The organism is Arthrobacter sp. MYb229 (genome assembly GCF_002975405.1).
Classification (GTDB): domain Bacteria; phylum Actinomycetota; class Actinomycetes; order Actinomycetales; family Micrococcaceae; genus Glutamicibacter.
Genome location: NZ_PCPS01000002.1, coordinates 634,387 through 862,112 on the forward strand (window position 1 = coordinate 634,387; position 227,726 = coordinate 862,112).

Annotated in this window: 208 protein-coding genes and 3 pseudogenes (2 of these 211 only partly in view); 127 read left to right on the forward strand and 84 right to left on the reverse strand. The window is 61.0% G+C overall.

The annotated features are described in order from the left end of the window. The 4 genes in view from CQ019_RS09260 to CQ019_RS09275 are tightly spaced (at most 28 nt apart) and all read left to right on the forward strand, a layout consistent with a single transcriptional unit that may run on beyond the window. Positions 1-87, forward strand: partial view of an ABC transporter permease gene (locus CQ019_RS09260; protein ID WP_105569540.1) — the 3' portion only. 861 nt of this gene lie to the left of the window's left edge; only the last 87 of its 948 coding nucleotides appear in the window; the start codon falls outside the window, past its left edge; the stop codon is at positions 85-87. After that, on the forward strand, positions 87-938 hold the full coding sequence (locus CQ019_RS09265) for an ABC transporter permease (protein ID WP_105552724.1): 852 nt from the start codon (positions 87-89) through the stop codon (positions 936-938). Before CQ019_RS09260 ends, CQ019_RS09265 begins: the two co-directional genes overlap by 1 nt. 2 nt (positions 939-940) lie before the next feature. Beyond that, positions 941-2,719, forward strand: a complete 1,779-nt coding sequence (locus CQ019_RS09270) for an ABC transporter ATP-binding protein (RefSeq protein ID WP_105552725.1) — start codon at positions 941-943, stop codon at positions 2,717-2,719. 28 nt (positions 2,720-2,747) lie between these two features. Further along, positions 2,748-4,163: an amidase gene (locus tag CQ019_RS09275; RefSeq protein ID WP_105569541.1), complete on the forward strand. Its 1,416-nt coding sequence runs from the start codon at positions 2,748-2,750 to the stop codon at positions 4,161-4,163. Positions 4,164-4,199: 36 nt separating this feature from the next. Here the strand turns inward: CQ019_RS09275 and CQ019_RS09280 are convergent, their stop codons facing one another. From CQ019_RS09280 to CQ019_RS09290, 3 genes are read right to left on the reverse strand one after another with little or no spacing between them, the layout of a single operon-like run. Then, a complete protein-coding gene (locus CQ019_RS09280; protein WP_105569542.1) occupies positions 4,200-4,976 on the reverse strand; it encodes a FadR/GntR family transcriptional regulator in 777 nt (258 codons plus the stop codon). Between the two features lie 56 nt (positions 4,977-5,032). After that, positions 5,033-5,803, reverse strand: coding sequence for an SDR family NAD(P)-dependent oxidoreductase (locus tag CQ019_RS09285; protein ID WP_105552728.1), 771 nt, complete (start codon positions 5,801-5,803; stop codon positions 5,033-5,035). A gap of 28 nt (positions 5,804-5,831) precedes the next feature. Further along, entirely contained in the window at positions 5,832-7,280 is a 1,449-nt protein-coding gene (locus CQ019_RS09290; RefSeq protein ID WP_105569543.1) for an aldehyde dehydrogenase family protein, read from the reverse strand. A gap of 235 nt (positions 7,281-7,515) precedes the next feature. Between CQ019_RS09290 and CQ019_RS09295 the strand changes: the two genes are divergently transcribed. The 3 genes from CQ019_RS09295 (at position 7,516) to CQ019_RS09305 (ending at position 10,251) form a co-directional block, all read left to right on the forward strand. Next, entirely contained in the window at positions 7,516-8,154 is a 639-nt protein-coding gene (locus CQ019_RS09295; protein WP_105569544.1) for a GntR family transcriptional regulator, read from the forward strand. Then, entirely contained in the window at positions 8,151-9,263 is a 1,113-nt protein-coding gene (locus CQ019_RS09300; protein ID WP_105569545.1) for a 3-isopropylmalate dehydrogenase, read from the forward strand. Before CQ019_RS09295 ends, CQ019_RS09300 begins: the two co-directional genes overlap by 4 nt. Before the next feature lie 154 nt (positions 9,264-9,417). Then, positions 9,418-10,251 (forward strand): SGNH/GDSL hydrolase family protein, encoded by an 834-nt coding sequence (locus CQ019_RS09305; RefSeq protein WP_105569546.1) that lies wholly within the window; start codon positions 9,418-9,420, stop codon positions 10,249-10,251. A gap of 74 nt (positions 10,252-10,325) precedes the next feature. Here CQ019_RS09305 and CQ019_RS09310 read toward each other — a convergent pair whose 3' ends face one another. After that, positions 10,326-10,748, reverse strand: a complete 423-nt coding sequence (locus CQ019_RS09310) for a VOC family protein (protein ID WP_105552733.1) — start codon at positions 10,746-10,748, stop codon at positions 10,326-10,328. 209 nt (positions 10,749-10,957) lie between these two features. Then, the gene (locus CQ019_RS09315) at positions 10,958-11,380 is read right to left on the reverse strand and encodes an acyl-CoA thioesterase (RefSeq protein ID WP_105552734.1); all 423 of its coding nucleotides are present in this window, start codon (positions 11,378-11,380) and stop codon (positions 10,958-10,960) included. 241 nt (positions 11,381-11,621) lie between these two features. On the opposite strand from CQ019_RS09315, the gene glsA reads away from it, so the two are divergent. The 7 genes from glsA (at position 11,622) to CQ019_RS09350 (ending at position 17,106) form a co-directional block, all read left to right on the forward strand. Continuing rightward, positions 11,622-12,650 (forward strand): glutaminase A, encoded by a 1,029-nt coding sequence (gene glsA / locus CQ019_RS09320; protein ID WP_105569547.1) that lies wholly within the window; start codon positions 11,622-11,624, stop codon positions 12,648-12,650. A 338-nt stretch (positions 12,651-12,988) separates the two neighbouring features. Then, on the forward strand, positions 12,989-13,543 hold the full coding sequence (locus CQ019_RS09325) for an alternate-type signal peptide domain-containing protein (RefSeq protein ID WP_105569548.1): 555 nt from the start codon (positions 12,989-12,991) through the stop codon (positions 13,541-13,543). A 25-nt stretch (positions 13,544-13,568) separates the two neighbouring features. After that, positions 13,569-14,156, forward strand: a complete 588-nt coding sequence (locus tag CQ019_RS09330; protein WP_105569549.1) for a SipW-dependent-type signal peptide-containing protein — start codon at positions 13,569-13,571, stop codon at positions 14,154-14,156. Continuing rightward, positions 14,153-14,722, forward strand: coding sequence for a signal peptidase I (locus CQ019_RS09335; RefSeq protein ID WP_181150368.1), 570 nt, complete (start codon positions 14,153-14,155; stop codon positions 14,720-14,722). Before CQ019_RS09330 ends, CQ019_RS09335 begins: the two co-directional genes overlap by 4 nt. Continuing rightward, positions 14,719-15,396: a hypothetical protein gene (locus CQ019_RS18485; RefSeq protein ID WP_105569551.1), complete on the forward strand. Its 678-nt coding sequence runs from the start codon at positions 14,719-14,721 to the stop codon at positions 15,394-15,396. The genes CQ019_RS09335 and CQ019_RS18485 overlap by 4 nt, the downstream gene beginning before the upstream one ends. Then, entirely contained in the window at positions 15,393-15,968 is a 576-nt protein-coding gene (locus CQ019_RS09345) for a hypothetical protein (protein ID WP_105569552.1), read from the forward strand. Before CQ019_RS18485 ends, CQ019_RS09345 begins: the two co-directional genes overlap by 4 nt. A 1-nt stretch (position 15,969) precedes the next feature. After that, a complete protein-coding gene (locus CQ019_RS09350) occupies positions 15,970-17,106 on the forward strand; it encodes a signal peptidase I (RefSeq protein ID WP_105649685.1) in 1,137 nt (378 codons plus the stop codon). Positions 17,107-17,140: 34 nt separating this feature from the next. Here CQ019_RS09350 and CQ019_RS09355 read toward each other — a convergent pair whose 3' ends face one another. Then, positions 17,141-17,746 carry a TetR/AcrR family transcriptional regulator C-terminal domain-containing protein gene (locus tag CQ019_RS09355; RefSeq protein ID WP_105569554.1) on the reverse strand — a complete coding sequence of 202 codons (606 nt, stop codon included), beginning with the start codon at positions 17,744-17,746 and terminating at the stop codon, positions 17,141-17,143. Positions 17,747-17,890: 144 nt separating this feature from the next. Here CQ019_RS09355 and CQ019_RS09360 point away from each other — a divergent pair, with 144 nt between their 5' ends. Then, positions 17,891-18,868, forward strand: coding sequence for a nitrilase-related carbon-nitrogen hydrolase (locus CQ019_RS09360; protein ID WP_105569555.1), 978 nt, complete (start codon positions 17,891-17,893; stop codon positions 18,866-18,868). A gap of 7 nt (positions 18,869-18,875) precedes the next feature. After that, entirely contained in the window at positions 18,876-19,895 is a 1,020-nt protein-coding gene (locus CQ019_RS09365; protein WP_181148406.1) for an agmatine deiminase family protein, read from the forward strand. Here the strand turns inward: CQ019_RS09365 and CQ019_RS09370 are convergent. Continuing rightward, positions 19,892-21,067: an FAD-dependent oxidoreductase gene (locus CQ019_RS09370; RefSeq protein ID WP_105569557.1), complete on the reverse strand. Its 1,176-nt coding sequence runs from the start codon at positions 21,065-21,067 to the stop codon at positions 19,892-19,894. The two genes, CQ019_RS09365 and CQ019_RS09370, sit on opposite strands and share 4 nt — an antisense overlap. A 118-nt stretch (positions 21,068-21,185) precedes the next feature. Between CQ019_RS09370 and CQ019_RS09375 the strand changes: the two genes are divergently transcribed. Genes CQ019_RS09375 through CQ019_RS18735 form a run of 4 tightly spaced genes read left to right on the forward strand, consistent with a single transcriptional unit; the run spans position 21,186 to position 24,065 of the window. Further along, a complete protein-coding gene (locus CQ019_RS09375) occupies positions 21,186-21,929 on the forward strand; it encodes a sulfite exporter TauE/SafE family protein (RefSeq protein WP_146113352.1) in 744 nt (247 codons plus the stop codon). Positions 21,930-21,972: 43 nt separating this feature from the next. Then, complete coding sequence (locus CQ019_RS09380) at positions 21,973-23,229, forward strand: hypothetical protein (RefSeq protein ID WP_105569559.1); 1,257 nt, start codon at positions 21,973-21,975, stop codon at positions 23,227-23,229. 9 nt (positions 23,230-23,238) lie between these two features. After that, positions 23,239-23,892, forward strand: coding sequence for a GPP34 family phosphoprotein (locus CQ019_RS09385; protein WP_105552748.1), 654 nt, complete (start codon positions 23,239-23,241; stop codon positions 23,890-23,892). 38 nt (positions 23,893-23,930) lie between these two features. Next, positions 23,931-24,065, forward strand: coding sequence for a hypothetical protein (locus CQ019_RS18735; RefSeq protein ID WP_258133888.1), 135 nt, complete (start codon positions 23,931-23,933; stop codon positions 24,063-24,065). Here CQ019_RS18735 and CQ019_RS18935 read toward each other — a convergent pair. After that, positions 24,015-24,557 (reverse strand): annotated as a pseudogene (locus CQ019_RS18935) (GntR family transcriptional regulator); the annotation flags it as partial. The gene CQ019_RS18735 and the pseudogene CQ019_RS18935 sit on opposite strands and share 51 nt — an antisense overlap. Before the next feature lie 173 nt (positions 24,558-24,730). Here CQ019_RS18935 and CQ019_RS09400 point away from each other — a divergent pair. From CQ019_RS09400 to CQ019_RS09430, 7 genes are all read left to right on the forward strand, one after another. Beyond that, a complete protein-coding gene (locus tag CQ019_RS09400; protein ID WP_105569560.1) occupies positions 24,731-25,852 on the forward strand; it encodes a type III polyketide synthase in 1,122 nt (373 codons plus the stop codon). After that, positions 25,849-26,562, forward strand: a complete 714-nt coding sequence (locus CQ019_RS09405; protein WP_105569561.1) for a methyltransferase domain-containing protein — start codon at positions 25,849-25,851, stop codon at positions 26,560-26,562. Before CQ019_RS09400 ends, CQ019_RS09405 begins: the two co-directional genes overlap by 4 nt. Then, complete coding sequence (locus CQ019_RS09410) at positions 26,555-27,682, forward strand: NAD(P)/FAD-dependent oxidoreductase (RefSeq protein ID WP_181148360.1); 1,128 nt, start codon at positions 26,555-26,557, stop codon at positions 27,680-27,682. The genes CQ019_RS09405 and CQ019_RS09410 overlap by 8 nt, the downstream gene beginning before the upstream one ends. 114 nt (positions 27,683-27,796) lie before the next feature. Beyond that, positions 27,797-29,092, forward strand: coding sequence for a 23S rRNA (adenine(2503)-C(2))-methyltransferase RlmN (rlmN, locus tag CQ019_RS09415; protein WP_255248436.1), 1,296 nt, complete (start codon positions 27,797-27,799; stop codon positions 29,090-29,092). Between the two features lie 212 nt (positions 29,093-29,304). Further along, complete coding sequence (locus CQ019_RS09420) at positions 29,305-29,793, forward strand: carboxymuconolactone decarboxylase family protein (protein ID WP_096286289.1); 489 nt, start codon at positions 29,305-29,307, stop codon at positions 29,791-29,793. Continuing rightward, a complete protein-coding gene (locus tag CQ019_RS09425; protein ID WP_105569563.1) occupies positions 29,790-30,977 on the forward strand; it encodes a pyridoxal phosphate-dependent aminotransferase in 1,188 nt (395 codons plus the stop codon). The genes CQ019_RS09420 and CQ019_RS09425 overlap by 4 nt, the downstream gene beginning before the upstream one ends. 103 nt (positions 30,978-31,080) lie before the next feature. Beyond that, positions 31,081-31,446: a DUF2695 domain-containing protein gene (locus CQ019_RS09430; RefSeq protein WP_181148362.1), complete on the forward strand. Its 366-nt coding sequence runs from the start codon at positions 31,081-31,083 to the stop codon at positions 31,444-31,446. On the opposite strand, the gene CQ019_RS09435 is transcribed toward CQ019_RS09430, so the two are convergent. Beyond that, positions 31,443-32,138: a DedA family protein gene (locus CQ019_RS09435; RefSeq protein ID WP_181148410.1), complete on the reverse strand. Its 696-nt coding sequence runs from the start codon at positions 32,136-32,138 to the stop codon at positions 31,443-31,445. The genes CQ019_RS09430 and CQ019_RS09435 overlap by 4 nt on opposite strands. A gap of 372 nt (positions 32,139-32,510) precedes the next feature. On the opposite strand from CQ019_RS09435, the gene CQ019_RS09440 reads away from it, so the two are divergent. Genes CQ019_RS09440 through CQ019_RS09455 form a run of 4 tightly spaced genes read left to right on the forward strand, consistent with a single transcriptional unit; the run spans position 32,511 to position 35,903 of the window. Continuing rightward, the gene (locus tag CQ019_RS09440) at positions 32,511-33,428 is read left to right on the forward strand and encodes an ABC transporter ATP-binding protein (protein WP_105552755.1); all 918 of its coding nucleotides are present in this window, start codon (positions 32,511-32,513) and stop codon (positions 33,426-33,428) included. Next, positions 33,425-34,180 (forward strand): ABC transporter permease, encoded by a 756-nt coding sequence (locus CQ019_RS09445; RefSeq protein ID WP_105552756.1) that lies wholly within the window; start codon positions 33,425-33,427, stop codon positions 34,178-34,180. The genes CQ019_RS09440 and CQ019_RS09445 overlap by 4 nt, the downstream gene beginning before the upstream one ends. Continuing rightward, positions 34,177-35,301, forward strand: coding sequence for a sensor histidine kinase (locus CQ019_RS09450; RefSeq protein WP_181148380.1), 1,125 nt, complete (start codon positions 34,177-34,179; stop codon positions 35,299-35,301). Before CQ019_RS09445 ends, CQ019_RS09450 begins: the two co-directional genes overlap by 4 nt. Beyond that, positions 35,298-35,903, forward strand: coding sequence for a response regulator transcription factor (locus tag CQ019_RS09455; protein ID WP_105569566.1), 606 nt, complete (start codon positions 35,298-35,300; stop codon positions 35,901-35,903). Before CQ019_RS09450 ends, CQ019_RS09455 begins: the two co-directional genes overlap by 4 nt. On the opposite strand, the gene CQ019_RS09460 is transcribed toward CQ019_RS09455, so the two are convergent. Beyond that, positions 35,900-36,400 (reverse strand): DUF456 domain-containing protein, encoded by a 501-nt coding sequence (locus CQ019_RS09460; RefSeq protein ID WP_096286305.1) that lies wholly within the window; start codon positions 36,398-36,400, stop codon positions 35,900-35,902. The genes CQ019_RS09455 and CQ019_RS09460 overlap by 4 nt on opposite strands. Before the next feature lie 67 nt (positions 36,401-36,467). Between CQ019_RS09460 and CQ019_RS09465 the strand changes: the two genes are divergently transcribed. Further along, the gene (locus tag CQ019_RS09465) at positions 36,468-37,280 is read left to right on the forward strand and encodes an enoyl-CoA hydratase/isomerase family protein (protein ID WP_105569567.1); all 813 of its coding nucleotides are present in this window, start codon (positions 36,468-36,470) and stop codon (positions 37,278-37,280) included. A gap of 35 nt (positions 37,281-37,315) precedes the next feature. Here CQ019_RS09465 and CQ019_RS09470 read toward each other — a convergent pair whose 3' ends face one another. After that, the gene (locus CQ019_RS09470; protein WP_105569568.1) at positions 37,316-38,863 is read right to left on the reverse strand and encodes a long-chain fatty acid--CoA ligase; all 1,548 of its coding nucleotides are present in this window, start codon (positions 38,861-38,863) and stop codon (positions 37,316-37,318) included. 268 nt (positions 38,864-39,131) lie between these two features. Between CQ019_RS09470 and CQ019_RS09475 the strand changes: the two genes are divergently transcribed. Beyond that, positions 39,132-39,854 (forward strand): VOC family protein, encoded by a 723-nt coding sequence (locus CQ019_RS09475; protein ID WP_308727241.1) that lies wholly within the window; start codon positions 39,132-39,134, stop codon positions 39,852-39,854. Between the two features lie 125 nt (positions 39,855-39,979). Next, entirely contained in the window at positions 39,980-40,969 is a 990-nt protein-coding gene (locus tag CQ019_RS09480) for an aldo/keto reductase (RefSeq protein WP_105569665.1), read from the forward strand. Between the two features lie 4 nt (positions 40,970-40,973). Here CQ019_RS09480 and nirB read toward each other — a convergent pair whose 3' ends face one another. After that, a complete protein-coding gene (nirB, locus tag CQ019_RS09485) occupies positions 40,974-43,583 on the reverse strand; it encodes a nitrite reductase large subunit NirB (RefSeq protein ID WP_105569570.1) in 2,610 nt (869 codons plus the stop codon). A gap of 360 nt (positions 43,584-43,943) precedes the next feature. On the opposite strand from nirB, the gene nirD reads away from it, so the two are divergent. Together nirD and CQ019_RS09495 are read left to right on the forward strand one after the other, a co-directional pair. Further along, positions 43,944-44,321 (forward strand): nitrite reductase small subunit NirD, encoded by a 378-nt coding sequence (nirD, locus tag CQ019_RS09490; RefSeq protein ID WP_096286317.1) that lies wholly within the window; start codon positions 43,944-43,946, stop codon positions 44,319-44,321. A 571-nt stretch (positions 44,322-44,892) separates the two neighbouring features. After that, on the forward strand, positions 44,893-45,117 hold the full coding sequence (locus CQ019_RS09495; RefSeq protein ID WP_141393532.1) for a hypothetical protein: 225 nt from the start codon (positions 44,893-44,895) through the stop codon (positions 45,115-45,117). On the opposite strand, the pseudogene CQ019_RS09500 reads toward CQ019_RS09495, so the two are convergent. Beyond that, positions 45,114-45,449 (reverse strand): annotated as a pseudogene (locus tag CQ019_RS09500) (integrase core domain-containing protein); the annotation flags it as partial. The gene CQ019_RS09495 and the pseudogene CQ019_RS09500 overlap by 4 nt on opposite strands. Positions 45,450-45,464: 15 nt before the next feature. Here CQ019_RS09500 and CQ019_RS09505 point away from each other — a divergent pair. Next, a pseudogene (locus CQ019_RS09505) lies at positions 45,465-45,791 on the forward strand (integrase core domain-containing protein); the annotation flags it as partial. A 687-nt stretch (positions 45,792-46,478) separates the two neighbouring features. Here CQ019_RS09505 and CQ019_RS09515 read toward each other — a convergent pair. Continuing rightward, on the reverse strand, positions 46,479-47,495 hold the full coding sequence (locus CQ019_RS09515) for a DUF2599 domain-containing protein (protein WP_096286323.1): 1,017 nt from the start codon (positions 47,493-47,495) through the stop codon (positions 46,479-46,481). Between the two features lie 399 nt (positions 47,496-47,894). On the opposite strand from CQ019_RS09515, the gene CQ019_RS18490 reads away from it, so the two are divergent. Beyond that, positions 47,895-48,059, forward strand: coding sequence for a hypothetical protein (locus tag CQ019_RS18490; protein WP_176484196.1), 165 nt, complete (start codon positions 47,895-47,897; stop codon positions 48,057-48,059). Between the two features lie 114 nt (positions 48,060-48,173). On the opposite strand, the gene CQ019_RS09520 is transcribed toward CQ019_RS18490, so the two are convergent. From CQ019_RS09520 to moaA, 4 genes are all read right to left on the reverse strand, one after another. Further along, the gene (locus CQ019_RS09520; protein ID WP_258133886.1) at positions 48,174-49,682 is read right to left on the reverse strand and encodes an FAD-dependent oxidoreductase; all 1,509 of its coding nucleotides are present in this window, start codon (positions 49,680-49,682) and stop codon (positions 48,174-48,176) included. After that, positions 49,679-51,829: a molybdopterin oxidoreductase family protein gene (locus CQ019_RS09525; protein WP_105569572.1), complete on the reverse strand. Its 2,151-nt coding sequence runs from the start codon at positions 51,827-51,829 to the stop codon at positions 49,679-49,681. Before CQ019_RS09525 ends, CQ019_RS09520 begins: the two co-directional genes overlap by 4 nt. Next, positions 51,830-53,197: an MFS transporter gene (locus CQ019_RS09530; protein ID WP_105569573.1), complete on the reverse strand. Its 1,368-nt coding sequence runs from the start codon at positions 53,195-53,197 to the stop codon at positions 51,830-51,832. It abuts the gene before it with no gap. Between the two features lie 579 nt (positions 53,198-53,776). Continuing rightward, positions 53,777-54,820: a GTP 3',8-cyclase MoaA gene (moaA, locus tag CQ019_RS09535; RefSeq protein WP_258133885.1), complete on the reverse strand. Its 1,044-nt coding sequence runs from the start codon at positions 54,818-54,820 to the stop codon at positions 53,777-53,779. Positions 54,821-55,442: 622 nt separating this feature from the next. On the opposite strand from moaA, the gene CQ019_RS09540 reads away from it, so the two are divergent. The 5 genes from CQ019_RS09540 (at position 55,443) to xdhC (ending at position 62,412) form a co-directional block, all read left to right on the forward strand. Then, positions 55,443-55,928, forward strand: a complete 486-nt coding sequence (locus tag CQ019_RS09540) for a nucleoside deaminase (protein WP_105569575.1) — start codon at positions 55,443-55,445, stop codon at positions 55,926-55,928. A gap of 11 nt (positions 55,929-55,939) precedes the next feature. Further along, positions 55,940-57,454: an NCS2 family permease gene (locus tag CQ019_RS09545; protein ID WP_105569576.1), complete on the forward strand. Its 1,515-nt coding sequence runs from the start codon at positions 55,940-55,942 to the stop codon at positions 57,452-57,454. Between the two features lie 289 nt (positions 57,455-57,743). Continuing rightward, positions 57,744-59,249 (forward strand): xanthine dehydrogenase small subunit, encoded by a 1,506-nt coding sequence (locus CQ019_RS09550; RefSeq protein ID WP_105569577.1) that lies wholly within the window; start codon positions 57,744-57,746, stop codon positions 59,247-59,249. Continuing rightward, positions 59,246-61,600, forward strand: a complete 2,355-nt coding sequence (xdhB, locus tag CQ019_RS09555) for a xanthine dehydrogenase molybdopterin binding subunit (protein ID WP_105569578.1) — start codon at positions 59,246-59,248, stop codon at positions 61,598-61,600. Before CQ019_RS09550 ends, xdhB begins: the two co-directional genes overlap by 4 nt. A gap of 2 nt (positions 61,601-61,602) precedes the next feature. After that, positions 61,603-62,412 (forward strand): xanthine dehydrogenase accessory protein XdhC, encoded by an 810-nt coding sequence (gene xdhC / locus CQ019_RS09560; RefSeq protein ID WP_105569579.1) that lies wholly within the window; start codon positions 61,603-61,605, stop codon positions 62,410-62,412. 30 nt (positions 62,413-62,442) lie between these two features. Here xdhC and mmuM read toward each other — a convergent pair whose 3' ends face one another. Beyond that, the gene (mmuM, locus tag CQ019_RS09565) at positions 62,443-63,408 is read right to left on the reverse strand and encodes a homocysteine S-methyltransferase (RefSeq protein WP_258133884.1); all 966 of its coding nucleotides are present in this window, start codon (positions 63,406-63,408) and stop codon (positions 62,443-62,445) included. Between the two features lie 128 nt (positions 63,409-63,536). Between mmuM and CQ019_RS09570 the strand changes: the two genes are divergently transcribed. Then, positions 63,537-64,979 carry an amino acid permease gene (locus CQ019_RS09570; protein ID WP_105569580.1) on the forward strand — a complete coding sequence of 481 codons (1,443 nt, stop codon included), beginning with the start codon at positions 63,537-63,539 and terminating at the stop codon, positions 64,977-64,979. Positions 64,980-65,097: 118 nt separating this feature from the next. Beyond that, a complete protein-coding gene (locus CQ019_RS09575) occupies positions 65,098-65,856 on the forward strand; it encodes a hypothetical protein (RefSeq protein WP_181148412.1) in 759 nt (252 codons plus the stop codon). Here the strand turns inward: CQ019_RS09575 and CQ019_RS18740 are convergent. Together CQ019_RS18740 and CQ019_RS09580 are read right to left on the reverse strand one after the other, a co-directional pair. Then, positions 65,853-65,984: a hypothetical protein gene (locus CQ019_RS18740; RefSeq protein WP_258133495.1), complete on the reverse strand. Its 132-nt coding sequence runs from the start codon at positions 65,982-65,984 to the stop codon at positions 65,853-65,855. The two genes, CQ019_RS09575 and CQ019_RS18740, sit on opposite strands and share 4 nt — an antisense overlap. A gap of 36 nt (positions 65,985-66,020) precedes the next feature. Beyond that, positions 66,021-67,397, reverse strand: a complete 1,377-nt coding sequence (locus CQ019_RS09580; RefSeq protein ID WP_105569581.1) for a response regulator transcription factor family protein — start codon at positions 67,395-67,397, stop codon at positions 66,021-66,023. A gap of 223 nt (positions 67,398-67,620) precedes the next feature. Here CQ019_RS09580 and hxlB point away from each other — a divergent pair, with 223 nt between their 5' ends. Both hxlB and hxlA read left to right on the forward strand, forming a co-directional pair. Beyond that, entirely contained in the window at positions 67,621-68,151 is a 531-nt protein-coding gene (gene hxlB / locus CQ019_RS09585; RefSeq protein WP_105552979.1) for a 6-phospho-3-hexuloisomerase, read from the forward strand. A gap of 51 nt (positions 68,152-68,202) precedes the next feature. After that, positions 68,203-68,826: a 3-hexulose-6-phosphate synthase gene (gene hxlA, locus CQ019_RS09590; protein ID WP_096286894.1), complete on the forward strand. Its 624-nt coding sequence runs from the start codon at positions 68,203-68,205 to the stop codon at positions 68,824-68,826. A 90-nt stretch (positions 68,827-68,916) separates the two neighbouring features. On the opposite strand, the gene CQ019_RS09595 is transcribed toward hxlA, so the two are convergent. Both CQ019_RS09595 and CQ019_RS09600 read right to left on the reverse strand, forming a co-directional pair. Next, positions 68,917-69,798, reverse strand: a complete 882-nt coding sequence (locus tag CQ019_RS09595; protein WP_105569582.1) for an SPFH domain-containing protein — start codon at positions 69,796-69,798, stop codon at positions 68,917-68,919. A gap of 103 nt (positions 69,799-69,901) precedes the next feature. Beyond that, positions 69,902-70,159 carry a hypothetical protein gene (locus CQ019_RS09600; RefSeq protein WP_258133923.1) on the reverse strand — a complete coding sequence of 86 codons (258 nt, stop codon included), beginning with the start codon at positions 70,157-70,159 and terminating at the stop codon, positions 69,902-69,904. A 359-nt stretch (positions 70,160-70,518) separates the two neighbouring features. Between CQ019_RS09600 and CQ019_RS09605 the strand changes: the two genes are divergently transcribed. The 5 genes from CQ019_RS09605 (at position 70,519) to CQ019_RS09625 (ending at position 76,275) form a co-directional block, all read left to right on the forward strand. Beyond that, positions 70,519-71,868 (forward strand): MFS transporter, encoded by a 1,350-nt coding sequence (locus CQ019_RS09605; RefSeq protein WP_105552778.1) that lies wholly within the window; start codon positions 70,519-70,521, stop codon positions 71,866-71,868. Next, on the forward strand, positions 71,865-73,094 hold the full coding sequence (locus CQ019_RS09610) for a CaiB/BaiF CoA-transferase family protein (protein WP_105569583.1): 1,230 nt from the start codon (positions 71,865-71,867) through the stop codon (positions 73,092-73,094). The genes CQ019_RS09605 and CQ019_RS09610 overlap by 4 nt, the downstream gene beginning before the upstream one ends. Positions 73,095-73,106: 12 nt before the next feature. After that, entirely contained in the window at positions 73,107-74,306 is a 1,200-nt protein-coding gene (locus CQ019_RS09615) for an acyl-CoA dehydrogenase family protein (protein ID WP_105552780.1), read from the forward strand. A gap of 42 nt (positions 74,307-74,348) precedes the next feature. Continuing rightward, positions 74,349-75,320, forward strand: coding sequence for a LysR family transcriptional regulator (locus CQ019_RS09620; protein ID WP_105569584.1), 972 nt, complete (start codon positions 74,349-74,351; stop codon positions 75,318-75,320). 73 nt (positions 75,321-75,393) lie between these two features. Next, positions 75,394-76,275, forward strand: coding sequence for a 3-hydroxyacyl-CoA dehydrogenase family protein (locus tag CQ019_RS09625; RefSeq protein ID WP_105569585.1), 882 nt, complete (start codon positions 75,394-75,396; stop codon positions 76,273-76,275). A gap of 109 nt (positions 76,276-76,384) precedes the next feature. Here the strand turns inward: CQ019_RS09625 and purB are convergent, their stop codons facing one another. Further along, positions 76,385-77,794, reverse strand: coding sequence for an adenylosuccinate lyase (gene purB, locus CQ019_RS09630; protein ID WP_105569667.1), 1,410 nt, complete (start codon positions 77,792-77,794; stop codon positions 76,385-76,387). Positions 77,795-77,953: 159 nt separating this feature from the next. Here purB and CQ019_RS09635 point away from each other — a divergent pair, with 159 nt between their 5' ends. Together CQ019_RS09635 and CQ019_RS09640 are read left to right on the forward strand one after the other, a co-directional pair. Next, complete coding sequence (locus CQ019_RS09635; protein WP_105649717.1) at positions 77,954-78,226, forward strand: hypothetical protein; 273 nt, start codon at positions 77,954-77,956, stop codon at positions 78,224-78,226. 86 nt (positions 78,227-78,312) lie between these two features. Next, positions 78,313-79,575, forward strand: coding sequence for a hypothetical protein (locus CQ019_RS09640; protein WP_146113353.1), 1,263 nt, complete (start codon positions 78,313-78,315; stop codon positions 79,573-79,575). Between the two features lie 3 nt (positions 79,576-79,578). Here the strand turns inward: CQ019_RS09640 and CQ019_RS09645 are convergent, their stop codons facing one another. After that, positions 79,579-79,965 (reverse strand): phage holin family protein, encoded by a 387-nt coding sequence (locus CQ019_RS09645; protein WP_105552785.1) that lies wholly within the window; start codon positions 79,963-79,965, stop codon positions 79,579-79,581. A gap of 82 nt (positions 79,966-80,047) precedes the next feature. Between CQ019_RS09645 and CQ019_RS09650 the strand changes: the two genes are divergently transcribed. The 6 genes from CQ019_RS09650 (at position 80,048) to CQ019_RS09675 (ending at position 89,008) form a co-directional block, all read left to right on the forward strand. Continuing rightward, positions 80,048-81,163 carry a histidinol-phosphate transaminase gene (locus CQ019_RS09650; protein ID WP_105552786.1) on the forward strand — a complete coding sequence of 372 codons (1,116 nt, stop codon included), beginning with the start codon at positions 80,048-80,050 and terminating at the stop codon, positions 81,161-81,163. A gap of 121 nt (positions 81,164-81,284) precedes the next feature. Next, the gene (gene pdhA / locus CQ019_RS09655) at positions 81,285-82,430 is read left to right on the forward strand and encodes a pyruvate dehydrogenase (acetyl-transferring) E1 component subunit alpha (protein ID WP_105552787.1); all 1,146 of its coding nucleotides are present in this window, start codon (positions 81,285-81,287) and stop codon (positions 82,428-82,430) included. A gap of 13 nt (positions 82,431-82,443) precedes the next feature. Continuing rightward, complete coding sequence (locus CQ019_RS09660) at positions 82,444-83,409, forward strand: alpha-ketoacid dehydrogenase subunit beta (protein ID WP_105552788.1); 966 nt, start codon at positions 82,444-82,446, stop codon at positions 83,407-83,409. A gap of 25 nt (positions 83,410-83,434) precedes the next feature. Further along, the gene (locus CQ019_RS09665; RefSeq protein ID WP_105569587.1) at positions 83,435-84,856 is read left to right on the forward strand and encodes a dihydrolipoamide acetyltransferase family protein; all 1,422 of its coding nucleotides are present in this window, start codon (positions 83,435-83,437) and stop codon (positions 84,854-84,856) included. Between the two features lie 100 nt (positions 84,857-84,956). Continuing rightward, entirely contained in the window at positions 84,957-86,447 is a 1,491-nt protein-coding gene (locus CQ019_RS09670) for a hypothetical protein (RefSeq protein WP_105569588.1), read from the forward strand. Then, on the forward strand, positions 86,444-89,008 hold the full coding sequence (locus CQ019_RS09675; RefSeq protein ID WP_146113354.1) for a hypothetical protein: 2,565 nt from the start codon (positions 86,444-86,446) through the stop codon (positions 89,006-89,008). The genes CQ019_RS09670 and CQ019_RS09675 overlap by 4 nt, the downstream gene beginning before the upstream one ends. An 8-nt stretch (positions 89,009-89,016) precedes the next feature. On the opposite strand, the gene CQ019_RS09680 is transcribed toward CQ019_RS09675, so the two are convergent. Then, on the reverse strand, positions 89,017-89,754 hold the full coding sequence (locus tag CQ019_RS09680) for a class I SAM-dependent methyltransferase (RefSeq protein WP_105569590.1): 738 nt from the start codon (positions 89,752-89,754) through the stop codon (positions 89,017-89,019). Between the two features lie 203 nt (positions 89,755-89,957). After that, positions 89,958-92,015: a prolyl oligopeptidase family serine peptidase gene (locus tag CQ019_RS09685; RefSeq protein WP_105569591.1), complete on the reverse strand. Its 2,058-nt coding sequence runs from the start codon at positions 92,013-92,015 to the stop codon at positions 89,958-89,960. Between the two features lie 224 nt (positions 92,016-92,239). On the opposite strand from CQ019_RS09685, the gene CQ019_RS09690 reads away from it, so the two are divergent. Continuing rightward, positions 92,240-92,995 (forward strand): hypothetical protein, encoded by a 756-nt coding sequence (locus CQ019_RS09690; protein ID WP_146112431.1) that lies wholly within the window; start codon positions 92,240-92,242, stop codon positions 92,993-92,995. A gap of 49 nt (positions 92,996-93,044) precedes the next feature. On the opposite strand, the gene CQ019_RS09695 is transcribed toward CQ019_RS09690, so the two are convergent. The 8 genes from CQ019_RS09695 to CQ019_RS09730 form a co-directional block, all read right to left on the reverse strand. After that, positions 93,045-94,547: an amino acid permease gene (locus CQ019_RS09695; RefSeq protein ID WP_105552795.1), complete on the reverse strand. Its 1,503-nt coding sequence runs from the start codon at positions 94,545-94,547 to the stop codon at positions 93,045-93,047. A 15-nt stretch (positions 94,548-94,562) separates the two neighbouring features. Then, positions 94,563-95,978, reverse strand: coding sequence for an aspartate ammonia-lyase (locus CQ019_RS09700; protein WP_105552796.1), 1,416 nt, complete (start codon positions 95,976-95,978; stop codon positions 94,563-94,565). Positions 95,979-96,049: 71 nt separating this feature from the next. Beyond that, positions 96,050-97,051, reverse strand: coding sequence for an asparaginase (locus tag CQ019_RS09705; protein WP_258133496.1), 1,002 nt, complete (start codon positions 97,049-97,051; stop codon positions 96,050-96,052). Continuing rightward, positions 97,048-97,752 carry a FadR/GntR family transcriptional regulator gene (locus CQ019_RS09710; RefSeq protein WP_105552797.1) on the reverse strand — a complete coding sequence of 235 codons (705 nt, stop codon included), beginning with the start codon at positions 97,750-97,752 and terminating at the stop codon, positions 97,048-97,050. The genes CQ019_RS09705 and CQ019_RS09710 overlap by 4 nt, the downstream gene beginning before the upstream one ends. A 126-nt stretch (positions 97,753-97,878) precedes the next feature. Beyond that, positions 97,879-98,322, reverse strand: a complete 444-nt coding sequence (locus CQ019_RS09715; protein WP_105552798.1) for an SRPBCC family protein — start codon at positions 98,320-98,322, stop codon at positions 97,879-97,881. 12 nt (positions 98,323-98,334) lie between these two features. After that, positions 98,335-99,315 carry a TIGR03086 family metal-binding protein gene (locus tag CQ019_RS09720; protein WP_105552799.1) on the reverse strand — a complete coding sequence of 327 codons (981 nt, stop codon included), beginning with the start codon at positions 99,313-99,315 and terminating at the stop codon, positions 98,335-98,337. Further along, positions 99,312-99,656, reverse strand: a complete 345-nt coding sequence (locus tag CQ019_RS09725) for a helix-turn-helix transcriptional regulator (RefSeq protein WP_105552800.1) — start codon at positions 99,654-99,656, stop codon at positions 99,312-99,314. The genes CQ019_RS09720 and CQ019_RS09725 overlap by 4 nt, the downstream gene beginning before the upstream one ends. A gap of 212 nt (positions 99,657-99,868) precedes the next feature. After that, a complete protein-coding gene (locus tag CQ019_RS09730) occupies positions 99,869-100,819 on the reverse strand; it encodes a beta-ketoacyl-ACP synthase III (RefSeq protein ID WP_105569592.1) in 951 nt (316 codons plus the stop codon). A gap of 285 nt (positions 100,820-101,104) precedes the next feature. Here CQ019_RS09730 and CQ019_RS09735 point away from each other — a divergent pair, with 285 nt between their 5' ends. Genes CQ019_RS09735 through CQ019_RS09745 form a run of 3 tightly spaced genes read left to right on the forward strand, consistent with a single transcriptional unit; the run spans position 101,105 to position 103,148 of the window. Beyond that, complete coding sequence (locus CQ019_RS09735; RefSeq protein ID WP_181148382.1) at positions 101,105-101,731, forward strand: tyrosine-protein phosphatase; 627 nt, start codon at positions 101,105-101,107, stop codon at positions 101,729-101,731. Next, positions 101,731-102,591, forward strand: a complete 861-nt coding sequence (locus CQ019_RS09740) for a metallophosphoesterase (protein WP_105552803.1) — start codon at positions 101,731-101,733, stop codon at positions 102,589-102,591. The genes CQ019_RS09735 and CQ019_RS09740 overlap by 1 nt, the downstream gene beginning before the upstream one ends. Then, positions 102,588-103,148 carry a histidine phosphatase family protein gene (locus tag CQ019_RS09745; RefSeq protein WP_105552804.1) on the forward strand — a complete coding sequence of 187 codons (561 nt, stop codon included), beginning with the start codon at positions 102,588-102,590 and terminating at the stop codon, positions 103,146-103,148. Before CQ019_RS09740 ends, CQ019_RS09745 begins: the two co-directional genes overlap by 4 nt. 78 nt (positions 103,149-103,226) lie before the next feature. On the opposite strand, the gene CQ019_RS09750 is transcribed toward CQ019_RS09745, so the two are convergent. From CQ019_RS09750 to CQ019_RS09760, 3 genes are read right to left on the reverse strand one after another with little or no spacing between them, the layout of a single operon-like run. Continuing rightward, entirely contained in the window at positions 103,227-104,396 is a 1,170-nt protein-coding gene (locus CQ019_RS09750; RefSeq protein ID WP_105552805.1) for an acetyl-CoA C-acyltransferase, read from the reverse strand. Beyond that, on the reverse strand, positions 104,393-105,043 hold the full coding sequence (locus CQ019_RS09755) for a 3-oxoacid CoA-transferase subunit B (RefSeq protein WP_105552806.1): 651 nt from the start codon (positions 105,041-105,043) through the stop codon (positions 104,393-104,395). Before CQ019_RS09755 ends, CQ019_RS09750 begins: the two co-directional genes overlap by 4 nt. Positions 105,044-105,045: 2 nt before the next feature. Next, on the reverse strand, positions 105,046-105,750 hold the full coding sequence (locus tag CQ019_RS09760) for a CoA transferase subunit A (protein ID WP_105569593.1): 705 nt from the start codon (positions 105,748-105,750) through the stop codon (positions 105,046-105,048). 264 nt (positions 105,751-106,014) lie between these two features. Between CQ019_RS09760 and CQ019_RS09765 the strand changes: the two genes are divergently transcribed. Together CQ019_RS09765 and CQ019_RS09770 are read left to right on the forward strand one after the other, a co-directional pair. Beyond that, positions 106,015-106,803 (forward strand): IclR family transcriptional regulator, encoded by a 789-nt coding sequence (locus tag CQ019_RS09765; protein ID WP_105552982.1) that lies wholly within the window; start codon positions 106,015-106,017, stop codon positions 106,801-106,803. Positions 106,804-106,926: 123 nt separating this feature from the next. Then, positions 106,927-108,027, forward strand: a complete 1,101-nt coding sequence (locus CQ019_RS09770) for an alanine racemase (protein ID WP_105552983.1) — start codon at positions 106,927-106,929, stop codon at positions 108,025-108,027. Between the two features lie 117 nt (positions 108,028-108,144). On the opposite strand, the gene CQ019_RS09775 is transcribed toward CQ019_RS09770, so the two are convergent. The 6 genes from CQ019_RS09775 to CQ019_RS09800 all read right to left on the reverse strand — a co-directional run bounded on the left by CQ019_RS09775 (position 108,145) and on the right by CQ019_RS09800 (position 115,166). Further along, positions 108,145-109,467, reverse strand: a complete 1,323-nt coding sequence (locus CQ019_RS09775) for an NAD(P)/FAD-dependent oxidoreductase (protein WP_105552808.1) — start codon at positions 109,465-109,467, stop codon at positions 108,145-108,147. 289 nt (positions 109,468-109,756) lie between these two features. Further along, positions 109,757-111,214: an aspartate ammonia-lyase gene (locus CQ019_RS09780; protein ID WP_105552809.1), complete on the reverse strand. Its 1,458-nt coding sequence runs from the start codon at positions 111,212-111,214 to the stop codon at positions 109,757-109,759. A gap of 7 nt (positions 111,215-111,221) precedes the next feature. Continuing rightward, complete coding sequence (locus CQ019_RS09785; protein WP_105552810.1) at positions 111,222-112,406, reverse strand: M20 family metallopeptidase; 1,185 nt, start codon at positions 112,404-112,406, stop codon at positions 111,222-111,224. Beyond that, positions 112,396-113,067 (reverse strand): DUF1028 domain-containing protein, encoded by a 672-nt coding sequence (locus tag CQ019_RS09790; protein WP_105552811.1) that lies wholly within the window; start codon positions 113,065-113,067, stop codon positions 112,396-112,398. The genes CQ019_RS09785 and CQ019_RS09790 overlap by 11 nt, the downstream gene beginning before the upstream one ends. A gap of 5 nt (positions 113,068-113,072) precedes the next feature. Then, positions 113,073-113,486 carry a RidA family protein gene (locus tag CQ019_RS09795; RefSeq protein ID WP_105552812.1) on the reverse strand — a complete coding sequence of 138 codons (414 nt, stop codon included), beginning with the start codon at positions 113,484-113,486 and terminating at the stop codon, positions 113,073-113,075. Between the two features lie 303 nt (positions 113,487-113,789). After that, on the reverse strand, positions 113,790-115,166 hold the full coding sequence (locus CQ019_RS09800) for an MFS transporter (RefSeq protein ID WP_105552984.1): 1,377 nt from the start codon (positions 115,164-115,166) through the stop codon (positions 113,790-113,792). Between the two features lie 325 nt (positions 115,167-115,491). On the opposite strand from CQ019_RS09800, the gene CQ019_RS09805 reads away from it, so the two are divergent. After that, positions 115,492-116,418: a LysR substrate-binding domain-containing protein gene (locus CQ019_RS09805; protein WP_105552813.1), complete on the forward strand. Its 927-nt coding sequence runs from the start codon at positions 115,492-115,494 to the stop codon at positions 116,416-116,418. A gap of 8 nt (positions 116,419-116,426) precedes the next feature. Here the strand turns inward: CQ019_RS09805 and CQ019_RS09810 are convergent, their stop codons facing one another. Together CQ019_RS09810 and CQ019_RS09815 are read right to left on the reverse strand one after the other, a co-directional pair. Further along, positions 116,427-117,017 carry a TetR/AcrR family transcriptional regulator gene (locus CQ019_RS09810; protein WP_105552814.1) on the reverse strand — a complete coding sequence of 197 codons (591 nt, stop codon included), beginning with the start codon at positions 117,015-117,017 and terminating at the stop codon, positions 116,427-116,429. Between the two features lie 94 nt (positions 117,018-117,111). Next, on the reverse strand, positions 117,112-119,058 hold the full coding sequence (locus CQ019_RS09815) for a primary-amine oxidase (RefSeq protein ID WP_105552815.1): 1,947 nt from the start codon (positions 119,056-119,058) through the stop codon (positions 117,112-117,114). 135 nt (positions 119,059-119,193) lie between these two features. Here CQ019_RS09815 and CQ019_RS09820 point away from each other — a divergent pair, with 135 nt between their 5' ends. The 6 genes from CQ019_RS09820 (at position 119,194) to CQ019_RS09845 (ending at position 128,111) form a co-directional block, all read left to right on the forward strand. Further along, positions 119,194-119,658: a hypothetical protein gene (locus CQ019_RS09820; RefSeq protein WP_105552816.1), complete on the forward strand. Its 465-nt coding sequence runs from the start codon at positions 119,194-119,196 to the stop codon at positions 119,656-119,658. Positions 119,659-119,702: 44 nt separating this feature from the next. Then, positions 119,703-121,190, forward strand: a complete 1,488-nt coding sequence (locus tag CQ019_RS09825; RefSeq protein ID WP_105552817.1) for an aldehyde dehydrogenase family protein — start codon at positions 119,703-119,705, stop codon at positions 121,188-121,190. A 167-nt stretch (positions 121,191-121,357) separates the two neighbouring features. Further along, the gene (locus CQ019_RS09830) at positions 121,358-122,779 is read left to right on the forward strand and encodes a cytosine permease (RefSeq protein WP_105552818.1); all 1,422 of its coding nucleotides are present in this window, start codon (positions 121,358-121,360) and stop codon (positions 122,777-122,779) included. 6 nt (positions 122,780-122,785) lie between these two features. Then, a complete protein-coding gene (locus tag CQ019_RS09835; RefSeq protein WP_105552819.1) occupies positions 122,786-124,435 on the forward strand; it encodes an amidohydrolase in 1,650 nt (549 codons plus the stop codon). Between the two features lie 129 nt (positions 124,436-124,564). Further along, a complete protein-coding gene (locus CQ019_RS09840; protein WP_105552820.1) occupies positions 124,565-126,088 on the forward strand; it encodes an APC family permease in 1,524 nt (507 codons plus the stop codon). Positions 126,089-126,422: 334 nt separating this feature from the next. Next, a complete protein-coding gene (locus CQ019_RS09845; RefSeq protein WP_105569594.1) occupies positions 126,423-128,111 on the forward strand; it encodes a long-chain-fatty-acid--CoA ligase in 1,689 nt (562 codons plus the stop codon). Positions 128,112-128,149: 38 nt separating this feature from the next. On the opposite strand, the gene CQ019_RS09850 is transcribed toward CQ019_RS09845, so the two are convergent. From CQ019_RS09850 to CQ019_RS09870, 5 genes are all read right to left on the reverse strand, one after another. Continuing rightward, positions 128,150-129,742: an ABC transporter ATP-binding protein gene (locus CQ019_RS09850; RefSeq protein WP_105552822.1), complete on the reverse strand. Its 1,593-nt coding sequence runs from the start codon at positions 129,740-129,742 to the stop codon at positions 128,150-128,152. Continuing rightward, on the reverse strand, positions 129,739-130,536 hold the full coding sequence (locus CQ019_RS09855) for an ABC transporter permease (RefSeq protein WP_105552823.1): 798 nt from the start codon (positions 130,534-130,536) through the stop codon (positions 129,739-129,741). Before CQ019_RS09855 ends, CQ019_RS09850 begins: the two co-directional genes overlap by 4 nt. Next, the gene (locus CQ019_RS09860) at positions 130,533-131,465 is read right to left on the reverse strand and encodes an ABC transporter permease (RefSeq protein ID WP_105569595.1); all 933 of its coding nucleotides are present in this window, start codon (positions 131,463-131,465) and stop codon (positions 130,533-130,535) included. Before CQ019_RS09860 ends, CQ019_RS09855 begins: the two co-directional genes overlap by 4 nt. Before the next feature lie 19 nt (positions 131,466-131,484). Continuing rightward, entirely contained in the window at positions 131,485-133,143 is a 1,659-nt protein-coding gene (locus CQ019_RS09865; RefSeq protein WP_105552825.1) for an ABC transporter substrate-binding protein, read from the reverse strand. A 138-nt stretch (positions 133,144-133,281) separates the two neighbouring features. Next, a complete protein-coding gene (locus CQ019_RS09870) occupies positions 133,282-133,890 on the reverse strand; it encodes an NAD(P)-dependent oxidoreductase (protein ID WP_105552826.1) in 609 nt (202 codons plus the stop codon). Between the two features lie 137 nt (positions 133,891-134,027). Between CQ019_RS09870 and CQ019_RS09875 the strand changes: the two genes are divergently transcribed. Continuing rightward, positions 134,028-134,336, forward strand: a complete 309-nt coding sequence (locus tag CQ019_RS09875; RefSeq protein WP_308727246.1) for a helix-turn-helix domain-containing protein — start codon at positions 134,028-134,030, stop codon at positions 134,334-134,336. A gap of 127 nt (positions 134,337-134,463) precedes the next feature. Continuing rightward, positions 134,464-135,957, forward strand: coding sequence for an aldehyde dehydrogenase family protein (locus CQ019_RS09880; protein WP_105569597.1), 1,494 nt, complete (start codon positions 134,464-134,466; stop codon positions 135,955-135,957). Positions 135,958-136,178: 221 nt separating this feature from the next. Here CQ019_RS09880 and CQ019_RS09885 read toward each other — a convergent pair whose 3' ends face one another. Then, a complete protein-coding gene (locus CQ019_RS09885; protein ID WP_105569598.1) occupies positions 136,179-136,868 on the reverse strand; it encodes an NUDIX hydrolase in 690 nt (229 codons plus the stop codon). A gap of 221 nt (positions 136,869-137,089) precedes the next feature. Here CQ019_RS09885 and CQ019_RS09890 point away from each other — a divergent pair, with 221 nt between their 5' ends. The 3 genes from CQ019_RS09890 (at position 137,090) to CQ019_RS09900 (ending at position 140,669) form a co-directional block, all read left to right on the forward strand. Further along, positions 137,090-138,226: an acyl-CoA dehydrogenase family protein gene (locus tag CQ019_RS09890; protein WP_105569599.1), complete on the forward strand. Its 1,137-nt coding sequence runs from the start codon at positions 137,090-137,092 to the stop codon at positions 138,224-138,226. Between the two features lie 228 nt (positions 138,227-138,454). After that, positions 138,455-139,660, forward strand: a complete 1,206-nt coding sequence (locus CQ019_RS09895) for an ABC transporter substrate-binding protein (RefSeq protein WP_258133883.1) — start codon at positions 138,455-138,457, stop codon at positions 139,658-139,660. Between the two features lie 229 nt (positions 139,661-139,889). Next, a complete protein-coding gene (locus CQ019_RS09900) occupies positions 139,890-140,669 on the forward strand; it encodes a 3-hydroxybutyrate dehydrogenase (protein ID WP_105552831.1) in 780 nt (259 codons plus the stop codon). Positions 140,670-140,840: 171 nt separating this feature from the next. On the opposite strand, the gene CQ019_RS09905 is transcribed toward CQ019_RS09900, so the two are convergent. Further along, positions 140,841-142,181, reverse strand: a complete 1,341-nt coding sequence (locus tag CQ019_RS09905) for an MFS transporter (protein WP_105552832.1) — start codon at positions 142,179-142,181, stop codon at positions 140,841-140,843. 158 nt (positions 142,182-142,339) lie between these two features. On the opposite strand from CQ019_RS09905, the gene CQ019_RS09910 reads away from it, so the two are divergent. From CQ019_RS09910 to CQ019_RS09920, 3 genes are read left to right on the forward strand one after another with little or no spacing between them, the layout of a single operon-like run. Then, positions 142,340-143,212, forward strand: a complete 873-nt coding sequence (locus CQ019_RS09910) for a shikimate dehydrogenase (RefSeq protein ID WP_105552833.1) — start codon at positions 142,340-142,342, stop codon at positions 143,210-143,212. Beyond that, positions 143,212-145,062: a bifunctional sugar phosphate isomerase/epimerase/4-hydroxyphenylpyruvate dioxygenase family protein gene (locus tag CQ019_RS09915; RefSeq protein ID WP_105552834.1), complete on the forward strand. Its 1,851-nt coding sequence runs from the start codon at positions 143,212-143,214 to the stop codon at positions 145,060-145,062. The genes CQ019_RS09910 and CQ019_RS09915 overlap by 1 nt, the downstream gene beginning before the upstream one ends. 45 nt (positions 145,063-145,107) lie before the next feature. Next, positions 145,108-145,878 (forward strand): IclR family transcriptional regulator C-terminal domain-containing protein, encoded by a 771-nt coding sequence (locus CQ019_RS09920; protein WP_105552986.1) that lies wholly within the window; start codon positions 145,108-145,110, stop codon positions 145,876-145,878. A 118-nt stretch (positions 145,879-145,996) separates the two neighbouring features. On the opposite strand, the gene CQ019_RS09925 is transcribed toward CQ019_RS09920, so the two are convergent. Next, positions 145,997-147,058, reverse strand: a complete 1,062-nt coding sequence (locus tag CQ019_RS09925) for a YeiH family protein (protein ID WP_258133499.1) — start codon at positions 147,056-147,058, stop codon at positions 145,997-145,999. 71 nt (positions 147,059-147,129) lie between these two features. On the opposite strand from CQ019_RS09925, the gene CQ019_RS09930 reads away from it, so the two are divergent. Next, on the forward strand, positions 147,130-148,044 hold the full coding sequence (locus CQ019_RS09930; protein WP_105552836.1) for a LysR family transcriptional regulator: 915 nt from the start codon (positions 147,130-147,132) through the stop codon (positions 148,042-148,044). A gap of 16 nt (positions 148,045-148,060) precedes the next feature. Here the strand turns inward: CQ019_RS09930 and CQ019_RS09935 are convergent, their stop codons facing one another. From CQ019_RS09935 to CQ019_RS09950, 4 genes are all read right to left on the reverse strand, one after another. Next, positions 148,061-149,308, reverse strand: a complete 1,248-nt coding sequence (locus CQ019_RS09935) for a PLP-dependent aminotransferase family protein (RefSeq protein WP_105569600.1) — start codon at positions 149,306-149,308, stop codon at positions 148,061-148,063. Between the two features lie 147 nt (positions 149,309-149,455). After that, positions 149,456-149,857, reverse strand: a complete 402-nt coding sequence (locus CQ019_RS09940) for a helix-turn-helix domain-containing protein (RefSeq protein WP_105552838.1) — start codon at positions 149,855-149,857, stop codon at positions 149,456-149,458. Positions 149,858-149,901: 44 nt separating this feature from the next. Beyond that, positions 149,902-150,792, reverse strand: coding sequence for a formylglycine-generating enzyme family protein (locus CQ019_RS09945; RefSeq protein ID WP_258133500.1), 891 nt, complete (start codon positions 150,790-150,792; stop codon positions 149,902-149,904). A 56-nt stretch (positions 150,793-150,848) separates the two neighbouring features. Then, entirely contained in the window at positions 150,849-151,478 is a 630-nt protein-coding gene (locus CQ019_RS09950) for a TetR/AcrR family transcriptional regulator (RefSeq protein ID WP_105552840.1), read from the reverse strand. A gap of 181 nt (positions 151,479-151,659) precedes the next feature. Here CQ019_RS09950 and CQ019_RS09955 point away from each other — a divergent pair, with 181 nt between their 5' ends. The 7 genes from CQ019_RS09955 (at position 151,660) to CQ019_RS09985 (ending at position 159,943) form a co-directional block, all read left to right on the forward strand. Beyond that, positions 151,660-153,363, forward strand: a complete 1,704-nt coding sequence (locus tag CQ019_RS09955; RefSeq protein ID WP_181148384.1) for an amidohydrolase — start codon at positions 151,660-151,662, stop codon at positions 153,361-153,363. A 22-nt stretch (positions 153,364-153,385) separates the two neighbouring features. Continuing rightward, the gene (locus CQ019_RS09960) at positions 153,386-154,381 is read left to right on the forward strand and encodes an ABC transporter substrate-binding protein (protein ID WP_105552842.1); all 996 of its coding nucleotides are present in this window, start codon (positions 153,386-153,388) and stop codon (positions 154,379-154,381) included. Further along, a complete protein-coding gene (locus CQ019_RS09965) occupies positions 154,353-155,216 on the forward strand; it encodes an ABC transporter permease (RefSeq protein WP_105552843.1) in 864 nt (287 codons plus the stop codon). The genes CQ019_RS09960 and CQ019_RS09965 overlap by 29 nt, the downstream gene beginning before the upstream one ends. 23 nt (positions 155,217-155,239) lie before the next feature. After that, positions 155,240-155,989 (forward strand): ABC transporter permease, encoded by a 750-nt coding sequence (locus tag CQ019_RS09970; protein WP_258133501.1) that lies wholly within the window; start codon positions 155,240-155,242, stop codon positions 155,987-155,989. Further along, the gene (locus tag CQ019_RS09975) at positions 155,986-156,807 is read left to right on the forward strand and encodes an ABC transporter ATP-binding protein (RefSeq protein WP_258133881.1); all 822 of its coding nucleotides are present in this window, start codon (positions 155,986-155,988) and stop codon (positions 156,805-156,807) included. Before CQ019_RS09970 ends, CQ019_RS09975 begins: the two co-directional genes overlap by 4 nt. Beyond that, positions 156,804-158,405 carry a sulfatase gene (locus CQ019_RS09980; RefSeq protein ID WP_105552845.1) on the forward strand — a complete coding sequence of 534 codons (1,602 nt, stop codon included), beginning with the start codon at positions 156,804-156,806 and terminating at the stop codon, positions 158,403-158,405. Before CQ019_RS09975 ends, CQ019_RS09980 begins: the two co-directional genes overlap by 4 nt. A 362-nt stretch (positions 158,406-158,767) precedes the next feature. Continuing rightward, positions 158,768-159,943, forward strand: coding sequence for an NADP-dependent malic enzyme (locus tag CQ019_RS09985; RefSeq protein ID WP_105552846.1), 1,176 nt, complete (start codon positions 158,768-158,770; stop codon positions 159,941-159,943). A gap of 528 nt (positions 159,944-160,471) precedes the next feature. Here CQ019_RS09985 and CQ019_RS09990 read toward each other — a convergent pair. Next, the gene (locus CQ019_RS09990; protein ID WP_105552847.1) at positions 160,472-160,804 is read right to left on the reverse strand and encodes a hypothetical protein; all 333 of its coding nucleotides are present in this window, start codon (positions 160,802-160,804) and stop codon (positions 160,472-160,474) included. Positions 160,805-161,086: 282 nt separating this feature from the next. Here CQ019_RS09990 and CQ019_RS09995 point away from each other — a divergent pair, with 282 nt between their 5' ends. Together CQ019_RS09995 and CQ019_RS10005 are read left to right on the forward strand one after the other, a co-directional pair. Further along, on the forward strand, positions 161,087-162,013 hold the full coding sequence (locus CQ019_RS09995; RefSeq protein WP_219844254.1) for a DUF4262 domain-containing protein: 927 nt from the start codon (positions 161,087-161,089) through the stop codon (positions 162,011-162,013). A 1,045-nt stretch (positions 162,014-163,058) separates the two neighbouring features. Then, positions 163,059-163,904 (forward strand): CoA ester lyase, encoded by an 846-nt coding sequence (locus CQ019_RS10005; RefSeq protein ID WP_105552849.1) that lies wholly within the window; start codon positions 163,059-163,061, stop codon positions 163,902-163,904. Between the two features lie 109 nt (positions 163,905-164,013). Here the strand turns inward: CQ019_RS10005 and ald are convergent, their stop codons facing one another. The 3 genes from ald to CQ019_RS10020 all read right to left on the reverse strand — a co-directional run bounded on the left by ald (position 164,014) and on the right by CQ019_RS10020 (position 168,216). After that, positions 164,014-165,141, reverse strand: coding sequence for an alanine dehydrogenase (gene ald, locus CQ019_RS10010; protein ID WP_105552850.1), 1,128 nt, complete (start codon positions 165,139-165,141; stop codon positions 164,014-164,016). Between the two features lie 527 nt (positions 165,142-165,668). Next, positions 165,669-167,183, reverse strand: a complete 1,515-nt coding sequence (locus CQ019_RS10015) for a sodium:alanine symporter family protein (protein ID WP_105552851.1) — start codon at positions 167,181-167,183, stop codon at positions 165,669-165,671. A gap of 181 nt (positions 167,184-167,364) precedes the next feature. Further along, on the reverse strand, positions 167,365-168,216 hold the full coding sequence (locus CQ019_RS10020; RefSeq protein WP_105569602.1) for a fumarylacetoacetate hydrolase family protein: 852 nt from the start codon (positions 168,214-168,216) through the stop codon (positions 167,365-167,367). Between the two features lie 216 nt (positions 168,217-168,432). Between CQ019_RS10020 and CQ019_RS10025 the strand changes: the two genes are divergently transcribed. Genes CQ019_RS10025 through CQ019_RS10040 form a run of 4 tightly spaced genes read left to right on the forward strand, consistent with a single transcriptional unit; the run spans position 168,433 to position 172,025 of the window. Beyond that, on the forward strand, positions 168,433-169,074 hold the full coding sequence (locus CQ019_RS10025; protein ID WP_105569603.1) for an ABC transporter permease: 642 nt from the start codon (positions 168,433-168,435) through the stop codon (positions 169,072-169,074). A gap of 49 nt (positions 169,075-169,123) precedes the next feature. Then, positions 169,124-170,326, forward strand: coding sequence for an ABC transporter ATP-binding protein (locus tag CQ019_RS10030; protein WP_105552854.1), 1,203 nt, complete (start codon positions 169,124-169,126; stop codon positions 170,324-170,326). After that, a complete protein-coding gene (locus CQ019_RS10035) occupies positions 170,323-171,051 on the forward strand; it encodes an ABC transporter permease (protein ID WP_105552855.1) in 729 nt (242 codons plus the stop codon). The genes CQ019_RS10030 and CQ019_RS10035 overlap by 4 nt, the downstream gene beginning before the upstream one ends. Continuing rightward, positions 171,048-172,025 carry a glycine betaine ABC transporter substrate-binding protein gene (locus CQ019_RS10040; RefSeq protein ID WP_105569604.1) on the forward strand — a complete coding sequence of 326 codons (978 nt, stop codon included), beginning with the start codon at positions 171,048-171,050 and terminating at the stop codon, positions 172,023-172,025. Before CQ019_RS10035 ends, CQ019_RS10040 begins: the two co-directional genes overlap by 4 nt. A gap of 184 nt (positions 172,026-172,209) precedes the next feature. Here CQ019_RS10040 and CQ019_RS18495 read toward each other — a convergent pair whose 3' ends face one another. After that, the gene (locus tag CQ019_RS18495) at positions 172,210-172,368 is read right to left on the reverse strand and encodes a hypothetical protein (protein WP_181148386.1); all 159 of its coding nucleotides are present in this window, start codon (positions 172,366-172,368) and stop codon (positions 172,210-172,212) included. 225 nt (positions 172,369-172,593) lie between these two features. On the opposite strand from CQ019_RS18495, the gene CQ019_RS10045 reads away from it, so the two are divergent. Further along, positions 172,594-173,151 (forward strand): YceI family protein, encoded by a 558-nt coding sequence (locus CQ019_RS10045; RefSeq protein WP_105552857.1) that lies wholly within the window; start codon positions 172,594-172,596, stop codon positions 173,149-173,151. 120 nt (positions 173,152-173,271) lie between these two features. On the opposite strand, the gene CQ019_RS10050 is transcribed toward CQ019_RS10045, so the two are convergent. Further along, positions 173,272-173,679: a DUF4190 domain-containing protein gene (locus CQ019_RS10050; protein WP_105552858.1), complete on the reverse strand. Its 408-nt coding sequence runs from the start codon at positions 173,677-173,679 to the stop codon at positions 173,272-173,274. Positions 173,680-173,730: 51 nt separating this feature from the next. Beyond that, a complete protein-coding gene (locus CQ019_RS10055) occupies positions 173,731-174,075 on the reverse strand; it encodes a hypothetical protein (RefSeq protein WP_105552859.1) in 345 nt (114 codons plus the stop codon). A gap of 92 nt (positions 174,076-174,167) precedes the next feature. Here CQ019_RS10055 and CQ019_RS10060 point away from each other — a divergent pair, with 92 nt between their 5' ends. Further along, positions 174,168-174,821 (forward strand): LysE family translocator, encoded by a 654-nt coding sequence (locus CQ019_RS10060; protein ID WP_181148388.1) that lies wholly within the window; start codon positions 174,168-174,170, stop codon positions 174,819-174,821. Here the strand turns inward: CQ019_RS10060 and CQ019_RS10065 are convergent. Further along, a complete protein-coding gene (locus CQ019_RS10065; protein ID WP_258133880.1) occupies positions 174,818-175,981 on the reverse strand; it encodes an MFS transporter in 1,164 nt (387 codons plus the stop codon). The genes CQ019_RS10060 and CQ019_RS10065 overlap by 4 nt on opposite strands. Before the next feature lie 419 nt (positions 175,982-176,400). Here CQ019_RS10065 and tcuA point away from each other — a divergent pair, with 419 nt between their 5' ends. After that, positions 176,401-177,891, forward strand: a complete 1,491-nt coding sequence (gene tcuA / locus CQ019_RS10070) for an FAD-dependent tricarballylate dehydrogenase TcuA (protein WP_105569606.1) — start codon at positions 176,401-176,403, stop codon at positions 177,889-177,891. Between the two features lie 81 nt (positions 177,892-177,972). After that, positions 177,973-178,608, forward strand: a complete 636-nt coding sequence (locus tag CQ019_RS10075; protein ID WP_105569607.1) for a GntR family transcriptional regulator — start codon at positions 177,973-177,975, stop codon at positions 178,606-178,608. Positions 178,609-178,958: 350 nt separating this feature from the next. Here the strand turns inward: CQ019_RS10075 and CQ019_RS10080 are convergent, their stop codons facing one another. The 3 genes from CQ019_RS10080 to CQ019_RS10090 are packed head-to-tail and all read right to left on the reverse strand — an operon-like array spanning position 178,959 to position 181,821. Then, positions 178,959-179,591: an LUD domain-containing protein gene (locus tag CQ019_RS10080; RefSeq protein WP_105552863.1), complete on the reverse strand. Its 633-nt coding sequence runs from the start codon at positions 179,589-179,591 to the stop codon at positions 178,959-178,961. Further along, positions 179,588-181,039: a LutB/LldF family L-lactate oxidation iron-sulfur protein gene (locus CQ019_RS10085; protein ID WP_105552990.1), complete on the reverse strand. Its 1,452-nt coding sequence runs from the start codon at positions 181,037-181,039 to the stop codon at positions 179,588-179,590. Before CQ019_RS10085 ends, CQ019_RS10080 begins: the two co-directional genes overlap by 4 nt. A 17-nt stretch (positions 181,040-181,056) precedes the next feature. After that, positions 181,057-181,821 carry a (Fe-S)-binding protein gene (locus tag CQ019_RS10090; RefSeq protein ID WP_105552864.1) on the reverse strand — a complete coding sequence of 255 codons (765 nt, stop codon included), beginning with the start codon at positions 181,819-181,821 and terminating at the stop codon, positions 181,057-181,059. A gap of 111 nt (positions 181,822-181,932) precedes the next feature. Here CQ019_RS10090 and CQ019_RS10095 point away from each other — a divergent pair, with 111 nt between their 5' ends. The 3 genes from CQ019_RS10095 (at position 181,933) to CQ019_RS10105 (ending at position 187,830) form a co-directional block, all read left to right on the forward strand. After that, positions 181,933-183,645 carry an L-lactate permease gene (locus CQ019_RS10095; RefSeq protein ID WP_105552865.1) on the forward strand — a complete coding sequence of 571 codons (1,713 nt, stop codon included), beginning with the start codon at positions 181,933-181,935 and terminating at the stop codon, positions 183,643-183,645. A gap of 28 nt (positions 183,646-183,673) precedes the next feature. After that, positions 183,674-184,381, forward strand: a complete 708-nt coding sequence (locus CQ019_RS10100) for a FadR/GntR family transcriptional regulator (protein ID WP_105552866.1) — start codon at positions 183,674-183,676, stop codon at positions 184,379-184,381. 248 nt (positions 184,382-184,629) lie between these two features. Continuing rightward, positions 184,630-187,830, forward strand: coding sequence for a DEAD/DEAH box helicase (locus tag CQ019_RS10105; RefSeq protein WP_181148394.1), 3,201 nt, complete (start codon positions 184,630-184,632; stop codon positions 187,828-187,830). Between the two features lie 6 nt (positions 187,831-187,836). On the opposite strand, the gene CQ019_RS10110 is transcribed toward CQ019_RS10105, so the two are convergent. After that, positions 187,837-188,280: a MarR family winged helix-turn-helix transcriptional regulator gene (locus CQ019_RS10110; RefSeq protein WP_181148396.1), complete on the reverse strand. Its 444-nt coding sequence runs from the start codon at positions 188,278-188,280 to the stop codon at positions 187,837-187,839. Positions 188,281-188,449: 169 nt separating this feature from the next. Between CQ019_RS10110 and CQ019_RS10115 the strand changes: the two genes are divergently transcribed. Then, on the forward strand, positions 188,450-189,247 hold the full coding sequence (locus CQ019_RS10115) for a dioxygenase (RefSeq protein ID WP_105569608.1): 798 nt from the start codon (positions 188,450-188,452) through the stop codon (positions 189,245-189,247). 422 nt (positions 189,248-189,669) lie between these two features. After that, a complete protein-coding gene (locus CQ019_RS10120) occupies positions 189,670-191,478 on the forward strand; it encodes an L-lactate permease (RefSeq protein ID WP_105569609.1) in 1,809 nt (602 codons plus the stop codon). Between the two features lie 692 nt (positions 191,479-192,170). Here CQ019_RS10120 and CQ019_RS10130 read toward each other — a convergent pair. Continuing rightward, positions 192,171-193,166: an NAD(P)-dependent oxidoreductase gene (locus CQ019_RS10130; RefSeq protein WP_146113355.1), complete on the reverse strand. Its 996-nt coding sequence runs from the start codon at positions 193,164-193,166 to the stop codon at positions 192,171-192,173. Between the two features lie 32 nt (positions 193,167-193,198). Continuing rightward, a complete protein-coding gene (locus CQ019_RS10135; protein ID WP_105552872.1) occupies positions 193,199-194,524 on the reverse strand; it encodes an enolase C-terminal domain-like protein in 1,326 nt (441 codons plus the stop codon). A gap of 102 nt (positions 194,525-194,626) precedes the next feature. Between CQ019_RS10135 and CQ019_RS10140 the strand changes: the two genes are divergently transcribed. Continuing rightward, the gene (locus tag CQ019_RS10140) at positions 194,627-195,571 is read left to right on the forward strand and encodes a LysR family transcriptional regulator (protein WP_105569612.1); all 945 of its coding nucleotides are present in this window, start codon (positions 194,627-194,629) and stop codon (positions 195,569-195,571) included. Between the two features lie 83 nt (positions 195,572-195,654). Here the strand turns inward: CQ019_RS10140 and CQ019_RS10145 are convergent, their stop codons facing one another. The 5 genes from CQ019_RS10145 to CQ019_RS10165 all read right to left on the reverse strand — a co-directional run bounded on the left by CQ019_RS10145 (position 195,655) and on the right by CQ019_RS10165 (position 201,675). Continuing rightward, positions 195,655-196,596 carry an AEC family transporter gene (locus CQ019_RS10145; protein WP_105552874.1) on the reverse strand — a complete coding sequence of 314 codons (942 nt, stop codon included), beginning with the start codon at positions 196,594-196,596 and terminating at the stop codon, positions 195,655-195,657. Between the two features lie 127 nt (positions 196,597-196,723). Further along, on the reverse strand, positions 196,724-198,052 hold the full coding sequence (locus tag CQ019_RS10150; protein WP_105552875.1) for an enolase C-terminal domain-like protein: 1,329 nt from the start codon (positions 198,050-198,052) through the stop codon (positions 196,724-196,726). A gap of 3 nt (positions 198,053-198,055) precedes the next feature. Next, positions 198,056-199,657 carry an aldehyde dehydrogenase (NADP(+)) gene (locus CQ019_RS10155; RefSeq protein WP_105569613.1) on the reverse strand — a complete coding sequence of 534 codons (1,602 nt, stop codon included), beginning with the start codon at positions 199,655-199,657 and terminating at the stop codon, positions 198,056-198,058. A gap of 51 nt (positions 199,658-199,708) precedes the next feature. Further along, entirely contained in the window at positions 199,709-200,647 is a 939-nt protein-coding gene (kdgD, locus tag CQ019_RS10160) for a 5-dehydro-4-deoxyglucarate dehydratase (protein ID WP_105552877.1), read from the reverse strand. A 140-nt stretch (positions 200,648-200,787) separates the two neighbouring features. Next, complete coding sequence (locus tag CQ019_RS10165) at positions 200,788-201,675, reverse strand: LysR family transcriptional regulator (RefSeq protein WP_105569614.1); 888 nt, start codon at positions 201,673-201,675, stop codon at positions 200,788-200,790. A gap of 152 nt (positions 201,676-201,827) precedes the next feature. On the opposite strand from CQ019_RS10165, the gene CQ019_RS10170 reads away from it, so the two are divergent. The 4 genes from CQ019_RS10170 to CQ019_RS10185 are packed head-to-tail and all read left to right on the forward strand — an operon-like array spanning position 201,828 to position 205,397. After that, positions 201,828-202,826, forward strand: a complete 999-nt coding sequence (locus tag CQ019_RS10170; protein ID WP_258133508.1) for a tripartite tricarboxylate transporter substrate binding protein — start codon at positions 201,828-201,830, stop codon at positions 202,824-202,826. Between the two features lie 50 nt (positions 202,827-202,876). Beyond that, positions 202,877-203,449: a tripartite tricarboxylate transporter TctB family protein gene (locus tag CQ019_RS10175; RefSeq protein WP_105569615.1), complete on the forward strand. Its 573-nt coding sequence runs from the start codon at positions 202,877-202,879 to the stop codon at positions 203,447-203,449. A gap of 23 nt (positions 203,450-203,472) precedes the next feature. Next, the gene (locus CQ019_RS10180; protein ID WP_105552991.1) at positions 203,473-205,002 is read left to right on the forward strand and encodes a tripartite tricarboxylate transporter permease; all 1,530 of its coding nucleotides are present in this window, start codon (positions 203,473-203,475) and stop codon (positions 205,000-205,002) included. Next, positions 204,999-205,397 (forward strand): universal stress protein, encoded by a 399-nt coding sequence (locus CQ019_RS10185; protein WP_105552881.1) that lies wholly within the window; start codon positions 204,999-205,001, stop codon positions 205,395-205,397. The genes CQ019_RS10180 and CQ019_RS10185 overlap by 4 nt, the downstream gene beginning before the upstream one ends. A gap of 106 nt (positions 205,398-205,503) precedes the next feature. On the opposite strand, the gene CQ019_RS10190 is transcribed toward CQ019_RS10185, so the two are convergent. The 4 genes from CQ019_RS10190 to CQ019_RS10205 form a co-directional block, all read right to left on the reverse strand. Beyond that, the gene (locus tag CQ019_RS10190) at positions 205,504-206,214 is read right to left on the reverse strand and encodes a GntR family transcriptional regulator (RefSeq protein WP_308727242.1); all 711 of its coding nucleotides are present in this window, start codon (positions 206,212-206,214) and stop codon (positions 205,504-205,506) included. Positions 206,215-206,274: 60 nt separating this feature from the next. Continuing rightward, positions 206,275-207,408: a mandelate racemase/muconate lactonizing enzyme family protein gene (locus CQ019_RS10195; protein ID WP_105552883.1), complete on the reverse strand. Its 1,134-nt coding sequence runs from the start codon at positions 207,406-207,408 to the stop codon at positions 206,275-206,277. Positions 207,409-207,607: 199 nt separating this feature from the next. Further along, a complete protein-coding gene (locus tag CQ019_RS10200) occupies positions 207,608-208,294 on the reverse strand; it encodes an SDR family oxidoreductase (RefSeq protein ID WP_105569616.1) in 687 nt (228 codons plus the stop codon). Between the two features lie 131 nt (positions 208,295-208,425). After that, positions 208,426-209,418: a 2-hydroxyacid dehydrogenase gene (locus CQ019_RS10205; RefSeq protein ID WP_105552885.1), complete on the reverse strand. Its 993-nt coding sequence runs from the start codon at positions 209,416-209,418 to the stop codon at positions 208,426-208,428. Positions 209,419-209,687: 269 nt separating this feature from the next. On the opposite strand from CQ019_RS10205, the gene CQ019_RS10210 reads away from it, so the two are divergent. The 13 genes from CQ019_RS10210 (at position 209,688) to CQ019_RS18500 (ending at position 221,109) form a co-directional block, all read left to right on the forward strand. Continuing rightward, positions 209,688-211,271 (forward strand): ABC transporter substrate-binding protein, encoded by a 1,584-nt coding sequence (locus CQ019_RS10210; RefSeq protein WP_105569617.1) that lies wholly within the window; start codon positions 209,688-209,690, stop codon positions 211,269-211,271. A gap of 61 nt (positions 211,272-211,332) precedes the next feature. Then, positions 211,333-212,367 carry an ABC transporter permease gene (locus tag CQ019_RS10215; protein ID WP_105569618.1) on the forward strand — a complete coding sequence of 345 codons (1,035 nt, stop codon included), beginning with the start codon at positions 211,333-211,335 and terminating at the stop codon, positions 212,365-212,367. Positions 212,368-212,376: 9 nt separating this feature from the next. Next, positions 212,377-213,351 (forward strand): ABC transporter permease, encoded by a 975-nt coding sequence (locus tag CQ019_RS10220; RefSeq protein ID WP_105552888.1) that lies wholly within the window; start codon positions 212,377-212,379, stop codon positions 213,349-213,351. Next, the gene (locus CQ019_RS10225; RefSeq protein ID WP_308727243.1) at positions 213,348-214,415 is read left to right on the forward strand and encodes an ABC transporter ATP-binding protein; all 1,068 of its coding nucleotides are present in this window, start codon (positions 213,348-213,350) and stop codon (positions 214,413-214,415) included. The genes CQ019_RS10220 and CQ019_RS10225 overlap by 4 nt, the downstream gene beginning before the upstream one ends. Beyond that, positions 214,412-215,488, forward strand: a complete 1,077-nt coding sequence (locus tag CQ019_RS10230; protein WP_105569619.1) for an ABC transporter ATP-binding protein — start codon at positions 214,412-214,414, stop codon at positions 215,486-215,488. Before CQ019_RS10225 ends, CQ019_RS10230 begins: the two co-directional genes overlap by 4 nt. A gap of 174 nt (positions 215,489-215,662) precedes the next feature. After that, the gene (locus tag CQ019_RS10235; RefSeq protein ID WP_105552891.1) at positions 215,663-215,980 is read left to right on the forward strand and encodes a non-heme iron oxygenase ferredoxin subunit; all 318 of its coding nucleotides are present in this window, start codon (positions 215,663-215,665) and stop codon (positions 215,978-215,980) included. Then, positions 215,981-217,126: an NAD(P)/FAD-dependent oxidoreductase gene (locus CQ019_RS10240; protein WP_105569620.1), complete on the forward strand. Its 1,146-nt coding sequence runs from the start codon at positions 215,981-215,983 to the stop codon at positions 217,124-217,126. It begins immediately after the preceding gene. Then, entirely contained in the window at positions 217,123-218,379 is a 1,257-nt protein-coding gene (locus tag CQ019_RS10245) for an MFS transporter (RefSeq protein WP_105552893.1), read from the forward strand. The genes CQ019_RS10240 and CQ019_RS10245 overlap by 4 nt, the downstream gene beginning before the upstream one ends. A 42-nt stretch (positions 218,380-218,421) precedes the next feature. Next, a complete protein-coding gene (locus tag CQ019_RS10250; RefSeq protein WP_258133509.1) occupies positions 218,422-218,895 on the forward strand; it encodes a DedA family protein in 474 nt (157 codons plus the stop codon). Positions 218,896-218,983: 88 nt separating this feature from the next. Beyond that, positions 218,984-219,472: an Lrp/AsnC family transcriptional regulator gene (locus CQ019_RS10255; RefSeq protein ID WP_105552895.1), complete on the forward strand. Its 489-nt coding sequence runs from the start codon at positions 218,984-218,986 to the stop codon at positions 219,470-219,472. Between the two features lie 302 nt (positions 219,473-219,774). Then, on the forward strand, positions 219,775-220,014 hold the full coding sequence (locus CQ019_RS10260) for a hypothetical protein (protein WP_146113356.1): 240 nt from the start codon (positions 219,775-219,777) through the stop codon (positions 220,012-220,014). Positions 220,015-220,387: 373 nt separating this feature from the next. Then, positions 220,388-220,753 (forward strand): hypothetical protein, encoded by a 366-nt coding sequence (locus tag CQ019_RS10265; RefSeq protein WP_105569622.1) that lies wholly within the window; start codon positions 220,388-220,390, stop codon positions 220,751-220,753. A 206-nt stretch (positions 220,754-220,959) separates the two neighbouring features. Further along, on the forward strand, positions 220,960-221,109 hold the full coding sequence (locus CQ019_RS18500) for a hypothetical protein (RefSeq protein WP_181148398.1): 150 nt from the start codon (positions 220,960-220,962) through the stop codon (positions 221,107-221,109). On the opposite strand, the gene CQ019_RS10275 is transcribed toward CQ019_RS18500, so the two are convergent. Then, positions 221,106-221,327 (reverse strand): DUF1049 domain-containing protein, encoded by a 222-nt coding sequence (locus CQ019_RS10275; RefSeq protein ID WP_105569623.1) that lies wholly within the window; start codon positions 221,325-221,327, stop codon positions 221,106-221,108. The genes CQ019_RS18500 and CQ019_RS10275 overlap by 4 nt on opposite strands. After that, entirely contained in the window at positions 221,324-221,977 is a 654-nt protein-coding gene (locus CQ019_RS10280) for a TetR/AcrR family transcriptional regulator (protein WP_105569624.1), read from the reverse strand. Before CQ019_RS10280 ends, CQ019_RS10275 begins: the two co-directional genes overlap by 4 nt. A 105-nt stretch (positions 221,978-222,082) precedes the next feature. Between CQ019_RS10280 and CQ019_RS10285 the strand changes: the two genes are divergently transcribed. The 5 genes from CQ019_RS10285 (at position 222,083) to CQ019_RS10305 (ending at position 227,613) form a co-directional block, all read left to right on the forward strand. Continuing rightward, positions 222,083-223,495 carry an NAD(P)/FAD-dependent oxidoreductase gene (locus tag CQ019_RS10285; RefSeq protein ID WP_105569625.1) on the forward strand — a complete coding sequence of 471 codons (1,413 nt, stop codon included), beginning with the start codon at positions 222,083-222,085 and terminating at the stop codon, positions 223,493-223,495. Between the two features lie 2 nt (positions 223,496-223,497). Beyond that, positions 223,498-224,355 carry a universal stress protein gene (locus tag CQ019_RS10290; protein WP_105569626.1) on the forward strand — a complete coding sequence of 286 codons (858 nt, stop codon included), beginning with the start codon at positions 223,498-223,500 and terminating at the stop codon, positions 224,353-224,355. 78 nt (positions 224,356-224,433) lie between these two features. Then, positions 224,434-225,942, forward strand: coding sequence for an APC family permease (locus tag CQ019_RS10295; protein ID WP_105569627.1), 1,509 nt, complete (start codon positions 224,434-224,436; stop codon positions 225,940-225,942). Positions 225,943-226,016: 74 nt separating this feature from the next. After that, positions 226,017-226,421, forward strand: a complete 405-nt coding sequence (locus CQ019_RS10300) for a low molecular weight phosphatase family protein (protein WP_105552904.1) — start codon at positions 226,017-226,019, stop codon at positions 226,419-226,421. Next, on the forward strand, positions 226,405-227,613 hold the full coding sequence (locus CQ019_RS10305) for an MFS transporter (protein ID WP_105552905.1): 1,209 nt from the start codon (positions 226,405-226,407) through the stop codon (positions 227,611-227,613). The genes CQ019_RS10300 and CQ019_RS10305 overlap by 17 nt, the downstream gene beginning before the upstream one ends. On the opposite strand, the gene CQ019_RS10310 is transcribed toward CQ019_RS10305, so the two are convergent. Continuing rightward, positions 227,610-227,726, reverse strand: partial view of an Lrp/AsnC family transcriptional regulator gene (locus tag CQ019_RS10310; protein ID WP_105552906.1) — the 3' portion only. Its footprint extends 372 nt past the window's final position; only the last 117 of its 489 coding nucleotides appear in the window; its start codon lies beyond the right edge, outside the window — the gene reads right to left on this strand; its stop codon occupies positions 227,610-227,612. The genes CQ019_RS10305 and CQ019_RS10310 overlap by 4 nt on opposite strands.

A 227,726-nucleotide genomic window follows, 5' to 3' on the forward strand; every position in this document is an offset into this window, starting at 1 on the left:
GTGCTGGTGGCCATCACGCTGATCATCAACCTGGTGGTGGACGTGCTCTACACGATCCTGGATCCCCGCATTCGAAAGGGAGCGTAATGGCTGCCGAACAAGTACTAGTCGAGAAAACCCGCCGCAAGCTTTCGCTCACGCTCATCGTGGGCGGATCATTGGTGGCAGTTGTGGTGCTCGCCGCCCTCGTCTCATTCTTTTGGACCCCTTACAACCCGGTCCAGGCATTTCCCGCGGACCGCTTGCAAGGTTCCAGCGCCGCGCACCTGATGGGCACCGACCGCTACGGCCGGGACGTGTTCTCCGGGGTGCTCTACGGGGCGCGCATCACCTTGCTGGTCGGGCTGGTGGCCGTTGGCATCGCGCTGGTCATCGGCACGCCCTTGGGAATCCTCGCCGGAATGCGCGGCGGGATCACCGAAGAGGTCACCATGCGCGGCGCGGATATCCTGCTGGCCTTCCCCGCCCTGCTGGTGGCCATCATGTTCGGTGCGGTCTTCGGCGCCAGCACGCTCACCGCGATGCTCGCCATCGGCATCGGCTCGATCCCCGGGTTCGCCCGCGTGGCCCGCAGCGGAACCCTGCAGGTGATGAGCACCGAATACATCATGGCCGCCAAGGCCTCCAGCCAGAGCGGCTGGAGAATTGCCCGGCGCCACGTGATGCCCAATATCGTGGGCATGGTGGTGGTGCAGTGCTCGGTTTCCTTCGCCATCGCGGTGCTTGCCGAGGCGGCCCTGTCATTCCTTGGCTTGGGCACCCCGCCACCGGTTCCCTCCTGGGGGCGCATGCTGCAAGAATCCCAGCAGTTCCTTGGCACCTTCCCGATGCTGGCCGTCTGGCCAGGTGCCGCGATCGCCGTCGCGGTGCTCGGATTCACCCTGCTCGGCGACGGGCTACGCGACCGCTTTGACCCGAAACTGAACGGAGAGCGCTGATCATGGCGAAGCATGCAGAGGCCGCCACATTGCTGGAGGTCAAAAACCTGTCCATCGGCACCAAGACGCGCACCCTGGTCAGCGACTTCAACCTGAGCATGGCGCCCGGAGACCGGGTGGGCCTGATCGGGGAGTCCGGCTCGGGCAAGTCCATAACCACCTCGGCGCTGATGGGATTGCTCCCCGAAGGGGTCACCGCGCAAGGCTCAATTCAGCTCGCGGGCTATGGAGGAAACCTCGTCGAGGCCAGCGATCGGGAATTGCAGAAGATCCGCGGCAAGGACATGGCCATGGTCTTCCAGGAGCCGTTGACCGCGTTGAATCCGCTGATGAAGGTCGGCCCGCAGGTCGCCGAGATCATGAGCAGCCACAAGACCGTGCCCTCAAAGGCCGCGGCCCGCGCGCGGGCGGTGCAGATGCTGGAATCGGTGAAGCTCCCGGACCCGGAACGTGCGGCACGCTCCTACCCGCATCAGCTCTCCGGCGGCCAGCGGCAACGCGCCATGCTGGCGATGGCGCTGGCCAACAACCCGGGCCTGCTGCTCTGCGACGAACCGACCACCGCCCTGGACGTCACCGTGCAACGCCAGGTGCTCGACCTGATCCTGGAATCGGTGACCGAGCGCGGCACCGGGCTGCTGTTCATAACCCACGACCTGTCGGTGGTGGCCAACGTCTGCGACCGGGTCCTGGTCATGAACAACGGACGGGTGGTGGAGGAAGGAAGCACCGAAGAGGTCTTCAGCAATCCGCAGCACCCGTACACCCGGGGACTTCTTGCCGCCTCCGATCTGGACGCCACCGACGCCCAGGGGCGCCTGTTCACCGTGGCCTCGGCCGCGGCATATGTGCCACCGAGCGTGCGGGAGGAGCCGGCCCCGGCGGAACGGGTCCCAGAAGAGCCGGTGGCGGCCCCTCCGGAGCCGGCCACCGTCGGCGAGGCGGAGCCAGCCGCGCAGGGGGAGCCTTCCGAAAACCCGGTGATCAGTGTCGCGGACCTGCATCGGATCTACCCGGTGAGCCGTTCCACCCTCTTCGGCAAGCCCTCCGAGGTACACGCCCTGCGCGGGGTGTCCTTCGAGGTGGCCGCCGGACAGCGCTTCGGGGTGGTGGGCGAATCGGGTTCGGGCAAGTCGACGCTGCTTCGCATTCTGGCGGGCCTTGACCAGCCTTCCTCCGGCAGCGTGCAGGTCGCGGGAAACCAGGTCTCCGGAGCGAAGGAACGCGATCTGCTGCAATTGCGCCAGCAGCTGCAGATCGTCTTCCAAGACCCCATGGGATCCCTGGACCCGCGGATGCGGGTCCGCGACATCATCGCCGAGCCGCTGCTCGCCCCGGGGCAAAAGGTGGACAGCGCCAAGCTGCGCAAACAGGTGGCCGAAATGCTCGGAGCCGTGGGGCTGCCGGCCGACGCGGCCGAACGCTTCCCGCACCAATTCTCCGGCGGGCAGCGCCAGCGCATTTCGATTGCCCGCGCGCTGATCTGCGAACCGCGGGTGCTCGTGGCCGACGAACCGGTGAGCGCCCTTGACGTCTCGGTTCGGGCGCAGGTGCTGAACCTGCTCTCCGACCTGGTGGATGACTACCAACTCACCTTGGTCTTCGTCTCCCACGATTTGGGGGTGGTGCGTTATATCTGCGACAACGTGGTGGTGATGAATGAGGGGCAGATTGTCGAAAGCGGCACCACCGAACAAATCTATGAGAACCCGCAGCACGAGTACACCCGGACACTGGTGAACTCCTCGATGTCCCTCCAAAACGAACTGGCACTGCGCTAGAAGCACTTGCGCATTTTGAAAGGTCCAGATGTCTCAGCTATCCAAACGCACCACAGCGCTGCACCAGCTCTCCGCCCGCGAGCTCGGCCAGAGGTATGCGGCCAAAGAGCTCTCCCCGGTCGACGTCGCCGAGGCGGTGATCACCCGGATCCAGGAACGCGAACCGGTGCTGAACGCCATGTATCAGTTCGATCCGGAAGACATTCGCCGCCAAGCCCGGATGAGTGAAAAACGTTGGGCAACCGGGCAGCAACGCGGTGCCCTGGATGGGGTGCCAGCCACGGTGAAGGAAAACGTGGCCCGCGCGGGAATTCCCATGCCCTCGGGGACCGCGCTGGCCAATCCGAAGGTTCCCAGCGCCAACGCACCGATCACCGACCGGATTCTCGAAGCCGGATCGGTGATCCTCGGATCCACCACGATGCCGGACTGGGGCATGCTCTCCTCGGGCGTCTCGAGCCTGCACGGCATTTCGCGCAGCGCCTGGAATCCGGCGTGGACCACCGGCGGCTCCAGCGCCGGGGCCGGGTCGGCGGCCGCGGCAGGGTACGGTCCGCTCCATGTGGGAACGGACATTGGCGGTTCGATTCGGCTGCCCGGCGGCTGGCAGGGGCTGGCCACGCTCAAGCCGAGCGCCGGGCTGATTCCGCTGGATGCCCCGTATATCGGACGCGCCGCGGGACCTATGGGGCGCACGGTGGATGACATCGCGGCGTTCATGTCCATTCTCGGCCAGCCAGACATCCGCGATTATTCCGCGCGCCCCTATGCGCCCATGGACTTCGAAAACCCGCGGGACAACGTGCGGGGTTTGAAGGTCGGGCTGCATACCGTGGCCAATGCCGGAGCCGAGGTCGATCCCGAGGTGCTTGCCGCCGTGCAAGCGGTCGCGGAGACCTTCGCGGAAGCCGGGGCCAACGTGCAGCGGCTGGATCCGTTTATCGATCAAGGCATGCTGGACCGGCTCGACAAGTTCTGGCGCACCCGTTCCTGGGCCGACTACCGGGAGCTTTCCGAAGCAGACCAGGCGAAAGTCCTGGACTACATCGTGCGTTGGTGCGCCGGCGGCGCCGGATTTGATGGTGCGGACACCATCCGGAACTTCGGCGCGATCGACCAGATGCAACGGGCCACGATCGCCGCGACCGCAGGCTTCGATCTGGTGATCTCCCCGGTCTCGCCGATGGCCGCCTTCCCCGCCGAGCAGCCGATGCCGGTGGTGGACCCGGATGCGACCATGAGCCACATCGCCTTCACCGTTCCGTACAACATGTCGGGCCAACCTGCTGCCACGGTCAATTGCGGGTTCACCGCCAACGGGCGGCCCATTGGGGTGCAGCTCTCCGCCCGGGTCGGCGCCGATGCCGATCTGCTGCGCGCGGCACGCTGGTATGAGGCGCATCGCCAGGCGCAGGCAACACCGAATTGGCTGGCCCTGGACTAGGCCCACCGGGCACGGTCGAGCCTGCCCTTTGGGGGATCAGGGCTCGGCCGGGCTGCCGAAGGAGGCCAAGGCGGCCAATGCTTCGCGCTCCTCGGCGCCCAGCAGATGCCCGTAGTATTCGAATAGGCTGCTGCGCGCCAGATGCTCCGCCAGATGTGCATCCTTTTGCTCGATGGCCGCAAACACCTCGGCGTGATGATCGATGGTGCGCAGCATCAGTGCATGGTCATCCGAGCTTTGCTCGATGCGCGAGGCGATGAGCTGTTCAATTGATTGGCGCACGGCTTCGCCGGAGATCTGCAACAAGGCATGGCCACTGGCCTTGGCGACGACATCATGGAAATCGAGGTCAGCTTCGCTGAAGGCCATTTGGCCCTGCAGGCGCGCGGCCCGCATGCGCGCCATCGCCTTTTCCAGCTGCAAGAGATCGGCATCCGTGCGCCTCGTCGCGGCGAGCGAGTTCGCCGAGGACTCCAGGGTCATGCGGTAGATGAGCAGATCGGCAAGGCTGGAGGCGGAAGTATGGGTGAGCCGGGTGATCATTTTGCGCAGCGGCGTGGCCGTAGGGGAAAGCACCACCGCTCCGCGCGGATCACCCGGGCGGGAGGCGATCATGCCGCTGCTTTCAAGCACCCGCATCGCTTCGCGCACCGAGGACCGGCTGATCTGGAAACGGGTCACCAGTTCGCGCTCGCCGGGCAGGTGGTCGCCGATTTTCAGCTCCCCGGCGAGCACCTGATTCTCGATATGGCTGACAATCGCCTCGAAGGCGCGGGTCTTCGCCGCGGCCGGAGCTTCGGGTGTCTGCGGCAACTTAAAATCCTTTCCCTCAGGGTTCTCGCTGCACCCCCCCCCAGCTGGTGTGCAGGCTAATTTGGCGGGGTGAAGCGTCCGTCGATTGCGGTCCAGCCGCCGTCGACCGTCAGCACCGAGCCGGTGACAAAACTTGAGGCCGCCGAGGCCAGGTATACGATGGCCCCGGCCATTTCTTCGGGTTTGGCCCAGCGTCCCAGTGCGCTCTTCTCGGAATAGGCGTTGTACCACTGTTCGTTCGCCTTGATCTGGCTGGTCAGCGGGGTCTCCACAACGCCGGGGGCAATGACGTTAACGCGGACTGACTGGCCGCCGAACTCGGCCGCGGCGGTGCGCACCAGCTGGACCAGCGCCGCCTTGGTGGCCGCGTAGACGCTCTGCCCGGGCTCGACGACCGTGGCGCGGATGGAGGCGATGCCGATAATCGACCCGCCGCCGTTGGCCGCCATCCGCGGGGCGAAGGCCTGGAGCAGTGCGAAGGAGGCGCGCAGGTTCAGATTCACCACGCGATCGAATTCCTCCATGGAGTAGTCCACGATGCGCTTGCGAACGTTGGTGGCCGCGGTGAAAACCAGCGCGCTGATGTCGCTGTATTCGGCGGCTGCCGCCCGTACGGCCTGGAAATCCAGGACATCGAGTTCCAGCACGGAAGCGTTCGCGCCGAGTTCGCCGGCGGTGACCTGGACCGCTGCCAGGTCGCGATCGGCGCAGATGACCGCGGCGCCATGGGCGCCGAGGGCCAGCGCGGCCTCGCGGCCAATGCCGCTGCCTGCGCCAATCACCAGGACGCGGCGGCCGGAAAACTGAAACAACTGCGTGTAATCCATCGATGAATCTTTCTCTGAGGACTGCTAGTTACGGCCTGATCATGGCCATGCGGGTCACGGTGAATTCTTCGATGGCGAAGCGCGGTCCCTCGCGGCCTATGCCCGAATCCTTGACCCCGCCATAGGGCATGATGTCGGAACGGAAGCCCGGAATTTCGTTGACTACCACCCCGCCGACTTCCAGCTCATCGATGGCCCGGAACGCGGTTTTCAGGCAGGTGCTGTAGATCGCCGCCTGCAGGCCATAGCGCGAATCATTGACCAGTTCGAAGGCGGTGTCCAGATCCGGGACACTGCGCAGGCAGATCACCGGCCCGAAAATTTCCTCGCACCACAGCTGCGCATCGGTGGGCACTCCGCTCATCACCGTGGGCCGGATGGCCCCGTCGCGCACCTCGCCGCCGCTCAGCACCTGCGCGCCGCGTTCGACGGCGGCGGTGATCCAAGCCATGATGCGCTGGGTGGAGGCTTCATTGATCACCGGCGCCACGCGGGTGTCGGCCGAGCGGGGGTCGCCCACGATGACCTCGGAGATGCGGGCGAGCAGCTGCCGTTCAAATTCCTTGGCGATTTTCTGATCGAGGAGCACCCGCTGCACCGAGATGCAGGCCTGCCCATTGGCATAGAACCCACCGCGAAGCACCGCGTCCACCGCGTCCGGGATCACCGCGTCGGCGGCCACGATGAAGCCGGTGTTGGATCCCAGCTCGAGCACCGCCTTGCGTGGTGCCGCGTTTTTCGCGATCTGGTGGCCTACCGCGGCGGAGCCGGTGAAGGAGACGACGGCCGAGCGCGGGTCGTCGACGAGTAGCTCCCCGACCTCGATCCCGCCGGTGACTAGCTGCACCGCCGCGGCGCTGACCCGATGCTCGGCAAGCGCCTCGCGGATCAGGTGGACCGCCCACAGTGTGGCCAAAGGGGTGTTGGGGGCGGGCTTGAGAATGATGGGGCAGCCGGCGGCGAGGGCCGGAGCCAGCTTGTGGCTTGCCAGCAGCAGCGGGTAGTTGAATCCGGCGATGCCAATGACAATTCCTGCCGGCTTGCGGGTCCAGTAGCCGATCATTCCCGCACCGGATGGCTGAAGGTCCAGCGGGACCGTTTCGCCATGGGCGTGGGCGACCTCTTCGGCCGCCGCGGCCCAGGTAGTCAGGGTTCTTGCGACCTCAACGCGGCAGTCGACCAGCGGCTTGCCGGTTTCCAGCACCAGCAGGTTTTCCAGCTCTTCGCGATGGGCGGCGAGTTTCTCGTGGACCGCAAGCAGAATTGCCCGTCGGGTTCCGGTGCTCAGCCGCGCGATTTCCTTGGCGACTGCCTGCGCCGCATCGAGCGCTTGGCTCGCATGCTCGGTGGTGCCGACCGGAGCCTGGGCAACGATCGATGAATCGTAGGGGAAGACGACTGGTGCGGAGCTTTCGCACGGAACCCACGCGTCACCAATGGGCAAGCCATCCGGGAAGGCCTTTGAATAAGTGGACACCGTTCCTGCTTTCGCGTCGTCGACTATCAGAAGCTCTACTGGTCTGACCAGTAGATGACCAAAGCTAATCAGTGATCTAGCTCGCAGTCAATGGATTTCGCCTAAATGGCACCAACTATTGCGAAAACTCCTAAATTCATTGACATGTGGTGATGCACCGGGAACAGTGATTCTCACCAAATAACTTCTGGATACCAACAATCGCGGGCAACCGCCGGAGCACGAGGCGGTGACGATGACTTCCGAATGGCGGAGCAATGTCTCCCTGGCCCGGGAAACCGCGGGAGTAATCAGCGAACGCGTATTCTCCGGGCGCTACCATCCCGGACAGGTTCTTGCGCAGAGCAAGCTGTCCCAAGAGCTCGGCTTGAGCCGCACCCCCTTGCGGGAAGCCTTGAGCCTGCTTGAGCGAGAGGGAATCATCTGCATCGACGCGGGCGGCCGCGCGACGGTCCGGAGCATGGCCGGAAGCCAACTCCGCGAGGCGCTGGTCTTTCGCGAAGTGCTCGAATCCGCGGCGTGCAAAATGGTGTGCGGCCAACTGCCCGAAACGGTGCTGGATGATCTTCAGCGGTTGATCCAGCAGGCCCGCACCGGTGATCAACGCCCGATGTCCAGATTCCACCTGGCGCTTCTCGACGCTTCGGACAACAGCCACCTGCAATGTTTTTCAGGCTTGGTGCGGATGACCGAAGAAGTCATCCTTCCCGGCCTCGGACGGCACGGGCAGGCATTTGAAAATTCGCTAACCGACTTAGCGAAGCTTGTCCTCGCCCTACGCGAAGGTGCTAGCGGCAGGGCTCTGCAGCACCTCTCCGAGTACTTCCAAAAGCAACTAGCTCTCCTGGACAATCCTGAAAGGCATTCCCCGTGAAAACTTATAACATTGCAGCAATTCCCGGAGACGGCATCGGCCCCGAGGTCATGGACGGGTCGCTGAAAGTACTGGCCGCGGCCCAGCAGGCGTTTGGGTTTGCGCTTCAGCTGACCAAATATGAGGCGGGGGCACAGCATTACCTGCAGACCGGAGAATTATGGGGCACCGAACTTGCCGAACAACTTCGCGGTCACGAGGCAATCCTTTTCGGCGCCATGGGCGACCCCGCGGTGGAACCCGGAATCCTCGAGCGCGGCTTCATCTTGGCGATGCGCCAGGAATTCGAGCAAGCCGTGAACCTGCGTCCGGTAAAGCTCTATCCGGGTGTGGCAACGCCCATCGCCGGGCTGACTCCCGAACGCTGCGATCTGGTGATCGTCCGGGAAAACACCGAGGGCGCCTATGTGGGCCAGGGGTCCACCATTCACGCAAACACCGAGCACACCGTGGCGGTGCAAGAATCGGTTAATACCCGTGCGGGCATCACACGAGTGGTCGAATACTCATTCAAATTAGCCGCCAGCCGGCGCGGAAAACTCACCCTGTGCCATAAGAAAAACATCCTCATCGAAGCCGGCAAGCTATGGCAGGAAGTGGTCACGCAGGTCGGGGCACGCTACCCGCAGGTCGAAGTGGACTATGTCCATGTAGACGCCATGTGCTTCCACCTGCCGGTAGCCCCGGAACGATTCGACGTGGTGGTCACCGATAACCTGTTCGGCGATATCATCACCGACTTGGGTGCGGTGATCCAGGGCGGACTCGGTGTGGCAGCCAGCGCGAACCTGAACCTCGACGGATCGGCCCCGAGCATGTTCGAAGCCATCCACGGTTCGGCCCCAGACATCGCTGGCAAGGGGTGGGCTAATCCCGTCGGCGCCGTTTTGTCCGCGGCCATGCTGCTGGCGCATCTGGGCGAAACTCAAGCGGCACTGGCCGTCGAATCCGCCGCGGTGCACGTACTCGGCGAACTCCCGGTGCTCGCCGGCCCGGATATGGGAATGGATACCACAGGGATCGCCGAGGCGATTGCGCTTCAGGTTTCGCAGGAGTTCGAGAAGGTGGGCGGCCACTCGGTGATGAACAGCCTGGCCGAGGTGCGCTGAGCGAGAATTGCGGACTCTCGCTGATCGTCAACCCGGGGCAGGCCTGCCTGGCGACTCGCGCGCACCAAGGCGAGCCCGAACGACATGTGGCGGTAAGGCTTCGTTTGCCGCTAGGTCATTGGCTGGTCAATTGCCGACGGTAGCGTAGCCAGTCATGAGTCGGCTATTTGTAGCAATCGGGGATTCGTTCACCGAGGGTGTGGGGGACTGGGAACCTCGCCTGCCCAATGGGGTGCGTGGCTGGGCGGATCGAGTGGCTAAGCAGCTCTCCAAAGAAGATCCCGGGTGGCGCTACGCCAACCTTGCTATCCGCAGCCGCCGGCTGGATCGAATCATCGAAGAGCAGATCGAACCGGCCCTTGCCATGAACCCGGATGTCATCAGCTTTTATGCCGGCGGAAATGACATTCTGGAGTTTCGCAAGGATCTGGATGCGGTGCTGGCAAATTACACTGCCGCGGTAGAGCGGCTGGCAACCTCCGGGGCCCAAATTTTGCTGTTTACCGGCTTCGACATCCCGGTGCACCCAATGCTTGCTCCGTTTAAGCGGCGCAACTGGAAATTCAACGATCGTGTCCGGGAGCTAGCACTTCAGCACGGTGACACGGTCACGTTGGTGGACTACTGGGAATGGGAGGTCTACAGGGATCGGCGCATGTGGGACGTCGACAAGCTGCATATGAATCGGGCCGGGCATCGCTACATGGCCATCAGGGTTTTAGAGATCCTGGGGGCCAACCATCAGCTTGCATTCGAAGACTTCGGCGACATCGAGCGGGTATCTCCGGTGCAGGCGGTGCGTCGCGACGTGGAGTGGCTGCGCCAGTGGGTCCTGCCGATGTTCGGACGCAGAATTCGCGGGGTGACCTTGGGAGATGAGCTCGAACCGAGATGGCAGCAGCCGATACGTCCGGCGGACGGCATGAAGAAGCTATACCGCAAGGGGCTGCAGAAAAAGGCCAGGCGGCACGCCAAAACGCCGGATTAGCCAGATAAGCAAGCAGGGGTCCCGCCGCCGCCCCAACGGACCAGCGGCAGAACCCCTGCTTGCTGATTGTTGAACTAGCCGCCAGGATTCTCCATGGCTTCTGGGCTCATCCATGCGATTTCCCAGACGTGGCCGTCGGGATCTTTCACGGCCGCTTGGTACATTCCCGGGAACGGCTCGTCAGCCGCGCGGTAGATGCTCCCGCCGCCGGTCTGGGCATTGACTACGAACTCGTCCACGCCCTCCCGGGTGTCAGCCGAGATGGCGTTGAGCGTCTCGCGGTGCGGTGCGCCCAGTGCGGGCACATCTCCATCGACCAGGAAGCTGGCAAAGAATTCCTGGACCAGCACCATCACGGTGATGTTATCGCTGATCATCCAGGAGGAAGCGTTCTCGTCAGAGAAGACCGGGTTCTTCTCGAACCCCAACGAAGCGTAGAAAGTGTCCGCCTTGGCTAGGTCAGCGGTGGGTAAATTGACGAAGATCATCCGGCTCATACTCAATACCTCGTTCGGTTGGGGGAAAGGCGCTTAATGCGCCCGGCACTTACTTTGCCCTACCAAGTCACGCGGAACAAGAGGTAATGTATGCAAATTTTCGGGACGCAAATTGAGCCTTGATGCGAAACGGCCCCGATCCTCGTCACGAGGATCGGGGCCGTTTCCACACCGCCAACCGGGTAATGGCTGAAGGCATCCGCTGGAAGTTAGATAAGAGCCTTGGTGATTTCCAGGGGAATACGGTCACGGGTGTAGGTGATGTGGTCATAGCCGTGTGGTTCTGGCTTGCCGTCTTCGCCGATGTTCACGAACACAATCTTCTCGATGGTCAGGATGGATTCCTGGGTGAAGATGTTGCGTACCTCGGCACGCAGCGTGACCGAGGTGCGACCGAAGTCGATGGCGGTCAGGCCCATCTCAATGAGGTCGCCTTCCTTGGCGGAAGCGATGAAGTTGATTTCGGACATGAATTTGGTGACCACGTGCTTGTTGCCAAGCTGGATGATCGAGTAGATGGCCGCCTCTTCGTCGATCCAACGCAGCAAGCTTCCGCCGAACAGCGTGCCATTTGCATTGAGGTCTTCGGGGCGAACCCATTTGCGCGTATGAAAAGTAATACCCTTAGCCATACTGAAAATGCTAGGTCAGAATGGGAGTTAACGCTGTAAGGCCGTGCACATTGTCACCGAAAACACACTTTGCTCCACGGTAGGAGCCGCAGCAGCACCACCGCGGAATCGATCAGCTGGCATCGTTGAAGCTGCGCGGCCAGTCGCACTCCGAATTGAAAGATGCCAGCTGAGGTCGCTGTTGGTAGTCTCAAAACAGGTAGTAGGAAACTAATGGCGCCATAGGCAAAGGCAGGTGAAGATGAACTATCCTTCGGAGGGGAATAACGAAACTATTCCTACCGACTTTGACGACGTCGAACAGCAGGTATCCACTGGTGCCCTAGAGCATCAACGCATCGACGAGCTTCTCAAAGAGGCCCATGAACGCTATGCCGATGCGGATGACGGTCTGCTGGCCCACTACATCCCAATCCTCGGCCAAGCTGATCCGAACCTGTTTGGCATTGCCATGTCCCACGTTCGCGGATCCGTGCATGAAGTTGGCGACTGCCGGCATCTCTTTTCCATCCAGTCAATCTCCAAGATGTTCGTCTACGCTTTGGTCGTGCAGGAGCATGGGCGCGAACTCGTGCGCGAGCGCATCGGGGTGAACAACACCGGGATGTCCTTCAACTCGGTGATGGCCGTTGAGCTGAATAATGGGCACCCGATGAATCCGATGGTGAACGCCGGAGCGATTGCCACCACTGAAATGATTCCCGGCAAGACCGCAGCGAAGAAGTGGGAGAACGTCAGGGAAGGGCTCTCGGCATTCGCCGGCCGCGCGCTGTCCCTGGATGACGAGGTCTACCACTCCGAGTCGCTGGCCAACGAACGAAACAAGGCTTTGGGCCGTTTGCTCAAGAGCTACGGGCGTCTCGAGGGGGACCCGTTGGATGCCGTGGATACATATACCAAGCAGTGTTCGCTGAATGTCACCGCCTACGACCTTGCCGTCATGGGCGCGACGCTGGCCGACGGCGGGGTTAACCCGGTGACCGGAAAACAGGTAGTTGATGCGGATGTCTGCCGTGACACCTTGGCCGCTGTGGCGTCGAACGGCCTCTACGAGCGTTCGGGCGAATGGCTCTTTGAAATCGGCATACCAGCCAAATCCGGAGTTTCCGGAGGCATCGTGGCTGTAGCGCCCGGCAAAGGCGCCATTGGCGCCTTTTCGCCACCCTTGGATATGGCTGGCAACTCGGTTCGGGCACAGCTGGCCATTGGGCAGCTTTCGCGCGCCATGGGGTTGAACCTATTTGCGTCGGCTCCGAATCTAGAACGCTGACTTTAATTATTCGATGCGATGGCAACTCGATAAGGAGTTGTCTACTTGGCCAATAATTTATAGCCGGTTGGGTTAAATCAGCCAGGCAAACGGTGGCATGTGGAGTTTGGCTTTGAAATTTACTATCTCGATACCCTCTAAATGCTCTACTCAGCACCGAATAACACGAGAACATTTGTTCGTGATTCAGATGGCGGGAGAAAACCCCGCGAGAAATCCTCGAGCTCGTCCGAAGCCAAGAAGTCTTCGCGCTAAAAGCAAGTTGAATTTGCTCCTAAATACGCTTTACTGAAGGTAGGTGCCATCGCAGGCACTCCTACTTTGAGGATGCGGAGCATATGAAGAAAGTAACCAAGGCGACTGTAGCGGCCGTTGCCGCGGGTGCCCTGTTGCTCGGCGGCGCCGGTACGGTGGCCCGTTGGCAATCACAGCAGACGGTAGACGCGGGCGTGGTTGAGACCGGCCATCTGAACCTGACTCTGGGCGCCGACGGCGTTTGGCAAGATGTCAGCAACGCGGCAGCGCCGGAGCCCTTCGATCCTGCAACGCAGCAGCTTGTGCCTGGCGATACGGTGACCTATAGCCAGACCGTCGCAATTGACGCCGAGGGCAAGAATATTGCCGGTGTCTTGAGCATTGCCGAAGCCGAGACCGTGTTGGGCGCGCTGGAGGGCTTTGTGACCGTGGGGCTTGAAGTTGACGCCTCGGCCACTGGCATCACGGAAGAACCTGACGGCACGCTGAGTTTTGCCGAGCCAGGTACCTACAACGTTCCGGTGTTGATTACCGTTGTCTTTGCTGAAGGCGCCGTAGGCGACACGCCGCCGTCAACCTATGACCAGCCTCTTGACTTGGGCGACCTGACCTTGACTTTGGACCAAGTCCGCTCCTAGGTAACGAACGCGGGATAGCCCCTATATGCCCAAGCCTCTGAAGTTTGCGTTGATAGCGGCCGTGCTTTTGGTGCTCGGACTCGGCGCCCAAGGTACGGTCGCTTCGTGGCGCGCAGAAAGCAGTGTGGATCCCGGAACGCTGCAGACCGGATCCTTGCAGTTGCTTGCCGGTGATGGGGTAAACGGTATGCAGCATTACCAGTTCTCGCAGCTCAGCAGCGGCAACCTTGTCCCGGGGCAATTCACGCAGGCGCCACTGGTGATCAGCAATGGCGGCACCAGCGATCTGGGCTATCGGCTGGACGGAGCGGTCAACGCGGCAACTTCACCCACTGCCGCTGATATTGCCTTGTCCGAAGCAAGCCAGTTGCGCATTCATGCCGGTATGCCTGCCTCCGCTTGCGAAGCTGGGCAGCCGCTCTCTGGCGAGCAACTTTATGCAGGTTCGCTAGGGGATGCTGCGGAGTTTGCAGCGCCCAGACCGTTGCCGGCCGAAAGCGCTGGGGGCGAAGAAACCCTATGCGTGCGAGTCTCGCTTCCTGCTGGCGCGTCCCAGACAGCAGCCGGCGGGAAGCTGGAACTCAGGCTGGGCTTTGTCGGGCAGCAGCGATGACCGTGCAAACACGAGCGGAGCTCAGAAAAGAACGTGAAAAGACTGGCCTGTTTTGGTGGAGCGGACAACTTGCCTCTTGGTTTGCCCTCTTCGTTGTGCTGGCTTTGATCGCCGTCATGATCGTAATCCCAAAACTTGGCGGTGCCACAGCCTATACCGTGCTGACAGGTTCCATGCGGCCAGAGTTCCCTCCTGGGTCGTTAATCGTAGTGCGGCCTGCAGATACGGAAGAGATCCGGATTGGCGATGTGGTGACCTACCAGCTGAAGTCCGGAGAGCCTGAGGTGGTGACCCACCGGATCGCCGCCGTTAGCTCGTCCTTGTCGGGGGAAATTCAATTCACGTTGCGCGGGGATGCAAACAACACCGATGACGATCCGGTAAGGCCAGAGCAGATCAGGGGCAAGCTCTGGTACTCGATGCCATTGCTCGGTTTCATCAATTCGGCCATTTCCGGCCAGCAGCGCACTTGGCTGACCTGGGCTGCCGCAGGGGGCCTGCTGGCCTACTCGATGATCATGTTCGCCGGAGCTTGGCGCGAGAATCAACGAAAGGAACGGACATGACTATTCGTCTTCACCCGGTCCTTTTGAAGGCCTCGGCCGCAGCGCTCATTGCATGTCTGAGTGCCGCTCCCGTCCATGCTCGGAGTGATCAAGATAGTGCCGGTGGCTTGAGCTATAGCAGTGATGGCAGGAATTTTTCACAGGCCCCACCGCCGCTGTTCGGCGGGGAGCCGGTTCTGGTGCCAGGCGATGAAGTCATTGGCGCACTGTGGATTCGCAACGACCGCGGCCTGGAGATAGAAGTTAGCGTGCAACCCAAGGATCCAGCAGCTCACACGCAAATCTATTTCGAGACAATCGGCTTGTCGCGCTTCCGGCTGGAACCGGAGGAATCGGTCAAAGTGGGACTGCGCATGGGGATGCCGGGGTCCGCGACGAACGGGTCGCAAGATCAGGAAGAGCGTTCACTGCAGGTGCAGATCAACGCGGTCGAAATCGGCATAGGCAAGACACCGGAGCCCGAACCGTCGCAACCACCACGCGAAACCGACGCGCCCCCAGAAGCTCCTCCCGAAAAGAATACTCCGGATCAGCGCGATCAACTTAGCGATACGGGATTCAGCGGAGGGGTAATAGCATTGGGAATCGGTGCATTGGCGGCTGGCTGTGCGGCCGTCATTCTCTCGTGGAGACAGAAACGAACTGAAGCAATAAGGGATGATGGCAAACGATGAGCACCCGATCCATGCGTATCAAGGCGATCCTGTCCATGGGAATTCTCGTGGGATTTGGCGCGGTCTCCACGTTGGCTGCGTGGACCGGCACCGCCACCGCGACCTCCAATATCAGTTCCGCTACTGTCGCCCTTGGAGTCGGCGCAACGGCAGGTGCAGCGAACGCAACTACCTATCAGATGCCTATTACCGGCAGTAATTTGTATCCGGGCACCAGCGCGGCATCCACGGTGGTTGTGAAAAATACGGGAACCATATCGGCTCCGTACACGGTTCAGGGAAAGATCACCGAATCAGGTGCTTCCACCCTGGGTGCGGGGCTGAACATCTCCGTCAAGATTGGCGCAACGATCAGCGGCAGCGGCACCAACGTCACGTGTTCAGGTGGAACGACCATAATCTCCAAGAGCGCCGGTGCGCAGTTCATCGGCTCATCGACTCCGCGCACTTTAGAATCTGGTGCCTCAGAGTCGCTTTGCATCCAATATGCTTTGCCGACAACAGCTGCCAACTCCCTGCAGGGCGCAACGACAAGCATTGGCCTGACCTTCACCTCAACGGTTGGTTCCTAGCATGGGGAATCATAAGTCCAAAAGGAATCGGGGCACGGGCCTCTCAGCATTCCAGCGGATCGTATTGAACGTAGGGGCGGCACTGGGTTCCCTATGCCTGATCATGACGGTCGCAACCATGATTTTTGGTCTAAAGCCCTTGATTTTTGCTTCCGGCTCCATGGAGCCGTCGATTCCGACGGGTTCCTTAGGGATCGCAGTGCCCACTGCTATCCACGAGATCAACCAGGACGAAATTGTCTCGGTGATAAATAGCGAAAATCAACGCATAACGCATCGGGTCGTCGAGAACTCAGATGCCGGTCTGGTGCTCAAGGGAGATTCCAACCCCATCCCAGATCTCGAAATGTACCACGCGAGCACCGTCGATAAGCTTCTTCTCAGCATTCCTGTATTGGGCTATGCCGTTTCTTGGCTCAGCCAGCCTTGGGCATTTTTCCTCGGGGGACTGCTCTGTGCCTATCTGCTCTACATAGCCTTCGTTAGAAGCACCAACGATCGTGGAAGTGATCCTGGCAATACGAGTGAAGCAAGAAAGAACGCGTCCGAGATGCATGCCTCGGTCGAAGACGCAACCGGGTCGGCTCACAGATGGTCGAAACGCAAATCGATACGTGGGATCGCGGGCCTTGGTGCTCTTCTGCTCGTCAGCACGCTGATTGTCGGCACACCGAAGATCGAAATGACTCAGGCCGCCTTCGCGGGCAATGCGACGTCTACGTCATCGCCCGTTGCCGCCAGCGTGCCAGCGATCCCCGGCGCCCTGACCTGCACGACGGTTGGCGGCGTGCTGGGTGCCGCTACCAGTGCTGACGTGTCCTGGCCCGCGCCGGCTATGCCTGGTGGTGCTAAATATGCGGTTCGGGTGCAGTTCAACTCCGGTGAGGTTCGTTTTCTAAACGTCAACGCTGGCACTACTTCGGTGAGGTTCAGCGCCGGGCTGAGTCTGCTCGGAGCAATCCTCGGCACTGCCCAGACATTTGAAGTCAAGGTGCTCGTCGTGACAACAACTGATGGAGCTGCGGTCACCGAAATGGGCAGCAACATCGGATGGTCCTCGCCGGTGGCTACGGCGCCGAAAACGACAATTCGATACCGGCCGGGAATTTTGCTGATCAACGATTTCTCGTGCGCGTAGTCCGCCCAAACGCCACCCATGGGAAATCGGCGAACTACACGAACTTTCGCTCAAACCCGGATAGCACGATTTCCAATCCGGCAGAGAAGGCCTTCGCCGGCCTGCCTTCTACATTCAAGCCGGCGTCCAAGGCGTCGCTAAATGCAGTAGATGCTTCGCTGCTCACTAGCCAGACTTCCTTGGGCGCGGCGGCATCCAACGCGGAGCCCAAGACAAACGAATCAATGATGGTGATCGCTTGCAGGCGTTCCTTGGGTGCAAATCCAGCCATGGCAAACGCTTCAGCCAGCGCTTCATAGACTCGCAGCGTCGTTTGGTCGCGGACCGTGTGGCTGGTGAAGAGCGGAATCAATTTTGGGTGCTTGGCGTAGGAGGCCCAATACTCCGTGGCGATCTGCCGAACTGCCTCCTGCCAATCAACCCGGTCCAGATCGGGTAGTTGAATTTCGGACATCGCGCGCCCGCGCATCAGCTCAATGATCCCGGCCTTGCCATCTACGTGGTTGTAGAGCGAAGATGCAGTCACCGAGAGTGCTTTGGCCAGATGCGGCAGGGTGAACTCACCATGTGCGTCGACAAGCTTGAGCGCGGCGTCGGCAATCGCAATTGCGCTGAGCTTTGGTTTCGACGGCCTAGCCATGCGGGCTTCCTTTGCTTCGAGACTCTTTGACTAGAGCATACACAGATTAAACGAAAATCATTCGTTAAACTCCTTGATTTTGGATATGACTTAGGTCTAACCTGAAAACGAATAGCATTCGTTAAACATCCTGAGGTGACCCAAATGCAAGAAGTCCTCGCCCTGAATCCACCGGTCTCTCCGGCGCGTGCCGGAGAAAAAGTGCGTGGCGACATCACCGTTGCCCTAGTGCAGCACCGCTGGCATGAAGACCGCCAAGCCCTGGAAGCGGAGCTTGAAGATGGGATCCGGCGAGCGGCGAGCCATGGCGCACAAATCGTATTCCTGCCGGAACTGACGCTGAGCAAATACCCGGCTTTCAAAGTCCCGGATACGGCTGCCGCCGATGCGTCTGCCGAAGAGCTGCTGACCGGTCCAACTTTTACCTTCGCCGCGCAGATGGCCACCAAGCACCAGATCAACGTGCATATCTCCTTGTACCGCAAGGCGCCATCGCACGATGGCCTGGGGTTGAACACCGCGATTGTCGTGTCGCCGGAGGGCGAACTGGTGGCGACCACGAATAAGCTGCATATTCCGCGTACCGCCGGATACTACGAGGATAAATACTTCCGCGAAGGCCCCAACGAGGAGCCCTATCCGGTGCACCGCATCCCGGGCCTGAAAGATCTGGCCATGGGACTGCCCACTTGCTGGGATGAGTGGTTCAGCGAACCACCGCGCATCTACTCGTTAGCCGGGGCCGACCTGCTGGCCTATCCTACGGCCATCGGGTCTGAACCGGATCACCCGGATTTTGATACCGAACCGCTGTGGCGCCAAACCATTCTCGGCAATGGCATTGCCAACGGTCTTTTCATGGTCGTCCCTAACCGCTGGGGCGACGAAGGAGCGCTGACCTTCTACGGTTCCTCCTTCATCTCCGACCCGTATGGCCGGATTCTGGTCCGCGCCCCGCGCGATGAATCAGCGGTGCTGGTCGCGAGCCTGGACCTGGATGCCCGCCGGGACTGGCTGACGCTCTTCCCATTCCTGCGCACACGCCGCCCGGAAACCTACGCAGCCCTGACCGAAGCGCGCGTTGAGAGCGGACTCGGGGAAGAAGAGCAGACTCGTGCCTAACTACTTCATGCCCGCCGAAACTGCAGCCCATGAGCGGATCTTCATGGCTTTTCCAAGCGGAGGATACACCTTGGGGCAGAGCGAGGCGGAGGCGGAAGCCGCTCGTACGGCATGGTCCAACGTGGCCCGCGCGGTTGCCCGGTTTACCCCGGTGACGATGATCGTTGATCCAGGCGCACTTGCCGATGCCGGCCGCCATCTCGGGGAATCCGTGGACTTCTCGGTACGCGCGTTGGATGATGCCTGGATGCGCGACATCGGTCCAACCTTCGTACGTGATGCCGCGGGTGAACTTTTTGCGGTGAACTGGAATTTCAACGGTTGGGGCGCCCAGGCATGGGCAAACTGGGGAAAGGACAGCAAGATCGCGAGCGAAGTTGCCGCCTTGACCGAAACCAAGGTGCTGCGAGCGCTGATCACCAATGAAGGCGGCGGCATTCATGTGGATGGGGAGGGCACCGTTTTGGCTACCCGCAGCGTCCAGCTGGACCCGGGACGCAACCCGGGGGCAACGGAAGCCGATATTGAAGTGGAATTTTCCCGGCTACTCGGTGCCACGCAGACCATCTGGCTAGAGCGCGGGTTGACCCGTGACAACGAAGAATTCGGAACCCGTGGACACGTAGATATCGTGGCATGTTTCGCCGCGCCCGGAGTGGTGCTCTTCCACGACCAGCAGAACCGTGAGCACCCAGATTTTGCGGTCTCCCAGCAGGTGCGCCAGCAGCTTGAGTCTGCAGTTGACGCCAAGGGACGCAAGCTCACGCTCATTGCGGTGCCGGCCCCGACGGTGCTCACGGATACCGAGGGATGGGTTGATTACTCCTACATCAACCATCTGGTCACCAACGCCGGAGTCATCGCCTGCACCTTTGGCGATCCGATGGATGCCCAGGCCCTGCAAGTATTGGCGGAGGCCTATCCTGGGCGGGAAGTGGTGGGAGTCGATGCCCGGGAGCTCTTTGCGCGCGGTGGCGGAATCCACTGCATCACTCAACAGCTGCCGGGGGCTAAACGCAAGGGTTAGTCCAGTCCGACCTGATGGCGCCGCTCCAGAAATACGGGGCGCGTGATTTTGCGGTTTGCGGCGAAAGTCGGCTCGGTGCTGCAGGCTCCGGTGGCCAGATCGGCCAGATGCTCGCCGATGGCGGGCACAAACTTAAACCCATGTCCGCTAAATCCGGCGCCCACGGTGATCGGTCCGAAGCGATCCAAAATGAAGTCCTCGTCCTCGGTATTGGAGTAGGTGCAGGAGACCGTCTCAAAACGTTCGGGGTCCACACCAGGTAGCCAGCGTGCGGCATATGCCTGCAACGCCCGAATTTGTTCGTCCACGAGTTCATGCGGACGGGCATCCGGGTCAACTATGCGGCCCGAGCCGTGCCAGCCGACCTTGATTCCCTCGCCGGGGGTGTGCATTCCATAAATCGGACCGTAGACCGGGGAGCCGGTATCGCGGGCGGGGTCCAGCGAGTGGTTGAACCCGGGCCACCGTACCGGAAGCGGGGTTTGCGTGAAATGAACCGGGTGCTCTTCGGTGACATGGATCCGTGGAAGGCTGATTGCTTCCCCAAGGAGCGACCGGGTCCATGCCCCGGCGGTCACGATGACATGGCGTGCGCGCAGGGTTGAGCTCCCCGCAGGGTCCTCCAGCTGGATGCTGACAAGTTCCTCGGAGATCACTTGCAGGGACGACACACGCCGAGTGTGGTGAATCGTGGCCCCGGAGTTCAACGCCAGACGTTGCAGTGTCGAAACGGCAAGATCGGCATTAATCTGACCACCTGCGGGAATATACAGAGCTTCGGTCTCAAATTTCATCCCGGCAAAACGTTCTTCGGCTTCGGCAATGCTCAGCGTCACGCAGTCGAATCCGGCCGCGCCAAGACTGCGCTGGATCTGGCGTTGCCCGGCTGGATCGCCGTGGTTCACCAACCCGGTGCGGTTTAGCAGCTCGGTGCCACCGGCCTGGGCAATCTCATCCCACAGGTGGTTCGCGCGTTGCAGCAACCGCACGTAGGGAGTTTCCGCGTAGGCCGGATTGAAGTTGCGGGTCGCCCCATGCGAGGCACCGTGCAGATGGCCCGGCGCGTACTGCTCGAGCAAGAGCACTTCGCGGCCGCGTGCAGCTAATGAGTGGGCGGCGGCCGAGCCCATCGCTCCGCCGCCAATGATCAGGTAGTCAACGTCGATACTCACTAGACAAGCGTAGAACGAGGCAGCGCGGAATTCGTATTCTGCGGTCGTGCTCGGGTGCACTAACGTAAAGCAATAGGGCGCGACTGCGTTCGGCGCAGGAACTGGAAGGCAACAACTATTGGATACGCTACAACTCGGCGCATTGCTCGGATTGTCCGCGGCCGTTTTTGTGGGGGCTTCTACACAACGAATCTCCGGCATGGGATTCGCGCTGGTTGCTTCACCATTTCTGGTGATGGTTCTCGGGCCGCACCACGGGGTCATGGTGGTCAACTTCCTCGGAGCCTGCAGCAGCTTGTTGATTCTGCTTCAGGTATTCAGGGACGTTGAGTATAAGAAGACCTTGCTGATGCTCGTTCCTGCGGTCGTCATGACTCTTCCCGGCGCCTGGGTTGCCTCGCGTTTAGGCGGCCCATGGCTCACCGTTGGGATTGCCCTGATGGTCATCCTTGCCCTGGGTTCGAGCTTCCTGGTGCGCAACCTTCGTACCGCGCAAAGCAAGGGGTTGGCAATCGGGGCCGGCGCCGTTTCCGGATTCATGTCTGTTACCGCCGGAGTATCAGGTCCGGCCATTGCGGGGTACGCGGTGGCCAGCCGATGGCCGCAGGCGAAATTCGCCATTTCGGTGCAACTGTATTTCTTTGTGCTGGCCGTCGCTTCTTTGCTGGCCAAGGGCGGAGCTCCTGAACTTCATTGGACGCAGTGGGTGAGCTGTCTCGTGGCGATGGTTGGGGGAATACTGCTGGGCAACTTCCTCGCTCCTAAAATTCCGGAGAGGTTTAGCCGCTTGTTCGTTATTCTCGTCGCGTTTGCCGGGGCCGTGACGCTGATGGTCAACGGGCTAACCCAGGCACTGGCGTAGGCAGAAACTGGCTAAAAAGTCTATCAGTGAGATAATTGGTACCGTGCGGACCGATGAGAGCATTCAGAACCATGGCAAACCGGCCACAGAACTAGACATTGAACGGCAGGCATTGTGGGCAGGCTTTATCTGTTCAATCCTAGGATTAATAGTCGGACTCATCCTGTTCGCAGGTAATCGTCCGGCCCTCGCCGGTGGGCTATCGGTAGGTGCCGTCGCAGCTTCAACCGGAGCGATCGCAGCAGCCCTGGCAAGTGCGGTGGCCTTTCGGCGGTTGCTGCTATCGCGCGAGCCGTGGCTCGCACGGATCCCCAGGTGGCGTCAGGCAGTCACCCTGATTGGGCTGGTATTGGTTCATGCAGCAAGCTCGGTGATGATCTTGATGGTGGCTTTCCACCTGATGCAGCAGGCGTTTTTCGGACTGCGTGTGGATATGCTTGCCGGGTCCTTGCTTGTCAGTGGCGCGACAGGGGTAAGCGCCTATCTGTGCTTGGTTGCCACGGCTCGGACAAATGCCGAAACTCTGTCGGTGGTTCTGGGTATCTTCATGGCCTCGGGTGTCGTCATCAGCATGCTGCTCGCCGAGGACCGAGGCTGGTGGCAGTCGATGTTCTCTTCCCTCGGCACCTATGACGCGGGGATTGGTTCCTTCTGGACATTCAATACCACGTTGGTGGTCTCCGGGCTCGTGCTGATGGCCTTTACCGAATTTATGACCAGAGATCTTGCAAAGCTCGCACGGACCTATAGGTGTCGCCCGAGCTTGGAGAAATACCGGATTGCAAAGTATCTGCGTCCGCGTCCCGGCGTTGTCCGCTGGTGCCTGTTGGCGGTGGCCGTTGGCGTTATTTTGATCGGGATAGTTCCGGTGAATGTTGCACCCGAGGTACACGCTACTTTTGTCCGTTTGGCGGCGGCCGGGATGATGCTGCTCCTGATGGGGACTACCGTGCTTCTTCCGGGGTATCCGGTGGTTTTCCATTTGATGTCGCTGACGGCACTAGGAGCCCTATGGCTGTCCTTCTTGCTATGGCAGGAATGGAACTACTACAACCTCACCGGATTTGAACTTGCCGTGGTCGCAATTCTCTTCACCTGGATCTCGGTGTTCATCCGTACAACTTCGGCACTGATCCACGACAAGAAACAGCAACTTCGCAAGGAAAAACGTGCGCGCAGACGTGCGCAGCGTGAACAGTTGGCCGGTGCGCAAGATCCGGCAGCCTCAAATATCGATCCGCATTTCAACCACGGCGAAATCCGTCGTAATGGTGAGGACGCAGGTTTCCAGAGTCGATAGCCTTGAAATATGTTGATCTCCGAGAAGCTGTATTTGCTACTGACCAAGGATGACGGCCGCCCCGAGACGGTGATGAGCTCTTATGGGTACGGGATGAACGCGGCGGTCATTGCCGACCTGATTCTGGGCGGACGAGTGGGCTTGACCGAAGACACGAATCCGCGCATCACAATCATCGGGGCGGGGCCAATCGGGGACCCGGTATTGGCGCATTCCCTGGACAGGCTCGAAGGCAAAGACGGCACAACCCTGGATTCGGCCGTTGCGATCAACCGACTGTGCAATATTCGCTTGGTAACAGATTCTTTAGCCAAGCAAGGACTCGTGGAACACGGAGAACGCAGCTTCTTTGGTCTGGGCAAGGGGAATGTGAAGGTACTGAACGGGCAGTTGGAACGCCAATTCCGTTTCGGGCTGCGGTCGGTGCTCCAGGGGCAACGGGAGGCCGAAACCCACGAGGCAACGCTGCTATCCATCTTGCAAGGCATGGGCGTGGTGCCTGATGTCCTAGCCGAGGAGATCGAACCGCTGAACACTGCAGAGGCCAAGCAACGGATCAAGGAAGTCGCCACGGACTCCCGTGCTGGGGACGCGGTACGCAAAGCGGTGGCAACGATGAACAGCGCGGTCGCCACGACCACCATCCTTCCGGGCTCTCGCTGAGAAGCCGGTAGCCATGCGGGCTGCTCGACCAAACCGGCTTGCATCACGACGTCCACGGTGGCTTGGAAGTGCTTGCGCAGCAGCACGCCGAGCTGCTGCGCATCGCGGGCCAGGGCCTCATCGAGAATATCTGCGTGCTCCTGCTCAACATCGCGCGCCACCGCCGCTTGTGACGGTGCGGCCCACCGGCGATAGAGCTCCGTGAAATTCGCCAAGTCGGTGGAGGGTTTCAGCCTCGGTTGGCACTCGCAGGGAGCCAAAAGCTGATGATGAAATTCGCGGTGCGCAACCGACCAGAGCGGGTTCACGCGATCCGGTTCTTCGGGTAGACGGCGTGGGGTTCGCGAAAGTTTATGGTGCGCGGCGATGAGCCCGGATTCCCAACCTACGGTTCCACGCTCCACGGCCAGCCGTGCCGCGAGCGCCTCGGTGGCACAGCGGAGCTCGGTAATATCTGCCAATTCTCCAAGGTTCAGATCTGGAACGAAAAATCCGCGATTGGTGCGGATGGCAACAAGGTATTCACCGGCTAAACGAGTCAAGGACTCGCGAATGACGGTGGTGCTGGTGCTGAATTGCTCGGCTAACGTGGTGGGCTGCAAGCGATCTCCAGGAGACCAGAATCCGTCCAGAATCGTACGGCGAATTCCTTCGAGCGAATGCATAGATGCCTTTGCCCCGCTGGCCTCTTTCTTATTGGCGAAACCTTGAGCGCAAAATCCAAGATAATCAGATTATGTCTGGCTACTCAGAGTATTGAGCGATTTCGCTTCTTCGTGTTCCCCCTGTGTTTCGCTGCACCCTTTACGTAGCGTGGCGGTGGGCCTAGGCTCGGCTCATGCCAGTGATGCTGCGTACTATCCAGACCGCCGTACCAGAAACGCTCCTTCGCCAGGACGAAGTTCGTGATGTCTTTGCGCTGCAACCTGGGTTGTCCCGTTTGGGTCAGCGGCTGATCGCTACCTCCTTCGATTCCTCGGCAATCAACACCCGCTACAGCTGCGTCAAAGACTTCGATGCCAAGCACCCTCCGGCGAACCCGTTGTTCTACGACGCAAGCACACAACTGCTGCATTCCCCGAGCACCGCCACCCGCAACCGCGAGTATGTGGCCCATGCCCCGGCCCTCTTTATCGGAGCCGCGCAGAAAGCCCTGGATGACTGCCCGGATCTGACGCCCGCGGACATCACCCACGTCATTACCGTCTCCTGCACCGGTTTTTACAACCCAGGACCGGATTACCAGATTGTGCGCGCGCTGGGCCTGAAGCCCAATACGGTGCGGCACCATCTGGGGTTCATGGGCTGTTATGCGGCTTTCCCTGCACTGCGTGCGGCTAAGGACTTTTGCCTCGCGGATCCGCAGGCGACGGTGCTGGTGGCCTGCGCGGAGCTGTGCACCCTGCATGTGCACAGCTCGAACGACCCGGACACCATCATGGGTTCTGCGCTCTTTGCCGACGGAGCCGCGGCGGCAATCGTCACCGCACGCGGCGACAGCGGGTTGAGCATGGACGCCTTTGAAACGGTGCTCACCCCGGTCGGCGAAGAGGCCATGGCGTGGAATATCGGGGATGAAGGATTTGAGATGGTGCTCGGGACCTATGTTCCGCACATCATCGATGAGCATATCAGCGGCGCCTTGGAACCGCTCTTCGCGAAGGCTTCCATCCCGGAGACAAGCTTTGCCCAGATCAAGCATTGGGGGATTCATCCCGGCGGACGAGCGATCCTGGACCGCGTCCAGAATCGCCTCGAACTCAGCGATACCCAATTAGCACCTGCCCGCAAGGTCTTGGCCGAATACGGAAATATGTCCAGTGCGACGGTCCTATTCGTGCTCAAGGAAATCATGGATGATCGGCAAGCCAACTCGGGCGAACGAGTCTGCGCCATGGCCTTCGGTCCCGGACTGACCGTGGAAACCGGGCTGTTCACCCTGCACGGGGAGGCTGAATGACGAGTCTGCGGCGCAGCATTGGAGTCGCAGAGGAAATGGATCGACCGGACTGCGACCCTACGTTGCTACGCCGGACCTACGCGCAGTTTCCGCTGGTAAATCGAGTTGTCGCCGGATGGCGCGGAAACTATGTGCGGTTCATCCGCCCGGTGCTGCGCCGCCGGCCCGAAACAAGAATTCTGGATGTGGGTTGCGGAGGCGGTGACCTCGCAATGAATCTGGCCCGCTGGGCGCTCGCCGATGGGCTTTCAACTCAGATCCTCGGGATAGATCCGGATCCGCGCGCCATCGGCTATGCCCGGCAGGCTATGCGCCGGGCGGCGCTACCGGAGGGCGTGGTGCAATTCCGTGAGACTACAAGTGCGCTGCTCGCCGCTGCCGGGGAGCAGTTCGACGTGGTGCTCTCGAATCACCTGCTGCATCACCTGGAAGCGCGCGAATTGCAGCAGCTGCAGGTGGACACCGAATCGCTGTGCACCGGGATCGGCCTGCATAGCGATATTCGCCGCGCCCGAGCGGCGTTGCTGTTGTTCGGCACGGCTACGCTGCCGCTGGCCGGTACCTCGCTGATCCGCCGCGACGGGCTGGTCTCCATCCGGCGCAGCTATACGTCAGCGGAACTGCGTCACCGGGCCAGGCCAGGCTGGGAGGTTCAGGCACAACGGACTTACCGAAATGCGCTGCTCTGGAAGGCCGCCGGCAGTGGATGAGGTAGCGATCATCGGAGCCGGACCGGTGGGGCTGACCCTGGCGATCCTGCTGGCCCAACGCGGGCAGAAGGCCACGGTGTACGAGAAGCGCACCGAACTAGCCGGGCATTCACGGGCGATCGGTCTGCACCCACCGGCCCAGCGGATCCTTGAACTGGCGGGGCTCGGCCCGCGGGCGCAGGAAAGCGGAGTGCCGATCCGCCGCGGCATCGGAATGTCCGCGGGCCGCATCATCGGCACCATGGATTTCGCGGTGATCGGCGGGGACTACCCCTTCGTCTTGTCATTGCCCCAGCAGGTCACCGAGTCGCTGCTGCGCGAACGCCTGGCAGAGCTTGCCCCGGGGGCACTGGTGTCCGGGGCCGAGTTCTCCGGCCTTCTGGCGCAGTCGCCGGACGGGGTGGAATTCACCGCCGGCGGCACCGCGCACCGTGCCCGATGGCTGGTCGCGGCCGATGGAGTGAACTCTTCGGTGCGCAGGAGCCTAGGAGTTCCTTTCGCCGGGAAAGAGCTGCCCGACACCTACCTGATGGGAGATTTTCCGGATACCACGCAGCTGCCCCATACCGCCGCCTTGTTTTTGCACCCGGCGGGGATTGTGGAATCTTTCCCCTTGCCGGGTTCTTTGCGGCGCTGGGTAGTGCGTGTGGACGGCCAGGACCGCGGCGGCTCGGCCGCCGAGGTGGTTGATGCGCTCTGCCATCGGGTGGGTTTTGTGCTCGACGCCGCGAGCTGCACCATGCACAGCCGCTTCACTACCGCCAACCGGCAGGTTGCCTCGATGGTCCATGGGCGGGTGGTCATGCTCGGGGATGCCGCGCACCAGATCAGTCCCATTGGGGGACAGGGGCTCAGCTTGGGATTTGCCGACGCGCTGGAGCTGGCAGCTCGGTTGGCTTCCCACGCATCCCTGGCCGGTTTCTCCGAAACCCGATTGCAGGCCGCGCGCAAGGCGGGATCGCGTGCGCAGCTGAATATGATGCTGGGCCGGCCCTTGCCGCGATGGCTGGCCCCGGCACGCGATGTCCTGATTTCACGCCTGGCATCGAGCCAACGAATCCATGACGGTGCCGCCCGCAGCTTTACGATGACCGCACGTGGAGTTCCGCGAAGTAGCTGATGCGCGGGAGGGTGCCGCTGATTCTCTCCTTGGGGAGGGCTCCGGAGCAGCAAGCACCATGCGTGCCCAAACTCACCGCCAACTTCCAGTGGATACGTGAAACAATAGGTAGTAATGACTTCCAGCGACTCCACCACACTTTCCGCCGTTGAACGCAAGGCCCTGCGCACCGAGCAGGCCGCTGCCCAGCGCGCCCAGCAGCTGCGCATCTCCAAGTCCCGAGCCGAGGCCGAGGGCCGCGCCCAGGTCGTGCCAACGGCCGAAGGATGGAAACAGGAGATGGGCGCCGATGGCCGTCCAGAACTGCAGTTCGCCACCAAGCGCCGCGTCGCCCAGCCGCCAACGCACCTGGCGGACCTGAGCCTTGCCGAACGCCAAGCGAAGCTGAAGGAACTAGGCCTTCCGGCCTTCCGCGCCAAGCAGCTTTCGACGCACTACTTCACGCACTACACCACCGACCCGGAGAAGATGAGCGATCTTCCCAAGGAGCGCCGTGCGGAACTGGCCGAGGCCATGTTCCCGAAGCTGCTCACCGAGGTCAAGCGACTGACCACCGATGACGGCAAGACCATCAAGTTCCTCTGGCGCCTGTTCGACGGTTCGCTGGTCGAGTCCGTGCTCATGCGCTACCCGGGCCGCATCACCCTATGCATCTCTTCGCAGTGCGGCTGCGGCATGAACTGCCCATTCTGCGCCACCGGACAGGCGGGGCTGACCCGCAACATGTCCACCGCGGAAATCCTGGACCAGATTGTCCAGGCGAACCGGGTGATCGCCGAAGGCGGCCTCGGTGGCCAGAAGCATCCGGACGAACGCGTGGGCAACATCGTGTTCATGGGCATGGGCGAGCCGCTGGCGAACTACAAGCGCGTGATGAACGCGGTGCACCGCATGGTTGCCGACGCCCCCGAAGGCCTGGGCATGAGCGCCCGCGGCATCACCATTTCCACCGTGGGTCTGGTGCCTGCCATCCGCAAGCTGACCGAAGAGAATGTGCCGGTCACCTTCGCGCTGTCGCTGCATGCCCCGGACGATGAGCTTCGCGATGAGCTGATCCCGGTGAACTCACGCTGGAAGGTCGACGAGGCGCTGGACGCCGCGTTTGACTACTATGTGAAGACCGGACGCCGCGTCTCCATCGAGTACGCGCTGATCAAGGACATGAACGACCATGAGTGGCGTGCCGAGCTGCTGGCGAAGAAGCTCAACGCCCGCGGTCGCGGCTGGGTCCATGTGAATCCGATTCCATTAAATCCGGTACCGGGCTCCATCTGGACCCGCAGCGAGAAGGACATCACCAGCAAGTTCGTGCGCCGCCTGGACAGCCTCGGCGTACCCACCACGCTGCGCGATACGCGCGGCAAAGAAATCGACGGCGCCTGCGGGCAGCTCGCAGCCGACGAAGACTAAACATCTGTGACTAGGGCCTTTGCTTCACGTGAAACACGTGGAGCAAGGGCCCTTTTCGCGTTTAGGGGTGCCGGCAATCTGGCGCGCGGCCTGTCCGGAGACGCTATTTCTGGGTTCGCCGGTCGGGGCGGGCTCCGCGAACACCGGCAGCCGCTAAGACACAGGCGCCGACTCAGCAAGAGCAACCGCGGCCAAACCGGTAGGGTTCAGATATGGCCGTTTCAGACCCGCTCTTTTTAGACAAGACCAATCCCGAGTTGTGGAACTCCATGGGGAAGTTCTCCAACCAGCTTGCCAAGACCTACCGGGCAGCCGGCATCAGCGACCGGACAGCCGAACTGATCAACCTTCGGGTCTCGCAGATCAACGGCTGCGCCTACTGCCTCGACATGCACACGCGCAAGGCGCTGGAAGCCGGAGAGCGCATGCAGCGCATCGTCTTGCTCAGCACATGGGATGAATGCGGCGGACAGTTTGACGAGCTCGAATGCGCGGCCCTTGCCATCGCCGAGGCTGCCACGGATCTGCCCTGCCCGGAGGAACGCATCGCCGCCGTAGCTTCGGCACGACTGCTGCTCACCGATGAACAGGTTGCCGCGATCCAGTGGATCGCGATTTCGATGAACGCTTTTAATAGAATTTCCATCCTGTCCCGCCACCCGGTCAAGGAACGGGCGCTTGGAGCGGAGAACGCCCAGTGAAGGTATCTGCTCGCGGACAGGTGCCGCCCTTTGAAGTAATGCAGATTGTTGATTCGGTGGCCACCATGCGTTCGGCCGGACATGATGTGATCTCGCTCTGCGTCGGCGAACCCGGTGGCGGGGCACCGGCCGCGGTTAATGAATTGGCTTCGAAGCTCCACGCCGAACATGCGGATTTCGGGTACACCTCCACCACTGGCTTAGCCGCAACAAGGCAGGCGCTAGCCGAGCACTACCGCCTGACCTACGGGATAGAGATTCCCGCGAGGAACTTCGTCATGACTGCAGGTTCCTCGGGCGCATTCCAGCTCGCGTTCTTGGCGGCCTTTGATCAGGGAGATATCGTCGCATTGGCGCGGCCTGGGTACCCGGCCTACGCAAATATTCTGCAAGCCCTTGGGCTGCAAGTTGTTGACCTGCCCACCGGACCCGAGCAGCGTTTCCAGCCGACGGTGGAACTTCTCGAGGCGGCGAAGGCGCAACACGGACGCCTCGACGGGCTGGTGATAGCTTCGCCGAATAACCCCACCGGCACCATGTTCAGCGCCGCGGAGCTTGAACGCCTTGCCTGCTGGTGCGAAGCCAATGGGGTGCGGCTGATCAGTGACGAGATCTATCACGGAATCGAGTTTGTTCCCGAACGCAGGGGCCATACCTCTTGGGAATACTCCCAGACCAGCATCGTCGTCTCGTCTTTTTCCAAATACTGGGGAATGACCGGCTGGCGTTTGGGCTGGATGATCGTCCCCGACGACATGCTCGCCGTGGTGGATGGCCTAGCTTCCAACCTTGCCCTTTGTGCGCCGGCGCCCGCGCAACGCGCCGTCCTGGCGGCCTTCGAACCAGCGAGTCTGAATGAAGCCGAGAGCCGGGTAGCCGAATTTGCGCGCACCCGTGAGTTGGTGCTCCGCAGCATGGAAAAGCTTGGCATCTCCCAGGCGGCCCCTGCCGATGGCGCGTTCTATCTCTACGGAAAACTGCGCCCGGCGGTGCTCGAAAAGTTTGGTTCGGCCTCTGGGTTCTGTGCCGCGGTCTTGGAAGAAACCCATGTGGCGCTCACCCCCGGCGGGGACTTTGACCCATTTGCGGGGCATCTCTTTATTCGGCTTTCTTTCGCAGCGGGCTACCATCGTGTCGCCGAAGCGCTGGATCGAATCGATGCATTCCTGAAAAGGAATATTTAGCAATGGGAGTTTATACACAGTTCGCCGTTGCGGAGCAACGCGTTGAACAAGCAGGCCCGAAGCTGGGATGAATCAAAGTCCGCCGCCCAGCTTGGAGTCCACCATGCGCGATCTACCGCTACCCGTTGAACACGAATGCCTTGCCTGCTACCTCTATCGGGTAGCCGAGGACGTCCCCTGCGAAGGTTCGCTTCGCATGCTCAAATATTACCGAGACCATGCGGCACCCCGAGCCACCGCGCTGGAACGCAAGATCAAGCTGCTGGGCGGATACTGCGATTGCGAGGTTCTCATGAACGCACTGCGGCCGGCTACCACCGAGGCGGTCAGAGCCATGGACCACGGGGCCGATTTGGTCTGCAAAGGGGTACGCCGCGGCTGCATTCAACCCTGCGAGCAGTGGTTGATACGCCGCGGCGTGCAATGGGCTGGCGGACAATTCCGCAGCCGGGGTGCTAAAAGCTCTTAGTCGTCGATTGCGTCAGACCGATTCGCTGCCTTCTTCTTGGACGCCATACGGGCCTTGAGAAGTTCCACGAAGATCGGGATGACCGAAATCAGCACGATCAAGATGAAGATGATGTCTACGTTCTCTTCGATCCAGCTAATCTGGCCCAACCAGTAACCCAGCAGGGTTACGCCGACACCCCAGAGCAGCGCGCCGACAAGATTGTAGAAAACGAAGGTCTTGTGGTTCATTTTGGCGACGCCGGCAATCACCGGCACGAAGGTACGAACCACCGGGACGAAGCGTGCAAGGATGACCGCGCGTCCACCGAATCTCTCGAAGAATTCGTGCGCACGTTCCACGTTCGCCTGGGAAAAGAAACGAGAATCGGGCTTTTTGAAGATCGCGGGGCCAGATTTCTTACCTATGATGTAGCCCGTTTGGTCTCCGGCGAAGGCGCAAACGAAGATCGCGAGGGCAAAAAGCCACAGCGAGATATCCAGAGTTCCCGAAGCAATCAACAGCCCCACGGTGAAGAGCATTGAATCCCCTGGCAGGAAGAACCCGACAAGCAATCCGGTCTCGGCAAAGACGATGCCGCACACCAGCAGCATGACCCATGGGCCTAAGGCTGGGTCGCGGAGGAAGACGTTGGGGTTCAACCAGTCGGGGAGAAACGCGGCTCCCATGGTTGGTGTCCCGAACTCGGTCATAAGCGAGAGGAAAGGAGAAAGATCTAGCACGGTAAAAGACTACGGGAAATCACTGGGAGTTTCCCTGCACGTTAATGCAGATCACAGACCGAAAGTGCGTGGAGAAACGCCGAAATTACATCCTGACAGGTGCTTACCGAACCTTTGCGCTAGCTGGCGCACAGGTGGAGTGTGGCGGCACAGCGCCAGAGCTTATCGGCAAGATCACAGCCAGCTCGTCCCTATGCTGGCACCGGGCGGGGCAATGTCTACCGAGGCGCCACCTCATTCGTCCGAGGTCAGGCGGGCGAGCATGACCCATGACAACCGTCATGGGCGGGACGTGACTTTCTACTCTGTGCACAGCACCGGAAATTTAGAAAAATAGTGAGTATGAAAACGCTGAACCGAACCGACGCTGTCACGCTGACGGGGCTTCACAAGACTTTCACGACACCCCGTACCAAGGTCGAAGCCGTTAAAGGCATCGATCTAACCATTCACACCGGACAAATCGTCGCCCTGCTGGGGCCGAACGGTGCAGGGAAGACCACCACCGTGGACATGATCCTCGGGCTGACCGCGCCAACCGCAGGAACTGCCCAGGTACTTGGCCTGGACCCGCACAAGGCGGTGTCCAGCGGCCGGGTCTCCGCAGTTTTGCAAACCGGCGGACTGCTTCGAGATATGACCGTCTACGAAACGATCAAGGTCATCGCGTCCATGCACCAAGTTCATGGACGAATCGACGAAGTCATGGAACGAACCGGACTAACCCCGATCGCCAAGCGCCGCGTCGGCAAATGCTCCGGTGGTGAACAGCAACGAATCAAATTCGCTCTCGCGCTCCTGCCCAACCCAGATGTGTTGATCCTGGATGAGCCCACTGCGGGGATGGATGTGATGGCTCGCCGCGAATTTTGGAACACCATGCGCAACGAAGCCATCGACGGGCGAACCATCATCTTCGCAACCCACTACCTCGAAGAGGCACAAAACTTCGCCGAACGCACCGTGCTGATCAGCCGCGGCACGGTGGTCGCAGACGGCGCAACAGAGCAATTACGGCAGATGATCTCCGGACGCAAGGTAGTCGCGACCATGCCGGACGCGCGAAGCATCGACCAGCTCATGAGCGAAGAAGCCAAGCCCGAGATCGAAGAGCGGTCAGGGATGCGGGTGACCTTTCGCTGCCAGGACTCGGACGGGCTGGCACGTGAACTTCTGACTCGGTATGGCGCCTATGATCTGGAGATCTCCGCGCCAAGCCTCGAAGACGCTTTTGTTCAGTTGACGGAGGACGCATCATGAATCCCACATATGTCGGTGTCGAGTTCACCCGACACATTCGAGATGGCTACAACCTGTTCTTCTCCCTGCTGATGCCTTCGGCAATGTACCTGCTCTTCGGCAATATCCCCAGCTACGGCGAGGAGGTCCTCGGACTGGGAAACGTGAAGTTCTACATCATGGCGTCCATGGCAGCCTACGGGGCCGCGATCTCGACGGTTGCCATCGCCGGCACCGTTGCTACCGAATCCATGCAGGGCTGGGGGCGGCAGATCGCCTTGACAAGAATGTCGCCGGCAACCTTCGTCTCCTCGAAGATGTTCGTGGCGACCACCATCGCGGCAATCTCCGCAGCCCTGGTCTACGCACTGGGTGCCGCAACGGGCGCCACCACCACCGAATGGTGGCTGTGGATCGCCGCCTTCGGCATCACGATGGTCGGTTCGCTGATGTTCGCTTGCTACGGCATCGGCGTTGGCATGCTCTTCAAATCCGAATCCGCGCTGGGCCTGGCCTCGGGGCTGATGGTGTTCTTCGCCTTCTTCGGCAACGTGTTCATGCCGCTGAGCGGCATGATGCTGGATATCGCACGCTTTACCCCGATGTACGGGTATGTCGCGCTGGTACGTTTCCTGCAACTGCAAGATGTTCCAGCAGAAACCGGGTTCGCTCCGGATGCATTGTGGATCCCAGTGACTAATGTGGTGCTATGGGCAGCGTTCTTCGCAATCTTCGCCCTGATCGCAACGCGAAAGGCACGGGCACGACAGTGACCGAACGTAGTCAGGCACAGGCCGATGTAGACCGATTCTGGAGCAGATTTGGCTGGTGGGTTTCGGGAGTGTGGATTATTTTCCTCATCTACCCGACGCTCACCCTGCTCCAGGAGGACTTCCCGGTGGCACTGCGGGTCATTGGACTGAGCCTGATTCTCGTGTACGCGGCCGCTTACCTTCGCGGCTACGGACGGTTCTCCTGGACGGTGGGCCACGGCGGCAGCAGCTCTTTCGAGGCCTATGCCTATTTCGGCACCATGGCAGCGATCATGTTTGCAAGTATTCCGATCCTGCACGATGGCGCGTTGGGGTTGCTGCCCTTTCTGACCTCATATTCGGCTTTTCTGCTCAAGCGCAAGGTCATGTACGTGACCTACGCGGTGGCACTGATCCTGAGCTTCGGCCTTCCGTTGGCTTACGGAGTGTTCTTGCAACAGCTCTTCCTCACCGGGTTGAACGTGATGCTCATGGTCATTTACTTCGTCACCTCCGGGACGATCCGCAGGGCCGTAGCGGCAGACATGATCAAGGATGAATTCCTGGTCCTTAGCGAGCAAGAACGAATGGCTCGCGACGTGCATGACGGGGTAGGCCATTCGTTGACCGCGCTGAACCTCAAGGCGCAGCTGGCCCTGCGGCTGCTGGACGAAGGCGAAGTGCAGAAAGCCCGAAGCGAGGTTGAACAGCTCAGCGAGCTGGCGCTCATGGCGCTCGATTCGGTGCGCACCACCGTGCATGGAATGGCCCGGGCCGATCTCGAAGGGGAACTTCAGGCCTTGGCGTGCGTGTGCGCCGACAGCGGCATCGAATTTAACGTCGTGGGCCGGGCGGAAGCCATCCCGCACGAACTGCGTTCGCACGTTTCGTGGATCGTGCGGGAATCGCTGACCAATGTGTTGCGCCATGCGCACGCCAGCGGGGTCTGGGTTAGCCTCTCGGAGCAAATGCTCAGTATCGATGATGACGGAGATGGCCTGCAGAATGCCAAGGAAGGCCATGGGCTACGCGGCATGCGTGAACGAGCCCGGCTTTTCGGAGCCAGCTGTACAGTGGGGGAGTCGAAGCTCGGCGGAACCAGCATTCGAATCGACTTCGGAACCACAGGAGTACATTCATGATCAAGGTGTTGATTGCCGATGACCAGCACCTGGTCCGCGGTGCGCTGGTGGCGCTGCTGAACATGGAACACGACCTTGAAGTGGTTGCCGAATGCTCCGACGGGGACGAGGTGCTGGACGCGGTGGCCGCGTACGCCCCGGACGTGGTGCTGCTCGATGTACAGATGCCGCGCATGGATGGACTCACGGCCGCCGGCCTGGTTCGCGCGAAGCATCCGCAGGTCAAGGTGCTGATCGTGACCACCTTCGACCGTCCGGGATATTTCAGGCAGGCATTCGAGGTCGGAGCCCATGGCTTCCTTGTCAAGGACGCCTCGCCCGCCGAATTAGCCGACGCGGTGCGCCGGGTGCAGGCCGGAGGCAAGGTCATCGACCCGCAGCTTGCCATGCTGTCGGTTGAATCCGCGAGCAACCCGCTGACCGATCGGGAACGCGAGGTCCTGGGGCTCGCGGCGGCCGGGAGCCCGGTCTCCAGGATTGCCCAGGAAATACATCTGTCGGTCGGTACCGTGCGCAACCACCTGTCGAATGCGATCGGCAAGACCGACGGGTCGAATCGGATCGAGGCCGCACGCATTGCCCAGGAACGCGGTTGGATCTAGCGGGTCGCGAAGTGGGTGATCAGGCCGATGACCCAGATGGATGTGGCCAGCAGGACGCAGCCGAACTCTACAATGATTCCGATGCCCATGGCCTTCAAGGTCGCCCAGGAAGAGGCTAAGGCGCCACCGAACTTGCGGTGACGAGCAGCCTCGCCGAGGAACAGCCCCACCGCGAAGCCGAGGAACAGGCCCACCACCGGAATGAGGATGGCGCCGGCGATCGCACCGAGCAACCCCCAGAAGATCGATCCTTTGGGGATCTGATGCTGTTTGAGCTTGCGTCCGGTCAGTACCGCGGATGCCGACCAGCCTAAGGCGGCGATCAGCATGCCGAGTCCCGCCGCCCACCAGGAAGCGCCGGATCCCAGTAGCCAGCCCCATCCGAGCAGCGTCAAAATAGTGAGCAAGGAGCCGGGAAGTACCGGAATGATGGTTCCCAAGGCAGAAACGATCAGCAGTAATCCGGCAATAATGGTGTAAATAATCTGTGCATCCACACCCTTAGTGTGGCACGGTGAGCTTGAGAATAACTTTTGGGCGCGTGCAGGATTTTTGAGGTGTTTGATGAGTCAGCAACAGCAGGGCCGCATCGGTGTCGAGATCAGCAGCAACGTAGCCACGGTGAGCCTGGATAATTCGAAGCAGCACAACGCGCTGACCAAAGACATGTGTCTGCAACTCGTCGGCGCGTTTGCCGGGCTCTCTGCAAATCCCGAGGTCGCTGCCATCGTGGTGACCGGGGCCGGAACGAACTTCAGTGCCGGCATCGCCATCGATCAAATGAATCTGGTGCTCTTTGACAAGCCCAGCGGAGACGGACTGGTTAACCACTTTGATCTGGTGGACCATGCGATTACCAACTGCCCCAAACCGACCATCGCGGTGGTGCGCGGCAATTGCTTCGGAGGGGCATGGCAGCTGGCGGCCGCTTGCGACGTCCAGCTGGCGGCGGACAATACCCGTCTGGCTATTACCCCGGCCAAGGTGGGGTTGGTGTTTCCCCGGCCTGGCATCGAACGCCTGGTGCAAACGGTAGGCCGGAGCCGCGCAAAATACCTGCTGTTCAGCGGCGCCGGAATCAGCATGCAGGAAGCCTCCGATTGGGGCTTGTTTACCCGGGTTGTCCCAGAAGAAAAACTGGAAGGCGAGGCGGCGACCCTGATCTTCCAAATGTCAGCCAATTCGAACTTTTCGATTCAGCACACCAAGGAAGCCATCTCACTGACCGGTGAAGGAAAACCGGATCCATTGCTTGATGCCTACTGGGAGGAGCTGTGGAGGGACAACGCGCACAGCGAGGATCTCAAGGAAGGCCGAGCGGCTTTTGCCGCCAAACGCCGCCCAGAATTCAACTGGCGCTTCGAGGGGACCAACTAGCGGCGCAGCTCGCTGCTGGAAGCGTGCGCCCGTAGCTAGCCGCTGTGCTTGGCTACCAGCTCGCGTTTGAGAATCTTCCCGCTGGGGCCGAGCGGGAATTCTTTCACGATCTCAATGTGCCTTGGGTACTTGTAGGCAGCGATCTGTTCGCTGACCCATTGGCCGATACTTTCCGGGTTCAGGGTCGACCCGGGTTCCAGCGTGATCGAGGCCGCGACTTCCTGTCCGTGCTTTGCATGTGGAATGCCGTACACGGCCGCGTTGGAGATCTCCGGATGGCTGACCAGCACTTCCTCCACCTCGCGTGGGTATACGTTGTACCCGTTGCGCAACACCATATCCTTGGTGCGGTCCATGATGCGCAGATAGTCTTCTGCATCTTTCGTGCCTAGGTCTCCGGTGCGGAACCACCCATCCACGACGGCCTCGGCGGTCGCATCCGGGCGGTTGAGATATCCGGAGAACAGGTTGTGTCCGCGGATCACCAGCTCTCCCAGCTCTCCGCGGGGAAGCAAACGGATTTCGTTCGGATAGGCAGGGTCGGCGATTTCCACTTCGACTCCCCAGATGGGGGTGCCGATAGTTCCGGGGCGAGGCTCGCGCCCCAAATGGTTGAAGGTGGCGGCCGGTGAGGTTTCGGTCAGTCCGTACGCCTCATGGATTCGAGCTCCGAAACGCGCCTCGAAGGCGTTCAGGACCGCTACCGGCAGCGACGCACCGCCGGAGACCGCATAGCGTAGCTTGGTTGCTTTATCGCTGCGTTGCTTGCCGGCTTCCAACAGTGCGACGTACATGGTGGGGACGCCAAAGAACAAGTCGATTTCCTGGTCCAAGACTAGGTCCAGGGCATCTTTCGCGGTGAATTTCGGAAGCAATACGAGTTCGGCACCGGCGCGGAATCCGGTGTTGAGCACGGCCGTTTGGCCGAAGGTATGGAACAGCGGCAAGCCGCCGAAGAGCTTATCGCCTGGGCGCATATCGATGGTTTCCAACAACAATGTGCTGGTCTGTTCGATTAACGCTAGATGGGTGCCGAGGGCGCCCTTGGGCGTGCCGGTGGTACCGGAGGTGTAGAGGATCGTGGCGATATTCTCCGGATGCTGTGGCTCATAGGTCCTGACGGGATCCGCGCTCGCCGCGCGGTCTTCCAAGCGGTCGGTTTCCAACTCCGGCGGTGCCAAGACGCTGAGGACTTTGGCGCCGGCCAGTTCGGCTCCGGCTGCGCCTTCGCCTAGCAGGGGAGCGGCACAAATCAGCAGCTTGGCCGCGGAATCTTCGAGTACGTAGGCGATCTCCTGCTTCTTCAGCAACGCGTGGATGGGCACTGCAATAGCTCCCAAGGAAAGGATCGCGTAGTACACCCGGGCGAAGTCGGTGACATTGGGAATGAGCACCGCCACGCGGTCTTCCTGTTGGATTCCGAGATCGCGCAAGGCTCCAGCATAGGCGCGGGTCTCATCCCAAAGCTGGCTGTAAGTGGTGCTTTGGCCGCTCATGGTGATCGCGTTCTGATCCCCATAGCGCGCGGCGCTTTCGGCCAAGATGGCCGCCACCGACATGGTCAGGTTTGAGTTCGAACGCATCACGCAGGGCTCCTAGGATCAACAGCTAAAACTTAGTGAGGTGGATCACTCTACAAGCCTAATGGAACTTCGTGTCAAATTAGGGCACTAAGTTTCATTTTACGTTTGCCACTTTCTTAGAGAGGTCTTGACCCTTGCTGGCCGTAGCCATTGAATAGACTGCACGGTCGTTTTAGACTCAGCGTGTCATCACTGACAACTCGCAATCTAAGGGAGCACCATGTCGACGCCAGAATTTCCACCGGGATCTCCGTGTTGGATCGATTTATTGACTAAGGACATCGAGGCTGCCAAGACCTTCTATTCGCAACTCTTTGGGTGGAGCTATGTCGTGGGGGATGAGGAAACCTATGGTGGTTACACCACGGCCGCCATCGACGGGCTCCCTGTCGCGGGGATTATGAAAAACGATCCGGACAATGGCTTCCCCGACGTATGGAGCACTTACCTGCGTGTTGCGGACATCGACGCGGCGGTAGACCAAGTCCAAGCGCATCAGGGGCTTGTCTACATGCCGCCTATGGAAGTGCCCGAACAGGGGAAAATGGCGATGATTGGCGACCCCTCGGGCCTCGGAGTGGGACTCTGGCAGGCCGGCGGCCATCCCGGCTATCAGAAGATGGGGGAGCAAGGCACCCCGGTGTGGCATGAGCTGCACACCACCAAATTCGAAACCTCAACAAAGTTCTATCGCGAAGCGCTGGATTGGGATCTGGAGGTGATGAGCGACAGCGACGAGTTCCGCTATCAGACGCTCGGCGCCGGAAGAGATGCAAAGGCCGGCGTGATGGACATCGCGCATTTCGAGGACCCGAAGCTCGCCGGTTGGAAGGTGTATTTTGCGGTGGAGGACACCGATCAAACGGTGGCCGAGGCCATTGCCGCCGGCGGCGCGGAAGTCAGCCCGGCCATGGATTCGGACTTCGGCAGGCTCGCGGTCATCGCGGATCCCACCGGTGCCGAGTTCTATGTCATCCAGGCCAACGGCTAAGGGCGGACCGATTGCTCCGGATGCGGTGAAAATTTTCTTGCTGATTGCGTATCCATCCAACGAATCGCTTCATGGCGTGTGGAAATGGTGCGATTTGGCGAGTCGTTCCACGTAAGCTCGGGTACATGCAACAACGACTTCTTGGACGCACCAACCGCACCGTTTCCGTCATTGGCCTGGGCACCTGGCAGCTGGGCGCCGACTGGGGAGCGGTGGACGAAACCGAAGCTCAGTCGGTGCTCGACGCCGCCTACGCCGAGGGCGTCAGCTTCTTCGACACCGCAGATGTCTACGGGGACGGACGCAGCGAGCAGCTCATCGGCCGCTGGCTGCGGGCCAACCCGCAGGCCGAGGTCACGGTGGCCACGAAGATGGGCCGCCGCGTGGAGCAGGTGCCCGAAGCCTATAACCTGGAGGCCTTCCGCGCGTGGAACGATCGTTCCCGCGCCAACCTGGGGGTGGACACCCTCGACCTGGTGCAGCTGCATTGCCCGCCTACGCCGGTGTACTCCACCGATGCGGTCTACGATGCGCTGGACACCATGGTGGACGAGGGGCGGATGCGCTCCTACGGGGTCTCGGTGGAGACAGTTGATGAAGCGTTGAGCGCTATCGCCCGTCCGAATATCGCCACCGTGCAGATCATCGTTAATGCCTTCAGGCACAAACCGCTGGAGCAGGTGCTGCCCGCGGCCCGCAAAGCAGGAGTCGGCATCATTGCCCGCGTCCCGCTGGCCAGCGGGCTGCTGACCAACCGCTACACGCCGCAGACGAAGTTCGCCGCAGATGACCACCGCAGCTTCAACCGCGACGGCTCGGCCTTCGACGTGGGCGAGACCTTCTCCGGGGTTGACTACACCACCGGGCTGCAAGCCGCCGAGCAGTTCGCGCAGCTGGCCGCCGCCGAGGCGCCGCAGGCGACCAGCGCCCAGGTAGCCCTGGCTTGGCTGGCCGCCCAAGAAGGCATCAGCTCCATCATCCCCGGGGCCCGCAATGCGGACCAGGCCCGGGCGAATGCCGCCGCCGGGTCGCTGCAGCTCTCTGAGGGCTTCAACGCCGCGGTGCGCGAACTGTACGACACGAAGCTGCGCGCGCAGATCCACCCACGCTGGTAGCCGCCTAGCTCGGTGCCCCGATGCCGATCGTGGCACCGAGGCGCACCGGCTCGGCCGGGCGGTGCTGCCCGCGTTCGGGAATATAGCTGAGCTCCTCGTCCTTCTGGTCCGGGGCATTGACGAAGGAGCGGAAGCGGCGCAGCTTCTCCGGATCCGCGAGCGTGGCCGCCCATTCGTCCTGGTAGTTGCCCACATGCGTTTCCATCGCGGCTTCAAGCTCCGCGCCCAGGCCCAGCGAGTCCTCGACCACCACGGCCTTGACATGCTCGATGCCGCCGTCCAGATCCTGCATCCAATGCGCGGTGCGCTGCAGCCGGTCCGCGGTGCGGATGTAGTACATCAGATAGCGGTCGATGTAGCGCAGCAGCGTGGCATCGTCGAGTCCACCGGCTAGCAGCTGGGCGTGGGCGGGGTTCGCTCCGCCGTTGCCGCCCACATACAGGTTCCAGCCCTCGGCGGTGGCGATCACTCCGACGTCCTTGGCCCTGGCCTCGGCGCATTCGCGCGCACAGCCCGAGACGCCCATCTTGAACTTGTGCGGGGCGCGCAGCCCGCGGTAGCGCAGCTCCATCTCGATGCCCATGGCTACAGAGTCCAGCATGCCGTAGCGGCACCAGGAGGAGCCGACGCAGGTTTTCACATTGCGCAGCGACTTGCCGTAGGCCTGGCCGGACTCGAATCCGGCGTCCACCAGCTCCTTCCAGATCTCCGGCAGCTGCTCCAGCCGGGCGCCGAACATGTCGATGCGCAGCCCGCCGGTGAGCTTGGTGTACAGGTTGTACTTCGCCGCCACGGCGGCGATGACGCCGAGCTTTTCCGGGGTGATTTCCCCGCCCGGGATGCGCGGGACCACCGAATAGGTGCCGTCCTTCTGCATATTGGCCATCACCCGGTCGTTGGTGTCCTGCGCGCCGGCCAGTCCCGCTTCCATCGGGTGGCCCGAGGTCTGGGAGGCGAGCACCGAGGCGATGACCGGTTTGCAGATGTCGCAGCCCGCACCTTTCCCGAAGCGCTCCATGATCTGCGGGTAGCTGGTCAGCCCGGCCAGGCGCACGGCCTCGAAGAGCTGGGCGCGGGACAGCTCGAAGTGCTCGCACATCGCCGCGGAGACCTCGGCGCCGTTCTTGAGCATCTCGGCTTCCATCAGCTTCTTGAGCATCGGCACGCAGGAACCGCACTGGGTGCCGGCGCGGGTGCAGCCCTTGAGCTCGGAAAGCTTGGTGACCGGCTCGCTGCCTTCGCAGCTTCCGCAGCCGCCCACGGCGTCGCGGATCGACCCGGCGCTGACATTGTTGCAGGAGCAGAGCACCGCGTCATCGGGCAGCTCACCCTGCGGCGCCTCGCCGCCCAAAGCGCTGAGGTAGGCACCTGGTTCGCCGGGCAGCTCGCGGCCCAGCAGCGGGCGCAGCGACTGGTAGGGGGTGGCGTCGCCGACGAAAATGCCGCCGAGCAGCACCTTGGCATCGGAAGAGACCACGACCTTCTGGTAGAGCCCGCGCGGAGCATCAGCATAGACGACCTCCAGCGCGCCTTCGGTGCGGGCGAAGCCGTCGCCGAAGCTTGCCACGTCCACCCCGGAGAGCTTGAGTTTGGTGGCGGTATCGAAGCCGGCGAACTCGGCGGTTCCGCCCTGCAGCCTTTCGGCCACGACCTCGGCCATGGCGTTGGCCGGCGCCACCAGGCCGATGCACAGCCCCTCGAAGTTCGCGACCTCGCCGATGGCGTAGACGTTCGGGATCGCGGTGGCGCAGCCGGCGTCGATCTCGATGCCGCCGCGCGGGCCGATGCCGAAGCGCGGCTGGCTGCTTTCCGAAGCATCGAGCGCCGCGTTGTAGTTGCGGGCAATTTCATCGCGGGGCCGCACCCCGATGGACACGATGACCATATCCGCGTCGATGGTGCGCTCGTCGGCCATCAGCACCCCGCAGACCAGCCCGGTTTCTGCGCTGGTGAGAATCTGGCTGGGGAACACTCCGCCGTGCACGGTGAATCCGGTGTCGGCGATGAGCCGCCCCATGGCCTGGCCGGCGCCCTCATCGAGCTGGGTGCCCATCAGCCATTTGCCGCCGTCGATCACCACCGCTTCGGCGCCCAGCGCCTGCGCGCCGGCTGCGGCCTCCAGGCCGAGCAGGCCGCCACCGATGGTGGCCACCACCGGGGCGCGGCCCAGGGATTCGGTGAGCTCGCGGACCTGCTCGGCAATGGCCCAGACGTCCTCCAGGGTGCGGTAGACGTGGGTGTGCTCGGCTCCCGGAATCGGGAGAGTGGCGGCATTCGAACCGGTGGCCAGGACCAGCTGGTCGTACTCGAAGCTGCGCCCGTCGGCGGTGCGCACGGTTTGCTTGATGCTGTCCAGCTCGGTGACCGCTGCACCGGTTTCGAGGGTGACATGAGCGCGTTCCCAAAGCTCAACCTCACCGAGGGTCAGGTCGACTCCGGGGTTGGTCAATGCCTGGGAGAGGGCCACCCGGTCGTAGGGAATGTGTGTTTCTTCGGTGAGCACGGTGATGTGCAGGTCGCTTGGCTCGCGGTTTGAAATGGCCTGCGTGAAGCGGTGCGCGGCGGGGCCACCGCCAACCACCACAATGCGGCGGGATCCATGTGCTGTGCCCATGATGAAACTCGACTTTCGCTCGAAAAGATCAGTGCTCGTTGGTGAATGATCCCAGCTTAGAAAGTCAGTTTTGCGCCGCAATTACCCTTATGTTTCGGGGGCCACAATTTTCTCCACCACCCAAAAAATAGCCGGTGAGAAGCGCGAAATATGTTGGAATCAAAACTGGTGCTCCGCACGGCGTTTCCTCGAAGAGTCGCGTAAAGATCCTTGATATTCCGGGAGGGATCGGGGGCTCACCTTGGTTGCGCTACGCGGTGAAGCAGGCTTTACCGAGGCGGAACAGCAGTACGCACGGCGCGAAACATTGGAGTTCTAAGCTCGAACTATCGAAGGCACCCAGTTGAAAGGAGCGCAGTGATGAGCGCTGTAGTCGAAGAGTATGTATTAGACATTCCAACCAACCTCGCGTCGGTCTGCCGACCGGAGGACCTGGAACCAGGGTGGGGAGAAAGCGCCCTGCTCGATGGCCGGCAAATCGCGTTGTTCCGCACCGAATCCGGGGACTTCTTCGCGGCCTCGCATCACTGCCCGAACAGCGGCGCGAAGGTGATGGCTCGCGGGATTCTCGGCGATACCATCATTGACGGCCAGCGCGTGCCGACGGTCGCCTGCCCGCTGCACAAGGAAATCTATCGATTGGATTCCGGGCAGTGCCTCAGCGCCGAGGAGACGCCGCTTCCGGTGTATCACCTGGTCGAACACGAAGGCCAGCTGTGGACGGGAGCACAGCGATGAGCGGCAACACGGAAGCTTCAGCCAGTATTGAACACGCAGCTTGGCAGGGCTGGCTCGAGACTGTCCCGGAATCGGGGATAGCAACTGCCACACCGATAATGGAGAAGGCGGCATAGCCGCCGGCAAGCCGTTGCCGAGGTCAGGAAACTGACCTCGGCAACGGCTTTTAAAGCTCCATCTAGTAGCAGTGCCCCTGAGCTTGGAGCATTCAGCGAATCAATCCGAAGGCGCAGAGCCCTCCTGCGGCCCGGGGAATCCGCGCTAGTGGCCAGCTCGGATCACGTCGGTTCGGGGAACTCGATCCTTTGGTTCTGTGGACGTTCGATCCGGCAATCTGCGCTGTAGCCTCGATGCGCCACGGTCGGTTCGCTGCCGCCTGTGCAAGTCGCTGTCCAAGATGGTGGAAACTTTCAGAGGGTCTTTGCCTTCGATGCGCGTACTTATCGAGTCGCAGCAAGGCGGACTAAGCTTGGCGGTATAAGCAAAGCTAAGGAAGCGGACCTTCATGGTGAAACCACCGCGAAGGGAAAGCCTCACCACCTCGTGACCGCATCGAATGCAGGTGGAGCGAATGAGTGAAGATCTTGCCAAACTGGTTGACCGCGGTGACATCGTTGCGGCCGTTCGCGCAGCTCAAGGATTAACACCGGAGCGTGTTAGGCCGCTGCTATTCGGCGGCGGTTTCATGAAAGATTCGAAACCTTATGCTGAGTTCATTTCTCGTTGGTATCAGTCTTTGTCGAGTGCTAATCTCGCGCCGGAAATTTTCAAGTCAAGTGAGACCACTAAGTCTTAGGCCAACATCTTTTCTCCTTCTTCCTGCTTGATCGGTTCGTTAATCCAAGCCGCTTCAGGCAGCAACATTTTCTTCGGGAGCCGGTTCTTTCCAAACCGTTCAGGATGCTCCGCCCATGCCTTTTCCAACGCCGCTAGGCGTTGGTCATCCACGTGCCCAGTCATCCCGAAATGCACGTCGGCAGGAGTATGAAAACCCAATCCTGATTGGCGATGCTCAGTGTTATACGCATGAACAAACCGGCCCATAAAATCCCTGGCGTGCTCCAAGGAACCGAACCGCTCAGGAAATACCGGCATATACTTCAAAGTCTTAAACCACGACTCTGAGTATCCCGAATTCGGGATAACTCAGAGTCGCTTTTCAAGACCATGAAGTATGGGCCTACGTTCCCCGAACGGTTCGCATCGCTAGGGGGTGCAAGGGAGTTCAGGAACGAATTCGTTCAGTGGTACAACCATGCTCATCAGCATTCGGGTATTGGTCTGCATACGCCTGCAAACGTTCACTACGGGCTGGCTGACGCGGTGGCTGCGAAGCGTTCGCAGGCCCTGGCTGCGGCTCGTGCAAGGCATCCTGAACGGTTTAGTACCTCTAATGATCCGAGACTCCTCGCGCTGCCGGAAGCTGCATGGATCAACAACCCGCAGGACCGGCTAGCTCAGGCTGCTTGAGAGCTAATTAAACTCGTGTTGGTACCGTTTGACTTGAAAAATTCCGAGGCCGGTTTCTCGTGAAGGTTTGTGTGCGAACTTTCCATCTGAGATGTGATGGTTGTTGGCATCGATAACCGGCGTGATGGGCTCCTTGGTGACATTACGTGTTCGTTCTTGTGGTCTTCGGGTGCGGTCAGTGCGCTCGGCGGCGAAACATGAGCAACCCCAAATAATCAATACGACGACCGAGCCGCCGAACGTTTGCAGCCAAGTCCTCAGCGACCAGAAGCGATTAATATCCACATCAAGAATCAGCGATCCAAGCTAACCACCAGCGATGGCGTCGACAACACCCAGTACAAGGGTGTCAAGTAGCTCTCCGATCAGAAAGGCCAGTACCGATTCGGTACTGGCCTTCTTTCATCACTGCGGGTTAGAACTCGCGGCTCTGTTCTTTCGCTTAACCATCCACGCCATGGCTATGATGGCCGCACCAGCGAGAGCGAGCACTGGCGATCCCCAAAGCGCGAAGCTCTCAAAAGCAGTGTTTTCTCCACTGCCGCCAGCCTCTAGCCGTTGGATCTCGGCTGGGGTGAGAACTGCCATGTTATACCAAGTGAATAGAACGACCCCGATGATCAAAAGCAAGGAACCAATAATTAGGCCCCACACATTTCGCTGACTTTTACGCATGTTACTTACTTTCTATAAAGGGTTGCACAGAGCCCGAAGCATCCGTGCGTAGCTCACTTTCGGACGCCAAGTATCCAGATTCCAACTCTTTTTGAGCGGGTCCCTAAGACGAACCGCGTCAATATGGCAGTACAGCTGATCTCGCATCGACGCAGTTTCTTCACGAGTACCAGGGGTTTTCGAGTTCATCTCATAATAGAACGCCTTACGAATTGATCCGTACAAGGCAGGTCCGAACAAAAGCCAAACGTTGGCTCTGCCCCACTGCGTCGGGTAAACCTCCAAAGTGTAGCCCTTGTACTTCTTGTTATAGGCCGTCCAGGAAGTCTTTGCGATCAAAGCCTTGCCGACCCATGGATCAGCTACAACCGGGTAGACTACTGATTCATTCCGGTCGACGATTTGTGTGAACGAATGCCCATCAATTATGTACCGTGTGGAGATTTCGCGACCAGAAGCATCCCGGGCCCAGGGAGCAGCTACACCGCCGATGAATACGCCCTCATCGATCACGGCGATCGCACCGTCTTCTTGCAGCTCGAGCTTCGCCTGTATAGGTAGATCCAGCTTATAAGTGAACTCGTGTGGGCTTTCCTTAGCGCTCAGCACTGTGTTGATTCGCACTGAACTCGCTTCAATTGGCTCCACTACGACATCAACCCCGTCTCCGCCGAATACAGCCGTTCCTGAGTTGAGCGTCTTTCCGCGCTTCGACACACCGGCTTGCTGAGGTAGAGAGATGCCGATCGAAGATTCTGTACCTTCGGCACTGTCCGTCTGGATCTCGATGAGCTCATCTCGCATGAGAGGAATCGACAAAGAGTCACCTGAGGTGTCAGAACTCAGGGTGATTTCATCACGTAGTACTTGTGCATCTGTTTCCGGCGCAGGCAGCTCGTCAGGGGTGGCTGCTTTAACCGCTTTTGCAACTTGCTCGGAAGGGTTTTCTGCAGCGTACGCGACAGAGGGGAAAAGAAGTGCAGAAACTACTGCACCCGCAATTCCTGCAGTAACCAGTCGTTTTCCCATAATTTGCCTTATCTAGGGTGAGAAGCTGAAATTAACTGCGACCAATTTATCAAACAGAATTTTGATAATCAAAGAATCGTCCTAGCGCAACAGATTTGAGAACATAATTACGTCATAGGTAGTTGGAATTTACATCTTATGTAGTATTGGAGAGCCGGCAGCGTTCCGAGGAATAAAAACGATCGCTGACCTCACTATTGGGATGAGTCGCTTGTTCTTTAGGCATGCAGCAAAACTTATTAGGCATACGCCTGACTGTTCTGTCCTAAATTGGGCATGGCCGCGTCAGAAGAAGTTAATGACCTTGGCTAGCCGGGCGCAGAGGCCGGTGGTTGGTTCGCACAGGCATACCTCACTGAGATCGCCGATGTAGAGAATGCCGAATACATAGGTGCAGAAATGTCCACCGAATCTAAGCGGCAAGTCATTTGCTACCTTGCGCAGTCCATTGACAGTACGGACATTTCCACCTGGGCAACGAGTCCGGAAGAGCCGTTGGACAAGGGGCAATTGAATAACTGGCAGAAGATTGCTCGGAAACTTCGAGAAGTTTCCACGCTGTAGTGATGCGAGATCAAATTCGACTGACGGATTTCGCGAGGCCCACCCAAGCTCGTCGGCGAAGGCAAGGGATCTTTCAACCGCTCAGCCGGTATCCGGTTTCGGATCAGGCGGTCTTCACGCCGGAACTGGCGTCTTGAGCAGCGCTTCGATCACCGCGCGGCAGCCGCCGCAACCGGTGCCTGCCCGGCAGGACTCGCCCACTTCGGCCACCGTGGCGCACCCTGCCTCCACCGCATGGGCCACCTGGCCGTGGGTGGCTCCGGAGCAACGGCAGAGCTGGTCATCCGGTCCCGGTGCCCCCGCAGGTTCCAGCATTCCGGGATCATCAAGCCGCAGCAGCGTCGAACGGTCCGCGGGCAGCGTGCTGCCTCGTTCGTAGCTGAGCACCAGTTCCGCGCTGGTTCTCGGCAGGCCCATGGCGAGGAATCCGGTGAGCACTCCCGCTTGCGATACCATTTTCAGATATTTGCCCTCTGCCGGATCGGCGAAGACGGTGACCTGGCTGCCGGACTCGTCCCAAAGCCCGGCGGCGATGTCTCCGCCCGCGGTCAGCTCAAGGCCTTGGCCCTTGAGCATCAGGACATCCGAGGATTCCAGGGACGGAGGTGCGAGGCTGATCGGATCGTGCAGGCTTGGGTCGGCCGGTCCCGGAGCCGGGGTGCTGAGCATATATTGGGCCAACCAGCCTGCTTGAGCCCAGCCAGGGGCGAGCAGGCCCACCGGCGCTTGGCCGGCGACCTCGGCGCAGTCGCCGATGGCGAAGATGCGATGTTCGATGTCCGCGGCGAGATATTCGTTGGTCTTGATTCCGCGGTTGACCGCTAGCCCGCAGCTGGAGGCCAGCTCGGTGCGCGCACGCACTCCGGTGGACAGCACCAGGGCCGCTCCTTCGATGATGCCGTGGGTTTGCGTGACCAGTCCGGTGAATCCGGTTTCATCCTTCTGGATTCCGGTGGCGCGAGCCTCGGAAATCACCTCGACACCGGCGGCGCGCAGGCTGCGGATCAGCAATGTGCCGCCGTCGGCATCCACCACCCGTCCCAAGGGGGCCGGCCCGTGGTGGATCAGCACCGGCCGATGCCCGGCTTCGGCCATGGCCAGCGCCGCTTCGATGCCCAGGACTCCGCCGCCGAGCACCAGCACCCGGCCGTTGCCCTGCAAAACCTTGTTGAGGTTCATCGCGTCTTCCAGGGTGCGCAGTGCGAGCACACCGTGGGGGAGCTGGGCCTCGGAATGCGGGTCGAAGTTCAACCCGTTCAGCGCGGGGATCGTTGGCCGGGCGCCGGTGGCGAAGACCAGCCGGTCGTAGCTCAGCGGATCGGCGTCTTCGAGCAGAACCTGGCGGCGGGAGCGGTCGACGCGCTTCACGGTGCGGCCCAATTGCAGGACAACCCCGGCGTTGCGCAAGCGGGTTTCATCGACCATGCCCAGGTGCTCGGCGCGGGTGGCGCCGACGGCCAGCTCCGCGAGCAGCACGCGGTTGTAGGCCAGGTGCTTTTCGGATGACACCACGATCAGCTCTATGGTTCCGGCGGTCACTGCGGGCAGCAGTCCCTCAACGAGGGAGGCTGCCACCGGGCCAAACCCGATAATGACAATGCGTTCCTTGTTCTGCAAAATCAAGACTCTTCTCCTAAGGGGCATAGCGAGACGGGGACATGCTTGAACTCGGGCATGGCGCTGAGCGGATCGACGACCGCGGGAGTCAGGACGTTCGCGTTATTCTTGCCGGGAAAATGGAAGGGAAGGAATACGGTGTCCAGGCGAATCGTGGTGGTCAGCGTGGCGCGTGCGACCATGTTGCCTTGCCCGCTTCCCACCCGCACCCGCTGGCCGTCGGTGATGCCGTGGTTCAGCGCGGTGGCCGGATGGATTTCCAGTCTGGCCTCGGGCGCCGCCGCCTGCAGTTCGGCCACACGGCGGGTTTGCGCACCGGACTGGTAGTGTTCCAGCAACCGGCCGGTCACTAGTGATATTGCGCCGGGCTGGGAGTCCTGCGGCGCAGTGGCCGCTGGATAGACCGCGACGAGCTTCGCCTTGCCATCGGGATGGGCAAAACGTTCCACGAAGAGCCTCGGCGTACCCGAACGGACCCCCGGCTCTCGGGAAATTGTTGCTTCGGCGGGGCAGGGCCAATAGATGGCCGCTCCCGCATCGAGGTCGTCCCAGTCCACCCCCGAGTAGTCCGCCAGTCCTCCGGCTGAGGCGCGGCGAAGCTCCTCGAAGACCTCGCGGGCGTCGGTGGAGAAGTGGCCGGGGGAGTCCAGGCGCTTGGCGAGTTCGGCCATGATCCACAGTTCGTTGCGTGCCTGGCCCGGTGCGTCCAGAGCGGCACGGCGGCGCAGCACCCGCCCTTCCAAGTTGGTCATGGTTCCTTCCTCCTCGGCCCACTGCAGCACCGGGAGCACTAGGTGGGCCTCGGATGCCGTTTCGGAAAGGAAGAAATCGCAGACCACCAGGAAGTCCAGCCGGCGCAACCCCTCGATAACGCGCGAGGCATCCGGGGAGGAAACGGCCGGGTTGGAGCCATGAACCAAAAGCATGCGCGAGCCCTGCTCGGAACCCAAGGTGTGCAGCAGCTCGGCGGCGGGAATTCCGGGACCGGGAATGATCTCCGGGTCAACTCCCCAGACCTTGGCCACATGCCTGCGGTGTTCCGGGTCGGTGATCTTGCGGTAGCCGGGCAGTTGATCGCACTTTTGCCCGTGCTCGCGCCCGCCCTGTCCGTTGCCCTGTCCGGTGATGGTGCCGAAGCCCCCGGCGCTGCTGCCGGGCAGGCCCAGCAGCAACGCCAGATTGATGGCTGCGGTGGTCGTGTCGGTGCCGTTGGCATGTTGTTCCACCCCGCGGCCGGTGAGGATGTAGACCGGGCGGCCCTCGTTTTTTGCGCTGCTTGCGGCGTCGGCCAGCGCGCGAGCGGTGCGGCGGATCTCGGTGGCCGGAACGCCGGTAGCCTTCTCGACGCGTTCGGGCCACCACGCGGCCAGGGAGCTGCGCAGCTGCGCCAACCCGTTGGTCCGGTCTTCGAGGTACCGTTCGTCCGCCAGCGATTCGGCGAGCAGCACATGGGACAGGCCCAGCAACAGCTGCAGATCGGTGGCGGGGGTGGGCTGCAGATGCCATCCGGCCCCGTTGGCCGAGAGCTCGGCGGTGGTCGAGCGGCGCGGATCCACCACGATCAGCCCCCCGCTGCTCCGGGCACCCTCCAGATGGCGGACGAACGGCGGCATGGTGTCGGCCACGTTGGATCCGAGCAGCAGGATCATTCCCGCGCCGTCGAGGTCGGCCAGGGGGAACGGCAATCCCCGGTCCAGGCCGAAGCTGCGGTTGCCGGCCATGGCCGCCGAGGACATGCAGAACCTGCCGTTGTAGTCGATGCGCGAGGTACCCAGCGCCAGCCGGGCGAACTTGCCCAGCTGGTAGCCCTTCTCATTGGTCAACCCGCCGGCACCGAATACCGCCACCGCATCCGCGCCATGCTCGGCGCGGATGCTGCTGGCGCGTTCGGCAATCAAATCCAGTGCCGCTTCCCACCGGATGGGCGCAAAGGAGCCATCTGACTGGCGCAGCAGCGGCTCGGTCACCCGTTCGGGGTGGCCGAGCAACCGTGCGGCGCTGTAGCCCTTGCGGCACAGCGCCCCGCCGTTGGTTTCGAAGTTCCGTCCCTTGAGCGCCACCGGTTCGGCTGCCTGGGCGGTGGCGGCAGGTTCCAGGGTGATGCCGCATTGCAAGGCGCAGTAGGGGCAGTGCGTATCGGTGAGGGAGGTCATTTAGATTCCTTGCTGTGCAAAGATGCTGCCGCGGCGTACGTAGCAGAACCAGGTCACTGCCATCAGCAGCAGATACAGCCCGACGAAGACGCAGAATGCCGGGAGGTAGGATCCGGCTCGGGAGACCGAAAGCCCCAGGGCCTGCGGGACCAGGAATCCGCCGTAGGCGCCAATGGCCGAGATCAGGCCCAGGGCCGCCGCGGATTTGCGGGCCGCTCCGACGCTGTCCTTGCCGATATCCGCCCGCAAGGCGAAGACGGCCGGGATCATTCGGTAGGTCGAGCCATTGCCCACGCCGCTGGCGGTGAACAGTATCAGGAAGAGTCCCAGGAACACCCAGAAGTTCGAAGCCGACAAGGTGAGCACCAGCCCCACGGTGATCAGCGCCATCAGCGACAATGAAGCCAGCGTGATGCGCGCGCCGCCGAAACGGTCGGCGAGCTTGCCGCCGTAGGGGCGGGCCAGGGAACCGACCAGCGGGCCGAGGAAAGCCAGAGTAATCGTGGCGGTGCCCAGCGCGAAGCCGGAATATTCGGTGAACGTATCGGCGATCAGCTTCGGGAATACCGCGGAGAAGCCAATGAACGAACCAAAGGTGCCGATATACAGGGACGAGATGATCCACAGATGCGGTTCGCGCAGGCAGGCCAGGGCTCCGCGCAGATCCGAGCGCGCATTGGACAGGTTATGCATATTGCGCAGGGCGCCGAAGGCGGCGAGCAGGATGAACGGGATCCAGACGATGCCGGCCATCGGCAGCTGCAGGGAGCCTGCAGCGAATACGGTGATGGCGACCGGCACCAGCAGCTGGGCTACTGCCGCCCCGAGGTTGCCGCCGGCGGCGTTCAGGCCCAAGGCCCAGCCCTTTTGCGCCGCAGGGTAGAAGTAGGTGATGTTGGCCATCGAGGAAGCGAAGTTGCCGCCGCCGAACCCCGCAAGGCCTGCCAGCGAAAGCATGACCCAGAACGGGGTGTCGGTATTTGCGACGGCAAGAGCCAGGCCGCCGGCCGGGATCAGCAGCAGCAAGGCCGAGACGACGGTCCAGTTGCGTCCGCCGAAACGGGCCACCATGAACGTATAGGGAATGCGCAGGGTGGCACCGACGAGGCTTGGCATGGAGATCAGCCAGAAGAGCTGGGAGGTGCTGTATTCAAAACCGGCCGCCGGCAGGTATACCGCGACGATGGCGAATAGCTGCCACACCACGAAGCCGAGGAATTCGGCGAAGATCGACCAGCGCAGGTTGATTGCCGCGGTTTTCTGGCCCACGCTATTCCAGAATGCAGGGTCTTCGGCGTCCCAGTTGTTGATCCAGCGTCCCTTGGACAACTGAAGCGACGCGTCGACTGTAGCGACACCGCGACCCATCTGGGGCTCTGACTCTAAATTGATACTCACGCGAATCGTTCCCTCTCGCTGCTAGCTGGTGCTTTCAGCTTTCCAGAGGGGCATTTCACTCAGGTACGGTCGGTGTTGCACCGAAGGGAACTTAAATTCACGGCGCTTGCCGCCGCCGCGGTAGATCCTCGTAATCTGTTCGAAATCAGCGGTATTTTCCCTAGTGGCAGACCCTAGTCGTGGCACCCGATGCGGCTTGCAGCGCAATGGCTGTCAGGGAAAGAAGATGGCGCTCGCCGATCCATCCATGGTTTCCGGGCCTCTGCCCGTTTATGCCGGGAGCGCTAGGAGCAGCCAGGCGCCGCGGCTTGAATCGGCCGGCTAAGCCCCTGATCGGGGGCCTATCTTCTTCGCTCGGGATTTCAGCGATATTTCTTCAAGAAATCCCGACCACCGAATCCGGGCGCGGAATAGAAACCCGAGCCCACGGAAACAAGCCGGGCAAAGTGCAGAAGGCTCGGCATTAATTGGCTGCCTGGGCCCAGAGCACGTTGCATCGACCGATATAAGCCGCAGGCGGGGGTGAGGGCCCAGCTAACAAGTAGCGAGCTACCCGCCGATATACGACATCTCGATGCGTTTGCGGTCCCCAGGCTCCAAGGCCGCGCGCAGCTCCGAATAGTTGTCATCGCGTTTGCTCCACAGCCCGCCGAGCGCCAAGGAGATGTCCCGGTCGGTGGCTTCGGAGCGCAGCAAGGCGCGCAGGTCCGTGCCTTCGGAGGCGAAGAGGCAGGTGTACAGCCGGCCTTCGGCCGAGACCCTGGCCCGCGTGCAATCGCCGCAAAAGGCGCCGGTGACCGAGGAAATGACGCCGATTTCACCCGACCCGTCGGCGTACTTCCAGCGTTTGGCGGTCTCTCCCATTTGCGTTGGCGCGGCGGGTTCGAGCCGGTGCCGGGCGGAGATCCGCTCGATCACCTCGGCGGAGGGCACAACCTCTTCCAGCTGCCACTGGTTGGAGGCCCCGACGTCCATGTATTCAATGAATCGCAGCACATGCCCGGTGCCGCGGAAGTGCTCGGCGAGGTCGAGGATTTCGTCGTCGTTGACTCCGCGCTTGAGCACGGTATTGATCTTCACCGGGCCGAGGCCGGCTAGTGCCGCCGCGTCGATGGCGGCAAGAACCTTGTCGACCGGGAACTTGACGTCGTTGATGGCTTGAAAGCGCTCGTTGTCCAGCGAGTCGAGGGATACCGTCACACGGTTCAGTCCGGCCTCTTTGAGCGCGGCCGCCTTGATGGCCAAGGCCGACCCGTTGGTGGTCATCGCGAGATCTACCGGTTTTCCTTCTGGCGTGCGCAGCGCCGCCAGCCGGGAAATCAGGTCCTCGATTCCGCGCCGCAGCAGCGGCTCGCCGCCGGTGAGGCGAAGTTTGCTGACGCCGAGGGACACCGCGATACCCGCAAGCCGCTCAATTTCTTCGAAGCTCAGCAGTTCCGAGCGTTCGCGGAACTGGAAATCCTTGCCGAAGACTTCCTTGGGCATGCAGTAAACGCAACGGAAATTGCACCGGTCGGTCACCGAGATCCGCAGGTCTCGCAATGCTCGGCCGCGCGCGTCTGCCACTTTGATGGGGTCTACGTTCAGAGCCACGGTGCACCTCCTGAAAAAGTACTGATTGGGTGACTTCAAGCTATTGACATGGGAAGACTGCATCCGCGCAATGTGCGAAGCTACCGAGGTGGTAGGTCAACATTGAATTCTTGAGGCCTGGCCGCCGATGGTCCGCGGCGAAAATTCGATGTCGCCAAAGGGCCGCCGGCAAGAGACAAGTGATTCGAAGTCGAGAATACCTTGGATCGTGTTGACCCGCATCACTTCGACCCACTTTGACCTCGGAAGTCGGCCGGCAGCGCAGCTGCCGCATTTGCTTCGTGGATCGGACCGCCTGCGCTGGCGGGCCGAGGCGCAAGGTTTTTGTCGATTTTTTTGCTTCCTCCAGCTTCCGCCGCTGCTGGTCATCGGCACTTGTCGGTGCCGAAACGGGGTGGAATCCGGGCGGGCAAAATGTTCATGATGCGAAAAAGCTATTTCAAAAAAGTGTTGCGCAGGTCACATTCCGTTGATAATCTCGTAGCTGTCTATGGCGGGCACCCATCTCTGGGTCGCTATCTACCGGGCGTGCAACTGATCTATTTCAGCAGATGAGTACGGTCGGCGCCCGAGATAAACGGGACCGTTCGGCTGGCTTGTCCGAAGCATGAGGAGCCACGCGATGAGCGTTACTACCACTGGCCAAGACTATCTTTCGATGGCCATCGATATTGCCACCACCAATGTCCGCAACAACGGAGGTCCTTTCGGAGCCGTTGTTGTCTCTGCCTCGGGGCGGATCTTCGAGGGAGTCAACCGCGTCACCGCGAACAACGACCCCTCCGCCCATGCCGAGGTGGTGGCCATCCGCAACGCGGCCGCCGCGCTGGGCACCTTCGACCTAAGTGGATGCGTGCTCTACAGCAGCTGCGAGCCGTGCCCGATGTGCCTGGCCACCTCGCTGTGGGCGCGCATCGACAAGGTCTACTTCGCCGCCAACCGGCACGACGCCACCGACGCTGGCTTTGATGATGCGGTGTTCTACGAATACTTTGAACCCAATTCCAGCCGCGCGCTGATGCCGGTGGATTGTTTCCAGAGCGCCAGCAAGGAGCATTTGAAGCCTTTCCAAGAATGGGACTCGCTAGAGACCCGGACGGACTATTAGGGGACCGGGCCATGACTATGACAAGTCGCCCGCAAGCCGAACCGAAGAAAACGGGCAATGCAGCCAAGCCGGGTAGTCTGCAAGCGCGCCCCGGCGGTCCACGCAATCTGCTTGATGCGTACTTCCGGATCAGCGAACGTGGTTCCACGCTCGCGCGGGAATTTCGCGGTGGAATCGTCACGTTCTTCACGATGGCCTACATCGTCATTCTCAATCCCTTGATCCTCGGCGGATTCAGCGCCGACGCCGCACCGGTGGATGTCGCCGGAACCTGGCTGCCGGCAGCGCAGGTCGGGGCCATGACCGGGCTGACCGCCGGGGTCATGACCATCATGTTCGGGGTGATCGCCAACCTGCCCTTTGGGCTGGCCGCCGGCTTGGGCATTAACTCCTTCCTTGCGGTCTCGGTCATCCAGGAGGTCACCTGGGCCGAAGCCATGGGGCTGGTGGTGATCAACGGCGTGCTGATTGTGGTCTTCGGAATGACGGGCATTCGAACCGCCATCTTCCGCGCGATCCCGAAGGACCTGAAGGCCGCGATTACGGTGGGCATTGGCCTGTTCATTACCTTCATCGGGTTCGTGGACTCCGGCTTTGTCACCCGCACACCCGCAGGTCCTCCGGTCCAGCTGGGAGATGGCGGATCGATCGTGTCGATCCCGACGATGATCTTTGTGATTGGGCTGCTGATCATGGGCGCGCTGGTAGCCCGTGGAGTGCAAGGCGCGATCCTGATCGGCATCGTGGTCTCCACCGTGCTGGCCGTCGCCGCGGAGCTGGTTTTCAAGATCGGTGCGGGCAGCGCGGATAACCCGCACGGCTGGCATCTGAACATCCCGGTGCTCCAGGGGCAGGTGGTCGCGCTGCCGGACATGTCGCTGGCCGGCGACTTCGATCTCTTCGGTTCCTTCTCCCGCATCGGTGCGCTCGCGGCGACGATGCTGGTCTTCACCCTGGTGTTCACGAATTTCTTTGACGCCATGGGAACCATGACCGGGCTGGCCAAAAATGCGGGCCTTGCGAAAAAGGACGGCACCTTCCCGAGGCTCAAGGCCGCATTTGTGGTGGAAGGCCTGGGTGCGGTCGCCGGCGGCATGGGGTCCTCATCCTCGAATACCGTGTATGTGGATTCGGCCGCCGGCATCGGGGAAGGGGCGCGCACCGGCTTGGCCTCCGTGGTCACCGGGGCGTTGTTCCTGGGGTCGATGTTCTTCACGCCGCTGACCTCGGTGGTGCCCATCGAGGTGGCCGCCGCGGCGCTGGTGCTGGTCGGCACCATGATGTGCGCGCAGATCCGCGAGATCAATTTCAAGCGATTCTCCTCGGCCCTGCCCGCCTTCCTGACGCTGATCACCATGCCGCTGACCTACTCCATCGCCAATGGCATCGGGGCCGGGTTCATCGCATGGGTCGTGGTGAATACCGCGGCCGGCCGCTACAAGAAGATTCACCCGTTGATGTGGGTGGTTGCCGCCGGGTTCTTGGTCTACTTCGCCCGCGGGCCGATCACCACCCTGCTTGGCTGAGCAGGTGATGAATAAAAGTTGACATTAGTTGCTGTGATGCACTTCACTTAGAATGAATGAACTTGATTTTCCATGATCCGAAATTTGGAGGCTAATCATGGCTGGTTGTGTTGCCTGGTCCAAGGGCCAGATCGCGCACGGAGACTAATCGTCGCCGCGCGCGGAGGGCTGCCCTCCGCGCGCAGCTCATCGAGTGTTTCCCCGGGGCTGGGCCCCGGCGGAAACTAGTCAACCATCCAAAATCATTCATAGTGCGCCTGAGCTCTCAGGTGCAGGAGGTGTCAGCGGCATGACCGCCGAGACAACGGAAAAATCGAGCTGCCAAATAACCGTCAACGGAACCATCCGTGAATTCGATGGCCCGCCGCATACCAACGCGCTGGATTTCCTGCGTAGCGAAGGGCTCATCGGGTGCAAGGAGGGATGCGCGGAGGGCGAATGCGGCGCCTGCTCGATCCTCGTGGCCCGCAGCGACAGGCAGGGGACCCGCTGGACGGCGTTGAATGCCTGCCTGCTGCCGGCCGCATCGCTCGACGGGCAGGAAGTCATCACTTCCGAAGGCCTGGGCAGCGTGGAAAACCTGCATCCGGTGCAGGAGGAGATGGCCAATCGCGGCGGATCCCAGTGCGGTTATTGCACCCCCGGATTCGTCTGCTCCATGGCCGCCGAATACTACCGCCCGGAGCGAATCGCCAATACCGCAGTCATCGCGGAGCACGGCGAGGAGCACCGGTGCGGACCCAATGGATTCGATCTGCATTCGCTCTCTGGCAACTTGTGCCGCTGCACCGGGTATCGACCCATTCGTGACGCGGCCTATGCCCTGGGTGCACCGGATGCACAAGATGAGCTTGCCACCCGGCGAGGGCAAGCCGCACCGGCGGCGGTGTCCACCGATATCACGCGGGTGGACACCCCCACCGGAAGCACCGGTCGCTTCCGGCGCCCGGCCAGCCTGGACGCGGCCTTTGGCATCCTGGCCGAGGAACCCGAAACCCTGCTCGTGGCCGGCGGCACCGACTGGGGTGTCGAGGTCAATATCAAAGGTGCGCGGGCCCGCTCGGTGCTGGCCATCGACCGGCTTGCCGAGTTGCGCCAAATTCACTTCGGCGAAGACTATATCGAACTCGGCGCCGCCTGCACGCTGAGCGAACTCGAACGTCTTCTGGCCGGCAAGATCCCGTTGCTCGGCCAGCTCTTCCCGCAGTTCGCCTCCCGGCTCATCCGAAATGGCGCCACCCTCGGCGGCAATTTGGGCACCGGTTCGCCGATCGGGGATACCCCGCCGGCGCTGCTGGCGCTGGAAGCGGACCTCGTGCTGGGCAGCGCCTCGGGTAGCCGCATCGTGCCCTTGGCGCAGTACTTCACCGGGTACCGGCAGACGGTGCGGGCCGCCGGGGAACTGATCACCGCGATCCGCATCCCGCTGCCGCTGGCGGTCCTGACCAGCTTCCAGAAGATCTCCAAACGACGCTTTGACGATATCTCTTCGGTGGCCATCGGCTATGCGGTGAGCGTGGAAAACAACTACATCACCAAGGCCCGCATCGGCTTGGGCGGAGTGGCGGCCACTCCGCTGCGAGCTACCGCCACCGAAGCCGCCTTGGAAGGCAAAGAGTGGTGCTTGGCGACTATCCATGCGGCTGCCGAGCAGATGGCGCAGGAGGGCACCCCCATGGATGACCACCGGGCCAGCTCAAGCTATCGAAAGGCGATGCTGAAGTCCTCGCTGGAGCGTTTTTTCGCCGAACAGCTCGCCCGCACCAACGCAGCAAAGGGGGAGCAGATCTCATGAGCCAGCTTTCACAACGCCCGGAATCGCCCGTAGTCGGCCAGCGCCAGCGCCACGAATCCGCGGCCGAACACGTCACCGGCACCGCGCGCTACACCGATGATCTGGCGCAACGGCTCACCGGGGTACTCCACGCCTACCCGGTGCAGTCCACCGAAGCCCACGCGAAGATCCTGGGCCTCGATACCAGCGGCGCCAGCGCAATTCCCGGGGTGGTGCGGGTGATTACCGCCGCCGATATCCCGGGGGTCAACGACCAGGGCGCCAAACGCGACGAACCCATGATTCCGGTCGACGAGGTGATGTTCTACGGCCAACCGGTGGCCTGGGTGCTCGGCGAAGATCTCGAAGCCGCCAAGGCCGGGGCGGGGGCGGTCAAGGTGGACTACGAGCCGCGTGCCTCGCTGATCACCATCAAGGAGGCCATTGCCGCCCAGAGCTTCCACGGGATCAAGCCCACCATCGACAAGGGGGATATTTCCGGGGCCTTCGCCGACGCGGCACATGTCTTTGAAGGGGACTTCGAATTCTCCGGCCAGGAGCATTTTTATCTTGAGACGCAGAACTCGCTCGCCCTGGTTGACGAGTCCGGCCAGATATTGATTCATTGCTCCACCCAGCACCCCACCGAAACCCAAGATATCGTCTCCCATGTGCTCGGCATCCCGGCCCATGAGGTGACGGTGCAGGTATTGCGGATGGGCGGCGGGTTCGGCGGCAAGGAAATGCAGCCGCACGGCTACGCGGCGCTCGCCGCGCTGGGCGCGGTGCTCACCGGGCGTCCGGTGCGGGTTCGCTTGAACCGCACCCTGGACATGACCATGACCGGCAAGCGCCACGGGTTCTACGCGACCTGGAAGATCGGCTTCGACGCGCAGGGCAAGATCCTGGCCTTGGATGCCGGCCTCACCGCGGACGGCGGATGGAGCCTGGATCTGTCCGAACCGGTGCTTACCCGTGCGATGTGCCATATCGACAACGGCTACTGGGTCCCGAATATCCGGGTGCGCGGACGGATTGCCAAATGCCATAAGACCTCACAGACCGCATTCCGCGGCTTTGGCGGGCCGCAGGGCATGCTGGTGATGGAGGACATCCTGGGCCGGGTCGCCCCCAAGCTGGGGATCGCTGCCCGCGAGCTGCGCCGGCGCAACTTCTACGCGCAGGGTCAGGACACCCCGTACTACCAGCCGGTGCGCCATCCCGAACGGCTCGACGCGGCCTGGCAGCAGGTCCTGGAATCCGCCCAGATCACCCAGCGCGAGGCGCAAATCAGCGAATTCAACGCGCGCAATGAGAACACCAAACGCGCCCTGGCACTCACCCCGGTGAAGTTCGGGATCTCCTTCAACCTCACCGCCTTCAACCAGGGCGGCGCCCTGGTGCTGGTCTACAAGGACGGCTCGGTGCTGGTGAACCACGGCGGCACCGAGATGGGCCAAGGCCTGCATACCAAGATGCTGCAGGTCGCGGCCACCACCTTGGGAGTGCCGCTGTCCGCGGTGCGCATCGCGCCAACTCGCACAGACAAGGTGCCCAATACCTCGGCCACCGCCGCCAGCTCCGGCAGCGATATCAATGGCGGCGCCGTGAAGGACGCTTGCGAGCAGATCCAGGCCAGGCTGGCGCAGGTCGCCGCCGGCAAGCTTGGCGTTCCGGCGCATGAGGTGCGTTTCGGCAACGGAAAGATCACCGCCCTGGGCAAGAGCCAGGAGCTGAGCTGGGAAGAAATTGTGCGGGACGCCTACTTCCAGCGCATCCAGCTCTCGGCAGCCGGGTTCTACCGGACCGAGGGTCTGCACTGGGATTTGAGCCAGATGTCTGGCACCCCGTTTAAGTACTTCGCCTACGGGGTAGCCGCCAGCGAGGTGGAGGTCAGCCGCTTTGACGGGTCCTACACTCTGGCCCGAGTGGACATCGTGCATGACGTGGGCGACTCGCTCTCGCCGCTGGTGGATCTGGGGCAAATTGAAGGCGGTTTCGTGCAGGGCGCCGGGTGGCTGACCCTTGAAGACCTGCGCTGGGATACCTCGGATGGTCCGGGGCGTGGACGAGTGGCCACCCAGGCCGCGAGCACCTACAAGATCCCCAGCTTTTCCGAGATGCCCGAGGTCTTCAACGTTTCGCTGCTGGACAAGGCCCATGAGGAAGGAGCGGTGTACGGTTCCAAGGCGGTCGGCGAACCGCCGCTGATGCTGGCCTTCTCGGTGCGCGAGGCGCTGCGGCAGGCGGTGGCCGAATTCGGTCCGGCCGGCTGCTCGGTTCAGCTGGCCTCTCCGGCCACTCCGGAGGCGGTGTTCTGGGCCATTGAATCCGTGCGCGAGCCGAGCCTGATCGAGGAAAAGGTGCGCTAGCCATGCTGTCCTGGATCGAAGCGGTGACGGCACTGCGCAATGAGCGGCGCACGGCGGTGCTGGTCACCGTCACCGCCGTGCGCGGCCATGCCCCGCGTGAAGCCGGCGCGAAGATGGTGATCGCAAAGGACGAAATCTTCGGCACCATCGGCGGCGGCAATCTGGAGATGGCGGCCATGGAACGGGCCCGCGAGATGCTCGCGCAGGGCGAAAGCCAGCCGCAGGGTATGAGCCTGCGGCTGAACGACAAAGCCCCGGCAAAATACGGGCGCCAATGCTGCGGGGGAGAGGTGAGCCTGCTGCTGGAGCCTTTACCGGTGCCGGCCACCGTGGCGATCTTCGGGATCGGCAACGTGGGAATGGAACTTGCCCGCATCCTCTCCCGGCATGAGCTGGAATTGCATTTAACCGACTCGCGTCCCGAGTTCCTCCAGTCGCTGGCGGCTATGGAACCCGGCGTGGCCCGTGTGCATGCGCAGGTGGCGGTGCTGGGCGAACAGGTATTGAGCTGCCTTCCGGAGGGGGCCCATGTGCTGATCATGACCCACGACCATGCCGAGGATTTCCATTTGTGCGATGCGGCCTTGCGGCATCCGGGGCTCGGATCGATCGGGCTGATCGGTTCGAAGGCCAAATGGGCCCGCTTCCAGAAGAACCTGGCCGCCAGCGGTCACGGCGAGGCGAAAATCCAGCAGATCCAATGCCCCATCGGCTTGGCCGAGGTCTCGGGCAAGCAGCCGGCGGTTATCGCAGTCAGCGTGGCCGCCGCGCTGCTGGCCAGGATCAGTTCCGCCAGCAAGGTGCATGCCTGAGATCATGTGATCCGCCGCCAGCGGCAGGGATCAGCCCTTCAGGCGTCCGAGTTCGTTGCCGACCCGGGTGATCTGCTCGGGGCCGACCTGGCAGCACCCGCCGATAATGCGTGCGCCGGAGGCGATCAGTTCCGGCACCGCTCCGGGCAGATCGGTGCCCGGGGTCCCCGGAAGCCAGCTCCGGGCCTCGCGGTCCCAGATTTCGCCGCTGTTCGGGTAGGCCAGCAGCGAAAGGTCCGTCAGCTCGCGCAGCACCTTCAGGGCCGCGACGGCTACGGGCACCGGGCAGCAGTTCACGCCGAGCGCGGCAAAGGCGCCGGAATCGTTGGCGATCCGGGCCGCCTCGCGCAGGTCGCTGCCGTCTCCCAGCACCAGCTGTCCGTCCGCGGCGGTGCGCACCGCGAGGCTGAGCAGCACCGGCAGGTCCAATCCGGCCGCCTCCCCGGCCAGCGCCTGGACCTCGGCCAGGCTCGGCACGGTTTCACAGATCAACACGTCCGCCCCGGCATCGGCCAGGACCCGCAGACGCCCGCGGTGCCAGTCGGCCAGCTCGGCGACTTCGAGCCCGTAGGCTCCGTCGTATTCGGTGCCGGACCCCGGACCGGCGCCGTAGGGTCCCACCGAGGCGGCCACCCAGCGCGCCGGTGAACCGTTCGCCGCTTCGCGGGCCAGCCGCACGCTGGTGCGCAGCAGCTCCTCGGCCTGCGCGGCGGTCTGCTCGGTGCTCGCACCTTTGCTGGTGTTCGCCAGGCCATCGATGCTGACCTGGTAGGAGCAGGTGGTGGCCAGTTGCGCGCCGGCGGCGAAGAAGTCGGCGTGGGCGGCGCGGACCTCCTCGGGGCGGTCTTTGAGGATCTGCGCGGACCACAGTTCGCCGCTCACGTCATTGCCGCGCTGCGCCAGATGGGTGCCGAGCCCGCCGTCCAAGAGCAGCGGCGCGCTGTCTGCGGCGCTCAGCGCCTCGCGGAAATTGAGGGTTTCACTGGGATTTTTCACTTTCCGAGGGTAACCCGGTGATGGCTTGATGACCGATTATGACGGTCCGTGACAGGCCATGACGAGGGCTGCGCGGAGCAGGGGCACGGCAGTTATTCTTCAAACGCATTCATTTCAGAAGGAGCCCCATGTCCGAGCTCAGCGCGCCGCCGGCGCAGCAGCCTCCCGCCCGCTCTACTCCGGGCGTTTCGCCCGGCGAATCCGGGCTGCGCAGAACCATGACCTCCCGCCACCTGGTGATGATCGCGCTGGGCGGGGTGATCGGCTCGGGGCTGTTCGTCTCTTCGGGCTACACGATTGCGCAGGCCGGACCGCTGGGCGCCGTGCTGGCCTACGCGGTGGGCGCGCTGGTGGCCTATATGGTGATGAGCGGGCTCGGGGAGCTGTCCGCACGCCATCCGGTGGCCGGCGGGTTCCACGCCCACGCCACCCGCGACCTCGGCCCGGCCTGGGGTTTCACTACAGCCTGGCTGTACTGGATGTGCTGGGCGGTGGCGCTGGCCAGCGAGTTCACCGCCTCGGGCATCCTCATGCAGCGCTGGTTCCCCACGGTGCCGGCCTGGGTATTCGCCCTGCTCTTCGCGGCCCTGCTGTTCGCGCTGAACGCGGTGTCCTCGAAGGTCTTCGCCGAAACCGAATTCTGGTTCTCGCTGATCAAGGTGGCCGCCGTGGTGCTCATGATCGTGGTCGGCGCGGCCACGATCCTCGGCATCAACCCGGCCAGCGAGGCGGGCCCGCTTGGCCTGGCGAACTTCGATACCGGCGATGGGCTGTTCCCGACGGGGATCAGCGGCGTGCTGGTCACCATCCTGGCGGTGTTCTATGCCTTCAGCGGCACGGAGCTGATCGGTGTGGCCGCCGGCGAGGCCAAGAACCCGGAACTGAGCATCCCGCGGGCCATCCGCACCGCCGTGGTGCGCCTGGCGGTGTTCTTCATCGGCGCCATCGTGGTGATCGCCGCGATCGTTCCCTTCGCCGAGGCGGGCGCAAACGAGAGCCCATTCGTCACGGTGCTGGATGCCACAGGGCTGCCGGCCGGGGCCGACATCATGAACTTCGTGATCATCACTGCATTGCTCTCCGCGGGCAACTCCGGACTGTATTCCTGTGCCCGGATGCTGCACGCCATGGGCGCCGCAGGCCAAGCCCCGGCGGTGCTCTCGAAAACCAACCGCCGCGGCGTGCCGATGCTGGCGCTGTGCCTGTCGCTGCTGGGCGGTTTGGCCTCCCTGCTCTCCGGGGTCATCGCCGCGGACTCGCTGTTCCTGGCGCTGGTCTCCATCTCCGGGTTTGCGGTGGTGGCGGTGTGGATCGTGATCTGCGCTTCGCACCTGTCCTTCCGCCGGCACCATGTGGCGGTGCACGGCGGCACCGATTCGCTGCCCTATCGGGCCCCGCTGTTCCCGCTGCTTCCGATCCTGGCGGTGCTTCTGCTGGGCGCCTCGCTGGTCGGTGTGGCCTTCGACCCCGTGCAGCGACCGGCCCTCTGGTTCGGGGTGCCATTCACCCTGCTGTGCTTGGGCTACTACCGCTGGCGCCACGGGGCCGGGGTGTTCACCCCGGCGCGCTGAGCGGGCGCTGTGAAAACGCCGGACCCGGGAACTCTGCGCGGCTCTGGGGAGTTTAACGGGGCCGAGGCGGGCGGAAATCGTGCCGCGGATCCACCAAGGAAATGAGGACGTTGTGGCAATGTTCGACAAGCTATTGCGCAAGGGAAAGCAGCTGGCCGGGGAGTATGTCCGGGAACAGCTGAACCAGCGCAGCTCCACCGGCCAGCAAAACAACCAGCAGGATCCGCGCGACAGCCGAAGCCAATCCGGGTACGAAAACCGGGACTACCCGAACCAGCAAGGCGCGGTGCAGCCGCGGACGGCCGGTAGCCAGGGCGCATCACGCGAGGACCAGGCGGCGATCGAGAAGTACCGCTACATGCTGCGCACCGCGCCGCCGCAGGATATGGAACGCGCCCACAGCGAGGCTTTTGCCCGGTTGACGGTGTCGCAGCGCGAGCTGCTGCACGCCGAGCTGGCCGAGCAGCTGCCGGCCGCAGAGCGCCCGGCCTCGCAACGGCCGGAGGATCTGGCCCGGGCCGCCACCCGCGCCGAGGTATCCCGCCCGGGCTTCATGGACAAGCTCCTCTCGCGGGGCGGTTCGGGACGGAAATCCATGGGCGGCATGGCCGCCGGCGCGGCCGGCGGGCTCGGAATCGGCCTGCTGGGCGGTGTGGCCGGAGCCTTCATCGGCACCGCGATCGCCGGACCGCTGCTCGATGGCTTCGCGGGGATCGGCGAGGAATTCGGCTCGGCGGCCGAGGGGCTCAGCGATTCCTTCGCCGGAGCCGGCGAACAGTTCTCCGCGGCCGGAGAGGGCCTGGGCGACCAGGCCGGTGGCGCGTTCGGGGACTTCCTGGGCGGTGCCGGAGGAAGCTTCGGGGACTTCGAGTTCTAGCACTGGCATGGACCGGCCGCCGTGCATCCTGAACTCGCTGCCAGCGGGAACTCGTGGCTCTTGACCTGCGGGAAAGAGATCTTGAAGATCGGTCCGCCGGCCACCACGAACACGATCTTGCCCGGCATTATGGAACACTGCCATCGATCAGGCTGCCCCGGCCCCTATTCCGTTGCGGCTCGTGGACGTTTGACGGTTCCAGAGGCCTCGCCCCAGCGCTTCCCGCTAGCGGCATCCGGCACGCCGCGGCTATGGGCCAGCGCCGCTGCCTCGGCGCGCGAACGCACATCCAGCTTCTTGAAGAGGTTGCGGACATGGAACTTCACCGTATTCTCGCTGATGCCCAGGGCTGCGGAGATCGCGCGGTTTCCCTGCCCCGCCGCCAGCAGTTGGAGCACCTCGAATTCCCGGGCGGCCAGCTTCCATTGGGCCAGATCGGCGGGCATGCTCTGCGGCGCATCGAGCGGCAGCACGATCGAGACATCGGTGCCCCACTCGGAGATGACTTCCAGCTCCATCCGCCCGGCCAGGGCTTGCACCTGACGGTTCAGGCGCTCGATAGTCGGAGACGCTTGGTCCATGGCGCCGCGTCCGTCGTCACGCATGTTGATCAGCAGGTTCTCCCCGTCGCAGTCCCATTGGGCACGAATCCGGTGGATCTGTTCTTGATCCATCATGACCAGCGCCAGCCCGCGCATGATCGAGCGCGCCGCGTAGGCGACTTCTCCGGGCAAGGCCCTGCCATCGGCGGGCGGCTCGATGAATTGCAGTTCCACTCCGCCGGATTCGCTCAAGGGGCGCAGGTCCTCGCGCAAGCGGGTAAAGGCGCTGCCCACCGGTTCCTCGGCCATGCCATTGATCCGGTCATCGAGGGACCGCAAGCCCACCAGGGTCTTCGCCGCCAGGTCGGTGGCCTTGGCTCGTGCCAGCGCATCGCTGAGCTGCGTGCTGCGCAGGGTGGCCAGCAGAAGGTCCAGGCTGGTGGAGTACTGGTCGACCAGTTCGGTGGTCACCCGGGTGCGTTCGGCCGATACGGCCCGCGATTCACGCAAGTAGGAGGGCGGCGCGTCTGCGACCTTTTCGCGGATCCGGGCTGCCGTGAGCTGCCAGAGGTAATCAAGCAGATCACGAGAACTGCCGGACTCGGCAGGCTCCTGCACCACTACCGGATCAGTCAGCACGAGTAGCGCATTGCTCGGCGGATAGCGCAAGGCAAGGACTTCGCGCGGGGCCCCGCCAATCCCTGCGGTGCCCCGCCACCGGTCCTGCTCCGGGTGGGAGCTGCGCAGCTGGTCCAATTCGGCAATGGTCACCCGGGAGGTGATTGCTTCGCTTCCCGCCTTCTTCTGTGGCCGGCCGGTGCACTCCTCGGTGAAGATCAGCAGCGCGGAGCATTTGACCCACGGCTGCAAGGACGCATGCAGCCGTTCGGCAATCTGCAGCAGCGGCGCGGTAGCCAGCAGCGACAGCGAATCGAGAAGCTCCCAGAGCCTGGCATCGGAATTCGGGTCGCGTCCAATGAGCTCGTGGAGAGAAACCATGACAGTGAGTGTATTCCATTCGAGCCTGGCCAGCCTACCCGAATGGGTAGGAAAAGCCGTCACAAGATGGCGTATTGCCCACCCGGCAGATCCGTGAGGATGGATTGTAGACACGGCGAGGCCCGCAACGGGCACCGAAGCGACCATCGAGAGGAATGGCTTGGGTACTTTGCGAACTAAGGCGGAGGCAAGCACCGCAAATCATGTTGTAGCCGCGCAGGAAATGATTCAGGCGGAGATCGCTGAGACCATGCAGGCCGTCGATCCCGCCCAGGTCGCCGCGGTGGCCGAGCTGGCCATTTCGGCCAAGCGGATCTTCGTCGCCGGTGCCGGGCGCAGCGGCCTGGTGCTGCGCATGGCTGCCATGCGGCTGATGCATCTGGGCCTCACGGTGCACGTGGCCGGTGATATCACCACTCCGGCCATCACCGAAGGGGATTTGCTGCTGGTGGCCTCCGGCTCGGGCACCACCTCCGGGGTGGTCAGAAGCGCCCAGACGGCAGCCGATCTCGGGGCGCGCGTCGCCGCGGTGACCACGGACCCGGGCTCGCCCTTGGCGCACCTGGCCACCGCAATCGTGCAGGTGCCGGCCGCGCGCAAGACGGACCACGGTTCGGCGAAGAGCAAGCAGTACTCGGGCAGCCTCTTCGAGCAGTCGCTCTTCCTGCTCACCGAATCGCTATTCCACTGTCTTTGGAACAGCACGGAATTGCCGGCCGAAGAGCTGTGGCTGCGGCACGCCAACCTGGAATAGCCCGGGCCGCGAATCCTCCTTGAAAAACACAACAACCGAAAGAAGATCACCATGAAAATCCAAGTTGCCATCGACCTGCTGACCACCCAGGATGCTCTGGAGCTGGCGGCAAAGGTCGCCCCATACGTCGACATCATCGAGCTGGGCACCCCGCTGATCAAGGCCGAGGGCCTCTCGGCGGTTGCCGCGATCAAGAGCGCCCACCCGGACAAGATTGTGTTCGCCGACATGAAGACGATGGATGCCGGCGAGCTGGAAGCCGACATCGCTTTCGCTGCCGGCGCGGATCTGGTCTCCGTGCTTGGCAGCGCAGACGACTCCACCGTCGCGGGCGCCGTCAAGGCTGCCAAGGAGCGCAATAAGGGCATTGTGGTCGATCTGATCGGCATCGCGGACAAGGCCGCCCGTGCGAAGGAAGTCATCGCGTTGGGAGCTCAGTTTGTCGAGTTCCACGCCGGCTTGGACGAGCAGGCACAGCCCGGTTACGACCTGACTGGCCTGCTCAGCGCGGGGGCGATCGCAGCAGTTCCGTTCTCGGTGGCCGGCGGGGTCAGCATCAGCACCATCGCCGAGGTGCAGAAGTCCGGGGCCCAGGTGGCGGTGGCCGGAGGCGCCATCTATGGCGCGGCCGACCCGGCGACCGCGGCCCGCGAGCTCAAGGCCGCATTGGTCTAAGGCACGAAACCTCGGTGGCATCGATAAAATGGAGCCACCCGGAATTGCATAACAAGACGCACGGCTCCACCGGAGCCGTGCGTCTTGTTGTTATTTGTCCTCGTCGCCACCGACCATGGTGATTGGCTGGACGCCTCCGCCGGGGAAGCAGCCGATCGGGCTCTTGCCCGATTCTGCGACGATGTCCAAGCATTTGGATGTCAGGGTTTCGGGGGTGATGGACCGCTCGAGGATCTTGTTGGCCTCGGCCTCGGCGGCGCTGGTTTGCTTGCGCTGCTCGGCGATGCGGGTCTTCGCAGTTTCGGCCTGCAGCTCGTTGATGCGATTCTGCGTCGGCTCATCGAAGTTGATGATCGGCAGGGTTACCGAGCGGATGTCGATCTGGGTGCCGACCTTTTCCTGCATCTTGGTCCGCACGGACTTGGCCAGGCCCTCGAGGTCCTGGCCTCCATCGGCTGGATCGGTGTAGGCCAGCGGGTCGTAGGTCGCCATGACTTCGTTCAACGCGGCGCGGAAATTGCGATCCACCAGGTTGGACTGGATGCCTTCGAAGGTGCGGTAGTCCAGGAACACGGACATCGCGTCGTCGGTCTTCAACTGCCACTGGATCGAGGCGTCGACGTTCGCCTTGCCGTTGTTTCCCAGGCGGACCGGGATGGCGCTGTTCGAAGAGTACACATCGTTTTGGACCGACCCATCGAGCTTCTCCACGGTTTCCCACGGCGCCTTGAGGTGGAAGCCGTTGCCGATGACGGCGGTGGGCTTGCCCAGGGCGATCTTCACCCCGACAGTGCGTGGCTGAACGATGGTGGCCGAGGCGAATCCGAGAACAACCAGCGAAACGACCAGGATGCCGATGCCGGTCAACCGGGCATTTCCCTTGGACTTCGCGCCGGCTTTCATGCCCGCGCTGCCGAAGACGAAGAATAGCCCGAGCAGGATGCCAATGATGATGAGAACTGTGAGAAACATGTCCCTCTTCCTTGATGTGATGAACACTTAAAGTCTAAGCGATGTACCATCTGGAGGATTCGAGGGAAGATGAGTGATGTTTCACGGATGCTGCAGCGGAAGGCTACTTCAGGTGGCCAACCAGCTCAGAGGCGATGCCGGTGTAGCTGCCCGGGGTCATCTGCTGCAGACGAGCCTCGGCGTCTGCCGGCAAGCCCAGCTCGCCAACGAATTCCTTCAAACGGGCCGCGTCCACGCGCTGTCCGCGGGTCAGGTCCTTCAGTCGCTCATAAGGATTGTCCATGCCTGCAACGCCGGCAATGGATTCGGCGCGTTGTGAAGTTCGAGCGGACAGGGCTTCATGGAGACGATCGTGCTGCAGGGATACAGCGAAGAATGAAAAGCGCTACGGTCGATCTTAAATATTAGACCCGAGCAACGAGATGAACGACGAGACGATATCGTTGGCACCTGTGGATGCAGTCTTCAGCCTGTATAGCAGCGTGCATGCTGACAAACCTAGCTCGGCCGCTAGCTCGGCGTTCGGCATACCCCGACTCGCCGCTCATTAAAGTGCGGTGCAATTGGGCCGGGTGAGCACTGGATTTGTTGTTCGTTCGGTGTGACCGAACGGTGTGATAGCAACTTGGCCGTTGAACCGCTCCGCAACCTGGACTCTACTTATAGAGAGAGCAAACCATGTGTCTCTAGTCACAGAACCTAGGTCCGAAGGAGAACGAAATGGCCGTCACCGCTGCTCCAAAACAAAAAGACAGGGCTTCTAGTACGCCAAATAGTAGGCGAAACTGGGGCATCGTCGTGATGCTGTTGATCTTCTTTATGCTCAATTTCGCCGATAAGGCGGCTATAGGGCTGGCGAGTACGCCGATTCGAGAAAGCATGAACCTGAGTGCAAGCCAGTATGGGCTGCTTTCAAGCGCGTTCTTCTGGTTATTCGCGGTCGGGGCGGTCACGCTCACTGCAGTGTTCCGTAGAATCTCTTATAACTGGGCAGCCGGCATCTTGATGATCACCTGGATTCTGACAATGTTGCCACTGACGGCTCAAACAACTTTTGGTGTATTGCTTGCAAGCCGGATCGCATTGGGTTTCTTCGAAGGCCCCGCGCACGCGCTATGCCAGTCCATTGTTCACGAACTTTTCCCCCCTGAAAAGCGTGCTGCCGCAGGCGCTGTGGTCAATGCCGGTTCTTCTCTCGGACCCCTGTTTGCAGCGCCGATTCTGACTTGGATCATCCTGACCTGGGATTGGCACGCATCTTTCGTCTTCTTGGTGGGCATCAGTATTACCTGGGCCATCGTCTGGTTTTTCTATGCTGACAAGCTTCCCTTCCGCAAGCGGCGAATAGCCAATGAGCCTAGGGCAGCCAAGGAAGACCCCAACGGCGATATTGTCGTCCCGTTCTACCGTCTGCTATTGATACCTAGCTTTTGGGGTCTCGCGCTACTTTCGTTCGCCGGATATCTAATCACCTCGCTGAAGGTTTCCTGGTTGCCTGCCTTCATGAATGAAGGCCTAGGGTACTCGATGGAAAGTGTCGGCGTATTGGTGACGATCCCGTATATTGTGGCGGTAGTAGTACTACTGGGTGCCGGGTTGCTCTCAGGACACCTATTGAAGCGTGGCCACTCCTCAAGAATGGCCCGTTCTTTCCTGACTGCTGCCTGCCTGCTGTTCGCCGGAGCATCAATGATCACGTTTACTCAGATCCCGGCTGGCCCGCTCCAGCTCGTTCTGGTCGTCGCGGCATTCTCCATCAATTCGGTGGCGTTCTCCATCGGATTTGCAGGTGCTTCGGACTTCCTCCCGGCCCACCAGCGTGCCTCGTTCTTCGGTTGCATAATTGCTGCCTATTCGATCGCCGGAATGGTTGCACCCTACGTACTGGGTCTGATCGTTGAAAGCGCAGCATCCTCCGTTCAAGGCTATTCGAACGGATTCTTGATCGTTGGCATCACCATCTGCGTATTCGGGGTCGCCGGTGGAATGATGCTCAATCCAGCCCGGGCGCGGACCCGGCTTCTAGAACTCACCGCAATGTATGAAGCTCGAAAGCAGGTCAGTTCATGAACCAGCAAGCTGGGCCGTTGAAAGGAATCCGGGTACTGGACTTTGGGCAGTACATTGCTGGCCCGGGCGCCGGCCAGATCCTGTCGGACCTCGGTGCCACAGTCATCAAGGTCGAGAACATTAGCGGTGACCAAGCCCGCAGCATTGGTGTTTTTGGCGAAGCCATGATCCGTGCCTACAACCGGGACAAGGCAAGCCTGGCACTGGATCTAAGGAAACCCGAGGCACGTGTTGTCGTCCAGCAGCTGCTCCCGGAAACCGATGTACTGATTCACAACTTCCGCCCCGGGGCGGCAGAACGGCTGGGACTCGGCGCTGAAACCTTGCGCGAGCAGTACCCAGCACTTGTCTACGGTTCGGTGACCGGGTTTGGAACTCGTGGACCCTCCAGCGATCGTCCGGGACTGGATATCGCTGCGCAGGCAGAATTTGGGATCATGCAGACAACAGGTGAAGAAGGTGGAGAACCTCAGCGGATCGGTTTCGCCGCAGTTGACGTGGCAGCAGCAAACTCGCTTGCCACGGGCATCATGGCAGCGCTCTTCGCCCGCACAACCACACGGGAAGGGGCCCATGTTCAAACATCCTTGATGGAAGCGGCGATTTCCATGCAGGCAGCGACTTGGGGCGAATTCACCATCACCGGTCAGCCCGGACGGCGCAAGGGAAACGGCCAGGCACACGCGGCCCCCGCCGCGGATCTGGTCCATGTCAGCGATGGAATGATCGTGCTTTCCGCTTACACGAGTGAGAAGTGGGCAGCGCTCTGCAACGCCATTGGCCACCCCGAATACATTGAAGATCCGAGGTTCAGCGACAATCCGTCCCGCGTTGCCCACCGTTCAGCACTCCTGGACAGTTTGGGGCAGGCACTCTCCGCGAGCACCCGTGACCAAGCAGTCAAACTGCTCCTGGCCAACGGCATCGTCTGCGGGGCAGTCCGTGCTTTCGACGAACTGGTGATCGATCAAGATCTGGTCGCATCAGAGGTGCTGATCTCGGTTGAATCCGGCAATGGAAATTACACCTCCCCGGGAGTCCCCTTCACACTCGATGGGTGGCGCAGGACTTCCTCCGCCGAAGCGCCCCGACTCGGAGCGCAGAATACTCGGATCCTTGCTGATCTGGGCTATACGGAGGAGCAAATCGAAGCACTGCACGTCGCCGGTGTAGTCTCCACGCCACCGATTGCCGCAGCCGGTACCTCGCAACATGCACGTAAGTAAGGAACTACATTCATGATCAACCCCGAGATATTCGAATACGGATTTGATGAGTATCGCAAGCTCATCGCGGAATTCACCGAGCGGGAATTGATTCCCGCGGAAAACGAGATGGTCCAGGCCGGCGCCGTCCCCGAGCGCCTGCTCAAACGCATGGCGGAGGTAGGGCTTTTCGGCATCTCCATCCCTCGCAAATACGGCGGGCTGGAATGGAACATGGAACAGCAAGTTCTGCTGACACTCGAATTCACGAGGGCCTCCTGCGTCTACCGTTCACGATTCTCCACGGTCATCGGTTTGTGCTCCCAAGCGATCCTCGACCACGGCACAGAAGAACAACGGGGCAACCTGCTGCCCAAGATGGCCGCCGGCGAACTGGTCACTGCATTCGCGCTGACCGAGGAAGGGGCCGGATCCGATGCGGCGCAGCTCACCACCTCCGCGACCCTTGAGCACGAACGCTACGTGCTCAACGGCGAGAAGCGATACATCACCAACGCCGGATGGGCTGATGCCTTCGTGGTTTTTGCACGCACCAACCAGTCGATCTCGGGCGCCAAAGGCGTTTCCGCGCTGATCGTTGACGCCACGCTGCCCGGAGTCACCACTTCGCTGCCCACCCGCATGAACGGCCATGCCGAGGCACCGGTCGGCGAAATCCACCTCAACAACGTCTCGGTGCCCGCCAGACACTTGTTAGGCGGAGCCGGCGGCGAAGGACAGGGACTGACTATGGCGCTGCGCGGTATCAACCACGCCCGGCTCCACGTGGCAGCAACTTGTGTTGGCCAGGCAACGCGCATACTCGAAGAAACCACCAGCCATGTCAGCAGTCGCAAACAGTTCAACGCCCCGCTGTCCGACCTGGGAGCCGTCCAGGCCGTGCTGGGCGAGTGCTTCGCCGAGGTCGAGGCCGCCCGTGCGCTGGTCATGGAAGGAGCACGCTCCTTCGACGAGGGAGATGTCCCTCGCCACCGGATCGCCGCGGCCAAGCTCTTCGCCTCCGAAATGGCTGGCCGCGTTGCCGACAAGTGCCTCCAGCTGCTCGGCGGCGAGGGAATTGTCGGCGACCATCCGATCCCGCGTATGTGGCGCGACGTGCGCGCGCTGCGCATCTACGAGGGGTCCTCGCCAATTCACGAACGCAATCTTGCCGTAGCTATGATTCGACAAGGGAAGATCGACGGAAAGCTCCCGAATAGCTACCGCGCGTAGCCCTGCCAACGCGCAAAACCGTCTGAAGCCAAGGAGAAAATTGTGGAGATTCGCCAGCTCGAGTATTTCTTGGCCGTTGTCGAGCACAACGGCGTCAATCGCGCTGCCGTCCACCTGCACGTTGCGCAGGCAACGATATCCCAGAGCATCAGGCAGCTTGAGCGCGAACTCAAGCTCGAGCTGTTTCACCGGACGGGGCGCAACATCGTGTTGAATTCGGCGGGCCGGCTTCTTGTTGACCCGGTTCGCCGAATCCTCGGAGAGGTCCTTTCCACGAAGGACCTCATGCATGGGGCCCTCGAGATGTCCGTAGGTTCTATCACGATCGGCACGATGCCCGAGATGTCCAGCGAGGCCGTGGCTGCCTGGAGCGGATCGTTCACCAAGCACTACCCTGAGATTCGGATCGACATGACCGAGTATGCAGATGTTGCAGAGCTCTGTGAAGAAGTGCTCAACGGGCACTGCGAAATCGGATTCACCACTTTCCCGATTCCCGTCGAAAACTTGCAAACGATCCAATGCGGTGTCCAGCGGATGATGCTGGTCATGCCACCGGGCACCACGCTCCCGGCACACCAGCCGGTCGCGTTGTCCGGGCTGCACTCGCTGCCACTGGCAGTGAGCAACTTAGCGCACCGAGAAAACGACATCGTCGCAGCGGCACTTCGAGAGCAAGGCATCACCGGTCGGATCAGAGCCTACGTGCCCACCCGGCACGCGCAGCTGGCCCTGGTGCTGAACGGCAGTGCAAACGCGTTCCTGCCGATTCGGCTTGCCGTGCTCGCGAAGAAACTGGGAGCAGTGGTCGTCGAAACGGAACCCACGATTCGCACAGACTACGGAATCGTGCACCGTGCTGGCTCGTTGAATCCGGCGGCAGAAAGCTTCATTCGGCAAAGCATGGCGGTCCTGAACCAATGGGGAGAACTGATCAAGAAGCACCAGGATGCCGGGGAATCGTTGCTCGATGCTGCATTGCTGGCGGACGAAGCGCTGCACGGCAAGGTCTAGCCCGCGGGTGCCCCGGCCAACTACCGACAAATCGCCGCACCGGCGAACAACCTATGAACAAACGGATTCAACTATGAATACAAGTAGCGGCGTAGAGGGCATTTCTAACATCCTGGTCATTGGCGCCGGGACCATGGGACGTCAGATAGCCATGAGCGCGGCCCTGGCCGGCTACTCCACAACCCTCCAAGATATCTCCCTCGATGGCCTGACCGCGGCACGCACCGAACACAAGAGCTGGGCCGATTCCCGGGTAGCCAAAGGCAAGCTGGGGCAGGACGATGCCGGCGCTGCGTTGGATGCACTGGCCTACAGCACGGACTTGAACACCGCGGCCTCCGGCGCGGACTTTGTGATCGAGGCTGCCACCGAGCGTCTGGACATCAAGACGCAGATCTTCGAGCAGCTGGGCGTGCTGACCCCGGCCCATGCCATTCTGGCCACGAACTCCTCCACCCTGGGCTCCTCCAAGGTCGCGGAGGCCACAGGGCGTCCGGCGCAGGTGTGCAATATGCACTTCTTCAACCCGGCGCTGGTCATGAAGTGTGTCGAGGTGGTGCGCCACGGAGCAACAAGCGACGCCACGGTTCAGGCCGCTATGGACCTGGCCCGCCGGCTGGGCAAGGAGCCGGTGCTGATCAACCGCGAAATCCCCGGGTTCATCGCCAACCGCCTGATGGGTGCGATGCAGCGCGAAGCGCTGTTCCTGGCCGATGAGGGCATCGCAAGCATCGAGGACATCGACACCACGGCGCGCACCGCGCTGGGCCATCCGATGGGCCCGTTCGCACTGATGGACATGGTTGGGCTCGACGTCATCGACTTCATCGCCCAAGCGACTTACGAGGAAACCGGCAACGCAGAGGATGCACCCAACGAACGCATCACGGCGCTGGTTGCTGAGGGAAAAATCGGACGTAAATCCGGCACCGGGTTCTACGGCTACACGCGGTAGCCCCTTGCCGGAGAAACTACCAGCGGCGTGAAAAATATTGAAGAACACCCCCGGCCATTGCAGAGGGTGTTCTTCAAAGCACGGTAAGAACCGCGTAAAACGCTGCGGGTTACTTCTGCAGGTGGTCAACCAGCTCAGAGGCGATGCCGGTGTAGCTGCCCGGGGTCATCTGCTGCAGACGAGCCTCGGCGTCTGCCGACAAGCCCAGCTCGCCAACGAATTCCTTCAAACGGGCCGCGTCCACGCGCTGTCCGCGGGTCAGGTCCTTCAGGCGCTCATAAGGATTGTCCATGCCTGCAACGCCGGCAATGGATTCGGCGCGCATGACCATCTGGATGGCCTCGGCGAGCACCTCCCAGTTGTGGTCCAGATCCTCTGCGAGTACCGCCTCGGCGACGTCCAAGCGATCCAGGCCCTTGGCGACGTTCGAGATGGCAAGCACCGAGTGGCCAATGGCGGTGCCGATGTTGCGCTGCGAGGAGGAGTCGGTCAGGTCGCGCTGCCAGCGGCTGGTGACCAGGGTGGCACCCAGGGTGTCGAGCAGGCCGTTGGAGATCTCCAGATTCGCCTCGGCGTTCTCGAAGCGGATCGGGTTCACCTTGTGCGGCATGGTCGAGGAGCCGGTTGCTCCGGCCACAGGGATCTGTGCGAAGTATCCGATGGAGATGTAGCTCCACACATCGGTGCACAGGTTGTGCAGGATGCGGTTGAAGCGTGCGATGTCGGCGTAGACCTCTGCCTGCCAGTCGTGGGATTCGATCTGGGTGGTCAGCGGGTTCCAGGTCAGTCCCAGGTGCTCGACGAAGGACTGCGAAACCTGCTGCCAGTTAGCGGTGGGAACCGAAGCGTAGTGGGCGGCATAGGTGCCGGTGGCGCCGTTGATCTTGCCCAGGTACTCGGTCTTCTCGATGCGGTCCAGCTGGCGGGTTAGGCGCCAGGCAAGAACTGCCAGTTCCTTGCCCAAGGTGGTTGGGGTTGCCGGCTGGCCGTGGGTGCGCGAAAGCATCGGAACGTCGCGGGACTCTTCGGCCATCTTGGTCAGCTGGGTCACCAGCTCGCGGGCCGCAGGCAACCACACCTGGGTGACGCCGCCCTGGACGCCCAGAGCATAGGAGAGGTTGTTGATGTCTTCGCTAGTGCAGCCGAAGTGGACCAGCGGCTTTAGGTTGCCAATGCCGATAGCGTCCAGGCGGTTAGCGATGTAGTACTCGACTGCCTTCACGTCGTGGACGGTGACGGCCTCGATCTCGGCCAGTTCCTTCACCGAGTCGGCGTTGAAGTCCGTGACGATCTTGCGCAGGGCAGCCTGCTGATCGGCGGTGAACGGGGAGGTGCCCGGCAGCACGGAGTTCTCGGCCAGGTGGATCAACCATTCGATCTCCACGTGAACACGATCGCGGTTCAGCGCCGCTTCGGAAAGGTAGTCAACCAACGGTGCCACCGCGCTGCGGTAGCGTCCATCGAGGGCACCAAGTGCCAGGGGTTCATTAGCAAGGGAAGTGCGCGCAATCTCAGCCATGTTCATATTCTTTCATCACTGCGTGCACATCACATCTTTTACACACATCCTTCTTTCCACAGCCGGTGCCCAAACGGGCCGAAAGAGGCAGCAGCAGGGTGAAGATGAAGGCAGATTTTCACCGATTCGCCGGTGGAGAATGACGGGTGGGAGCTAATCATGATGTTTCAGGCGACCCTGGATTCGGTGGCCTTCCAGCTGGATGACGCCCAGTCAACAACGCGTTTCGCCATCGAACAGCTCTCTTCAATCGGTTCGCTGACTTGGAGATCTTCGGCAGGCAAGGCCTTTGCCTCCGAGGTGAGCCAACTCAGTGACAGGCTCGTGGGACTTACCAAAGCGCTGGGCGAAGCCGAGTCCTATCTGTCGTTGGCCATCGGGGAGATGAACGCGTTGGAAGCGGAGATCCTCAATCAGCGAATGGCTTCCTAGCCATGGGATATGACGTCAATTACAACGCCTTGGATTACGCCCAATCGGCTCAAATTTGCCAACAATTCTACGGGCAACTCCAAAGTGTGGAGACGCAATTGCTGAGAGCCTCGGTGCGCGCGCAAGAATGCCAGCGAGAAGCGCAAACCCAATGCTGGATTAATGGAATCGGTAACCGTGGCTATTCACTGGGGATGCTGGCGGACAAATTACGCACCGGCTACCACCACGCGGCCGAGGCCGTGATCGAAGCCCGGAGGTTGGAGGAGAAGGTGCACGCAGCAATCGAGAACTACGTCAGGGCAGAGACCAGAATCGAGAACTCGATTCTGGTCTCTGCCAAATGGCAGATTCTGCTGGACGCTTGGAACAGCACGCGCAACAACGATTCCCGCCCGCCAACCACCGACATGGAAACGCTGCTCAAGCTCTTTGTTTTGCTCTCTTCGCCACGGGACCGGTTTGGCTTTGCGCGCCCGCAGCCCTTGATGATGCACGAAACGACCGAAAAACTGGCCGATTTCATCTCTACCTGGGGGCCATTGCGGAGCAAGGAACTGCACCTCGGCGACGCCCAACCGGTGGAACAGGTTGAGATCGACGGCACGCTGAACGGCTACTACCAGCTTCACAAGATTCTCAACGATGCGGGACCCAGTGATGATGGGCAGATTCTGATCGCCGAGGCCGAGCAAGATGGAGAGAACGTTTATCTCGTCATTCTTCCCGGGACTCAGGGGGAGGGCAATGGCAATAATCCCTTTGACACCTACGGCATCATCGATGCGTTCAGCCTCGAATCGGAGAACTTCGCCGGACCGATCAGCGAGGCCCTGCACATCACTGGCGCCCGCGAGGGCGACGAGGTGATCCTCAGCGGGTACTCGCAAGGCGGGATTCATATTGCGAATCTGATGAAGAACAGGTTCTTGCGCAAGAAGTTCAAGATGGAAAAGATGCTGACCCTCGGTTCTCCCATTGGCCACATAGATCTTCCCGAGGACATTCGAAGCCTGTCGATTGAGGATTCCAAAGACATGGTTCCTGGCACCGACGGGGTGGAGAACAAACGCAAAAAGGATCAAATCACCGTGAAATTTGACGGTCCGAGGTTTGAGGAACAGCTCGACGAGGGGTTGTTCGGCAAACCGCACGACCTAGATAATTACGGAGACCATCTCGAAGAGCTGGTGGAGAACCCGATCCCGGATCTGCACGAGAATCTGCGGGAATTCGGGCTTCCTCCGGGACCTTTGAAATTTCGCAAATTCAAGATCGAACGCAAAGAGCGCCCGCGAAACACTAAGCATGAAAACTGGGAGGAAGAGAAATACGGCTCAGCCCGCTAGCGCTTAGCGCTTTTCCTTGCCAACGAAAAAGCCGAGGACTGCCGAAACGATCGAGATGATGATGGTGCCGACAATGGCGTCCCACCAGAATGCGTCGATGCTAAGGCCCACCGGCGTGAACTGAGTCAGCCAGCTGGTCAGCATCAGCATCAGCGCATTAATGATCACGGTGAACAGGCCCAAGGTGAGGCAAGTGATCGGCATCGAGAAGAACGAGACTATTGGCCGCACCAACGCGTTGATCAGGCCAAAGATCACGCCCACGATCAAATAGGCGATCGCGGATCCAAGGAGGCCTTCGCTGATGGCGCTGATCTGGATTCCGGGGACAATCCATACCGCTGCGGCAAGGGCCAATGCATTAACAATGACTCGAATCAAAAAGCTCATGAGACAACTTTGCCATAAAAGACTGGAAGCCCGGTGAGCAAAGAATCTGCCGATTGACCTACCGAGGGCTAGGCTTTGATGTATGAGTGAGAACCCCGTGACCCAAGATTTGGTGCAACCTCGTTCAGTAGTTGCGCGCTTGCCAAAATACGCCGCCGGCAAACCACCGACAGCAATCGAAGGACTTGAATCTTTCAAGTTGTCCTCCAATGAGATCCCTTTTGGCCCATTGGATGAGGTGCGTCGGGCGGTCATGGAACAGGACGCGCTGAACCGCTATCCGGACAGCCTCTCCACGAAACTGCGCGAGAGCCTCAGCGATTACCTCGACGTACCAGCCGAAGATGTCGTCACCGGTGCAGGATCGCTCGGCGCGCTGGCGCAGATTCTGACGACCTTTGCCGGTCAGAACGAAGACGGCGTCCAAGACGAGGTTATCTATGCATGGCGCTCCTTCGAGGCCTACCCAATTTTGGTGCAGAGCGCAGGCGCGCTGCCGGTAGAAATTCCCGTGCTGGAAGATGGCCGCCACGATCTTGAATCGATGATCGAAGCAGTCAACGAAAATACCTCGGTCATCTTGCTTTGCACGCCGAACAACCCCACCGGCCCGATCCTGACCCAGAGCGAGGTCGATGACTTCATAACGAGAGTGCCGCGCAATGTGCTGATCGTGCTGGACGAGGCGTACATCGAGTTTGTGCGCGATCCCGAAGCGGTGGACGGAGTCAACACCTACCGCGAGAATGAAAACGTGGTGTTGTTGCGCACGTTCTCCAAGGCCCACGGCCTGGCGAATCTGCGGGTTGGCTACAGCGTCGCGCACCCGGAAATCACCGACAATATTCGTGTCGTCGCCACACCATTTGCGGTCTCTTCAGTGGCGGAAGATGCCGCCGTCGCCTCCTTGGAAAATATCGATAAGGTGCTTGAGCGGGTCAACACCTTGGTGCAGGAGCGCGAACGCGTGGTGGCTGCATTGAAGGCGCTGGGCTGGGATTTCCCGGCAACCCAGGCGAACTTCGTGTGGTTGCCGCTAGGCGGAAACACACAGGCTTTCACCGAACGAGCCCAGAGCCAAGGGCTGTCGGTTCGCGGGTTTGCCGGTGAGGGCGTGCGGATCTCGATTGCCGAGGCAGCGGCCAACGACCGGATCATTGAATTATGCAAGAATTCTCTCGATTTAAAGCAGAGCTGACCTGCTTCTAATTCTCGCGTTTTAGACGCCTTGAGATATAGGCTGTTCATTAGTTAAGCCGCTATATGTCCCATAGGGAATGTATTCCTTGTGGGGCATATAATTGATCGAAGGAAGTTTTATGCCGCGTGCCGCAACCGAGGCAACGGACCAGGATCTGATTCAGATTCTGACCCCGGAAGGCCAGCGTCTGCCCAACGAAACTTATGATTCGTATTTGGGCGATGTTGACGATGACATGTTGCGTGGTTTTTACCGCGACATGGCGTTGACCCGCAGGTTTGACCAAGAAGCCACGGCCCTGCAACGCCAAGGTCAGCTCTGCCTCTGGGTCCCGCTGCGTGGGCAGGAAGCGGCGCAAATCGGTTCGGGCCGAGCCACCCGCCCGAAGGACTACATCTTCCCGACCTACCGCGAACACGGTGTTGCGCTCACCCGCAATGTCTCCTTCTCCGAGATGCTTCGCTTGTTCCGCGGCATCTCCGGCGGCGGTTGGGACCCGCGGGAAAACAACTTCCACATGTACACCATGGTGCTTGCCGCCCAGCTGCCGCATGCCGCCGGCTACGGCATGGCGATTAATCTTGAACAGCATGGCTGGGATGAAGCGAAACGCGCCGAACAGGGTGACGCGGTGCTGACCTACTTCGGCGACGGCTCCTCCACCGAAGGCGAAACCCACGAATCGATGGTTTTCGCCAACTCCTTCGACGCACCGGTGGTGTACTTCTGCCAGAACAACCAGTGGGCCATTTCGGTGCCATTCGAAGTTCAATCGAAGGTCCCGCTGGTCACCCGCGCCGCTGGCTACGGAATGCCGGGAATCCGCGTGGACGGCAACGACGTGCTGGCGGTCCTGGCGGTCACCCGCTGGGCCATGGAGCATGCGCGAAGCGGCAAGGGACCGGTGCTGATCGAAGCGGTTACCTACCGCCTCGGTGCGCATACCACCGCAGATGACCCGACCAAGTACCGCCAGAGCGAAGAAGAGCTGGCCTGGGCGCCGAAGGATCCGCTGATCCGCATGGAAACCTACCTGCGAGAGAGCAACATCGTCGACGAAGCGTTCTTCGAACAACTCGAACGGGACGGAAACGCGATGGCCGCTCAGGTCCGCAAGGACGCCATGGCCTTCCCCGTTCCGCCGCTGTCCAAGTCCTTTGAGCAGGTGTACGCCGAAGCTCACCCACTAGTCCAGGAAGAACTGCAATGGCATCTGGACTACGAAGCCGGGTTCGCGGACGAAGCCGGACAGGGAGAGAAATAAATTGACGACAACCATGACTCTTGCCAAGGCCATCACCAACGGCTTGGACAAGGTGCTTGCATCCAATGACCGCGCCATCCTCATGGGTGAAGATATCGGACGCCTCGGCGGCGTGTACCGAATCACCGAAGGGCTGATCGACAAGTACGGTGCCCACCGGGTGATCGATTCCCCACTGGGTGAAGCCGGAATCGTGGGCGGCGCGGTCGGCATGGCACTGCGGGGGCACAGTCCGCTGGTGGAAATCCAGTTCGACGGCTTCGTCTTCCCCGCCTTCAGCCAGATCACCACCCAGCTGGCCAAGATGCATGCCCGCTCCGAGGGGCGGCTGACCGTGCCCGTGGTCATCCGCATTCCTTACGGCGGCGGCATCGGTTCCATTGAGCACCACTCCGAATCCCCGGAAGCCCTGTTCGTGCATACCGCGGGTTTGCGCGTGATCACCCCCTCCAACGCGCACGACGCCTACTGGATGATCCAGCAGGCCGCCGAATGCAAGGATCCGGTCATCTACCTGGAACCCAAGCGCCGCTACTGGCTCAAGGGCGAGGTTGATACCGAAGCTCCGGCGCTGGACGCATTCAAGGCTCAGATAGTCCACCCCGGAGAAGACGCGACCATCGTCGCCTACGGCCCGCTGGTTCCCATCGCGCTGGCTGCCGCGGAAGCCGCCCGCGAGGACGGCCGCTCGGTTGAGGTGATCGACCTGCGTTCGCTCTCGCCGATCGATTTCGACACCATCACCGAATCGGTGCAGAAGACCGGACGGCTGATCATCACCCACGAAGCGCCGACCTTTGGCGGTCTCGGTGGCGAAATCGCCGCGCGCATTTCCGAACGCGCCTTCCTGTCCCTGGAAGCACCTGTGCTTCGCGTAGGTGGATTCCACATGCCATACCCCATCTCGAAGGTCGAATCCCAGTACCTGCCGGACATCGACAAGCTGCTCGAAGCCCTCGACCGGTCCTTCGCTTACTAAGCGCTAAGGAACCAAGGAGAAAAACATGACTGTCTTTAATCTTCCCGATGTGGGCGAGGGGCTAACCGAAGCCGATATCGCCTCCTGGAAGGTCTCCGTGGGAGACACCGTCGAGGTCAACCAGATCTTCGTGGAAATCGAAACCGCCAAATCGCTGGTCGAGCTTCCCTGCCCCTTTGCCGGGGTAGTCACCGAACTGCACGCGGGCGAAGGCGACACCGTATTGGTGGGCCAGCCGCTGATCACCATCAACGAAGAAGGCGACCCGGTGCCACCTACCGGTGTCCCCGAACCATTGGAAGCCGCCAACACCGAAACCCCGGTGGCCTCCGAGGAGCCCGGCCCGTTGGTGGGCTCCGGCCCGGCAGCCGACTCCGCGGTACGCCGCAAGCGCACCAGCCGTCCGGCGCCTTCGGCCGCAGCTGCGCGGCCCACCCCGCCTCGCGGGAGCGCCAGCGCCGCCGGCCTGGCAGATACGATCTCGCGTCGCGCCCAGGGTCTGGGCCAGGCGGTGGCCCGCGAGGTCGACCGCCGGAAGCCTGCCATGGCCAACTTTGTCGACCGGGTGCTTGCAAAGCCTCCGGTGCGTCGGCTTGCCAAGGATCTTGGCGTGGACATCAACGAGATCGTCGGTACCGGCGTGCAGGGTGAGGTCACCCGCGAAGACGTCAATAGCTACCAGGGCCAGCGCGAAGCCGAGCGCGACGCGGCACCAACCTACTGGGGACACGGAGCCGAAGGCGGCGCGCTCATCGAACGCACCCAGGTTCGCGGGGTGCGCAAGGCCACCGCAAAGGCCATGGTGAACTCCGCCTTCAGCGCCCCGCACGTTTCGATCTTCGTGGACGTGGACGCAAGCCGCACCATGGAGTACGTGCAGCGGCTGAAGAAGTCCCGCGACTTCGAAGGCATCAAGGTTTCCCCGTTGCTGGTGCTGGCCCGCGCAGTGATCTGGGCGGCCGCACGCAACCCCTCGGTCAATGCCTCCTGGGTGGAGACCGAGAATGGTGCGGAGATCCACCAGAAGCACTTCATGAATCTCGGCATCGCCGCGGCCACCCCGCGTGGGCTGCTGGTTCCGAATATCAAGAATGCCCATGAGCTGAACATGCGTGAGCTCGCGATCTCCCTCAACGAGCTGGCCACCACGGCCCGAGCAGGCAAGACCAGCCCGGAAGAAATGCGCGACGGCACGTTGAGCATCACCAATATCGGTGCGTTGGGCATTGATACCGGAACCCCGATCATCAACCCGGGCGAGGTAGCGATCGTCGCCTTCGGCACGATCCGCCAGAAGCCATGGGTTGTCGACGGCGAGGTGGTGCCCCGCTGGATCACCACCCTCGGTGGCTCCTTCGACCACCGCGTGGTTGACGGCGACCTGTCGGCCCGCTTCATGGCCGATGTCGCCTCGATTATGCAAGAACCGGCCATGCTGCTGGATTAAGCGGTGAAATCAACCCGCCCTGTGAAGTGCCTGAGCACCTCACAGGGCGGGTTTTTCCGCGCCCGGTTACTCAAACTCTTATTGATATACTCGGGGCACTATGACTCGACCGTTCGCTGCAGTCCGTTCCTTGCCCCGATTTGGAGCACTGCTCCTGCCGCTGTTGGCGCTTCTCGCGCTACCGCTCCCAGCACAGGCCCAAGACCTCCGGTCCGAACCGGTTTACCCCACCGTGCAATCAAGCGCCCCGGCGGAAGACGAAGAACCAATCCTCATTCCGCGTGTCACCGCGCAGCAAGAGAACTTCTACCTTGCGGTCAGCGACGCGGCTCAAGGCTCGGTCGATACGCGAGAAATTCTCGATCAGGTACGCCAATCCATGGATCTTTCAAATGCAAAGATTCTGGTTGGAGTCGACCAGAAGCCAAACAACCTCACGGGAGCCGCGCAGCTGGTGCGAGGCATGCTGCTCTTCGGTGACAGCGACGCGCTCAGCGATGACTGGGTGGAAAACGGCCAGGAGCTGGGGTACGTCGGCAAAGGATGGATTGTCGTCGGGGTCATGCTGCCCGAAGCCCCGGGAGCACCAACCGAGGTTTCGGTGGAACCGGGCCGCAACGTCACGGCCGTCGGGTCGGGCGCCGAAGACCGCATCCAAGGAGCCGGCCAGCAGCAGTTCGACGCCCAGAACTACACCCAAGGCCTCATCGAGGTGGCACGGGCCAGCGCCACCGAGCTGAAGGCGCCCAAAGACAGCACCACCGCAAAAATCATTGGATTCGGCGTGCTAGGCCTGATCGTGGTTGGAGCGGTGCTCGCAACCTTGATCGCGCGGCATCGCAAGAATCGTGCAGCGGCTGCCATAGCGCGCAGCAAACGCGGTGACATGCTCGTGGAGCTGCTCCGCCAGCGCGCCTTGCGACTGGACAAGCATGGCGCGCACCCAGCTGCCGGCAACCCGGAAGGACCCAGCACGCAGGCGAGCGCGGCAATTAAAAACGCGATTCCACCGCTTAATGCTCGCGCCCGCCAATTGGCCGAACAATACCAAGACGGCGGTCCGCTCGATGCCGATCGGTTGGCAACCATGGAAAGCACCTTTGCCGATCAGGAAGTGCTGGTCGCGGGGAGCAAAGCGCTCAATAGCCTGCTTGGCTCGAAATTCCGGAACAAGGACGACTGGAACGCCATCGTGCTCACCCACCGCGAACGGCTCGAAGATACCGCACAATTCCTCAACATGCCGTCAGTCGGGCAGCTGGCGTGTGTACCACGATTGCGCGCATTGATCATCGAGCACACCAACCGGCTGGACGAGGTGCGCCAATGGGCAGGCGGAAGCCAGCAGCGAAATCAAATTACTGCGCAGGTACTGGATGAGCTGTGGACCATGCACCACGAGTTGCAGCGGGAACATGCAACAGCAGTTCAACAGGCTAGAGCCGCAAATTTGAAACTCATCGACTCATTGCGCGAGCGCATGCTCGGTGACCGGGCCGCGAAGGTCTACTCCGATCCGCTGAGCATCTTGGACCGTGCATACGCACGGGCTGAAGAGCTGGCCGTCGTGAAGCAACAGGAGAACTCATGAGCCGGCGTCAAATGCTCGATTCGCGCGGTCGTCGATTAAGCCGGCCGCGGTCCTGGGCGGCACTTGGTGCGATACTCATGGCCCTCATCACCACGCTGGTTGCCGTGCGGGGGTACACCTCGATCCCGGAGGAGCCACTGCACGAGGTGTCGATCGTCGTCGAGGGATCGCACGACTGGAACATCAGCCAGTCCACGGTGGACGCGGCACTTGAAAAACAGCCCATCAAGTCGCATAGACCGCTGACGCTCACCGTCACCGACAGGTATCTCAGCGGGGATGAACTGCTGCGCGGCGAACTGCCGGGCTACGACGTTCTGCTCTCCACCCAGTTGGAAAATCTTGAAACCGGCAACCAAGACGTTGACGAGCGGTTCAACGGCAGTGCGCTGAAATCCGAGTTGGTTTCCGGAGACGACGAGTACCGGGATGCGCGCTTCGAAATCAGCAATTCCTTTTGGGACAATGTCGGTCTGGGCCACGGACCGCAAGCGGCGATTGCCGCGGCCGAACGTGCGGCGATTGTGCTCTCCGATGTTCCGGTGCAAAATCCGCTGTATTGGTTCGGGGCGATTGGCCTATGCGCCATGCTCACCGCGGTGCTGCTGTACTTTGCGCTGCGCTACCGCGCGCGGTGGAGTTCCAGGTATCGCCGTTTCGTGGCCGCGCAGCGCAAGCTGGCCCGAGTGGTCCTGGACCTCGAAGCCTTGGAAGCGACCTATGCCGCCGCAGCCGAGAGTTCGCGTCCGGAAGGGTTCAGCAAAAACTGGCACGACTTGCAAAGCCTGTCATTGCAGGCGGCGCGCAACGAAGATCCGCTGCTGACCTCGCTTTTCACCAAGGCCGAGGCACTGAACCAGAGCACCGGTGCAAAGCTCTCCGAATTTGAAAACACCAGCCGGAGGCTGACGCAACTAGCCGATGCGCTGATGGGCGCCGGGTCGGTGCACGCAAATCTCGCCGGAACCGGAAGTACCTTCGATAAGCTCAGCCGGCCAATCTATGAGGCAGCGACCGCACTGCTGATTCGTCTGGACAAGGCGCCGGGGCGCATGATCTCGGGCCAAGATGTCCAGGCGTTGCGCACCGACCTTGGCGAGCTCTTGGACGCCTCGACCGGCGACACCGACAGCAAGCAGGCCGTCGCCCGGTGGCGCGAAGCCGAACAGCAGCTTGCGCGGCACACCCGCACGCTGATCACCTCGCTGCGCCGCTATCCGCACGGCCGTATTCCCGCAGTGGCGCAGATTTCCCAAGATCATCGGCAACTGCGTGAAAGCCTGGGCCTCGAAGCCCCGGAAGAATCAAGCGCCTTGCACCACCTGCGCTTGGCCAATGCCCAGGTGCGAGCCACGCTGGGGGACACCCTCGCCTCGGATGGCGGCGGGCAAACGCCCGACGCCGGCGCAAAGCCCAACACCGCGATTGCTTCGGCTCGGGGAAGGCGAGGGACCGCCGGTACCGAGGAACCGGCTCCGCGCCGTCGCGGACTGCTGATCACCCTCGCGGTGTTGACGCTTCTGGGCAGCATGGTTGCCGCCGGATTGCTGGTGGCCAAGCTGACCGCAAGCCCCGAAGTCGCCAGCGATGGCAGCGGGCAAGGGGTGCGCTTTGAGGTAGATGACCCGGCGGGGATGCTCGTCGAAGAAGATGTCTTGCGCTATATGGACACCGACTTCGAAAGCGACAGCAGCTTCACCCTCGCGGTACGGGACGCCGAAAGCTATCTTGAATTCCGTCCCCCGGAGCCCGGAAGCACCTTCCGCGATGTTCTGCCCGTCAGCATCCTGGAGGCCAAATGGCGTTTGAAGGGTGAATTCAAGGACAAAGTAGATCCGGCAACCGGTGAGCTTCTGCCCGAGGAAGCGATCATCCCGGTGCTGGTCACCGACGCCGAAAGGACCGTCGTTCCGGGAATCATCAGCTCCGTGGTGCAACGCGGCGAGTTTTCCTGGGGTCGCCTGAACGCCTGGGAACACGGGTCGATCAGCGAATCCAGATATTTGGAGATGGAGGTCGCCGGAACCCTGGACGACTACAACGAGGCGCTGGAACGCAACGGGTATGAGCGAGCCGCGTTCTCCCCGTCGGGCCTCTTCTGGATGCTCAGCTTCATGTTCTTCTTCACCGTCATCAACCTGGTGCTCTTCGTGCGGTACCTGCTCGGTGCCACGAGCCGCATCAGCCGATTCGGACGCGGCGCAGGGGCCTTGGCTCGGGCGAAGAAGCAGCTCGAAACGTTGATGCTCGGCTTGGACGACGCACAGCTCAACGCGGTGGCGGTGCTCGGTTCCGGCGGCCAAGGGCGCGCAGATGAAGCCGGGCAGCGGCTCTTCGAACGCGCTCTGGTGATGGCGTGGCACGAAGCTGAAGAACTCTCGCAGCTTCCCTTGTCCGAACGTTTGCACCAGTCATATGCTCACCGGGTGGCCCACCTGGAACGCTTGGTGGCGATGCTGGGTGAACGCGATGCAGATGTCGCCCGCCGCGCCAAGGCCCTGGTGGCCGCGACTCGTGGTGCTGGCGGAGATGAGCCGTCCTCGGTCATCCTTCCCGGATAATTTGGGTATTAGGCTTCCAGAACAATAAAGAGGAAGGCGAGGAACCGCGGGTCTTGGCGGCCGTTGAAAAAATCAGGGAATGTCTCCACGGCTTCTGGAGAGGGGGCAGGCTCTTCGAGGTGCGTCAGGCGGAAACCTGCTGCTAGGAAAGATGCAAGCATGGCCGACAAGGACCTGTCCCAGAAGGTCAGTTCGGTTTCTTGCCCGTTCATCTGCCAATTCTCGGTTCTTGAACGGGTTTCGAAGTAGTTTGTCTTCACTCCGGCCTCACGCTGGCCGAGCCAGGTCGCGAACGGGTGCTCGACCGAGAGGATCAGGCGACCGCCCGGTTTAAGCACACGTTTCATCTGGGCCAGGGTGTCCTGCCAGTCTTCGAGATAGTGCAACGAGAGCGAACAGAGCACATCATCAAAGGTATTGTCTTCGAAGGGCAGCGGTGCAGCTAAATCGGCGACTCGCAGGTCCACCCCGGGGCCGAGCCGATCGCGGGCAATGTCGAGCATTGCGGCGCTGCCGTCGATTCCGATGACGGTAGCTCCGAGTCCAAGCAGGTCGGCAATATTTGGGCCGGATCCGCACCCGGCGTCCAGCACGTGATGGCCTTTGACCTCGCCAAGCAGCGCGCGGATTGCAGGACGATTGTAATACTCGTTGAGCAGGCTTGAATCATTTTCGGCGGTATAGCCATCGGCAATGGCGTCGTAGGCCGCAGCAGCGGATTTCACTTCTACATTTGGGAGCTCCATGCGGCAATACTTGCACACCTAGCTGCCGTTGGCGGAGGAGTTTCGGTCTTGCGCGCCTTGGGACATGAGCTGAAGTTGATGGGAGCTACCTGTGACCGCGTCATTCCTGGCGCGCGGGCGCCGCAGGTGCCAGAAGCGGGAGCGACGGTCACGCTCCCGAGGCTTCGGGAAGGCACGACCGTCGCTGGGGCTAGCGGTATTGGCTAGCCGAGCACCTCGGGCAACGGATTGGGCTCGTTGCCTAGGACATTTTGTGAAAGGAACTCGAAGATCACCTGGTACCAGATCTTGGCGTGCTGCGGACTGAGAATCCAGTGGTTTTCATCCGGGAAGTACAGGAACTGGTGGGCGGTGGTTCCGTCCGCCTCCTGCGGAAGCCCGGACTCGGCCAATAGCTCGTACCACAAGCGCAAGCCCTCCCCAATGGGTACGCGATAATCCTTGTCGCCATGAATCACCAGCATGGGCGTCACAATATTCGCCACAGAGTTATGCGGGGAATTGACCTGGATCATTTCCTTGCTCATCTCGCGTGTCCAATAGAACGAGGCATCGGTGGTCTTGCCGAAACCTTCCAGCGCCCACAGGCTCGCATGAGTCACGATGGCCTTGAACCTATCGGTGTGCCCGGCGATCCAGTTGGCCATGTAGCCGCCAAACGATCCGCCCATGGCCGCGGTCCGGGTCTCATCAATATCCGGGCGGGACTCGGCGGCATCGGTGATGGCCATCAAATCCGTATAAGGCTCGAAACCCCAACGCCCCCAACCACGCTGGATGAACTGTTGGCCGTAGCCGGTAGACAGCGAAGGGTCGGGCAAGAGCACCGCGTACCCTTGAGCGACCGCCAGCCATGGATTCCAACGCCAGCTCCAGGCATTCCATGAGCCCAGCGGGCCGCCGTGGACCCACAGCAGCAACGGTGCCTGGGACTTCGGACCGGCAGTTTCGGGAAGGGCCAGCCAGGCACGCACCGGGGTCCCGTCCTCGGCGGTGGCCGTGACTTCGGTGAGCGTGCCCGGAAGCTCGGGCCGCGCTGCGGGGGAACGCAGCTCGGATACCCGCGCGTATTCGTTCTCTTCCAGATCCGAGAGGTGGGTAAGTTCCACCGCCACCGGTTCCGCAGGATATTCGTAGCTTGAGCGTAATGCGTAAGCGGTCCGCGAATCCGGGCTGATCAGTACGTTGGCGTATGCTCCGGCATCGGTCAGGCGAGTGATCTTGTCCCGGTCCAGCGACAGGTGGAAGATCGGGCTATGCCCGTGCTCGTCGGCGACGATCAGCAGCGAGTGGCCGTTGGGGAACCAGATGATGTCTTCCGCCCAGCGGTCCCAGCCCACTGCGATTTCGTGGGTTTCTCCGCTGGCCAGTTCCATAAGCCAAAGGCTCATCACCGGCGCGGTCTCGGGGGTGGAGCGGGTCCAACGGCAGTAGATCAGTTTGGTCGAGTCCGGGCTGATCTTGCCTACCGTGTACTCGTAGTCCTGATCCGGAGACAGGAGCATCTCCTGTTCGCCGGAATGCAGATCGATGCGCATCAATCCTGTAGCCACCGAGCCGCGGCCTTCCGGTACCATCCACTCGGTAATCAGGAACTCGCCGCTATCCGCGGCAGTGAACTCAGCTTCTGTCTGATTCGCACCGATGCCGGGAGTGAGGTCCCTGAGCGTGCAAGCATCGGCGCTTGAGCTTTCCGGCAGCCGGGTTGCATAGAAATGTGGTGTTTGCGGTCCAAGATCCGCATCCCAATATCGCACCGGATAACTGGTGTGCAAGATGGCGGAGATCTTCTTCTCCTTGCGTTCGCCGAGGATCTTTTCCTCATGTTCCAGGTCCTTTGCGCGTGGCAGCCCGGCGGCGCGTACCAGGAGGTCCTTCTGGTTCCGGGCGAATGTGGTGACCGATTCGATACCTGCCGGATGCGACAGGATCGACCGCGCCTCGCCTCCCGCCTTGGGCAGCAGCCACGCTTCGGGCTTGGCGTCATCCTTGGCGGAGCGCTTGGACAGAAAGAGCAGATCGCCGGTGGCGGTGAAGTTCGGCTGCGATTCGCCGTTTTCGCTAAAGGTCAGCCGGCGGGCCGGTTCGTGTCCGCTGGGGTCGATCTCCCAGAGGGCGGAGGTGTATTTTGTTGCGTCTTCGGCAAGCGTGCTCACCGAGGTGACTAGCCGGGTGCCATCCGGAGAGAGCGCCAGCCCGCCGAGCCGGGAGAGGGAAATGTAGCCATCAAGATTATGAAAGGGTTGCTTTGCATGTGCCATAGGACACATCATTCCACTATTGCCGCTCAGGTACTAGTGCAAGGCACAGATGCGCTCCAAGCAGAAGCCGCGTCGCATCGCGCGAGTTGCGTCCAAGACTTAATGCTTTTGATATTGGAATGGCGTGCCGGATAGGGGATCGTGGGAGCGAAGGGGCCCCGCACCCGCTCACCGCGGCGTGCCGGCCGGCACGCCGATCCGCAGGGACTGTTAAGGAGCCAAAGGTGAAACAACTACAACTATCGCTGCGACTGCTGTCGCTAACGGCACTCTCCGCGCTCGCGTTGACTTCGTGCTCGACGAATGATCCAAGCCCGGAACCGGCACCGAGCGAGAACACTCAAGTCCCGGACGCCTCGGCAACAGCGCCCGCGCCAAGCCCCGGCGACTCGCAGAGCCCGAGCGCGGACGAATCCGATAATTCGAGTCGAACCGGAGAAACCGACCTATCTCAAACTCAAGAGATTATGGGCATCGGTTTCCAGCTGCCCGCGGAGTGGTACGTCGAAGAAGATTGCGATGGCGAATGCATCGAGTACGACAAATGGGAGATCAAGGATCGCAGCGGCGCACACGTGATGACCCTGCTCCCGAATACCGCGACCTCTCCGGACGGCGACATGAACCTCTATGAACGCGAGCTGCTCAAAGAAGTTCCGATACCCGCACTGGAAACTCCAACGAGTCTAATCGCCGAGTTTTGGACGGGCACCAGCCAGGATGACGGCGAAAAGGAAACCGGTTTCTCCTTGGCGCTCGTCGATGACCAGGTCCTGAAAGAGCGCACCGAACAACCCGATCTGGACTATTTCAAAATCGGCGACAGCCAGGCGCCGATGCTCTGGGTGGAAGAGGAATATATGGAGGATCAAGGCATCGGCGACGATCCCACTCGTGAGGGCGTGGACAACTTCCTGGCCAGCGACGAGTACCGAACCATCGAAAGCATCCTGCTCACCGTGCGCCATGCGGCGGGTTAAACACCAATGGTGTGGAGCCCGCTAGAACTCCACACCATTGGCAGGGTGACTAGACCAGGGCCTTCTCATTTCCCGAGTCGCCATTGCTTGCGCGCTCTGCAGCCAGGCGTGCGCTTGCCAGCTCGTTGATCCGCTTCCGGCTGGCGTACCAGCCGAGAATCAGCAGCGGAACGATGATCGCCAGCGAAGCGATGGTCCAGGTGCCCACCGGATTGTCGAAGGCCATCATGACCAGCACCGCGGCGAGGAAGACCAGGGTTACCCATCCGGAGATGGGAGCCAGCGGCATCCGGAAGCTCGGACGCTCCAGGCTGCCGCGGCGTGCGGCCTTGGCCAACGCCATCTGGCACAACACGATCATGCCCCAGGAGGCCAGGATTCCCACGGCGGCGAAGTTCAAGACGATTTCGAAGGCCTTGGCCGGAACAAAGGCGTTCAGGACCACGCCGAAGACCGCGACGGCCGCGGTGATCAGGATGCCGCCATAGGGCACCCCGGACTTGTTCATGCGTCCGGCGAAACGCGGGGCCGAACCGTTCAAGGACATGGAGCGCATAATGCGCCCGGTGGAGTACAAGCCGGCATTCAACGAAGACAGCGCGGCGGTGAGCACCACCAGGTTCATCACCACATCCATGCCCTGAATGCCGATGGAGCCGAAGAAGGTCACGAACGGGGATTCGCCGGCCTTGTAGGCGGAGTAGGGAAGCAGCAAGGAAAGCAATACCAGCGAGCCGACGTAGAACACCGCGATGCGGATGATCACCGTGTTCACCGCCTTCGGCATGACCTTCTCGGGATCCTTTGCCTCGCCGGCCGCGGTGCCGATCAGCTCGATCGACGCGTAGGAGAAGACCACGCCCTGCATGAGCACCAGCACCGGCAGCAAGCCGTTGGGCAGCAGCCCGCCGTTGTCGCTGAGAATCGAGAAGCCCACCTCATGGCCGTCGATCGGGGTGCCGAAGATGACGAAGTAGCAGCCAACAATGAGGAAGCCCACCAGCGCGACGACCTTGATCAAGGCGAACCAGAATTCCATCTCGCCGAAGGCCTTGACCGAAACCAGGTTCATGCCGAGCACCAGGGCAAGCGCCGCCAACGCCCAGACCCACTGCGGAACCGCGCCAATCCAGGAAACGTATTTGCCGAAGAACGCCATGTACAGGGCCACCGCGGTGATGTCCACAATTGAGGTCATGACCCAGTTCAGCCAGTACAGCCAGCCGGTGGCAAAGGCTGCCTTCTCGCCGTAGAACTCGCGGGCATAGGAAACAAAGGAACCCGAGGTCGGGCGGTGCATGACCAGTTCGCCCAGTGCGCGCAGGATCAGGAATGCGAAGAAGCCGCAGACCGCGTAGCTCACGACGATGCCCGGACCGGCAGCCGCCAGGCGCCCGCCGGCGCCCATGAACAGGCCGGTGCCGATGGCGCCGCCAATGGCGATCATCTGCATCTGGCGGGAAGAAAGCCCCTTGTGGTAGTCGTCGTCACCGGCGGTGAGACCCGCCTCGGGCACGTGCGCCGCGGTGGCGTGGGTGGTGGAATGCTCCATCGGAATCCTTGCGTGTTAGTCGGAGAGATTTGCCAGGCGCTCTGGCTTGAGCAGTTCGTTCAGGTCTGCGGCCGAGAGCAGGCCGCGTTCGAGCACCAGCTCGGCCACGCCGCGTCCGGAATGCAACGCTTCCAGCGCGATCGAGGTGGACTGGGCGTAGCCCAGCCGTGGGTTCAACGCGGTGACCAGGCCGATGGAGTTCTCCACCTCGCGGCGCAACGCGTCCTCATCGACGGTGATTCCATCGATGCAGCGGGTGGCCAGGGTGAGGCAACCGTTGGTCAGGTGCTTGAGCGAAAGCCCAATGGAGTGCGCGATCACCGGTTCGAAGGCGTTCAGCTGGAGCTGGCCGCCCTCGGCCGCCATAGTCACCGTCATATCGTGGCCGACCACCTGGTAGGCGATCTGGTTGACGACCTCCGGGATGACCGGGTTGACCTTTCCGGGCATGATCGAGGACCCGGACTGCACGGCCGGCAGCTGCAGGTCGTTGAGTCCGGCACGTGGTCCGGAAGAGAGCAGGCGCAAATCGTTGCAGATCTTCGAGATCTTCAGCGCCACACGCTTGAGCACTCCGGAGAGGTGCACGAAGGCTCCCACGTCGCTGGTGGCCTCGATCAGATCGGGACTGGTGGTCAACGGCAGGCCGGTCAAAGCGGCCAGATGGCCGCGCGCCGATTCGGCGTAGCCTGCCGGTGCGTTCAAACCGGTGCCGATCGCGGTGGCCCCGAGATTGATCTCGGTGACCAGCGACAGCGATTCGGCCAGCCGATCGCGGTCCTCGCGCAAGGTGACGGCCCACCCGCCAAATTCTTGGCCGACGGTCATCGGCACCGCATCTTGCAACTGGGTGCGTCCCATCTTCACCACGCTGCGGAATTCGCCGGCCTTGGCCAGGCAGGAATTCTCCAGCACCAGCATGGCTTCAAGCAGCGGCTGGGTGGCGAAGTGCGTGGCGATGTTCACCGCGGTCGGGTACGCGTCGTTGGTGGACTGCGAGAGGTTCACATGGTCATTGGGGTGCAGGTAGGAGTACTCGCCCTTTGCATGACCCATGATTTCCAAGGCGAGGTTTGCAATGACCTCGTTGGCGTTCATATTGGTGCTGGTGCCCGCGCCGCCCTGGATGGGGTCGATGATGAACTGTTCGTGCAGGGCGCCGGCGGCGATCTTTTCGCAAGCCTGGTCGATGGCCCCGGCGCGCTCGGCGTCGAGCAGGCCCAGCTCGTGGTTTGCCCGGGCGGCCGCCTGCTTCACGCGGGCCAGCGCGGCAATCAGGTGCGGGTTGCCGGTGAGGCTGGTGCCGGTGATATCGAAGTTTTCCTTGGCGCGCAGGGTATGCACGCCCCAGTAGGCGTCGACCGGGATGTCGCGGTCGCCGATCAGATCGTGTTCGCTGCGTGTGACGGGAGCCTGAATGGTTTCAGACATGAGTGCTCACTCCTGATTTTAGGCGCACTAAATGCACCATGGGTGTTGGATAGAAATTGAAAATCGTCGGGTTAGAGTGCTGTCAGTTCGCCGACAGGCTCTCCGCCGCCCAGGGCGGGGGAAGACGCCAAATCTTCCAGCGCCGCGGGCGCCTGGTCTCCAAGATGGCTGGCCAGCAGCTTGACGGTGATCGGCATGCGTGCCCGGTCTGAGCCGTCGGAGATCTTGACCGCCAGCGAGGAACCGTCGGGCAGGCCAACGGCCTGGATTCCTTCGAAACCATCCTTGGCCACGGCACCGGGCACCGCGCGCATGAGCTCGGTGACGTCGCGCCCTTCGCCGGCGACCAGTTCTGGATAGGCGCGCATGGAAGCAGCTACGCGGCCCTCGGCGGTGTCCGGCGCGGCCTTGGCCAATTTGGCGAAGCCGCGAGCCAGCGCGGCGAGGGTCATGGGGTAGACCTGGGTGCCGCAGCCGTCGGTGCTGATCGTGGTGATGCGCTCTTCGGTGAGTTCTTCAACGATCTCGCGCAGCGCCGCCGCCAGCGGGTGGGAGGCAGCCAGATAGTTTTCGGTCGCCCAGCCGTTGTGCTTGCACATGGCCAGCAGCGCCGCATGCTTTCCCGAGCAGTTCTGCGCCAGTTGGGTGGCGCTGCCGCCGCCGGCAAGCCAGCTGGCCCGTTCGGCCACACCGTAGGGCAGGTCGGTGGAGTTCCCCAGCTCCGCGAGCTCCAGCCCTGCGTCGCGCAGCGTCGAATGGGCTACCTGCTGATGGCGCGGCGCACCGGAATGGCTGGCGGCAGCCAGCGCGATCTGCTCCTGGCTCAGTTCCAGGCCGGAGCGCAGAATGGCCACGGCAAAGAGCGGCTTCAGCGCCGAACGCGGGTAGAAGCGCGCCTGCTGATCTCCCAGCGCGGTGATGACCTCACCCTGCGGATCGAGCAGCACCGCCGAACCGTAGTGGATCGATTCGAGCATTTCGCCACGGCTGGCGGAGACCAGCGGCACATGTTTTGGAAGCTCTGCACCAGCGCACTGCGCCAATCCCGCGGAAGCGGCGGCTGAGGGGGTCACTTGGAACTCCTGACGATAGTTGAAACTGCTTGTTGCACGGCGCTCAGGTGTTCGGCCATCGCCTGGCCGGCGGCTTCGGCGTCGGACGAGCAGATGGCGGCGACGATCTTGCGGTGCTCGGAATTCGAGGGGGAGCGGCGTCCGGTGACGAGGTTGACCGTCTCGGATTGGCGGGCCATGGCCTCGCGGATGTCGCCCACGACGCGGTCGAAGACGGAGTTGCCGCTGGCGCGGGCGATCGCCGCATGGAAGGCGGCATCGAGTTCCACCCAGGCTTCGGCGCCGTCTTCGGCTTCCATCTCCTCGATGAGGCCGCTCAGCCGCTCCAGGTCCTCGGAGGTGCGCCGGGCGGCGGCCAATTCGGCGGCGGGGATCTCGATATGCGGGCGTGCCTCATAGAGGTCCGCCGAGGAGAAGGTGCCGAGCACCAGATCCCGGGTGGGCCGGTGGGAGATGACGAAGGTGCCGCGGCCGGTTTCGGTGCGGGTCAATCCGAGCGCGGCGCAGGAACGCAGGGCTTCGCGGACCACCGAGCGGCTGACCCCGTAGGTCGAGGCCAGACTCGCTTCGGAGCCGAGCTTGGCGCCGAGCGGGATCTCCTGGGCCTCGATGGCTGCGCGCAGGGTGTTGAAGACCGCTTCGGAGGCGCTGGTCCGGGCGATCGGTTGCTGTCCGGCTGTCCAGCTGTCTGACAGGTTCATGAGTACCAGTGTGCGGGTGTGATGCACCCTACGTCAAGTTGATTCGGCAGGGCTTGCGATCGGACTAGTCAACGGCGTGCGGACACCGGGAGAGTGGGGCGTTGCCCACTCTCCCGGCAGCCTGATTCAGCGTTCCGTGGATTCCAGGATCTGCTTCAAGGCCCGCAGGTCCGCGGCGTTCGCGCGGCGCATCAGCGGTGCCATGAGCGGAGCGAAGATCCGGCCGAAACCCGCCGGCTGGCCATCGTTGCGCAGGCGCACGCGGGTGCTGTGGGCATCGACGGTTTCGAAGCGGTAGCTGGTGCGCATCGGAAACGGGCCCTGCGCGGTGGACATCACGAGCAGCTTCTCAGGCACCAGCTCGATCACCTCGTAGACGTAGGACAGCTCCCGGCCTAGGAAGCGGGCCTCGAAGGCGGCGCGCGCTCCGATCGAGAATTCCCCGTCCGTCAACCGGCGCACCGAGCGGATGTTCCGGTACCAGGCCGGGGCATTAAGCGGATCCACTGCGTAGTCGGCCACCGCCCGAAGCGGGCGGTGGATGACGATGCTGGTGGTGACGTCGACCATGCTGCGTGGCCCCTACGCGCCGCTCGGAACTCGGCCGGTGAAGGCGACCAGTCGATCGAGGCTGCCGGCCGATTCGGCAACCACCGTTTGCGGCCCGAAGGAGCCGGATTCGCGTTGCGCTGCGCCGACGGTTCCTTGGGCAATTCCCAGCACGTAGTCGGCAAACCCCGGATCCACCGCATAGTCCTGGCCGGTGGCTTGGGCCAGGTCCCAGCCGTGCACCAGCAGTTCCAGGTTCAGAATTCCGGCGACCACCGGAGCGGGCAAAACCGCAAAACCGAGGTCGATCTCTCCGGCCAAGCCGCGCGCGTTGAGGGCTTCGAGGGCCGCTTGGGCGAGATTCGCGATGCGCGGTTCCGGCGCCAGCTCGGGAGCGTCGGCTAGCTGGGCGCCAAGGGCCGATCCGATGCCCGCGAGATTGCCGGCCAGGTGGTCAATCAGCTCCGAAACATTGAAATCCTCGCAGGGTGTAGGGCGCGTGGCATCCTCGGCGGTGAGGTGGTACAGCGCGAGCTGCAGTGCCGTGAGGGCGGCTTCGGCGGCTTGGATCGCGTTCTCCGGTTCCGGGGTGGCGTTCCATTCATCGGCCACGGCCTGCCCGGTTTCGGCGAAGCGCGCCAGCCGGTCCAGGAAGTGGTTCCAGCCCTCGGCATGGCCGGCGGACTGCTCGGCGTTCAGCCCCTCGTGCCGCAAGGTGACCGCGGTGCCTTGGGCGAGCGGTTCCAACGTGATGAAGACGGTGGAGTCGCCCGGCGGCACGGCGTCCGAGCCTTCCCAGCCCCAGGTGAAGACGAGGCGGCGGCCCGGCTCGATTTCGGTGAATGTGCCCGATGCCTGGTGGCCCGGACCCATGGTGAAGCGGAATCCGCCGCCAACGGTGAGGTCTACGCGGCAGGCGACGGTTTGCCAGCGGCGCAGGCGTTCGGGTTCGGTGACTAGTGCGAAGGCCGCGTCGGCGTCGACTGGAAGGATGACGGTTCTCTCGTAGCTCATGATGATTCTCCATCTCTCGGGGTTGCTGACGGGGCGGGCAGCTCTGCGGCGAGTTGCTTGGCCTCGGCAACGAGGAGGTCTAGCTCGTTGTTCCAGAATGAATCGAGCAGGGCTTTTAGCCGCAAGACCCCCGTGGTGTTGAGCGAATAGTAGCGGCTGCGGCCTTGCTTGCGGGCGTCCAGAAGCCCGACCTCGCAAAGCAGCAGCAGGTGCTGGGATATCGCGGAGCGAGAGACGGTGAAGTGTTCTGCCAGTTGCGACACCGTGCATTCACCTGAACCCAGCAATTGAAGCAGCCGCCTGCGGTTAGGCTCCGCGGCAACTTCCAGTAAATCCTGCATGGTTAATACGTTAGCGTCGACTAACGCATTAAGGCAAGGTTTTTCTCGGTCTATTTCGCCAGTTCCGTCGATACCCGTGGCGTTTTGATTGGCCGAATCGGGAAAGCAGTAATCATCCGGATTGCCTCGCGGGATATTGAGCGGAAAGTTTAATCAAAAAAAGGGGAGGACCGAGCGTACGCTCGGTCCTCCCCTTTGGGGATTCGTTGCTACTACGGGATTGTGATGATCTGCCCGGCGTAGGACAGGCCGCCGCCGAAGGCGAAGAGCAGGGCCTTGGAGCCCGAAGGCAGCGGATCATCCGAGGCCATCAGCTTGGAGAGGGCCAGCGGCACCGAGGCGGCGGAGGTGTTGCCGGAGTAGACCACATCGGTGGCAACCCGGGCGTTCGGTGCACCGATCTTCTCGGCCAGCGGTTCGATAATGCGCAGGTTCGCCTGGTGCAAGACGATTGCATCCAGCTCTTCGGGCTTCATATCTGCGCGCTCGATGATCTTCGAGGCGATCTTTGGAAGCTGCGTGACGGTCCAGCGGTAAACGCTCTGGCCATTCTGCGCGAACTTCATGTCGTTCTCAGCTTCGATGCGCACCGCGTCGGAAAGCGAAGGAACCGAGCCCCAAACCACCGGGGAAATCTCAGCGGTTTCCGAGGCGGTGATAATGAAAGCGCCCGCGCCATCGGCGGTCAGCACGCAGGTGGTGCGGTCGGTGAAGTCGGTGTAGTCGGTCAGCATTTCCGCGCCGATCACCAGCGCCTTGGTCGAGCTGCCGGCGGCGATGGAACCCTGGGCCAGGCCTACCGCGTGGGCAAAGCCGGAGCAGGCAGCGTTGACGTCCATCGTTGCCGGGCCCTGCTCCATGTCCAGCGCCTGCGCCACGCGGGCGGCCATATTCGGCGAACGGTCCTCGGCGGTGCAGGTGGCCACGATGATCAGGTCAATGTCCGTGGCATCGATATCCTCGGCATTGTCCAATGCCATTTTTGCGGCCTTGATGGCCATGGAATCGACGGTCTCGACTCCGGTGCCCCAACGGCGCTCCTGGATGCCAACGCGGCGGGTGATCCATTCGTCACTGGTTTCGACCAGCTTCTCCAACTCGGTGTTGGGCACGATGCGCTCTGGCTGGAAGTGGCCAAAGGCTACGACTTTGCTGCCGGTCATGAGTTTAGCTCCTTGGAAAATTAATACTCTTGCACTCAAGGTTAGTCGTTTTGTTGCCTACTCGCTGTTCACATCTGCTCTGCGGCCTATGAGATTGACCGGAAAACCGGCGAAGCCTCCGAGAAAAGCGTACTTTTCACGGCTTTTCGGCCGGATTCATGACGTTGTGGTTCGTTGTTCACCTGTCGGCCAACAGTGTGCGGTGCAATGGTGGGAAAGCTCCGGATCAGGAATCGAGGATAGGGGAGAACGATGTCTGCAACTCACGTAAAGACTGCCGAACTAATGAGCCTACGCCCGGTTCCGGGAATCGGGCCGAACCGGCTCTATCGGGCCACAGCCCTGAGCAGCTTTGGCCCGCGTGCTATGGAACAATTTCAGGGTTTAGACGTGGGCACGCTCATCGATCTGCGCGAATCTCAGGAAATCCAGCCAGAGTCCATTCCGGTGCTGGCGGGGCTGCGCTACCGAGCGATCTCGCTGTATTCCGGTCAGCTGCCGGTGGACAGGACCCTCGGCGAGGTGCAACGAATCCTCCTGGACGGCCGGGGTGCGCGGCTAGTGGCGGCCCTTCGTGCGATTGCCAATGCCACCGGCGGAAGCACCGTGGTGCAATGCCGAACCGGAGAAGAGCGTACCGGGTTGGTGATCGCTCTGTTGTCGGCGGCCCTCGGCATGGACCGGGCCCAGATCGTGGCCGATTTCGCTCCAGAGTCTTTTCGAACTGCAGACACGCAATGGCAACGTGACCGAGCGACCCTGAGCGACACCCTCGATTGGTTGACCGATAGCTACGGTTCGATCTCCGGCTACCTGCTCAGCAAGGGGTTCACCGGGGCAGAACTTCGACGGCTGCAATCGCTGGCCAAGCATGCGGCACCCCGTGAGCTGCGCAGCCTGGTGGCAAGCTGATGAAAACGCTGAACGTAGTTCATCTGAGCGACACCCACCTGTGTGCCGAAGGCAAGCTCCTGCACGGCACCATCGACGCGTGGGCTCGCTTGCGCGCCGCGCTCCACGCGGCCAAGCACTTCACTCCGGACGTTGTGGTGGTGACCGGGGATATCGCAGACCGTGGGGCACCGGTCCATGAACGAGCCGCGAAGCTATTTGCGAAGTTCGAAAATGAACTGGGCTGTCCCATCATTGCCGTGCCGGGCAATCACGACCCCCAAGAGTCGGTCAATGAAGCATTTAATACCTTCCGCCTGTCCACCGGACCCCATATCGCAAATACCGTGCACGAGATCGACGGACTGCGCATTATCGGTCTGGATAGCGGAGGCTATCGCGAGGCTCGCGGATGGCTCGATGCGCCGCAACTTCGCTGGCTATCCTCTCTGCTCACCCAGCCGGCCCCGCGCGGTTCGCTGATCCTGATGCACCACCCGCCGGTGGAAGCGATGGCCGCGGAGCTATCCGGACGCGGACTGGCAAATCCCGAAGACCTCGCCCTGATACTGAGCGGCAGCGATGTGCGCGGGATCCTATGCGGCCACTTCCACCAAGCCGGTGTCGGGCAGCTGAAGGGTACAAACGTTTTCATGGCCCCGGCAACCTCCTACAACACCAACGCCTACGCACCACAGGAGATCTTGAGCGGACCGGAAAGCTCATGGTTTTCCTTGCTGCAAGTTGATGCGCAGTCGATCCGGAACAGTCCCGTCCCGGTCCGGCACGGTACACGCAAGAACAAGAACCAAATCGCAAGTAAAACGACTAACGCAACACGTGCCAGAATTCCGGCACATTCGAGAGAGACATCATCATGAACGCAACAGAAATCGTCTTCGTGCGGCACGGAGAAACCGAATGGAATCGCGCCGGGCGCTTGCAAGGCCGCAGCGACCTGCCCATGAACGAAACCGGGCGCCGCCAGGCCCAGCAAGCGGGCATGGAACTGGCAGCGGCCGGGGCATGGGACGCGGTAGTTTCTTCCCCGCTTTTCCGCGCTCGCCAGTCTGCGCAGGTCATCGCCGATCTGCTCGCCGTGCCCCGCGTGCAAGAGTTCTCGGAGCTGATGGAACGGGACTACGGCGACGCCGAGGGCACCATCGTGGCCGGGTTGAGCGAGGAAAATATCCACCGCCTGATGGACCTGGGGGAGAGCGAAGAGCACCTAGTGGAACGCGCGATCAACGTGCTGTTCAAGATCTCCATGCAGCACCCGGGGCAGCGAGTAGTTGTGGTCAGCCACGGTTCGCTGATTCGCTCGGTGCTCACCGAGTTGCACGGACCGGGCCAGGAGAGGGTTGCGAACGGAGCGGTCATCCGGGTAGAGGCCGAGCTGCTGACCAATTATGTGGCCCGTGAGCCACTGTGGCACTGACTCCGTACTGAAAAGAGAAATCCACGTTGACCTCAAGTCAACGTGGATTTCATTTTTCGGCTGGCAACTGCCGCCGAGCTAGAGCGAACGCAGGAGCACCGAAGTGCCCTGACCGCCGCCGCCGCAGATGCCGACTGCCCCGAGCGAACCGGAGCCAAGTTCCTGCAGCTGGCGTGCCAGCGTACCGATGATGCGAGCGCCGGAGGCCCCGATCGGGTGGCCCAGCGCGATCGCGCCGCCGTGCGGGTTCACAATCTTGGCATCAAGGCCCAGCGTGGCCGTCGACTGCACCGAAACGGCGGCGAAAGCCTCATTGATTTCCACGACCTGCAAATCTGCGGCCTTGGCTCCTGCCTTGTCCAACGCGGTATTGATCGCGTTGGACGGCTGGTCGTGCAGGGTGCGGTCCGGGCCGGCGACGAATGCGTGGGAGAGGATTTCGGCCAGTGGCTTCAACCCCAGACGTTCCACGGCGGCATCGCTTGCCAGCACGATCGCGGCGGCGCCGTCGGTAATCTGCGAAGAGTTGCCGGCGGTCACGGTGCCGTCCTTGGCGAAGGCAGGACGAAGACCCGACAGGGAATCGACGGTAGTCTGCGGGCGGATCCCGTCGTCGGCAGCAAATACGGTATCGCCCTTTCGGCTGCTCACCGTGAAGGGGGCGATTTCCCCGGCAAAGAATTCCCCGGAGGCTGCGGCGCGCTGGTGCGAGGCCGCGGCGACCTCGTCCTGCGGCTGGCGGCCCAGCTTCAGCGTGGTGTTGTGTTCCTCGGTGGAGATGCCCATGGAACGCTTCTCATGCGCATCGGTCAAACCGTCATAATCCAGGGTGTCGAGCATTTCAATGGCACCGTACTTGGTGCCCGCGCGGGCGCGCTGCACATGGGGTGCCAAGGACATCGATTCCTGGCCGACGGCCAGCACCACGTCAATCTCGCCGCTGGCGATCAGCCGTTCGCCGGCCACCACGGCTTCGGCGCCCGAAAGGCATACCGCGTTCAGCGTGATGGCCGGAACATCCAGCCCCACCCCGGCGCCGACCGCGGTCTGCCGTGCCGGGTTCTGCCCGGCGCCAGCCTGCAATACCTGTCCGGCGATCACGCGCTGGACCTCGCTCGGTGCAACCCCGGCGCGTTCCAGTGCAGCCTTGGCCGCGTGGGCGCCCAGCTCGGTTGCGGGGATGCTTGCCAGCGCGCCGTTGAAGCGCATAAACGGGGTGCGTGCGTAGCCTACAATTTTGACGCTCATGCTGTGAGGTCCTCCTGGAGTTCGACGATGAATTTTGCTGCGGTGATGTCCTTGATGCTTTCCGGAGTTTCGCCCGGGGCCACCTGGCGTAGCACCAGTTTTGCATTAACTATGTCGAAGACGGCGCGGTCCGTGATGATTCGATCCACCACGCCGACCCCGGTCAGCGGCAGGTCGCACTTTTCCACGATCTTCGAGCTGCCGTCCTTGGCCACGTGATCGGTCAGCACGATGACCCGGGGGGTGCCTGCGACCAGATCCATGGCGCCGCCCATGCCCTTGACCAGCTTGCCCGGGATGGTCCAGTTGGCCAGGTCGCCGTTGGCGGCAACCTGCAGGGCACCGAGGATCGCCGTTTGCACGTGGCCGCCGCGGATCATGCCGAAGGACATGGCCGAATCGAAGAAGCTTCCGCCGGGAAGAATCGTCACCGTCTGCTTGCCGGCGTTGATCAGGTCCGCGTCCTCTTCGCCTTCGAAGGGGAAGGGGCCCATGCCCAACAGGCCATTCTCGCTTTGCAGCTTGACCGAGACGCCCGCCGGTAGGTTGTTCGCCACCAGGGTGGGAATGCCGATCCCAAGGTTTGCGTACTGGCCGTCGGTCAGTTCGCTGGCGGCCAGTGCCGCCATCTGATCTCTATTCCACATGCTTAGGCCTCCTGCTTCGGGCGGACGGTGAGCTGTTCGATGTCCTTGACGTCGTCGGCATCGACGAGCGTCGAGACGAAAATACCTGGCGTTTCCACCAGAGACGGATCGAGGTAGTCCGCACTAATATGCTCGGCCTCGGCGAAGGTATGCCGCCCGGACATGGCGGCAAGCGGATTGAAGTTCTTCGAGGTCATGCGGTAGCGCAGATTGCCTTCGCCGTCCGCCTCATAGGCGCGGACCAACGCGATGTCGGCGACGATGCCGCGTTCCAAGATCGCCAGCTTGCCGTCGAATTCCATGACTTCTTTGCCCTCGGCCACGGGGGTGCCGACGCCGGTCGGCGTGAAGAAGGCGGGGATCCCGGCGCCCCCTGCGCGCAAGCGTTCGGCCAAGGTGCCCTGGGGGACGAATTCAACTTCGAGATCCCCGTCGAGGAACTGCTGGGCGAAGAGCTTATTTTCCCCCACGTAGGAGGCCAGCACCTTGGAGACCTGCTTGTTCTCCAGCAGCACGCCTAGCCCTTTTCCATCAACGCCCATATTGTTGGACACGATGGTCAGGTTGCGAGCCCCCGAGTCGCGCAGGGCGGTGATCAGGCGGTTGGGTATCCCGCTGAGCCCAAAACCGCCAACGGCAACGGTCATTCCGTCCTTGACCACGGCGGCAAGTGCCTGAGCGGCGTCCTCACGATACTTCGTTGACATTTTCTGACTCCATCCGTCCATATTATGGATTTGAGTGTTCCCTATCTTCGAAGGTAGTAACTCGAAGTCCGTAGCTCAATAGTTATGGGAAAAGAACTCGATATTGCTCGACAGGTGAAGAGCAATCCCCAATTCGTTCACACTATGGACACTTGGAGGAGTAGTAGCCGCGCCGCCCAAAGTGCATCCGCGCCATTGCGTTGGGCCGCTTATTGAATGCGTCATGTTCCTCATATTATGGACTGCTTCGTTCATAATATGGTCATGAGCAAATCTCCTGCCGGTGCACAGGTCGTCGGACGCTTGGCCGCGGTATTGCGTGCGGTCAGCACCTCCATGCCGGAAGGAATCACGACCACGCAGGTCGCGCGGCTTACCGGGCTCGCGCGGCCGACGGTGCACCGGCTGCTGACAGCGCTGGTCGCCGAGGGCTTCTGCGACCACGACCACCGGGCGGGGCGCTGGCTGCTGGGCCCCGAGCTCTATCTGATGGGTGCGGTAGCGGCCGAACGCTACGACATCAGCGAGCTCGCCAGGGGGCACGTGACCGCGTTGGCCGAAGAATCCGGGGAGAGCGCCTTTCTCTCAGCCCGGCGCGGAGACGAAACGGTCTGCCTGCTGCGCCAAGACGGAGCATTCCCGATCCGTTCGTTTGTCCTCTATGAAGGCCGGCGCTTCCCGCTCGGGGTCGCCTCGGCAGGCATCGCGATTCTCGCCTTTCTTCCCGAAGAGCTCGTCGAACGCTATCTGGCTAGCAACAACCTCGTGGCCGAGTACGGCCAAGCGCACAGCGCCAAGCAATTGCGCCGCAAAGTGGAAGAGACCCGCACCCTTGGCTACTCGGTTAATCCGGGGCTCATCGTCGAAGGCAGCTGGGGGATCGGGGCCGCGGTCTTCGATGCCTCGGGCCAGCCAGCCTGGGCGCTGAGCCTGACCGGAATCGAATCGCGCTTCGAGGTGGCCCGGCAAGAATCGCTGGGCCAATTATTGCTGCACCACGCGCATGAGCTGTCGCTGAAACTTCGCGGATCGGGACTGCCGGCCAACAGATAGGCCAGGTCGTCCGATCCCACGCCAGGTCGCTGGGACTCGCTGGGTGTCAACGACGAGCCGGGCATTTTTCTCGGGTAACGTACGAATCAGATCGCCCGAGCACGAAGAGGAAAGCTGGCATTGGTGAACACCATCCCGCAAGGCTTATTAACCCCGCAAATCCTGGTCGACGTCGATATTCTCGAGCGGAACATCGACCGCGTGGCGCAGAACGTTGCAGGCAAAGGACTTGCCCTGCGACCGCACGCGAAAACGCACAAGATGCATGAGATCGCCGCCCGCCAGCTCGATTCCGGAGCAGTGGGACTGACGGTCGCAACCATCGGGGAAGCCCTGACCTTCGCGCTGCACGGGGTGGCGGATCTCTTTGTCGCTTTCCCCTTGTGGGTATCCGAGGTCCAAGCGGCACGCATTCGCAAGTTGCTGCGCTATGTCAGGCTCTCCTTGGGCACCGACTCCGTTGCAGCCGTCGAGCAGCTTGCCCGGCAGCTGGGAGACAAGGCCAACAAATTAGGATTGATGATCGAGATCGACAGCGGTCACCACCGCAGCGGTGTGCACCCCCGCGGCGCATTGGATGTCGCCCGCGCCGCCCGCGATGCCGGGCTGAACGTCATTGGCATTTTCACCTTCCCCGGTCATAGTTATGCACCGGGCCGGGCGCAAGAGGTAGCCGCGGAAGAACAGCAAGCGCTCGCCGAAGCGGCCGGCTTGCTCCGCGAAGACGGCTTCGAACTCAAACGCATCAGCGGCGGCTCCACGCCGACGGCAGAGCTTGCGGACAATTCGTTGCTGACCGAGGTGCGCCCCGGCGTTTATGTATTTGGCGACGCGCAGCAGTTCGAACTGGGACGCTGCCGCTGGGAAGACATCGCCTTGAGCGTTGCCTCCACGGTGATCAGCCGGCATGAAGGGGACGAACTCATCCCGCGGCGGATCGTCCTGGACGCGGGCAGCAAGATCCTCGGCGGCGACCGCCCCGCCTGGGCCAGCGGATTTGGCCGGATCCTTGAAAACCCGGACGCGCGGATCAGCGCGGTATCCGAACACCACGCAACGGTGGTGTGGCCCGAGGACCAGCCGCTTCCCGCCCATGGGGAGCAGCTCCGCGTGATCCCCAACCATGTGTGCGTGGCGGTGAACCTGGTGGATCAGGTCACCGTGCTCCGCGCCGGCGAGGTCGCCGAACGGTGGGACGTGGCGGCCCGCGGGCTGAACTACTAGGGTTTCGTATCTCGGATTCACTGAGGGCGCGAAAGGCAATATTTCGCGTTCAGGCAGTCTATGCATCCGGGATGGCCTGTAGCGCTGATGCGACTTCGCACCAGCGCTACAACGTGGTTAGACGTGTGCGGCGTGGTTGTCTGACCGCGCTGTTGCGGCCGGCGAAATCTGGTGCGCCGGGTCAAGGTCGATTTGCGACATATGCTCAAGGTATCCGCGCTGGATATCGATTTGCTCCGCGACATATTTGGCATCGTGCCAAACTCCCCAAATGAAGCTCGAGCCGCGGCTTGACTGCCAAGGCTGGCCCAAGAAGTAGACGCCGCTCTCTTCGGATACACCTCGCTGATGGAGAGGCCTTCCCTGCTCATCGAAGGTATCCACCTGCAGCCACTGGTAGTCGACAGCAAAACCCGTGGCCCAGATGATAGTAGTCACTCCAGCGGCTTCCAGATCCATTTCCAGGATGGGATGGACAAGTTCTTCCGGATCATCGCCGAGGACTCGGGCCTGCGGCTCTTCGGGGAAGTTCAACCCATTGCGCGCAATGTAGGCATCCGCCTCATCGAGTACTGACAGGAAGTTCGCATCTCCATTGGCAATGTTGCGGGCCAGATCCGGGGCGAAACGCATTTTCCCCATCGAATAAGTTTCGGTGCGTCCGAGCAGTTTGATGCCGCCTGCCGCCAGTTCGCGGAAGTTCACGGTATGTCCGCCGTTGGCGCCGCTGACCGCGATGGTGACGTGCTCGGCACCCTTGGGAGGCGCTGCGGCTGACCATTTATCCAGAACGCCAAGCCACCAGCAGAAGTCCTGGCCGCGATACTGGCGCGGCGGTCGATCGTGGGGACCAACCGACAGGTAGACCTGCCGGCCGGCTGCGCGCAGCTCGTTGGCGATCTGCACCCCCGAAGATCCTGCTCCGACTACCAGCACGCCACCATCCCGTAGCTGCTGCGGGTTTCGGTACGAATGCGAATGCATTTGGGTGAGCGGGGAAGAATCCGCGACGATGGGAGGAATAACGGGTATCTGGAATGGGCCGGTGGCCGCAACGACGAAGCGGGTGTTTATGATCCCCTCGGACGTTTCAACTTTAAAGCCCGGCTTGCCGTTGTTCCTCTGCACGGATTTAACTTCGACGCCGCTGCGAATTGGTGCCCCAAAGCCTTCTGCATAAGCGGCGAAGTAATCCGCAACGCTCTCCTTGGGTGCAAATCCGTCGGCGGGAACATCCGCAAAAGTCATGCCTGGGAAACGGTCATGCCAAGCCGGGCCATTGGCAACTAGCGAATCCCAGCGTCCGGTGCGCCAGCGTTCGGCTATGCGGTCCTTTTCCAGGACGATATGGGGAACCCCTAGATTTGTTAGATGTTCGCTCATCGCGACTCCGGCCTGTCCTGCGCCGACAACTAGAACTTCCGTCTCTTGACTCGACATGCCAACCTCCATTGCTATTAATAGTCAGATTCGATGCGACGTGGCACTGTCGTGTGCTCCCGATTCACCGCGTCGCGGGGAATCTTTCGTCTATTGGGGTACCTTCAGAAAACCGTATTTCAGCACATCATTCAAACATTTGTTCTCGCTAATCTGCATCGGATTTTCAGATGTAGAGTGGCGCTCAAACCAGGATGCCGGTGCGCCGATAGGCGATTCGAATTCCAGCCATCGAAGAATTCGCGGTTAGGCAACCCAAGCTGAGCGGGAACGATGCTTCTGCGCTTTGCTATGCCAGCGGAACGCTCGCCGCGACGCCAGTTAAGTTAGCGGGCGAGAGCAAGGTATCGAGGAGGCCGGGATCCACCAGGCCGTAGGACAGCACTAATTCCTTGATGCCTTGCCCGCTGGCTAGGGATTCCTTGGCCAGGTTCGCCGCGTTCGCGTAGCCGATATGGGGTGCTATTCCCGTGATGATGCTGACCGATTCGGACATGCGTCGTGCCAGAACTGGTTCGTTGGCCGTAATGCCGTCGACGCATCTGGTGCGCAGGGTATGGCAAGCGGAGGCCAGCCACTGCAACGACTCGAGGAGGCAATCGACCATCACCGGTTCAAAGGCGTTCAGCTGCAACTGGCCGGCTTCTACTGCCATTGTCACGGTTGCGTCGGCACCCACCACCCGGAAGGCGACCTGGTTCACGACCTCCGGAATCACCGGGTTCACCTTCCCCGGCATGATCGAAGAGCCGGCTTGGACCGCGGGCAGGAAGATTTCATTAAATCCTGTTTGCGGGCCGGAGGAAAGCAGGCGCAAATCATTGCAGATCTTCGACAGCTTGACGGCCGAACGCTTGAGCACGCCCGAGAGCAGCATGAATACTCCGGTGTCGGAGGTCGCTTCAACCAGATCGCGGGCGGATACCAATTCCAGGCCGGTCAGGTTGTTGAGTTCCCGAGTTACCAATGCGCGGTACTCCGGGTGGGCGGTGATTCCGGTGCCGATGGCCGTAGCGCCGAGGTTGATTTCCGATAAATGCGCCGGCAGCTCGGATAACCGGGCCAAGTCTTCGCGCAAGGTTTCGGAAAATGCAGCAAATTCCTGGCCTAAGGTCATCGGGACGGCATCCTGCAGCTGCGTCCTGCCGATCTTGAGGATCTGGGCAAACTCGAGTCCTTTGGCCGCAAAGGAATCAACCAGGAGCTGGTGTTCGGCGCTGTAGTCTCGCAACGCCGAGAGCAAGGCGATCTTCACCGCGGTGGGGTAGGTGTCGTTGGTGCTTTGGCCCATGTTGACGTGGTCAATCGGGTCGAGCTCGTGGTACGCGCCCTTGGCGAATCCCAGAATCTCCAGTGCACGGTTGGCGATGACCTCATTGAGGTTCATATTGGTGCTGGTGCCGGCGCCGCCCTGGATGCGGTCAACGGGGAAATGCGCGTCGAAGAGCCCGTCGCGGACCTCCAACGCGGCTTGGTCGATGGCGGCCGAACGTTGCGGATCGAGCAGCCCCAGGCTGGTGTTGGCCCTGGCCGCTGCACACTTGACTGCGCCAAAGGCCCAGACCAGTGAGCGCAGGCTGCCCACGGGGCGCCCGCTGATGGGGAAGTTCTCGACGGCTCGGAGGCTGCTGATGCCCCAATAGGCATCGGCCGGCACTAGGCGTTCGCCAAGCGAATCACGCTCAAGGCGTGTGGCGGGAACGTGGCGCTCTTCGGCTCCGGCGGCATTGGGTAGAGAGGTATTCATGATCGGTTCACTCGTTTCCTGCGTTTCGGGGTATCCCGACAAAATCCAGTGCCGTCAGCGCCAAAGCGATGGCACCGTCGTGGATGGCAAGGTTGGCCGCGCCGCCAATGCAATGTGCGGCAAATTCGGGTTGGTGATTGGCCGCAGGGAAGCAGCCCAACCCGATGTAGGGGTGGATCGCAGGGACTATTTGGGAGACGTTGCCCATGTCGGTTGAGGCGCGGTTCATGGTGGCTTGTTCTGGCGGGGCGTCGAAGGTTCGGCCCAGTGCCTGGGCATGGGCCGTATAGATATCCAGGGCCCGCTGCTCTGTGCGGAACTCCGAGTAGGGTTCGGACTCCGGGGTGATCTCCAGTTGGGCTCCGGTTGCCAAGGCCCCTGCTTCGAAGCACTTGTTCACGCGCTCGTGCAGCGGTTCCAGTTCGGCCAGTGTTTCGGCGCGGACGTACCAGCGGCCCCGGGTGGTTTCCGGAATCGCGTTGGGCGCTTCCCCGCCCCGGGTCTGCACTCCATGGACGCGGGTTTCCTGGGGCAGCTGCTGGCGCAGCAGCCCCAGAGCCACCTGGGCGATGACAAAGGCATCGTTGGCATTGATTCCTTGGTCTGGATACGCCGCGGCATGGGCAGATTTCCCGCGGTACTCCACCTGCTGGTGGGCGACGGCGAAGGGATTCGCCACCGCGGAGTCAACGGGGCTGGGGTGGACCATCATCGCCAAGTCGAGGCCTTGGAACGCGCCCTTCTTGAGCATTTCGATTTTTCCGCCGCCGCCTTCTTCCGCCGGGGTTCCGTACAGCTCGATGCACAGGTCGTACTCGTCGGCGAATCCAGCCAAGGCGCAGGCTGCGCCCACCGAAGCAGCGCTGATGATGTTGTGCCCACAGGCGTGGCCCAGCCCGGGCAGCGCGTCATATTCGGCCATCAGTCCGATACGGCGGCTTCCGGTGCCGAAACTGGCGCGCAGGGCTGTGGGAAAACCCAGGTATCCACCTTCGATGATGAATCCGCGCTCCGCCAAGAATTCTGCGGTCCAGCCCGCGGCGCGGTGCTCTTCCCAACCGAGCTCCGGATTCGCATGAATCCTCTCGGAGTAGGCGACCAGCGCTGGCTGTTCCCGGCGGACGGCATCCATCACGCGTTCCCGATTGGTGGCGAGGCCTGCCGTCAAGGGCGATGGTGGATTATCGATCATCGCCGGGCACTCCATAACCCTCGGAGACCAGTGGATCCAAGCCGCGAGTCACGTAGGCATCTCGCTGCGGCATCCAGATTTCCAGCAGCTTGCCCAATTCGGCAATCGGGCGCTCGTGCCAATCCACGCGCAGATCGGTATCCCGCCACCCATGCCCAGAGACCACCGACATGCCTGCGGAATAGACCGGCCCGGCTTCGCCGCCCGCGGCGATGGCAGCCTGGAGGCCCGCCAGCAGCTGCTCTTCAAGTTCGCCATCGGCCGCTTCGAATGCGTCGCAGGCTGCCTGCAGAACTCCCGGGTCGGCCAGCATGTTGCCGGCCGCTACGCAGGAAGCTCCCTTGCCCTGTCCGTAGACGCCCAGCGTCCGGGATCCGTTGAAGACCGCGGAACCGCCCTGGGAGTCCAGGACGACGAGCTGTCGGAAGTCGATGTTTTCGGCCGAGTCGGCCACGGCGTCCAATGCCTGTTGGGCGCTGTCTCCCGCTTCGAGACGGTCAAGCAGGGCCGGCCCCAGCCGGGGGTCGGTGATGTTCTGCGAGCTGACTGCCCCGACCCCGTCGCGCAGATGGATGCATCTGGCCGCAACGGCAGGAGACGAGGAGCAAACTGCCATGCCGAAGCGGCCATTGCCGTCGGTGCCTGCAATGCTGAAAGTCATTTTCTCTATTCCCCCGAAAGCACTGCGGTGGCATCGATTTCGACAAGCCACTCGGGGCGGGCCAGCGCCGAGACTACCAAGCCGGTGGATACGGGGAAGACGCCCTTGAGCCAACGGCCCATGGTCCGGTATACGGTTTCGCGGTAACGTGGGTCAATCAGGTAGACGGTCACCTTGACGATGTCCTCAAGTGATCCTCCGGCTTCCTCCAGCAGCATCTTGATATTGGCCATGGCCTTGTCGGTCTGTGCTTCCACATCGCCGAGGCCCACCGATTCGCGGGTGTCCAGATCCTGGCCGATCTGACCACGGAGGTATACGACGCCGCCGGCAACAACGGCCTGGCACAGGTCGTTGTCCAAGTTCTGTTCGGGGTATGTCTCTTTGGTATTGAAGGTGCGGATACGAGTGTGCTTCATTGTTTTACAACCTTTTCCTCTGACGGGTGGATGTCGGAATGCGCGCTTGGTTAGGGGCCATTCGTTGCCTCGGCACCCGCGCCAGTTGGCACGCGTGCTTTGACTCCAGCATTCACCGCGCCATCAAATCTGTCTAACAGTTTTTTTCGAGAAACTAAATCTGATATTCAGATTTAGTGGAATTTGCTGGTTGGCTGCCACGCCTACGCGGATGGGGGCGCAGCCGGTTTCCGTTTTTCGATGTTGGCGGGCTGCAAGGACTGCCGGCGCGGTTGCCGTAGCCTGCGCGGCATTAAGCGTGGGCTAGTTCCTTTGAGGGGTTCTCGCGGGATCCTTCGCTTGCTCCGCGACGGTGAATCCGCGCTTGGCCGCATCTTCTCGATCCAGCGTCATCAAGTCGATGCCCTTGGTTTCTTTCATGGTCAGCAAGGTCGCCAGGCCGAGGATGCCGATGGCGATCATGTAGAAGGCCGGTGCCATGATATTTCCGGTTTCTGCGATGAGCCAGGTCAAGATCAGCGGGACGGTGCCGACGAAGATGGCTGCGGTGACGCTGTAGGCAATGGAAAGGCCGGATTGCCGGGTGCGCGTTGGAAAAATCTCCGCGACGGTCACTGCATGGACGCCAAGGACAATGGCCAAGATGACGCCCAGTCCAATGGTGCTCACCGTACCGGCCCACGCGGTGTCCAGCTGCATGATCGAAAAGAGCGGGTAGGAGCAAACGATCATCAGCACCGCAGAGCCAACCATCAGTGGTTTGCGTCCAATCCGGTCGGACCAGGCGCCGAATAACGGCACAAGGACCAAGGCGGTCACAGAGGCGACGGTCGAGAGCAATGCGGCCGACTCAATGCTCATGCCAATGAATTCTTCCTGGTAGGTCAGCAGGTAGACCAAGACGATGTAGAAGGCGACGTTCATCATGATCTCGATGCCGCTGGTCTGCAGCAACTGTTTCCAGTTGTTCCGGAACACCTCCTTGAGCGGGCTTTGGGCGACTTCATCCAACTTCTCCAAGGCCTTGAACTCTGGAGTGTCCTCTACCTTCGCCCGGATATAGAAGCCAATGATGCCCAAGGGAGCGGTCAGGATGAACGGAATGCGCCAACCCCAATCCTGCACTGCATCGGGACCCAAGACGTTATTCATCAGCAGAACCATCAGCGAAGCGCCGAGGAAACCCAATAGGCTGCCGACCTCCAGCCAGCTGACGCCGAAACCGCGATGCCTAGCCGGGGAGGCTTCCGCCAGGAACGCCGCGGCGCTGCCGAACTCGCCGCCTGCGGCCAAGCCCTGGACCATCCGGGCGGCGACCAGCAGGATTGGCGCCCAGATGCCGATCGTGTTGTAGCCCGGGAGCAACCCGACGACGAGGGTAGCGACGGACATGGAGATGATGACCATGGACAATGTGCGCTTGCGGCCGAACTTGTCGCCGATATAGCCGAAGAGCAGCGCACCCAAGGGGCGGACTCCGAACGAGACGGCAAAAACGGCAAAGACGGCCAGCAAGCCTGCGGTCTTGTCCTGTGCGGGGAAGAAGACTACGGCAATGGTGGAAGCCATGTAGGCATAGATGGCCCAGTCGAACCAGTGGACAAGCACGCCGATGGAGCCGGCGGCCACTGATTTGCGCAGGCTCTTCTGTTCGATCGCAGGAGACGGTGGGATGCTCATGGTGGTCCCTTCGGTGAAGATGAACGCGGGGTCGAAGCTGGCATGGCGGCGGCCCGCTGATGGTCGAATGCTTGGTTCGTCTAAAATGCAGCTGAATTTCAGCTGCATCGATCCGCGGCTCCGGTGCAGTCCCCGCAGCGGAGGCGAGCGTCGTGCCTTGTGGTTGACGTGCAGGAGGCTCAGGTCGAGTGAGTTGCGCCCAAGCGTGAAGTCCGCTGTCCGGCGGGCAGCTGACTAAAGTATTCACGGCGCCATGAAACCTGTCTAACAGTTTTTTCAGAGGGCTGGCATCTGATATTCAGATGCAGTGCTCTATGCTGTAGGGATGGATGTCACTCTCACTCAAATGAGGTATTTCGCCGAGGCGGCGGCCCGGCTGTCAATGACTGGCGCCGCCGAGCGGCTAAACGTCGCGCAGTCTGCGGTCTCCAGTGCCGTTGCCCAGCTCGAACGCCAAATCGGTTCGCAGTTCTTCATCCGCCAACGCTCCAAAGGGCTGGTGCTCACTCCCGCGGGTGAGTCATTCCTCAGGGACGCGCGAGCCGTCCTGGCCCATGTCGAAGAGACCGTGGAGCACGCCCGCGGTGAACAGACGGCGCTCGCCGGACGAGTGCGCCTCGCCTGCTTCAGCACCTTGGCGCCATTCCTGCTTCCCGGTGTGCTCGGCAGGTTGCATGCAGAGCATCCGGATCTTGAACTGGAAGTGGTGGAGGCCGATGCGGCGGGCTGCTCGGCGGCATTGCTGAACGGCCAAGTTGACCTGGCGCTGTGCTATGACCTGGGGCTGCCAGAGGAGGTGGCCGCCACCTCGGTGCATGCGGCCCGCCCCTACCTGGCGTTGCCTCCGGAGCACCGTTTCGCGCAGCGCAAGGAAGTGGAGCTCAAGGAACTGCGCGATGAACCGTTCGTTTTGCTGGATCTGCCGCATACGCGGGAGCTGATGCTTTCCATCCTTGCCGCGGCGGGCCTGGAGCCGAATGTACGGTTCCGCTCTGGCAGCTATGAGACGGTGCGCACCTTTGTTGCCAACGGCCATGGGTATTCCATCTTGCATCAGCGCCCGCGCCATGACTTCACCTACGACGGCGGACGGGTGATACCGGTTGCGCTCAAGGGAAAGGTGCCGGAGTTGCAGACCGTCATTGCCCGATTGCGGATTCAGCGCCCGACGGCAAGAACGCGGGCGGTGGCGCAGGCGGTGCGGCAGCAGATCGCCGGGCTTCTGGCAGAATCCCCGGAGGGGTCCAGCTAGTTCTTCGCCTAGGAGATCCGCTCCAGCATGAAGTCGATCAGCCGGCGCTGGCGAGAGCCGCTCACGGTTTCTGGATCGAGCATCGCGGTGATGTGCAATCCCATCATCGTGTTCAACAGCTCGTGGGCAACCAGGTCGGGATCCCCGAAGGCCGCCTCCGGCCTGTCAGTTATTTCTTCTGCGAGGCAGGACATGATGGCCGCATGCCATTGGGTAAGCGCATCTCGGCCCACCCTGCGTAATTCGGGGTCGCTCTGTGCCCGTTGCCAGAAGGATACGGCCACCCTGGCCTCCACCGTGGTCAGGTCCTCGGCCGGGATGATCTCGAAGCACAGCGCGCGCAGGGCGTGCCGGCCCCGCTTGGCCTTCGTCGACAACGCAATGCGCTCATTGGTTCGTTGGCAGATGAGTTCATAGGCCGCTAGGAGCAGCGCGTTTTTATTGGGAAAGTAGTGCGCCAGGATCCCGGGGGCCGCGTATCCGCATTCGCGGGCGATGTCACGCATGCTGGCGTTCTCGATGCCCTGCTCGGCAATGATTCTCCACGTAGTCTCGATGATGACTTTACGGCGTTCGGTGTGGTCAACTAACCGGGGCATGGAGTTACTCCTTGAAAGATGAGGGGCTGGTGGAGGCCCTGAGCGTCTCCACCAGCCGTCACTGTACCATCGCCGAAGGCGAGCGCTATGGCAACTATTCGCCGCTGCAGCCGGTGGGGGTGCAATGGCCTGTCGCCGAAGCCGGCAGATTCAGGGTTGGATTCTGGTCGAAGAATCCATGGGGCTTGAGTTTGAAGCCCGTGGTGTCAACCGGCATGATCGGCCAATCTTCGGGACGGGGGAAGTGCGTGAGCCCGAATGAGTGCCACAGCACCAGATCCTGGCCATCGATATCCCGATCCTGCGCGGCGTATGCGGGAAGGCCCGCTCCGCCGGGATGCTGGTTGACGAAGTCTCCGGCGGCGTAGAGCTCGTTTTCCGCGAAGCGGGTGACCCACAGGTGGTGGCGGGCAAAGGCGGCGCGTGCGGCGATGGAGGAGTCCTCGGCCATGGCCAGGGTGGGGGCGCCTTCGGGGTAGAGGGTGTAGCCGACCGGCTCGTCCATCTGGTTCAGCGATTCCGGGTTGCTGATATGCCAAACCCTGCCCACGCTGCCGTCCGCGTCGCGGATGGCAGCGGTTTCGGAGCCCAGCACCTTCCGGGTTTGGGTGAACGCATTGCCGTGCGGATTGCCGGGCCCCTTGGGCAGGCGCTTCAGATCCAGCTCCTCCACGCGGTTGGTGGCCCCGTCGATCATCATGTCCATGCGGGCGCTGAACAGGTGCTGGTGGTAAGGAGCGCCGAGGCCCGGCGCGATCTCCGAGGCATATTCGTAGCCCTTGTGCGGCAGCGCGGCGGTGAAGACGATGCCGGTGGCCTTGGCCTCGAACTCGATCGTGCCATCCAGATAGAGGTACCAGTAGAAGCCGTAGTCGTAGTTCCCCACGGTGGTGAAGAAGGAAACTACCAGGCGCCGGTTGCGGCGCACCTCGTTGGATCCGGCCCACTCGTCGGTGTGCTTCCACGCGATCCCGGCGTCTTCCTCGTGGATGCAGATGCCATTGGGAATGGTCCGTGGATTGCCGAAGTCATCGGCCACCACGGGGGAGAGGTAGGTGATCTCGCCCAGGCAGTCGCAGCCGAGCTGCAACGAGTTCGCATCGCGGCCGACCAGGTATTCGCCTGAATCGAAGTAGTTCTGCCAGCTGCGGTAGGGCGCCGGGTCCCCGTAGGGGACGACCATTTCGGAGATGGCGGCCCGGTGCATCACCGGACGTCGCCGGCCGTCGAAGGTGTGGTGCAGCTGGTGCAGGACAAGTCCCTCGCGGGCGTCGAAGCCCACGCGCAGGTCCCAGCCTAGCCAGGACAGGTGGTTTCCCTCGAGGGTGAAGCTGGCGCCTTCGGGCTGGATGACCTCGATCGGCTTGAGGTCGGTGCGCAGCTCACCCTGAATTGCCGGATCGGTGTAGTTGCCGTTGACCTCCGGCACCGGGACCGGGCCGTCATCGATCAGGTGGTTCACGCGCCGGTTCTCCACGTCAACGAAGGCGACCAATCCGTCGATCGGGTGTGCCCAGGCGTGGTCCCCGGGATGGTCCTGGCGGAACCCCAGGCCGCGCAGCAGGCGCTTGCCGGTTTCGTTCTCGTACTCGAAGACCCCTGCGGACAAGGGGGCAACCCGGACCTGCTCGGAGGTCAGCCCGCGGGAAGCCAATGCGGCGATCCACTGCTCATCCGCGGCCAGGATTTCCTCGATGATCTCGAACTCTTCGAGCAGCACCGGCATTTGTCCATCCACCGCGGGGTCGAGCTCGCGCTTGGTGAGTACGGCCCGGCTGTCGAGGGACAGGGTGATGTCGAGGGAGCGGGATAGCGCGGCATCCCAGAGCATCACCCGGACACGGCGGTCAATATCGCTGGACGGGACTGGATACAGGGCTTCCTTGGCAGGTTCAAGCAGACCCACATAGGCGAACCTGGTCGAATCCAGCACCAGGCCTGCACCTTCCAATATGGCGCGAGTTGCCTGGTATTCGTCGGCTGTGAGCTGTTCCAGGGGATGCGCGGGGCGCGTCACTGCGCGATCGCTTTGGAGTGTCATGGGGCTTCCTTAATGCATGGTTTTGATGATACAACTGTTCAATCAACAATTTTATGTTACCCAAGTCACCCCCCTCTCGTAAAGGGGTGTCTTGAAAAGAATCAGCCACCTGCCCGGAGAAGTCGAGATCCGAACATGGACCCAAAAAACAAGAGCTCGAAAACGCTGTGCGCGCTGCGCTATTTGCTGAGCATCGTGGTGCTCGCGGTTTCGACCGCGCATGTGCTCGCCGCGTTTCAGGGGCCCAAGTCCATGTTTTTGGCCATGAGCGCGATGGGGGTCCTGTGCCTGGTTTGCCTGCCGCATCTCGTGTCGGCGACCTGCGAAATCGAGAAGTCGACGCTTCAGGTCATGCTCATGTCCGCTGCAATGGCAGTGGCCCATTTGCTCTGGATCAGCATGTCCGGCCACCAGGGGCACGGGCAGGCGCATGGGCACGTCGCCGATCGGCTCTCCCCGCTTGCGGCAGACGCTGCCGGGCAGCACTCCGCCACGATGCTTGGCCTGATTGCCCTCGAACTTGCGACGTTGGCGGTGGCATCCATCGTGTTGCGCGCCAGCCGTGCACTGCGCAATCAACCAGCTCTGCCAGTCAATTAACCTGTCACCCAACCAACCCAGATACCCAACCAATGGAGATCAACATGAGAAACCAAACCCTTTCCTCCTGGGATGCCGCCGCAAATGCCCTGCGAATCGACGGGCGCGCCTTCATCGGCGGGCGGCGCCAGGAGGCCTCGTCGGGAATCCAGCGACTGACCACCAGCCCTATCGACAACCGTGAGCTGGCCTTGCTGAGCTCGTGCGGCCAAGAGGAGGTCGATTTGGCTGTTTCTGCCGCCCGGCGTTCATTCCCGGCGTGGTCGCGTTCGGGGGCGGAGAGCAGGAAGGCTGTGCTTCTGGCCTGGGCGGACCTCATGGAAGCGCAGGCCGAGGAATTGGCCCTGCTTGAGAGCCTCGACAGCGGCAAGCCGATCCTGCAGACCAGCACGGTGGACGTTCCCGGCGCCATCTCCACCCTGCGCTGGTATGCCGAGGCCATCGACAAGCAATCCGGGGAATTGCCTGCTGTTCCGCCGGGAGCCACGGCACTGGTGACGCGCGAGCCGCTGGGTGTGGTGGCGGCCATCGTGCCGTGGAACTATCCGCTGGAAATTGCCATGTGGAAGCTGGCGCCAGCGCTGGCAGCCGGGAACTCGGTGGTCTTGAAGCCCGCGGAGCAGACGTCGTTGAGTATCTTGCGTACCGCGGAGCTGGCGGCCGAAGCGGGGGTGCCCGATGGTGTGTTGAGCGTGCTAACCGGCTCTGGGCGAGAAGTGGGTTCGGCGCTAGCCCTGCACATGGATGTTGACGCCCTGGCCTTCACCGGCTCGACCGCCGTTTCGCGGACGCTGCTTGAAGCCTCGGGGCAGAGCAATCTCAAGCGTTTGAGCCTGGAGGCGGGTGGCAAAAGTTCCAATCTGATTTTTGCAGACACCGCCGATCTGGCGGCGGCCGCCGAGAAAGCTGCTTTCGGTGCTTTTTATAATCAGGGCCAGGTGTGTTCGGCAAATTCTCGGATTCTGGTCCAGCGGTCGGTCCATGATGAGTTCGCCGAGTTGCTCGAGCAGGCGACAAAAGCCTACCTGCCGGCCGACCCGCTGGCTGGGGTAGGCGGAAATGGGGCACTGATTTCAAGTGCGCACACGGATTCGGTCGAGGCGTGGATCGACCGCGGACGCAAAGAATCCGCAGTACTTTTCGGCGGGCGCAGGTTGGAGATACGCGGGTCAAGCGCGTATTTGGAGCCGACGGTGCTAGGCGGGCTGGATTCCGCGCATGACGTGCACCGGGAAGAGATTTTCGGGCCCGTGGCTGTGCTCCAATCCTTCGATACGGAAGCGGAAGCGATTGCCATGGCCAATGCCACCGATTATGGGCTGGCCGCTTCAGTGTGGACCGCCGATCTTGGACGTGCGCACCGGGTAGCTACGGAACTGGTGGCCGGTACGGTTTCCGTCAACACGGTTGACGCGCTGGGCAATACCACGCCGTTCGGAGGCTTTAAGCAGTCAGGGTTCGGGCGTGATCTTTCGCTGCACGCATTCGATAACTACACGGCCGCCAAGACCACCTGGATCCAATTCGGCTAAGCCTGTTGGTGCGGTAACCCCGACCGGAGAGGCTGCATCTATTATTCAGATGACCCGCATCACACGAAACTTCTTTACGTGATGCGGGTCATAGCTTTAGCGTTGACCTAAGTTCACACCCCCGGTGCCGAGTTTGTTGCACGTTGCCGCTCCCAGTCAGGAATGCCATGAGTACTCACAACTACTCCCAGTTATTTGAAATTGAGCAGGAATCCATCGCGCCCATCCCTGAAAATGCCAGGCACGGCAAGGCAAAAGACCTGTTCACCATCTGGTTTGGCATGAACATGACGCCATTGACGGTAGTCACCGGCGCCACCGCCACGACGTTGCTGGGCCTTCCGCTGCTTGGCTCGCTTATTGCGATCCTGCTGGGCCACGCGCTGGGCGGTGTCGGCATGGCTTTGCACGCCGCGCAGGGACCGGTGCTAGGCGTACCTCAGATGCTGCAGGCACGCGGGCAGTTCGGTTCCAAAGGTGCCAGCCTGATCGTGGCAGTGGCAATCCTGATGTTCGTGGGCTACTTTTCGTCGAATCTCATTGTTTCTTCGGAATCGATTATGACGCTCCTGCCGGGCGCCAACAAGACGTTCTTGATTGTCGCCTGTGCAGCTCTAAGCTTTGTAATCGCCGCATTCGGCTACAACTTAGTTCGAAAGGTAACTCAGCTAGGCGCGGTCATCGTTGGCGGCCTAGTTGTGGTTTCCTTTATTGCCCTATTCCTGAACGGGGACTTTTGGGGCAACATATCCGCCGGAGCATTCACCTGGCCCGGGTTTTTCGCCATGCTGGCCATTGGCATCGTCTGGCAGCTGACTTACGCGCCGTACGTTTCGGACTATTCCCGCTATATGCCCGCCAGCTCGGGCACCAAGGGTGCGTTCTGGGGCACCTATCTCGGCTGCGTTATCTCCAGCGCGCTACTTATGGTGCTCGGCGCGGGCGTCGGACTGGCGGTCAATGGCGTCGATGCGATGGCGGGCCTGCATGGAATCCTGGGTCCGGTTTTGGGCGCGCTGGTCCTGATCGGTTTTGCCCTTGTTGCTGCGTCGGGAAACGCCGTGAACGCATATTGCAGCGCGCTGTGCGCCTTGACGCTGGTCGAGACGTTCCGCACCGGCTGGCATCCGGGAGTCAAGGCCCGCCTGATGACTTCGACCATCCTGCATGTGCTCGGGGTCGGCTTGGCGGTGACGGCCGCCAGCAGTTTCGCTTCGTCCTACTTCAGTTTCCTGAGCGTACTGCTCTACGTGTTGATCCCATGGTCTGCCGTAAATCTGGTGGACTACTACATCATCCGCCATGGCTCCTACGCGGTCTCGGAATTCTACGCTGCGGACGGTGGACGCTACGGCGCATGGAATACCGGAGCGTTGCTGGTATTTGCCGTCGGAGTGGCGGCCCAGATCCCCTTTATGGCGACGGCCTTCTACACCGGCCCGCTAGCGGCAGCATTGAACGGCATCGATATCGCATGGTTTATCGGCTTGACCGTCAGCTCGGTCGTTTATGTGGCAGTAGCCCGTTTTGCTCCCGCTCTGGTGCGTTTGGACAACAACACCGAGCCCACCAACTCCCTTCGAAAGTAGGCAGTCATGACATACGCAGATCTGCTGTTCGCCAACGGACCAGTTTTGACAATGGACACCGCCAACCCCCGGAGCCATGCGCTGGCGGTGAAGGATGGACGGATCCTAGCGCTGGGCGATCGAGCCCTCGGTCTTCGCGGTCCCGGAACACAGGTCATAGACCTTTCCGGAAAAGCACTGCTCCCTGGCTTCCAAGACGCCCACGTGCACCCGCTCATGGGCGGGCTGCAGATGGTGGCTTGCGACCTTTCTGAAGTGCATTCATTGTCAGAGTACCGAAGGATCATCGCAAATTATGCCCGCACGCATGCGGAACAAGACTGGATTGAAGGCGCCGGCTGGTATGGAGACGTCTTCGACGGTGGATTCCCGCACCGAGACTTGCTCGACGAGTTAGTCCCGGACCGCCCCGCCTATTTTCTGAGTCATGATGGACACGGAGCGTGGGTCAATACCAGAGCCCTGGAATTGGCAGGGATCACCGATTCAACGCCTCACCCCGATGGGGGAATCATTGCCAGGGAAGAAAACGGCCGTGCGACCGGCATGCTCATTGAACACGCCGCCGATTTGGTGTCCAGAATGCTCCCGGCACCGGATAAATCCCATATTAGAAATGCCTTGCTAGAGGCGCAGAAGTTCATGCATTCCAAAGGGATCACCGCTTGGCAGGATGCCGCGGTGGGAGAGGCCCTCGGTTCCCCGGATGCTTTTGAGCACTATCTGGCATTGGACGAACAAGGACTTCTGACCGCGACCGTGACCGGGGCGCTTTGGTGGCATCGCGAACAAGGACTGGAACAACTTGAGTTGTTCCGGGACCGGCGTTCCCGAGCTCGGGGCAGGTTCCGGGCATCGGCGGTCAAACTCATGCTGGATGGAGTGTGTGAAAATCTGACGGCCGCGATGACGCGTCCCTACGTGGGGCACCCGCAGCAGCGGGGAATGACGTTGATCGAGCCAGAAGTGCTGTGCGACATCACCCGATCGCTGGATGCCGAAGGGTTTGATCTGCATCTTCACGCGGTGGGCGACCAGGCGGTTCGGGACAGCCTTTCGGCGTTGGAACTGCAGGCTAGGACGGGGTGGGATCCACGGCACCAGATAGCGCATCTGGATATCATCGACGCGGGCGACATTGCGCAGTTCTCCCGGGTTGGGGCCATCGCCAATATCCAGCCGTTGTGGGCCCGGCAGGACCCGGTGCTGACGGAGACAAAACTTCCCTATCTCGATTCAGCTCACCAAAGCATGCACTTTGCCTTCCAATCCCTTCACGAGGCGGGCGTGCCGCTGGCTATGGGCAGCGACTGGCCTGTTTCGAGCCCGGATCCGATGTGGGGAGTCCATTCGGCGGTGAATCGTACGGCACCACCAGCCGATCCGCATGCCAAAGATGAACGATCGCAAAACAGCCCCCTGCTCGGGCACGAAGCTATTGCCCTGGATGCGGCCTTGCATGCGGCAACCGCCGGTGCTGCATTTGCCAACAGGCTTGATCAGGATCGTGGAACGCTTCGCGAGGGCATGATCGCCGATCTTGCCGTCCTGGAGGCTGACCCCTATGCCGTGCCCGCCCGCGCTCTCGGCGATTTAGCGGTTGAACGAACGTATGTGGATGGGGTGCTGATCTTCCATCGGGCAACTAGCGAATAAATTCTTAATCCAGTTTTTGATGTTTTTCAAACTAGCGGCAACGCAGATCTAGAACCAATTCCTAGATCGTGTCATTTCTCGGTCCCAGCGACCGCAAATTCCACAATCAGTTACGACAGAGGACTGAGCATGAAAAATTCCGAATCGTCCACGTTTCTTGCACAGGAGCAGAGCAAGCATCTGCAAAAATCCCTAGGCAGAATGGACATTCTCCTGCTGGTGGTTGCAGCAGTTATCTCCATTGAAGTCTTGGGCCAGGTCTCCGGTTTTGGAGGTGAGACGTTTACCTGGACGTTGGTTCTCGCTATTACCTTCATGATTCCCTACGGGCTGATCTTTGCGGAGACTGGCGGTGCCTTCACCGAGGAGGGTGGCGTTTATGTCTGGACGAAGATGGCCTTTGGCCGAGTAGTTGCGGCCATCGCTTCCCTCTTCACTTGGGTGACTCAGCCGGTATGGGTTGGCGGTGCGATGGCATTCGTTGCCGTGGAAACCTGGTCGGAGTACGTGGGGCACATTGAGGCTGGTGGGGTGGGCGATTATCTATTCAAGCTCGGGTTCATCTGGATCACGGTCACCTCGGCGGTTATCAGCCTCAAGCATGGCAAATGGCTGCCATCGCTTGGAGCGATACTCAAGATCCTCTTCCTTTTCTGCTTCTTGGTGGTAACCGCAATCTATGGATTCAAGAATGGATTTAACGGTCTGAACCTGGGGTTCTTCTCGCCGACGATGGCCGGCTTCCTCGGGGTCACCCCCTTGCTGCTTTTCTCGTTCCTTGGCTTTGAATCGGGGAACAGCGCCGCAGGGGAGATGAAAAATCCTGCCAAGGATGTTCCGGTCTCTATCGCCCGCACATCCATGCTCGCAGCCGCGAGTTACTTGTTACCTGTCTTAGCTATTTTGCTGGTCGTTCCGCTGGACGAAATTACCGGTATCGGCGGACTCTTCGGGGCAATTGCGACGGTCTTCACGGTGTTCGGACCGGCCGCCGATGCCATGCTCGCGTTGTTTGCCATCGTATTCTGCTTTGTCCTGGTTTCGCAGGGCGCCGCCTGGATGATCATCAGCGACCGGATGCAGGCCATGGCTGCTGCGGATGGGTCGTTCTTCGGTGGATTCTTCGGGCACTTCAATCCAAAACTCGGTACTCCAATCCGAGTTAATACTCTTTCGGGTGTAGTCGCTACCATCTTCATGCTTGCCGCAATGCAGATGTCAGGATCAAACGGGGCGATGTTCGGAGTGGTCCTGACCATCTCGATTTCGACGTTCCTCCTGAGCTATTTGATTGCGATTCCCGCCGTGGTGATGCTCCGGTTCAAGTACCCCTCGGTAGTACGCCCCTTTAGAGTTCCAGTTTCAAACTCAACGTTTGCGGTGCTCGGGGGTATCTGTTTCGCATGGATCCTCATCGGTTCCTGGATCGCCGTATTCCCAGGCAGCCTGGAATATGCCTTTGGCATGGACTATGACTTCGAAGCGATCTGGGGCCTTTCATGGAGCCAGTTTGAGTCGTTTGCGCTAGGCACCTTGGCCAGCATCCTCGCGCTGGGCATCGTCGGATATATTCTCGGCAGAAAAGTCCGCGAAGAAGAGCGAACCGAGGTGGACGCAATGGCGCCTCCGGAAGTTTCCGTTTCTCATAAATAAGCATCAATTGCTATCTACGAGGCCGCCCGAGCAAGGGCGAATGGAAAATCATTCACCCTTGCTCGGGCACCAAGTACGTGGGTGGTTCTCCGGTTGCCAAGACCTTCTATCGGTGGACTCCTAGTTCCCGGAGGTTTTCAGCTGAGGCAACGGGTTGATCGTCGGCTGCTGGAGCAGCTCGAAACCCCCAGTGCAGGTTGCGTTGCCGAGCTAGCCGAGGCCTTGGCGAACTACGCCGAATCGTGAATTCCAATGAGCAAGTGCCGCTGATTAATCACCGAAAGTCCACCTCGCGTTTAACCTGAAACCGTGGGTATCGGGCATGATTGGAGGCATGGAGAATACTGCTGCCCCGGCCTGGGTCGCCAACTATCAGCCGGGCGTCCCTGCCGAAATCAAGCTTCCTACCGAGTCGTTAAGCCATATGTTCGAGCGTTCGGTCCGCGAGGCCGGCGAGAGCCCGGCCACCGAATTCTTCGGTCGACGGATGAGCTACCTCGAATTGGGCCGACAAGTCGAGAAGGCGGCCGAGGGGCTGCGCCAGCTGGGTGTGAAGCCCGGAGATCGGGTTGCGCTGGTCCTGCCCAATTGCCCGCAGCACGTCGTCGCGTTCTACGCGGTGCTTCGGCTGGGCGCGGTGGTTGTGGAGCACAACCCGCTGTACACCTCGCGCGAACTGCGCCACCAGTTCGAAGACCACCAGGCGCGGGTGGTGATCGCCTGGGACAAGGTCGTGCCGAACCTGCAGCAGTTCCCCAAAGACGTGCGGATCGATACGATTGTCGCCGTCAATCTGCTCGAGGCATTCCCTGCGGTCAAGCGCCTGGCACTGAACTTGCCGGTGAAAAAGCTGCGCGAGACCAAGGACTCGCTGACCGCCTCCACGGCAGGCACCATGGCTTGGAGGCAATTGCTGAAATCCGGGCGATTAAATCCGGCACATCGATACCCCGAGGTTCAGGATCTGGCGGTCATCCAGTACACCTCGGGAACCACCGGGCGTCCAAAGGGCGCAATGCTTACCCACTACAACCTGTATGCCAACGCGTTGCAGGGCGAAGCCTGGATGGAAGGCGCCGAAGAGCGCAAGGAAATCCTGTATGCGATCCTGCCGATGTTCCATGCATTCGGAATGACCTTGTATCTGACCTTCGGGGTGAAAAAGCAGGGGCTGCTGGTGCTCTTCCCGAAGTTTGAACCGCAGATGATCCTGGATGCGTGGAAGAAGTCCCCGGCCACCGTGTACTGCGCGGTCCCACCGATCTACGAGCGTACCGCCATGGCAGCCAAAGAGCAGGGCATTTCGCTGCGTTCGGCCAAGTACTGCATCTCGGGTGCGATGAATCTGCCTGACCACGTGGTGGAGCTATGGGAGTCGATGTCCGGCGGACTGCTGGTCGAAGGCTACGGGATGACCGAATCCTCACCGGTGGCCTTGGGCAACCCGTTCCACCCTTCGCGTCGAAACGGCACTATCGGGGTGCCATTTCCTTCGACGCTGATGAAGGTTGTGGATGTGGATGAACCTGGCCGTGAGGTGGAACAGGGCGAAGCGGGCGAGCTGCTGATCAAGGGGCCCCAGGTGTTCCGCGGATACTGGAATAACCCGGAGGAGACCGCGAAAACACTTACCGAGGATGGCTGGCTGCACACCGGCGACGTAGTCACCGTCGACCAGGACGGGTTTACCCAGATCGTCGATCGCGCCAAGGAGCTGATCATTACCGGCGGATTTAATGTCTCGCCTAGCGAGGTGGAGAACGCGCTGCGCCAGCATCCTGCTGTCGCCGACGCCGCGGTGTTCGGCAAGGCGCTGGAACGCGGCGGCGAAATGGTGGTCGCCGCGGTACAACTCGACGAGGGGGCAACCCTGGACGAGGCCGACCTGCGCGAACACTGCCGCACCTTGCTGGCGGCCTACAAGGTGCCTAAGCGCATCGTTGCCATCGAGGAAATGCCCCGCTCGATGCTGGGCAAGGTGTTGCGCAAGCAGGTCCGCGAACAGTTCGGTGAAGGGCTCTAGCCCAAACGATACGGTTCGAACCGGCCATGCCGCGGTTGCTAACGCAGCCGCGGCATGGCTGTCAGCAGCGAGCGGGTGTACTCGTGCTGCGGGTCGCCGAACACGTCGGCGGTAGCGCCCTGCTCGACGATGCTTCCCCGGTACATCACCGCTACGGTATCGCTCATATGCTCGATGACCGACAGATCGTGGCTGATGAACAGGTAGCTGGTTCCGGTCTCTTGCTGCAGCCGGTCCAGCAGGTCCAAGACGGTCGCCTGAATTGAAACATCCAGGGCCGAGACCGGTTCATCCAAGACGAGCACCTTAGGTCTCGGTGCCAGTGCACGGGCGATCGCCAAGCGTTGGCGCTGCCCGCCGGAAAGCTCGCGCGGATTGCGCGAGCCCAGTGCCGGATCCAGTTCCACCTGTTCAAGGAGTCGGGAGACTTGGGTCCGGTAGCTCGCCCCGCGTTTGCTGCGACCGGCGGAGAGCGCATCGGTGAGCAACTGGCCCACGTTATAGCGTGGGTCGAAAGAACCCAGCGGGTTCTGGTAGATCGCCCCGATGTTTTCGCGCAGGTATCGGCGCTGGGCTTCGCGTTGCGGTGCAAAATGCTCGCCAAAGAGCCGCACCGAGCCGGTATCCGGACGTTCCAAGCCGAGCACCAGTCGGGCGGTGGTGGTCTTGCCCGACCCGGATTCGCCGACCAGGCCCAGCGTCTGTCCTTGCTGAACGACGAAACCGGCCCCCTGCACCGCGGCATGTTTGCCGAAGCTTTTGGACAGGTCCTCCACCACAAGAGCCGGCATCCGAGCAGGCTTCGCCGGTTCTTGTGCCACGACAGCCGCCTTCGGGGGAGCGAGGCTCAAGGGCTGAAAGCGGGGCACCCCGGACGGGATTGCACGTAAAAGAGTGCGCGTGTACTCGTGCTGCGGGCGGTTCAGCACCTGGTCGGTGTCGCCGGCCTCGACGATCTTTCCGGCACGCATCACCGCGATCCGATCCGCCAGCTGGGCAACCTGTGCCAGGTCGTGGCTGATCATCAGCACCGCCCGGCCCGCATTTTTGAGCGCCCGGAGTTGTTCGAGCACCAGGGCGGTCAGCCTGGAGTCCAAGGCGGTGGTCGCCTCATCGGCGATCACAACTTGCGGGTCCCCGATCATCGCCTGGGCAATGAGCACGCGTTGGCGCATGCCGCCGGATAATTGGGAGCTGCGCTGCTTCATCCGCCACGCAGGTTCGGGCAGATCCACCGCTTCCAAGGCCTCGCGGACCTTCGCCGTGCGTTCGGGCTTGGACAGCGAGCTGTGTTCCTTCAGCGCGTCGGCGATTTCGCGGCCCACCGGGCGCAAGGGATCCAAAGCCATGAGCGCATCTTGCAGAATCATCGCCACGGAATTTCCGCGCATCTGCTGCCAGGCCCGCTCGCTCATCGCGGTGGCGTCCTGCCCCAAGACCGAGAATTTCTCGGCGCTGACCTTGCCGCCGGACAGGCCCAGCAGGCTACGGGCGGTGACGGACTTACCGGACCCGGATTCACCTACCAGCGCCAGGCATTCGCCGGCGGACAGCTCGAAGGACACCGAGTCCACCGCGAGCTGCCCGGCGAAGCCCACCGAGAGGTTCTCGACTTCTAATAAAGGACTCATGCGGCGTTGACCTTTCCGCCCAGCGAACGCCCGATCAGCGTGGCCCCGGCCGCGACCACCACGATCGCCAAGCCAGGGAAGAAGCTCAGCCACCAGGCCAGATGCAGATAGGTGCGCCCGGCCGAGAGCATGGCACCCCATTCGGGAGCCGGTGGCGGGGTGCCCAGGCCGAGGAAGGACAGCGCGGCGGCCCAAATGACCGCCTGTCCAATGCCCAAGGTCACCAGCGCCAGCAAGGGGCGAAGGGCGTTGGGCACCAGGTGGTTTTGTACCTTCAGCCAGGTGCCGCGGCCGAGCACCGTGGCGGCTTCCAGCATTTCGGAGTTCTTCACAGAACGGATCTGGCTGCGCACCAAGCGGGCGTAGCCCGGCGCGGTGGAAAGGCCAACGGCAACGATTGCCGGCCCTACCCCGGGGCCGGTAAAGGCGATGATCAGCAGTGCCAGCAGCAGCGAGGGCACCGCGTAGAGGGCTTCGAGCACACGCAAGATCGCTCCATCGAGCCAGCGCGGGGCAAGCGCCGCGGCGGTACCCAGGACTAGGGCAATGCCCATGCCCAGGGCCGTGGCGGCCAGGCCGATATACAGCGAGTCACCGGCGCCATGGATGACGCGGGTGAACACGTCGCGTCCCGATTCGTCGGTCCCCATCGGGTGCGCCAGGCTAGGCGCGTGGAATGCCTGCGCGGGGTCAACCGCCAAGGGGTCGCCCGGGGCGATGAGCCCCGGCGCAAGCGCGGTTAGCAGCCAGAAGAGGATAAAGACGGTGCCTAGAATTTTGGCGGTTCGGCTCATGACTCGGCCCCCGCCGGGTCGATGAGGCGTTCGATGGCTTCGGTCAGCGCCATCACCACGATATACACGAGGGCGGAGAACAGCGCGATGCCGGTGACCATGGGAATATCGCGGGAGAGCACCGCCGAAAGCAGGGAACGCCCCAGCCCCGGCCGGGCAAAGATCGCCTCGACAACCACCGCTCCGGACAGCAAGGAGGAAAAGGCCCAGCCGGTCAACCCCAAGGCGGGCAACGCCGCGTGGCGCAATCCGTGGCGCCAGAACACCGTCAACCTGCTTTCGCCGCGGGTTCGGGCGGCCAGCGCGAACTGGCTTCCCAACGCGGTGGACAGCGAGTCGCGCATCAGCTGGGTGAGAAAACCTGCCAGCGGCAGCGCGAGGGTGAGCACCGGCAAGACCAGTCCCGCCCCGGTCCCGTTGTCCACCGCGGGGAACCAGCCGAGCATCGAGGAGAAAAGCATGATCAGCACCGCGCCGAGCCAGAAGTGAGGCACGGCCGCGGCGATGATCTCCACCGCGTTGCCGACGCACTGGCCGGCCCGGGTGGCTCGCATGGCCAGCATCGCAAAGATGAGCGACAGCAGCCAGGCCGCCGCCAATGAGATGAGTGCCAGCGTGATGGTCGGCGGCAGCACCTCGGCGATCACCTGCAGAACCGGGTCCTTCAGCGCATAGGAGGTCCCGAAATCCAGGCGGATCAGCTTGGCCAGAAACATGAGGTACTGGGTAATCAGCGGAAGATCCAAGCCGTACTCGCTGCGCGCGGCGGCCAGGGCCTCGGCCGAGGCCTGCGAGCCCGGGCCGCCCATAATCGCCTCGGCCGGGTCGCCGGGGATCAGCCGCACGCCGATGAAGATGGCGGTGGCCACCAGCCACAGCACCACCAGCGCGCCGCCAACCTTGCGACCCAACCAAGCGAGCATTTTCATCTCTGGATGTGTTCGTTGGCTACTTGTTCAGGAACACGTTGAAGTAGGTCGGTGAGGAGACCGCGGTGGTTTCACCCATGCCGTGCACGTTCTTCGAAAACAGGAAGTGGTTCTGCTGATCGTAGAGCGGGATCACGTAATAGCCGTCCAAGACGATCTGCTGCGCCCGTTCGTAGAGTTCTGCACGTTTGGCTTCGTCGTTGGTCTGCTCGGCTTCCACCAGCAACCGGTCCAGCTGCGGGTTTTTGATCTGCGCGTTGTTTGCAAAGTAGCCGCTCGGCGCCGGGACGGTGGAATCCGAATGGAACAAGATGCGCAGCACGCTCGGACCGACCTTGGTATACGGTGCCGAAACGAGGTCGTACTCGTGTTTTGCCAGAGCGCCGTACCAGCTGGAGAGGTCCAGCAAGTCGATCTTAACCTCGATGCCAACATTCTTGGCGGCCGCCTGCATCTGCTCGAAGAGCGACTGCTCGGCCGGAACCGACTGGTTCGTGGATACCGGGAAGCTCAGGCTCAGGCGCTTGCCGTCCTTGAGCCGGTAGCCCTGTGCATCGCGTTCGGTCCAGCCTGCCTCGTCGAGGAGCTGGTTGGCCCGCTCAACATCGGTGCCGAATTTTTCTTCGGCCGAAATACCCAGCGGCTCAACGCTTGAAAGCAGCGAGTAGCTGCGCTCGGCGGTGTTGAAGTACAGCGCGTCGATTCCGGTGTTCACGTCGAGGGAACGGATGAACGCCTCGCGCACCGAGGCGTCGTCAAAAGGCGCCTTGGAGCTGTTGAGCTCCACCCGGTTCGAGGCACCCGGACGCGGCGCCGCGAGGTGGCCCAGCCCGCTATCGGCGGCGGTGGCGATGGTGTCAGGCTGCGGATTGTCGATCACGTCGACCTCGCCGGACTGCAGAGCTGCATAGCGGCTGGCTGCCTCCGGGATGAAGCGCCAGGTAATGCCGTCCAGGTGCGCGGTGGAGCCGGCACGCTCGGGGTCAGCTGCCGGCGCGGCATAGTCTTCGTAGCGAACCAGATTGACGGCCTGCTGGCGGTCCCAGGACTCAACCTTGAAGGGGCCGGTGCCTGCCGGGGCGGCGCAGTTCGCCGCCTGGTCGCGCTTGAGCCCCTCGGGGGACTGGATTGCCGTCCACGGCATGGACAGCGACTCGAGCAGCGCGTTATCCGGGGCGGAGAGTTCCAGCTGCGCGGTCAACTCGTCGACGATCGTGATTTCGGTGACCTTGCCGACGGCAAGATAACCGGTGGAGGAAGCCGTATTCGGATCCTGCAGGTGCTCGATATTTGCCTTGATGGCTTCGGCGGTGAGCGGGGTGCCGTCGTGGAAGCTGATCCCCTCACGCAGCGTGATGGTGCGCGTCAACCCATCCTCGGAGACCTCGGACTTTTCGGCCAGCCACGGGACGATTTCGCCCTTGGCGTCCTTGCTGAACAGCGATTCCATGAACTGCGAGGCAACCAGCGCCTGCGGATAGTTTCCGCCCACATGCGGGTCCAAGCAGTTCGGCTCGGCATCACCCGATGCGTAAACCAGCGTCCCGCCGGCGACGGGCTTCAGATCCTCCGTGGCCGAGGGATCGGAGGTGGTGGAGCAGCCTGCGATGAGGGCCCCGGCCAGCGGGAGAGCTAATGCTCCGGTGAGCAGGCGGGTGGCGCGCTGTGTTCGTTGCATGAACGGTGAGTGACCTTTGAATAAGTGAGCGATGACGTACTCAACCTTAGTCAACCAAGGCCGAAAGGTCAGATCGTTTCCCTGCCAGAGGAAGCGAGAGCCGAGCCTTCGGTCTTGGCTGGCCGGGTGGCTGGCGTTTTACTTTTCGCTGGCGACGGTGAAGCGGCGGTTGTCGTGCACCGGGGTGTCGATTTCGTCGAGGATCGCTACGGCGAAGTCCTGGGTGGAAACGAAGTCGCCGGCAGGGGAGTTGGTGCCGAGGGTGTAGTTGCCGGTGCGGGTGCCCGGTGCGATCACCGGGGCAGGTGCGGCCATGGTCCAGGTAATCCCGGAGACCGAGGTCAACATGTCATACACGGCGCCACTGCTGAGGGCTTCGGCCTTGTATTCTTCGGGGAATCCGGGGGTGTCGTAGAGGCGGACTCCGTCGACTTCGGTAGCGCCGGCGCCGCCGACAACGATCAGACGTGCCGGGACGAGGGTTTCGGTGATCTCCTCGAAGGCGTCAAGGTATTCCTGGTGGTCGCCACCGGTGCGCGATGGCGGCACGGAGATCACGACGACGTCGTGGTTCTTTCCCAGATCGCGGTAGGCGGCGGTATCGTCGAGCTTGGCGGTGACCGCGCTGGTGCCTTCGACGGTTTTGCCGCTGCTGCTGACGGCGGTGACCTCGTGGCCGCGGCTCAATGCTTCAGAGGTGATCTGGCTGCCGACCATTCCGGTGGCTCCGTAGACTGCAATCTTCATGATGGTCCTCTCGTAGTTGTGTTCTTCGTGTTTATAGTATCCTTTAGATACCGACTACTTCAAAGGAACTTGGTTACCAAATGGATAGCGCCCTCACCTACAACGTGCTTGCGCAAGACTGTCCCTCACGTGAAATTATGCAACGTTTGGGGGATAAATGGACCCCTTTAGTGATGCTTACCTTAGCCCGCGGGCCGCTACGTTTCTCCGCGTTACGCCAGCGGATCGGTGCGGTGACGCCCAAGGTGCTGACCAGCACGCTGCGCACCCTGGAGCGCGATGGCCTGGTGGCTCGCACCGTCACGGCGCAGGTGCCGGTCCGGGTGGACTATGAATTGACCGATCTGGGTTCCAGCCTGCTCGAACCCATGGAGGCCATCCGCATCTGGTCCGAGGCGCACGCGGCCAAGGTGCTGGCCGCCCGAGAAATCTTTGACGATAAATAGGCCTCCTGCCGAGGCAAATTCAGCTGTTCGATTAGTTCCTTGATCGCGGCGGATATCCCACGAACAATGAGTGCGAAGAGCTCGATTCGCTGTGGCGCGAAGCGCCGCACTGTGGGAAGGAAGATCCATGACCAACCAGGCAGTATCCAGCCGACCAAATTTCCTTGACCAGCTTCCGGCGCAACTATTCATCGCCGGGCAATGGCGCGAGGGGCGCAGTTCTTCCGTTCTGGTCACCCGCAACCCGTTCGACGACGCGGTGCTGGCAGAAATCCGCCAGGCTTCCATCGAGGATGTGGACGAGGCTTATTCGAGCGCAGCTCAGGCCCAACGCGATTGGGCTGCGCTCATTCCGGCAAAACGTGCTGCGGTGCTCACCAAGGCTGCGGACTATCTGCAAGCCAACTACGATGACCTGGTTGCGCTGCAAGTGGCCGAATCCGGTTCGTCGGTGCTCAAGGCCAACGTGGAGGTTTCTGGCACGATCGCCGCAACGCGTGAGGCCGCCACCTTCCCGACTCGGGTGCACGGCCAGATCCTGCCGTCGAACAGTGCGGGTAAGGAAAACCGTGTTTACCGCGAACCGGTGGGCGTGGTGGGCGTGATTAGCCCGTGGAACTTCCCCATGCTGCTTTCCCAGCGCTCGGTGGCCCCTGCGCTGGCGCTGGGCAACTCGGTGGTGCTCAAGCCGGCCAGCGATACACCGCTGGTTGGCGCGCTGGTGCTGGCCAAGGCCTTCGAAGCAGCCGGGATCCCCCGGGGCGTGTTCAGCGTGGTTGTTGGTTCAGGTACCGAAATTGGGGACCACTTTGTGGCGCACGGCGTTCCTTCGTTGATTTCCTTCACTGGGTCCACCCCGGTGGGGAAAAACGTCGGCAAGCTCGCCGTTTCGGGCAAGCATATGAAGCGGGTCGCGCTGGAACTTGGCGGCAACGCACCATTTGTGGTGCTCGCCGACGCCAACCTCGAACAAGCGGTCCGCGCCGCTGCCATGGGCAAGTTCCTGCATCAGGGGCAGATCTGCATGGCAATCAACCGAATTATCGTTCAAGCCCCGGTCTATGACCAGTTCGTCGAGGAGTTCGCCGCCCATGCAGCCACCATCAAGTACGGTGATGCGGCGGAGCCCGCAAATGTGGTGGGGCCAATTATTAACGACGCGCAGCTGGCAAGCGTGCAGGGAAAGATCGCGCAGGCTCGAAGCGAGGGAGCCCGCGAGGTGCTCTCCGGCGAGGTCGTAGGCAGAGTGGTGCCGCCGCATGTTTTCGCCGATGTCACCAGTGAGATGGAACTGTTCCGTGAGGAGATCTTCGGCCCGGTGGTTGGCATCACTAGGGCCGAAGATGAGGCGCATGCGCTCGAACTGGCAAATGACACCGAATTCGGATTATCCAGCGCGGTATTCACCACCGATATTGAGAAGGGTGTGCGCTTTGCCCGCGGGATCAAGGCGGGAATGACCCACATCAATGACATCACCGTGAATGATGAACCACATGTGATGTTCGGTGGGGAGAAGAACTCCGGATTGGGCCGCTTTAACGGTGAGTGGGCTATCGAGGAATTCACCACCGACCATTGGATCGGGGTGCAGAGCACCGATAAGCAGTACCCATTCTAGGGATTGCCAAGGATCCTTCGAATGGCCAGGGGTCCCCGGAGCGGTGGTTCGTGCGCTCCGGGGCCTCGATGAGCAGGCACATGTGCTCTGCAAGGAATGCGGTAGTCATTAACGGAGTGTGAGAACTCCCGCGGGAGTTTGTGGAGCCCGAACTCCTGCCCCGTCGCCAGGGGTTCGGGCAGCGGTACTGCGCCAGCCAAGGGGTACCGGGCCAGGCGCGGCTAGCTTGTGCGTTCCTTCTTGGAATCCGCGGCCGGTGGCATGCGCTGGGGCCGGACCGTGACGATGGGCGTTTGCGAGCTCATGGCGGCTTCAACGGTTTCGAGCGCCGCAAGGTTGCGCAGGGTTGTGCGGGTGGGGGTCATCAAGCCCACTTCGCCGCGCTCGTAGGCGGAGAACAGCTTGGCGGGCTGGACCCATTCGGAGTTTGAGGCCTCGGTGGTCTGGTGCATGGGTGCTTGTCCATGCTGCACCTGGGCCACGTAGAAAAAGGTGTCGAAGCGTTTGGGATTATCCGGCGGCGTGATCCAGTTCGCCCACGGACGCAGCTGGCTCACGTCCAAACGCGCGCCGGTCTCTTCGAAGATCTCGCGGCGGGCGGCGGCCAGCAGGGTTGCCGCATCGAGGATGGCCTGCTCTTCGCCGTCTTCCCAGATGGAGGAATCCTCCCAAAGCCGTGCGTGCTCGATGGCCAGCGCTTGCGGGATATTCCCCGATTGCGCCTCGGCCAGATCTTGAGCATCGACCCGACCACCGGGATAGACAACCATGCCGGCGGCGAAGTCCATGGTGGAAACCCGGTGTTGGATGAACACTTCCAAGCCTTCGCTTCCCTCGCGAATCATCAGGACGCTTGCGGCACGTCGCGGCGTCACCGGCTGCTTATTCGGGTCAGTAGAGGCGGAATCCATAAGTCCAAGTATGGCCGAGAACCGAAACGGAACCGCGCACTGTGACGATTGGGTGTTCCCCGGGACTGCCGAGAGCGGCTCGAACGGTTTTCTTGACGCGGTGGCCATATCTCGCATTACGAGAGTGAATCTCGGGGTAATTTCCCGCTGATGCCATCCAAAATCCTTCGCCATGGCTGTAGTGTGAGTCACAAGTAGCGGTGGTCAGATAGGGGTTAGCGATGTTTGAACTAAATGAGGAGCAACGCGAGCTGGTGGAGGCGGTGCGCGAATTTGCTGCGGAGAAAATCGCTCCGCATGCCCTGGAGTGGGACGAGAAGCAGCATTTCCCCGTCGATGTGCTTGCCGAAGCCGGCGAATTGGGGATGGGTGGCATCTACGTCAGTGAAGCCTATGGCGGTTCCGGGCTGAGCCGCAGCGACGCGGTGCTGATCTTCGAAGAACTGTCCAAGGCTTGCCCCACCATTGCGGCCTATATCTCCATCCACAATATGGTGGTGTGGATGATCGACAGCTTCGGCACCGAGGCGCAACGAGCCCAGTGGCTGCCGGGCATGGTGGCGATGCAGGACTTGGGATCCTATTGCCTGACCGAACCCGGGACCGGATCGGACGCTGCGGCGCTGACTACCAGTGCGGTCCGGGATGGCGATGAATACGTGCTCAACGGGGTCAAGCAGTTCATCTCCGGTGCGGGTTCGTCAGCGCTCTATCTGGTGATGGCCCGCACGGCCGATACCGGCGGGCGGGGGATCAGCGCCTTCTTGCTGCCCGCCGACGCGCCGGGGCTGTCCTTCGGGGCCAAGGAGAAGAAGATGGGCTGGAATGCGCAGCCTACCCGTCAGGTCATCATGCAAGACGTGCGGATCCCCGTCGAGAACTTGTTGGGTGCCGAAGGAGATGGCTTCACCATTGCGATGCGCGGGCTCAATGGTGGCCGGCTGAATATCGGTGCCTGCTCGATCGGCGGCGGCCAGCTGGCCCTGGAGAAATCCGTGGCCTACCTCAAGGAGCGTGAGGCCTTTGGCGGTCCGCTCACGCGCCAAGAGGCATTGGTCTTCAAGCTAGCCGACATGGATATGGAATTGGAAGCGGCGCGCACGCTGCTGCGCCGGGCGGCGGCAGCCTTGGACGCGCAGACCTCCGATGCGCTGCGGCTGTGCGCGATGGCGAAGAAGGTGGCTACCGATGCCGGGTTCAACGCGGCCAATGCCGCGATCCAATTGCATGGCGGTTATGGCTACCTCAGTGAGTACGGGCTGGAAAAGATCGTCCGTGATCTGCGCGTGCATCAGATCCTGGAAGGCACGAACGAAATTATGCAGCTGATCGTGGGGCGCGGGCTGGTCGATTCCTAGGACCTGAAATCACTGGCAGCACCGGGTGCCGCCGTGCACGATGGCTTTGCAAAAGCGCACACCCTTTTATGGTTTCCGTGCCTCAGATCCGTTGACTCCTGCGACAGGTCGCCATAGTTTGGGGGTGTAACCAGAATCGCGGTTCGAGTTTTGTGCAAACGTGCACCGCACAATCTGACTTCGGGGCCAGCTGCAACAAGGGGAGCCCCACGAGGAAAGGCATCATTCGTGAATCGAACCCGCAAGGTTTTGACTGCGCTGTCCCTCGGCGCAGCAATGGCCTTGACCGCCTGCGCGCCCACCGCGGAACCCGGGAGCAACGGCGCTGCTGGGCCCGGGGCAGCCGAAGACTCGGTGAACATTGGGATCATCTACTCCAAGACCGGCCCGCTTGCTGCCGAGGGAGACGCCTACCTCGAAGGCCTGCAGGCGGGACTCGATTACGCCACCGATGGTACGGGCAGGGTGGGGGACTTCGAGCTGAACATCACCTACCACGACGACGGCGGCGAGGCGGACCAGGCCGCCGCGGTAGCCGGCGAGCTGGTCGGCAAGGACTACAAGGTCCTGGCCGGAGCGGCCTCCTCGGAGATCGCGCAGAAGCTTGCCGGCCTGGCGGCCCAGGACAAGGTGCTCTACATTTCCGGCTCGGCCGCGACGGACGCCATCAGCGGCGCCAACAAATACACCTTCCGCTCTGGACGCCAGTACATGCAGGACGCAGCCACCGCCGGCACCTTCCTTGATGATGTGAACGGCAAGAAGATCGCCGTTTTCACCCAGGACAACGCGTTCGGGCAGGAACATCTCGCAGCGGCGGAAGCGGTCCTTGGGTTGCAAGGCGCCAATGTCAGCAACATTCTCGTGCCCGAAGACGTCACCGAATTCGCACCCTTCGCCCGGCAGCTGGTGGATGCAAAGCCCGACCTCATCTACGCGGCCTGGGCCGGAGCCTCCTCCGGTTCCATGTGGCAGGCGTTGGACCGGCAAGGAGCGTTCGACATTGCTCCCATCGTCACCGGGCTGGGCGAGGCAACAACCTATGGTGCCTTCGGCGGCGCGGGTGAGAAGATCTCCTTCTTCAGCCACTACTTCCCGGGCGCTGCAGGCACCGACGTTGAAAAAGAGATGATCTCCGCTGTTGCGGAAGCGGGCAAAGAAGCCGGCCAGTTCTCCCCGGATGGATTTGTGGCAGGGCAGATGATTGCCCGGGCCGTGGGCGAAGGCGGCAACGACGTGGAGCAGATGGTCACCGCCTTGGAAGGCTGGAGCTTCGAAGGACCCCAGGGCGAAACCACCGTGCGCGCCTCGGATCATGGACTGGTGCAGAACATGTACCGGGTGTCCTTGGCCAGGGAGGGCGAGAATTGGATCCCGGAACTGCTGGAGACCGTGCCGGGCGAGGACATCGCCCCGCCCGAGATCGTCAACTAGTCTTCGCGAGCCACGCAGTGTCCTGCTCGGAGTCAGGCCATGCGGCGGGTTGAATTCGGTTCTCCCGAAGTGCTCCGTGGCCAGTGCATGAAAAACGTTGAGGGGAGTGTCCCGGGGTACAAGTTTCGCATCCCCGAGGTCCCCGATGAGGTGATTGAAGAAAAGGCGAATTTATTGTCCGTGCGTTGCTATCAGTCGACGCGCAACCGACTGCGGAGGGTTGAGCCACATGGCCGAAATAAAGACACAGCACGGGCCGGTTGGCGGTGCATTGTCCGGACGTACCGCGTTGGTCACCGGGGGTGCTTCGGGGATCGGGCTGGCCTGTGCCAGAAGGCTGAGCGCCCAAGGTGCAGCAGTCACCGTCGCGGATCTGAACGAGCAGGCAGCCAGCGCGGCGGCCGACGAGCTGGGCGGCAAGGCCTGGGCGGTGGATCTGGCCGATACCAAGGCGCTGGAAGAGCTCAGCCTGGATACCGACATTCTGGTCAATAATGCCGGGGTGCAACGTGTTGCGCCGATCCACGAATTTGATCCCGAGGCCTGGCGGCTCATACACCGGCTGATGCTCGAATCCCCATTCCTGCTCATCCGTGCGGCATTGCCCGGCATGTATGCGCGCGGGTTCGGGCGCATCATCAACGTCTCCAGCGTGCACGGCGTTCGAGCCAGTTCGTTCAAGAGCGCCTATGTGTCGGCCAAGCACGGGTTGGAGGGACTGTCCAAGGTCACCGCGTTGGAGGGGGCGGAGCATGGGGTGACGAGCAACTGCGTCAACCCCGGCTACGTGCGCACCGCCCTGGTGGAGAAGCAGATCCGAGATCAGGCGCAGCTCCATGGCATCGCCCCGACCGAGGTCGTGGAGAAGATCATGCTCACCGAAGCGGCGGTCAAGCGGCTGGTGGAGCCGGAGGAAGTGGCATCCTTGGTGTCCTGGCTGGCCCAGGATGAGGCGGGGATGGTCACCGGCGCCTCCTATGCCATGGACGGCGGGTGGAGCGCCCGATGAGTACCGCCGGCGACCGTGCCGAAACGGTGGCTGGCCCATTACGCGGTCGGGACGCACCGCTGCGGCGGCGAATCCGAAGTGTTCTGATTTGTGGCTGAACACAGCAAAAAGCGAGGCCTTGCTCCCGTTCTCCGGGGAGCCGAGCCTCGCTTACTTGCTGCCTGGCGAGTGCTACTTTCGCACGAGCTCGGCAGTGGTACCCAGCTGCGCGGTTGGCACCCGGTAGGTTTCCTTGGCGGTCAGCGCCGAGATCGCCGCGATGAGCGCGATTCCCGCGGTGAAGAGGCTGATCTTGACCCAGCCGCCAGGTTCCAGGCCGCCCATGGCCGCCACGATGGACGGTGCGAAGCCAGCCATGAGGAAGCCGAGCTGGGTGCCGATGGCCAGACCGGAGAAGCGCACCTTGGAGGAGAACATCTCGGCATAGAAGCTTGGCCAGACCGCGTTGGCCGCGGAGTAGGCGCAGGAGAAGACCACCAGGGACAGCACGAACTGCAGCACCGTGTTGTCGGTTTCCATGCTGCGCAGGTAGAACGGCATGGCTGCCGCCGAGGCGAGCGCACCGTAGATGAACACCGGCTTGCGGCCAATGGCATCGGCCAGCATGCCGAACAGCGGCTGGGTGAGCAGCGCACCGATATTGCCGGCAACCACCAGCCACAGCGTGATCGAGGCATCGATATTGCCGATGTTCTTGCCGTAGGAGATGGCCAGGGTCCCGTACACGGTGGATACCGCGGCAATGAAGGCGCACAGCACCACGCGCAAGACGTCTTTCCAGTGGAACTTCAGCAGTACCGCCAGCGGCAGCTTGGCGATGTTATTGCTCTTCTTGGCTTCTTCGAATTCCGGGGTCTCGTGCAGCGAGCGGCGGATGAAGAAGGTCACCAGCACCACAACGGCCGAGAGCCAGAAGGGGATGCGCCAGCCGATGCCGTACTTGATGTCATCGGGCAGCGCCACCACGGGAATGAAGATCAAGGCCGCGAGGATCTGGCCGCCCTGGGTGCCGGTCAGGGTCCAGGAGGTGAAGAAGCTGCGTCGGCGATCCGGTGCGTGCTCCAAGGTCATCGAGGAGGCGCCGGCCTGCTCGCCGGCCGCGGAGAGGCCCTGGCAAAGCCGGGCGAGGACCAGCAGGATCGGGGAGAGCCAACCGACCTGGTCGAAGGTTGGCAGGCAGCCGATCGCGAAGGTCGAGGCGCCCATGAGCACCAGCGTGAACATCAGCACCTTCTGGCGCCCGATGCGGTCCCCGAAGTGGCCGAGGACGACCGCGCCAATGGGCCGGGCAACGTAGGCGAAGCCGAAGGTGGCCAGCGACATCACCGAGGCATTGGCATCCGCGTCGGGGAAGAAGATGTGCGGAAAGATCAGCGCCGCAGCGGAGCCGAAGATGAAGAAGTCGTAGTATTCAACTGCGCTTCCCATGAAACTGGCAACGGCCGCCTTGACGGGGGTGCGTTTCCCGGTGCCGGGCACCTCGGACGCCGACGGTTCACGTGTGGATGGCATCGGAAAACTCCTTTGTTTGCTGAGTGACGAACGCTGAAAACATAAACAGTGTGCGCTATACGTACAGTTGTACGGAATGTGTACGTTGATATAGAGTAGATGCAAATCACAGCTGAGGCAATACCTGCGTCAAGCATGACGGAAAGTTGGGTAATACGGTGAGTACTCTTACGCAGTCATATCTAGTTGGACTCATAGGCGATGGCGTGTTGCCTTCGCTGACCCCGCCCATGCACGAGCGGGAAGCAGATGCGCATTCGCTGCGGTACCTCTATCGCCCCATTGATCTCACGGTTCTTGACCGCCCCGGCGAAGATGTGGGGAAGTTATTGAAGGCCGGTGCCGAATTGGGATTTAACGCCTTCAACATCACCCATCCCTGCAAGCAATTGGTGATCGAGCACCTGGACGAGATCAGCGACAATGCCACGGCCATCGGCGCGGTCAACACGGTGCTCATCAAAGACGGTAAATTCCATGGCTACAATACCGATGCCTCCGGATTCGGCTGGGCTCTGGCTACCGGGCTTCCCGGTGCAGCCTTGGGCAAGGTGCTGCAACTCGGTGCGGGAGGAGCCGGCGCGGCCGTCGCCTTTGCGCTGCTCGACGCGGGAGTCAAGGAACTGTTCCTGGTCGATCCGGATATCTCCCGGGCTAGCGAGCGAGCCAAGGAACTGGCCCTCCACTTCCCGAATGCCAGCATTACTCCGGCCAGCCCCGAAGAAGCGCCGGCGCTGCTGGCGAAGGTCGATGGGCTGCTCAACGCGAGCCCCATTGGAATGCATCACCACCCGGGGCTTCCCCTTGATATTTCCGGGCTCCACTCCCGGCAGTGGGTTGCCGACTGCGTGTATCGCCCGGTGGATACCGAACTGATCACCGCGGCCCGCGACCTTGGCTGCAGGGTGCTGGACGGCGGAAATATGGCGGTCGGCCAAGCGGTGGATGCCTTCGGCATCATCACCGGGCTGACCCCCGATGCGGCACGGATGCGCGCCCATCTGCTAGAGATGCTGGAAGCAGGACTCTAATGCGCACCTCAATCGCCACGGTGTGCCTCTCGGGCACGCTGGAAGAAAAGATGCTCGCCTGCGCCAAGGCAGGTTTTGACGGAATCGAAATCTTCGAGCAAGACCTCACCGTCAGCCCCATGTCTCCCGAGGAGGTCAAGGCGCTTGCCCACCGTTTGGGGCTGACCCTGGACCTGTTCCAGCCCTTCCGCGACTTCGAAGGCGTGGAAGAAGAGCTGCTGCTGGCAAATCTGCGCCGCGCCGAAGCGAAGTTCGAGCTCATGCAACGCCTGGGCATGGATCTCATGCTGCTCTGCTCGAACGTGGGAACCGCGACCATCGATGATGACGAGCTGTTCGCCGAGCAGATTCGCCGGTTGGCGGACGTGGCCGCCCGCTACGGGGTGCGCATCGCCTACGAGGCGCTGGCCTGGGGCAAATATGTGGACACCTACCAGCACTCGTGGGAGATCGTGAAGCTGGTGGACCGCGAGAATGTGGGGCTGTGCATCGACAGTTTCCATATTCTTTCCCGCGGGGATGATCCGGCGCAGATCGCCCGGATTCCGGGGGAGAAGATCTTCTTCGTCCAGCTTGCGGACGCCCCGGTCCTGACCATGGATATCTTGTCCTGGTCCCGCCACTACCGGGTGTTCCCCGGTGAGGGCGGCTTCGAGCTGGATGCGTTCCTGGGCCACCTGGTGCGTTCGGGGTACTCCGGAATTGTTTCGCTCGAAATTTTCAATGACGTATTCAGGCAATCGAATGTCGAGCGGACGGCCGTGGACGGGCTGCGTTCGTTGATCTGGCTGCAGGCCCGCACGGCCGCACTGCTCGGAAGCGACGCGCAGGACTACCCGCTGGAACTTGATGCACTGCCCGGAGTCCAGCAAGCCCTCGGGTTCGACTTCGCCGAGATTCGCACCGAAGACCCGGAACTGATCGCCGGAATGCTCGCCCAACTGGGGTTCGCGTTCCTCGGCCAGCATCGGCGCAAGCCGGTGCAGCTCTGGCGCGCCGGAAACGCACGGATTATCGTCAACTCGCAACGCAGCCGCGGGGTGACCGCAACCGTCTCCGGCCTCGGCGTGCAGGTTCCGGACCCGGTCGCCGGGCGTGCGCGCGCAACCGACTTGCTGGCCAAACCGGTGCTGCGGCACCACACCAGGGACGAGCAGGAACTTGCGGGCTTCAGGGCCCCGGATGCCACCGAAGTGTTCTTCGGATCGGTTGCCGGGACACGCCTGTGGGAAACCGAATTCGGCGCGCACCGCCACTCACCGGAGGAAGCGCAGCGCGGGGGTATCACCGGGATCGATCATATAAACCTCGCCCAGCCGTGGCAGGCTTTTGACGAATCGGTGCTGTTCTATACCAGCGTGCTGAATTTGCAGGCAAGGCCTGGAACCGAGGTGCCAAGCCCCATGGGCCTGGTCCGCTCCCAGGTGCTGCGCACCGAGGATGGCTGCGTGCGCCTGGCCCTGAATATTGTGCCCAAGGGGCTCGAAGCGGCGATCGAAAGCCACCACGAATACCCCGAGCACGTTGCCTTGCATACCGATGATGTGGTGGCCTTGGCGCGCCGGGCACAGCGGGCCGGCATGGAATTCCTGCAAGTTCCGGCCAACTACTATGAGGACCTGGCCGCCCGATTCAGCATTGATGAGCGGTCGCTGTCCACGCTGAAGGAGCTGAACCTGCTGTACGACAGGGATGAGCACGGAGAATTCCTGCATTTCTACACCGCCACGGTAGGCAACATGTTCTTTGAGGTGCTGGAACGCCGTGACGGCTACGATGGCTATGGGGCTCCTAACGCCCCGGTTCGCCTCGCAGCGCAATTCGAGCACAATCGTTTCGACCGGCATTAGGCATGTGAGCGGCAAGATAACTGAGTGAAAATGGGGACCCCTATCGTGGCGGAGCAGCCTGACTATTACGTTAAGTCGGCGGAGAAGACCTTGGCGGTGCTTCTTGCGTTCAAAGGCGAAAACTCGGCCCTGACGGTCTCGCAGGTGGCAGCGGCTACCGATCAGACGCGTGCCTCTGCCCGCAGGTTCTTGCTCACCCTCGTTGACCTGGGATACCTCGCGGTCGTTGGGAACACCTACCAGCAGACTCCACGAGTGCTGGATGTGGGCGCTTCGTACCTTTCGGGTCTCACCTTGCCGCGTGCCGCGATTTCACACCTGCAGCGATTGGCTCGCGAGCTGGATGAAACCACTTCCCTATGTGTCCTCGAAGGCCAAGACATCTTGTACGTGGAGCGGGTTTCGGCTCCGCGCCTGCATCAGATGAACGTCTCGATTGGCAACCGGCTCCCGGCCTGGGTCACCTCGATGGGTCGCGTGCTGATCGCGAACCTGACCGCCGGAGAACGCGAAGATTTCTTGCAGGGCATTGAACTGCGCAGCTACACCGAGCATACGGTGGGCAGCCTGGAGGAGTTGCGCGCGGAACTGGAACGAGTAGCGGAGCAGGGCTGGTCGCTGGTCAACCAGGAGCTTGACGAAGGGCTGCGCGGGTTGGCGGTGCCGGTGCGCCGTGGAAACCAACTGCTCGGAGCGCTGAACGTGTCGGTACAGTCGGGCCGCGCCGACGCGTCGACGATTTCCGAAACCATGCTCCCGGCCTTATTTCGCACGGCGAAGGATATCGCAGGCGACTTCGGAGGCCGGGTGGACTAGCCTCGCCGGTCAAGATCATCGGCGTCATCCGCCCGCAAGTATTCTCGGCAAGGACACCGTTGGCCGCGCTGGAAGCGGGGCCCGTGACCTGTTCGGGGCAGATGTCTGGACCTCGGGCCTATGCGGGCGGGTAGAGCATGGTTCCACCAGCAGCGACGCATACGATGATCAGCGTGCCGAGCAAGCCCAGGAGCAACGCTTGGCCACCGGATTTCACGATGCTGCGGAGGTGCACACCAAGGCCGAGCGCAAACATCGCGGCCGCAAGCAGCAACGTCTGTACGCTCTGCGCAATCGAGAGGGCGGAATCTGGGAGCAGGCCGGTGGTGCGCAACAGCATGGCAGCGATGAATCCCAGGACAAAAAGTGGCACGAGCGGAGGATTCTTGCCGCCTTCTACCGAGTGCTTGCGGCGCATGTAGATACCGAGCCCGGCGATGATCGGGGCCAGCAGGGCTACGCGTGCGAGCTTCACGGTCACTGCCACCGCCAGGGCCGCGGCGCTCACCGAACCGCCGGCGGCTACAACCTGGGCAACCTCATGCGTTGAAGCGCCGATTAGCATTCCGGTGCTGCGATCGTCCAGGCCTAGCAGGGCTCCGAGCAATGGCATGGCAGGAATCATCAGCGTTCCGAAAAGCACGACCAAACCGATTGCGGTGGCCACTTGAGCCTGCTTGGCCCGTGTCACGTTTTCGGCCGCCGCCACCGCAGCCGCGCCGCAAATCGAAAATCCGGTGGCGATCAGTAGGCGTTGCGGTAGATCCATGCCCATCTTGCCGCCAATCCACAACGTCAGCGCAAAGGTGACGGAGACGGAGAGGAAAACTACCAGCAGAACTCCGGGGCCCAAGCCGAGGATCGTCCCAAGCGAAAGCTGCAGACCCAGCAGCACGATACCCATTCGCAGGAGTTGTTTCGAAGCGATGGCTATGCCCGGATCCAGCACCTGCGGGACCGGTGCGACATTGCGCCACACTGCGCCGAGGATGATCGCCAGCAAGAGCGCGCTGAGCCCGTTGAGGAATTGACTGGCGAATATGCACAGTAAGCCGGTGGCCAGGCAGGCCGCGAGACCGGGGAGCACCATCCGGAGTTTGCCTACCGTCGGTGGATGGGGGGAGGAGTTTGCGGGACTGTGCTGCTCATTCATTCCCGGGGCCTGACTGTTCTGTGGCATATATTCAACTTCTCACGCGAGCCTTGCGGCCGGTATTCCTTGATTCGCTATCACGGGCATATGATCATGATATGGATCAGCATTCGAATGTCATGCAGGATATCGCCCAATGGATCCAGGTCTCATCGCTGACCTTGCTGGTAGGCATCGCGGACCATGGCAGCCTCAGCGCCGGGGCGCGGGCTACCGGGATTGCGCAGCCTAACGCCACGCGGGCGCTGAAAACCCTCGAGCGTCGCTTGGGCTATCCGCTGGTCATCCGGAAGACTACCGGCTCAACGTTGACAGCCGAGGGCGTGCTCACGGTGCAGTGGGCTCGGGAGGTGCTCATTTCGCTGGAAAACCTGGCTGCCGGGGCACGCACGCTCGCCACGCCGGGAGAATCCGAGCTCGCATTCGGCGCCAGCATGACCGTGGCCGAATACCTCGCACCAACGTGGATCGGCACGCTGCATCGGAGGTTTTCGAAGGTCAAGCCGCGGATGCGGATCATGAACTCGCAAGATGTAATCTCGGCGGTTCAAAACGGCGAAATGAACTTCGGCTTCGTCGAGACACCTGAAGTTCCGCGGTCTCTGCGCTATCACAAGGTATGGAGCGATGAGATGGTGGTGGTTACCGCCCCATCGCACCCATGGGCACAACGCACAACGCCGCTCGGTCTCCATGAGCTGCAGAGCACGCCGCTGATCGAACGCGAGGACGGTTCTGGCACAAGGGCGTTTTTGGACTATATCGCCCACGTTGAACGCCCCGAACCGATCGCTGAGTTCAACAGCAACTCAACGATCTGCCAGTGCGTGGCCGCGGGCATGGGTCCGGCGGTACTGAGCCAGCTCGCCGTCGAGAGCCAGCTGAGGCTTGGGAATCTAGTTGAGATCCCCTTCGACGGGCCGAGCCTGCTCCGTGAATTTCGTGCGATATGGGTACACAGCCACTCGCTGAGCCCCACGGAGCAGGCCTTGCTGGACATCGCCAGCGCCTAGCGCCCGGCGGATCCAGCTACTTCTGCAGCTTCGAAATCTCGGTTTCCAGCAGCGCCGACAAACGACGCACACCCTCAGCGATCGTCTGTTCATCCACCGCGCAAAAGGCCAGGCGCAGCTTGTGGTGCGCCGATTCCGAGGAGCTGAACGCGGCGCCGGGAATGAAGATTACACCGGCTTTCACGCCTTCCTGCAATAGCTCATAGGTATCGATTCCGGCCGGAAGGGTCAGCCAGATAAAGAATCCGCCCTCGGGGTGCGTATGGGTGATCCCTGCCGGAAGATATTTGGCCAAGGCTTCGAGCATTGCATCGCGTCGCGAACGGTAGAGCTCGTTGTAGGTCTGGATTTGCCCGCGCCAGTCATGCTCTTCGAGGTAGGCGCTGATGATCATCTGATTGAGCGTTGGCGGGCACAGCGCCACCGCCTCGCCAGCCAGGTAGAAACGGCGGAACAGGTGAGTTGGTACCGCGGCCCAGCCGATGCGCAACCCAGGGGAGAGGATCTTGGAGAAGGAGCCCATATAGATGACGTTCTGCTCGTCTAGGCTGCGCAGGGTCGGGGCGGCTTCGCCTTCGTAGCGCAGCATCCCGTAAGGATTGTCTTCGAGGATCAGCACGCCTTCTTCGCGGCAGATGTCCACGATTTCTGGGCGCCTCTCGGCGGCCAGCGTGATGCCAGAAGGGTTGTTGAAGTTCGGAATGGTGTAGAGGAATTTGATCTTTTCGCCGGCCGCACGCAATTCTTGGATCTTTGTCCGTAGCGCGTCCGGAACCAAACCGTTTTCGTCGGTGAGCACCGGGGCTGCCTTCACCTGATAGGCCTCGAAGGAGTTCAGCGCGCCCACGTAGGTAGGGTCTTCGCACAGTACCGTGTCGCCGGGGTTGCAGAATACCTTGCAGGCCATGTCCTGCGCCGACTGCGAACCGTTGGTAATGACAACGTCTTCTACCGAAACGTTGGTAATTCCCTCGGCTGCCATGACTTCGAGAATCTGCGACCGCAATTCTGGAGTACCCAGTCCCGAGCCGTACTGCAATGCGACATGGCCCTGTTCGGTGATGATCCGCTTGGAGATCTCGCCAATCTTTTCAAGTGGCAGGACCTGGAGGTAAGGGTTGCCGCCGGCCAGCGAAACCAGCGAAGGATCCAACGACAGCTCGAAGACGTCGCGTACCGCGGACTGCTTGATCCCGGCAGCTCTATCGGAGAAAAGCGTTTCGTGCGTCGTGCGCAGTGCGTCGACTGACTGGTTCGTTGACATGGTCCTCCTCGACCGGCATCTGCCCGTGGGTAACGGGAAGAACAATTGTGCATGCGGTGGCATGCGAGCAAAGTTTTCTATTAGGCTACTTTGGTATTCCAGCAGGAAATTTACCAGATGACAAGAACCGGTGCTTTGTATATGGTGCTATTCCTTGTTTTCGGACCCCGCTGCCGGGCGCTGATCCAGCCAGGCTTGAACGTCGCTAGGTCGGATGCGTCGGTGCGTTCCGCGATACTCCACCGGAATAATGCCCGAATCGGCTAGCTTGCGCAGGTAGGAATTCGAGATCCCAGCCATCTGCGCGGCCTGCGAGGTGTTGAGCAATAATTCGGTTGTCCCGATGCTGACGGACTCGCCTGCCGCGAATCGATTGAGCACCTCAAGTAACGCGTCATGGGCGTCCTTGGGTAGCTGCAGTGCCGTGCCATTGACGAAGACCGTAGTGTCGCTGGACTCCGCTAGGGCGCGATGCAGCCGCTGCGTAGTTTTCTCATCCAGCGCTTCAAAGGTGCGAACCCGACCAAGGGCGGAAGTAGGTGATGCCATGTATTCATCTTGCCCGAAGTGAGGTGTGGTGGCGAGCGACTGGCCTAGGCGGGCAGGCCAACTGTTCGGAAACCTGTGTTGCTGCTGGCGGAATCGGCCGTGTTGTAGCTTCGGGCGGAAACTCGATATCGATTGCAGTAAGATTCGTGGCAAAGGTGGGATCCTCCGCGCATGACCCGACCCCGTCCGATAGTTGGCCCCTGGGGGTTTAGCTCCGGGCTATTGCGATAGTACTTGGGCAGGAACCAATCCTGGCACCACTCCCAGACGTTGCCAGCAATATCGAGGAGTCCCAGCGGATTCGGTGGAAAACTGCCCACTGGTGAAGTTCCGAGATAACCGTCTTGCAAAGTGTTTTCTCGCGGGAAATTGCCTTGCCAAATATTGCATTGGTGGACCGAATCCGGGGTGAGTTGATTTCCCCATGGGTAGCGTTGCCCTGGCTTTAGTCCGCGAGCGGCATATTCCCACTGCGCTTCGGTGGGCAGGGTTCTGCCGCTCCAATGACAGTAGGCTAAGGCATCGTTCCAAGAAACCTGCACGACGGGGTGATCTGGCAAATCCTGCCAGTGGGAGCCTGAACCAGTGGGGTGACGCCAGCTGGCGTTGCGCACGCCCAGCCACCAGTCGGTACCTTCCACCTTCCCCATGACCTCCTTCGCGGGTGCATTCAGGTAGGCATGGAAAACAGCCGAGTAGCCAAGTTGCTCTGACTCTGTGACGTATCCAGTGGCTAGTGCGAATCGCGAGAACTCGGTGTTGGTAACCGGGGATGCATCCATGTTGAACGTTGGCAGCGATACCCGGTGAACCGGACGCTCGCCATCGGCGGGATACCCCTCATCAAAGTGGTCGCCCATCATGAAGGTGCCGCCTGGCACGTCGACCAGCCGCATCGGCCGGTCGCTCATGATTGTGCAGGCCGGTATCTGCATAGCATCTGCCGGTGGGCTAGGTGTCGGTTCATTGCGTCGAGGCGCGCAGCAAGCCATCAGCTATCCGAAGAGTTTGTTTGCGAGTGCAATAAGAACTTGATGGTGGCGCATAGCTGGTCGATGAGCAGTGCGGAGCGATCTAGGTCGGGATCCGAAAGATGCTGAAGGTTGATGCCGTCGATGCTGGCGATTAGCATGCGGGAGACTGTCTCAACGTCAGCTTTCAAAACGGTGTTCGAGCTGGTGGCGGCCTTGCGGAAAACAGCGCTGGTGGACTGAACCCATGCCTCATACATTGACCGGTTGATCTTGTTGGATGCAGCAATGTCTTCGGGGTCGGCAAGGCGAGTGGTGCGTAGCAGCAGCTCGAAGGTCGTGACCTGTTCATGAGGTGCGTTGAGCATGCGCCGCCAGACGCGATGTATGTGCAGGTCTACGGCTTCGTCAAGGCCCACGGAATCGGGTATTGGGTCCAGATCACGAGCGTAGTCGCGGCTGAGGTGGTTATAGACCTCGTCTAGCAGGTCATCTTTGCTGCGAAAGCAATAATGTAGCGCGGCTAAGGGCGCGCCGGCCTCGGTGGCGATGCGCCGGGTGGTGGCTGCTGCGATCCCTTCCGAGGCAATTACGCGTGCCGCTGCTTCGATGAATTGCCTGCTGCGGTCTTCAACTGATATGCGCGCCATAGTTCCTGTCCCAAATCACTACTGTCTTTTGGACTCTAGCCGATCGGCTGGGGCCCTTCATGGAGGCTGCCTAAATTAATTTTCCCACAAAGCTGGTCAAATGACTAAGTCATACGACATACTACTTGGAGTTGTTACTCGCATCACACGGCATGCGGGAAATTGGAAGAAAGGGGGACCCATGGCTGACGAACTGGCTCAGTTGGTTATCCACTCGGGTGTAGTTCCTGGCATCGGACTCGCAGCCGACATCGATGCTGCGCATTGCGATGGACGGCCCAGTGCCGTAGCCGTCCGGGATGGCAGGATCATTGCCATTGGAGATGAAGATTTGCTTCGCCTGGCCGGGCCGGAAACCACGGTCATCGATGCTCGTGGAGGAGCCATCCTGCCTGGACTGAACGACGGGCATCTGCACTTCTCCGCCAGCGCGATGATCCGCCACGCACACCTCTCGGTGGCGACCGCAGCGAACTGGACCGAGGTTGCAAAGCTCCTGGACACGGCCAAACCCGACGCCAGCGGCTGGGTACGTGCCGCAAGCTGGGACGAAGTCCGGCTAGGTAGCGTTGACTCCGAACTACTGCTGGCAGCTAACAGCCGGTGGCCAGTAGTCGCCTTCGATACGACGGGCCATCAACTCCTGGTAAACGCCGTGGGCTTGAAGATCTTGGGTCTGGAACACATAGATGAACCTGTGCCTGGTGGGGTGATTGGACGACTCGCGGATGGTTCACCCAGCGGGCTCTTCGGCGATGCGGCCATGCAGCTGGTAAACGACGGGCTGCCTAGTTTCACCGAAGATCAGCTGCGTACGGCCTTCATAAAACACCAACAAGAGCTGCACTCTCTCGGGATCACTTCGCTCACGGAACCAGGTCTTGGACCCGGCGGCCGCACCTTGATGGCCGCAAGCTGTGGCACGCAGTCGTTGGAGATTCTTGCAGATTTGGCTCACGAGGGGCTGCTTAGTTTGCGATTGAACTGCCTGCTACTTTTTTCGGGCACTGGTGGTGAATCACTGGAAGCAGTGCGAACCGGACTGGCAGGAGATCTTCCAACCATTGCGAAAGGGATAGATCCACTTCGCTTACGCATCGCGGGGGTAAAAGTATTCGCCGATGGTATCCCGCGTTCGGGAACTTCGTGGTTCCACGACGAATACCAACTCCCATGCGGACATGGGCATGGAGCCCTCGTGCTCCGGGGGAACAGTGACGCGGAAAAAGTCGCAGAATTTCGACAAATCATTTCCGAGATCGAGGCGGCTGGTTTGCAAGCCGGGGTGCATGTGACCGGGGACGCCGCCACCGAAGCTCTGATCGAAGCGGTGGAACAGCTCGATGTCGAAGCCGGGCCGCGGGGAAATCGCCACTACATCATCCACGGCGCCTTCCGGGATCATGAGCTATTGGACCGGGTGCAACGAGCCGGCATGGGATACAGCACCAACCCAAAAATCCGTGCCGAAGCGGGCACGCTCATACGTCGGCTACTAGGGCCAGATCGATTCACCATGCAGCAGCCACTGGCCACGGCAGCACTGCGGGGAGTAGCGGCCTCGTTGGCCTCCGATGCGCCGGTCACCAATCCGGACTGGCGCAACAGCATCATCTCGGCGGTTACCCGCGATACCAGTGCGGGACCGGGCGCGGACGATAGTGAACGAATCAGTCTGGCACAGGCATTGGCCATGATGACCCAGACACCAGCCTGGCAGGACCACGCGGAGCAAGACAAAGGAAGCATCAAAGTGGGTCAGGTCGCCGATTTTTGTATCCTGCGCGACCCGCTTTCGACGGACATCCAGCAACTTGCGCAGAACCCTACAACCCACACCATAGTCAACGGCGACGTGGTGTACCGACTTAACTCGCTCAATTGAGAAAGACATCGAAGGTACCAAAATGCAAAAACGAGCTCTAGCAGCAGCTACGACCCTCACCCTGGCCCTGTCTCTGACGGCGTGCTCCGCAGGGAGCGGCACCGCCGACGGAGAAGATGGGGGGATGGAGAAGTTCACCGTCGGTGTCATCGGGATAGGCTCGGACGCCGCTATCCAGACGGCCATCGACAAGGGATACTTTGCCGAGGAGGGCTTGGACGTGGAGACAACGGTTGTCGCGAATCCGCCTGCTGGAATAGCCGCGGCTCAATCCGGTCAGCTCGACGTTGCCTACACCCCGTCGATCCCGCTCATAAACGCACTTTCGCAGAATATAGAACTAAACGTCATTGCGGCAGCGGACGGCTACGCAACAGAGGCCTTGGAAGGCAAGGACCCGGGAAAATCCGATGATACGGGGTTGTTCATACGGCCGGATAGCGGCATTGCCCGCGCGCGCGATTTAGCGGGCAAAAGGATTGCAGTGCCCGCCCGCAAGGCACAGCTTGAGGTCACCGTGGCCAACATGGTGTTGAAGGACGGGGGAGACCCCGCGAGCATCAATTGGATGGTGCTGGATCCTGCCAGCTCACTGCAGTCGTTGCAGCAAGAACGCGTCGATGCGGCCGGTTTAGTGGCACCTTTCACCACTAACGCACAAGCTGAGGGAATGAAGCTGCTCGGAAGCCCTGGAATCGAGTTTTTTGAGGCCGGGGCCGTAGGGCTATGGGTGGCTGGGGCCAAGCAGATAGCCGAAGAACCCGAAAGCGTTGCCGGCTTCCAACGCGCTATCTATAGGGCAAACGCCTACGCCAACGAACACCTGGATGAGATGGACGAACTGGCTTCAGAAATTACCAGCCTCGATTTGGAAACTATCAAAAACGGCGCCGATCCGTACTGGCCGAGCAGCGTTGAACTCAAGGACTTGCAGCGTGTCGACTCCAACCTGGTCAACCTTGGGTACCTGAGCCAGGAGGTGGGGCTTGATGAAACGCTCATCCACGGTGCCCAGTAGACGAGACGGGCAGACGCTCTCGCAAAAGCCCGGCAACCAGAATGAGGCTCGTGGAATCAACTACGAGTCGCCAGCAGCCAAGTTCGGCTTCGGGATCCTCGGTGCTGTTTTGCTACTCGGGCTGTGGCAGTTTGCCGCGATCCGCGGAACTTTCGGGAATGGGCTTCCAACGGTGTCCGCAACACTGATCGAGCTCTTCGCCCTGTTCGGTAATCCCGAATTCTGGACCGACACTTTCACCACTATCTGGCTCGCGGTCTTGGGCATGGTCATCGCGGTGGTTGCCGGCGTGATGCTCGGCCTTCTGATCGGCACCATCGATTGGGTGCGATATGCAACTCTGGCTGTAACCGAATTCTTCAAGCCCATACCGCCGATCGTCGTGCTGCCGCTGTGCGTGATGATCTGGGGCCCAACAAATACCATGGCACTCGCCCTAGTGCTGCTCGGAACCGTCCTGTCAACCACTATTCAGGTAATTGCGGGAGTAAACGACACCGACCCGGTGGCGCTGAGTACTGCCCGTTCCTACGGGATGGGCCGTGTCGAACGCCTGCTGCGCGTCACCCTTCCATCAGCTTCGCCTTACATCGGTACGTCCGTACGCATCGGAGCCCCCGCGGCCCTGATCATAGTGGTGGTTGCAGGTTTGCTCGGCGGAGCGCCGGGCTTGGGAAGCGCGATTTATCGTTCCCAGTCTGCCGGGGATTTCCCGCAAACCTACGCGCTGGTTCTGGTGCTTGGTGTGTTGGGGCTCGTTGCCCAGAATCTTTCGAGCATGATCGAACGACGTGTGCTTCATTGGCACCCGGCCTTCCGGGAGGACGTAAAGTGAAACGCCACCTATTCAACCTAGCCTTGGCCATCACGGCCCCCTTTGTGCTGATCCTCGCGTGGTTCAAGGCATCCAGCCAGTCGACCAATGCGTTTTTCCCGCCGTTGAGTGATATTTTGGTTCGTTTTGCCGACTTATGGATTTTTGAACACTTTGTTAGTGACATCATCCCGAGCATGCGTAACTTGATCATCGGCTTCGCCCTGGCTGCGGTGCTCGGTGTGGTCATCGGATTCATCCTTGCTACGGTGCCAGTTCTGCGCGTCTTGTTCGAGCCATCGTTGCACCTGCTACGTGGTATTCCGCCGGTGGCTCTGGTTCCGATCCTGATTACTCTGGTCGGTTTCACCGACCAGATGCGCATTTCATCAATCGTGATCGCTGCGGTCTTCCCGACTTTGATCGCGACCATGGATGGGATCAAGGCTGTAGATGCTTCGTTGAAAGACGTGTGCACCGTCTACCGGCTCGATCGCAAAGACCGGTTGCTGTCGGTGTATCTGCCCTCGGCCAGTCCACAGATTGCCGCAGGCATGCAAGTTAGCTTATTAGTGGCATTCATTGTGATGATCGCTTCCGAAATGATGGGCACCGCACAGGGCATCGGCGCGATGACCCTGCTTGCGCAACAGACCTTCATGGCTGCTGACATGTGGGCCGGGATACTCTTACTCGGCCTTATCGGCTTTCTGAGCAACGTCCTTTTCGACCTCGTCAAAAACCGGGCACTGTCCTGGTACATCGGATCCAAGAAAATGGAGAAGGTATCGTGAACTCCACCATCCCCACCACTACACAGCCCAAAGCAGGGTCCACACCTGTCGCGCGACTAGAAGTTCAAGGCCTTGCCAAAACATACGGACACGGACCGAAATCCGTTGAGGTCATCAAAGACCTGACGTTTTCGATACATGCTGGCGAAGTGGTGTGCATTGTTGGGCCTTCGGGCGTCGGCAAAACCACCCTGCTCAAGTGCTTGGCAGGACTTCAGCCTTCAAGCGGCGGGACCATGAAGATCGATGGACACCAAGTCTCCGGCCCACCGGCCGAGATGGCGTTGGTGTTCCAGGACTACTCGCGGTCGCTGATGCCGTGGCTGACAGTTGAGAAAAACCTGCTCCTGCCGCTGCGCCATTTGCATCTCCCAGCGGCCGAGGTTCGCACTCGGATCGAGGAAGCGCTGAATGAAGTAGGACTGTCCCACGCAGCGAAACGTTATCCATGGCAGCTCTCGGGCGGGATGCAGCAACGTGTGGCGATCGCTCGGGCATTGGCCTACCGCCCGGAGATCCTGATCATGGATGAGCCATTCGCGTCGGTGGATGCGCAGACCCGATTCGATTTGGAGGACTTATGCCTGAAGATCCGCGATGAGCTAGGAATGACGATCTTGCTCGTCACGCACGATATCGACGAAGCTGTCTATTTGTCGGATCGAATTGTTGCCATCGGCAACAAGCCGGCCCAAGTCCTCGAAGTCTTGCCCGTCGATCTTCCCCAGCCGCGCAATCAGATCACCAGCCGTGCATTACCGGAATTCTCCGGTCTGCGCACGAAGGTCCTGTCATTGATTCGGCAGTCCGAATCATGAGCGGACCAGAGGTGACGCGCCCAAACATTCTAGTTTTCATTGCTGACCAACTACGTGCAGACCATTTGGGAGCATATGGAAATGATGAAGTGCGTACCCCAAACCTCGATCGGTTAGCAGAACGGTCCACCGTGTACGAGAACGCACATGTGGCGAATCCGACCTGCATGCCCAACCGGGCCAGCCTGCTGACAGGACGCTGGCCGAGCGCGCACGGCACGCAGTACAACGGTATTCCCGTTGATCCCGAGGCTTCGACGTTTGTTCGCCAACTGGCCAGTTGTGGATACCGAACCTCAGCGGTAGGAAAATTACACCACCAGAACATGGGATGGGACTTTGAGCCAGAACAGCTTGAACAGATCAGGGCCAGTGCTCCGGGGCTGATGGACCCTCGATTGCCCGATGCATTTAACCGACTCCGAGAACCAGGCTGGGATCAGTGTGAAAACCGGGAACGTCATGCTGCTTCGTTCATTCCGATGCCCGAAGACTATTACGGTTATCAGAATGTAGACCTTGTCATTGGGCATGGCGATGCTCCGGGCGGACATTGGGCTCACTGGGCCCGCGAACAAGGCATAGATCCCGAGTTGCTGGGCGGCTCAAAAGCCGGTACCAATGTGCTTGATAGCTGGGAACAAGTTTATACGTCATCGATTCCTGCCTCTGCACACCCGACTAGGTATATCGGGGTGAAGGCCAGCGAGCAGGTGCGCAAAGCAGCTGGCGAAGACGATCCTTTTTTCATGTTCGTTTCTTTTCCCGACCCGCATCATCCCTTTGCCCCGCCGCGTGAATACTCGCGTCGGTACGACCCCGACAGTTTGTCGCTTCCGGTTGGATTCGGCCAAGACCATTCGCGTTCTCCAGAGCACATTCGGAAGATGATCGCTCAACGCGGGCAACCCAACGGAGATCCAACCATGACGTTTTCGGTGACGGAGACGCAATATCGGATGGCAGCCGCCGCTCAGTATGGCCTGATCGAGTTTATGGACGAGCAAATTGGCGAAGTACTTCAGACTCTGGAAGAAACTGGGCAGGCAGATAACACCATTGTGGTATTTACTTCCGACCACGGTGACCTCTTCGGCGATCATGGATTGATGCTCAAGCACTTCGTCCATTACCGAGCCGTCACGAGGGTCCCGCTGTTGATTCACATGCCCGGGCAGAAGGTCGCAGAGCACAGGGCCGATTTGATTTCCAGCGCCGATCTGGCCCCGACATTTATGGATCTGGCACAGGTTCCAGCATTCCGAGGAATCCAGGGGCGGAGCCTGTCAGAAAACGGTGAGCTACGTGTCGGCGACGGTGCACGCGCTTTGCTGATCGAAGAGGACCAGCCGTTTTCACTGGAGGGACTGCCTGCGCCGGTTCGCATGCGCTCGGTCATCACCCCCGAAGGGAGGCTGACTAAGTATTTCGGTACCGATACCTACGAACTCTATGATCATCGGAACGATTATGACGAGATGGAAAACCTAGCGGGTTTGCAACAGGCTCAGGGCCTCAAGCATCGACTTGAAATGGCGTTGAATGAAGAATTGGTGAATCTAGCATCTGCCCAAGTCAGGCCAGTGGCGTCGGCTTAGCTTGGAACTTATGAGCAGGCGGGAGCGTTGTCGTTTCAATCGGTGCTCCCGCCTGCTGATAAGACCGAATGCGACGAACGGGGGTTGTGCCACGTTCAGCGGTTCCCGTATGGTGGAAATTGTAGGTCTAAAGAAAGTACTGACCAACCATCATCCGGCACACCGCGACGGAGCGTTTCGCCTTACCTGGCAACGACGCCGCGGGAATTGTGTAGATGGAAGCCTGATGTCCACCTTAAATGCGTTGGTTCGGGTTCCTTTGCGGTCGGATGAATGGTCATGCGCGTTCCTACGCTATGCCACAAGTTTCGTGGGTACTGCGTTTTCGTCATTCAGAACTTTCTTGAAAGTAGAGTATTTCAATGTCTATTGAAGCCAGCAAAGACCTAAAGACCATCACCGACGAAGAGATCTTCAACGCCCATCTTGGCGGCAAGCTCACCGTTCAGTCGAAGATGCCACTGAATTCCAAGCGCGATCTTTCCATTGCATATACCCCGGGCGTAGCCAAGGTTTCCCAGGCGATCGCCGATGACCCAGCCATGCACGCCACCCATACCTGGGCCTCACGCATGGTCGCCGTCGTTTCGGACGGCACCGCTGTCCTTGGCCTCGGCGACATCGGTGCCGCCGCATCGCTTCCGGTGATGGAAGGCAAGAGCGCATTGTTCAAGGAATTCGGCGGCTTGGATTCGATCCCGCTGGTGTTGAACACCACCGACGTAGATGAAATCGTCGAAACCGTGATCCGCCTCCGCCCAAGCTTCGGCGCGGTCAACCTCGAAGACATTTCGGCGCCGCGCTGCTTCGAAATTGAAAAGCGTCTGATCGAAGCCCTGGATTGCCCGGTCATGCACGATGACCAGCACGGCACCGCTGTGGTGGTGCTGGCGGCCCTGATCGGTGCTGCTCGCCAGACCAAGCGAGAAATCAGCTCGCTGAAGGTTGTAGTTTCGGGTGCCGGGTCGGCCGGTGTCGCGGTCACCAACCTGCTGCTGCAGGCAGGCGTTGATGATGTGATCGTGCTCGATTCGCGCGGCACCATCCACCGCGACCGCGATGACCTGAACTCGGTCAAGGCGGAACTGGCGGCACGCACCAACCGTGAAGACGTCATGGGCGGCCTCGCCGAGGCATTGGACGGAGCAGACGTCGTTGTCGGGCTGTCCTCCTCGCAGTTTGATGAGTCAGCGGTGGCCAAGATGAACGAGAACGCGATCATCTTCGCCCTGTCGAACCCCACCCCGGAGATCATGCCGGAGGTTGCCAAGCGCTACGCGGCCGTGGTGGCCACCGGACGCAGCGACTTCCCGAACCAGATCAACAATGTGCTGGCCTTCCCCGGGATCTTCCGTGGTGCCTTGGATTCGGGCGCCAAGAAGATCACCGAGGCGATGAAGGTGGCCGCGGCACACGCGATCGCCGATCTGGTCGGCGAGGACCTCGCCGCGGATTACATCGTTCCTTCGGCGATCGACGACCGTGTGATGCCGGCCGTTGCCGCCGCGGTGGCCGCGGAAGCTAAGAACGCGAAGTAGGCTTATTGCGCAACGCAACGCAGCGCACCTGCTCAGACCGATACGGCGAGAGCAGGTGCGCTGCGTCGTTTAAGGCTAGTTATCGCTGGACGGGCGGCGGTGACTCTCGCCAGGGGCAGCACTTGTGCATGGACACTTTCTGGCTCACTCATAGTCAGGTTGCTCCATGGGGTAGGAGGCCTTGTTTGAAACGCCGGCTCTGTTCGGATTCGCTGCTGGCACCGTGAAACTGCGTAAATCCGAACCAAGCGGTGACGGGAGGTACGAAAGCCAGCCAGAGGCGGCATGCGGGGAATGCTGCGGGTCAACGCGGTGAGCCAACCGTGCTCGGGAGATGCGCCAACCACGAGCATCCGCGCGAGCGCGCCTTCGCGGCACAAGCAGTGTGACGGTTGCTCCAGATTACCCAGTGCACCGCCCCGCCAGCTGAATAGATGAAGTCACTCGGGAATGCCGTGTACGACCGGGAAAACCAGTTCCCACGCACGGAATGCGCGGGAACTGGCAGATCGCAGGAAGATCCGTACGCTAGCTGATCGGGCCGCCGTCCGAGTACATCACCGAATAATGCGAAATATCCTTGCCCGAGGAATGCCAGTTGGTCACGCTGGAAACTCCCGGATCATAGTATGTGTATTCGGGTCCATTGCCTTGTTTGGCCGAACCTGCCTTGACGCAGACGGCAGTAATGACCATGCCCTCGGGGGCCATGATGGTTGCCGTTCCGCCGCCGGAACCGTCGATATGCCCGGTGTCCCAACTTGGGCATACCGCGCCAGCAGGCGGGGCCGCGCTGGCCGGTGCGACAGCACCTAGTGCGGAAAGTGCGGCCACTGCGGCCACTGCGAGTAATCGCTTCATTGTTCACTCCTGAATCGGTAGCGAGTAGGTGGCCGCGAACCGAAGGCCCGTGGCTTCTGCGCGCCGGTTGGTGAAGTTCGGGGCGCTGTCCTTGAAGCGTGGCGCAGGAATTCCCCACGCGTTTCCCAACTACCACCCAGCACGTGACAGGCGAGCAATGACACAAGGCGCCCGCGAATACGCAATGAATTGTTAGAACTTAAGCTAGGCGGAAAAATACTCGCTTGGCGCGCATGCGGGACACTTGATTTCCTGCTTTTCTCGGATAGGTACTACTTGATCATGCTGCTATTCGAGGTGCGCTGGCTGCCCGGCACGGATGCAGGCCAACGAGAGGTCGGCCAGCGGTCGATCGAAAGTTGTCCAGAGATGCTGCCGGAGTTATCCACAAATTTCGAGTTGCTTGTCGCCAAGCTCAGCTGCGGGTCAACACTTGGAGTGTCAATAGGACGAAGCCCAAGGAGACCAGCCATGTGCTTGCAATGTGATGGATTTTCAAACGAAGAAGTCGAACTGCAGATCACAAACACGATTCGCATGTACGGCAACGCGGTGCAATTCATCGAAAACCCCGACCCGACCAAGACCTTCGGCTACACCGTCGGACTGACCGCACACGGGCACCCGGAATTCCTGGTGCGAGGCCTGGATATGGTGACAACCTGCGAGCTGCTGAATCCATTGGCCCAGCGGGTCATTAAAACCGGTGAAATCTTCGGGCACCAGCATACTGCCCACTACCTCGGGCAGCAGCTGCTCTATTTCATGCGCCTCCCTGATGCCGGCGCACACCTGTTGGAGGCCGTTGTGCGCTACGGTACCGCGATGACGGCATTGGAAATTCACATCATCGATTCCTGGCCGCCACCACCTGAGCTGTTGGCCGAAGCCGCCAGGAGGGATGGCACCGGCTGCGGCTCTGACACGTCTTGGTGGGGCAGACCCTCAGCAAACAAAACGGCCTGGCAACTCTGGATTCGTCGGTGTTCCGGTTCTCATGGACGTGTATTCCGCGTGCACTGCACGCAATTGAGTAGGCGCATTGAACTACGGATCTTCAGGGGCGACGGCGACCCGCACTACGAGAAACCGTGGCCGCGTGACCAGAAGGGCCATGAGGTTATCGATCTGCGTGCCCCCGGCCTAGAGGACGAACGCCAAGGTAGAACTGTGCCATGCGGGGTGCACCCATATTGTCTTGCACCTTGAGTACGGGGAACTACCGCAACACTTAGACATGTAGCCCGACTTCGCTTGGGCATTCAGTAGCGAAGAGGCGGAACAGTTCCCCCAACGCGTACCAAACATGCGGAGTTGAGAACCGCGAAATCCACCACACCAGCGGCTGATCCTGCAAGGATCAAACGATCCGACAACGGTGGCCTGACGGAGTATGTTCTCTGGGTCCTTATCTTCCGCTGCGGTGACCCCATGCCGCCGATTCCGACGAGGGCGAAGGCTGCAATCTGGACTCCGCGACCAAACCCATGATTCCTTGGGGGAACAAGCCACCATGCCCCGGTTACGGAGGCAGAGCCTGTAACAATCATGACAAGCCCCACAACGAGAAACGTCCATACAGCGATGTTCTTGGCCGGTGGGAACTAGGATTCGGTTTCACCCTAAGCCTTCGCCCCGCGCAACCTTGGTCCCGCAGTCGGCAAGATGCGGCCTGAAACCGGGGACCACGGCTTTTGCTCTGTCCAACAGAATCCAGTGCATTGTGCGATCGCGGACACATTCGCGATCCTAGCCACCACCGAATGGAACAAGTGGGAACATCTGCTGAAAACCCAATCCATGCTCCGAGCAGGTGACCCCGCGGATTCAGAGAATATCTTGTAGTCCAGCTTGTTCGGCAGCGTCTGATCCAAGGCGCGAATGGCGAAGAACTGCTTGAATCCAAGGATCTTCAAGGCATCATTGACCGAGGGGCCGTCGCACACTGTGCCGCCCGTTCCACGAATCATCAGCTGTCGAATATCGCGACTGAAAAAGCCTCGTTCTGTATCTTGCAGTTCTTGTAGGCGATGAGTTTCCTCGGCCGAGGCGACACGCAGTGCTCCGTTCATGAGCTGCCCTCGCATGGCAGAAGGGGTGCATTTTGGAGACCGGACAAAACCCGTGCAATTAGCGACCCTTGGTCTGACCACACGCGGTCATGTTTCACTCCAAATTTGGGATGCGGTGCAAGTAGTGCTTGTGGATGAGTGTCGGTGGAAGGCCGGCCAGAAAAGTGAGTAGGCTTGTAATTATGGCTTTCCGAAATCGTCGCGCTGCGGCTCTCCCAGCAAAATTATCCCGTTCGTGGCTTCTGGTCAACGCCGCCAAAGAAGAAGACTTCGGACCCGGCCTAGCTTGTGAAGCGGACTCGGTAATTTTTGATATGGAAGCTGCCGTTCCGGACGACAAAAAGGCCTTCGCCCGTGACAACGTGGTGCGCGCTCTATCCAACGGCATGACCGCCTGGGTGCGCGTTAACGGCACCGACACCGACTTCTGGGCCGATGATCTCGCGGCTCTCGCGGAAACCCCGGGCCTGCGCGGGGTCATGCTGGCCATGACCGAAAAACCAGAGCAGGTCACTTACACCGCGATGCGCTTGCGCGCAGGCACCCCGGTGCTCGCGCTGATCGAAACCGCCGTAGGCATCGAAAACGCCACGAACATTGCCTCGGCTCCGGGCACCTTCCGCCTGGCCTTCGGCGTGAACGACTTCCGCAAGGACACCGGTGTCTCCGATGACCCGTTGGCCCTGGCCTATGCCCGAGGCAAGCTCGTCATGGCTTCCCGCGTGGGTAAGCTGCCCGGCGCTATCGACGGCCCGCCGCCTGCCGGTGCGAGCGCCGCGAAGGTTACCGAAGATACCCTGGTAACCGCATCGATGGGCATGACCGGGAAGCTCTCCCTTTCCCGCGACCACGTCGACGGCATCAACGCCGCACTCGCACCAAGCGAGGACGAACTGTCCTGGGCCATGGAGCTGCTCGAAGCTCACGCGGCCGGTGCGTCGGTAGGCGACGGTTCCTACCTGCCGCGTCTAGCCCGTGCACAGAAGATCGCAGATCTGGCCGACTCCTACGGATTGTGGAACGCCTAGTCCGCAACTGCACTCCATTACCTCTCGTGCGCAATGGAACGGCCGGTAATCTGCATTCACCGGCCGTGCCACGACGAGCGGGCCTAGATACCCCTTCGGTCGCCGCGAATTAGACGAGCGACGCCGTACCCAGCAGCTCTTCGATGGGCAAGTGGGGCAGGGAAAATTCGTCCGCCACCGATTTGAAGGTCACTTGGCCGTCGTGCACGTTCAGGCCGTTGGCCAGACCGGCGTCTTCGCGCAGCGCCTGCTTCCAGCCCTTGTCCGCGATACGCAGCGCATAGGGCAGGGTGGCGTTGGTCAGTGCCGCGGTGGAAGTCTGCGGGACGGCCCCGGGCATGTTGGCCACGCAGTAGTACACGGCGTCGTGGACCTTGAAAGTCGGTTCGGCGTGCGTGGTCGGGCGCGAACCTTCGAAGCAGCCGCCCTGGTCGATTGCGATATCCACGAGCACGGAGCCCGGGCGCATGTGCTCGACCATATCGCGGGTGACCAGCTTTGGCGCAGCCGCGCCCGGGATCAGCACCGAACCGATGACCAGATCGGCGGCGGCCACCTCGGAGGCAATCGACAGGCGCTGCGAGGCCAGGGTCTTGATGCGGCCCATGAAAGCCAGATCGATTTCGCGCAGCCGGGAGAGGTTGATATCGATGATGGTCACGTCGGCCCCCATCCCCATGGCGATGGTGGCCGCATGCGTGCCGGCCACGCCGCCGCCGATCACCACAACCTTGGCCGGGCGCGTACCGGGCACGCCGCCCATCAGCACGCCGGCGCCGCCGTTGGGCTGCTGCAGCTGGACGGCACCAATCTGGGCCGCAAGGCGCCCGGCGACCTCGGACATCGGAGCCAGCAACGGCAAGGTGCGCCCCGACGCGACGGTCTCATAGGCGATGGCGGTGGAACCGGCGGCCAGCAGCGCGTCGGTGCACTCTCGCGAGGCGGCCAGATGCAGGTAGGTGAACAGCAGCTGTCCGGAGCGCATGCGATGGTACTCCGCGGCGATCGGCTCCTTGACCTTCAAGATCATCTCCGCCTCGGCCCAGGTGGCATCCGCGCCGGCGGCGATGCGCGCGCCGGCCGCGAGATAGGCCTCGTCGGCATTCCCCGAGCCGACGCCTGCACCGGTTTCGACGATCACATCGTGGCCGCGGGTCACAAACTCGGACACGCCGGCTGGTGTCATGGCGACGCGAAATTCGTTATTCTTGATTTCCTTTGGGACACCAATGATCATGGCAGTCAGTCCTCTCGTGAGACATGTCGGGCAAGGACATCGAATCGATATCGGGACGATGCTCGCCGTAGTAGTTACTCACCAGATTAGAGTTTACAACGGGTTTTGCGGGGCTCTGCCGAATAATCTACGGTTATATCTAGAAAATCTGTTTTATATCGCAGAAGTTTTCCACTGAGTGGGCTGCGTCACCGTCAGATCTACGGGCTCCATAATCTGTGGCAATAGCTCGCCGACTTAGGAGAGCAGTTGTCGAGACTGGCCCGGCGCTGGAGGTTCCCTGAGCTGGCTGTCAGGCAATTTTCGGCTCTGGGCCATCACGTCGTGCGCCGTCGCTGGAGCAAAGCGGCGTCAATCCCTCGGGCATCAGCCTTTTGACGGCTCCGACCCGGAAGACGGCTGCTCCCGCGATGGTGGGACCAGCCAACTGCGTATGCGCTGAGCAGCAAAAAGGACTGCCGCCGTAGCGGCCCGACAGGGCCGATACAGCGGCAGTCCTCGCAATGCGCGGTGCGGTTGCTTAGCGCTTAGCGTCGAGGCTCTGGATCATCCTGAACTTCGTGTGCTCCGCGATGGTGCGAAGAGCCAACCACGTTGCCGGCCTTCCACTCGGCCCAGCCTGGACGGCCGGACATGAAGTCCTCGATCTGGTCCTTGTTGGCTTCCAACTTCGGGTCATTCTTCAGGTACCAGCGAGTTTCGCGAGCCACCATGCCGGAGAGGATCAGCAAGCCGATGAGGTTTGGCAGGGCCATCAGGCCGTTCATCATGTCCGAGAAATTCCAGACCGGGGTCAGCTCGGTGGTGCAGCCAACGTACACGACCAGCGAGAAGATCACGCGGAAAGGCATGACGCCCTTGCGGCCAATGAGGCGCTCGATGTTGCGCTCACCGTAGTAGCACCAGCCCAAGATGGTGGAGAAGGCGAACATGACCAGGCCCAGGGTCACGATCCAGTGGCCCCATTCGCCCGGCAGGCCGTTGGTGAATGCCTCGCCGGTCATCAGCGAGGCGGCGATCTGTTCGCCGGTTGCCTCATCGATCAGCTTCCAGGTGCCGGTGGTGATGATGACCAGTCCGGTGCAGGTGACCACGATGATCGTATCGATAAAGGTCTGGGTCATGGAGACTAGGCCCTGGCGAACCGGGTGCGTGGTCTGCGCCGCGGCTGCGGCGATAGCTGCCGAGCCCATGCCGGATTCGTTGGAGAAGATACCGCGAGCCACACCGAACTGGATGGCGATGATGATGGCCGAGCCGACGAATCCGCCGACCGCCGAGGAGCCGGTGAAGGCGTCGGTGAAGATCTGGCCGAAGGCAGCTGGGATGCCGCTGACGTTGGAGATCAAGATGAAGATCGCTGCGGCCACGTAGAACACGATCATTACCGGAACGAATGCCGCGGTGACTCTGCCGATGGACTTGATGCCACCGACCAGAACTGCGATCGACAAGATGGTGAGAACCACGCCGGTGACCCATGGGATCACGTTGAAGGAGTTCTCCAGGTTGGCTGCAATCGAGTTGCCCTGGGTCATGTTGCCGATGCCGAAGCTGGCAAGGGTCGCCGCAATAGCGAAGAACAGCGCAAGGAACTTGCCGAATGGCCCCTTGATGCCGCGCTCAAGGTAGTTCTGCGGACCGCCGGACTTTTCACCAGCCGTGTCGGTGCCGCGGAAACGGACACCCAAGTAGGCTTCGGTGTACTTCGAAGCCATGCCGAGCAGGCCGGTGACCCACATCCAGAACAACGCGCCGGGGCCACCGATGCCGATGGCCGTGGCAACGCCGACGATGTTACCCGTCCCGACGGTGGCCGCCAGTGCGGTGGTGAGCGCCTGGAACTGCGAGACGTCGCCATCGGCGCCCGGGTCCTTGCGCTTGAAGATTCCTAGCCTGAGTGCCGGGATGAGTTTGATGAACTGCAATCCGCCGAGGCGGATGGTGAGGTAGAGGCCGGTGCCCAAGAGCAACGGGATGAGGACAAACGGTCCCCAAATGACCGAGGAGATATCTCCGAAGAGTGTTCCCAATGAGTCCATGAGTTCTAGATCCTTCGATGCGAGTGAGAAGCGATGATGACTGTCATCGTAGGTGACATCCTCAGTCATCCTACGTGATGGTGAGAGTCAAGTCACAAACGCTGTTTCGTGTCGCATTCGAGGTTAAAACGTTTCCCCGAGCCGGTGGGTGCGGCTCGGGGAAACTGGAATCCTGAAAGTACTAGGCGGAGGTGAACTTGACCGCCGAGGTGCCGAGCCCCTCGATGCTCGTTTCCAAGATGTCACCGGCCTTGAGCCACGGGCGTCGCCCATGCTCGTCGCGGCGTCCCAAGGCAACGCCCGCTGGGGTGCCGGTGAGGATTAGGTCCCCGGGTTGCAGCTCGTTGATCACCGACAGGTAGGAGACCAGCTCGGCCGCGGAGAACACCAGATCATCGGTTGAGTCTTCCTGGACTACCGCGCCATTGACCTTCGTGGTGATTTTGGCTCCCGGGGTGAACTCTTCGGAGGTGACCAACCATGGACCCACCGGAGTCGACTTATCCCAGGCCTTGCCCTGCAGCCATTCGGTGGTTCGTCCCTGGAAGCCGCGCATGGAGACATCGTTGGAGACCGCGTAGCCGGCGATATGATTCTCCGCGTCTTCGATCGAGATCCGGCGTCCGGGTTTGCCGATGACGATGGCCAGCTCACCCTCATAGTCCATCCGGTAATCTTCGGCAGGAATTTCGACGGTGTCATTTGCTCCGCAGAGCGTGGAGGCGAACTTCGCGAAGACCGTGGGGAACTCAGGTTCTTCCGCTCCCACCTCGGCGATGTGGTTGCGGTAGTTCAGCCCAATGCAGTACACCTTGGCGGGGGTTGGGATCAGTGCGGCATAGTCTGCCTCGCCTTCGGCGATCGAATCGCCTACCAGCGCCCGGGCGACGACTTCTTGCTGCGTTGCATTATCGAGGCGCAAGAATTTTTGAACGTTGGCGAGATTTTCCAGATAGTAAAGACGGCCCTCTTCGATGACGGCCGCTGTCGTCAGGCCCGGTTCGGTGGTCAGTCGCACGGTAGCTAGTTTCATGTTCCTATCTCACTACATCCGCACCGTCTTGGCTAGCCTGCTGAGGGGGCTAAATAGGCCAAAACGACACTCATATTCGGCCAAGTCAAGCAGAGGTTTATCAAAACGGTACTAAGGGAGTGGTGCATCGCCACGTAAACTTGGGAGAAAAGCTGAGGCGAGGAACCTCCTCCGAGTCAGTGGTTGAAACGAAACTAAAGTGAAGCAGGTCTTAATGTGGGTGACTTTTTCGGCGAGCGATATCGCCAAATTCTATTCGCCTCTTGGCAGCATTTGTGGTTGGTAGCCCAGTGCCTTGTCCTGGCGACGATCATTGCCGTGCTGATCGCCGTATTGGTGTATCGCAGTAAATCTTTATCCGGAGTGGCCAACGGAATCAGCGCCATCGGGCTGACCATCCCATCTTTCGCACTGATCGGTCTGCTGATTGTGCCTTTCGGCTTCGGCGTCTTGCCGGCGGTGATCGTGGTGACATTCTTCGCCGCCCTTCCGATCCTGCGCAATGCCATTGTGGGGCTGAACAACATCGAACCCACCGTCGTCGAATCGGCGAAGGGCATCGGGATGAGCCGCATGAAAACGCTGATCTCCGTTGAACTGCCTATGGCCTGGCCGGTGATCCTCACCGGGGTTCGCATCTCGGCGCAGATGGTGATGGGCGTGGCGGCAGTGGTGTCCTACGCGCTGGGCCCAGGACTCGGCGGCTACATCTTCTCCGGCCTTTCCCGTCTAGGTGGCGCAAACTCCCTTGAATCCGTCATCACCGGCGTGGTCGGGGTCGTCATTCTGGCGCTCATTCTTGATTTGATCTTGCTCGGCATTGGCCGACTGACTACCCCGCGAGGTATCCGTGTCTGAAAATAAAGTCGAAACCAGTAACGAAAATAGCGTCACCGGGGCATCGATCATGCTTCAGGAGGTCACCAAGACCTACCCGGGCCAGAAGAAATCTGCGGTCGGTGGGCTCACCCTTGAGATCCCCGCCGGTTCGATCGTGATGTTTGTCGGCCCTTCGGGCTGCGGCAAAACTACCACGCTGAAAATGATCAACCGGTTGATCGAACCGACCTCCGGCGAGATCGTGATCAACGGCGAAGACGTCACCGACATGGATGGCGACGAGCTGCGTCGCCGCATCGGGTATGTCATTCAGGCCGGAGGGCTGTTTCCGCATATGACCGTGGCGACAAATATCGCGATGGTGCCGAAGATGCTTGGCTGGTCCAAGGAGAAGATTGCCGCGCGCGTCGACGAGCTGCTGGAGTTGGTCTCACTGGACCCGGAGCTGTACCGCAACCGCTTCCCGAAGGAGCTCTCCGGGGGCCAGCAGCAACGCGTGGGCGTGGCCCGTGCACTGGCAGCAGACCCTCCGGTGTTGCTGATGGACGAGCCCTTCGGTGCGGTCGACCCGATTACCCGTCAGCGTCTGCAAGATGAGCTGCTCAATATTCAGTCGGAAGTCCAGAAGACCATCGTTTGCGTGACCCACGACTTCGACGAAGCCGTGAAGCTGGGGGACTGGATCGCGATCTTCAATGAAGGCGCACAGCTGGAACAGTACGATTCCCCCGAGCGCATCCTGGCCAACCCCGCCAGCGAATTCGTGGAGAACTTCATTGGATCCGGTGCCGGCTTGAAGCAGTTGACGCTGACCCGCGTGCACGAGGTGGAACTGTCCGAAGCCATCACCACCACCGCCGGGAAGAACGCTTCCGAGGTGCTTTCGCAGCTGCAAGGCGCCGGACGGAAATATGCGGTGGTCCTGGACTCGCGCGGCCGCCCGTTGCGTCGGCTCACCCGGCGCCAACTCTCCCGTGCGGAGATTATCGATGGCACCTATGATCCGGATTTGCCGGTTGTCGGCGAGCAGGCGACCTTGAACGATGCGCTGGACACCATGCTGGTGGCAAGCACCGAATCTGCGTTGGTGACCGGGCGTCGCGATGTGCTTCGGGGCATCATCACGGTGCAGACGGTGATGGAAGCGATCTCTGCGAGCAACGCCAACCTGGACGATGACCACGATGCACCGGTAGGCCTGAACTCCGGCGCCATCAATGTGGCAGACATCCAGACGGACCGCGGTCAAACCGGTGGTGAATCTTCATGAATGCCGAAAAACGAGGGCTGATCTACCAGCTCCTTGGCATCGCCGCGGCCTTCGGCATCCTGGTGATCTGGTTGGTCACCGCGAACCTCACGGAAACCGAACGGCAGACGCTGGATCCGGCAACCATTTGGGGCTATACGCTGGATCACCTGAAAATCACGGTGATCTCAGCGGTGATCGTGCTGATCATTGCGATTCCGCTGGGCATCATCTTGACCCGTCCAGCGTTTCGCAAGGCGGCGCCCGGGGTGCGTGCCGTCGCCAACTTCGGCCAGGCTGCCCCGGCCATCGGCGTGGTCGTGCTGTTGGCCTTCTGGCTTGGATTCGGTCCGAATACGGCCATCGTGTCCTTGGTGATCTATGCGATCCTCCCGGTCCTTTCAAACACCATTGTGGGCTTGCAACAGGTCGATGAACGACTGGTGGAAGCCGGGCGCGGCATTGGCATGAGCCAGATGGCGGTCTTGTTCAAGGTCGAGCTTCCACTCGCGGTCCCGGTGATGCTCTCCGGCATCCGCACCGCCTTGGTGCTGCTGGTAGGAACCGCCACCTTGGCCACCTTCATTAACGGTGGAGGATTGGGAATTCTGATTACCACCGGGGTGAACCTGAATCTGAACGTGGTGCTGATTGCAGGTTCGCTGCTGGTGGCCTTGCTGGCATTGACCATCGACTGGCTTGGACGAGTCGTGGAACAGGTCGCCCGGCCGAAAGGACTCTCATGAATCGGAAATTGAAACTTGGAGCCCTATCCTTCGCGGCCCTTTTAGGCCTGACAGGCTGCGGGCTGAGCCCCTCCACCGGCACGGTGCCCGATGCCAACCCGGGAATCATTGAAGAAATTCCAGATCTGGCCGATGACGCCAAGGTCACCGTCACCTCGAAGGCATTCACCGAGCAATTGATCTTGGGAAAAATCTCGGTGATTGCCTTGGATGTTGCCGGTTATGACGTCACGGATCTGACAAATGTGCCCGGATCCCAACCGGCACGCGAGCTGTTGCTCTCCGGGGACGCCAGCGCCTTGTGGGAATACACGGGTACCGCATGGCTGACCTATCTGGGCTATGAAGAACCGGTAGCCGGTGCCGAAGAGCAGTGGGAAGCGGTGCGCGAGGAAGATGTGGCCAACGGCATCGTCTGGGGAGAACCGGCGCCGCTGAACAACACCTACGCCATGGCCATGAACCGGAAGGTGGCTGATCGCTTGGGCATCACCAAGCTTTCGGAAATGTCCAAACTTGATTCGGACGAGCTGACCTTCTGTGTCGACCCGGAGTTCAACTCGCGCCGTGATGGGTTGACCCCGATGCTCGAGCACTACGGGATCGACCGCGGCAGCCAAGTCAAGGAAGAGAACATCGGTTTGTACGACGTGGGCGCCATCTACCAGGCAACCGCCGAGGGCGCTTGCAACTTCGGTGAGGTGTTCACAACCGACGGTCGCATCAGGGCGCTGGATCTTACGGTGCTGGAAGACGACAAGCAGTACTTCCCGAGCTATAACGCGGCGCCAGCGTTCAACGCCGAATTCTTGCAGGAAAATCCCGGGGTCAAAGACGTGATGGCGCAGATTGCGCCAATGCTGACCGATGAGGTGCTGCTGGAACTGAACTACCAGGTGGATGTTGAGGGGCGCGAGCCCGCCGATGTCGCCTATGAATGGATGCTGAACGAAGGTCTTATTAGCGCACCTTAGTGAAGCAACCGGCGTGATGGCCGTTCCAAGGATAGGTTCCTTGGAACGGCCATTTGCGGTTAATGACCCAGGCAAAACTTGCGCAGTGTTCACCCGCAGTTGGTTCGCCCGGTGGCCTTGCGCCGAGATACTGGATTAGTTAGCGTCCGGGGGCGCAAGATAGTTGTGTCGGTCCGGATGGTTTCTAGGAACCGTCGCGGGTACCGAACTTGCCGTCGACTTCGTCGGCAGACTTGGTGGCTTCGGCGGTAGTGGGGGACTCTTCCTGCCAGATCTCTTCCAGATCCGCGGCTAGTTCGGCTTCCTGCGCTTTTTTATTAGGTGCGTTCGGATCACTGGTCATGCGCCCAGTCTAGCCAGAATTACTGGGATCGGAGAGGGCTGAGTAGAAAAATTTTTGGAAATTAAATTACTAGTCAGAGCTGAAATGGCCCACCTTCTTTGAAATCGAGGAAAAGTTTGTTGCGCGACATGGTTGACGCTTCAACTTAAATAGTGCAATACTGGTACCAGCAAAACAAATTGAAACGTCAACTACAGTGTTGGCGATGACGACAAGGAACTGAAAATGACTGTATCTGCAACTTCACCACTGACCGTCGGCGCCTGGACCCTGGACGCTTCGCACTCGGAAATCGGATTCTCGGTTCGCCACGCAGGTGTTTCCAAAGTTCGCGGCAGCTTCCAGGATTTCGAGGCAACCTTGAACGTTGGCCAGAGCCTGGAAGAGTCCTCGATCGAAGCTACCGTTCAGATCGCTTCGGTCAACACCAAGGATGCAAACCGTGACGGTCACCTGACAAGCGCGGACTTCTTCAATGCCGAGGAATTCCCGGTTATGACCTTCAAGTCCACCGGCACCAAGGGCGACGCTGAAGACTTCGTTCTCGTTGGCGACCTGACCATCCGCGGCGTCACCAAGCAGGTTGAGTTCGCAGCTGAGCTCGGCGGCCAGGTGGTAGACGCCTTCGGCGCAACCCGTGCAGGCTTCTTCGCCTCCACCACCATCTCCCGCAAGGAATTCGGTATTACCTGGAACGCGGCTCTCGAAGCAGGCGGCGTTTTGGTCAGCGACAAGGTCAAGATCGAAATCGACGCTTCTTTCGTCCTGCCAACCGCAGAATAAGCTCCCGAAGCCATCTATGGGGGATGGCAAAGGGCCGATACAGGCAGAGACCTGGCGATGCGCGAAAGCGCATCGCCAGGTCTCTGTCGTTAACCGTGCTAGGCGGACGGTGCGCAGCGATTACGAGAATTCGGAGTACATGGCATCGGTTCCGGCAAAGGTGACCGCCATGACGATCATCAAAATTATGTAGAGCAACCCGATAATTCCGAATATGGTCCCGATCCAGCCGGTCACCTTGCCGACCGTGGCGTCGGTGTTGAATTCCCGTTCGGCCCTTTTGGCCTTCGAAATGGCGATTGGCCCCAAGATGATGCCTACGACGAATAGCGAAATGATACCCAAGATCATCGATGTCTGCGCCAACTGGGAACCTTGGACATGCTGCTGCGGATAAGCGTATCCGGGGTAGCCCGGTGCTGCACCAAATTGCTGGTTCTGGCCAGGGGTCTGGTACGGGTACTGCGGCTGCTGGCCGGGATTTCCTGAGGTGTAGGGATTATTCGGTTCGTTATTCGGGGTGCTCATGAGTGGTCCTTATTTATTTGAGAGAAAATGATTATCGTGTTTCTGCAGTCTTCACTGCTCTGGCATGCCTGAGCCGTAAATCGAGAACGGAAGTATGAAGAGGACCAGGAGGAAGTATCCTACGACCGCTAGCAGCTGCAGTGCTCCCAGGATCAAGCCGATCATCCCGGTGACTTTACCGACGGTAGCTTGAACCCCGTAGGCACGTTCGGCTTCGTTTCCTTTGATGATGGCGATCGGACCGAGGATCACGCCCACGACGAAAAGCGAGAGAATCCCGAGAATCATTGAAGTTTGCGACAAGGCAACGCCAGGATGCGGCGGCGGGTAGTGTCCGTTGAACTGGGTAGCAGGATCTTGGTAACTGGGCTGCGGCCCATACTGCGGCTGTGACATTTTGCCTCTGCCTCCTATGTAGTGCACTTCTAATGCTAAGCCCGCGTCATGCATTAACACACTCTGGTGGCGAATTTCTATACTTAGAGATCATGACTTGGGCTTCGTTCTTGGCATACCTCGGCGTATGCGTAATGGTCACTCTCTCACCAGGGCCAGATACCTTCTTGGTCCTTCGCTTTTCGCTGGTACGCCAGCTCCACGGTGTCGTCGCGGCTCTCGGCATGGTGACAGCCATTTTCGCCTGGGCCACGCTGGCCGGTGCAGGTGCCGCATCGTTGATGCAGCGCTACCCCGTCATCGAATCGATCATTGCAATGCTTGGCGGTCTGTACCTGATGTACTTGGGGCTATCCGGGTTCCTGAAATCTCGCGCCGTCGCCAAAGCCGATAGCGCCATTGCGCGCACCGAAACGCGAGCCGGCGCTCGGATGCGGGGTCAAACCTTGCGCCGATCTTTTGTTGCTGGTGTGCTTTCGGCAGCGCTGAATCCGAAATTAGGATTGTTGTTTCTGGCGATGATGCCAAGCTTTATCCCCAAGGAATCGAGTACCCTGCTGTGGGGAGTGGGCTTGGGTGCAATCTTTGCGGCGGTTGGATTTCTATATCTATTGATATTGAGCGCAGTGGCATCCAAGGCCATGCAGTGGTTCAAGAAGCCAGAGATCACTCTTCGCTTGGAATGGACGGCCTGTGCAGCGCTTTTCCTTATGGGCATTGGAGTGCTGCTGAGCGCTTTCCTTTAGGCGAGCTGCCTTGCTAGCCAGCGGGCATGCAGCCAGGTCGCTGAGACAACCAAGACGATACTGAGCCAAAAGCCGATACCGAATATGCGCGAGAAGTTTCCCTGCTCAGCAAGGTCGGCCGTGAGGTAGGTAGCCGCCGAGGCCCCGAAAAACAGCGAGAACACAAACAGTGAAACAGTTGTGGCCCGCGCTTGCGGTGCTACTTCGGTGGCCCAACCTTGCATGGACGAATGCATGACCGCGTTGGCTACCCCGAGCAGGAACGCGGTACAGGTGAAAGCCGCAGGCGACGGAGCAAAAGCCGAAGGCGCAAAGCTCGCCCAAAGGACTGCGCCACCGATGCCGATGAGCCACGTACGGGAAAACCGCGACACGAGCAAGCGCATGAGCCGCGCACCGAAAATCACTCCACCCGCGAATCCGCAACCAAGCAGGCCCGAGATCCAAATGCCGACGCCAGCATCTTGCAAGGCGGGAACTACATAGGCAAGCATCCCTATCAACAGCCCGCCTTCGAGGAATACCACCGCGTACAGGAGCACATTCTCTGCGCCGAAGGCCGCCTTGAAGTTCCGAGTGGTGGCTTCCCGAAGCGGTTCGGCCACCCGGCGTAGGGTTGCCAGCGCCGCTATCGCGCCTAGGGCGGGAAGAAGAAACACCAGGCGCCAATCCACGAACGTGGCAAGGGCCCCAGCCACAAGCGTGGCCAAGGTAGTTCCCAACGAAGAATAAATTTGCAGATCTGACAGACCACGGGCCTTAGCCAAGCCAACTCGAGTATCACCGAGCAGGGTCAGCAGGGTCGGATACAGCGCACCAAACATGAAACCCGTAAATGACCGGGCGATCAATAGGGGGAAGAACTCGGTGAATACGCTGCTCGCAATCGCGCCAAGCACCACTCCGAACAGCGCGCACCGCAACACGGTTAGTCGACCAAGCCTATCGCTGGCCAAGCCCCACAGCGGTTGTCCCAAGGCGTAAAGCAGGGAATACCCCGCCACGAGTTCGACGGCTTGAGACAGCGTAAGCGCAGTCGCCAAAGATAGTGCCAGAAACATTGGCGGGGTGGCATAACGATCGAAAAATGACAGGAACCCAACGAAGCGCAGGGCAGAGTCGGGCACCTGCTTGGCTGCTGCGGCCGGTGGTTTGCTCAAAGCTATTTCCTATCTTCAACCCAATACCTATAACCACCCTATGTAACCAGAGATGCGCCGTACTGTTCGCGGGTATGACCTAGTGCGGCCGGACAGCTAAGCGAAGTCCCGGAACTAGGCGTCGAGCAATTCTCTGCCCGATGCTGAGCCCGGGCAGAGATCCATGGAGCCGCACCGGTGAGTACTCGCCGGAGGTGGGGTGTCGAACTGAAATCGCGATCCGGTACCGCTGGTCGTCCCGAGTATCGCTGTCGCCGGAAGTAGCACTCGAACTATTTGTGAACTTTAGTGGTTATTAATGTTCTTTTGTGTATACACTAATTAGGAATCAACGTTCAGACGTAGAATCCGGCTCCGCTTCGTGTGGTCTTCACACGGCCGGGGGCGCCGAATTCAAGAATTCCGAAAGGTCACTACATATGACGACTCCAGTCCAGGGAAAATCCACCAACGCCGCAGATGTGATCGTCGTCGGTGGAGGCAATGCAGCCTTCACCGCCGCACACGCCGCGGTCACGCGCGGCCGCAAGGTCCTGCTGTTGGAAAAAGCTCCGAAGGATCAGTTCGGCGGAAACAGCTACTACACCGCCGGCGCCACCCGCATCGCGCACAACGGTCTGGAAGACCTGCAGGATTTCATCGAATTCGACGAGCGCCACCAGCTCTCCGAGGTGCCGCCCTACACCGCGGAAGACTACGCAGGGGACATGGCGAAGGTCACCGAGGGGCGCAACGACAAGGAATTGACCGAGGTTCTCGTCACCGAAGCGGCACCGGGCTTGCGTTGGCTGAAGTCTCTGGGGCTGAAGTACCGCCTCATGTACGAGCGCCAGGCTTACTCCCGCGAAGATGGCACCTTCCTCTTCTGGGGCGGGCTGCATGTCGGGAACGTGGACGGCGGAGAAGGCCTGATGAAGGACCACCTTGCGGTGGCCGAGAAGCTGGGCACCGAGGTCCGCTTCGAGCAGGATGTCTTCGCGCTGATCGTTGAAGACGGCACGGTCAAGGGTGTCAAGGTCCGCCAGAGCGACGGCAGCGTGCAGGAACTGCGCGCCGAGTCGGTCGTGCTGGGAGCCGGTGGCTTCGAAGCCAACCCTGAGCTGCGCAAGGAGCACTTGGGGGAGGGCTGGGAGAACGCCAAGGTCCGCGGCACCCCCTACAACCACGGTGCGATGATCCAGGCCGGACTGGAGATCGGCATTGCCAAGGGCGGAGACTGGAGCACCTGCCACTCGGTGCAGTGGGACGCATTCACCGCGCAGAACGAATCGAACCGTGAACTGACCAACCGCCTGACCCGCCAGTCCTACCCGTTGGGAATCATCGTCAACAACCGTGGCGAGCGCTTCCTCGACGAAGGGGCGGACTTCCGCAATCTGACCTACGCCAAGTACGGCCGCGAAATCTTGAAGCAGCCGGATTCGGTCGCCTACCAGATCTTCGACGCAAATTTGCGTCCGATGCTGCGCAGCGAAGAATACGAGATGCCAGGCATCTCCGAAGTCGTTGCCGATACCATCGAGGAGCTGGCCGCAAAGATCAATGTGGACCCCGCTTCGCTGACCAAGACCATCACCGAATTCAACGGCGCCATCGACACCAGCATCCCCTTCGACCCCAATGTGCTGGACGGCCGCGCCTCGAAGGTCAGCCCGGTCAAGAGCAACTGGGCCACCCCGTTGGCCACCGGCCCGTTCTACGCCTACACGGTAACCTGCGGCATCACCTTCACCTTCGGCGGGCTGAAGGGGGACACCGAAGGCCGCGCGCTGAACGAGGAAGGCCAGCCGGTACCGGGCCTGTTCGTCTGCGGCGAGATGCTCGGTGGACTGTTCTCGGCCAACTACCCAGGTGGTTCGGGTCTTGCCGCCGGTGTCGTGTTTGGCCGCCGAGCCGGTAATCTGGCTTAAGGCATAGTGCAGTTCTCTCGCACGCGGCACCGCGTGCGAGAGAACTGCAGATTAATACTGTTGAACGCAGAATGGCGGGGCATGGCGAAGATCGATTCGGAAACGATTCACGCGCAGTTGAAGGAAGACCTGCTGCGCGGTGCCTTCGCGCCCGGAGATCCGTTGCGTGAGGTCGCGCTGGCCGAACGCTTCGGTGTCTCGCGCACCCCGGTGCGCGAAGCGCTCACCAGGTTGCTGCATGAGGGACTGCTCGAACGCCGCGCCCGCGGATTGTTCGTGCGCGAAATCGACCCGGAACAGATCATGCAGGTTTACGACCTGCGCATCATGCTCGAAGGCCAGGCCGCTGCGGAGGCCGCGCGGAGCCGGACCGACCCGGACCTGGTCAGGCTCGAAGCGCTCGTTGAACGAGATCGGGCACTGGTCGATCCCGATGATTCAACGCGTTTGCTGACAAATATCGAGTTCCACCGCTCGCTTTGGCGTGCCGCGCACAATCCGGTGCTCGAAGACCTGTTGGAGCGCTTGGCAACGCATCAACTGCACGCCCCAACCTCGACGCTGTCGGTGGGATCCCGCTGGGCCGAATCCCTCGATGAGCACCAGCGCATCGTGGAGCTGATTAGTGAGCGCCGTGCCGACCAAGCGCAGGAGCAAGTCCGGAAGCATATGTCGACGGCGAAGTCGATGCGCTTGAAAATGTTCTCCCACCTCTAAATCATTCACCCAAAATCTCGCCACTGGCGGGAGTCTTGGCGCTAATGCCCCGCCATGACAGCATTGGCGAGGAAACCGTTGACTCTCCCATGGCGCAACGCGACCGTTCGAGCAGCAAGATGCTGCGCGTTCTGATAACGGCTGGTCGAGCAACAGCACCGACCTGCAGGAAGTGCATTCCGCGGACCTGGTTGCCGGGCAGGAGAATGCTTCGCTATCCCCTGCCGGGCAACCCAACGAAGCCGCCGCGACGGTACAAGCAGCCGGGGCCGATTAAGAGACTCGTGGCCGGATCCCCTTGGAATTTCAGGAACGGGATCCGGCCGCGATGGCTTTAATGAGTGTTTTTGCTACAGCCCGCGCACCAGCAGCACGTCCAGGGTGCGTGGTCCGTGCACGCCTTCCACCCGCTCCAGCTCGATATCGCTGGTAGCCGACGGGCCAGAGATCCAGGTCAACGGGCGGGTGATGGTCAGCCGGGGCATTGCTTCGGGAAGCAGCTGCACGATGCTGGACACCGGAACGATGCACAGGTGATGGTCCGGGACCAGTGAAATCGCGCGGCGCCCCTGGTTTGGTTCACCGTCGAGGATGATGGTTCCGGACTCGGCGATGGTGACTTGCGAGGAGGTCACCACGGCGCTGGTCTCATCCAGTTCGGCAACCGTAAGCCGTGACCCTGGGGCATCGGCAATCTGGGCGACACCCTGCGGCAGGTCAGCCAGCCACCGCTGATCCAGCCCATGCGGGAAGACCACCGAATTAGCGTCCTTCAGTTTCGCGGCGACAAGCTCGGGAATCTGCGCGTTGTCGATGACCTCTACTCCCGCCTTGTAATCGACCAGCCGGTCCACCAGCATTTCGATGAGCTCTTCCTCGGACATCTGCGAGGAGGTGCGGTACTCGCGGGGAGTCTCCTCGGCCACCGGCGCATCTGACAGCGCCGAACGGATGCGGCCTAGGATTTCTTCTTTGGCGCTCACTTGGACTCCTTTTCGTCGCTCCACCAGTCGCGGAAGGACTTGTTTGGCGGGGCGGGGATATCGCGGCTCTGCGTCCAGCCGGCCGCGATGCCCGGAAGCTTTTTGATCTTCTTATCCTTGCCGGCCATCAGGCGGCCCAGCGGCAGAGCCTTTTCAAGCAGGCCCAGGTTCTTGCCCTTGCCCAGTGCCCAGGAACCGCCCTTCATCATCAGGTCCATTTGGGTTGGGATCTTATGCGTCTCGCGTTTGGCATCCACGTCTTCGCCGCGCAGGTGCACGAGGATCTCGGGGATATTGATCTTCACCGGGCACGCGTCGTAGCAGGCGCCGCACAGCGAGGAGGCATAGGGCAGCGAACCGTTGTCCTCTGCCTCGATGCCGGTCATCAGCGGGGACAGGATCGCGCCAATCGGGCCGGGGTAGGTCGAACCGTAGGCGTGGCCGCCCGTGCGCTCGTACACCGGGCACACATTCATGCAGGCCGAGCAGCGGATGCAGTTCAAGGCGGTGCGGCCAAAGCGGTCCGACAGGGCGCGGGTGCGACCGTTATCCAGCAGCACGATGTGCACATCTTGCGGTCCGTCGTCGGCGCTGGCACCTGTCCACAGCGAGGTGTACGGGTTCATGCGCTCGCCAGTGGAGGAGCGCGGAAGCAACTGCATGAAGACTTCGAGGTCCTCCCACTTTGGCAGGACCTTCTCGATGCCCATGACGGTAATCAGGGTTTCCGGAAGGGTCAGGCACATGCGGCCGTTGCCCTCGGATTCCACGACGCCCAGGGTGCCGGTATCTGCCAGGGCGAAGTTCGCACCGGAGATCGCGACCTTGGCGGCCAGGAATTTCTTGCGCAGATGCGAACGGGCTGCCTCGGCCAGCTTGGCCGGCTCATCGGTGAGCTCCGGGTCCACCGAAGGCATTTCCTTCAAGAAGATATCGCGCACCTCGGTGCGGTTCTTGTGGATTGCCGGAACCAGAATATGGCTAGGCTTGTCGTTGCCCAGCTGAACAATGAGTTCGGCGAGGTCGGTTTCGAAGGCCTCGATGCCTTGAGTTTCAAGGTACTCGTTCAAACCGATTTCCTGGGTGGCCATGGACTTGACCTTGACCACCTCGGTGGAGCCGGTCTCCTTGACCAGCTCGGTGACGATCTTATTGGCCTCGGTGGCATCCCGTGCCCAGTGCACGGTGCCACCACGGGCGGTGAAGTTCTTCTCGAACTGGAGCAGCAGCTCTTCGACATTTGCCATCGCGTTGTTCTTGATGGCCGAGCCGGCATCGCGCAGTTCTTCCCAGTCGGGAAGTTCACCGACAACCTTCACCCGCTTGTCGCGAATGGTGTGGGTGGCATGGCGCAGGTTCTTGCGCATCTGGGTGTTGCCCAGCTCGCGGTGCGCGGCCTGGGGGAATGGCTCCTCTTCGAAAAGGTTGCCATGTCCCGCGGCTGGCATGCCGAGGAATACCTGAGTCACAGTGTCACCGTCTCTTCCATGGTGCTGGCCAGAATATCGGCCAGGTGCAGGGTCTTTGGTTTAGCCCCGGTGCGTGAGAGGCCGCCTCCGATGTGCATCAGGCAGGAGGCATCGCCCCCGGCGCAGGCCGAAGCACCGGTGGAGCAGATGTTCTTCATCTTGTCTTCGAGCATGGCCGTGGAAACGTCGGCGTTCTTCAACGAGAAGGTGCCGCCGAATCCGCAGCACTGATCCGCCTCGGGAAGCTCCTCGACGGTAATGCCTCCCACGGTTTTCAGCAGGTCCAGCTGGCGGTCGCCAAGCCCCAGCGAGCGCTTGCCGTGGCAAGAAGGGTGATAGGTGATGGTATCCGGGAAATAGCTGCCCAGCTGGTCGGCGGCATTGCTCACGCCGAGCACGTCAACCAGGAGCTGTGAAAGTTCGTAGGTGCGCTTGCCGACGGCAATCGCACGTTCCTTTAACTCGGGCTTGCCGAGCCGCTCTGCCAGATACGGGTGCTGGTGCTTAACAGAGGCAACGCAGGAGCCCGAGGGAGCTACCGCGACGTCGTAGTCGTCGGTGTCAAAGGCATTAATGTGGTTTTCGACCACGGGCAGGGCTTCAGGCATGTATCCGGAGTTGATGTGCATTTGCCCACAGCAGGCCTGGGCCTTGGGGAAAATGACTTCATGGCCCAAGCGTTCCAGGATTTTGACGGTCGACTTGGCGGTTTCGGGGTACATGGCATCCACGATGCATGTGGCAAAGAGAGCAATCCGCATAGTAAATAACTCTTTCAAAGTGTGGTCTGACCATACTATGTGTTCATCTTTGGATAAGTCAAGATTTGTTGTGATCGTACTCACCTTGTAATCTAGGTGGTCGGACCACGTATGGTCAGACCAACTTCGAGTAAGGACGCCCACACCGTGTTTACACCCTCCACAGATCCAGTTGCGGGAAGTGTAGCGATCTCTGCACTTGTTGCCTTGATCCCTCTTCTCACCTTCTTTGTTTTGCTGGCAGTAATCAAGACCAAAGCGCATATAGCCGGCCTTGGCTCGCTGGCAGTGGCCATCATCATCGCGATCTTCGGTTGGCATATGCCAGTTGGCATGGCATTGAACTCCGGGGTGATGGGCATGGTCTTCGGCGCCTTCCCGATCGTCTGGATCGTGGTGATGGCCATCTTCCTCTACCAGGTGACGGTGAAGTCCGGACGCTTCGAGGATCTGCGCCGCGTCTTTGACGTGATCGGTGGTGGCGACGTGCGTATCCAGGCCGTGCTGATCGCCTTCTGCTTCGGTGGCCTGCTCGAAGCGCTGGCAGGTTTCGGCGCACCGGTGGCAATTACCGCAACCATGCTGCTGGCTCTGGGTCTGGCTCCTTTGCGTGCGGCTTGCGCCGTCCTGATCGCCAACACCGCCCCGGTTGCCTTCGGCGCAGTGGCCATCCCGATCACCACCGCCGGTGCCCTGACCGGAATCCCGGCCACCGAGATCGGTGCGGTTGTGGGCCACCAGTCACCCCTGCTGGCGCTCTTTGTTCCGTCGATTCTGGTGCTGGTTATCGACGGCTGGCGCGGTATGCGCCAGACCCTTCCGGCGACCCTGACCATCGGCATTTCCTTCGGTGTGGCCCAGTGGCTCTGCTCGACCTACTTCTCCTACGAGCTGACCGATATCGTGGCCTCGCTCGTTGGCCTGGCCGCCGCAGTGATTCTGCTTCGCTTCTGGACTCCAAAGGGTGCCGACGAAGCGCGTGCGCGAGTGCTGACCGCGGAGGCTGCTGCCGAGCCGGTGGAGCACAACAAGAAGCTGCACGCCAACAACACCTGGATGGCCTTGTTCCCGTACCTGCTGGTGATCGTGATCTTCGGTATTGCCAAACTGTGGAAGCTGGGCGTTGACATTCCCGCGTGGCTGGCCAGCACCGATATCAAGTTCGGCTGGCCAGGACTGCATGGCAGCGTGGTCGATGCAGCGGGCGAGGCCGTATCCTCCACTATCTACAATTTCTCCTGGCTGTCCTCCCCGGGCACCCTGCTCTTGATCACCGGTGTGATCGTTGCATTCGTCTACTCGCGCAACACCGGCAACGGCAAGTACGCCATGACCTTCGGCGAAGGCATGGCAGAAGTTGGCAAGACTATCTACAACATGCGTTATGCGGCGCTGACGATCCTCTCGGTGCTGGGCCTGGCCTATGTGATGAACCTGTCCGGTCAGACCATCACCGTGGGCACCTGGCTCGCCGGTGCCGGTGGCGCCTTCGCTTTCCTTTCCCCAATCCTGGGCTGGATCGGTACCGCCGTGACCGGTTCGGATACCTCCGCCAACGCACTGTTCGCCAAGCTGCAGCAGACCGCCGGCGTCAACGCTGGCATCGACCCAACCCTGCTGGTTGCGGCGAACACCTCCGGTGGCGTGGTCGGCAAGCTCATCTCCCCGCAGAACCTGGCAATTGCCGCCACCGCGGTGAAGATGGAAGGCCAGGAATCGGTGATTCTCAAGAAGGTTGCCGGCTGGTCCGTAGGCATGCTGCTGGTACTGTGTACCCTGGTTTACCTCCAGTCCACGCCGATTTTGTCGTGGATGCTTCCGTAATCTAGTTCAAGGCTAAAATGGTCTTCTGATGTCTATTACTCCAGCCCCGCGTGCGTATCAAGTCGTCCTTGAGTCAATCGAGGCAGACCTCCGTTCCGGAAAACTCGCCATTGGGGACCAGCTCCCCGGCGAGCGTGCGCTCGCGGAGCAGCATCAGATTTCCAGAGCATCGGTTCGCGATGCCATCCGCGTTCTGGATGTGCTGGGCTTGGTCAGAACCTCTACGGGTTCCGGCCCGAACTCTGGCGCGGTTATCATCTCGAACCCGTCCGCGGGTATTTCCCACGCTCTGCGCATGCACTTGGCAGCGAAGGGCATCAACGTTCGCGAAATAGTTGAATCCCGAATCTTGATGGAAACCTGGGCTGCCCAGATGAATCCGCGAAATCAGGCGCATGCCCAACAGGTCATTGACCGCACCGCGGTGCTGATCATGCGCATGGATGACCCGCAGCTTTCCCGCGACGCGTTCCACCGGATCGATGCCGAATTCCACGTGTTGCTGGCCTCCATGGCGGGTAATTCGGTGGTGGAAACCATGATGGAATCCTTGCGAAACTCGATTAGCCAGTACGTCTCCGAATCAATTCCCGATGATGAGTCTTGGCAGCCGATCGTGCGGGTGCTCCGCCGACAGCACAAGGCCATTCACCACGCTTTCGCCACCAACCAGCGCGAACGTGCAGCGCAGCTGCTGGAAGAGCACATCACCTGGTTCTATTCGCAGACACGCTAAGGCACAAGGAATACCCCGGTAGCTATCCCGCAAGTGGGAAAGCTACCGGGGTATTCCTTGTCTCCAGCGCAGGCATGCACATTTTGATAAGTTCTCTGGCTTGTCGAGGCAAGAATGAATGGCACGACATAAAGCCCTGCGGAACTCGTCTATGCATCAGCTGGTCTGGGCACGAAGAATTTTGTCGGGCAAGCAAATAGACTTGAGGTACCGCTTCCCTCGGACCTGAGCCGCAACGAATGGTGGACATGGAATATACGCTGTCTTTTCCCGAGCTGAACCGTTACTTCGCTGCCCGAACGATGATGGAAGGCAGCCTCATCCATTCGTCGGGCGAGGTGAACCCGTACCGCTGGGTGCAGACCGGCGGGATGAGTCGTGTCCACGCCGACGTGGCCGACGCCGATGCGTTCATCCAGCTGGAACTGAATAATGGAAAAGTCCACTATGCTTTTAGCTGCTCGGCCAAAGAACCAGCGGGACCATGCAAGCACATCGCCGCGCTGGGTCTGTACCTAACGCGTAACCCGGATGAGGAACTGACGGTCAACGATGACTCCAGCCTCGACGCCCACGATGGGTCGAGTCCGCGGCCGATTCCGCACTGGCAGCGATCCTTGCAAGCACTCTTGCCCGTGGCGGAACCCGAGGCCGATATCGTCGAACTGGGCATGCTGGTCTCGGTGGTTCATGAACGATATCGGCATGCTGAGTCCTATGACATCAAAGTGCGTCCGGCCCAACCGGGAAGCCGCTCGCCCTGGGTGCAAAGCGGCGTCTCATGGTCGAATCTGCAAAATGACAAGCGTTTCGATGAGACGCAACGCAAGGCGATGATGGAGTTGCACGGGCTGACGCTGCGACAGGGCGAAGCCTACTATTACAATCATTGGGGCAACGATTGGGTAACCCTCAACGCCCTGCCGGGTGAAGAGCTGGTGCACTGCCTGAAGAACATCCGCGATTCGGGTGTCGCGATCGTGGCCGCAAAGACGAAGGAACCCATCAACTTCCCGCAAGCGCCTGCCACGGGTTTTGTTGATTTTACGGAAGGTCCCGCCGGGCTCACCCTGGATCCCAAGATTTCGGCTCCAGAGGGATTTCCGAAATCCATGATCGCGCTGGGCAGGCCACCGGCCGCGGCCGTGTTCTCTGACGGGGCACCGGATAAGGGCGGCTCCTTGCATCTTGCCTGCTTCGAACCGGCGATTACCAACGAGCTCATAGATCTTATCCGCAATGGTCCGTTGGAAATTCCGGCAGATCAGATAGCCGAATTCAACCAATCGTTCTTGTCCCGGGTGCGTCTCGTTGCGCCGCTGAGCAGTACCGATGGAAGCTTTGACGTACCGGAACCGGCGCGGCCAATGCTGCGGCTTGAACTGCGGCATTCGCGCAACGAATTGACCGGAGAGTTCTCCTGGCAGTATGCCGATGCGGGGGTGCGCCAGCGGAAGACCGAACGGCTGATCGCCCGCAGCATCCTCGACAAGGTCGGGTCCGCGCACCCCTTGGTGCAGATGAACACGGGAAGCTTCGCGCCACTGAGCCTGGACACTAGCGCGAGCATCGACTTTGTGCTTGATACCTTGCCATTGCTGCGTGAACACCCCGATGTGCACGTCGATGAGCAGACCGCAGTGCCTGACTATCGAGTCGCCGAGGGGCAAGCTGTGGTACGCATCGGGGCCGGCGAATCGAGCACTGATTGGTTCGACCTAGACGTCGATATCAAGCTCGCCGACCAGGACATTCCCTTTGTCGAGCTGTTCAGCGCGCTCAGCGCCGGGGATGACTACCTGGTGCTGGAAGACGCTAAGGTGGTTCCCATCGACGGCGAAGAGTTCCATATCTTGCGCCAGCTCATTGCGGAAGCCGGTGAACTGGCGCAAAGCACATCCTCGGGAGTGCGAATGCACCGGTTGAGCATTGACTGGTGGCAAGAGCTGGTAGCGCTGGGCATTATCGAAGCTCAGGAAAATGAGTGGCTCACCGCGATGGCGAAGCTGACCGGGATGGATGGTCCGGAACCGGTTCAGGTCACCGAAACCTTTACCGCTACCTTGCGCGACTATCAGCAGCAAGGGCTCAATTGGTTGGACTTTTTGCGCCGCCATCAGTTGGGTGGTGTGCTCGCGGACGATATGGGACTGGGCAAGACGGTTCAGTTGCTCGCCGCACTGGACAAAGCCCGTCACGAGGATCCGGACGCCAAATATCTGGTGGTCGCCCCTACCTCGGTGGTAGGCAACTGGGCGAGCGAGGCGGCCAAATTCACGCCGCAGCTTCGCACCACGGCGCTGGGTGAGACAAGCACCAAGCGCCGTTCGAGCGTGGCAGAGGCAATCGGCGATGCACAGCTGGTGATCACCAGCTACGCAATTTTCCGTCTGGATTTCGAGCACTTTGAAGCGATGGGCTTCTCGGTGTTGATTCTGGACGAAGCGCAAATGGTCAAGAACCACGCTTCCAAGGGATATAAGCAGGTTCGCCAGATTCAAGTGCCGTGCAAGTTCGTGGTCACCGGCACTCCGGTGGAAAACAACCTCTTGGAACTCTGGGCGCTGACTTCGTTAGCCGCCCCCGGCCTGCTCGGTGGGCTCAAGGCCTTCAAGGACAGCTATTCCAAGCCCATCGCTTCGGGGGATGGCTCGCGAATGCAACGGCTGAAGAGCAGGTTGCGTCCCTTTGTCCTGCGCAGGACCAAGGAGCAGGTGGCCAAGGACCTTCCGGCGAAGACCGAACAGGTCATTTACGTGGACCTGGAACCGGCGCACCGCAAAGCCTACGACCGGCGTTTCCAGCGTGTTCGCCAAGAGGTGCTGGGTCTGGTGCAAGACGTGGATTCCAACCGGTTCAAGATATTGCAGTCGCTGACCTTGCTTCGCCAGCTTGCCTTGGATCCCTCGCTTGTCGATGAAGGGACCGGACCAAGCGCGAAACTTGAACTGCTGCATTCGCTGCTGGAAGATGCGGTGGCCGAAGGCCATAAGATCTTGGTTTTTAGCCAGTTCACCTCGTTCTTGTCCAAGGCTCGCGGTGTTGCCCTACACCTTGGCTTTGAAACCGGCTATCTGGACGGAAGCACCAGCGGGGCAAAGCGCCGAGAGCTAATCGATGATTTTGGGCTCGGCAAATTCCCGGTCTTCTTCATTTCGCTCAAGTCCGGAGGGTTCGGCATTAACCTCACCGCAGCGGACTACTGCATTTTGCTGGATCCGTGGTGGAATCCCGCGGCCGAAGCCCAGGCTATCGACAGGGCGCACCGCATCGGTCAGGATAAGCCGGTGTATGTGTACCGGTTGGTTGCGAAGGACACCATCGAAGACAAGGTCCTGGCTTTGCAGGCAAGGAAGACCCAGCTCTTCAACGATGTGCTGGGGGATTCGGACCAAATGGCGGCGGCTGCATCCCTGAATACCGAGGATTTCCTGGCGCTTCTCGAATAACCGGGATTATTGGGGATCTTCGATTTCCTCATTCATACGGTGCAGCAGGTCGGCGAAACGACGCACATCCGTCTCGTCCCATTCGGACAAGCGGCGGTGTAGCCGCTCGCGCAGGGTATTCCCGCTGACCTTCCAGGCCTCGCGCGCTTTTCCGGTGACCGAAACCAGCTGGGCTCGGCCATCGTTTGGATCCGAAGTACGCGTAATGAGCCCCATGGTCTCAAGCTGCTTGACCATCCGAGAAATGGTGGCCTTGTCCAGTTCGAGGTGTTCGGCGAGGACACCTTGCTGCTGTGCATCGTGGTGAATCAAGAAGGACAGAATCCGGTAGCCCGGTGCCTGCAACTCCGGATGGATCGCTTTGGCGCGTTCGCGGATTGTCTGGCGGGCGCGAAGCAGGGTGGTGGTGAACTCTTTTTCCACCTCGGAAAGCAGCTTTTCATCGTGCATGGTTACCATTCTAGGTATCTCCGGCCCGGTCATCGACTTTTAGCTCGCAAATAAGACCATGGCGCGGTTGCATGCACCGGGCGCAGGATGCATTTAGCGGTGGGGTGGTGCCATGGATAACAACGTAAATTACTTGAAGCTTCAATAAACTTGAGTGTATCCTTGTCTCATGACGCAGCCAGCAGAACTCCCTCCAGTCCTCTTCCTTAGCCATGGTGCACCGCCATTGGCCGATGACGCCCGATGGACCAGTGAACTAGCTGACTGGTCAGGTGCCATCGATAAACCCAAGGACATTCTGATGATCTCCGCGCACTGGGAAAATGCGCCGGTGACGCTGAGTGCCACGCAGCAGAAAAACGAACTTGTCTATGACTTCTGGGGCTTTCCGCAGAAGTACTATGACGTACGCTATGACGTGCCTATGGCTCCAGAGCTAGCAGCTGAGGTTGAGCGGCTGACCGCAACGCATGGTCACCACGTGGAGCGCGATGAGACTCGCGGGCTCGATCATGGCGCCTATGTGCCGTTGAAGGAAATGTTTCCGGACGCCGACGTTCCGGTGGTGCAAATGTCGATGCCGACCCTGGATCCGGCTGGCCTGTTCGAACTCGGCAAATCGCTGGCCCCGTTGCGCGAACGCGGAACGCTGATCGTCGGGTCGGGTTTCACCACCCACAATCTGCGTTGGTTCAATCCTGCCGCGGGGGCCGATTCCGCTCCGCCGGCGGCTTCGAGCGAATTTGACCACTGGGCCGAAGAGGCGATGGCGCGCGGCGATGTGGACTCCATTCTTGATTTCATGCACAAGGCTCCGGCGGCCCGCGAGGCCCATCCGCGCTCCGAGCACTGGGCGCCACTGTACGTATCCCTTGGTGCCGCCTACGCCTCTGGCGGTATCGACGCGAAGACTGCCATCGAAGGCTTCTGGTACGGACTGTCCAAGCGCTCCTGGACGCTGACCTAAAGTTCCGCAAGATCCCAAGAAACACAATAACGATCTCGCGGCCCGCCTGGGGCCGCGAGATCGTTATTGGTTCCAGAGCAGAGCGGTGCCACCAGGGGATTGTGCGCCACTTTCGCGAGGGTAGGCCCATTCGGCTGGAAGCATCGAGGCCAATTGCCGTTGAACATTAAGGGGCGGAGCTCGGGGCCCGCAGATTATCTGCTGACGTCAGGACTCCATTAATCCTGCTTCGCGAAGTTCTCTCGGGAGCTATGGCAAGATCCATTGCGTGACTACCCTCACAATTTATGTGAGAATAGGTTATGCTCTTATGGTCAGACCATAGTGGTCTGACCATAAGGTGATTGGTTTCTCGCACAAAGTGAAGCTGCCTGGACGCAGATTGGAAGTCTGCGGAAGTATGGTCAGAGAGGATCAGAAATATGGACAACTTAGCTGTGCTCGCGTTGCTCGCGCTGGCGCCGATATTAGTGGTTGGAGTGTTGCTCGCAGGCTTCCGCTGGCCCGCGAAATTCGCGATGCCGGTCGGATATGTCGTTGCGGTGCTGGTGGCACTATTCGTCTGGAAAATGGACTTCAGCGGTGTGCTTGCAGCCTCGATTGAAGGGCTCATCGTCGCGGCAACCATGCTGTACATCGTGTTCGGCGCTTTGCTGTTGCTCGCGACGCTTACCGTTGGTGGCGCAATGTCCACCATCAGGGCCGGGTTCAACAACATTTCTCCCGACCGCCGCGTCCAAGCGGTGATCATCGGCTGGCTGTTTGGCAGCTTCATCGAAGGGGCCTCGGGCTTCGGTACTCCTGCCGCCGTTGTCGCGCCGTTGCTGCTGGCCTTGGGCTTCCCGGCTATGGCCGCGGTGATGGTGGGCTTGATCATCCAGAGCACGCCGGTGAGTTTCGGCGCGGTGGGCACCCCGATCCTGATTGGCGTCCAGCAGGGGCTCGGTGGCGATCCTGCAGTGGCAGAACGTATCAGCGTGCTGGGCGTGACCATGCCGGAATTCGTGGGTTCAATCGGACTGCAAGTCGCAATAATCCACGCCATCGTAGGCTTGCTCATTCCGTTAATTATGGTCTGCATGCTCACCGGATTCTTCGGTCCGGAGCGCCGCTTCCGTGATGGTCTGGCCGTATGGCCCTTCGCCATCTACGCATCCCTGGCCATGACGGTTCCTTCTGTACTTACCGCCCGCTTCCTCGGTCCTGAATTCCCCTCGCTATTCGGTGGGCTGATCGGCCTCGCACTGGTCATGTTTACCTCCAGCCGTGGATTCCTGATGCCCAAGGAAGTCTTCGACTTCGGGCCCAAAGAGACTTGGTCCGAGCGTTGGATGGGCTCCCTCGAATCGGCCAAGGCCGTTGACCTTACCGGGCGCATGGGTGTGCTCCGTGCCTGGGCGCCCTATATTCTGATGGGCACTCTTTTGGTCGCGACACGAGTGATCCCGGACCTTAAAGCATTCCTGACGGGACTGGCGATTCCAGTAGCGGACATTCTCGGCACCGGAATCAGCACCAGTATCCAACCGTTCTACCTTCCCGGCTTCGTGCTTATCCTCGCTTCCGTCTTTGCGTTCGTCTTGCATAAGATGAACGGCGCCCAAATTGCACGAGCTTTCAAGGTGTCGGCCGGGCAGCTCTTTGGCACCGCCGTTGCACTGCTCTTCGCCGTTCCGCTGGTGCGCATCCTGATCCAATCGGGACCGGAACTGAACAATTCGGGACTCTCCAGCATTCCGGTGACGTTGGCCGAGGGCGCCGCGGCGATTTCCGGGGGCTTCTGGCCGCTCATCGCGCCGTGGATCGGCGCGTTGGGAGCGTTCGTGGCAGGCTCCAATACGATTTCGAACCTGACCTTCTCGCAGTTCCAATTTTCCACCGGGGCGCAGATCGGCGTTCCTCCGGAATCCATTGTGGCGGCACAGGCCGTCGGTGGAGCTGGTGGAAATCCGATTTCCATCCATAACATCGTGGCCGCCTCGGCGACTGTTGGATTGCTAGGACGCGAAGGTGATTTGCTGCGCAAGACGATCCTCGTCACGATCTACTACTGCTTGGCCGGCGGCACACTTTCCTTCCTGTTCATTCACGGGCTGGGGCTGAATGCCGGCACAATCATGCTGGCGGTGCTGCTGATAGCCATCGCGCTGATCGTGCGGTGGATGCTCAAGCAAAGGCCATATGTCGCAGGCAAGCATTCCGGGATCAACTCCCCGAAGCTCTCGGACTAGAAAAAGAGGAGCCCAGGCAAGCCGGCATTCATGCGGGCTTGCCTGGGCTCGCTCGTGTGCTCTGGGTGTTGCGAATCGACCGCGTACGGCAAGGCAGGAGGCTGCTCGCAACGTCCCGGACTCCAAAACGATTCGCGCAAGGAAGAAGCTTTTGAAATTACGTAACGGCAGATTATAGATCTGAAAACCCCGCCTACGCCGCGAGCAGTCTCGGTTCCAGCGATGGTCGCCACTATTGGGGGATTAGCCTCAGCATTGGCCCGAAGAGCGGCTGCCGCGACCTCATCAGGCACACGAGCCAGGAATTAATTTCATTTGTGCAACGAGGAACGTAATGCCGCCTGAGCTGGGCGGTCCGCTGCGTGCCCGTCAGCAGCACAGCAACGGTCACGGTGACGGAGTCCAAGCGAACCGTGGTTGCGGACGAACCGATGCCAACTGCATAGCAGGCGATCATCATCGGGTCGAGAACGACATAGCGTAGTCCTTTGAACGCGAGGGAGACATCGCGTTGGACGCCGTCTGCTTGCAGAGCGAACGCACCGGCCGGTTCAAGGGCAGCGGAATGCCAAAAGCCGTCGTTAGTTTTCCGGCCAGCGGCGAAGTGGCTCCGCGCTGGTCAGCAGGAAAGTGCTGGCTAGGGGTAAGGCGTTGAGCTTCGTAGCTTGGAGTGATGCTTTCGATGAAGATCGCTAAGAAGAAGTCGTTACCGGCCCTCCTTTCCGTTGCCTACGTCGGTTCGGCGAGATTTCGACTTTGTTGCTCAGCGGAAGCTCGCCGGCAAATGCGTTGATGTTGCTGGTGATTTCCCGAACGCGCTTTTCGAAGGTTTCCACAGCGTGCCCCGAGTAGTGCGGGGTAGCGATGACGTTCGGCAAGGCGGCGAACCTTCGAACCTCCGCGGGTGCTTGGGAACCATAGGGAGCACCCCACCACACGTCTAAGGCTGCGCCTCCGATTGTTCCGTCGGCCAGTGCCGCGTAGAGCGCCGAAGCATTAACGATCTCCCCGCGCGAAACGTTGACCAGCAAGGCATCATCACGCATGTGCGTTAGTTCTTTTTCGCCGATGAGGCCGCGGGTTTCATCGGTTAGCGGTAATCCGAGGACCACTACGTCGCTGTCACGTAGAAGCTCGGGCAAGGCGCCTAGACCTTTCACCCACCTCAGCTGTGGATTTGGATGCCTATCGCCAAGTGGTGTTCTTCGCACGGCTATCGCGCTGGCACCTAAGGCGGTGGTGAATTCCAAGGTTTGCTCACCGATGCCACCCAGTCCAATGAAACCGATGGTCAAATCCCTGAAAGTACGGTGCAGCGGAACAGCCTGAGCGGTGGAAACCGACCTCCAGCTTCCTTGACGCAGCTCTTCGGCCGCGGAGAAGAGCCGCCGCTGGTGGGCCAGAATCACCATCAATACGTGTTCGGCAATGGAACGCTCATGGTGCGCGGTGCGCGCAACCAGCGTTGAACTAGGCAAGCTGGCCAACGCGACTCGATCCGTGCCCGCACCGGTGACATGAACCAGCCGCGCCGGGCATTGCGCAGCGTCTTCCGAGTTCAACTTAGAGCAGACCAGCACATCGGACATGGAAACATGTTTGGATTGCTCGGCAGGGGACAGGTGGGCGACGAATTCCCAATCGTGCTCGGGGCCAAGCTCCTTGAACAAAGGTGCAAGGCGGGACACGATAGGATCTGTGACCACTACGCGCAGCGGCGTTACCAACGAGGGCTCTTAAGCTCGTACGTGGGATCGATGCCTTGCATGTACGAAGTATCATCGCGCTTGGTCATTCCGCAGTCCAGATACTGCTGATGCATGCGTTCTAGGGCTACCTCGTCCAGTTCTACGCCCAGACCTGGAGATGTCGGAACCTTGACTGCCCCGTCTGATATTTCCAATACGCCTGGAACTATCACGTCATCTTCAGTCCGTTTCCAAGGCCAATGAGTGTCGCAAGCATAGTCAATGTTTTTGGTAGCGGCGGCGAGCTGGATCATCGCCGCGAAGCTAATGCCCAAGTGGGAATTCGAGTGCATTGATAGGCGAAGATCAAAGGTTTCGGCAATCCCGGCCAGAAGCCGGGAACGGTTCAGCCCTCCCCAGAAATGATGGTCGGAAAGCACAACGTCAACCGCTCCGGCTTCGATAGCGGGAGGCAGGTCATTGAACGACACCACGCACATGTTCGTGGCGACGGGCAGATCGATGGCTGCCCGCACCTGTGCGTTATCGGCAATCGAGAGGCAAGGGTCCTCAAGGTATTCAAGAACGGGCGCTAACCGTTGTCCTATGCGAATTGCAGTTTCCACGGTCCACACGCCATTTGGATCGATGCGCAAGGCAATGTCCGGGAACCTTTGGCGTAGGGCAAGGATCGCCTCGGCTTCCTGATCGGGCGGGAACACCCCGCCCTTTAGCTTGAGTGCTTTGAATCCGCAATCGCGAACCATCCTGCGAGCCTGGGCGACTATTCCGGCAGGGTCGAGTGCTTCGCCCCACGAATCATCGTCCAATCCGGGGTGCGCCGCCCACTTGTAAAACAGGTATCCGCTGAACTCGACCTCATCCCGTACTGCACCACCGAGCAGGGTGCTGACCGGCACCCCGAGGATCTTGCCCTGAATATCCAGACAGGCAACGTCGAAAGCAGAGAGTACACGGTCATCGAGCGACGTGGTGGTGACCATGCCTCCGGTCCCATGACCACCAACGCCGTTATCGTCCAACAAGGATTGCGAGACCAAAGACGAAATTCTATTGGTATTAAAAGCGTCTGCGCCGATCAGGCTGGCTGCGGCTCGCCGCAGCCTGCTCACATGGACTGCATCCCCATACGTTTCGCCCAGACCATAATGCCCGCCTTCCGTACGAACCACCACGATGGCACGAAGGGCGAATGGTTCGTGGACTCCTACTGAATTCAAGAGCGGTGGGTCTGCGAATGCCACCGGGGTGACTTGAATGTCGGAAATGCGCACCGGCGGTCTTGAGGTGTGAGGGGTCAGCGATGCGAGGCTGCCGAGGGAAGGTATGTGCGACATATTGGTGCTCCGGTTTTCGTTGGCGTTTAGACTCACACTAAGAGCACGGATCGATACCTGTCCAAGCTAAATTATGCAATCAACGATTCAAGAGGTGCATTGATGTTCACGCTGATTCAGCTTGAGTCCTTTGTCGCTGTCGCCGAAGAACTTCACTTCGGCGCCGCAGCTGAACGTTTGAATATGACGCAACCGCCATTGAGCCGGCAGATCCAATTGCTTGAACGCGAGCTCCAGGCAAAACTATTCATTCGCAGCTCGCGCAACGTTGCGCTCACGGCCGCCGGTGAGGTGCTGTTGCCTAATGCGCGACGCCTTTTGGATATGAGCCGAAAGACCAGCCTCGAAGTGTCCCGTGTGTCCTCGGGGGAATCGGGGACGGTGGTTGTCGGGTATACCTCCGTGGCCGGGCAATCGGTGCTCCCAGAATTCCTGGCCAGAGCCGCCCAACAATTACCGGACGTGACCATGGTGCTGCGCGAGGCTGTCTCCGTCGACCAGCTTGACGCGTTGAGCAAGGGGACCATCGATATTGGGTTGCTGCGACCGGTAGTGAACCGTGCCGGAGTGGAAACTTGCCTGATCAAAAAGGACCGGCTGGTTGTCGCGCTTCCGGAAGGACACTATCTGGTCACCGGGAAGGGAGTGCTCATCAAGGAACTCGTGGGGCTGCCGCTGATGATGTATTCAACCAATGAGGCGCGCTACTTCTACGACTTGGTGCTCCGATTGTTTGACTCGGTCAATGCCAAGCCAAGGATTAGCCAGATCGCTAGCCAGATCCCAGCGCTAATGGCTCTTGTGGGAGTCGGATTGGGTGTGTCGCTCGTACCGGCAAGCGCCATGGACTTTGCACCGACCGGAGTGGTGTTTGAAGAACTGGTTGGCCCCGACGGATTGCAGGGGCTGAACCATTCGGACATTTTCTTGGCGTGGGAAGAATCGTCGGCCAACCCGGCAGCCAAACGGCTCAGGGAAGTATTTCTTGAATCTTTGGAAAGTGTTGAAGGTGCGGTCATCCCCTCCCATGGAGCCATCGCCAGGTAGCTGCGGCTGCGCAAACTAGCGGCGCTGGACCGCTGGAACGAGCAAGGCTTGGCCGCCGCTTCCATTCCCTGTTCAGTTCCTGCCTAACCCAACAAGAATGTTGCCAGCAGGACCACAGGGATGGTGAGCAAGGTACTGGTCAGCACCACTTCTCGCGGTACGGCAACGGGCAGCTTGAACTGCTGGGAGAATAGCAGGACGTTTTGCGCGGTGGGCAACGCCGCCATGATCACCACGCCGAGAAGCTCAATTCCTGCTAAGCCGAAGACGAATCGGGCCACGAGCCAGGCGAACACCGGCATGAAAAGCACCTTGAAGGCGGTCGCCAGATAGATTTCGCCTCGCAGGTCCCTATCGGACAGCGGGCGCTGGCCGTACAACGCCATGCCGAAGGCCATGAGCAAGAGGGGAATCGACGCATCGCCGAGCATTTGCACTGGAGCGTGAATGACTTCGGGCAGCCGCAAGCCAAAGAACGAGAAGACCGCGCCGAGCAAGGTTGCAATGGTGACCGGATTGGCGATGGACTTGAGGATCGTCTTCGCAAGCGGCATATTGCCTGTGTCCCCGCGCGGAGCGCGGGAGACCACCGCAAACATGCACAGGTAGACCGGTGCAATGATCAGCAGCTGCGCAATGAGCACCGAGACCACAGGGTTGGTGCTCCCCACCGCGTAGAGGGCCAGCGGCACCCCGATATTTCCGGCGTTGACGTAACTTGTGGACATGGCCGCGGCGGGCAGCCGCTGGGCCGGAGTCTTGAAAACCAGCTTCGCTACCAAGGCATACAGCGCCCCGGTTAACACGGCGGTGATCAATGCTATCGGGGTGAATACTCCGATAACCGCATGCAGGTCCGTGCTTGCCAGCAGGGTGAACATCAGCGCGGGGTTGGTGATGTAGAAGATGAGTGGGGTCAGCCCCTGAGCAATTGCCACCCGTTTTCGCGGCAATGCTATCGAGGTCAGCAGGCCAATGCCAATGAGTATCAGGACAACGGCAAATCCTTGCAAAACTCCTTGCATGTTGCCTTCCTCGCCCAAAAATTGGTGCTGCCAAGTCTGCGGTTATTCGCAGCTATGGACGGTGAGGATAACGCTGAAAGCTATCCTCACCGTCCACGGCGCATTATTCAGATTCTACTGCTGCCCGCTAGCGAACCAGACAAGGCCTCTTCGAATCGAAGGTCCAGTCGGGGATCAGATATTGCATGGTCACCGCATCGTCACGTGAACCCAGCCCCTGTTCGAGGTACAGCTCGTGAGCTTCCTGCACGCGGTCCATGTTGAGCGTGACGCCCAAACCGGAGCGCTGCGGAACCTTGATTTCCCCATCTCGAATCAGCAGCGGATCCTCGGTGAGTCCCTGGCCGTCCTGCCAAATCCAGTGCGTATCCAGGGCAGTGATCTCGCCCGGTGCGGCCGCACCTACCTGGGTGAACATGGCCAACGAGACATCGAAGTGGTTATTGGAATGCGACCCCCAAGTCAATCCGAATTCGTCGCAGAGCTGGGCAACACGCACCGAACCGGACATCGTCCAGAAATGCGGGTCGGCCAGCGGAATATCCACCGCGTTGGTGCGCACCGCGTGAGACATTTCCCGCCAGTCGGTCGCGATCATGTTCGTGGCGGTCTGCAGCCCGGTGGCCCGGCGGAACTCGCTCATCACCTCGCGGCCCGAGAAGCGTCCCTCCGGACCACAGGGATCCTCGGCGTAGGCCACCACCCCGGCCATGCGCTTGCCCAACCGGATCGCGTCCTCCAACAACCATCCGCCATTGGGATCAAGGGTGATTCGAGCCTCGGGGAAACGGTCCTTCAGTGCGATGACGGCGTCCACCTCGGCGTCGCCGTCCTGGACTCCGCCCTTCAGCTTGAAGTCCTTGAAGCCGTAGCGCTGCTGGGCCGCCTCGGCCAAGCGGACAATGCCTTCGGGAGTCATGGCCTCTTCGCGGCGCACGCGCGCCCAGTCATCCGCACCCTGCGATTCGCGCAGGTACGGAAGGTCGGTCCGATCCGGGTTGCCCACGTAGAACAGGTAGCCGAGCATTGGCACCGCGTCGCGCTGCTGCCCATCGCCGAGCAACTCGGCCACCGGCACGCCGAGGAACTGGCCATGGAGATCCAGCAAGGCGGATTCGATGGCTGTCACCGCGTGCACCGTGGTGCGGAGATCGAAGGTCTGCGTCCCGCGTCCGCCGGAATCCCGGTCCGCGAAGCGGGACGCGACCCGGCGCAGCAGCGTTCGGTATGTCGCGACGGGAGCGCCGGTGAGCAGCGTACCGGCCTCTTCGATGGTCGAACGGATCGCTTCGCCCCCGGGCACCTCACCCAGACCGGTGCGACCCTCGGAATCGGTGACGATGGCGATATTTCGGGTAAAGAAGGGGCCATGGGCACCGGAGAGATTCAACAGCATCGAATCGTGTCCGGCGACGGGAATGACCTGAATCGAGGCGATAGTTGGCTGGCTGCTCATCGACTACTCTCCGGTGGTGGTCAGTGCGCCATCAATGCGTCGGGTCAGATTCCAAGGGTTGTCCTTGGCGATCGGCCGTGGCAGCAGCGCGTTGGGGAAGTTCTGGTAGGCAACGGGGCGCAAGAAACGTTCGATAGCCAGCGTGCCTACCGAGGTGGTCTGCGGATCCGAGGTGGCCGGGAACGGTCCGCCGTGCACCATGGCGTGGCCCACCTCAACGCCCGTTGGCCAGCCGTTGACCAGGATACGGCCAACCTTGGTTTCCAAGGTCGGGAGTACCGCGGCAGCGGTTTCGTGGTCCGCATCGGTGAGCTGCAAGGTCGCGGTGAGCTGGCCTTCCAACTTTGACAGCGCGGTGACCAGTTCGGCAGCAGAATCGTAGCGAATCACTAGCGAAGCGGCACCAAAGATTTCATCCTGAAGCACCGGATTTTCCAGCAGCTGTTCTACCGAGGAGGAGAAGATGGCAGGTGCCGGTGCATTCTGACCGGCTCCTTCGGTACCGCGACCCAACAGCTCGACGCCCGGCTGGCCGCCTAAGGCCTCGACACCCTGCATCCAGGAGTTGTAGATTCCTTCGGTCAGCATTGTCTGCCCCGCGGTATTCGGAGCCTGGCCGCTGATGGCCTGCGCAAATGCGTCACCGCCAGTGCCGGTAGGCACGAAGACCAATCCCGGTGCGGTGCACAGCTGACCCGAGGAACCGGTGACAGAACCCAGGTAGGCTTTTGCCTGCGCGGCTGGATCTTCGGACAGCGCACCGTCAAAGAAGATCACTGGGTTGATGGAGCTCATCTCGGCGTAGACCGGAATTGGCTCTGGACGTGCGGCCGCGGTAGCCATTAGTGCCGTGCCGCCCGAACGCGAACCGGTAAATCCAACTGCCTTGATCACCGGATCCGCTACGAGGGCCTGGCCGATGGTCGCGCCCGGACCATAAACCAGCGAGAAGACGCCCGGGTGCAGGCCAAAGTCCGCAACAGCTTTGCTGATTGCCTGACCGACAATCTCGCTGGTCCCCGGGTGGGCGTTGTGTGCCTTGAAAACAACCGGGCAACCAGCGGCCAGCGCCGATGCGGTGTCTCCGCCCGCGGTGGAGAATGCCAGCGGGAAGTTGGAGGCGCCGAAGACCGCAACCGGTCCCACGGCAATCTTGCGCTGGCGAATGTCAACGCGCGGGAGCGGGGCGCGATCGGGCAGTGCCGGATCTACGCGGACCCCGTGCTGGTCGCCTTGGCGGATCACCTTCGCGAACAGCCGCAGCTGCCCGGTGGTGCGCCCGCGCTCGCCGGTCAGGCGCGCCTCGGGAAGCCCGGTTTCCGCCATGGCCCGTGCTACCAGCTCGGCACCCACGGCTTCGATGTTCTCGGCAATCGCATCCAGGAAATCCGCGTGCTTCGCGGGTTCCAGCGAACGGAAGAATTCGAAAGCCTCGGCCGCCGCCGCGGTGGCGATCTTTAGCTGGTCCAGATCGATCAGCGAGTATGCCGGCTCCAGCGGTTCATTGGTGGCAGGGTTGTAGCCGTGTACTGCGCGGCCGTTTCCGGCGGTAGTTATACCCGCAAGGATTGATTGCCCGGTCAAGTTCTGAGTATTGATAGTCATTATTACTCCTGATTCGACGTATTTGTTTGCCGGTGATGAACGAGGCTTGGCTTAGTGGATGGCCCCGGCGGGCACAATGCCTGCCTGCTGGATCAGTGCGCTCAGATCCGCAAGGTCCTGCTCGGTCAGGTTCTGCAGCGGTGGGCGTACCGAACCCGAGTCGCGGCCGATGGCCTTCAACCCGCCCTTGACAATGGAGACACCGTAGCCCTTGACGCGGTCGCGGATATCCAGGTACGGCAATACGAATCGGTTGAGCTTTTCGTTGACTGCCACGCGGTCCTGAGCGCGTACGTCCTTGTAGAAGTCCAGGGCGAATTCCGGGACGAAGTTGTACATGGCCGAGGAGTAGGTGCTCATGCCCAGCTGCAGCAGTGGCAGCGCAAAGGTCTCGGCAGTGGGCAGGCCGCCGAGGTAGAACAAGCGATCGCCGTTCTTGGCGTAGACCTTGGTCAGGTGCTCAATGTCGCCGTTGGCGTCCTTGAAGCCAATGAAGTTCTCGTGGTTTTCTGCCAGTCGGGCCACCGTGTCCGCCGAGTAGACGGCGTTGGCGCGGTTGTACACGATCACGCCGGTCTTGGTTGCGGAGCAGATCGAGGAGACATGCTGGTACAGGCCTTCCTGGTCGCACTCGGTCAGGTATGGAGGCAGCAGCAGCAACCCCTCGGCGCCAGCGGCTTCGGCGTCCTGGGCGTTCTGGATGGCCTGCTTGGTGGAACCGCCGGCCGAAGCGAGCACCGGAACTCGTGAGCCGGCTTCTTCCACGGCCATGCGCACAACTCTTGCTGCTTCTTCTGAGGTCAGCGCAAAGCCTTCGCCGGTGCCGCCGGCTGCGAACAGGCCCGCGACGTCGAAGCTCGACTGCCAGTCCAGGTGGCGGCGGTAGGTTGCCTCGTCGATTTCGAGGTCAGCATCGAACGCGGTGACCGGGAAGGAGAGCAGCCCGTCTTTGAGCTTGTCGGCGAGTTCGGCGGGAGTGTACTGAGCCATGGGGATGGTCCTTTTCTTGATCCGTCGCAAGATGAATCGACGGAAGGTGGGTGGATTGAATCCGTTGTCCCCAGCGTATGGAGCTAGTGTGATGCCTGTCCAAGCCCATATTTATATTGTTTGATACCCTACGAGCATCATTAACCATGCAGCGAGCCGCGCACTATGTCCACCAGGCGTCCAAGAGCCGGATTGCGGGAGGTCTTGCTCCAGATGGCGTGCAATTGCACGGGATCGTCGGTGACGTCGCCAAGCCGCAGGTAGCTGACCCCGTGCACGCCCAGCAGCTTGGCGCTTTCCGGAACAATCGCGATACCGCGTCCGGCGGACACCAAGGCAACCATGGTGAGGATCTGGCTTACGGTATGGCGCACGTTCTTGTGCTCCACATCGAGCCGGCGGACCACCAAGTCGTAGAAGTAGCGCGCCTTGGTCGAAGAGTGCATGATCAGTGGTTCTTCGCGCAGATCATCAAAAACGAGTTCTCGCTGCAGCAGATCAAGACGGTGCCCAGTGGGCACCGCGGCAAAGAGCCCCTCGGAAAACAATAAGGTGGATTCGAAGAGCTTCGCGTCAAATGGCGGCCGGGCAAGTCCCAGATCCAAATCCCCGTCAAGCAGCGCGTCGACCTGCTCGCTGGTCACCATCTCCACGAGATCGAGATGGACCTCTGGCATTTGTTCGGTGATTTCGGCCAGCAGCGGACCCAAGAGGCTAAAGCCAGATGCTGCGGTGAACCCGATCCGCAGTTCACCGAGTTGGCCCGCTGCAATGCGCCGCGCGTTATCCGGGGCCCGTTCGGCGGCAACCACCAGCCGCCGGGCATCGGTGAGGAATGCGTGGCCGGCCGCGGTCAATGAAACGCGGCGGTTATCTCGTTCGAGCAGTTCAACCCCGACCGACCTTTCCAGCTTTTGAATTTGCCGGCTCAGCGGAGGTTGCGTCATATTCAGACGTTCGGCCGCCCGTCCGAAATGCAGCTCTTCTGCTACCGCAACAAAGCTGCGGGCCTGATCCAGAGTGAACACTTGATACCTTTCGGGAATCATTCCATGCATAGTTGACCTTGGACATGCATCATATCTATTTTCTAGGCTGTACCGGAGACCTGATTGGTGAGCTGCCTCACGAGGCCAGCATTAATCGGACTCATATACTCGAAACCATAGGAGATCTTCCCGTGAAAAATCGCATGACCCGACGCACCCTCCTCTCGCTTTCCGCCGCCGGCGCGGCCCTCGCGCTGACCGCCTGTGGCGGCAACGTCGGCGACAGCACGGCCTCCGGCGAATTCCCGAGCGGTCCGGTAACGCTCACGGTGGGCCAGGCTCCCGGCGGTTCCACCGACCTGATTTCCCGCGCTGCTGCGGAAGGCATGGCCGAATCCCTGGGCGTTTCCATGCCCGTGGTGAATAAGCCCGGTGCCAACGGCGCCTTGGCTACTCAGGAAGTAGCGGCCTTGGAAGCCGATGGCCAGAACCTGATCCTGCTCAACGCGTCGCTGATCACCATCACACCGTTGGCGGTTTCGGAAGAAGAAGCCGTCTCCCTCGACGACTTGGATGTGCTCATGGGTCTATCCCAAGACGACTACGTGATGGTCGCCAGCACCGACTCGGGTGTGAAGAGCCTAGAGGACATTAAGAACAGTGACGAGAAGCTTTCCTTCGGCACCACCGGTGTTGGCACCGGTTCGCAGCTGGCCCAGGCGCTGCTCTTGGCGCAGGCTGATATCGCGGGAACCACCGTTCCCTTCGACTCGGGTTCCCCGGCGTTGACCGCCGTTATGGGCAACCAGGTGCAGATCTCCACGATTCAGCTGGGCGAAGCCAAGCCGCAGATCGATGCGGGTACCGTGACCCCGATTGTGATCTTCTCCAAGGAACGCAATGAGTTCCTGCCGGATGTTCCGACCGCCATCGAATCAGGCTATGAAGTTCCCGTATCCCAGTACCGCGCCATCGCAGCGCCTAAGGGCCTGGACGACGAGGCCAAGGATACGCTCGTGGCCTCGATCAAGGACGCGGTGGGCACCGATAGCTACAAGAGCTTCAACGAGCAGAACATGCTCACCCCTCACGAGATTTCGGGCGAAGAGGTTGTCACCGAATGGAATGAACTGGCAGCCAAGTACAAGGACCTGACCGAAGAGCACGGCATCTCGCTGGCAGGTAAGTAACCAGTAGCTACTGGTCCCAACCCGAAAGTGAGTACCAAAGGATGAAAGTTATGGACGCGAAAAAGGCTGAAGAAGCTCGGCCTATTGAGCCGGCTGCCCCGCAGGCTCCGGCGGAGGGTGTCGAGCTTGACGATCTGACACCCGAAGAGCTGGCAGCCCAATGGGAAGCCGAAGCTCCGGAACCAGCTGGACCTATCGCAAACCTGGTTTCGTCCTTGGTGGTTCTCGCGCTGAGCATCGCCGGACTGGCGCTGTCCATCGGGTTGGAGCTGGGGACCCCGGCGGCGCCAGCGGCCGGCATGTGGCCATTTATCGTCACGCTGATTGCCGGTGTGATGGCAATTGCACAGATCATTGTCGGACGCTCCGGAGGCAAGGACGGCGAGAAATTCAGTGGCATGAGCTGGTATGCAGCCATTGGTTTCGGAACGCTGATCCTGATGGTGGTGCTGATGCCGCTGATTGGCTTTGAAGTTCCGGCACTGTTGTTGTGCTTCGTCTGGATGCGCTGGTTGGGTGGTGAACGCTGGAGGTCTGCCACGATCTACTCGATTTTGATTGTCGCCGCCTTCTACGCGATCTTCATCGCCGCCCTCGGCACCACCATTCCCCGACTGTTTTAAGTCGCAAGTAAAGGTATATGCGCATGGAATTCTTCGGACCGGTCATGGACGGCTTCACCGTCGTCTTGGACCCCACTAACCTTCTTTACTGCCTGCTCGGTGTCGTCGTCGGTATGCTCATCGGCGTGCTGCCGGGCCTCGGCCCCGCCGCGACGATCGCGATCCTGCTGCCGATGACCTACGGCGTCGAGCCGGTCACCGCGATCATTATGCTCGCAGGAATTTTCTACGGTGCCCAGTACGGTGGCACCATCACCTCGGTACTGCTTCGCCTGCCCGGTGAAGCAAGCAGCGTGGTCACCGTCTTTGACGGATATGTCATGGCCAAACAAGGCCGGGCTGGTACCGCCCTGGGTATCGCGGCCATCGGTTCCTTCTTTGGCGCCACGGTCTCCATTATCGGGCTGACCTTCCTGGCCCCTCTGGTTGCCAGTTTTGCGTTGGATTTCGGACCACCGGAATATACCGCGCTGGCAATGCTCGGCATCCTGCTGGTTGCCACCATCTCTGGTGGCACGAAAATCAAGGCGATCATCGCCGCCGCGGTTGGCCTGTTCCTGGCCACCGTTGGACGTGATGGATTCACCGGCGCCGAACGTTTCACGTTCGGAAACCTGTCGCTGGCAGACGGCATCGACTTCGTGCCCATCGCCATGGGACTCTTCGGCGTCGGTGAGATCCTCTACAACCTTGAAGAACGCCACCGCGCCGCCACGGCTCCGATGAAGGTCTCAAATGTCTGGCCCAAGGCCAAAGACATCAAAGAGGCTTCGGGAGCTATCGGCCGCGGTTCGGTGCTCGGATTCTTCCTGGGGATTCTGCCAGGTGGCGGCGCGACTATTTCTTCGCTTGCCTCGTACGCCATGGAAAAGAAAACCGCGAAGGACCCCTCACGATTTGGCAAGGGAGCCATCGAAGGCGTTGCCGGTCCAGAATCGGCAAATAACGCCGCGGCGACCAGTTCCTTCATACCTTTGCTCACCTTGGGCATCCCAGCCAACGCGACCATGGCGATTATTTTCGGTGCGCTATTGATCCAGGGTGTGACCCCCGGTCCGCAGCTGATTAGCAACGACCCAGAACTGTTCTGGGGCGTGGTGAATTCGATGTACATCGGCAATATCCTGCTGCTGATCATGTCCATTCCCCTGATCGGGGTGTTCGTCAGGATCCTGCGCATCCGTGCGGCGATCCTCGCTCCGATTACCGCATTGATCACCCTGCTGGGGGCCTACACGATCCGAAACTCGATGTTCGACGTGCTGCTGGTGGTGCTCTTTGGCGCGCTTGGCTACCTGATGAAGAAGTTCGGCTTTGAACCAGGCCCACTGGTATTGGCCTTCGTCCTGGGCAGCCTGCTGGAATCCAACCTGCGCCGCTCCCTGCTGGTGCTGGAAGGAGATCCCACGGGGTTCTTCACCCGTCCAATCTCTGCAACGCTGCTGGCTCTGTTCATCTTTGTTGCTGTATGGCCAATGATTAAGTCAGCTATCGATAGGCGCAAAAACGGCTCGATAGCCGCCGCGGTCGCGAAGGAAAAGGAAAACGCATGAGTATCATCGTCGGATACGTTCCCAGCAATGTCGGAGAGGCCGCGGTAGCCGCGGCAATCAAAGAATCGAAGCTGCGCCAGGAGGAGCTGCTGATCGTCAATTCCTCACGTGATGGTTCTTTGGTTGACAAGAACACCGCATCGCCGGAAGATCTGGCCAGGGTCCTGGAATCCGCCGCACAGGCGGGAATCGAGGCTCGGGTGCTCGAATCGACCTACCGTGACGATCTCACCGAAGAGTTCCTGGGACTGGCGGACGAGCACCAGGTGTCACTGATCGTCATTGGGCTTCGCCAGCGTTCGCAGGTGGGGAAGTTCATCATGGGTTCCCAAGCGCAACGCATCTTGCTCCAGGCCCAACACCCGGTGCTTGCGGTGAAGGTGGAGCAAACGTAGCAAGCGCTTCTCAGTAGATAATTCAAGGCCGCAGCTATCCCGAAAATCCGGGATAGCTGCGGCTTTGATGCTGTGGCAGGCAGCGTCGAGGCTGCCCAGATGCCTGCTAGTTGCCCTCGGAAATTCCAGATTCAAGGTCCAGCCGATGCAACGAGTTCGCGAGGTGCATGCGCATGGCGGCGCTGGCGGACAGCTGGTTTCCGGAGGCAATGGCCGCTCGGATTGCTTCGTGTTCCTCAGCGACGCGTTCCAGGCGCGGGGCAAGCTTGCCGTCGGGGATCGAGAAGCGCTGGCGTGGCATGGCGATCATTGCCGGACCGAAGAGCTCTACCGCTTGCACGAAGTATGGGTTCGCGCTGGCGCGAGCGACCGCCAGATGGAATTCGTAGTCACAGCTCATGGCCTGGGCGGCGTTGGGGCCGGCGGCGCGGAAAGCGGCCAGCGCCGAATCCATGTCCGTGAGATTCGCTGAGGCAGAGCGGCTTGCGGCATTTGCCGCCGCTTCGGATTCAAAGCCCATGCGGAACTCGATCAGCTGACGGCGTTCGGCCAGGGTACGCGGCACGCGTGCCTGGGCCGAGGCATCCTCTGCCGGGGGAGTCAGCGCGAAACTGCCTGCGCCACGGCGCGTATGCACCAGCCCCTCGGCTTGCAGCCGGGTGATGGCCTCGCGGACCACGGTGCGCGAGACGCCGTGGTCGGCAATCAGCGTATTCTCGCTGGGAAGCTTGTCGCCGGGGGCGATTGCCCCGGAGCTGATCCGCTCACGAAGGTGCTGGACCAGGGTGGTGGTCAGATTCGGTTTCATGCTCTCCATAGGTCAAGAATAAGCGCCGGGGCACCTCGATGAGATGTCCCGGCGCTTATTGCGGTTTCTTTAGGCCCGGCCGAATTCCACAGTTTCGGTGGTCCAGGCGCGTGCCTGGTCGCTGAAGCTGAATCCCAGACCCGGGCGGTTCGGCACGATCATGCGGCCGTCTTTGGTCTCGAGGCGTTCATTGAACAGCGGATCCAACCAGTCGAAATGCTCCACCCACGGTTCGCGTGGGTAGGCGGCTGCCAGATGCAGGTGGATTTCCATGGCGAAGTGCGGTGCCAGATCCAGTCCAGCCTGATCGGCTAGCGTCGCCAGACGCAGGAACTGGGTGATGCCGCCGACGCGTGGAGCGTCGGGCTGAATGATGTCGCACGCACGGGCGGAGATCAGGCGCTCGTGTTCGGCCACCGAGGCAAGCATCTCGCCGGTGGCGATGGGGGTATCCAGTGCGGCGGTCAGCGCCGCATGCCCCTCGGCGTCATAGGCGTCCAATGGCTCTTCGATCCACACCAGGTCGAATGCTTCGAGCTTGCGGCCCATGCGCAGGGCAGTGGCGCGGTCCCACTGCTGATTTGCATCCACCATCAGCGGGAAGTCCGCCCCGATGTGCTCACGCACGGCAGCGACGCGGCGCAGGTCTTCGGCGCTGTCGGGCAGCCCGACCTTGATCTTGATGCCGCCGATACCCTCGGCAATGGATTGAGTCGCACGGTCCTTGACCTCTTCGATGCTTGCGTTCAGGAATCCACCGGAGGTGTTGTAGGTGCGGACCGAATCGCGGTGCGCGCCTAGGAACTTGGCCAGCGGCAGCCCCGCGCGCTTGGACTTCAGGTCGTAGAGCGCGATGTCCAAGGCCGCCAGTGCCTGGGTGGCGACACCCGAACGACCCACCGAGGCGCCGGCCCACAGCAGCTTGGTGTAGAGCTTGGCGATGTCGTTGGGGTCCTCGCCGATCATGGTCTGTGCGACTTCCTTGGCGTGTGCGTACTGCGCGGGGCCGCCGGCTCTCTTGGAGTAGGAGAAGCCAAGGCCCTCGTGGCCCTGCTCGGTGGTGATTTCCGCGAAGAGGAAGACCACTTCGGTCATCGGCTTCTGGCGTCCGGTGAAGACCTTGGCATCCGAGATCGGTGTGGCCAGGGGAAGCCGTGCGGTAGAAAGCTTGACGTGGCGAATGGCATCTGGTGTGTAGCTCATGAGTTTTGAACTCCTATTGGGAAAGTGCCCTGCGCGGGCCCTGCATGTAACTTATATTATAAGTTAAGGAGTTGTGACACAAGTGGTTCTGCTGGGATTCTGCAACCAGATCTGCCGCGGTGCCGACCGCAGTCACCAAGATTAAAGTGAAAGACCGCCCGGAGCATCCGAGCGGTCTTTCGTGGAGGGGAGGCTTGGGCTAGCCGATGGCTTCAGCGATCGGGGTCGACCCATCGTAGAAATTAACCGTTCGGCGAGTCGCCGCATCCTTGGCCAGCACGTGCGTGATGACCTCGGCGACGTTCTCTCGCGAGGTGTTGGATTTCCCATCCAGCACGGCGCGACCCTGGATCTTGCCTTCTGCGTCGGCCCGGACGATTTGCCCGGTGGACGAGTCGAGGGTCAAGGCGCCCGGTCCGAGGATCGTGTAGTCCAGATCGGTGCCGCGCAGATACTCATCTGCGTCGTGCTTGGCCTTAGCGTAGCCGTAGAACGAATCTTCCGGATCGAGGGTGTCCACGTCCACCGCAGCGCGTGAGTATGAAACCATCACAAAGCGCTTCACTCCAGCCTGCTGCGCTGCCTGCATGGTGCGCACGGCAGCCTGGTAGTCCACCGCAAGGGTGCGTTCGGGATTGCCGCCGCCGGCTCCGGCGGAGAAAACAACGGCCTTGGCGCCGGCAAACTGCCGAGCGAGGCTGTCCACGTCGGCCTGCTCGATGTCGAGCACGACCGGAGTCGCGCCAAGCGCGGTGATTTCTTCTGCATGGTCCGGATTGCGGATCACGGACTCGACTTCCAGTCCCTGACGTGCAAGTTTGGGCGCCGCGAGAAGGGCGATCTTCCCGTGTCCGCCAAGAATGACTACTCGATTTGTTTCGGCCATATTCTGCTCATTTCTCCTCGGTTGTCGTCTTAGGCACAACGCGAAGTCGTGCTGCGATATTCCAGCCTCAGCAGTTTGAGTCTTCCACTCTTCTCACGCGGTGCCGCCGGAGCGCTGGAAAGCAGGCCGCGTCAGGAGATTGGGGTGACGAGCGAACCGTCTGCCAGATAGGAACGCAGGTTATCCAAGGTCATCGCCGCCATATCTGCGCGCGTCTCGTGCGTTCCGCTGCCCAGGTGCGGCAGCAGCACAACGTTATCCAGCGCAAGCAGCGCTTGCGGGACGGTCGGTTCCTTGGCGAAGACGTCCAACCCTGCGCCCGCAATCAGGCCATTTTGCAGGGCATGGACAAGCGCTGCTTCGTCCACCACGCTGCCGCGCGCAATATTGATCAGGAAGCCTTGCGTTCCAACTTTCGACAGGACCTCGCCGTCCACCAGATTGGCCGATTCCGGGCCGCCTGCCGCCGCGACGATCAAGACATCGGTGGCCGCGGCGAGCTCGGCTGCGGAGCCGTGGAAGGTATAGGAAACGCCGGGCTTTTGCGAACGGTTATGATAGTGGATTTCACACCCAAATGCCTCCAAGCGTGTGGCGATTGCCTGCCCGATTCGGCCAAGGCCGAGGATGCCCACGCGTTTGCCGCTGGCCCTGGTGGCCAGCGGGAAATTCTCTCCCTTGCCCCACGTTCCATTGCGGACAAATCGCTCGGCTGCACCCAATGAGCGAAGCGTGCTCAAGTACAAGCCCAGCGCGGTATCCGCCACGCAGTCGGTGAGAACCTCTGGAGTGTTGCTGATCGGGATGTTGCGCTGTGCGGCCTGGGAGAAGTCGGTGGCATCGTAGCCCACGCCGAAATTGATAATCGCTTCCAGATTGGGCAAGCGGCTCATCAGTTCGGTATCGACGCCGATCTTGCCCGAGCATACGGCGATGCGGATCGCATCCGCGTGCACTTGAAGGAAAGTGTCGCGCTCGGCGCCGACCGCGGGAAGGATCAGCGAATCGAATTCTTCGGCAAGGGCCTTCGCGACGGTGGGGTTCACCGGGCCGACGCGCACGATGGTGTTCCCGGTGATTGCGGTGGTGTTGCGCGATGCGGACGCGCTGGTATCTGTGGGCATAACTGCATCGTAGGAACTTTCAACGATTCAAGTCCAACACGCAGATTGGATAGATCTATGCCCTTACGGTATCGGTGAGGATTCAGGCGCGAAATGTAGCGCATGTCACATTTGATACTTGCCGGTAGGCACCAGTGATCCTTCTCTTTGGCCATGACGCCGACCGGTCATCCCTTGACCGGCCACCGGCTGCAGTCAAAACTTTGGTACGAACAAGGCTAGTTTTTCGCACTGGCCGCACCCGCACTCGTACGTCGAAGGAAACAACGATGACTAACTCCCCGCACACCGCACCACGAGCTCGGCGCATCTCCATGGCAGTGGCCGCCGGCGCCCTGCTGAGCACCACGGCGCTGGCAGGTTGCTCGGTGGCCAATTCCGAAGATTCCACCAGCGGCTCGCAGGCGGCCGTTGCCGGCGACACCCTCCGGATCGTGCTGCAGCAGGAGCCTCCCACGCTTGAGGCCTGCGAATCGAATCTGACGAGCACCGGCGTGGTGGTCCGTTCGACCATCACCGAGCCGTTGATCGAACGCAATCCCTCCACCGGAGAACTCGAACCGAAACTCGCCACCGAATGGTCCAGCGAGGACGACACCACCTGGACGCTGAAGCTTCGCGAAGGTGTGAAATTCCACGACGGATCGGACTTCACCGCAGAAGATGCCGCGGCGACCATAAACCGCGCCGTCAACTCGGATTTGGGCTGCAATGTTGAAGGCTATGTCTTTGGCGACGATGACTTGGACGTCAAGGCAGTGGATGACAACACGGTGGAGGTCACCGCCTTGAAAGCGGACCCGATCCTGCCGCTGCGCTTGTCCTTCCTCGAAGTCGTCCCCGCGGAAACTTCGACCACGGAAAAGGTACGCGAACCCATCGGAACCGGTCCGTACAAGCTCGATGCGTGGAATGCCGGTCAAAGCATCGATGCCTCGGCTTTTGCCGAGTACTGGGGCGAGGCCTCGGCCTTTGCCAAGGCGAACTACCAGTGGCGCTCCGAGGGAAGCGTGCGAGCTGCCATGATCACCTCCGGGGAAGCCGACATCGCCACCGGGCTGAGCCCCGAAGACAGCATCGGGGATCTAGGCGTCTCCTATCCGAACAATGAGACCGTCGCTTTGCGCATGCACGCGGACAAGGCACCGTTTGATGACATCCGGATCCGCCAGGCGGTGAACTATGCCATCGACAAGGAAGCCATCGTCGCCTCGCTCTACGGCGGGCGCGACAAGGCCGCGGCCCAACTCGTGCCCGAAGGCGTCGTGGGGCACAGCGAATCCCTGCCGGTTTGGGAGTACAACCCCGAAAAAGCCAAGTCCTTGGTCGCAGAGGCAAAGGACGACGGCGTGGAAACCTCGGCGCAGATCAACATGATTGTGCGCACCGCACAGTTCCCGAAGATCGAGGAATTGGGGCAAGTCATCCAGGAGCAGCTTTCCCAGGCGGGGCTCAACGTGAATCTGAAGATGCTTGAGACCAGCCAGCATCTGACTTACCAGGTCCGGCCGTTCCCCACGGACGAGGACGGCGCCATCATGCTGATGACCCAGCACGGGAACCAGGCCGGTGACGCAGCCTTCACCGTTGACCAGTACATGACATCCAAGGGAGCCCAGTCGGCCTTCGGAACCCCGGAGCTGGATGAACTCATCGACACGGCGGATGCCGCCACCGGCGAGGACCGCCAGGCGGCCTTCGAAAAGGTCTTCCAGTACCAGAATGACGAGGTCGTGCAATTCGCCCATATTGCGCATCAGACGGGCATGCTCGGCATTGCCGGGACCGTGAGCTACGAACCGAACTCATCCTCGGGTGACGAGCTTCGCTTGGCCGAAGTCACCGCGAAGTAAGCATCCGATGCTGTTGAAGTGGAACAGATAATGACGAAAATTACTGAAGGTACACGGTCACATGCTCACCTATCTGCGTAAAAGGATCATCTCCTCTGGCCTGCCGTTGCTGGTTGTCATCGTGGGCGTTTTCGCACTGGCCCGGATGACCGGCAACCCGGCGGCGCTCTACCTGCCGTTGAATGCCACCGAGGCCATGCGAGAGGACTTCGCGGTCCGCAACGGACTTGACCAGCCGATCTGGGTGCAAATGGCACAGTATTTCGGCGGAATTCTCCGTTTGGATTTCGGCGAATCGATGCGCACCGGTGAAAGCGCGGGCGCCATGGCGTTGCGGGCTTTCCCCGCAACGCTGCAGCTGGCCGGCACCACGATGGCCCTCGCGATTGTGCTGGCGGTTATTGTGGGTTCCGCCGCGGCGCTGAAGCCCAACGGCATTTTGGACAGATTCTCCAGCTTCCTGTCCATGACCGCCGCGTCCATCCCAGATTTCTGGCTCGCGATCGTAGGAATCTGGGTGTTCGCCATCACGCTCGGCTGGGTTCCTACCTCCGGGGTGGTGGGCATGGCGGCCTGGGTGCTGCCGGTGGCGACATTGGTGATGCGACCCTTCGGCACGTTGGTCCAGGTGGTCCGCGGAGCCATGGTCTCTTCACTGTCTGAACCGTATATCAAGCTGGCGCGCGCCAAGGGTGCAACCCAATATCGGGTGGTCGGAGCGCATGCATTGCGCAATGCCGCTGCCCCGGGGCTCACCGTCGCCGGTGACCTGACGGTGGGACTGGTCAATGGCGCGGTGGTGGTGGAGACCATTTTCGGTTGGCCGGGCATTGGCAAGCTGATGATCGACTCCATTCTGCAACGGGATTTCGCGGTGCTCCAGGCCTGTGTGCTGCTGACCGCGGTGGCGATCTTTGTCCTGAACATCCTGATCGATATCGGCTACGCGCTGCTGGATCCGAGGGTTCGACCCAGCGCCGGGGCGCGCAAGCGCCGCAAGGCGCGAGTCGAGCACCGTGGACAGCAAAACGGTCCAAAAGCACCCACCACCCCAACTACTACCGGCTCGGCGGCGACCGCCGTGCTCGACGCTTAGGGGATAGCCATGACACAAATCCAAGATCAGCCGGTGCCCGGCAAGACGGTTAAGACATCGGTCGCCCAACGACTGGGGCGGCCGAGCATGCTGAGCATGCTGCTGCGCGATAAATTTGCCACCGTAGCCGCGGTAATTCTCGGCTTCGTCCTGCTGACTGCGGCTTTCGGGCCATCCCTGATGGGTGAACTGGCCACCAATCAAGATCTGATGTTCATGAATAAGGCGCCATTTGATCCGGCAAATGGCTGGGCCTATTTTCTGGGTTCGGATTCGCTGGGCCGTTCCATGCTTGCCCGGATGGTTGTCGCGACCCAGACCACATTGCTGGTCGCCGTTCCTGCGGTGCTCGTTGCCCTCTTCCTCGGTTCGCTCTGGGGAGTTTGGGCGGGCTATCACCGCGGCCGGCGCGAAAATATCTCAATGCGCCTGGCGGACATCATCATGTCCTTTCCCTCGTTGCTGCTTGCCGTAGTTGTTCTTTTTGTTTTCAGCCCGTCGGCTGCAAATATTGTGCTAATTCTGGCGATTACCCGCATCCCGATCTACATGCGTACCGCACGGGCCGAATCTGCCGAGCTGCAGTCGCGCACCTTTGTGGACGCGGCGCGGACCTTCGGAACCAAACCCAACTCGATTATCGTGCGGCATGTGATCCCGGTCGTCACCCCGACCCTGCTGACCCTGGCGACCCTGGAATTCTGTTTCGTAATGCTCGCCGAATCCTCGCTGTCATTCCTGGGGATCGGCATCCAGCCACCAGACGTTTCCTGGGGGCTGATGGTCGCCCAAGGACGCCAGTACCTGCAGACCGCCTGGTGGCTTTCGATCCTTCCGGGGCTTGCCATTGTGATCACGGCGGTGGCCGCCAACGTGCTGGCCGCATGGATGCGCATTGCCACCGATCCGGCCCAACGCTGGCGATTGACGCTGGATAAGCAGGCAAAGAAGGACCTCACCGCAGTAATCAAGGACGCGAAATGATGACCGAGATGCTTGAACCGACAGCGCAATCAGATCCGCCTACCGACACGGTGCTCGAAGTCACCGGACTCGACGTGGACATACGCACTCCGCAGGGAACCGTGAGGGTGGTCAGCCAGGTGAGTTTCGCCGCGCGGCGCGGCCAGACGCTAGCCCTGCTGGGCGAGTCCGGGTGCGGGAAATCGATGACCGCCAAGGCCATTGCCGGGCTGCTCGACCCGGTGGCCTCCGTCGCCGGCGGCACCGCGGTACTCGATGGCCAAGACCTGAACCAGATGAATCCGAAACAGCGCCGGGCGGTCGCCGGCCCCGGGCTGGGTATCGTCTTCCAAGACGCGCTGACCGCACTGAATCCGGTCTATACCATTGGCACTCAGCTGGGGGAGGCGTTCCGCATCCACCGTGGGGCCAGCAAGAAGCAGGCCAAAGCCGAGGCGATCGACCTGATGCGCCGGGTAGGCATACCGGAACCCGAAACCAGAGTGAACTCCTACCCGCACCAGTTCTCCGGGGGCATGCGCCAGCGCATCCTGATCGCGATGGCCGTCGCGCTCAGTCCGCAGTTGCTGATCGCCGATGAGCCCACCACCGCTTTGGACGTGACGGTCCAGGCGCAAATCATGTTGTTGCTGCGTAAATTGCGTACCGAACAGCAGATGGCGGTTGTGCTCATTACCCACGACCTCGCGGTGGTGGCGGAAGAAGCCGACGAGGTGTGCGTGATGTATGCCGGAAACGTCGTTGAGCAAGGCAGCGTCGACAAGGTGTTCTCTCACCCCACCCACCCATACACCAAGGGGTTGCTCGAGTCGGTGCCGACCGATGCGCAGCGCGGCGAAGGGCTGTCTTCGATTCCGGGCAGCCCTCCGGAACTAACCAAGATTCCTGCCGGATGCGTCTATCAGGATCGCTGCCCGCTGGCGAGTGCTATCTGCCGTCAAGAGCGCCCGCTGCTGCGGGACACGGCAGATGGACAACGCGCGGCGTGCCACTTCGCCGAAAAGGTGTCAGCGGCCAAGACCGACAACGATGATGCCAACAACGTCAAGGAGGAAATCCGATGAGCACTTCGCCTAGTATGAGCCCCGAGAACGTGCTGGAGGTCAAGGACTTGTCCAAGACCTTCCACGTATCGGCCGGGGCCGCCGGAAGCCAAGAGCTACGGGCCCTGGACGGCATTAATCTCCATGTACGCCAGGGCGAAACCCTTGGGCTGGTCGGAGAATCGGGGTGCGGCAAATCAACGCTTGCCCGCACCCTGATGATGCTGGAGACTCCGGATACGGGGACCGTGCGCTTTGAAGGGCAGGACCCCTTCGCCCTGCGGGGCAAGGAATTGCTTACCTGGCGACGCCGAGTGCAAATGGTATTTCAAGACCCCTTCGCCTCGCTTAATGCCCGCATGACCGCGGGGCAAATCATTACGGAGCCCTTTGCAACACACAAGGACCTGTATCGAGGAACCGCGGCCAAGAACAGAAGGCTGAATGAACTGCTGGATCTGGTGGGGCTGCGCGCAACAGATGCCGCCAAGTCTCCGCAGGAATTTTCCGGAGGACAGCGGCAGCGCATTGGGATTGCCCGGGCGCTGGCTTTGGACCCCGACCTGATCATCCTTGACGAGCCGGTCTCTGCCCTGGACCTCTCGGTACAAGCGCAGGTGCTCAATCTGCTCAACGATCTGCAGCAGGAGTTGGGCGTGAGTTACATCTTCATTTCCCACGATCTGTCGGTGGTTCGGCACGTCACCGACCGGGTCGCGGTCATGTATTTGGGCCGGATCATCGAATCTGGATCCACCGAGCAGGTCTTCGACGCGCCTCTTCATCCGTACACCGCCTCGTTGATGTCCGCGTCGCCGAAGCTTGATCCCGCTAAACGTCCGGCCAGGCGAATCGTGTTGCAAGGCGAGCTGCCATCACCGCTGGATCCACCGTCGGGGTGCCGCTTTCGCACGCGGTGCTGGAAAGCACAACCCATTTGCAGCGCAGAGCGGCCAGAAAAGATGACTAGAAATGACTCTGGTCAAGTCAGCTTGGGGATCCCCGGAGTCGGACCGGGCGCCGGAGCGCATGTGGCCGAATGCCACTTTCCTGTGGCTGATCCCTCCGAAGCGGGACTAATTCCTGCAGGTTAAACCGGCACTCGATGCACGCTGCTGGAGGCCGTGCCGGCGCTGCATGTCACGGCCTCCAGCAAGCCAGCGCGTAGCAGGCCAGATTGCATTGCATCATAGTGGCCTGCCAGATAGGTGAGTGAGGGGCGAAAGTGACAAGATGGTTCCAGACGTGTTCAACAACAAGGAGTCATCGTGAGCTACCAAGTCGGTCCCGCAGAACAGATTTCCAGAGGAGACGCTCTGCTGGTCCCCGCCAGTGACAGCGGCGCCAGCGAAGACATTGCGATTTTCCATGCAGCAGACGGCAATTTTTATGCATTGCAGGACGAATGCCCCCATGAGATCGCTTCGCTCTCCGACGGTTGGGTCGAAGGGTGCGAGGTTGAATGCCCATTGCACGCCTCCACCTTCGATTTGAAGAGCGGAAAGGTGCAGTGCCTTCCCGCCACCGATGACGCGCGCACCTACAAGGTTGCGGTAGTTGACGGGAATTTGGAGCTAGATATCTAAATGCCGTCAGTTCATATTGTCGGCGGTGGCGTTGCCGGATTTACCCTTGCGCGCGAATTGGTCAACAAGGGATATTCCGGAAGCATCAAGATCAGTGACCCCGAGGGGCTTCCCTATGACCGGCCACCGCTAAGCAAGTCGCTGCAGCGTGAGCACTTTGTTCCGCTCTCGTGGTTCGAGGAACATGGTGTGGGGCTGGTCCAGGAATCGGTCACCGAACTGAGCGTACCCACGGAGCCGGACGATTGGGTAGTGCTCGCCACCGGCACCACTCCCAACAAGCTTCAGGTGCCAGGCACAGAATACGCGCGCAGCCTGCACAGCGGAGAAGACGCCGTTTTTCTGTCGTCGATGCTGGAAGATGGAATGTTCGGCCAACGAGTCCTCATCATCGGCGCCGGACTGGTCGGTGCGGAGTTCGCCGCCACCGCAAAAATGCTCGGAGCGCAGGTGACCCTCGTGTCCAGCTCTTCGGCTCCGCTGTCCAAAGTCTTGGGCACAGACATGGCAACGGCGCTGCATGCCGAGCATTCCCGCCGCGGGATTACCTCGATGACGGGGGCGGTGACCGAGCTCGGTCCGACGCACGCGATGGTTTCCGGTCGGCGGATCGATGCAGAAATCATCGTTGCAGCAATCGGTGTCACCGCCGAAACCACGCTCGCAGCGGATATGGGGTTGGAAATCAACGACGGGATTGTTGTCGATGAATCCCTGCGCACCACCAGTCAGCGGCAGGTCCTTGCTATTGGGGACGCCGCGCGCATGGTTCAGCGGCCTCGTGCGGTGCACTGGGAAGCCGCCATGGAGGATGCAGCCATTGCTGCCGCAACCATCATGGGCACCGAAGCAACCGCACACTCGGTTCCTTGGTTCTGGTCTGACCGCCACGACAGCCACGTCGAAACGGTGGGGGACTTCGGCAAGGCAAGTCGAACCATTTCGCGGTTGAACCGGCGCGGCCAGCTGCAGGTACTCTTTGGTTTGGACGAGTCCGGAAGCCTGATCGCCGCATCAATGGTCGATGGCGGGCTGATGTCCAAGGCAGTTAAACGACTTATTGCCCGAGGCGTGACCCCGAGCATTGAAGAACTACGAGACCCACTGGTCGGTCCTCGCGACCTTGGACGGCAGGACCAAACATGATCACAGAACGTAATTCGCGGTTGCCCGAAGCTCTTCGCGTTCCGACGAAGCGCGTAGGAGCCGGATGGATAGCCGCGGTCGTCATTGTCCATATCGGCATCAATGTCGGCTTTTTCGCGCCGATTCAGGTGCTGCTTGGCCTGCACGCCGAACAGCTGGACGCCAGCCAGAAAAACGCCATTCTTTCGCTGGTCACCGGTGTGGGCGCGGCGGTGTCGCTGGTTGCCAACCCGTTATTCGGTGCCTTGAGCGACCGGAGCACCTCGAAATTTGGCCGACGCGTCCCGTGGGTGATGTGTGGAACCGTCTTTGCCGCGCTGGCATTGCTCTTGATGTCCACCGCGCAGACGGTGACCATGCTGGTAATCGGCTGGGCGTTGATGCAGGCAGCCGGCAACGCGGCACTGGCCGCGATCTTCGCGGCCATCCCGGATAAGGTGCCGGTGGAACAACGCGGACTGGTCGGTGGACTGGTAGCACTGGGCCAGACCTGTGGTTCGCTTATTGGTGCGGTCATCGGCATGGTGGCCGCCTCGAACCTGGTTTTCGGCTATGCCATGGTCGCTACTGCGGTGGCGATCTGCGCCATTCCATTCGTATTGATGCGCCAGGACGTGCCGTTGCCCAAGGGAACGCTGGAACCGTTGAAACTCTTGGAATTCATCAAGAGCTTCTGGATCAACCCCCTGCAGTACACCGATTTCGGGTGGGCCTGGCTGACTCGATTCCTGCTGTATCTGGGCAGCCAACTATGTTTGGTATATCTGCTCTTCTTCTTGCAAGACGAACTGCATCATCCGGAACCAGCCACCGGGGTGCTGGTGCTGACCGCCATTTACGCCTTCTGCGTGATCTTCTCCTCGGTGATATCTGGACGCTTGTCAGATCGGGATGGGAAGCGCAAGAAGTATGTAATCATCTCCTCGGTCATCGTGGCCATTGCTGCCCTCACGTTGGCTTTCGCCTCTTCCTTTGGCACCGCAATCATTGCCGCAGTACTGCTGGGCATTGGTTTCGGAGCCTACCTAGCGGTGGATTTTGCCCTGCTAACCCAGGTCCTTCCGCATGAAGACTCACGGGGCAAGGATCTGGGCATGATCAATATTGCGAACTCCCTGCCTCAGGTCGTAGCCCCGCTTGTCGCTTGGCTGTCGGTGACTTGGTTCGGCGGATATTCAACCTTGTTCATCTGCTCCGCGGTGATCAGCCTCGTAGGTGCCGTACTGGTCACGAAGATCAAAAGTGTCCCGTAGCGGTAAATGACAATTGATTGGCTGGTGAATGAGGCACCTTTCATGGTGACTTTCACATTCTTCTTTTTCGGAGCGATGCTTCGCGGCAACGCGACCTATTGGGTAGGCCGCGCAGTGGCACGCGGGGTGGAAAACACCCGGTATCAAAGAATCATGCACGGAATTGTGTACCGGCGTGCCCAAAGATTCATTGCACGGTGGGGAATGCTTGCGGTTCCATTGTGCTTCCTCACCGTTGGAATTCAGTCTGCGGTTAATGCCTCGGCCGGGGCTAGCCGGATGCCGCTACGGCGCTACCTGCCTGCGGTGACGGTAGGAGCGCTGGCCTGGGCCTTGATTTACACGACCATTGGCATGGCGGTGTTCTACGCCTGGCTCTCGCTGGATTGGCCGTATATTGTTGCTGCCTTGTTGGCCATCGCGGTGATCGTGTATTTTTTCCTCCGCTACCGCAAGCGCAATTCCGAACGGATCAGCGGTGCTGCTTCCGAAGAGAGCATGCCTGATCAATCATGAACTCACTATGATGTTGTTCTAGAGAATGTAAAGACGTCCAAGGCGGCAAGGCCCAAAAAAACTTGGTAGTGAAAGCTGGTGCAAATAGATGCTCAATAACCCCGCGTCTGGCGAAAAAAGAACTGCCCAGCTCGATGAGCTAGACCGACGGTTGTTGGCGCTGCTCTCGGAGAATTCACGTAGAACTAATAACTCGTTGGCCGAGGAATTGGGAATTGCGGCATCCACCTGCCTGGCTCGACTAAATGCCCTACGCGACTCCGGAGTCATCTCCCGATTCACCATCGAGGTCGATCCGCAAGTTCTTGGTCGGGAGCTCGAGGCGCTGATCTTCGTCAAAATACGTCCGGGCGCACGTCACCTGATGTCCAGCTTCGCTTCGGACATGCGTGCTAAACCCGGGGTCCGCCAGCTGTTCTTCCTCGGCGGCGCCGACGATTTCGTCCTGCACGTTGCTGTCCGGAACTCCTCAGATGTGCGGCAGTTCGTCTTGGACAACCTGTCAGCGAATCCCGCGGTGGCCACCACCCAAACTTCTCTGGTCTTTGAACACAGCCATGGCACCGACGAGTATTAACGAATGGTTGCAACCCGGTTGGCACCCCTCGACGATACTGACGTTTGGATGAGAACGTATCGGGAATATGGTCCACAACGGAATCGAAGCCAGCGTGCGAAAGTAGAACGATTTGCAGGCTTCGGAAACACGCTCTCGATTCGTACTTCCTGACGATAGCGACTGGCATTATTCGAATAAAAATGCTAAGATGAACGTTCTCTTCCGAGGTGAGGCGTTTCGAAGTCGCGAACCATCGCTGATGATGCCTCGGTCGAGGCTAGCCGCATCCGCGGTTGAGTTTTGAGGAGGCCGAGAACTTAATGAGTGTTGACGTAACTGTACTGGCCGCATTGGTCACCCTTACGGCGCTTGTTGGCGCCAGTATCTATCTGGTCGCGAAATACCGGCGAACACACGAAGCAGAGATCCGCGAGTCGCTGATTCGGCAGGCAAATAAGCATGGCGTCGCATCCCCGGAGAACCTGACGAATCAGGAGCTCAAGGCACATATTCACGAAGCTAAGCGCGACCGCAAGCAAGGGCAGATGAAGACCGCCTAGCAGGTATCGGCGCGCTACCTTCAATGGCGGCGGTGAATAGAACATTTCGGATTCGCTCACCGCCGTCATTTATTTCCCCGCTCAGGCTCTTCGCTAGACCCGTCGCATTCGCCGCCTGAGTGATGATGGACGGGTCGCAAAACCTAGATTAGTTAAAGAATAAATAATCTTCAGAATCATATTTACGCTTTGAATTTTAGCCTCTTTGATAAATGGCGCAAGTCACCATTTTTGCCGTAACTTCCGGTTATTCATGCGGATTGAATCACAAGGTGCTGTGACGTTGTGAACGAATTAGAGGGTTCTGTAAAAAAGGGGAAAATTTATGGGCTTTACTGGAATTACGATGTTGGCAAAAATCTAGGAGCAGAACATGGGTGCGATCCCTCTCGGCGAAGACATACTCTTGGCCCGTCATGGCGCAAGTGTCGTCAAGTTTCGTCAGGATCGCAAAAACCGTGCAACTGTTGCCTATCTGCGTGGGGGCGCAACGGATTCGGCGTCGAATCTGCTCAGTGCCCGAGCGCTTAGTCCGGCAGAATCGATTAGCCGCGGAGCAGTTTCCTACCTGGAAGATGAATCGGTAGTCAGCCGCCAGGAAGTACGCTCGCTGGTGAAGATCTCTCTCGGGTTCAGCGCGGTGATGGGAATCGTCTTTGGCGGATTGCTGTTGGCTCTGTACAAGGTCGGTGGCAACGAGGCGATCGCGTCGCTGTCGACCATGGGTGCTATGCCCTAACTCCAGAATTTTCAAGCAGCTTGGGCGAAACCTATTGGTTTCGCCCAAGCTGCTTCTGTATTGCTGGTACTTCGGCTGTGTGCGCATCTCGGAGTGCCGCTGACAAGACTCGTAATTAAGAAATTCTGGGCATAGGATGGCGACAATCCCACGGATTGGAGCCCGACATGCGTTTCGTAATGGAAGTAAACTTCGACTCCGAGAGTATGAAGCTCAAGCCACTCGAGGAGTTGCAGAAGATACTCGCGGACTGGTCGAAGAATATCGCCATCTACCCGCTAGAGCCAGGCGCTCAGGGGGACATCCTCGATGCCGAGGGTGAAGAGGTTGGCGAATGGGCGTTCCTTGATGACTAATCCCGCTTCTTAGAGAACCGCCCGATCACATAACCTATGGCCAAAGTGGCGGAGAGCACGGCCCACAGCGGAGCGGCGGTGTGGAAGAGCAGCAGTTCCACACGCACGAATTGAAGGTTCTGCAAGATAAAGACCAGCGCAACAATTCCCAGCGCGATGGCTGCCCACTGTTTGGCCGAAAGCCTTGAACTCCCAGCAGGCGTACGGCTTTGCCTCATAGCTGGTCTCGCGAAGCCAGCAAGCCGAGCACCAGCGCGCGGATTCCGCGTCTGAAGGAATCGTCGCTGGTGTTGATTCCCGTCTCGCGCTGCGCCGCAACGGCCTGCGTGAAATTAGGGGTGGCATCTTGGCGATTGCTCGTGTCAAAAATGTCATGTGGCGCTGCGGTGTCCATGGCTGAGCCGAAGATGAACGACTCCAGGGCGACAATCGTCGGAACGATCTCGGATTCGGCGAGCCCGTAGTTTTTCAACGCCTTTGCCACATGCTCATACATGCCCAAGGTGCGTGGCGAATCGGCCACCGGGAGCACGGCGATAATCGGGATCAATGGAATGTGCTTGGCGAAAATACCGCGGTAGCTGGTAGCCCAGTGAATCAGCGCCTCGTGGATTTCTAGTTTTTCGAAGGCGGAGGTGTCCACCTCCGCCATCACCAATTCCTGAATCCATTGCAGCAGGTCTTGCTTGGAATCCACGTGGTTGTAGAGGGCCGAAGGCGAGACCCCCAAGGACCTGGCCAGTTGCTGCATGGTCAGTGCGTCATAGCCGTCCTGCGATACGAGACCCAGCGCGTGCTCGGTGATGCGGTCACGGTTGAGTATCGCTGTGCGTGGTCGACCGGCCCGTCGGGCACCTTCGGTGGTCATTCCAATTTCCCCCTGACGTGGCATGCTTCACAAGCGCATGTTCGTACTCTATGCTATACGCAGAGGTAAATGAACCAAATTCATTTAGCGTTGAGGAGAATTACCATGAAACAAATTGAACGTGACGTCGTTGTGATCGGTGCTGGGCCATCGGGTCTGACCGCCGCCTTCGAACTGCAAAAATGCGGCAAGACCGTGGCGGTGCTCGAAGCGCGTGACCGTGTAGGCGGGCGCACCTGGAGCGAAGAAATGGACGGCGCCACCATTGAAATCGGTGGCCAGTGGATCAGCCCGGATCAGACCGGATTGTATTCGCTGATCGACGAGTTGGGCATCGAAACCTTCGAACGCTACAAAGCGGGCAAGAGCGTCTATCGAACCACCGATGGCGAGAGCATCGTCTATGAAGGCGCGGATTTCCCGGTCGCGGCAAGCACCGTAGTCGAAATGAACAAACTCATTGAGCTGATGAATGAGCTTGCGGCACAGATGAATCCAGACAAGCCATGGGAGCACCCGCGCGCCAAGGAGCTGGACATGGTCTCCTTCCATCATTTCTTGCGCGAACATTCGGCAGACAATCTCGCCTGCGAAAACATTGGGCTATTTATCGCCGGTGGCATGCTGACCAAACCGGCGCACACCTTCTCGGCATTGCAAGCGGTGCTGATGGCATCCTCGGCAGGATCTTTCGACAACCTTGTTGATGAGGATTTCATCCTTGACCGTCGCATCGTGGGCACCATGCAGGGAGTTTCCAAAACGGTGGCCGCGCGCCTCGGCGACGACGTATTCCTGGAGAATCCGGTGTTGAAGCTCGAATGGTCTGAAGATGGGGTAATCGCCCACGGAGCTACCGTCAGCGTGAAGGCCAAGAAGGCTGTCATTGCAGTTCCGCCGAACCTGTACTCGCGCATCAGCTATGTGCCGGCGCTTCCCCGCAAGCAGCTGATCACCCACCAGCACCACTCCATGGGTCTAGTGATCAAGGTCCATGCCGTGTACGAGACGCCGTTCTGGCGAGAAGCCGGGCTATCCGGAACCTGTTTCGGCCCAAGCTCCTTGGTCCAGGAACTCTATGACAACACCTACACCGGAGAAAGCACCGGTACCCTGGTCGGTTTCATCTCTGACGTCAACGCCGATGCCATGTGGGAACTGAACGAAGAAGACCGCAAGGAGCAGATCCTGCAGGGGATCTGCGAATTCCTCGGCGAGAAAGCCTTGGAGCCAAAGGTCTTCTACCTTTCGGATTTCGGCGCCGAAGAATGGACCCGCGGGGCCTATGCCACCAGCTACGACTTGGGCGGCCTCTCGCGGTTCGGCGCAACCCAAAATGACAACGTCGGACCGCTCTACTTCTCCTCCTCAGATCTCGCCGGAGAAGGATTCCAGCACGTGGATGGCGCCGTGCGAATGGGCCGCCGCTCGGCCGCACGAATCATCGCCGAGCTTGACGGGGCCAGCTACGACGAAAACTATGACGGTGTGGCTCCACTGAATAAGGTCACCGCCTAGCCATGAAATTGCTTGTAGGATACACCGCAGATCAACGCGGCGCCGAAGCCATCGAACTGGCCGCGGCCCTGGTGCAGGGCACCTTGTCACCCAGCCTGGTGATCGCGATAGTGCTCCCTGCCAGTACCCCGTTTAGCACCGTCTATCCCGGCGGGGACCACGGATTCGACTCGATTCTCTCCGCCAAGGTCGATGAATGGGCCGCCCACGCGCTGAACCAGGTCCCGGCGGGAGTCACCGTTCGCGTGGTAGCCCGCTCGGTGCCTTCGGTGGCCGAAGGTCTGATGGAGCTGGCCGAAGACAGCGGAGCCCATGGGATCGTCTTGGGCGGACGCAAACGCCACCGGGCGGGTTTCTTCATGCCCGGTGGCGTGGCGAACGCGCTCCTGCACGCTTCGAGCGTTTCGGTGATCATGTCCAGCCCGCAAGCGCTAGCCTCGCTGCGTGCGGCCCAAGGGAGGATCACCCGCATGACAGCCTTCGTGGGGGACCGCCCCGGGGCACGCGAGGTGATCGCCAGCGCAGCTAGATTCGCCACAGCCCGTGGCGTGGATTTACGTGTGGCCACCCTCGTGGCTGACTCTGATGTGTCTGACCCGGCCACCGAGCTGAACCAGCATCTGGTGCGCACCAGGAAGTTCCTCACCGAACTGACCGACTCCATGGGACTGCAGGCATCCGTTGAAGTGGTTTCGGGGCAAAGCCTGGATGAGGCCATCGAGTCCCTGGAATGGATTGATGGCGAATTCGCCATTCTTGGCTCGGCGCGGCTTGCCGCCACCCGGCGCCTATTCATCGGTCCCAAGGCACAACGAATTCTGCGCCAGCTCAACGTCCCCATGGCCGTGGTGCCGAACTAAAATCCGTGGAGCGGGCGCTGCCCGCACCCTGGACAGACGACGACGCCTGCCCAGCATGAACCCCAGAAGGTAATCACTATGTCGCAAGATCTCAGACGGGACACCGTCGAGCAACCGGACACCGGCCTGCACTCCAAGGGCCTGTCCACCGGCACCGTAGGCGTGCTGGGACTGGTCGTGATCGGTATTTCCTGTATTGCCCCGGCCTACACCTTGACCGCCGGTCTAGGCGCCACGGTGTCCGAGGTCGGCACGCAACTTCCGGCCATCTTGCTGGCGGGTTTCATTCCGATGCTGCTGGTGGCACTGGGCTACCGCGAGCTAAACAACGCGATGCCGGACTCGGGGACTTCATTTACCTGGGCCACCCGCGCCTTTGGTCCCATGATCGGTTGGATGGGTGGCTGGGGGCTGATCGCGGCGACGGTGATCGTCTTATCGAATCTGGCGGCCGTAGCCGTGGATTTCTTCTATATCCTCATCGCCCAGCTCACCGGCAATCAAGCGATTGCCGAGCTGACGGATAATCTTTGGGTCAACATTCCCACCACACTGGCCTTTATCGCCGCGGCGGCTTATATTTCCTATCGCGGACTGAACGCAACCAAGGTGTTTCAGTATATTTTGGTCGGTTTCCAAGTATCGGTGCTGCTGCTCTTTGCCGTCATGGCCTTCACCAACAGCACGCCCTTTGACCGCACGCCGATCACCTTAGACATGTTCAACCCGGCGAGCGTGGATTCATTTTCGGCCTTTGCCGCGGGCATCTCGCTATCCATCTTCGTGTTCTGGGGATGGGATGTCACGCTGACCATGAACGAAGAAACCACCGACCCCAACAAGGTACCCGGACGCGGCGCGACCTGGACAGTGCTCCTGATCATCGCCTTGTATCTAGCGGTTTCCTTGGGAGTCCTCTACTGGGCAGGTGTGGGTGAAACCGGGCTCGGGGCAGGCAATGAAGCGAACCAAGAATCGATTTTTGCGGTGCTTTCGGGGCCGATCATGGGTCCACTGGCCATCCTGATGTCATTGGCGATTCTCTCCTCCTCGGCAGCCTCGCTGCAGTCAACCATGGTGTCTCCGGCACGCACCTTGCTCGCCATGGGCTACTACAAGGCCTTGCCGCCGAGCTTCGCCAAGATTTCGCCACGCTTCATGTCGCCCTCAGTAGCTACCATCGTCTCGGCAGCTGCCGCCGCGGTGTTCTATGTCGTGACCCGGCTGATCTCCGAAAATGCATTGTGGGACACCATCACGGCGCTCGGGCTGATGATCTGCTTCTACTACGGACTGACGGCGCTGGCCTGCGTCTGGTATTTCCGCGGTGAACTATTTACCAACGTGCGGAATTTCTTCTTCAAATTCTTGGCTCCTTTGGTCGGCGGTGTGGTGCTGCTGGTAATGTTCTTCAGCACCGCCGTCGAATCGATGAACCCCGATTACGGTTCCGGATCCGCGATCGGCAATGTGGGAATGGTCTTCATCCTCGGCGTAGGTGTGCTGCTGCTTGGCGTAGCAATCATGCTCTTCACCAGGGTGCGGCATCCCGCTTTCTTCAAGGGAGAAACAATCAAAACGCGTTGAGCGCAGCCATAATGTGCCCTCAACAAATATCATTGAACCACCCACGAATGCCTTGTGGGTGGTTCAATGAGTTCATGGCTACTTCGGTTCTTTTTATCTGCTCGCGCAATGCAGGCAAGTCGCAAATGGCTGCGGCATTGATGGATCTTGTTTCTGGCGGCACGGTCACCAGCTATTCGGCCGGTACAAACCCTGGCACCGTGATCAATCACGAGGCGGTCGATTCTTTGGCCGAAACCGGTGCAGACATGTCTGCCGGAACGCCTAAGGCTATTGATTCATCGGTCGTGGAGAAGGTGGACCGCGTAGTCATCTTGGGGAGCGAAGCCAACCCTAGCATTGACGAAGCGATCCCCACCGAACGCTGGATCACCTATGAACCGAGCGAAGACGGGGTCACCGGTGCGGAACGGATGAATATGATCCGTGACGAAATTGCAGATCGCGTTCGCGAACTGTTCCATGAACTGGAGAAGTAAGATCACCACGAGCAAGACCAAGCAGGGCAAGAATTCATGGTGGCTTCCAGGCATCTGCCTAGTCCTCACTGGCTGGTGCGCCAACCAGTACGTATCGCTTATTAGCTGGTACCAGCAGCACCGCGAGTTGAACGAAATTGAAGCGATGCTGGTGATGGGTAGCTATTTGCTCGGCATGATCCCCACTTTGCTCTTGGGCGGGCCTCTGGCCGACAAATTTGGCCGCAAGCCGTTCACGCTGCTGGCGCTGACCGCGTCCACGCTGGGTTCGGTTGCCATGATGTTCGGCATGGTGAACGACTCCGGGTTGTATCTCGGACGTGTCTTCACCGGAATGGGGATGGGACTGGCGATGGTCGCGGTGACCAGCTGGGTTAAAGTACTGAGCGTCGGTCCGGCAGGAGCCACTCGTGCGGCCCTGTGCACCTCGGCAGGCTTTGCCTTGGGACCGATAATTTCCGGGGCAATAGTTGGCGCGAGCGCTAGCCCCGAACTGGCTTATGGAATTCACGCCGTAGCTGCTGTGTCTTGGCTGCTGCTGATCACCACAGTCAAGGAAGAAAAAGCTCCCAAACTTCGAACAGCTGGAGGCAGCACCACGGCGGAGAATCTCGCCCGCTTCAGATTCGTCGTTCTTCCAGCGGCTCCGTGGGTCTTTGGGCTGGCCGCTAGTGGCTTTGCCATAGTTCCCGCATTGAGCACGGACGCTGGCCAGTCATCGCTGTTCTACACCACCGCCGCGGTTGCCATCACCATGGGCATGGGAGTGATCATCCAGCCACTGGCCAAACGATACAACAACACCAGCAAGGTGAACCTATTGCTCGCCGGGCTCACTCTGGCGGTCCTGGCTTTTCTCTTGATGATCGTGGTTTACACGACCGGCTCCGAAGCCTTGGGCGTCCTCGCCTTTATTCTCTCGGGTTCGGCAAATGGCGTCTTGCTGGTGGCTGGGTTGAGCCAGGTGCTTGACCTTGCCGGATCGGCAGAAATGGGCAAACTCACCGGACGGTTCTATGCGGTGTGCTTTATCGGATTTAGCTTCCCGACCCTCTTCGCCATGTGGCGTCCATTCGCGGACCCCATCTGGTTTATCGCGTTGCTAATCGGGCTTTGCTTGCTCAGCATGGTGTGCGTATTTGCCGCGCGTAGAAACCTTCCGGCAAGGACACTGGATCTAGTAGCTAGCTAGTTCTTGGTTCCGCTGAGTTTCTTGAGCAATTCGGTGGTGCGGTAGGGGATCACGTCGCGCAGAATCATCGAGGTAGATGTGCGCGTGATGCCAGGACATAGGCGGATCTCTTC

Bases quoted from the DNA above. Each gene is read 5' to 3' on its own strand.
- CQ019_RS09265 (WP_105552724.1), top strand. From the start codon at position 87: ATGGCTGCCGAACAAGTACTAGTCGAGAAAACCCGCCGCAAGCTTTCG.
- CQ019_RS09270 (WP_105552725.1), top strand. From the start codon at position 941: ATGGCGAAGCATGCAGAGGCCGCCACATTGCTGGAGGTCAAAAACCTG.
- CQ019_RS09275 (WP_105569541.1), top strand. From the start codon at position 2,748: ATGTCTCAGCTATCCAAACGCACCACAGCGCTGCACCAGCTCTCCGCC.
- CQ019_RS09285 (WP_105552728.1), bottom strand. From the start codon at position 5,803: ATGGATTACACGCAGTTGTTTCAGTTTTCCGGCCGCCGCGTCCTGGTG.
- CQ019_RS09295 (WP_105569544.1), top strand. From the start codon at position 7,516: ATGACTTCCGAATGGCGGAGCAATGTCTCCCTGGCCCGGGAAACCGCG.
- CQ019_RS09305 (WP_105569546.1), top strand. From the start codon at position 9,418: ATGAGTCGGCTATTTGTAGCAATCGGGGATTCGTTCACCGAGGGTGTG.
- CQ019_RS09310 (WP_105552733.1), bottom strand. From the start codon at position 10,748: ATGAGCCGGATGATCTTCGTCAATTTACCCACCGCTGACCTAGCCAAG.
- CQ019_RS09315 (WP_105552734.1), bottom strand. From the start codon at position 11,380: ATGGCTAAGGGTATTACTTTTCATACGCGCAAATGGGTTCGCCCCGAA.
- glsA (WP_105569547.1), top strand. From the start codon at position 11,622: ATGAACTATCCTTCGGAGGGGAATAACGAAACTATTCCTACCGACTTT.
- CQ019_RS09325 (WP_105569548.1), top strand. From the start codon at position 12,989: ATGAAGAAAGTAACCAAGGCGACTGTAGCGGCCGTTGCCGCGGGTGCC.
- CQ019_RS09330 (WP_105569549.1), top strand. From the start codon at position 13,569: ATGCCCAAGCCTCTGAAGTTTGCGTTGATAGCGGCCGTGCTTTTGGTG.
- CQ019_RS09335 (WP_181150368.1), top strand. From the start codon at position 14,153: ATGACCGTGCAAACACGAGCGGAGCTCAGAAAAGAACGTGAAAAGACT.
- CQ019_RS18485 (WP_105569551.1), top strand. From the start codon at position 14,719: ATGACTATTCGTCTTCACCCGGTCCTTTTGAAGGCCTCGGCCGCAGCG.
- CQ019_RS09345 (WP_105569552.1), top strand. From the start codon at position 15,393: ATGAGCACCCGATCCATGCGTATCAAGGCGATCCTGTCCATGGGAATT.
- CQ019_RS09350 (WP_105649685.1), top strand. From the start codon at position 15,970: ATGGGGAATCATAAGTCCAAAAGGAATCGGGGCACGGGCCTCTCAGCA.
- CQ019_RS09355 (WP_105569554.1), bottom strand. From the start codon at position 17,746: ATGGCTAGGCCGTCGAAACCAAAGCTCAGCGCAATTGCGATTGCCGAC.
- CQ019_RS09360 (WP_105569555.1), top strand. From the start codon at position 17,891: ATGCAAGAAGTCCTCGCCCTGAATCCACCGGTCTCTCCGGCGCGTGCC.
- CQ019_RS09365 (WP_181148406.1), top strand. From the start codon at position 18,876: ATGCCCGCCGAAACTGCAGCCCATGAGCGGATCTTCATGGCTTTTCCA.
- CQ019_RS09385 (WP_105552748.1), top strand. From the start codon at position 23,239: ATGTTGATCTCCGAGAAGCTGTATTTGCTACTGACCAAGGATGACGGC.
- CQ019_RS09400 (WP_105569560.1), top strand. From the start codon at position 24,731: ATGCCAGTGATGCTGCGTACTATCCAGACCGCCGTACCAGAAACGCTC.
- CQ019_RS09405 (WP_105569561.1), top strand. From the start codon at position 25,849: ATGACGAGTCTGCGGCGCAGCATTGGAGTCGCAGAGGAAATGGATCGA.
- rlmN (WP_255248436.1), top strand. From the start codon at position 27,797: ATGACTTCCAGCGACTCCACCACACTTTCCGCCGTTGAACGCAAGGCC.
- CQ019_RS09420 (WP_096286289.1), top strand. From the start codon at position 29,305: ATGGCCGTTTCAGACCCGCTCTTTTTAGACAAGACCAATCCCGAGTTG.
- CQ019_RS09430 (WP_181148362.1), top strand. From the start codon at position 31,081: ATGCGCGATCTACCGCTACCCGTTGAACACGAATGCCTTGCCTGCTAC.
- CQ019_RS09435 (WP_181148410.1), bottom strand. From the start codon at position 32,138: ATGACCGAGTTCGGGACACCAACCATGGGAGCCGCGTTTCTCCCCGAC.
- CQ019_RS09440 (WP_105552755.1), top strand. From the start codon at position 32,511: ATGAAAACGCTGAACCGAACCGACGCTGTCACGCTGACGGGGCTTCAC.
- CQ019_RS09445 (WP_105552756.1), top strand. From the start codon at position 33,425: ATGAATCCCACATATGTCGGTGTCGAGTTCACCCGACACATTCGAGAT.
- CQ019_RS09455 (WP_105569566.1), top strand. From the start codon at position 35,298: ATGATCAAGGTGTTGATTGCCGATGACCAGCACCTGGTCCGCGGTGCG.
- CQ019_RS09465 (WP_105569567.1), top strand. From the start codon at position 36,468: ATGAGTCAGCAACAGCAGGGCCGCATCGGTGTCGAGATCAGCAGCAAC.
- CQ019_RS09470 (WP_105569568.1), bottom strand. From the start codon at position 38,863: ATGCGTTCGAACTCAAACCTGACCATGTCGGTGGCGGCCATCTTGGCC.
- CQ019_RS09480 (WP_105569665.1), top strand. From the start codon at position 39,980: ATGCAACAACGACTTCTTGGACGCACCAACCGCACCGTTTCCGTCATT.
- nirB (WP_105569570.1), bottom strand. From the start codon at position 43,583: ATGGGCACAGCACATGGATCCCGCCGCATTGTGGTGGTTGGCGGTGGC.
- nirD (WP_096286317.1), top strand. From the start codon at position 43,944: ATGAGCGCTGTAGTCGAAGAGTATGTATTAGACATTCCAACCAACCTC.
- CQ019_RS09495 (WP_141393532.1), top strand. From the start codon at position 44,893: ATGAGTGAAGATCTTGCCAAACTGGTTGACCGCGGTGACATCGTTGCG.
- CQ019_RS09515 (WP_096286323.1), bottom strand. From the start codon at position 47,495: ATGGGAAAACGACTGGTTACTGCAGGAATTGCGGGTGCAGTAGTTTCT.
- CQ019_RS18490 (WP_176484196.1), top strand. From the start codon at position 47,895: ATGTCCACCGAATCTAAGCGGCAAGTCATTTGCTACCTTGCGCAGTCC.
- CQ019_RS09525 (WP_105569572.1), bottom strand. From the start codon at position 51,829: ATGACCTCCCTCACCGATACGCACTGCCCCTACTGCGCCTTGCAATGC.
- CQ019_RS09530 (WP_105569573.1), bottom strand. From the start codon at position 53,197: ATGGGTCGCGGTGTCGCTACAGTCGACGCGTCGCTTCAGTTGTCCAAG.
- CQ019_RS09540 (WP_105569575.1), top strand. From the start codon at position 55,443: ATGAGCGTTACTACCACTGGCCAAGACTATCTTTCGATGGCCATCGAT.
- CQ019_RS09545 (WP_105569576.1), top strand. From the start codon at position 55,940: ATGACTATGACAAGTCGCCCGCAAGCCGAACCGAAGAAAACGGGCAAT.
- CQ019_RS09550 (WP_105569577.1), top strand. From the start codon at position 57,744: ATGACCGCCGAGACAACGGAAAAATCGAGCTGCCAAATAACCGTCAAC.
- xdhB (WP_105569578.1), top strand. From the start codon at position 59,246: ATGAGCCAGCTTTCACAACGCCCGGAATCGCCCGTAGTCGGCCAGCGC.
- xdhC (WP_105569579.1), top strand. From the start codon at position 61,603: ATGCTGTCCTGGATCGAAGCGGTGACGGCACTGCGCAATGAGCGGCGC.
- CQ019_RS09570 (WP_105569580.1), top strand. From the start codon at position 63,537: ATGTCCGAGCTCAGCGCGCCGCCGGCGCAGCAGCCTCCCGCCCGCTCT.
- CQ019_RS09575 (WP_181148412.1), top strand. From the start codon at position 65,098: ATGTTCGACAAGCTATTGCGCAAGGGAAAGCAGCTGGCCGGGGAGTAT.
- CQ019_RS18740 (WP_258133495.1), bottom strand. From the start codon at position 65,984: ATGCCGGGCAAGATCGTGTTCGTGGTGGCCGGCGGACCGATCTTCAAG.
- CQ019_RS09580 (WP_105569581.1), bottom strand. From the start codon at position 67,397: ATGGTTTCTCTCCACGAGCTCATTGGACGCGACCCGAATTCCGATGCC.
- hxlB (WP_105552979.1), top strand. From the start codon at position 67,621: ATGATTCAGGCGGAGATCGCTGAGACCATGCAGGCCGTCGATCCCGCC.
- hxlA (WP_096286894.1), top strand. From the start codon at position 68,203: ATGAAAATCCAAGTTGCCATCGACCTGCTGACCACCCAGGATGCTCTG.
- CQ019_RS09595 (WP_105569582.1), bottom strand. From the start codon at position 69,798: ATGTTTCTCACAGTTCTCATCATCATTGGCATCCTGCTCGGGCTATTC.
- CQ019_RS09605 (WP_105552778.1), top strand. From the start codon at position 70,519: ATGGCCGTCACCGCTGCTCCAAAACAAAAAGACAGGGCTTCTAGTACG.
- CQ019_RS09610 (WP_105569583.1), top strand. From the start codon at position 71,865: ATGAACCAGCAAGCTGGGCCGTTGAAAGGAATCCGGGTACTGGACTTT.
- CQ019_RS09615 (WP_105552780.1), top strand. From the start codon at position 73,107: ATGATCAACCCCGAGATATTCGAATACGGATTTGATGAGTATCGCAAG.
- CQ019_RS09625 (WP_105569585.1), top strand. From the start codon at position 75,394: ATGAATACAAGTAGCGGCGTAGAGGGCATTTCTAACATCCTGGTCATT.
- purB (WP_105569667.1), bottom strand. From the start codon at position 77,794: ATGGCTGAGATTGCGCGCACTTCCCTTGCTAATGAACCCCTGGCACTT.
- CQ019_RS09635 (WP_105649717.1), top strand. From the start codon at position 77,954: ATGATGTTTCAGGCGACCCTGGATTCGGTGGCCTTCCAGCTGGATGAC.
- CQ019_RS09645 (WP_105552785.1), bottom strand. From the start codon at position 79,965: ATGAGCTTTTTGATTCGAGTCATTGTTAATGCATTGGCCCTTGCCGCA.
- CQ019_RS09650 (WP_105552786.1), top strand. From the start codon at position 80,048: ATGAGTGAGAACCCCGTGACCCAAGATTTGGTGCAACCTCGTTCAGTA.
- pdhA (WP_105552787.1), top strand. From the start codon at position 81,285: ATGCCGCGTGCCGCAACCGAGGCAACGGACCAGGATCTGATTCAGATT.
- CQ019_RS09660 (WP_105552788.1), top strand. From the start codon at position 82,444: ATGACTCTTGCCAAGGCCATCACCAACGGCTTGGACAAGGTGCTTGCA.
- CQ019_RS09665 (WP_105569587.1), top strand. From the start codon at position 83,435: ATGACTGTCTTTAATCTTCCCGATGTGGGCGAGGGGCTAACCGAAGCC.
- CQ019_RS09670 (WP_105569588.1), top strand. From the start codon at position 84,957: ATGACTCGACCGTTCGCTGCAGTCCGTTCCTTGCCCCGATTTGGAGCA.
- CQ019_RS09675 (WP_146113354.1), top strand. From the start codon at position 86,444: ATGAGCCGGCGTCAAATGCTCGATTCGCGCGGTCGTCGATTAAGCCGG.
- CQ019_RS09680 (WP_105569590.1), bottom strand. From the start codon at position 89,754: ATGGAGCTCCCAAATGTAGAAGTGAAATCCGCTGCTGCGGCCTACGAC.
- CQ019_RS09685 (WP_105569591.1), bottom strand. From the start codon at position 92,015: ATGGCACATGCAAAGCAACCCTTTCATAATCTTGATGGCTACATTTCC.
- CQ019_RS09695 (WP_105552795.1), bottom strand. From the start codon at position 94,547: ATGGAGCATTCCACCACCCACGCCACCGCGGCGCACGTGCCCGAGGCG.
- CQ019_RS09700 (WP_105552796.1), bottom strand. From the start codon at position 95,978: ATGTCTGAAACCATTCAGGCTCCCGTCACACGCAGCGAACACGATCTG.
- CQ019_RS09710 (WP_105552797.1), bottom strand. From the start codon at position 97,752: ATGAACCTGTCAGACAGCTGGACAGCCGGACAGCAACCGATCGCCCGG.
- CQ019_RS09715 (WP_105552798.1), bottom strand. From the start codon at position 98,322: ATGGTCGACGTCACCACCAGCATCGTCATCCACCGCCCGCTTCGGGCG.
- CQ019_RS09720 (WP_105552799.1), bottom strand. From the start codon at position 99,315: ATGAGCTACGAGAGAACCGTCATCCTTCCAGTCGACGCCGACGCGGCC.
- CQ019_RS09725 (WP_105552800.1), bottom strand. From the start codon at position 99,656: ATGCAGGATTTACTGGAAGTTGCCGCGGAGCCTAACCGCAGGCGGCTG.
- CQ019_RS09730 (WP_105569592.1), bottom strand. From the start codon at position 100,819: ATGACCGGCAGCAAAGTCGTAGCCTTTGGCCACTTCCAGCCAGAGCGC.
- CQ019_RS09735 (WP_181148382.1), top strand. From the start codon at position 101,105: ATGAGCCTACGCCCGGTTCCGGGAATCGGGCCGAACCGGCTCTATCGG.
- CQ019_RS09740 (WP_105552803.1), top strand. From the start codon at position 101,731: ATGAAAACGCTGAACGTAGTTCATCTGAGCGACACCCACCTGTGTGCC.
- CQ019_RS09745 (WP_105552804.1), top strand. From the start codon at position 102,588: ATGAACGCAACAGAAATCGTCTTCGTGCGGCACGGAGAAACCGAATGG.
- CQ019_RS09750 (WP_105552805.1), bottom strand. From the start codon at position 104,396: ATGAGCGTCAAAATTGTAGGCTACGCACGCACCCCGTTTATGCGCTTC.
- CQ019_RS09755 (WP_105552806.1), bottom strand. From the start codon at position 105,043: ATGTGGAATAGAGATCAGATGGCGGCACTGGCCGCCAGCGAACTGACC.
- CQ019_RS09760 (WP_105569593.1), bottom strand. From the start codon at position 105,750: ATGTCAACGAAGTATCGTGAGGACGCCGCTCAGGCACTTGCCGCCGTG.
- CQ019_RS09765 (WP_105552982.1), top strand. From the start codon at position 106,015: ATGAGCAAATCTCCTGCCGGTGCACAGGTCGTCGGACGCTTGGCCGCG.
- CQ019_RS09775 (WP_105552808.1), bottom strand. From the start codon at position 109,467: ATGTCGAGTCAAGAGACGGAAGTTCTAGTTGTCGGCGCAGGACAGGCC.
- CQ019_RS09780 (WP_105552809.1), bottom strand. From the start codon at position 111,214: ATGAATACCTCTCTACCCAATGCCGCCGGAGCCGAAGAGCGCCACGTT.
- CQ019_RS09785 (WP_105552810.1), bottom strand. From the start codon at position 112,406: ATGATCGATAATCCACCATCGCCCTTGACGGCAGGCCTCGCCACCAAT.
- CQ019_RS09790 (WP_105552811.1), bottom strand. From the start codon at position 113,067: ATGACTTTCAGCATTGCAGGCACCGACGGCAATGGCCGCTTCGGCATG.
- CQ019_RS09795 (WP_105552812.1), bottom strand. From the start codon at position 113,486: ATGAAGCACACTCGTATCCGCACCTTCAATACCAAAGAGACATACCCC.
- CQ019_RS09800 (WP_105552984.1), bottom strand. From the start codon at position 115,166: ATGAGCATCCCACCGTCTCCTGCGATCGAACAGAAGAGCCTGCGCAAA.
- CQ019_RS09805 (WP_105552813.1), top strand. From the start codon at position 115,492: ATGGATGTCACTCTCACTCAAATGAGGTATTTCGCCGAGGCGGCGGCC.
- CQ019_RS09810 (WP_105552814.1), bottom strand. From the start codon at position 117,017: ATGCCCCGGTTAGTTGACCACACCGAACGCCGTAAAGTCATCATCGAG.
- CQ019_RS09815 (WP_105552815.1), bottom strand. From the start codon at position 119,058: ATGACACTCCAAAGCGATCGCGCAGTGACGCGCCCCGCGCATCCCCTG.
- CQ019_RS09820 (WP_105552816.1), top strand. From the start codon at position 119,194: ATGGACCCAAAAAACAAGAGCTCGAAAACGCTGTGCGCGCTGCGCTAT.
- CQ019_RS09825 (WP_105552817.1), top strand. From the start codon at position 119,703: ATGAGAAACCAAACCCTTTCCTCCTGGGATGCCGCCGCAAATGCCCTG.
- CQ019_RS09830 (WP_105552818.1), top strand. From the start codon at position 121,358: ATGAGTACTCACAACTACTCCCAGTTATTTGAAATTGAGCAGGAATCC.
- CQ019_RS09835 (WP_105552819.1), top strand. From the start codon at position 122,786: ATGACATACGCAGATCTGCTGTTCGCCAACGGACCAGTTTTGACAATG.
- CQ019_RS09840 (WP_105552820.1), top strand. From the start codon at position 124,565: ATGAAAAATTCCGAATCGTCCACGTTTCTTGCACAGGAGCAGAGCAAG.
- CQ019_RS09845 (WP_105569594.1), top strand. From the start codon at position 126,423: ATGGAGAATACTGCTGCCCCGGCCTGGGTCGCCAACTATCAGCCGGGC.
- CQ019_RS09850 (WP_105552822.1), bottom strand. From the start codon at position 129,742: ATGAGTCCTTTATTAGAAGTCGAGAACCTCTCGGTGGGCTTCGCCGGG.
- CQ019_RS09855 (WP_105552823.1), bottom strand. From the start codon at position 130,536: ATGAGCCGAACCGCCAAAATTCTAGGCACCGTCTTTATCCTCTTCTGG.
- CQ019_RS09860 (WP_105569595.1), bottom strand. From the start codon at position 131,465: ATGAAAATGCTCGCTTGGTTGGGTCGCAAGGTTGGCGGCGCGCTGGTG.
- CQ019_RS09865 (WP_105552825.1), bottom strand. From the start codon at position 133,143: ATGCAACGAACACAGCGCGCCACCCGCCTGCTCACCGGAGCATTAGCT.
- CQ019_RS09870 (WP_105552826.1), bottom strand. From the start codon at position 133,890: ATGAAGATTGCAGTCTACGGAGCCACCGGAATGGTCGGCAGCCAGATC.
- CQ019_RS09875 (WP_308727246.1), top strand. From the start codon at position 134,028: ATGCAACGTTTGGGGGATAAATGGACCCCTTTAGTGATGCTTACCTTA.
- CQ019_RS09880 (WP_105569597.1), top strand. From the start codon at position 134,464: ATGACCAACCAGGCAGTATCCAGCCGACCAAATTTCCTTGACCAGCTT.
- CQ019_RS09885 (WP_105569598.1), bottom strand. From the start codon at position 136,868: ATGGATTCCGCCTCTACTGACCCGAATAAGCAGCCGGTGACGCCGCGA.
- CQ019_RS09890 (WP_105569599.1), top strand. From the start codon at position 137,090: ATGTTTGAACTAAATGAGGAGCAACGCGAGCTGGTGGAGGCGGTGCGC.
- CQ019_RS09900 (WP_105552831.1), top strand. From the start codon at position 139,890: ATGGCCGAAATAAAGACACAGCACGGGCCGGTTGGCGGTGCATTGTCC.
- CQ019_RS09905 (WP_105552832.1), bottom strand. From the start codon at position 142,181: ATGCCATCCACACGTGAACCGTCGGCGTCCGAGGTGCCCGGCACCGGG.
- CQ019_RS09915 (WP_105552834.1), top strand. From the start codon at position 143,212: ATGCGCACCTCAATCGCCACGGTGTGCCTCTCGGGCACGCTGGAAGAA.
- CQ019_RS09925 (WP_258133499.1), bottom strand. From the start codon at position 147,058: ATGCCACAGAACAGTCAGGCCCCGGGAATGAATGAGCAGCACAGTCCC.
- CQ019_RS09930 (WP_105552836.1), top strand. From the start codon at position 147,130: ATGGATCAGCATTCGAATGTCATGCAGGATATCGCCCAATGGATCCAG.
- CQ019_RS09935 (WP_105569600.1), bottom strand. From the start codon at position 149,308: ATGTCAACGAACCAGTCAGTCGACGCACTGCGCACGACGCACGAAACG.
- CQ019_RS09940 (WP_105552838.1), bottom strand. From the start codon at position 149,857: ATGGCATCACCTACTTCCGCCCTTGGTCGGGTTCGCACCTTTGAAGCG.
- CQ019_RS09945 (WP_258133500.1), bottom strand. From the start codon at position 150,792: ATGCAGATACCGGCCTGCACAATCATGAGCGACCGGCCGATGCGGCTG.
- CQ019_RS09950 (WP_105552840.1), bottom strand. From the start codon at position 151,478: ATGGCGCGCATATCAGTTGAAGACCGCAGCAGGCAATTCATCGAAGCA.
- CQ019_RS09955 (WP_181148384.1), top strand. From the start codon at position 151,660: ATGGCTGACGAACTGGCTCAGTTGGTTATCCACTCGGGTGTAGTTCCT.
- CQ019_RS09960 (WP_105552842.1), top strand. From the start codon at position 153,386: ATGCAAAAACGAGCTCTAGCAGCAGCTACGACCCTCACCCTGGCCCTG.
- CQ019_RS09965 (WP_105552843.1), top strand. From the start codon at position 154,353: ATGAAACGCTCATCCACGGTGCCCAGTAGACGAGACGGGCAGACGCTC.
- CQ019_RS09980 (WP_105552845.1), top strand. From the start codon at position 156,804: ATGAGCGGACCAGAGGTGACGCGCCCAAACATTCTAGTTTTCATTGCT.
- CQ019_RS09985 (WP_105552846.1), top strand. From the start codon at position 158,768: ATGTCTATTGAAGCCAGCAAAGACCTAAAGACCATCACCGACGAAGAG.
- CQ019_RS09990 (WP_105552847.1), bottom strand. From the start codon at position 160,804: ATGAAGCGATTACTCGCAGTGGCCGCAGTGGCCGCACTTTCCGCACTA.
- CQ019_RS09995 (WP_219844254.1), top strand. From the start codon at position 161,087: ATGCTGCTATTCGAGGTGCGCTGGCTGCCCGGCACGGATGCAGGCCAA.
- CQ019_RS10005 (WP_105552849.1), top strand. From the start codon at position 163,059: ATGGCTTTCCGAAATCGTCGCGCTGCGGCTCTCCCAGCAAAATTATCC.
- ald (WP_105552850.1), bottom strand. From the start codon at position 165,141: ATGATCATTGGTGTCCCAAAGGAAATCAAGAATAACGAATTTCGCGTC.
- CQ019_RS10015 (WP_105552851.1), bottom strand. From the start codon at position 167,183: ATGGACTCATTGGGAACACTCTTCGGAGATATCTCCTCGGTCATTTGG.
- CQ019_RS10020 (WP_105569602.1), bottom strand. From the start codon at position 168,216: ATGAAACTAGCTACCGTGCGACTGACCACCGAACCGGGCCTGACGACA.
- CQ019_RS10030 (WP_105552854.1), top strand. From the start codon at position 169,124: ATGCTTCAGGAGGTCACCAAGACCTACCCGGGCCAGAAGAAATCTGCG.
- CQ019_RS10035 (WP_105552855.1), top strand. From the start codon at position 170,323: ATGAATGCCGAAAAACGAGGGCTGATCTACCAGCTCCTTGGCATCGCC.
- CQ019_RS10040 (WP_105569604.1), top strand. From the start codon at position 171,048: ATGAATCGGAAATTGAAACTTGGAGCCCTATCCTTCGCGGCCCTTTTA.
- CQ019_RS18495 (WP_181148386.1), bottom strand. From the start codon at position 172,368: ATGACCAGTGATCCGAACGCACCTAATAAAAAAGCGCAGGAAGCCGAA.
- CQ019_RS10045 (WP_105552857.1), top strand. From the start codon at position 172,594: ATGACTGTATCTGCAACTTCACCACTGACCGTCGGCGCCTGGACCCTG.
- CQ019_RS10050 (WP_105552858.1), bottom strand. From the start codon at position 173,679: ATGAGCACCCCGAATAACGAACCGAATAATCCCTACACCTCAGGAAAT.
- CQ019_RS10055 (WP_105552859.1), bottom strand. From the start codon at position 174,075: ATGTCACAGCCGCAGTATGGGCCGCAGCCCAGTTACCAAGATCCTGCT.
- CQ019_RS10060 (WP_181148388.1), top strand. From the start codon at position 174,168: ATGACTTGGGCTTCGTTCTTGGCATACCTCGGCGTATGCGTAATGGTC.
- tcuA (WP_105569606.1), top strand. From the start codon at position 176,401: ATGACGACTCCAGTCCAGGGAAAATCCACCAACGCCGCAGATGTGATC.
- CQ019_RS10075 (WP_105569607.1), top strand. From the start codon at position 177,973: ATGGCGAAGATCGATTCGGAAACGATTCACGCGCAGTTGAAGGAAGAC.
- CQ019_RS10085 (WP_105552990.1), bottom strand. From the start codon at position 181,039: ATGCCAGCCGCGGGACATGGCAACCTTTTCGAAGAGGAGCCATTCCCC.
- CQ019_RS10090 (WP_105552864.1), bottom strand. From the start codon at position 181,821: ATGCGGATTGCTCTCTTTGCCACATGCATCGTGGATGCCATGTACCCC.
- CQ019_RS10095 (WP_105552865.1), top strand. From the start codon at position 181,933: ATGGTCAGACCAACTTCGAGTAAGGACGCCCACACCGTGTTTACACCC.
- CQ019_RS10100 (WP_105552866.1), top strand. From the start codon at position 183,674: ATGTCTATTACTCCAGCCCCGCGTGCGTATCAAGTCGTCCTTGAGTCA.
- CQ019_RS10105 (WP_181148394.1), top strand. From the start codon at position 184,630: ATGGAATATACGCTGTCTTTTCCCGAGCTGAACCGTTACTTCGCTGCC.
- CQ019_RS10110 (WP_181148396.1), bottom strand. From the start codon at position 188,280: ATGCACGATGAAAAGCTGCTTTCCGAGGTGGAAAAAGAGTTCACCACC.
- CQ019_RS10115 (WP_105569608.1), top strand. From the start codon at position 188,450: ATGACGCAGCCAGCAGAACTCCCTCCAGTCCTCTTCCTTAGCCATGGT.
- CQ019_RS10120 (WP_105569609.1), top strand. From the start codon at position 189,670: ATGGACAACTTAGCTGTGCTCGCGTTGCTCGCGCTGGCGCCGATATTA.
- CQ019_RS10135 (WP_105552872.1), bottom strand. From the start codon at position 194,524: ATGTCGCACATACCTTCCCTCGGCAGCCTCGCATCGCTGACCCCTCAC.
- CQ019_RS10140 (WP_105569612.1), top strand. From the start codon at position 194,627: ATGTTCACGCTGATTCAGCTTGAGTCCTTTGTCGCTGTCGCCGAAGAA.
- CQ019_RS10145 (WP_105552874.1), bottom strand. From the start codon at position 196,596: ATGCAAGGAGTTTTGCAAGGATTTGCCGTTGTCCTGATACTCATTGGC.
- CQ019_RS10150 (WP_105552875.1), bottom strand. From the start codon at position 198,052: ATGAGCAGCCAGCCAACTATCGCCTCGATTCAGGTCATTCCCGTCGCC.
- CQ019_RS10155 (WP_105569613.1), bottom strand. From the start codon at position 199,657: ATGACTATCAATACTCAGAACTTGACCGGGCAATCAATCCTTGCGGGT.
- kdgD (WP_105552877.1), bottom strand. From the start codon at position 200,647: ATGGCTCAGTACACTCCCGCCGAACTCGCCGACAAGCTCAAAGACGGG.
- CQ019_RS10175 (WP_105569615.1), top strand. From the start codon at position 202,877: ATGGACGCGAAAAAGGCTGAAGAAGCTCGGCCTATTGAGCCGGCTGCC.
- CQ019_RS10180 (WP_105552991.1), top strand. From the start codon at position 203,473: ATGGAATTCTTCGGACCGGTCATGGACGGCTTCACCGTCGTCTTGGAC.
- CQ019_RS10185 (WP_105552881.1), top strand. From the start codon at position 204,999: ATGAGTATCATCGTCGGATACGTTCCCAGCAATGTCGGAGAGGCCGCG.
- CQ019_RS10190 (WP_308727242.1), bottom strand. From the start codon at position 206,214: ATGGAGAGCATGAAACCGAATCTGACCACCACCCTGGTCCAGCACCTT.
- CQ019_RS10195 (WP_105552883.1), bottom strand. From the start codon at position 207,408: ATGAGCTACACACCAGATGCCATTCGCCACGTCAAGCTTTCTACCGCA.
- CQ019_RS10200 (WP_105569616.1), bottom strand. From the start codon at position 208,294: ATGGCCGAAACAAATCGAGTAGTCATTCTTGGCGGACACGGGAAGATC.
- CQ019_RS10205 (WP_105552885.1), bottom strand. From the start codon at position 209,418: ATGCCCACAGATACCAGCGCGTCCGCATCGCGCAACACCACCGCAATC.
- CQ019_RS10210 (WP_105569617.1), top strand. From the start codon at position 209,688: ATGACTAACTCCCCGCACACCGCACCACGAGCTCGGCGCATCTCCATG.
- CQ019_RS10215 (WP_105569618.1), top strand. From the start codon at position 211,333: ATGCTCACCTATCTGCGTAAAAGGATCATCTCCTCTGGCCTGCCGTTG.
- CQ019_RS10220 (WP_105552888.1), top strand. From the start codon at position 212,377: ATGACACAAATCCAAGATCAGCCGGTGCCCGGCAAGACGGTTAAGACA.
- CQ019_RS10225 (WP_308727243.1), top strand. From the start codon at position 213,348: ATGATGACCGAGATGCTTGAACCGACAGCGCAATCAGATCCGCCTACC.
- CQ019_RS10230 (WP_105569619.1), top strand. From the start codon at position 214,412: ATGAGCACTTCGCCTAGTATGAGCCCCGAGAACGTGCTGGAGGTCAAG.
- CQ019_RS10240 (WP_105569620.1), top strand. From the start codon at position 215,981: ATGCCGTCAGTTCATATTGTCGGCGGTGGCGTTGCCGGATTTACCCTT.
- CQ019_RS10245 (WP_105552893.1), top strand. From the start codon at position 217,123: ATGATCACAGAACGTAATTCGCGGTTGCCCGAAGCTCTTCGCGTTCCG.
- CQ019_RS10250 (WP_258133509.1), top strand. From the start codon at position 218,422: ATGGTGACTTTCACATTCTTCTTTTTCGGAGCGATGCTTCGCGGCAAC.
- CQ019_RS10255 (WP_105552895.1), top strand. From the start codon at position 218,984: ATGCTCAATAACCCCGCGTCTGGCGAAAAAAGAACTGCCCAGCTCGAT.
- CQ019_RS10260 (WP_146113356.1), top strand. From the start codon at position 219,775: ATGAGTGTTGACGTAACTGTACTGGCCGCATTGGTCACCCTTACGGCG.
- CQ019_RS10265 (WP_105569622.1), top strand. From the start codon at position 220,388: ATGGGTGCGATCCCTCTCGGCGAAGACATACTCTTGGCCCGTCATGGC.
- CQ019_RS18500 (WP_181148398.1), top strand. From the start codon at position 220,960: ATGAAGCTCAAGCCACTCGAGGAGTTGCAGAAGATACTCGCGGACTGG.
- CQ019_RS10275 (WP_105569623.1), bottom strand. From the start codon at position 221,327: ATGAGGCAAAGCCGTACGCCTGCTGGGAGTTCAAGGCTTTCGGCCAAA.
- CQ019_RS10280 (WP_105569624.1), bottom strand. From the start codon at position 221,977: ATGACCACCGAAGGTGCCCGACGGGCCGGTCGACCACGCACAGCGATA.
- CQ019_RS10285 (WP_105569625.1), top strand. From the start codon at position 222,083: ATGAAACAAATTGAACGTGACGTCGTTGTGATCGGTGCTGGGCCATCG.
- CQ019_RS10290 (WP_105569626.1), top strand. From the start codon at position 223,498: ATGAAATTGCTTGTAGGATACACCGCAGATCAACGCGGCGCCGAAGCC.
- CQ019_RS10295 (WP_105569627.1), top strand. From the start codon at position 224,434: ATGTCGCAAGATCTCAGACGGGACACCGTCGAGCAACCGGACACCGGC.
- CQ019_RS10300 (WP_105552904.1), top strand. From the start codon at position 226,017: ATGGCTACTTCGGTTCTTTTTATCTGCTCGCGCAATGCAGGCAAGTCG.
- CQ019_RS10305 (WP_105552905.1), top strand. From the start codon at position 226,405: ATGAACTGGAGAAGTAAGATCACCACGAGCAAGACCAAGCAGGGCAAG.